The 230686-nt window shown below is 45.3% G+C and carries 195 protein-coding genes, 5 tRNA genes, 9 rRNA genes and 1 other RNA gene (2 of these 210 only partly in view); 132 read left to right on the forward strand and 78 right to left on the reverse strand.

All coding sequences use genetic code 11. The annotated features are described in order from the left end of the window. The 5 genes from SPEA_RS00890 to birA form a co-directional block, all read left to right on the forward strand. A 23S ribosomal RNA gene (locus tag SPEA_RS00890) occupies positions 1 to 2375 on the forward strand; it begins 520 nt to the left of the window's first position. A gap of 132 nt (positions 2376 to 2507) precedes the next feature. Then, a 5S ribosomal RNA gene (gene rrf / locus SPEA_RS00895) occupies positions 2508 to 2623 on the forward strand. Between the two features lie 100 nt (positions 2624 to 2723). Next, a tRNA-Asp gene (locus tag SPEA_RS00900) sits at positions 2724 to 2800 on the forward strand. 606 nt (positions 2801 to 3406) lie between these two features. Beyond that, the gene (murB, locus tag SPEA_RS00905; protein ID WP_012153442.1) at positions 3407 to 4432 is read left to right on the forward strand and encodes a UDP-N-acetylmuramate dehydrogenase; all 1026 of its coding nucleotides are present in this window, start codon (positions 3407 to 3409) and stop codon (positions 4430 to 4432) included. A gap of 1 nt (position 4433) precedes the next feature. Next, positions 4434 to 5396, forward strand: a complete 963-nt coding sequence (birA, locus tag SPEA_RS00910) for a bifunctional biotin--[acetyl-CoA-carboxylase] ligase/biotin operon repressor BirA (protein ID WP_012153443.1) — start codon at positions 4434 to 4436, stop codon at positions 5394 to 5396. Positions 5397 to 5428: 32 nt separating this feature from the next. On the opposite strand, the gene coaA is transcribed toward birA, so the two are convergent. Beyond that, entirely contained in the window at positions 5429 to 6379 is a 951-nt protein-coding gene (gene coaA / locus SPEA_RS00915) for a type I pantothenate kinase (protein ID WP_012153444.1), read from the reverse strand. Positions 6380 to 6613: 234 nt separating this feature from the next. Between coaA and SPEA_RS00920 the strand changes: the two genes are divergently transcribed. From SPEA_RS00920 to rplQ, 44 genes are all read left to right on the forward strand, one after another. Then, a tRNA-Thr gene (locus SPEA_RS00920) sits at positions 6614 to 6689 on the forward strand. Between the two features lie 8 nt (positions 6690 to 6697). Further along, positions 6698 to 6782: transfer RNA gene (locus SPEA_RS00925), tRNA-Tyr, on the forward strand. 35 nt (positions 6783 to 6817) lie between these two features. Continuing rightward, positions 6818 to 6891, forward strand: a tRNA-Gly gene (locus SPEA_RS00930). Positions 6892 to 7086: 195 nt separating this feature from the next. Further along, a complete protein-coding gene (tuf, locus tag SPEA_RS00935; RefSeq protein ID WP_012153445.1) occupies positions 7087 to 8271 on the forward strand; it encodes an elongation factor Tu in 1185 nt (394 codons plus the stop codon). A 289-nt stretch (positions 8272 to 8560) separates the two neighbouring features. Next, a complete protein-coding gene (secE, locus tag SPEA_RS00940) occupies positions 8561 to 8932 on the forward strand; it encodes a preprotein translocase subunit SecE (RefSeq protein WP_012153446.1) in 372 nt (123 codons plus the stop codon). Positions 8933 to 8941: 9 nt separating this feature from the next. Further along, positions 8942 to 9493 (forward strand): transcription termination/antitermination protein NusG, encoded by a 552-nt coding sequence (nusG, locus tag SPEA_RS00945; RefSeq protein ID WP_012153447.1) that lies wholly within the window; start codon positions 8942 to 8944, stop codon positions 9491 to 9493. Between the two features lie 125 nt (positions 9494 to 9618). Beyond that, positions 9619 to 10047, forward strand: a complete 429-nt coding sequence (gene rplK, locus SPEA_RS00950; protein ID WP_012153448.1) for a 50S ribosomal protein L11 — start codon at positions 9619 to 9621, stop codon at positions 10045 to 10047. A gap of 4 nt (positions 10048 to 10051) precedes the next feature. Further along, positions 10052 to 10753 (forward strand): 50S ribosomal protein L1, encoded by a 702-nt coding sequence (gene rplA, locus SPEA_RS00955; RefSeq protein WP_012153449.1) that lies wholly within the window; start codon positions 10052 to 10054, stop codon positions 10751 to 10753. Positions 10754 to 11020: 267 nt separating this feature from the next. After that, positions 11021 to 11518 (forward strand): 50S ribosomal protein L10, encoded by a 498-nt coding sequence (gene rplJ, locus SPEA_RS00960; RefSeq protein WP_012153450.1) that lies wholly within the window; start codon positions 11021 to 11023, stop codon positions 11516 to 11518. Positions 11519 to 11574: 56 nt separating this feature from the next. Further along, positions 11575 to 11940 (forward strand): 50S ribosomal protein L7/L12, encoded by a 366-nt coding sequence (gene rplL / locus SPEA_RS00965; RefSeq protein ID WP_012153451.1) that lies wholly within the window; start codon positions 11575 to 11577, stop codon positions 11938 to 11940. A gap of 239 nt (positions 11941 to 12179) precedes the next feature. Then, a complete protein-coding gene (gene rpoB / locus SPEA_RS00970; protein ID WP_012153452.1) occupies positions 12180 to 16211 on the forward strand; it encodes a DNA-directed RNA polymerase subunit beta in 4032 nt (1343 codons plus the stop codon). A gap of 80 nt (positions 16212 to 16291) precedes the next feature. Then, positions 16292 to 20506 carry a DNA-directed RNA polymerase subunit beta' gene (gene rpoC, locus SPEA_RS00975; RefSeq protein ID WP_012153453.1) on the forward strand — a complete coding sequence of 1405 codons (4215 nt, stop codon included), beginning with the start codon at positions 16292 to 16294 and terminating at the stop codon, positions 20504 to 20506. Between the two features lie 189 nt (positions 20507 to 20695). Continuing rightward, positions 20696 to 21070, forward strand: coding sequence for a 30S ribosomal protein S12 (gene rpsL / locus SPEA_RS00980; protein WP_012153454.1), 375 nt, complete (start codon positions 20696 to 20698; stop codon positions 21068 to 21070). Between the two features lie 80 nt (positions 21071 to 21150). Then, positions 21151 to 21621, forward strand: coding sequence for a 30S ribosomal protein S7 (gene rpsG / locus SPEA_RS00985; RefSeq protein WP_012153455.1), 471 nt, complete (start codon positions 21151 to 21153; stop codon positions 21619 to 21621). A 75-nt stretch (positions 21622 to 21696) separates the two neighbouring features. Further along, complete coding sequence (gene fusA / locus SPEA_RS00990; RefSeq protein ID WP_012153456.1) at positions 21697 to 23793, forward strand: elongation factor G; 2097 nt, start codon at positions 21697 to 21699, stop codon at positions 23791 to 23793. Between the two features lie 83 nt (positions 23794 to 23876). After that, positions 23877 to 25061 (forward strand): elongation factor Tu, encoded by a 1185-nt coding sequence (gene tuf, locus SPEA_RS00995; protein ID WP_012153445.1) that lies wholly within the window; start codon positions 23877 to 23879, stop codon positions 25059 to 25061. 361 nt (positions 25062 to 25422) lie between these two features. Further along, a complete protein-coding gene (rpsJ, locus tag SPEA_RS01000) occupies positions 25423 to 25734 on the forward strand; it encodes a 30S ribosomal protein S10 (RefSeq protein WP_005503530.1) in 312 nt (103 codons plus the stop codon). 27 nt (positions 25735 to 25761) lie between these two features. Beyond that, positions 25762 to 26400 (forward strand): 50S ribosomal protein L3, encoded by a 639-nt coding sequence (gene rplC / locus SPEA_RS01005; protein ID WP_012153457.1) that lies wholly within the window; start codon positions 25762 to 25764, stop codon positions 26398 to 26400. Between the two features lie 17 nt (positions 26401 to 26417). After that, a complete protein-coding gene (gene rplD, locus SPEA_RS01010) occupies positions 26418 to 27023 on the forward strand; it encodes a 50S ribosomal protein L4 (protein WP_012153458.1) in 606 nt (201 codons plus the stop codon). Next, complete coding sequence (gene rplW, locus SPEA_RS01015) at positions 27020 to 27322, forward strand: 50S ribosomal protein L23 (RefSeq protein WP_012153459.1); 303 nt, start codon at positions 27020 to 27022, stop codon at positions 27320 to 27322. The genes rplD and rplW overlap by 4 nt, the downstream gene beginning before the upstream one ends. A gap of 17 nt (positions 27323 to 27339) precedes the next feature. Beyond that, positions 27340 to 28167: a 50S ribosomal protein L2 gene (rplB, locus tag SPEA_RS01020; RefSeq protein ID WP_012153460.1), complete on the forward strand. Its 828-nt coding sequence runs from the start codon at positions 27340 to 27342 to the stop codon at positions 28165 to 28167. Positions 28168 to 28178: 11 nt separating this feature from the next. Beyond that, positions 28179 to 28457: a 30S ribosomal protein S19 gene (rpsS, locus tag SPEA_RS01025; RefSeq protein WP_011863970.1), complete on the forward strand. Its 279-nt coding sequence runs from the start codon at positions 28179 to 28181 to the stop codon at positions 28455 to 28457. Between the two features lie 15 nt (positions 28458 to 28472). Further along, positions 28473 to 28805: a 50S ribosomal protein L22 gene (rplV, locus tag SPEA_RS01030; protein WP_012144645.1), complete on the forward strand. Its 333-nt coding sequence runs from the start codon at positions 28473 to 28475 to the stop codon at positions 28803 to 28805. A 9-nt stretch (positions 28806 to 28814) separates the two neighbouring features. After that, the gene (gene rpsC, locus SPEA_RS01035; RefSeq protein WP_012153461.1) at positions 28815 to 29504 is read left to right on the forward strand and encodes a 30S ribosomal protein S3; all 690 of its coding nucleotides are present in this window, start codon (positions 28815 to 28817) and stop codon (positions 29502 to 29504) included. Positions 29505 to 29515: 11 nt separating this feature from the next. Then, a complete protein-coding gene (gene rplP, locus SPEA_RS01040) occupies positions 29516 to 29926 on the forward strand; it encodes a 50S ribosomal protein L16 (RefSeq protein WP_012153462.1) in 411 nt (136 codons plus the stop codon). Then, positions 29926 to 30117 carry a 50S ribosomal protein L29 gene (gene rpmC, locus SPEA_RS01045; RefSeq protein WP_012153463.1) on the forward strand — a complete coding sequence of 64 codons (192 nt, stop codon included), beginning with the start codon at positions 29926 to 29928 and terminating at the stop codon, positions 30115 to 30117. Before rplP ends, rpmC begins: the two co-directional genes overlap by 1 nt. Then, on the forward strand, positions 30117 to 30365 hold the full coding sequence (gene rpsQ, locus SPEA_RS01050; RefSeq protein ID WP_012153464.1) for a 30S ribosomal protein S17: 249 nt from the start codon (positions 30117 to 30119) through the stop codon (positions 30363 to 30365). The genes rpmC and rpsQ overlap by 1 nt, the downstream gene beginning before the upstream one ends. A 179-nt stretch (positions 30366 to 30544) precedes the next feature. Beyond that, positions 30545 to 30913: a 50S ribosomal protein L14 gene (gene rplN, locus SPEA_RS01055; protein ID WP_011863976.1), complete on the forward strand. Its 369-nt coding sequence runs from the start codon at positions 30545 to 30547 to the stop codon at positions 30911 to 30913. 11 nt (positions 30914 to 30924) lie between these two features. Next, the gene (gene rplX, locus SPEA_RS01060; protein ID WP_012153465.1) at positions 30925 to 31239 is read left to right on the forward strand and encodes a 50S ribosomal protein L24; all 315 of its coding nucleotides are present in this window, start codon (positions 30925 to 30927) and stop codon (positions 31237 to 31239) included. Between the two features lie 13 nt (positions 31240 to 31252). Beyond that, entirely contained in the window at positions 31253 to 31792 is a 540-nt protein-coding gene (rplE, locus tag SPEA_RS01065) for a 50S ribosomal protein L5 (RefSeq protein ID WP_012153466.1), read from the forward strand. Positions 31793 to 31802: 10 nt separating this feature from the next. Beyond that, positions 31803 to 32108 (forward strand): 30S ribosomal protein S14, encoded by a 306-nt coding sequence (gene rpsN / locus SPEA_RS01070; protein ID WP_012153467.1) that lies wholly within the window; start codon positions 31803 to 31805, stop codon positions 32106 to 32108. Between the two features lie 24 nt (positions 32109 to 32132). Beyond that, positions 32133 to 32525: a 30S ribosomal protein S8 gene (gene rpsH / locus SPEA_RS01075; protein ID WP_012153468.1), complete on the forward strand. Its 393-nt coding sequence runs from the start codon at positions 32133 to 32135 to the stop codon at positions 32523 to 32525. A 10-nt stretch (positions 32526 to 32535) separates the two neighbouring features. Further along, a complete protein-coding gene (rplF, locus tag SPEA_RS01080) occupies positions 32536 to 33066 on the forward strand; it encodes a 50S ribosomal protein L6 (RefSeq protein ID WP_012153469.1) in 531 nt (176 codons plus the stop codon). A gap of 11 nt (positions 33067 to 33077) precedes the next feature. Beyond that, positions 33078 to 33428, forward strand: a complete 351-nt coding sequence (gene rplR, locus SPEA_RS01085) for a 50S ribosomal protein L18 (RefSeq protein ID WP_012153470.1) — start codon at positions 33078 to 33080, stop codon at positions 33426 to 33428. Positions 33429 to 33441: 13 nt separating this feature from the next. Beyond that, positions 33442 to 33948 carry a 30S ribosomal protein S5 gene (rpsE, locus tag SPEA_RS01090; RefSeq protein WP_012153471.1) on the forward strand — a complete coding sequence of 169 codons (507 nt, stop codon included), beginning with the start codon at positions 33442 to 33444 and terminating at the stop codon, positions 33946 to 33948. A 6-nt stretch (positions 33949 to 33954) separates the two neighbouring features. Continuing rightward, positions 33955 to 34140, forward strand: a complete 186-nt coding sequence (gene rpmD / locus SPEA_RS01095; protein ID WP_041410757.1) for a 50S ribosomal protein L30 — start codon at positions 33955 to 33957, stop codon at positions 34138 to 34140. A 1-nt stretch (position 34141) separates the two neighbouring features. Then, positions 34142 to 34576, forward strand: coding sequence for a 50S ribosomal protein L15 (rplO, locus tag SPEA_RS01100; protein WP_012153473.1), 435 nt, complete (start codon positions 34142 to 34144; stop codon positions 34574 to 34576). A gap of 7 nt (positions 34577 to 34583) precedes the next feature. Further along, positions 34584 to 35924, forward strand: a complete 1341-nt coding sequence (gene secY, locus SPEA_RS01105) for a preprotein translocase subunit SecY (RefSeq protein WP_012153474.1) — start codon at positions 34584 to 34586, stop codon at positions 35922 to 35924. A gap of 23 nt (positions 35925 to 35947) precedes the next feature. Continuing rightward, a complete protein-coding gene (rpmJ, locus tag SPEA_RS22480; protein WP_006083579.1) occupies positions 35948 to 36061 on the forward strand; it encodes a 50S ribosomal protein L36 in 114 nt (37 codons plus the stop codon). Between the two features lie 112 nt (positions 36062 to 36173). Next, a complete protein-coding gene (gene rpsM / locus SPEA_RS01110; protein ID WP_012153475.1) occupies positions 36174 to 36530 on the forward strand; it encodes a 30S ribosomal protein S13 in 357 nt (118 codons plus the stop codon). A gap of 14 nt (positions 36531 to 36544) precedes the next feature. After that, positions 36545 to 36937 carry a 30S ribosomal protein S11 gene (rpsK, locus tag SPEA_RS01115; RefSeq protein WP_012153476.1) on the forward strand — a complete coding sequence of 131 codons (393 nt, stop codon included), beginning with the start codon at positions 36545 to 36547 and terminating at the stop codon, positions 36935 to 36937. A 35-nt stretch (positions 36938 to 36972) separates the two neighbouring features. Then, positions 36973 to 37593 carry a 30S ribosomal protein S4 gene (gene rpsD / locus SPEA_RS01120; RefSeq protein ID WP_012153477.1) on the forward strand — a complete coding sequence of 207 codons (621 nt, stop codon included), beginning with the start codon at positions 36973 to 36975 and terminating at the stop codon, positions 37591 to 37593. 24 nt (positions 37594 to 37617) lie between these two features. Continuing rightward, positions 37618 to 38607: a DNA-directed RNA polymerase subunit alpha gene (locus SPEA_RS01125; protein WP_012153478.1), complete on the forward strand. Its 990-nt coding sequence runs from the start codon at positions 37618 to 37620 to the stop codon at positions 38605 to 38607. A 39-nt stretch (positions 38608 to 38646) separates the two neighbouring features. After that, a complete protein-coding gene (gene rplQ, locus SPEA_RS01130; protein WP_012153479.1) occupies positions 38647 to 39039 on the forward strand; it encodes a 50S ribosomal protein L17 in 393 nt (130 codons plus the stop codon). Between the two features lie 1016 nt (positions 39040 to 40055). Here rplQ and ccmE read toward each other — a convergent pair. From ccmE to ccmA, 5 genes are read right to left on the reverse strand one after another with little or no spacing between them, the layout of a single operon-like run. Next, positions 40056 to 40544, reverse strand: a complete 489-nt coding sequence (gene ccmE / locus SPEA_RS01135; RefSeq protein ID WP_012153480.1) for a cytochrome c maturation protein CcmE — start codon at positions 40542 to 40544, stop codon at positions 40056 to 40058. Then, a complete protein-coding gene (gene ccmD, locus SPEA_RS01140) occupies positions 40544 to 40741 on the reverse strand; it encodes a heme exporter protein CcmD (protein ID WP_012153481.1) in 198 nt (65 codons plus the stop codon). Before ccmD ends, ccmE begins: the two co-directional genes overlap by 1 nt. Next, complete coding sequence (gene ccmC, locus SPEA_RS01145) at positions 40741 to 41487, reverse strand: heme ABC transporter permease CcmC (protein WP_012153482.1); 747 nt, start codon at positions 41485 to 41487, stop codon at positions 40741 to 40743. The genes ccmD and ccmC overlap by 1 nt, the downstream gene beginning before the upstream one ends. A gap of 1 nt (position 41488) precedes the next feature. Then, positions 41489 to 42175, reverse strand: a complete 687-nt coding sequence (gene ccmB, locus SPEA_RS01150) for a heme exporter protein CcmB (protein WP_012153483.1) — start codon at positions 42173 to 42175, stop codon at positions 41489 to 41491. 9 nt (positions 42176 to 42184) lie between these two features. Then, positions 42185 to 42835 carry a cytochrome c biogenesis heme-transporting ATPase CcmA gene (gene ccmA, locus SPEA_RS01155; RefSeq protein ID WP_012153484.1) on the reverse strand — a complete coding sequence of 217 codons (651 nt, stop codon included), beginning with the start codon at positions 42833 to 42835 and terminating at the stop codon, positions 42185 to 42187. Positions 42836 to 43155: 320 nt separating this feature from the next. Between ccmA and SPEA_RS01160 the strand changes: the two genes are divergently transcribed. Next, positions 43156 to 43449, forward strand: a complete 294-nt coding sequence (locus SPEA_RS01160) for a c-type cytochrome (protein ID WP_012153485.1) — start codon at positions 43156 to 43158, stop codon at positions 43447 to 43449. 780 nt (positions 43450 to 44229) lie between these two features. Here SPEA_RS01160 and ccmI read toward each other — a convergent pair. Further along, the gene (ccmI, locus tag SPEA_RS01165; protein ID WP_012153486.1) at positions 44230 to 45483 is read right to left on the reverse strand and encodes a c-type cytochrome biogenesis protein CcmI; all 1254 of its coding nucleotides are present in this window, start codon (positions 45481 to 45483) and stop codon (positions 44230 to 44232) included. Positions 45484 to 45914: 431 nt separating this feature from the next. On the opposite strand from ccmI, the gene SPEA_RS01170 reads away from it, so the two are divergent. From SPEA_RS01170 to rrf (SPEA_RS01200), 7 genes are all read left to right on the forward strand, one after another. Next, a complete protein-coding gene (locus SPEA_RS01170; RefSeq protein WP_012153487.1) occupies positions 45915 to 47894 on the forward strand; it encodes a heme lyase CcmF/NrfE family subunit in 1980 nt (659 codons plus the stop codon). A gap of 17 nt (positions 47895 to 47911) precedes the next feature. Further along, positions 47912 to 48466 (forward strand): DsbE family thiol:disulfide interchange protein, encoded by a 555-nt coding sequence (locus SPEA_RS01175; protein ID WP_012153488.1) that lies wholly within the window; start codon positions 47912 to 47914, stop codon positions 48464 to 48466. Positions 48467 to 48477: 11 nt separating this feature from the next. Beyond that, entirely contained in the window at positions 48478 to 48945 is a 468-nt protein-coding gene (gene nrfF, locus SPEA_RS01180) for a heme lyase NrfEFG subunit NrfF (protein ID WP_012153489.1), read from the forward strand. Further along, complete coding sequence (locus tag SPEA_RS01185; RefSeq protein WP_012153490.1) at positions 48942 to 49538, forward strand: TlpA disulfide reductase family protein; 597 nt, start codon at positions 48942 to 48944, stop codon at positions 49536 to 49538. Before nrfF ends, SPEA_RS01185 begins: the two co-directional genes overlap by 4 nt. 647 nt (positions 49539 to 50185) lie before the next feature. Beyond that, positions 50186 to 51728, forward strand: a 16S ribosomal RNA gene (locus SPEA_RS01190). A gap of 384 nt (positions 51729 to 52112) precedes the next feature. Next, a 23S ribosomal RNA gene (locus tag SPEA_RS01195) occupies positions 52113 to 55007 on the forward strand. Positions 55008 to 55139: 132 nt separating this feature from the next. After that, positions 55140 to 55255 (forward strand): 5S ribosomal RNA (rrf, locus tag SPEA_RS01200). Together the 16S, 23S and 5S rRNA genes form the textbook arrangement of a ribosomal RNA operon. Positions 55256 to 55709: 454 nt before the next feature. Here the strand turns inward: rrf (SPEA_RS01200) and SPEA_RS01210 are convergent. Beyond that, positions 55710 to 56726: an IS110-like element ISSpe2 family transposase gene (locus SPEA_RS01210; protein ID WP_012153491.1), complete on the reverse strand. Its 1017-nt coding sequence runs from the start codon at positions 56724 to 56726 to the stop codon at positions 55710 to 55712. Between the two features lie 1908 nt (positions 56727 to 58634). Here SPEA_RS01210 and SPEA_RS01215 point away from each other — a divergent pair. The 6 genes from SPEA_RS01215 (at position 58635) to SPEA_RS01240 (ending at position 65924) form a co-directional block, all read left to right on the forward strand. Then, positions 58635 to 60177 (forward strand): 16S ribosomal RNA (locus SPEA_RS01215). Positions 60178 to 60525: 348 nt separating this feature from the next. Further along, positions 60526 to 63420 (forward strand): 23S ribosomal RNA (locus tag SPEA_RS01220). A 133-nt stretch (positions 63421 to 63553) separates the two neighbouring features. Beyond that, positions 63554 to 63669, forward strand: a 5S ribosomal RNA gene (rrf, locus tag SPEA_RS01225). A 68-nt stretch (positions 63670 to 63737) separates the two neighbouring features. Beyond that, positions 63738 to 63813 (forward strand) — tRNA-Thr (locus tag SPEA_RS01230). Positions 63814 to 63830: 17 nt separating this feature from the next. Then, positions 63831 to 63946, forward strand: a 5S ribosomal RNA gene (gene rrf / locus SPEA_RS01235). A gap of 703 nt (positions 63947 to 64649) precedes the next feature. Continuing rightward, entirely contained in the window at positions 64650 to 65924 is a 1275-nt protein-coding gene (locus SPEA_RS01240) for a CinA family nicotinamide mononucleotide deamidase-related protein (RefSeq protein WP_012153492.1), read from the forward strand. Between the two features lie 76 nt (positions 65925 to 66000). On the opposite strand, the gene SPEA_RS01245 is transcribed toward SPEA_RS01240, so the two are convergent. From SPEA_RS01245 to argE, 3 genes are all read right to left on the reverse strand, one after another. After that, entirely contained in the window at positions 66001 to 66543 is a 543-nt protein-coding gene (locus SPEA_RS01245; RefSeq protein ID WP_012153493.1) for a YceB family lipoprotein, read from the reverse strand. Beyond that, positions 66543 to 69179 carry a phosphoenolpyruvate carboxylase gene (ppc, locus tag SPEA_RS01250; protein WP_012153494.1) on the reverse strand — a complete coding sequence of 879 codons (2637 nt, stop codon included), beginning with the start codon at positions 69177 to 69179 and terminating at the stop codon, positions 66543 to 66545. Before ppc ends, SPEA_RS01245 begins: the two co-directional genes overlap by 1 nt. Before the next feature lie 167 nt (positions 69180 to 69346). Next, positions 69347 to 70498, reverse strand: a complete 1152-nt coding sequence (argE, locus tag SPEA_RS01255; RefSeq protein ID WP_012153495.1) for an acetylornithine deacetylase — start codon at positions 70496 to 70498, stop codon at positions 69347 to 69349. Between the two features lie 275 nt (positions 70499 to 70773). On the opposite strand from argE, the gene argC reads away from it, so the two are divergent. The 5 genes from argC (at position 70774) to argH (ending at position 76294) form a co-directional block, all read left to right on the forward strand. After that, positions 70774 to 71763 carry an N-acetyl-gamma-glutamyl-phosphate reductase gene (gene argC / locus SPEA_RS01260; RefSeq protein WP_012153496.1) on the forward strand — a complete coding sequence of 330 codons (990 nt, stop codon included), beginning with the start codon at positions 70774 to 70776 and terminating at the stop codon, positions 71761 to 71763. An 18-nt stretch (positions 71764 to 71781) separates the two neighbouring features. After that, complete coding sequence (argB, locus tag SPEA_RS01265; RefSeq protein WP_012153497.1) at positions 71782 to 72585, forward strand: acetylglutamate kinase; 804 nt, start codon at positions 71782 to 71784, stop codon at positions 72583 to 72585. Positions 72586 to 72597: 12 nt separating this feature from the next. After that, on the forward strand, positions 72598 to 73503 hold the full coding sequence (locus SPEA_RS01270; RefSeq protein WP_012153498.1) for an ornithine carbamoyltransferase: 906 nt from the start codon (positions 72598 to 72600) through the stop codon (positions 73501 to 73503). A 71-nt stretch (positions 73504 to 73574) separates the two neighbouring features. After that, a complete protein-coding gene (locus tag SPEA_RS01275) occupies positions 73575 to 74813 on the forward strand; it encodes an argininosuccinate synthase (protein ID WP_012153499.1) in 1239 nt (412 codons plus the stop codon). Positions 74814 to 74923: 110 nt separating this feature from the next. Continuing rightward, positions 74924 to 76294 (forward strand): argininosuccinate lyase, encoded by a 1371-nt coding sequence (gene argH, locus SPEA_RS01280; RefSeq protein WP_012153500.1) that lies wholly within the window; start codon positions 74924 to 74926, stop codon positions 76292 to 76294. 103 nt (positions 76295 to 76397) lie between these two features. Here the strand turns inward: argH and SPEA_RS01285 are convergent, their stop codons facing one another. Continuing rightward, positions 76398 to 78947, reverse strand: coding sequence for a penicillin-binding protein 1A (locus SPEA_RS01285; RefSeq protein ID WP_012153501.1), 2550 nt, complete (start codon positions 78945 to 78947; stop codon positions 76398 to 76400). A 435-nt stretch (positions 78948 to 79382) separates the two neighbouring features. On the opposite strand from SPEA_RS01285, the gene SPEA_RS01290 reads away from it, so the two are divergent. The 9 genes from SPEA_RS01290 (at position 79383) to SPEA_RS01330 (ending at position 88588) form a co-directional block, all read left to right on the forward strand. After that, on the forward strand, positions 79383 to 80462 hold the full coding sequence (locus SPEA_RS01290; RefSeq protein ID WP_012153502.1) for a pilus assembly protein PilM: 1080 nt from the start codon (positions 79383 to 79385) through the stop codon (positions 80460 to 80462). Continuing rightward, the gene (locus tag SPEA_RS01295) at positions 80450 to 81031 is read left to right on the forward strand and encodes a PilN domain-containing protein (protein ID WP_012153503.1); all 582 of its coding nucleotides are present in this window, start codon (positions 80450 to 80452) and stop codon (positions 81029 to 81031) included. Before SPEA_RS01290 ends, SPEA_RS01295 begins: the two co-directional genes overlap by 13 nt. Next, the gene (locus SPEA_RS01300) at positions 81028 to 81648 is read left to right on the forward strand and encodes a type IV pilus inner membrane component PilO (RefSeq protein WP_012153504.1); all 621 of its coding nucleotides are present in this window, start codon (positions 81028 to 81030) and stop codon (positions 81646 to 81648) included. The genes SPEA_RS01295 and SPEA_RS01300 overlap by 4 nt, the downstream gene beginning before the upstream one ends. Beyond that, positions 81648 to 82163: a pilus assembly protein PilP gene (locus SPEA_RS01305; protein WP_086024337.1), complete on the forward strand. Its 516-nt coding sequence runs from the start codon at positions 81648 to 81650 to the stop codon at positions 82161 to 82163. The genes SPEA_RS01300 and SPEA_RS01305 overlap by 1 nt, the downstream gene beginning before the upstream one ends. Before the next feature lie 21 nt (positions 82164 to 82184). Next, positions 82185 to 84236: a type IV pilus secretin PilQ gene (locus SPEA_RS01310; protein WP_398353307.1), complete on the forward strand. Its 2052-nt coding sequence runs from the start codon at positions 82185 to 82187 to the stop codon at positions 84234 to 84236. A 214-nt stretch (positions 84237 to 84450) separates the two neighbouring features. Continuing rightward, positions 84451 to 84966: a shikimate kinase AroK gene (aroK, locus tag SPEA_RS01315; RefSeq protein ID WP_012153507.1), complete on the forward strand. Its 516-nt coding sequence runs from the start codon at positions 84451 to 84453 to the stop codon at positions 84964 to 84966. 3 nt (positions 84967 to 84969) lie between these two features. Next, positions 84970 to 86049 carry a 3-dehydroquinate synthase gene (aroB, locus tag SPEA_RS01320; RefSeq protein ID WP_012153508.1) on the forward strand — a complete coding sequence of 360 codons (1080 nt, stop codon included), beginning with the start codon at positions 84970 to 84972 and terminating at the stop codon, positions 86047 to 86049. 163 nt (positions 86050 to 86212) lie between these two features. Next, positions 86213 to 87694 (forward strand): AAA family ATPase, encoded by a 1482-nt coding sequence (locus SPEA_RS01325; protein WP_012153509.1) that lies wholly within the window; start codon positions 86213 to 86215, stop codon positions 87692 to 87694. A 54-nt stretch (positions 87695 to 87748) separates the two neighbouring features. Beyond that, positions 87749 to 88588 carry a Dam family site-specific DNA-(adenine-N6)-methyltransferase gene (locus tag SPEA_RS01330; RefSeq protein ID WP_012153510.1) on the forward strand — a complete coding sequence of 280 codons (840 nt, stop codon included), beginning with the start codon at positions 87749 to 87751 and terminating at the stop codon, positions 88586 to 88588. 48 nt (positions 88589 to 88636) lie between these two features. On the opposite strand, the gene SPEA_RS01335 is transcribed toward SPEA_RS01330, so the two are convergent. Together SPEA_RS01335 and SPEA_RS01340 are read right to left on the reverse strand one after the other, a co-directional pair. Continuing rightward, positions 88637 to 88822 (reverse strand): DUF2970 domain-containing protein, encoded by a 186-nt coding sequence (locus SPEA_RS01335; protein WP_012153511.1) that lies wholly within the window; start codon positions 88820 to 88822, stop codon positions 88637 to 88639. An 8-nt stretch (positions 88823 to 88830) separates the two neighbouring features. Next, positions 88831 to 89169 (reverse strand): hypothetical protein, encoded by a 339-nt coding sequence (locus tag SPEA_RS01340; RefSeq protein ID WP_041410760.1) that lies wholly within the window; start codon positions 89167 to 89169, stop codon positions 88831 to 88833. A 201-nt stretch (positions 89170 to 89370) separates the two neighbouring features. On the opposite strand from SPEA_RS01340, the gene rpe reads away from it, so the two are divergent. The 3 genes from rpe to trpS are packed head-to-tail and all read left to right on the forward strand — an operon-like array spanning position 89371 to position 91763. Next, on the forward strand, positions 89371 to 90045 hold the full coding sequence (gene rpe / locus SPEA_RS01345; RefSeq protein WP_012153513.1) for a ribulose-phosphate 3-epimerase: 675 nt from the start codon (positions 89371 to 89373) through the stop codon (positions 90043 to 90045). Positions 90046 to 90048: 3 nt separating this feature from the next. Continuing rightward, the gene (locus tag SPEA_RS01350) at positions 90049 to 90747 is read left to right on the forward strand and encodes a phosphoglycolate phosphatase (protein ID WP_012153514.1); all 699 of its coding nucleotides are present in this window, start codon (positions 90049 to 90051) and stop codon (positions 90745 to 90747) included. Between the two features lie 5 nt (positions 90748 to 90752). Continuing rightward, positions 90753 to 91763: a tryptophan--tRNA ligase gene (trpS, locus tag SPEA_RS01355; protein ID WP_012153515.1), complete on the forward strand. Its 1011-nt coding sequence runs from the start codon at positions 90753 to 90755 to the stop codon at positions 91761 to 91763. A gap of 66 nt (positions 91764 to 91829) precedes the next feature. On the opposite strand, the gene SPEA_RS01360 is transcribed toward trpS, so the two are convergent. Next, entirely contained in the window at positions 91830 to 92699 is an 870-nt protein-coding gene (locus SPEA_RS01360; protein WP_012153516.1) for a LysR substrate-binding domain-containing protein, read from the reverse strand. Between the two features lie 142 nt (positions 92700 to 92841). On the opposite strand from SPEA_RS01360, the gene SPEA_RS01365 reads away from it, so the two are divergent. Further along, positions 92842 to 93726 carry a DMT family transporter gene (locus tag SPEA_RS01365; protein ID WP_012153517.1) on the forward strand — a complete coding sequence of 295 codons (885 nt, stop codon included), beginning with the start codon at positions 92842 to 92844 and terminating at the stop codon, positions 93724 to 93726. 37 nt (positions 93727 to 93763) lie between these two features. Here the strand turns inward: SPEA_RS01365 and SPEA_RS01370 are convergent, their stop codons facing one another. From SPEA_RS01370 to SPEA_RS01385, 4 genes are all read right to left on the reverse strand, one after another. After that, positions 93764 to 94333, reverse strand: a complete 570-nt coding sequence (locus SPEA_RS01370) for a BON domain-containing protein (protein ID WP_012153518.1) — start codon at positions 94331 to 94333, stop codon at positions 93764 to 93766. Then, complete coding sequence (locus tag SPEA_RS01375; protein WP_012153519.1) at positions 94330 to 94923, reverse strand: phosphoheptose isomerase; 594 nt, start codon at positions 94921 to 94923, stop codon at positions 94330 to 94332. Before SPEA_RS01375 ends, SPEA_RS01370 begins: the two co-directional genes overlap by 4 nt. Before the next feature lie 73 nt (positions 94924 to 94996). Continuing rightward, positions 94997 to 95335: a YraN family protein gene (locus SPEA_RS01380; RefSeq protein WP_012153520.1), complete on the reverse strand. Its 339-nt coding sequence runs from the start codon at positions 95333 to 95335 to the stop codon at positions 94997 to 94999. Positions 95336 to 95448: 113 nt separating this feature from the next. Beyond that, entirely contained in the window at positions 95449 to 97323 is a 1875-nt protein-coding gene (locus SPEA_RS01385) for a penicillin-binding protein activator (RefSeq protein ID WP_012153521.1), read from the reverse strand. A gap of 102 nt (positions 97324 to 97425) precedes the next feature. On the opposite strand from SPEA_RS01385, the gene rsmI reads away from it, so the two are divergent. Further along, complete coding sequence (gene rsmI / locus SPEA_RS01390; RefSeq protein WP_012153522.1) at positions 97426 to 98268, forward strand: 16S rRNA (cytidine(1402)-2'-O)-methyltransferase; 843 nt, start codon at positions 97426 to 97428, stop codon at positions 98266 to 98268. A gap of 135 nt (positions 98269 to 98403) precedes the next feature. Then, an RNA gene (gene rnpB / locus SPEA_RS22445) (RNase P RNA component class A) lies at positions 98404 to 98755 on the forward strand. Positions 98756 to 99068: 313 nt separating this feature from the next. Here the strand turns inward: rnpB and SPEA_RS01395 are convergent. The 5 genes from SPEA_RS01395 to SPEA_RS01415 all read right to left on the reverse strand — a co-directional run bounded on the left by SPEA_RS01395 (position 99069) and on the right by SPEA_RS01415 (position 105049). Then, positions 99069 to 100322 (reverse strand): putative porin, encoded by a 1254-nt coding sequence (locus SPEA_RS01395; RefSeq protein ID WP_012153523.1) that lies wholly within the window; start codon positions 100320 to 100322, stop codon positions 99069 to 99071. Beyond that, positions 100322 to 101578 carry a quaternary amine ABC transporter ATP-binding protein gene (locus SPEA_RS01400; RefSeq protein WP_012153524.1) on the reverse strand — a complete coding sequence of 419 codons (1257 nt, stop codon included), beginning with the start codon at positions 101576 to 101578 and terminating at the stop codon, positions 100322 to 100324. Before SPEA_RS01400 ends, SPEA_RS01395 begins: the two co-directional genes overlap by 1 nt. Continuing rightward, the gene (locus SPEA_RS01405; RefSeq protein ID WP_012153525.1) at positions 101571 to 102470 is read right to left on the reverse strand and encodes an ABC transporter permease; all 900 of its coding nucleotides are present in this window, start codon (positions 102468 to 102470) and stop codon (positions 101571 to 101573) included. Before SPEA_RS01405 ends, SPEA_RS01400 begins: the two co-directional genes overlap by 8 nt. Before the next feature lie 84 nt (positions 102471 to 102554). Then, positions 102555 to 103559: an ABC transporter substrate-binding protein gene (locus tag SPEA_RS01410; protein ID WP_012153526.1), complete on the reverse strand. Its 1005-nt coding sequence runs from the start codon at positions 103557 to 103559 to the stop codon at positions 102555 to 102557. Positions 103560 to 104107: 548 nt separating this feature from the next. Continuing rightward, complete coding sequence (locus SPEA_RS01415) at positions 104108 to 105049, reverse strand: LysR substrate-binding domain-containing protein (protein WP_012153527.1); 942 nt, start codon at positions 105047 to 105049, stop codon at positions 104108 to 104110. A 598-nt stretch (positions 105050 to 105647) separates the two neighbouring features. Between SPEA_RS01415 and SPEA_RS01420 the strand changes: the two genes are divergently transcribed. From SPEA_RS01420 to SPEA_RS01440, 5 genes are all read left to right on the forward strand, one after another. After that, entirely contained in the window at positions 105648 to 106535 is an 888-nt protein-coding gene (locus SPEA_RS01420; protein WP_012153528.1) for a cytochrome b/b6 domain-containing protein, read from the forward strand. Further along, on the forward strand, positions 106532 to 107218 hold the full coding sequence (locus SPEA_RS01425) for a 4Fe-4S dicluster domain-containing protein (protein ID WP_012153529.1): 687 nt from the start codon (positions 106532 to 106534) through the stop codon (positions 107216 to 107218). The genes SPEA_RS01420 and SPEA_RS01425 overlap by 4 nt, the downstream gene beginning before the upstream one ends. A gap of 8 nt (positions 107219 to 107226) precedes the next feature. Beyond that, positions 107227 to 109368, forward strand: a complete 2142-nt coding sequence (locus SPEA_RS01430; RefSeq protein ID WP_012153530.1) for an aldehyde ferredoxin oxidoreductase N-terminal domain-containing protein — start codon at positions 107227 to 107229, stop codon at positions 109366 to 109368. A 4-nt stretch (positions 109369 to 109372) separates the two neighbouring features. Continuing rightward, positions 109373 to 109726 (forward strand): hypothetical protein, encoded by a 354-nt coding sequence (locus SPEA_RS01435; protein WP_012153531.1) that lies wholly within the window; start codon positions 109373 to 109375, stop codon positions 109724 to 109726. Positions 109727 to 110189: 463 nt separating this feature from the next. Further along, complete coding sequence (locus SPEA_RS01440; RefSeq protein ID WP_012153532.1) at positions 110190 to 110933, forward strand: hypothetical protein; 744 nt, start codon at positions 110190 to 110192, stop codon at positions 110931 to 110933. A gap of 157 nt (positions 110934 to 111090) precedes the next feature. Here the strand turns inward: SPEA_RS01440 and SPEA_RS01445 are convergent, their stop codons facing one another. Further along, on the reverse strand, positions 111091 to 112299 hold the full coding sequence (locus SPEA_RS01445; protein WP_012153533.1) for an NAD(P)/FAD-dependent oxidoreductase: 1209 nt from the start codon (positions 112297 to 112299) through the stop codon (positions 111091 to 111093). A gap of 418 nt (positions 112300 to 112717) precedes the next feature. Here SPEA_RS01445 and SPEA_RS22375 point away from each other — a divergent pair, with 418 nt between their 5' ends. Next, positions 112718 to 114088 carry a GGDEF domain-containing protein gene (locus SPEA_RS22375; protein ID WP_012153534.1) on the forward strand — a complete coding sequence of 457 codons (1371 nt, stop codon included), beginning with the start codon at positions 112718 to 112720 and terminating at the stop codon, positions 114086 to 114088. Positions 114089 to 114131: 43 nt separating this feature from the next. Here SPEA_RS22375 and SPEA_RS01455 read toward each other — a convergent pair whose 3' ends face one another. Next, complete coding sequence (locus SPEA_RS01455; protein ID WP_012153535.1) at positions 114132 to 115001, reverse strand: LysR family transcriptional regulator; 870 nt, start codon at positions 114999 to 115001, stop codon at positions 114132 to 114134. A 359-nt stretch (positions 115002 to 115360) separates the two neighbouring features. Here SPEA_RS01455 and gfa point away from each other — a divergent pair, with 359 nt between their 5' ends. From gfa to SPEA_RS01480, 5 genes are all read left to right on the forward strand, one after another. Next, a complete protein-coding gene (gene gfa / locus SPEA_RS01460; RefSeq protein WP_012153536.1) occupies positions 115361 to 115918 on the forward strand; it encodes an S-(hydroxymethyl)glutathione synthase in 558 nt (185 codons plus the stop codon). 395 nt (positions 115919 to 116313) lie between these two features. Then, the gene (locus SPEA_RS01465) at positions 116314 to 116580 is read left to right on the forward strand and encodes a DksA/TraR family C4-type zinc finger protein (RefSeq protein WP_012153537.1); all 267 of its coding nucleotides are present in this window, start codon (positions 116314 to 116316) and stop codon (positions 116578 to 116580) included. 237 nt (positions 116581 to 116817) lie between these two features. After that, positions 116818 to 117948, forward strand: a complete 1131-nt coding sequence (locus tag SPEA_RS01470; protein ID WP_012153538.1) for an S-(hydroxymethyl)glutathione dehydrogenase/class III alcohol dehydrogenase — start codon at positions 116818 to 116820, stop codon at positions 117946 to 117948. 128 nt (positions 117949 to 118076) lie between these two features. Beyond that, positions 118077 to 118916: an S-formylglutathione hydrolase gene (fghA, locus tag SPEA_RS01475; protein WP_012153539.1), complete on the forward strand. Its 840-nt coding sequence runs from the start codon at positions 118077 to 118079 to the stop codon at positions 118914 to 118916. Between the two features lie 228 nt (positions 118917 to 119144). Further along, positions 119145 to 119471 carry a DMT family transporter gene (locus SPEA_RS01480; RefSeq protein WP_012153540.1) on the forward strand — a complete coding sequence of 109 codons (327 nt, stop codon included), beginning with the start codon at positions 119145 to 119147 and terminating at the stop codon, positions 119469 to 119471. A gap of 142 nt (positions 119472 to 119613) precedes the next feature. On the opposite strand, the gene SPEA_RS01485 is transcribed toward SPEA_RS01480, so the two are convergent. The 3 genes from SPEA_RS01485 to SPEA_RS01495 all read right to left on the reverse strand — a co-directional run bounded on the left by SPEA_RS01485 (position 119614) and on the right by SPEA_RS01495 (position 121611). Then, complete coding sequence (locus tag SPEA_RS01485) at positions 119614 to 120261, reverse strand: hypothetical protein (RefSeq protein WP_012153541.1); 648 nt, start codon at positions 120259 to 120261, stop codon at positions 119614 to 119616. 60 nt (positions 120262 to 120321) lie between these two features. Continuing rightward, on the reverse strand, positions 120322 to 121017 hold the full coding sequence (locus SPEA_RS01490) for a HupE/UreJ family protein (RefSeq protein WP_012153542.1): 696 nt from the start codon (positions 121015 to 121017) through the stop codon (positions 120322 to 120324). Between the two features lie 135 nt (positions 121018 to 121152). Next, a complete protein-coding gene (locus tag SPEA_RS01495; protein WP_083766699.1) occupies positions 121153 to 121611 on the reverse strand; it encodes a hypothetical protein in 459 nt (152 codons plus the stop codon). Between the two features lie 224 nt (positions 121612 to 121835). Between SPEA_RS01495 and SPEA_RS01500 the strand changes: the two genes are divergently transcribed. Then, a complete protein-coding gene (locus SPEA_RS01500; protein WP_012153544.1) occupies positions 121836 to 122255 on the forward strand; it encodes a DUF6491 family protein in 420 nt (139 codons plus the stop codon). A 177-nt stretch (positions 122256 to 122432) separates the two neighbouring features. Here SPEA_RS01500 and SPEA_RS01505 read toward each other — a convergent pair whose 3' ends face one another. Beyond that, entirely contained in the window at positions 122433 to 124079 is a 1647-nt protein-coding gene (locus SPEA_RS01505; protein WP_041410764.1) for a ShlB/FhaC/HecB family hemolysin secretion/activation protein, read from the reverse strand. Between the two features lie 193 nt (positions 124080 to 124272). Next, on the reverse strand, positions 124273 to 125493 hold the full coding sequence (locus SPEA_RS01510) for a threonine/serine exporter family protein (RefSeq protein WP_012153546.1): 1221 nt from the start codon (positions 125491 to 125493) through the stop codon (positions 124273 to 124275). A gap of 214 nt (positions 125494 to 125707) precedes the next feature. Here SPEA_RS01510 and SPEA_RS01515 point away from each other — a divergent pair, with 214 nt between their 5' ends. The 3 genes from SPEA_RS01515 (at position 125708) to SPEA_RS01525 (ending at position 129193) form a co-directional block, all read left to right on the forward strand. Next, positions 125708 to 126106, forward strand: a complete 399-nt coding sequence (locus SPEA_RS01515) for an MAPEG family protein (protein WP_041410765.1) — start codon at positions 125708 to 125710, stop codon at positions 126104 to 126106. Positions 126107 to 126326: 220 nt separating this feature from the next. Continuing rightward, complete coding sequence (locus tag SPEA_RS01520; RefSeq protein WP_012153548.1) at positions 126327 to 128660, forward strand: YgiQ family radical SAM protein; 2334 nt, start codon at positions 126327 to 126329, stop codon at positions 128658 to 128660. Between the two features lie 191 nt (positions 128661 to 128851). Further along, positions 128852 to 129193: a YkvA family protein gene (locus tag SPEA_RS01525; RefSeq protein WP_041410766.1), complete on the forward strand. Its 342-nt coding sequence runs from the start codon at positions 128852 to 128854 to the stop codon at positions 129191 to 129193. Positions 129194 to 129231: 38 nt separating this feature from the next. On the opposite strand, the gene lpxL is transcribed toward SPEA_RS01525, so the two are convergent. Further along, positions 129232 to 130161, reverse strand: a complete 930-nt coding sequence (gene lpxL, locus SPEA_RS01530; protein ID WP_012153550.1) for an LpxL/LpxP family Kdo(2)-lipid IV(A) lauroyl/palmitoleoyl acyltransferase — start codon at positions 130159 to 130161, stop codon at positions 129232 to 129234. A 189-nt stretch (positions 130162 to 130350) separates the two neighbouring features. Here lpxL and SPEA_RS01535 point away from each other — a divergent pair, with 189 nt between their 5' ends. Beyond that, entirely contained in the window at positions 130351 to 130935 is a 585-nt protein-coding gene (locus tag SPEA_RS01535; protein ID WP_012153551.1) for a hypothetical protein, read from the forward strand. 174 nt (positions 130936 to 131109) lie between these two features. On the opposite strand, the gene SPEA_RS01540 is transcribed toward SPEA_RS01535, so the two are convergent. From SPEA_RS01540 to SPEA_RS01555, 4 genes are all read right to left on the reverse strand, one after another. Beyond that, positions 131110 to 131676, reverse strand: coding sequence for a lipid-binding SYLF domain-containing protein (locus tag SPEA_RS01540; protein ID WP_012153552.1), 567 nt, complete (start codon positions 131674 to 131676; stop codon positions 131110 to 131112). A 158-nt stretch (positions 131677 to 131834) separates the two neighbouring features. After that, the gene (locus SPEA_RS01545) at positions 131835 to 133895 is read right to left on the reverse strand and encodes a S9 family peptidase (protein WP_012153553.1); all 2061 of its coding nucleotides are present in this window, start codon (positions 133893 to 133895) and stop codon (positions 131835 to 131837) included. A 157-nt stretch (positions 133896 to 134052) separates the two neighbouring features. Continuing rightward, positions 134053 to 134958 (reverse strand): hypothetical protein, encoded by a 906-nt coding sequence (locus SPEA_RS01550; protein WP_012153554.1) that lies wholly within the window; start codon positions 134956 to 134958, stop codon positions 134053 to 134055. A 149-nt stretch (positions 134959 to 135107) separates the two neighbouring features. Further along, positions 135108 to 137765, reverse strand: a complete 2658-nt coding sequence (locus tag SPEA_RS01555; RefSeq protein WP_012153555.1) for a hybrid sensor histidine kinase/response regulator — start codon at positions 137763 to 137765, stop codon at positions 135108 to 135110. A 102-nt stretch (positions 137766 to 137867) separates the two neighbouring features. Between SPEA_RS01555 and SPEA_RS01560 the strand changes: the two genes are divergently transcribed. Together SPEA_RS01560 and SPEA_RS01565 are read left to right on the forward strand one after the other, a co-directional pair. Next, on the forward strand, positions 137868 to 138368 hold the full coding sequence (locus SPEA_RS01560; RefSeq protein WP_012153556.1) for a hypothetical protein: 501 nt from the start codon (positions 137868 to 137870) through the stop codon (positions 138366 to 138368). A 2-nt stretch (positions 138369 to 138370) separates the two neighbouring features. Next, on the forward strand, positions 138371 to 139408 hold the full coding sequence (locus tag SPEA_RS01565) for a porin (protein ID WP_012153557.1): 1038 nt from the start codon (positions 138371 to 138373) through the stop codon (positions 139406 to 139408). Between the two features lie 277 nt (positions 139409 to 139685). Here the strand turns inward: SPEA_RS01565 and SPEA_RS01575 are convergent, their stop codons facing one another. The 14 genes from SPEA_RS01575 to SPEA_RS01640 all read right to left on the reverse strand — a co-directional run bounded on the left by SPEA_RS01575 (position 139686) and on the right by SPEA_RS01640 (position 154913). Continuing rightward, positions 139686 to 140690 (reverse strand): hypothetical protein, encoded by a 1005-nt coding sequence (locus SPEA_RS01575; RefSeq protein ID WP_223296551.1) that lies wholly within the window; start codon positions 140688 to 140690, stop codon positions 139686 to 139688. A gap of 33 nt (positions 140691 to 140723) precedes the next feature. Further along, positions 140724 to 142178, reverse strand: coding sequence for a DUF3131 domain-containing protein (locus SPEA_RS01580; RefSeq protein WP_012153560.1), 1455 nt, complete (start codon positions 142176 to 142178; stop codon positions 140724 to 140726). Between the two features lie 19 nt (positions 142179 to 142197). Then, entirely contained in the window at positions 142198 to 142524 is a 327-nt protein-coding gene (locus SPEA_RS01585; RefSeq protein WP_012153561.1) for an Hpt domain-containing protein, read from the reverse strand. Positions 142525 to 142572: 48 nt separating this feature from the next. Continuing rightward, complete coding sequence (locus SPEA_RS01590) at positions 142573 to 143847, reverse strand: glycosyltransferase (RefSeq protein WP_041410768.1); 1275 nt, start codon at positions 143845 to 143847, stop codon at positions 142573 to 142575. 200 nt (positions 143848 to 144047) lie between these two features. Continuing rightward, entirely contained in the window at positions 144048 to 145052 is a 1005-nt protein-coding gene (locus SPEA_RS22380) for a hypothetical protein (RefSeq protein WP_012153563.1), read from the reverse strand. Further along, positions 145042 to 146430, reverse strand: a complete 1389-nt coding sequence (locus SPEA_RS01600; RefSeq protein WP_012153564.1) for a DUF3131 domain-containing protein — start codon at positions 146428 to 146430, stop codon at positions 145042 to 145044. Before SPEA_RS01600 ends, SPEA_RS22380 begins: the two co-directional genes overlap by 11 nt. A gap of 22 nt (positions 146431 to 146452) precedes the next feature. Beyond that, positions 146453 to 147847 carry a DUF3131 domain-containing protein gene (locus tag SPEA_RS01605; protein WP_012153565.1) on the reverse strand — a complete coding sequence of 465 codons (1395 nt, stop codon included), beginning with the start codon at positions 147845 to 147847 and terminating at the stop codon, positions 146453 to 146455. Between the two features lie 10 nt (positions 147848 to 147857). Next, positions 147858 to 149183, reverse strand: a complete 1326-nt coding sequence (locus tag SPEA_RS01610; protein ID WP_012153566.1) for a DUF3131 domain-containing protein — start codon at positions 149181 to 149183, stop codon at positions 147858 to 147860. Continuing rightward, the gene (locus SPEA_RS01615) at positions 149170 to 151026 is read right to left on the reverse strand and encodes a glycosyltransferase family 2 protein (RefSeq protein ID WP_012153567.1); all 1857 of its coding nucleotides are present in this window, start codon (positions 151024 to 151026) and stop codon (positions 149170 to 149172) included. Before SPEA_RS01615 ends, SPEA_RS01610 begins: the two co-directional genes overlap by 14 nt. Before the next feature lie 49 nt (positions 151027 to 151075). Further along, the gene (locus tag SPEA_RS01620; protein WP_012153568.1) at positions 151076 to 151519 is read right to left on the reverse strand and encodes an ATP-binding protein; all 444 of its coding nucleotides are present in this window, start codon (positions 151517 to 151519) and stop codon (positions 151076 to 151078) included. Between the two features lie 12 nt (positions 151520 to 151531). Beyond that, on the reverse strand, positions 151532 to 152725 hold the full coding sequence (locus tag SPEA_RS01625; RefSeq protein WP_012153569.1) for a nucleotidyltransferase family protein: 1194 nt from the start codon (positions 152723 to 152725) through the stop codon (positions 151532 to 151534). Positions 152726 to 152738: 13 nt separating this feature from the next. Then, positions 152739 to 153071 (reverse strand): STAS domain-containing protein, encoded by a 333-nt coding sequence (locus tag SPEA_RS01630; protein ID WP_012153570.1) that lies wholly within the window; start codon positions 153069 to 153071, stop codon positions 152739 to 152741. 14 nt (positions 153072 to 153085) lie between these two features. After that, positions 153086 to 154288, reverse strand: coding sequence for a SpoIIE family protein phosphatase (locus tag SPEA_RS01635; RefSeq protein WP_012153571.1), 1203 nt, complete (start codon positions 154286 to 154288; stop codon positions 153086 to 153088). A gap of 232 nt (positions 154289 to 154520) precedes the next feature. Next, a complete protein-coding gene (locus tag SPEA_RS01640; RefSeq protein WP_012153572.1) occupies positions 154521 to 154913 on the reverse strand; it encodes a nitrous oxide-stimulated promoter family protein in 393 nt (130 codons plus the stop codon). A 528-nt stretch (positions 154914 to 155441) separates the two neighbouring features. Here SPEA_RS01640 and SPEA_RS01645 point away from each other — a divergent pair. The 9 genes from SPEA_RS01645 to SPEA_RS01685 all read left to right on the forward strand — a co-directional run bounded on the left by SPEA_RS01645 (position 155442) and on the right by SPEA_RS01685 (position 165782). Then, a complete protein-coding gene (locus tag SPEA_RS01645) occupies positions 155442 to 158084 on the forward strand; it encodes a TonB-dependent receptor (protein WP_012153573.1) in 2643 nt (880 codons plus the stop codon). A 105-nt stretch (positions 158085 to 158189) separates the two neighbouring features. Continuing rightward, positions 158190 to 160226, forward strand: a complete 2037-nt coding sequence (locus SPEA_RS01650) for an EAL domain-containing protein (RefSeq protein WP_012153574.1) — start codon at positions 158190 to 158192, stop codon at positions 160224 to 160226. Positions 160227 to 160406: 180 nt separating this feature from the next. Beyond that, a complete protein-coding gene (locus SPEA_RS01655) occupies positions 160407 to 161249 on the forward strand; it encodes a hypothetical protein (protein WP_012153575.1) in 843 nt (280 codons plus the stop codon). 137 nt (positions 161250 to 161386) lie between these two features. After that, positions 161387 to 161680 carry a hypothetical protein gene (locus SPEA_RS01660; RefSeq protein WP_041410770.1) on the forward strand — a complete coding sequence of 98 codons (294 nt, stop codon included), beginning with the start codon at positions 161387 to 161389 and terminating at the stop codon, positions 161678 to 161680. 67 nt (positions 161681 to 161747) lie between these two features. Beyond that, on the forward strand, positions 161748 to 163199 hold the full coding sequence (locus tag SPEA_RS01665; RefSeq protein WP_012153577.1) for a protein adenylyltransferase SelO: 1452 nt from the start codon (positions 161748 to 161750) through the stop codon (positions 163197 to 163199). A 31-nt stretch (positions 163200 to 163230) separates the two neighbouring features. Further along, complete coding sequence (locus SPEA_RS01670) at positions 163231 to 163527, forward strand: DUF3630 family protein (protein WP_012153578.1); 297 nt, start codon at positions 163231 to 163233, stop codon at positions 163525 to 163527. An 88-nt stretch (positions 163528 to 163615) separates the two neighbouring features. Then, complete coding sequence (locus SPEA_RS01675; protein ID WP_012153579.1) at positions 163616 to 164644, forward strand: serine/threonine protein kinase; 1029 nt, start codon at positions 163616 to 163618, stop codon at positions 164642 to 164644. A 125-nt stretch (positions 164645 to 164769) separates the two neighbouring features. Continuing rightward, a complete protein-coding gene (locus SPEA_RS01680; RefSeq protein WP_012153580.1) occupies positions 164770 to 165381 on the forward strand; it encodes a thiol:disulfide interchange protein DsbA/DsbL in 612 nt (203 codons plus the stop codon). 188 nt (positions 165382 to 165569) lie between these two features. After that, on the forward strand, positions 165570 to 165782 hold the full coding sequence (locus SPEA_RS01685; RefSeq protein ID WP_012153581.1) for a DUF1107 domain-containing protein: 213 nt from the start codon (positions 165570 to 165572) through the stop codon (positions 165780 to 165782). Positions 165783 to 165795: 13 nt separating this feature from the next. Here the strand turns inward: SPEA_RS01685 and zapB are convergent, their stop codons facing one another. After that, on the reverse strand, positions 165796 to 165999 hold the full coding sequence (gene zapB, locus SPEA_RS01690) for a cell division protein ZapB (RefSeq protein ID WP_012153582.1): 204 nt from the start codon (positions 165997 to 165999) through the stop codon (positions 165796 to 165798). 180 nt (positions 166000 to 166179) lie between these two features. On the opposite strand from zapB, the gene SPEA_RS01695 reads away from it, so the two are divergent. Continuing rightward, a complete protein-coding gene (locus tag SPEA_RS01695) occupies positions 166180 to 167661 on the forward strand; it encodes a Na+/H+ antiporter NhaC family protein (RefSeq protein ID WP_012153583.1) in 1482 nt (493 codons plus the stop codon). A 107-nt stretch (positions 167662 to 167768) separates the two neighbouring features. Here SPEA_RS01695 and SPEA_RS01700 read toward each other — a convergent pair whose 3' ends face one another. Then, positions 167769 to 168389, reverse strand: a complete 621-nt coding sequence (locus tag SPEA_RS01700) for an outer membrane beta-barrel protein (protein ID WP_012153584.1) — start codon at positions 168387 to 168389, stop codon at positions 167769 to 167771. 241 nt (positions 168390 to 168630) lie between these two features. Between SPEA_RS01700 and SPEA_RS01705 the strand changes: the two genes are divergently transcribed. The 5 genes from SPEA_RS01705 to SPEA_RS01725 all read left to right on the forward strand — a co-directional run bounded on the left by SPEA_RS01705 (position 168631) and on the right by SPEA_RS01725 (position 174618). After that, entirely contained in the window at positions 168631 to 169974 is a 1344-nt protein-coding gene (locus SPEA_RS01705) for an alpha/beta fold hydrolase (RefSeq protein WP_012153585.1), read from the forward strand. Positions 169975 to 170249: 275 nt separating this feature from the next. Further along, positions 170250 to 171146: a hypothetical protein gene (locus SPEA_RS01710; RefSeq protein WP_012153586.1), complete on the forward strand. Its 897-nt coding sequence runs from the start codon at positions 170250 to 170252 to the stop codon at positions 171144 to 171146. Between the two features lie 18 nt (positions 171147 to 171164). Next, positions 171165 to 172073 (forward strand): alpha/beta fold hydrolase, encoded by a 909-nt coding sequence (locus tag SPEA_RS01715; RefSeq protein WP_150102194.1) that lies wholly within the window; start codon positions 171165 to 171167, stop codon positions 172071 to 172073. Beyond that, complete coding sequence (locus tag SPEA_RS01720) at positions 172070 to 173371, forward strand: DUF4056 domain-containing protein (protein ID WP_012153588.1); 1302 nt, start codon at positions 172070 to 172072, stop codon at positions 173369 to 173371. Before SPEA_RS01715 ends, SPEA_RS01720 begins: the two co-directional genes overlap by 4 nt. Then, positions 173368 to 174618, forward strand: coding sequence for a BamA/TamA family outer membrane protein (locus tag SPEA_RS01725; protein ID WP_012153589.1), 1251 nt, complete (start codon positions 173368 to 173370; stop codon positions 174616 to 174618). The genes SPEA_RS01720 and SPEA_RS01725 overlap by 4 nt, the downstream gene beginning before the upstream one ends. A gap of 64 nt (positions 174619 to 174682) precedes the next feature. Here SPEA_RS01725 and SPEA_RS01730 read toward each other — a convergent pair whose 3' ends face one another. From SPEA_RS01730 to SPEA_RS01750, 5 genes are all read right to left on the reverse strand, one after another. Continuing rightward, complete coding sequence (locus SPEA_RS01730; protein WP_012153590.1) at positions 174683 to 175426, reverse strand: cupin domain-containing protein; 744 nt, start codon at positions 175424 to 175426, stop codon at positions 174683 to 174685. 177 nt (positions 175427 to 175603) lie between these two features. After that, positions 175604 to 176692, reverse strand: coding sequence for a DcaP family trimeric outer membrane transporter (locus SPEA_RS01735; protein ID WP_012153591.1), 1089 nt, complete (start codon positions 176690 to 176692; stop codon positions 175604 to 175606). 273 nt (positions 176693 to 176965) lie between these two features. Further along, positions 176966 to 178108, reverse strand: a complete 1143-nt coding sequence (locus SPEA_RS01740) for a porin family protein (protein WP_041411220.1) — start codon at positions 178106 to 178108, stop codon at positions 176966 to 176968. 44 nt (positions 178109 to 178152) lie between these two features. After that, entirely contained in the window at positions 178153 to 178521 is a 369-nt protein-coding gene (locus tag SPEA_RS01745) for a cytochrome c3 family protein (RefSeq protein ID WP_012153593.1), read from the reverse strand. Further along, on the reverse strand, positions 178521 to 180044 hold the full coding sequence (locus SPEA_RS01750; RefSeq protein WP_012153594.1) for a flavocytochrome c: 1524 nt from the start codon (positions 180042 to 180044) through the stop codon (positions 178521 to 178523). The genes SPEA_RS01745 and SPEA_RS01750 overlap by 1 nt, the downstream gene beginning before the upstream one ends. A gap of 344 nt (positions 180045 to 180388) precedes the next feature. Between SPEA_RS01750 and SPEA_RS01755 the strand changes: the two genes are divergently transcribed. After that, a complete protein-coding gene (locus SPEA_RS01755) occupies positions 180389 to 181180 on the forward strand; it encodes a TetR/AcrR family transcriptional regulator (RefSeq protein WP_012153595.1) in 792 nt (263 codons plus the stop codon). A gap of 172 nt (positions 181181 to 181352) precedes the next feature. Continuing rightward, positions 181353 to 182444, forward strand: a complete 1092-nt coding sequence (locus tag SPEA_RS01760) for a branched-chain amino acid aminotransferase (RefSeq protein ID WP_012153596.1) — start codon at positions 181353 to 181355, stop codon at positions 182442 to 182444. A gap of 97 nt (positions 182445 to 182541) precedes the next feature. Here the strand turns inward: SPEA_RS01760 and SPEA_RS01765 are convergent, their stop codons facing one another. From SPEA_RS01765 to SPEA_RS01790, 6 genes are all read right to left on the reverse strand, one after another. Next, positions 182542 to 182940: a hypothetical protein gene (locus tag SPEA_RS01765; protein WP_012153597.1), complete on the reverse strand. Its 399-nt coding sequence runs from the start codon at positions 182938 to 182940 to the stop codon at positions 182542 to 182544. A 287-nt stretch (positions 182941 to 183227) separates the two neighbouring features. After that, a complete protein-coding gene (gene yihG, locus SPEA_RS01770) occupies positions 183228 to 184178 on the reverse strand; it encodes a 1-acylglycerol-3-phosphate O-acyltransferase, YihG family (protein WP_012153598.1) in 951 nt (316 codons plus the stop codon). Between the two features lie 7 nt (positions 184179 to 184185). After that, on the reverse strand, positions 184186 to 185091 hold the full coding sequence (yihG, locus tag SPEA_RS01775; RefSeq protein WP_012153599.1) for a 1-acylglycerol-3-phosphate O-acyltransferase, YihG family: 906 nt from the start codon (positions 185089 to 185091) through the stop codon (positions 184186 to 184188). A 213-nt stretch (positions 185092 to 185304) separates the two neighbouring features. Beyond that, positions 185305 to 186753 carry an EAL domain-containing protein gene (locus SPEA_RS01780; RefSeq protein WP_223296552.1) on the reverse strand — a complete coding sequence of 483 codons (1449 nt, stop codon included), beginning with the start codon at positions 186751 to 186753 and terminating at the stop codon, positions 185305 to 185307. 393 nt (positions 186754 to 187146) lie between these two features. Beyond that, complete coding sequence (locus tag SPEA_RS01785) at positions 187147 to 188667, reverse strand: YifB family Mg chelatase-like AAA ATPase (protein ID WP_012153601.1); 1521 nt, start codon at positions 188665 to 188667, stop codon at positions 187147 to 187149. A 376-nt stretch (positions 188668 to 189043) separates the two neighbouring features. Beyond that, on the reverse strand, positions 189044 to 189241 hold the full coding sequence (locus tag SPEA_RS01790) for a hypothetical protein (protein ID WP_150102195.1): 198 nt from the start codon (positions 189239 to 189241) through the stop codon (positions 189044 to 189046). 78 nt (positions 189242 to 189319) lie between these two features. On the opposite strand from SPEA_RS01790, the gene SPEA_RS01795 reads away from it, so the two are divergent. Next, complete coding sequence (locus SPEA_RS01795; RefSeq protein WP_012153602.1) at positions 189320 to 191035, forward strand: KAP family P-loop NTPase fold protein; 1716 nt, start codon at positions 189320 to 189322, stop codon at positions 191033 to 191035. A gap of 830 nt (positions 191036 to 191865) precedes the next feature. On the opposite strand, the gene SPEA_RS01800 is transcribed toward SPEA_RS01795, so the two are convergent. Further along, the gene (locus SPEA_RS01800) at positions 191866 to 193122 is read right to left on the reverse strand and encodes a sensor histidine kinase (RefSeq protein ID WP_012153603.1); all 1257 of its coding nucleotides are present in this window, start codon (positions 193120 to 193122) and stop codon (positions 191866 to 191868) included. Then, positions 193094 to 193762, reverse strand: a complete 669-nt coding sequence (locus SPEA_RS01805; protein WP_012153604.1) for a response regulator transcription factor — start codon at positions 193760 to 193762, stop codon at positions 193094 to 193096. Before SPEA_RS01805 ends, SPEA_RS01800 begins: the two co-directional genes overlap by 29 nt. A gap of 93 nt (positions 193763 to 193855) precedes the next feature. Here SPEA_RS01805 and SPEA_RS01810 point away from each other — a divergent pair, with 93 nt between their 5' ends. Together SPEA_RS01810 and SPEA_RS01815 are read left to right on the forward strand one after the other, a co-directional pair. Beyond that, positions 193856 to 195070 (forward strand): DUF5666 domain-containing protein, encoded by a 1215-nt coding sequence (locus SPEA_RS01810; RefSeq protein WP_012153605.1) that lies wholly within the window; start codon positions 193856 to 193858, stop codon positions 195068 to 195070. Between the two features lie 297 nt (positions 195071 to 195367). Further along, on the forward strand, positions 195368 to 196921 hold the full coding sequence (locus SPEA_RS01815; RefSeq protein WP_012153606.1) for a methyl-accepting chemotaxis protein: 1554 nt from the start codon (positions 195368 to 195370) through the stop codon (positions 196919 to 196921). Between the two features lie 190 nt (positions 196922 to 197111). Here the strand turns inward: SPEA_RS01815 and SPEA_RS01820 are convergent, their stop codons facing one another. The 3 genes from SPEA_RS01820 to SPEA_RS01830 are packed head-to-tail and all read right to left on the reverse strand — an operon-like array spanning position 197112 to position 200644. Next, positions 197112 to 198764: an HAL/PAL/TAL family ammonia-lyase gene (locus SPEA_RS01820; RefSeq protein ID WP_012153607.1), complete on the reverse strand. Its 1653-nt coding sequence runs from the start codon at positions 198762 to 198764 to the stop codon at positions 197112 to 197114. Positions 198765 to 198791: 27 nt separating this feature from the next. Then, complete coding sequence (locus tag SPEA_RS01825; protein ID WP_012153608.1) at positions 198792 to 199142, reverse strand: cytochrome c3 family protein; 351 nt, start codon at positions 199140 to 199142, stop codon at positions 198792 to 198794. Then, positions 199142 to 200644, reverse strand: coding sequence for a flavocytochrome c (locus tag SPEA_RS01830; RefSeq protein WP_012153609.1), 1503 nt, complete (start codon positions 200642 to 200644; stop codon positions 199142 to 199144). Before SPEA_RS01830 ends, SPEA_RS01825 begins: the two co-directional genes overlap by 1 nt. 260 nt (positions 200645 to 200904) lie before the next feature. Here SPEA_RS01830 and SPEA_RS01835 point away from each other — a divergent pair, with 260 nt between their 5' ends. Next, positions 200905 to 201753 carry a LysR family transcriptional regulator gene (locus SPEA_RS01835; protein ID WP_012153610.1) on the forward strand — a complete coding sequence of 283 codons (849 nt, stop codon included), beginning with the start codon at positions 200905 to 200907 and terminating at the stop codon, positions 201751 to 201753. 338 nt (positions 201754 to 202091) lie between these two features. Then, complete coding sequence (locus tag SPEA_RS01840; RefSeq protein ID WP_041411221.1) at positions 202092 to 203027, forward strand: LysR family transcriptional regulator; 936 nt, start codon at positions 202092 to 202094, stop codon at positions 203025 to 203027. A 197-nt stretch (positions 203028 to 203224) separates the two neighbouring features. Here SPEA_RS01840 and ilvY read toward each other — a convergent pair whose 3' ends face one another. Beyond that, positions 203225 to 204097 carry an HTH-type transcriptional activator IlvY gene (gene ilvY / locus SPEA_RS01845; RefSeq protein ID WP_012153612.1) on the reverse strand — a complete coding sequence of 291 codons (873 nt, stop codon included), beginning with the start codon at positions 204095 to 204097 and terminating at the stop codon, positions 203225 to 203227. A 180-nt stretch (positions 204098 to 204277) separates the two neighbouring features. Between ilvY and ilvC the strand changes: the two genes are divergently transcribed. From ilvC to SPEA_RS01880, 7 genes are all read left to right on the forward strand, one after another. After that, complete coding sequence (gene ilvC, locus SPEA_RS01850; protein WP_012153613.1) at positions 204278 to 205759, forward strand: ketol-acid reductoisomerase; 1482 nt, start codon at positions 204278 to 204280, stop codon at positions 205757 to 205759. Positions 205760 to 206323: 564 nt separating this feature from the next. Next, the gene (gene ilvG / locus SPEA_RS01855; protein ID WP_041411222.1) at positions 206324 to 208003 is read left to right on the forward strand and encodes an acetolactate synthase 2 catalytic subunit; all 1680 of its coding nucleotides are present in this window, start codon (positions 206324 to 206326) and stop codon (positions 208001 to 208003) included. A 77-nt stretch (positions 208004 to 208080) separates the two neighbouring features. Further along, the gene (gene ilvM, locus SPEA_RS01860) at positions 208081 to 208347 is read left to right on the forward strand and encodes an acetolactate synthase 2 small subunit (protein ID WP_012153615.1); all 267 of its coding nucleotides are present in this window, start codon (positions 208081 to 208083) and stop codon (positions 208345 to 208347) included. Positions 208348 to 208351: 4 nt separating this feature from the next. Beyond that, on the forward strand, positions 208352 to 209281 hold the full coding sequence (locus SPEA_RS01865) for a branched-chain amino acid transaminase (protein WP_012153616.1): 930 nt from the start codon (positions 208352 to 208354) through the stop codon (positions 209279 to 209281). A gap of 224 nt (positions 209282 to 209505) precedes the next feature. After that, positions 209506 to 211353: a dihydroxy-acid dehydratase gene (ilvD, locus tag SPEA_RS01870; RefSeq protein ID WP_012153617.1), complete on the forward strand. Its 1848-nt coding sequence runs from the start codon at positions 209506 to 209508 to the stop codon at positions 211351 to 211353. A gap of 28 nt (positions 211354 to 211381) precedes the next feature. Then, positions 211382 to 212932, forward strand: a complete 1551-nt coding sequence (ilvA, locus tag SPEA_RS01875; protein ID WP_012153618.1) for a threonine ammonia-lyase, biosynthetic — start codon at positions 211382 to 211384, stop codon at positions 212930 to 212932. Between the two features lie 336 nt (positions 212933 to 213268). Then, the gene (locus SPEA_RS01880) at positions 213269 to 214405 is read left to right on the forward strand and encodes a pyridoxal-phosphate-dependent aminotransferase family protein (RefSeq protein ID WP_012153619.1); all 1137 of its coding nucleotides are present in this window, start codon (positions 213269 to 213271) and stop codon (positions 214403 to 214405) included. 231 nt (positions 214406 to 214636) lie between these two features. Here SPEA_RS01880 and SPEA_RS01885 read toward each other — a convergent pair whose 3' ends face one another. The 4 genes from SPEA_RS01885 to SPEA_RS01900 form a co-directional block, all read right to left on the reverse strand. Next, positions 214637 to 216622 carry a TonB-dependent copper receptor gene (locus tag SPEA_RS01885; RefSeq protein WP_012153620.1) on the reverse strand — a complete coding sequence of 662 codons (1986 nt, stop codon included), beginning with the start codon at positions 216620 to 216622 and terminating at the stop codon, positions 214637 to 214639. A 191-nt stretch (positions 216623 to 216813) separates the two neighbouring features. Then, positions 216814 to 218169: a sodium-dependent transporter gene (locus SPEA_RS01890; protein WP_041410774.1), complete on the reverse strand. Its 1356-nt coding sequence runs from the start codon at positions 218167 to 218169 to the stop codon at positions 216814 to 216816. Positions 218170 to 218618: 449 nt separating this feature from the next. Next, on the reverse strand, positions 218619 to 219095 hold the full coding sequence (locus SPEA_RS01895; protein ID WP_041410776.1) for an Lrp/AsnC family transcriptional regulator: 477 nt from the start codon (positions 219093 to 219095) through the stop codon (positions 218619 to 218621). Positions 219096 to 219213: 118 nt separating this feature from the next. Beyond that, complete coding sequence (locus tag SPEA_RS01900) at positions 219214 to 220026, reverse strand: phosphatase PAP2 family protein (protein ID WP_223296553.1); 813 nt, start codon at positions 220024 to 220026, stop codon at positions 219214 to 219216. Between the two features lie 394 nt (positions 220027 to 220420). On the opposite strand from SPEA_RS01900, the gene SPEA_RS01905 reads away from it, so the two are divergent. Further along, positions 220421 to 221278, forward strand: a complete 858-nt coding sequence (locus SPEA_RS01905; protein ID WP_012153624.1) for a DUF417 family protein — start codon at positions 220421 to 220423, stop codon at positions 221276 to 221278. 75 nt (positions 221279 to 221353) lie between these two features. Here the strand turns inward: SPEA_RS01905 and ubiK are convergent, their stop codons facing one another. The 4 genes from ubiK to SPEA_RS01925 form a co-directional block, all read right to left on the reverse strand. Beyond that, positions 221354 to 221608: a ubiquinone biosynthesis accessory factor UbiK gene (gene ubiK / locus SPEA_RS01910; protein ID WP_012153625.1), complete on the reverse strand. Its 255-nt coding sequence runs from the start codon at positions 221606 to 221608 to the stop codon at positions 221354 to 221356. 191 nt (positions 221609 to 221799) lie between these two features. Then, positions 221800 to 224892 carry a multidrug efflux RND transporter permease subunit gene (locus SPEA_RS01915; protein ID WP_012153626.1) on the reverse strand — a complete coding sequence of 1031 codons (3093 nt, stop codon included), beginning with the start codon at positions 224890 to 224892 and terminating at the stop codon, positions 221800 to 221802. 15 nt (positions 224893 to 224907) lie between these two features. Further along, on the reverse strand, positions 224908 to 226026 hold the full coding sequence (locus tag SPEA_RS01920; RefSeq protein WP_012153627.1) for an efflux RND transporter periplasmic adaptor subunit: 1119 nt from the start codon (positions 226024 to 226026) through the stop codon (positions 224908 to 224910). Positions 226027 to 226041: 15 nt separating this feature from the next. Further along, complete coding sequence (locus tag SPEA_RS01925; RefSeq protein WP_041411226.1) at positions 226042 to 226620, reverse strand: TetR/AcrR family transcriptional regulator; 579 nt, start codon at positions 226618 to 226620, stop codon at positions 226042 to 226044. 238 nt (positions 226621 to 226858) lie between these two features. Between SPEA_RS01925 and rep the strand changes: the two genes are divergently transcribed. Then, positions 226859 to 228874: a DNA helicase Rep gene (rep, locus tag SPEA_RS01930; RefSeq protein ID WP_012153629.1), complete on the forward strand. Its 2016-nt coding sequence runs from the start codon at positions 226859 to 226861 to the stop codon at positions 228872 to 228874. A gap of 33 nt (positions 228875 to 228907) precedes the next feature. On the opposite strand, the gene SPEA_RS01935 is transcribed toward rep, so the two are convergent. After that, positions 228908 to 230686, reverse strand: partial view of a bifunctional diguanylate cyclase/phosphodiesterase gene (locus tag SPEA_RS01935; RefSeq protein WP_012153630.1) — the 3' portion only. The gene runs 843 nt beyond the window's last position; 1779 of the gene's 2622 nt are visible here — the last part of the coding sequence; the start codon falls outside the window, past its right edge — the gene reads right to left on this strand; it ends in the stop codon at positions 228908 to 228910.

Below are 230686 nucleotides of genomic sequence, written 5' to 3' on the forward strand. Positions count from 1 at the left end.
AGTGGGAGCGGTTCTTGAGACCGTGACTGCGTACCTTTTGTATAATGGGTCAGCGACTTACATTTTGTAGCAAGGTTAAGCGAATAGCGGAGCCGTAGGGAAACCGAGTGTTAACTGCGCGTTTAGTTGCAAGGTGTAGACCCGAAACCGAGTGATCTAGCCATGGGCAGGTTGAAGATTGAGTAACATCAATTGGAGGACCGAACACACGTATGTTGAAAAATGCGGTGATGACTTGTGGCTGGGGGTGAAAGGCCAATCAAACTCGGAGATATCTGGTTCTCCTCGAAAGCTATTTAGGTAGCGCCTCGTACGAATACCATTGGGGGTAGAGCACTGTTAAGGCTAGGGGGTCATCCCGACTTACCAACCCTTTGCAAACTCCGAATACCAATGAGTACTATACGGGAGACACACGGCGGGTGCTAACGTCCGTCGTGAAAAGGGAAACAACCCAGACCATCAGCTAAGGTCCCAAAGTTATTGCTAAGTGGGAAACGATGTGGGAAGGCTTAGACAGCTAGGATGTTGGCTTAGAAGCAGCCATCATTTAAAGAAAGCGTAATAGCTCACTAGTCGAGTCGGCCTGCGCGGAAGATTTAACGGGGCTAAGCAATACACCGAAGCTATGGGTACTAGTGTTTACACTGGTGCGGTAGAGGAGCGTTCTGTAAGCCGTTGAAGGTGAAGGGGTAACCCACACTGGAGGTATCAGAAGTGCGAATGCTGACATGAGTAACGATAAAGGGGGTGAAAAACCCCCTCGCCGAAAGACCAAGGGTTCCTGTCCAACGTTAATCGGGGCAGGGTGAGTCGACCCCTAAGGCGAGGCCGAAAGGCGTAGTCGATGGGAAACGGGTTAATATTCCCGTACTTCTGCTAACTGCGATGGAGAGACGGAGAAGGCTAGGCTAGCGCGGCGTTGGTTGTCCGCGTTTAAGGTTGTAGGCTGTACACTTAGGCAAATCCGGGTGTACTTAAGGCTGAGAGCTGATGACGAGGTCCTAAGGGACTGAAGTAGTTGATGCCATGCTTCCAGGAAAATCTTCTAAGCTTCAGGTTAGCAGGAATCGTACCCCAAACCGACACAGGTGGTCGGGTAGAGAATACTAAGGCGCTTGAGAGAACTCGGCTGAAGGAACTAGGCAAAATGGTACCGTAACTTCGGGAGAAGGTACGCTCCTAGCGGTGATGAGACTTGCTCTCTAAGCTGCCGGGAGTCGCAGATACCAGGTGGCTGCAACTGTTTATCAAAAACACAGTACTGTGCAAACTCGCAAGAGGAAGTATACGGTATGACGCCTGCCCGGTGCCGGAAGGTTAATTGATTGGGTTATCTTCGGAGAAGCTCATGATCGAAGCCCCGGTAAACGGCGGCCGTAACTATAACGGTCCTAAGGTAGCCAAATTCCTTGTCGGGTAAGTTCCGACCTGCACGAATGGCGTAATGATGGCCACGCTGTCTCCAGCCGAGACTCAGTGAAGTTGAAATTGCGGTGAAGATGCCGTATACCCGCGGCTAGACGGAAAGACCCCGTGAACCTTTACTATAGCTTGGCACTGAACATTGAACCTACATGTGTAGGATAGGTGGGAGACTTTGAAGCTTCGTCGCTAGATGGAGTGGAGTCAATCTTGAAATACCACCCTTGTAGTTTTGATGTTCTAACCGCGGCCCCTGAATCGGGGTTCGGGACAGTGCCTGGTGGGTAGTTTGACTGGGGCGGTCTCCTCCCAAAGAGTAACGGAGGAGCACGAAGGTTGGCTAAGTACGGTCGGACATCGTACGGTTAGTGCAATGGCATAAGCCAGCTTAACTGCGAGACATACACGTCGAGCAGGTACGAAAGTAGGTCATAGTGATCCGGTGGTTCTGTATGGAAGGGCCATCGCTCAACGGATAAAAGGTACTCCGGGGATAACAGGCTGATACCGCCCAAGAGTTCATATCGACGGCGGTGTTTGGCACCTCGATGTCGGCTCATCACATCCTGGGGCTGAAGTCGGTCCCAAGGGTATGGCTGTTCGCCATTTAAAGTGGTACGCGAGCTGGGTTCAGAACGTCGTGAGACAGTTCGGTCCCTATCTGCCGTGGGCGTTGGATGATTGAAGGAAGCTGCTCCTAGTACGAGAGGACCGGAGTGGACGAACCGCTGGTGTTCGGGTTGTTATGCCAATAGCATTGCCCGGTAGCTACGTTCGGAATCGATAACCGCTGAAAGCATCTAAGCGGGAAGCGAGTCCTAAGATGAGTCATCCCTAGGAATTTAATTCCTCTAAAGAGCCGTTCGAGACTAGGACGTTGATAGGCAAGGTGTGTAAGCGTTGTGAGGCGTTGAGCTAACTTGTACTAATGACTCGTGAGGCTTAACCATACAACCCTAATGGGTTTTATGAGTTAACTATGTTTCTTATAGAAACCAGAATTAGAAAACACTTAATGTAGTGTGAACCCAATTTATTAAGACTTGCATAGCGAGTCCAGCTTTCTAAATTTACCAAATTTGTCTGGAAACCATAGAGTTGTGGCACCACCTGAATCCATTCCGAACTCAGAAGTGAAACGCAATATCGCCGATGGTAGTGTGGGGTCTCCCCATGTGAGAGTAGGTCATTTCCAGGCGCCAAACATTGCTTTACTCATAGAGAAAAGCGAGTCTCCTAGCCCTGACAAGCTAGCGACTTAAAAAGAATTTAGCATAATGCATAAGCAATTTGCTAAAGGAGCGGTAGTTCAGTTGGTTAGAATACCGGCCTGTCACGCCGGGGGTCGCGGGTTCGAGTCCCGTCCGCTCCGCCAACATAAAGATGAAAGCCTCTGCAGCAATGCAGAGGCTTTTTTCGTTTTGTAATATTTATTAATTTAGTCGTGACGTCGCGGATGAATCCGCCCCAGCTACGCTTCGCTTTGCGTTCGTAAGCTCACAGCTATCGCTGTACTCACCCACAAACATTACGATAAGCCCTGCTAGCAATAGCAGGGCTTTTTCGTATGTATCTTTCAGAGCAAAATTAAAGCGAAATGCGCACGCAGTTTGCTAAAGGAGCGGTAGTTCCAGTTGGTTAGACTCTTGACTAGAAATAGTCGGCCTGTCTCGCGTGCCGAAGGCATATGAGTTCGCCTCTTGATAAGAGCAAGTCCGCTTCGCCAGCATTACGATAAGCCCTGCTAGCAATAGCAGGGCTTTTTCGTGCCAGCAATTCATTGGGTCGCTTGTTTTTAGACGCTACCATCATTGTTGAGCTTAGCTTTTGCAGCAAATTCTAGATAGTCACTATTATCTTTAGTGCACTTCATGTTCGCTTTTCTTTCATTGTCCAATCGCTACTACTGGAGGCGTGCACGAAGCTTCTGCGAACCGCTTGTTTAGGCTACAATAGCTTTTTACCTGTCAACGATACTCAGATGCCAACCTGCCAATCATATTCATTACAACCTCATAATACGTTCGCGTTAGCGCATTCGTGTCGTCGATTAGTTCATGCGTCCTCTACCGCCCAGCTGGTTGAAGTCTGTCGTGAGCTATACCTTACTAAAGAGCCAATGCTGATTTTAGGTGGTGGTAGCAATATTATCCTTTGTGATGATTTCGAAGGTACGGTAGTGCTTGTTGAAACGAAAGGTATTGAAGTTTCAGAATCTGAAACTTACTACGATCTTTCGGTTGCTGCTGGAGAGAATTGGCACGATCTTGTTTGTTTTTGTTTAGCTAACGGCTTTCCAGGGTTAGAGAATTTAGCACTGATCCCTGGGACTGTTGGCGCAGCTCCTATTCAAAATATCGGCGCTTATGGTGTTGAACTATATGATTTTTGTAGTTGGGTTGAATATGTAGATCTGCACAAAGGCCAGCGAGTAAAATTACAGGCAGGTGACTGCGGTTTTGGTTACAGAGATTCTATTTTCAAACGTTGTTTATTAGGTAAGGCAATCATTACTCGAGTTGGACTTAAGTTGCCTAAAGCATGGACTCCGAAACTGGAATATGGGCCACTTAAAGCATTAAGCGGTACTGAAGTAACCCCGAAACAAGTTTTTGACTGTATTTGTGATACTAGAAAATCCAAGTTGCCGGATCCTAAAGACTTTGGCAATGCTGGCAGTTTTTTTAAAAACCCTGTTATTGATGATAAACAATTCGAAAGCTTGCTTGAGCGCTATCCAAGTATTGTGGGTTATTCAAATTCCTCAGGTAAAACTAAAGTTGCAGCAGGCTGGTTAATCGATTGTGCTGGCTTAAAAGGTTATCAAATTGGCGGTGCAGCAGTACACGAAAACCAAGCCTTGGTACTAATTAACAAATGTAATGCTACAAGTGAGGATGTGCTGTCACTCGCTAGATTTGTTGTTGATAAGATAAATGAAGTTTTTGGTATCCAACTAGAACCTGAGCCTAGAATGATTAGCGCTAATGGAGAGAGGAGTTTATAGCATGGTTGAGCAGTGGAGTCGCAAACGAGAAATCCTCTCAGAGCTAGCATCAGGGAAATTTGTATCTGGGGAAGCATTGGCATCAATTCTTGGTGTCTCTAGAACCGCAATCAGTAATCATATTGCAGCTTTAGAAGAGTATGGTGTCGATATCTACAGTGTTAAGGGCAAGGGTTACCGTCTAAATGGAACCCTCTCTTTGGTTGATGAGAGTGTCCTTAAGGCCCGAATTAGCAACCGATGCTTTTATTTCGATGAGATCCCAAGCACTAACGCTTTTATTTTAAAGCATGCAGAGGACTTGGTATCCGGTGATATCTGTATCGCTGAATATCAATCGGCTGGTAGGGGGCGAAGAGGGCGCGTCTGGGTATCTCCCTATGGTTGTCATCTGTATTTCTCTATGTACTGGCAGTTTCCTCAGGGAATGGCTCAGGCGATGGGATTGAGCTTGGTGGTAGCGTGTTCAATCGTTTCTGTTTTGCAGCAGCTAGATGTTGAAGGCGTTGGGGTCAAATGGCCCAATGATATCTATTTAAATAGTAAAAAGTTGGCTGGGGTGTTGATTGAGCTGAGTGGGCACACTGATAGCGAATGCAACTTAGTCATAGGCATAGGATTGAATATGGCTATGGGAGAACAGCATGCTGCAAAGATCGATCAGCCATGGAGTGATTTAACCGGGCTTGAGTGTGTTCCGGATAAAACTGAATTGCTGGTGTTATTGCAAAGGCAGTTACAACTTGATTTAACCCTGTTTCAAAAGTCAGGGCTTAAGCCGTTTCAACAGAGATGGAGCGCCGCAGATATATTCGAAGGGCAGCCAGTTAAGTTGCTTATTGGTAGCGATGAGATCCATGGTATTTACCGTGGCATCGACGAGCAGGGGGCGGTTGTGCTAGAGACGGCCTCTGGAAAACAGAGTTTTATTGGCGGTGAGATTAGCCTACGAAAGCTAGGCTAATCTAACAACTTAGACAATATAGAAACCGAATTCTATTTTCTCAAAAGGACTTGGTCCATCATATGGTCAGGTCCTTTTTGCAGAATAAGATGTGCTCTTTCTCGGGTGGGTAAAATATTTAAGGTTAAATTTGGTCCGTTAATCGTATCCCAAATATTAGAGGCTGTTGCGGTAGCCTCTTCATCCCCTAACTTAGAATAATGATGGAAATAAGAATTTTCAGAGCTAAATGCACCAGTTCTAAATTGTAAAAACCTGTCTATATACCATTTCTTTAATAGCGACTCATTGGCATCGACATATATCGAGAAGTCGACAAAATCAGAGACGAAAGGACGTTGTGTATCAACAGGTGAGTCTTGGCCTGTCTGTAACACATTGAGACCTTCTATAATCAAAATATCTGGTTGACGGATCCATTGCTGTTCATCTTGTATCCGGTCATAAGTTATATGCGAATAAATTGGTGCACTTACATTAGGCTCACCAGCTTTAATCGCTGAAATAAACTCCACTAACGCCTTCATATCGTAACTTTCTGGAAAGCCTTTACGTTGCAACAGGCCTCGTCTTTTTAGCTCGGATAATGGATATAAAAAGCCATCTGTAGTGATTAAGTCAACTTTTGGGTGTTCTGGCCAATGGCTTAGCAAAGCTTGCAAAATACGGGCTGTAGTACTTTTACCTACTGCAACACTGCCTGCAATACTAATAATATAGGGACGTTTGGGTGGGACGTGACCTAAGAACTCATTAAGTGCTAAGCCTCTTTGCTGTTTTGCGCCAACATTAAGGTTAAGTAGTCGGCTTAAAGGCAGATAAATATCGGTGACTTCAGATAAGGATATTTTTTCATTAATACCACGTAAATCTGCCAAATCATTTTCGCTAAGTGTTAAAGGAACTGATTCCCTTAGTCCTGACCACTGTAGGCGCTGAAATGCGAGGTAAAGAGCATTGTGAATTTGGTTTGGTTGCGACATTGCGAAGTTCTCCGTTCAGGAGGGCACAGTACACTATGGAATTATTATGAACAACTGCAATGAAGACGAGCCTGCTCGCTTTAAACACTAATTTGCTTTAAAAGCCTTAAAAGTGTACTCGAAAAGGCCTTAAAGCGTAAAAAATCATCGTTTGATAGGTTTTTTTAATAAAATTTCACTTTTGCTATTGCACTTAGGCGCACATTTCCATAATATCCGCTACCGAAATGACACGCCGGCATAGCTCAGTTGGTAGAGCAACTGACTTGTAATCAGTAGGTCCCGAGTTCGACTCTTGGTGCCGGCACCATTTTCTCTGGAGGGGTTCCCGAGTGGCCAAAGGGATCAGACTGTAAATCTGACGGCTCAGCCTTCGAAGGTTCGAATCCTTCTCCCTCCACCATATTCTAGGTAGTTAGGTAACCTGAAGTAGGTTCCGCGGATGTCGTATAATGGTATTACTCCAGCCTTCCAAGCTGATAACGCGGGTTCGATTCCCGCCATCCGCTCCAAAATCTTGCTGATAATACTTAATCAGTAGAAAGCACTCGGTCTCGAGTGCTTTTTTCCCGTTTAAGACTACCCATCAGCACCCTCCTGCTTCTCACATCCTGATTATCTTACTAACCGATTCGATGACATTTTATGCATCGGATTTTTTGCTATATGCAGTTTCATCACCAAATACTTTGGATTGGGGCAATACCATGGCTAAAGAAAAATTTGAACGCGTAAAACCACACGTAAACGTTGGTACCATTGGACACGTTGACCATGGTAAAACTACTCTAACTGCTGCTATCTCTTCGGTACTAACGAAGACTTACGGTGGTACTAAGCGTGATTTCGCACAGATCGATAACGCTCCAGAAGAGCGTGAGCGCGGTATTACAATTAATACTTCTCACATCGAATATGACACTCCATCACGTCACTACGCACACGTAGACTGTCCAGGTCACGCGGATTATGTTAAAAACATGATCACTGGTGCTGCACAGATGGACGGCGCTATTCTAGTAGTTGCTTCTACAGATGGTCCAATGCCACAAACTCGTGAGCACATCCTGCTTTCACGTCAGGTTGGCGTACCATTCATCATCGTATTCATGAACAAGTGTGACATGGTTGATGACGAAGAGCTTCTAGAGCTAGTAGAAATGGAAGTTCGTGAACTTCTATCTGAGTATGACTTCCCAGGTGATGACCTACCAGTTATCCAGGGTTCTGCTCTTAAAGCTCTTGAAGGCGAGCCAGAGTGGGAAGCTAAGATCCTTGAGCTAGCTGAAGCTCTAGATACTTACATTCCTGAGCCAGAGCGTGCTATCGATGGTGCATTCATTCTTCCAATCGAAGATGTATTCTCAATCGCTGGTCGTGGTACTGTTGTTACTGGTCGTGTAGAGCGCGGTATCATCAAAGTTGGTGAAGAAGTAGAAATCGTTGGTATCAAAGATACAACTAAGTCTACTTGTACTGGTGTTGAAATGTTCCGTAAGCTTCTTGACGAAGGTCGTGCTGGCGAGAACTGTGGTGTTCTTCTACGTGGTATCAAGCGTGAAGATGTTGAGCGTGGTCAAGTACTAGCTGCTCCAGGTTCAATCACTCCACACACTACTTTCAAGTCAGAAATCTATGTTCTGTCTAAAGAAGAAGGCGGACGTCACACTCCATTCTTCAAAGGCTACCGTCCACAGTTCTACTTCCGTACAACTGACGTAACCGGTACTATCGAATTGCCAGAAGGCGTTGAGATGGTAATGCCTGGTGACAACGTAGCTATGACTGTAACTCTAATCTGCCCAATCGCGATGGACGAAGGTTTACGCTTCGCTATCCGTGAAGGTGGTCGTACAGTTGGTGCTGGTGTTGTAGCTGAGATCGTTGCTTAATTAGCAACGAGTCTTAACTCGATACTGAAAAAGGCAGCTTAGGCTGCCTTTTTTGTTTTTATTGCATTTAGGTTTAATTTGTTAGTGAAGCTGGGCTTTGTATTCTTGCCAAATAAGTGGAATAAGAATACAATCTATGACCGATTTTTGAGTCGTTGATTATACTTAGTAAGAGTATATTTGGCGGTCGCCAGTTCGGATAGCGAGTCTGACTGAATTTTTCACTGAGCAAAATGCTATTTTTATAGTGTCACTTGACTCAGAACGTAGTGAGTAACGGAATTAACCGATGACAACAAATACTGAAAGCCAGGGTAACTCTCTGGATATCGTAAAGTGGGGCCTAGTCGTAATCTTGTTGGCTGCTGCAATTATTGGCAATCAATATTTTAATGAAGCAAGTGTCGTTGTTCGCGCCCTTGGTGTAATAGTGACTTTTGCCATTGCTGGTTTCATCGCGTTGCAAACAGAAAAAGGCAAGCAAGCTTTAACTTTTGCTCGTGAATCACAGATTGAAGTTCGTAAAGTGGTTTGGCCAACGCGTCAAGAAGCACTCAATACAACTTTCATTGTATTAGCTGCAACAGCCGTTTTAGGTTTAATCCTTTGGGGCTTAGACGCAGTATTGCTTAGAATTGTTAATTTTATTACAGGCGTATAGGCATTAAGTATGACTGAAGCTACTGAAGCTAAAAAGAGATGGTATGTTATTCAAGCGTTTTCCGGCTATGAAGGCCGTGTATGTAAAACTTTGCTTGAACATATCAGAATGCACGAAATGGAAAACTACTTTGGTGAGGTGCTAGTTCCTACTGAAGAAGTGGTTGAAATGCGTGCAGGCCAACGTCGTAAGAGCGAACGTAAATTTTTCCCTGGCTATGTACTAGTACAGATGGAAATGAATGATGAAAGCTGGCACTTGGTTAAGAGTATTCCACGTGTAATGGGCTTCATCGGTGGTACGTCTGATCGTCCTGCCCCTATTTCTGATAAAGAAGCTGATGCAATTCTTCAGCGTCTTCAAGAAACTACAGAGTCTCCAACGCACCGCGTTATGTTTGAGCCTGGTGAAGTTGTTCGTGTTAATGACGGACCTTTTGCCGACTTCAACGGTACTGTTGAAGAAGTGGATTATGAGAAGAACCGCGTTAAGGTTTCTGTGATGATCTTCGGTCGCTCGACTCCTGTTGAACTTGATTTTAGTCAGATTGAAAAAAGCTGATTAAATAAAGCGCAAATTTTATTTGAAATGGGTGTGAATTTATATATAATTCGCACCCATATTTTTCGGGGAGCTGTTCAGCATAGTGCTGATAGCGTTTGTACCCAAACTTGAGGAAATGTCTCATGGCAAAGAAAGTTGATGGTTACATCAAACTGCAAGTCGCAGCCGGTGCTGCAAACCCGTCGCCACCAGTAGGCCCAGCATTGGGTCAGAAAGGTGTTAACATCATGGAATTCTGTAAAGCATTCAACGCTCGTACTGAAAAGTTCGAGAAAGGTATGCCAATTCCTGTAGTTATCACTGTTTACTCTGATCGCTCTTTCACTTTCGAAACTAAGACTCCACCTGCGTCTTTCCTTCTGCTTAAAGCAGCTGGTCTGAAATCAGGTTCTGGCCGTCCTAACACGGAAAAAGTGGGAACTATCAAGCGTAGCGCTGTCCAGGAAATTGCTGAGACTAAAGCCGCTGATATGACTGGTGCTGATATTGAAGCGATGACTCGCTCAATTGAAGGTACTGCGCGTTCAATGGGTTTGGTAGTAGAGGACTAATATAATGGCAAAGCTAACTAAACGCGCTCGTCTAATTCGCGAGAAAGTTGAAGCGACTAAAAGCTACGACATCAATGAAGCTGTTGCACTACTTAAAGAACTAGCTACTGCTAAGTTCCTTGAAAGTGTTGACGTTGCGGTTAACCTTGGTGTTGATCCACGTAAATCTGACCAAAACGTTCGTGGCGCTACTGTGCTACCACACGGTACTGGTCGTGATGTACGTGTTGCTGTGTTCACTCAAGGTGCTAACGCTGAAGCTGCTAAAGAAGCTGGTGCTGAGCTTGTTGGTATGGACGAGCTTGCTGCGCAAATTAAAGCTGGCGAAATGAACTTCGACGTAGTTATCGCATCTCCTGATGCAATGCGCGTTGTTGGTATGTTAGGTCAAATCTTAGGCCCACGTGGTCTTATGCCTAACCCAAAAACTGGTACTGTAACGCCAAACGTTGCTGAAGCAGTTAAGAACGCTAAAGCGGGTCAAGTACGCTACCGTAACGATAAGAACGGTATCATCCACACTACTATCGGTAAAGTGGACTTCGAACCAGCTCAACTTAAAGAAAACTTAGAAGCACTACTTGGCGCACTTAAAAAAGCCAAGCCAGCTGCAGCTAAAGGCGTTTTCATTAAGAAAGTAAGCATCTCTACCACTATGGGTGCAGGTGTTGCGGTTGACCAGGGTACTCTGGACGACGCAAAGTAAATTTACAACGGGTGCGTATTAGTCTATAATGCGCGCACTTTGTAGGGTTGGGGCTGTGATTTATCCTTTTAGGTTAATAAACAGTCTCCGTCCAAGACCGTAGGTGTTTGTTCAAGTAACTAACTTAATTTCCTGCGTAGACGGTGTCGGACCCAGATAGATTTTTGTCTGCTGGAATTTTTCGCGCCGTAAGTCGCTAAGTATCTTTGATATTTAGCATGGTAATTGCTAGGGAGTTTTCCCTAGATAGAATCCAGGAGTATACCAATGGCGTTAGGACTCGAAGACAAAAAAGCGATTGTTGCTGAAGTCAACGAAGCTGCCAAAGGTGCTTTATCTGCAGTAGTAGCCGATTCTCGCGGTGTTACTGTAGCTAATATGACCGGACTGCGTAAAGCGGCTCGTGAAGCAGGAGTGTACATTCGTGTTGTACGTAATACTCTTGTTAAACGTGCTGTTGCTGGTACTGATTTTGAGTGCCTAAGCGATACGTTTACTGGTCCTACTTTGATTGCATTCTCTTCTGAGCACCCAGGTGCAGCTGCGCGTCTTCTAAAAGATTTCGCTAAAGCGCAAGAGAAATTTGAAATCAAAGCAGCAGCCTTTGAAGGGGAATTAATCCCTGCAGAAAATATTGATCGTTTAGCAAAACTACCAACTTACGAAGAAGCACTAGCTCAGTTCATGATGACTCTAAAAGAAGCATCTGCTGGCAAGTTCGTTCGTACATTGGCCGCTCTACGCGATCAGAAAGAAGCAGCTTAATAATTTTATTAGCCGCTTAATTAAAATTGAATTCAGTACAATTAGGAATTTTTGTTATGTCTATCACTAAAGACCAAATCTTAGAAGCCCTTGCAGCAATGTCTGTAATGGAAGTTGTTGAACTAATCGAAGCAATGGAAGAGAAGTTCGGCGTTTCTGCTGCTGCTGCTGTTGTTTCAGGTGGTAGCGATGCTGCTGCTGCTGAAGAGAAAACAGAATTCGACGTAGTTCTTACTTCTCACGGCGACAACAAAGTTGCAGTAATTAAAGCTCTTCGCGCTGCTACAGGTCTAGGCCTGAAAGAAGCAAAAGGCATGGCTGAATCTGCTCCAGTAGCAGTTAAAGAAGCTATCTCTAAAGAAGAAGCTGAAGCTCTTAAAGCTGATCTAGAAGCGGCTGGTGCTGCAGTAGAGATCAAGTAAGTTATACTATAACTTACAACCTCCCGAGTAATCGGGTGGAGGCTGGCGGTTTTTTAACCGTCGGCCTTTTTTGCGCTGTATGCGCAGGCGATTTTTTTTTCACCGTTTATCGCCAGATTTCGCAGTTCCTAGCAGAGATTACTGGTTAGGTTCTTGCTTTCAACGGTGATGGGCAAACGCGCTGTTTCAACAGTTAAGTTGAATCAGTCTTGGTCACATCTCGCAATCAGAGGAAACCCATGGTTTACTCCTATTCTGAAAAGAAGCGTATTCGCAAAGACTTTGGTAAACGTCCACGTGTTTTGGATATTCCTTACCTTTTGTCAATCCAGTTGGACTCTTTTAAGAAGTTCACCGATCAAGATCCTACAGGTGAGCGTGGCTTTGAAGCTGCCTTCCGTAGCGTTTTTCCCATCAAGAGCTTTTCTGGTAATTCTGAGCTGCAATATGTCAGCTATAAACTAGGCGAGCCTGTTTTTGATGTGAAAGAGTGTCAAATCCGCGGTGTTACATACTCTGCACCACTACGCGTTAAATTGCGTATGGTACTGTATGACCGTGAAGCGGCACCTGGCACAGTAAAAGACATCAAAGAACAAGAAGTCTATATGGGGGATATCCCTCTTATGACTGACAACGGTACCTTTGTTATCAATGGTACTGAGCGTGTAATCGTATCTCAGCTACACCGTAGCCCGGGCGTATTCTTTGATCATGACCGTGGTAAAACCCACTCTTCAGGTAAGGTGCTGTATAACGCACGTATTATTCCTTACCGTGGTTCATGGTTAGACTTTGAATTCGATCCGAAAGATGCACTGTTTGTTCGTATTGACCGCCGTCGTAAGTTAGCGGCATCGATCATTCTGCGCGCTTTAGATTATTCAACTCAAGATATCCTTGACCTGTTCTTCGATCGCGTCAACTTTAAGATCAAGAAAGATTCACTAGTAATGGATCTTGTTGCTGACCGCCTACGTGGCGAAACAGCAAGCTATGATATTAAAGACGCTGAAGGCACTGTTCTTGTTGAGAAGGGTCGTCGCATCACTGCACGTCACATTCGTCAACTTGAAAAGACAAACACAACTGAGCTTGAAGTGCCAGTTGAGTACATCGCTGGTAAGATTTCTGGACAAGATTATATCGATCCAGATACAGGCGAAGTATTGGTTTCTGCAAACGCAGACATCAGCCTAGAAGATCTAGCTAAGCTATCAATGGCTGGCATCAAAGAGATCAGCACTCTGTATATCAATGAACTTGATAACGGTGCCTACATCTCTGACACACTACGTATTGATTCAACAACTAACCGCCTTGAAGCGCTAGTTGAAATCTACCGTATGATGCGTCCTGGTGAGCCACCAACCAAAGATGCAGCAGAAGCACTATTCAACAACCTATTCTTCAGCGAAGAACGTTATGACCTTTCAAAAGTAGGTCGTATGAAGTTCAATCGTCGTCTAAGCATTGATGACGATGAAGGTACTGGTATTCTTTCTAAAGAAGATATCGTTGCCGTGATGAAGAACATCATCGCAATCCGTAACGGTTTCGACGAAGTGGATGATATCGATCATCTAGGTAACCGTCGTATTCGTAGTGTTGGCGAAATGGCTGAAAACCAGTTCCGTGTTGGTCTAGTTCGTGTTGAACGTGCCGTACGTGAGCGTTTAAGCCTTGGCGATCTAAATGAGCTAATGCCTCAAGATTTGATCAACGCTAAGCCAATCTCTGCAGCTGTTAAAGAATTCTTTGGCTCTTCACAGCTTTCACAGTTCATGGACCAAAACAACCCATTGTCAGAAGTGACGCATAAGCGTCGTATCTCTGCTCTAGGTCCTGGTGGTCTAACGCGTGAACGTGCTGGTTTCGAAGTTCGAGACGTACATCCGACTCACTATGGTCGTCTATGTCCAATCGAAACGCCAGAAGGTCCAAACATTGGTTTGATCAACTCGTTGTCAACCTTTGCTCGTACCAACAACTATGGTTTCCTTGAAACACCTTACCGTAAGGTTATCGATGGTGTGGTTACTGATGAGGTAGATTACCTTTCAGCAATCGAAGAAGGCCGTTACGTTATTGCACAGGCTATCGTTCAGTTAGATGAGAACGGTCGCATGATGGACGAGTTAATTGCTTGTCGTCATAAAGGTGATTCAACCTTTATGGGTGCAGCTGACATCCAGTACATGGACGTTTCACCACAGCAGATTATTTCTGTTGCGGCGTCACTAATTCCGTTCCTGGAACACGATGATGCTAACCGTGCATTGATGGGTGCGAACATGCAACGTCAGGCAGTTCCAACACTAAAGGCCGATAAGCCATTAGTTGGTACTGGTATTGAGCGTACACTTGCTGTTGACTCAGGCGTGGTAGTTGCTGCTAAACGTGGTGGTTATGTTGACTACGTTGATGCGAGCCGTATCGTTGTTAAAGTTAACGAAGCTGAGCTAACTCCAGGCGAAGCGGGTATCGATATCTACAACTTGACCAAATACACGCGTTCTAACCAGAACACTTGTATTAACCAGCGTCCTTGTTGTTCTGTTGGTGACCCAATTGTTCGTGGCGACGTTCTTGCTGATGGCCCATCTACCGACTTAGGTGATTTGGCTCTTGGTCAGAACATGCGTATCGCGTTCATGCCTTGGAACGGTTACAACTTCGAAGATTCGATCTTAATCTCTGAGCGTGTAGCTCAGGAAGACCGTTTCACAACTATCCACATTCAAGAGCTTTCATGTATCGCTCGTGATACTAAGTTGGGTAGTGAAGAGATCACAGCTGATATTCCAAACGTTGGTGAGTCTGCGCTTTCTAAGCTAGATGAATCAGGTATCGTTTATATCGGTGCAGAAGTTAAGGGTGGTGACATCCTAGTTGGTAAAGTAACACCTAAAGGTGAAACTCAGCTGACTCCAGAAGAGAAACTTCTCCGTGCAATCTTCGGCGAAAAAGCCTCTGACGTTAAAGACAGCTCACTACGCGTACCTAACTCTGTTAAAGGTACTATCATCGACGTACAAGTATTTACTCGTGACGGCGTTGAGAAAGACAAGCGTGCTGTAGAAATTGAAGAGATGCATATCGCCCAGGCGAAGAAGGATTTGACTGAAGAGTTCCAAATTCTTGAAGATGGTGTTATCGGTCGTGCTCGCAACCTATTAATTGGTGCTGGTTTCGATGAAGCCCAACTTGCTGCAATTCCACGTTCACAATTGTTGGTTCAAACCATCGATGATGAAGTTAAGCAAACTGAGCTAGAACAACTAGCTGAGCAAGCGGAAGAGCTAAAAGCCGATTTCGATAAGAAGTTTGAAATCAAGCGTCGTAAGATCACTCAAGGTGATGACTTAGCACCTGGCGTACTTAAGATCGTTAAGGTTTACCTAGCGGTTAAGCGTACTATCCAGCCTGGTGATAAGATGGCGGGTCGTCATGGTAACAAGGGTGTAATCTCTAAGATTTGTCCTGTTGAAGACATGCCATACGACGAAAAGGGTAACCCAGTAGATATCGTATTGAATCCACTAGGTGTACCTTCACGTATGAACATCGGTCAGGTACTTGAAGTTCATATGGGTGCTGCAGCGAAAGGCATCGGTAATCGTATTACTGAGATGCTGGAAGAGCAGCGCGAATTGGCAGAACTTCGCGGATACATCAAGCAGGTTTATGAACTAGGTGACGAAGTAATTCAAAAAGTCGACATCGATTCATTTACTGATGATGAAATCTTGCGTCTTGCTAAAAACCTAAAAGGCGGTGTACCGATTGCTACACCTGCGTTTGATGGCGCCAAAGAGAAAGAGATCAAGCAGATGCTTGAGCTTGCAGGCTTGCCACAATCTGGTCAGTTAACACTGATTGATGGTCGTACTGGTAACGAATTTGAGCGTAAGGTAACCGTTGGTTACATGTATATGCTTAAGCTTAACCACTTGGTTGACGACAAGATGCACGCTCGTTCTACGGGTTCGTACAGTCTTGTTACTCAGCAGCCATTGGGTGGTAAAGCACAGTTCGGTGGTCAGCGTTTCGGTGAGATGGAAGTATGGGCACTTGAAGCTTACGGTGCAGCATATACCCTTCAGGAAATGCTAACTGTTAAGTCAGATGATGTTAACGGTCGTACTCAGATGTATAAGAACATCGTCGACGGTAACCATCAGATGCAACCAGGTATGCCTGAATCTTTCAACGTATTGTTGAAAGAGATCCGTTCACTTGGTATCAACATTGAGTTAGATACTAAGTAAAACAGGTTACCGCCTCTATTTGGCAAAATCGGTGCTCTGCATATGCGGAGCACCTGATTTAACTCCTTCAGGAGAGAAACGTGAAAGATTTATTAAAGTTTCTGAAACAGCAAAGCAAGACTGAAGAATTTGAAGGTATTAAGATTGGCCTAGCGTCGCCAGACTTAATCCGTTCTTGGTCTTTTGGTGAAGTTAAGAAGCCAGAAACCATTAACTACCGTACATTTAAGCCTGAGCGTGAAGGTTTATTCTGTGCGCGTATTTTTGGTCCAGTAAAAGATTATGAATGTTTATGCGGTAAGTATAAGCGTCTTAAGCACCGTGGTGTGATCTGTGAAAAGTGTGGCGTTGAAGTTACACAGACTAAAGTACGTCGTGAGCGTATGGGTCACATCGATCTTGCTAGCCCAGTTGCACACATTTGGTTCTTGAAGTCACTTCCGTCTCGTATCGGTTTGATGCTAGACATGACTCTACGTGATATCGAACGTGTACTTTACTTCGAATCATTCGTAGTAATCGAGCCTGGCATGACCAGTCTTGAACGCGGTCAAATGCTAACAGAAGAAAACTATCTGGATGCATTGGAAGAGTACGGTGATGAATTCGACGCTAAGATGGGTGCTGAAGCAGTTCTAGAATTGCTACGTGCTATCGAGCTTGAGAAAGAAATTGAGATGATGCGCGAAGAACTGCCATCTATCAATTCTGAAACTCGTCGCAAGAAGGTCACTAAGCGTCTTAAGCTTATTGAGGCATTCTTCACTTCAGGTAACAAGCCTGAGTGGATGATCCTTAAAGTGCTACCGGTTCTGCCACCAGATCTACGCCCTCTAGTTCCACTAGATGGCGGACGTTTTGCTACCTCTGATTTGAACGACCTTTACCGTCGTGTAATCAACCGTAACAACCGTCTAAAGCGTCTGTTAGATCTAGCTGCTCCAGATATCATCGTACGTAACGAAAAGCGTATGTTGCAAGAATCTGTTGATGCGCTATTAGATAACGGTCGTCGTGGTCGTGCTATTACAGGTTCTAACAAGCGTCCGCTTAAATCTTTGGCCGATATGATCAAAGGTAAGCAAGGTCGTTTCCGTCAGAACTTGCTAGGTAAGCGTGTTGACTATTCTGGTCGTTCGGTAATTACCGTAGGTCCAACTTTACGTCTACACCAGTGTGGTCTTCCTAAGAAGATGGCACTTGAGCTATTTAAGCCATTCATCTATGGCAAGCTAGAAGGTCGTGGCTTAGCTACAACTATTAAAGCTGCTAAGAAGATGGTTGAGCGCGAAGTTCCAGAAGTATGGGACGTGCTAGATGACGTGATCCGCGAACACCCAGTGATGCTTAACCGTGCACCAACACTGCACAGACTAGGTATCCAGGCATTTGAGCCAGTACTAATCGAAGGTAAAGCGATTCAGCTTCACCCGTTGGTTTGTGCGGCATACAACGCCGACTTCGACGGTGACCAAATGGCTGTTCACGTGCCACTAACGCTAGAAGCGCAGTTAGAAGCACGTTCACTAATGATGTCTACCAACAATATCCTTTCACCTGCAAACGGTGAGCCGGTGATCACACCGTCACAGGACGTTGTATTGGGTCTTTACTACACTAGCCGTGAGCGTATTAACGGCAAGGGTGAAGGCATGGCATTCTCTGATGTGGCTGAAGCTGAAAAAGCTTACCGCACAGGTGTGGCTGAGCTACATGCTCGCGTTAAGGTACGTATTACTGAAACTGCGACCAATGAAGCTGGCGAAAAAGTGAAGACACGTCGTATCGTTGATACAACGGTTGGTCGTGCATTGCTTTCACAGATCCTGCCTAAAGGTCTTTCTTATGATTTGGTTAACCAAAACATGGGTAAGAAGCAGATCTCTAAGCTATTGAACACTTGTTACCGTCAACTAGGTCTTAAAGATACAGTTATCTTTGCTGACCAATTGATGTATACCGGTTTCCATTTTGCAACTATATCGGGTGCCTCTGTAGGTATTGACGATATGGTTATTCCAGATGAGAAATACACCTTAGTTGCTGATGCTGAAGCGGAAGTTCTTGAAATTCAAGAGCAGTTCCAATCAGGTCTAGTAACAGCTGGTGAGCGTTACAACAAAGTAATCGATATCTGGGCAAGCGCGAACGAAAAAGTGTCTAAAGCGATGATGGCTAACCTGTCTAAAGAGACAGTTGTTAACCGTGATGGCGTTGAAGAACAACAAGAATCGTTCAACAGCATCTACATGATGGCCGACTCAGGCGCTCGTGGTAGTGCTGCACAGATTCGTCAGTTGGCCGGTATGCGTGGTCTGATGGCTAAGCCAGATGGCTCAATCATCGAAACCCCAATTGTGGCTAACTTCCGTGAAGGTCTAAACGTATCTCAGTACTTTATTTCTACTCACGGTGCGCGTAAAGGTCTTGCGGATACGGCATTGAAGACAGCTAACTCTGGTTACCTGACTCGTCGTCTAGTAGACGTTGCTCAAGATTTAGTTGTAATCGAAGATGACTGTGGAACGTTCGAAGGTCTAACTATGAAGCCGCTTATTGAAGGTGGTGATGTAGTTGAGCCGTTACGTGAACGTGTTCTAGGTCGTGTTGTTGCACAAGATGTGTTCAAGCCTGGTACTGAAGAAGTACTTGTGCCACGCAACACGCTTCTTGACGAAGCATGGTGTGACATTGTTGAAGACAACTCTATCGATGAAATGATTGTTCGCTCAGTAATTAGCTGTGATACAGACTTCGGTGTGTGTAAAGCTTGTTACGGTCGTGATTTGGCTCGTGGCCATATCATTAACCAAGGTGAAGCGATTGGTGTTGTTGCTGCTCAGTCAATTGGTGAGCCAGGAACACAGCTTACGATGCGTACTTTCCACATCGGTGGTGCGGCATCTCGAGCTTCAGCTGAGAACAACGTTCAAGTTAAGAACTCTGGTACACTTAAGTTACACAACGCTAAGTATGTAACTAATAGTAACGGTAAGCTTGTAATCGTATCTCGTTCTTCTGAGCTAGCTATCATTGATGAGCTAGGTCGTGAGAAAGAGCGTTATAAGGTTCCTTACGGTACTGTCCTAGAGAAATTGGAAGATGACGGTGTATCTGCTGGCGAAATTATCGCTAAGTGGGATCCGCATACTCACCCAATTATTTCTGAAGTAGCGGGTAGTATCAAGTTCGTAGATATGATTGAAGGTGTCACTATGACACGTCAAACAGACGAACTAACTGGTCTTTCTTCAATCGTAGTGCTTGAAGTTGGTCAACGTCCAACAGCTGGTAAAGAGATGCGTCCTATGATCCGTCTTGTTGCTGCTGATGGTGGCGACTTGATGATTCCTGGTACTGAAGTACCAGCGCAATACTTCTTGCCAGGTCATGCGATTGTTAACCTTGACGATAACGCACCAATTAACGTTGGTGATGCATTAGCACGTATTCCTCAAGAATCTTCGAAGACCCGCGATATTACCGGTGGTCTACCACGCGTAGCTGACTTGTTCGAAGCGCGTAAGCCAAAAGAGCCTGCAATTCTTGCTGAAGTATCGGGTACTATCTCGTTCGGTAAAGAAACCAAAGGTAAGCGTCGTCTAGTTATCACCCCAGCTGATGGTGGTGAGCACTATGAAGAGATGATTCCTAAGTGGCGTAACCTTAACGTGTTCGAAGGTGAAAAAGTTGAACGCGGTGAAGTTATTGCCGATGGTCCAGAAGCTGCTCACGACATTCTACGTCTACGTGGTATCCACAATGTGGCTAACTACATCGTGAATGAAGTACAGGACGTTTACCGTCTACAGGGCGTTAAGATCAACGATAAGCACATTGAGGTGATCATTCGCCAGATGCTGCGTAAGTGTGAGATCGTAGACGCTGGTGACAGTGAATTCCTACCGGGTGAACAAGCTGAAGTCTCTCGTGTTAAGATCGCTAACCGCGAACTTGAAGCACAGGGTAAGCAGCCTGCGACATTCGAACGTGAACTTCTTGGTATCACTAAGGCGTCACTTGCGACTGAATCGTTCATCTCTGCAGCATCGTTCCAGGAGACCACTCGTGTTCTTACTGAAGCGGCTGTTGGCGGAAAGAGCGATAAGTTACGTGGTCTGAAAGAAAACGTAATTGTTGGTCGTCTAATCCCTGCTGGTACGGGTTACTCATACCACCAGAAGCGTGCTGAAGCTGCAGCTAAACCTGCTGCTACAGAAGCACCAGCGATTAGCGCGAGTGAAGCTGAGCAGAACCTTGCGGATCTTCTAAATCTAGCTGGAAGCAACGATTAATCGGTGTTGAAAAGTAAATAGATTGTAAAAAAGGCGCTTTAAGCGCCTTTTTTTTACTTTAAATCGGTTAAAAGTTGTCTATTTCTTGACAGATAGACCATACACTTCTAAAATTTCGCGTCCCACACCTGTGGGATATAGATTTTTCACACCTTACTGTTGATTTAGTCAACTGATTCGGAGCTATACATGGCAACTGTAAACCAGTTGGTACGTAAGCCTCGCGCACCGAAAGTCGATAAGACTAACGTTCCTGCGCTAGCTGCGTGTCCACAAAAACGTGGTGTTTGTACTCGCGTATACACTACTACACCAAAAAAACCTAACTCTGCACTACGTAAAGTAGCTCGTGTGCGTCTAACTAACGGTTTCGAAGTAACTTCGTACATCGGCGGTGAAGGCCACAACCTGCAGGAACACAGCGTAATTCTAATCCGTGGCGGTCGTGTAAAAGACTTACCGGGTGTGCGTTACCACACTGTACGCGGCGCATTAGACTGTGCTGGTGTAAGTGAGCGCCGTCAAGGCCGTTCTAAGTACGGTGCTAAGCGTCCTAAGTCTTAACGTTTTCCGTTAAGTAAGGCCAAGCTAGTTTTTATTGAGATTCCAGTTTTGGGGTCCCTGAAGCATACGGAGAAATTGTTATGCCAAGACGTCGCGTTGTAGGACAACGTAAAATCCTACCAGATCCAAAGTTCAAAAGTGAGTTGCTGGCTAAGTTCATCAACGTCATCATGCAGGACGGCAAAAAGTCGACTGCAGAAAAAATTATCTACAAGGCACTAGATACTGCGTCTGAAAAGAAAGGCGAAGATCATTTAGTAATCCTTGAAGCAGCCCTGGACAACGTACGTCCATCAGTCGAGGTTAAATCTCGTCGTGTTGGTGGTTCTACTTACCAGGTACCATGTGAAGTTCGTCCAGTGCGTCGTAACGCACTAGCGATGCGCTGGTTGGTTGAAGCTGCACGTAAGCGTGGTGAAAAATCTATGGCTTTACGTCTAGCAGGTGAAATGTTAGACGCATCTGAAAACAAAGGTACTGCTGTTAAGAAGCGCGAAGACGTGCATCGTATGGCAGAAGCAAACAAAGCGTTTGCTCATTACCGCTGGTAATATCTTGGCGTGGGCTTTGTCCCACGCCTTACTTGCATTGCTAACACTCAGGTTTTAGCTAAGAGGGTATAAATCGTGGCTCGTACAACTCCAATTGAGCGCTACCGTAATATCGGTATCTGTGCTCATGTTGACGCTGGTAAAACCACTACCACTGAACGTGTTCTGTTCTACACTGGCTTATCTCATAAGATCGGTGAAGTTCATGATGGCGCTGCCACCATGGATTGGATGGAGCAAGAGCAGGAACGTGGTATTACCATCACTTCAGCCGCAACGACTACTTTCTGGCGCGGAATGGATGCGCAGTTCACTGAACACCGCATTAATATCATCGATACTCCAGGTCACGTTGACTTCACTATTGAAGTTGAACGCTCTTTGCGAGTACTAGATGGTGCAGTTGTTGTTTTCTGTGGCTCATCAGGGGTTGAACCCCAATCTGAGACTGTTTGGCGACAAGCTGATAAGTATCATGTGCCGCGCTTAGTGTTCGTCAATAAGATGGACCGCGCAGGTGCAAACTTTGATAGTGTTGTTGAGCAGATCCGCAACCGCCTTGGCGCGACTTGTGTACCTATTCAAATGAATATTGGTTCAGAAGAAGACTTCAACGGTGTTATCGATTTGATCAAGATGAAAGCAATTAACTGGTCTGAAGATGATCAGGGTATGACTTTCACTTATGAAGCCATTCCAGAGCACTTAGCCGATAAAGCTGCAGAAATGCGCGAGTACTTGGTTGAAAGTGCTGCTGAAGCTTCAGAAGAGCTGATGGAAAAGTACCTAGATGATGGGGAACTTTCAGAAGACGAGATCAAGAAAGCACTACGTCAACGCACCTTAAATAATGAAATCGTATTGGCAACCTGTGGTTCTGCATTTAAGAACAAGGGTGTACAAGCGGTTCTCGATGCTGTGGTAGATTTTCTACCATCGCCAGTCGAAGTTCCTGCTATTAAGGGCATCGATGACAACGAAGAAGAGACTTGTCGTCAAGCTGACGATAATGCTCCATTCGCAGCATTGGCATTTAAGATTGCGACAGATCCATTCGTTGGTACTCTGACCTTTATACGTGTTTATTCAGGTGTATTGGAAACAGGTGCAGGCGTATATAACTCTGTTAAGCAAAAGCGTGAACGTATTGGTCGTATGGTGCAGATGCACGCTAATGACCGTCAAGAGATTAAAGAAGTACGCGCTGGTGACATCGCTGCTCTTATTGGTCTTAAAGACGTGACTACTGGCGACACTCTGTGTGATATCGATCATAAAGTAATTTTAGAGCGCATGGAATTTCCTGAGCCTGTAATTACTATCGCCGTTGAGCCGAGAACAAAGGCCGACCAAGATAAGATGGGGATGGCATTGCAAAAACTTGCAATGGAAGATCCGTCATTCCGTGTTGAAACTGATGAAGAGTCGGGTCAAACACTGATCTCTGGTATGGGTGAGCTACACTTAGACATCATCGTCGACCGTATGCGTCGCGAATTTGGTGTTGAGTGTAATGTAGGTAAACCTCAAGTTGCATATCGTGAGACTATCCGCAAAACAGTGGAAGTCGAAGGTAAGTTCGTACGTCAATCTGGTGGTCGAGGTCAATTCGGTCATGTTTGGCTAAAGCTAGAGCCTCAAGAAGAAGGTTTTGGTTACGAATTTGTCAACGAAATTGTTGGTGGTGTGGTTCCAAAGGAATACATCCCAGCTGTTGATAAGGGTATTCAAGAGCAGATGAAGAGCGGCGTATTAGCTGGCTTCCCAGTTCTTGACGTTAAAGTTACTTTGTTTGATGGTTCATATCATGATGTGGACTCGAACGAAATGGCATTTAAAGTGGCAGGTTCTATCGGCTTTAAGAAGGGCGCACTAGAAGCGGATCCTTCTTTGCTTGAACCATGTATGAAAGTCGAAGTAACAACACCTGAAGATTATATGGGTGATGTTGTGGGTGACTTGAACCGTCGTCGTGGCCTTATTGAAGGTATGGATGATGGTATTGCAGGTGTTAAACTTGTTCATGCAACAGTACCGTTATCTGAAATGTTCGGTTATGCAACCGATTTGCGTAGTGCCACTCAGGGGCGTGCTTCATACTCTATGGAGTTCTTGAAGTATTCTGATGCACCGCAAAATGTTACTAAAGCAATAATAGAGGCCAGAGGCTAAACTGTCTCGCTCTATTGTTGATATACTTAATTGCTATTGCTCGGTTGTAAGCCGAGCATTTTCTGAAAAGAAAGGAATATATCGTGGCTAAAGAAAAATTTGAACGCGTAAAACCGCATGTTAACGTTGGTACTATTGGACACGTTGACCATGGTAAAACTACTCTAACTGCTGCTATCTCTTCGGTACTAACGAAGACTTACGGTGGTACTAAGCGTGATTTCGCACAGATCGATAACGCTCCAGAAGAGCGTGAGCGCGGTATTACAATTAATACTTCTCACATCGAATATGACACTCCATCACGTCACTACGCACACGTAGACTGTCCAGGTCACGCGGATTATGTTAAAAACATGATCACTGGTGCTGCACAGATGGACGGCGCTATTCTAGTAGTTGCTTCTACAGATGGTCCAATGCCACAAACTCGTGAGCACATCCTGCTTTCACGTCAGGTTGGCGTACCATTCATCATCGTATTCATGAACAAGTGTGACATGGTTGATGACGAAGAGCTTCTAGAGCTAGTAGAAATGGAAGTTCGTGAACTTCTATCTGAGTATGACTTCCCAGGTGATGACCTACCAGTTATCCAGGGTTCTGCTCTTAAAGCTCTTGAAGGCGAGCCAGAGTGGGAAGCTAAGATCCTTGAGCTAGCTGAAGCTCTAGATACTTACATTCCTGAGCCAGAGCGTGCTATCGATGGTGCATTCATTCTTCCAATCGAAGATGTATTCTCAATCGCTGGTCGTGGTACTGTTGTTACTGGTCGTGTAGAGCGCGGTATCATCAAAGTTGGTGAAGAAGTAGAAATCGTTGGTATCAAAGATACAACTAAGTCTACTTGTACTGGTGTTGAAATGTTCCGTAAGCTTCTTGACGAAGGTCGTGCTGGCGAGAACTGTGGTGTTCTTCTACGTGGTATCAAGCGTGAAGATGTTGAGCGTGGTCAAGTACTAGCTGCTCCAGGTTCAATCACTCCACACACTACTTTCAAGTCAGAAATCTATGTTCTGTCTAAAGAAGAAGGCGGACGTCACACTCCATTCTTCAAAGGCTACCGTCCACAGTTCTACTTCCGTACAACTGACGTAACCGGTACTATCGAATTGCCAGAAGGCGTTGAGATGGTAATGCCTGGTGACAACGTAGCTATGACTGTAACTCTAATCTGCCCAATCGCGATGGACGAAGGTTTACGCTTCGCTATCCGTGAAGGTGGCCGTACAGTTGGTGCTGGTGTTGTAGCTGAGATCGTTGCTTAATTAGCAACGAGTCTTAACTCGATACTGAAAAAGGCAGCATAGGCTGCCTTTTTTATTGCCTGAAGAAAAGTGAGGCGAGGGCTAGCAATCCAGATCGGACTGTGTATAATGACGCCACTTTGTTGGAAATCGTCAATTTGACGGTATTTCACACAACGGGGTTGATCTCAGCGTTGAAATCAGTATAATACCCCCTCGCCTTAACCATTAGGCGATTTAAATTGGTCTACCTTCGGGTTTGACGTAAAAAAACAGCGACTCCGATTGTGAGTCGAACGGTTAAATCATTTCACTCTGCTTTTTTCTATAAGAGAATAGCTAGAGGGTGATTTTTTTGTGTACATTTTAGGAGCTCTGGTCAATGCAGAACCAAAGAATCCGTATCCGCTTAAAAGGATTTGATCATCGTTTGATTGATCAGTCTACTGCGGAAATCGTTGAAACTGCTAAGCGTACCGGCGCGCAGGTTCGTGGTCCAATTCCACTACCAACGCGTAAAGAACGTTATACCATTTTGACTTCTCCACACGTTAATAAAGATGCACGTGATCAGTACGAACTACGTACTCACAAGCGTCTTGTTGACATCGTAGAGCCGACTGAAAAGACTGTAGACGCACTTATGCGTTTAGATCTTGCGGCTGGTGTTGACGTTCAGATTAGCTTGGGTTAATTGAGATCCTTAGAAGAGGTTTGAGAGATGGCTATCGGTCTTATCGGTCGTAAAGTAGGTATGACTCGCATCTTCAATGAAGATGGCGCGTCAGTACCTGTAACAGTAATTGAAATTGCTGCTAACCGTGTAACCCAAGTGAGAACTTTGGATACAGATGGTTACCGTGCACTTCAAGTGACTACTGGTACAAAAAAAGCTAATCGCATCACTAAACCAGAAGCAGGTCACTTTGCTAAGGCAGGCGTTGAAGCCGGTCGTGGTTTGTGGGAAATGCGTTTGGCAGATGGTGAAGGCGAAGGCATCGAAGTTGGTGCTGAGCTGAATGTAGATATCTTCGCTGACATAGCGAAAGTTGATGTTACTGGTCAATCAAAGGGTAAGGGCTTCCAAGGCGGTATTAAGCGCTGGAACTTCGCTACTCAAGATGCCACACATGGTAACTCACTGGCACATAGAGCTAACGGTTCTATTGGTCAAAACCAAACACCTGGTCGCGTTTTCAAAGGTAAGAAAATGTCTGGCCACATGGGTGCTGAGCGTGTTACGACACAGAATCTAGAAGTAATTCGTGTAGATGCTGAACGTAACCTGCTATTGGTTAAGGGTGCAGTTCCAGGCGCTACTAATGGCGACCTGATCATCAAACCAGCTGTTAAAGCTTAAGGTCTGAGGAGATAGTAATGGAATTGGTATTGAAAGACGCACAGAGTGCTCTTGAAGTTTCCGAAGCTACCTTTGGCCGTGACTTTAATGAAGCACTGGTTCATCAGGTAGTTGTAGCTTACGCTGCAAACGCGCGTCAGGGCACTCGTGCTCAAAAGACTCGCGCAGAAGTAACTGGCTCAGGCAAGAAGCCATGGCGCCAAAAAGGTACTGGCCGTGCACGTGCTGGTACTGTTAAAGGCCCAATCTGGCGTGGCGGTGGCGTAACATTCGCTGCTAAAACACAAGATCACAGCCAAAAAGTTAACAAAAAGATGTACCGCGGAGCGCTGAAGAGCATTTTCTCTGAATTGGTACGTCAAGACCGTCTTATCGTAGTTGAGTCGTTCGGTGTTGAAGCTCCTAAAACTAAAGAGCTGAAAGCTAAACTAAACGAAATGCAACTTGAAGATGTGTTGATTGTTACTCCAGAAGTTGACGAGAACTTGTTCTTAGCTGCTCGTAACCTTTACAAAGTTGACGTACGTGATGTTGCTGGTATTGATCCAGTTAGCCTTATCGCATTCAACAAGGTACTAGTTACTGCTGAAGCTATTAAGCAAATCGAGGAGATGCTGGGATGATAAGCGAAGAACGTTTGTTAAAAGTGATTCTTGCTCCACACATCTCTGAAAAGAGCACTGTGAATGCAGAGAAGAACAATACAGTTGTTTTCCGTGTAGCTATCGATGCAACTAAAGCTGAAGTTAAAGCTGCAGTAGCACAGCTATTCGAAGTTGAAGTCGATTCAGTTCGCACTTTGGTTAACAAAGGTAAAACTAAGCGCACTGGTGCCCGTGTTGGCCGCCGTAGCGATTGGAAAAAAGCCTATGTTACTTTAGCTGAAGGTGCTGACATCGATTTCGTCGGCGGCGCTGAATAAGGCAAAGGAGAATTATCATGGCAGTTATTAAGTGTAAGCCAACCTCTCCAGGTCGTCGCCACTTAGTTAAAGTGGTGAACAGCGATCTGCATAAAGGTAAACCTTTTGCAGGCCTGTTGGCGAAAAAATCTAAAAGTGGTGGCCGTAACAATACTGGCCGTATCACTGTCCGTCACATTGGTGGTGGTCATAAGCAGCATTATCGTCTAATCGACTTTAAGCGTAACAAAGACGGTATCCCTGCGAAGGTTGAACGTTTGGAATATGATCCAAACCGTACAGCTAACATCGCTTTGGTACTATACGCTGATGGTGAGCGTCGTTATATTCTTGCCGCTAAAGGCATGAAAGCTGGTGATAAGATCCAGTCTGGTATCGATGCAGAAATCAAGAGCGGTAACGCACTGCCTCTACGTAATATCCCTGTGGGTAGCGTAGTACACGCAGTTGAAATGAAGCCTGCTAAAGGTGCTCAAATCGCGCGTTCTGCTGGTGCTTATGTACAAGTTATTGCTCGTGATGGCGCATACGCCACTCTACGTCTTCGCTCTGGCGAAATGCGTAAAGTGCCGGTTGATTGCCGCGCGACATTGGGTGAAGTTGGTAATGCCGAACACATGCTACGCCAGTTAGGTAAAGCAGGTGCTAAACGCTGGAGAGGCGTACGCCCAACAGTGCGTGGTGTTGCAATGAACCCAGTAGATCACCCACATGGTGGTGGTGAAGGCCGTACTTCTGGTGGTCGTCATCCTGTATCTCCATGGGGTCAGCCTACTAAGGGTTATAAGACTCGTAGTAATAAACGCACCGACAAGTACATCGTACGTCGTCGCAATAAAAAGTAAGAGGATTCGCCATGCCACGTTCTCTCAAGAAAGGTCCATTCATTGACCTACACTTGCTGAAGAAGGTAGAGAAAGCGATGGAAGCTGGAGACAAGAAGCCTATTAAGACTTGGTCTCGTCGCTCTATGATCATTCCTAACATGATTGGAATGACCATCGCTGTCCATAATGGTCGTCAGCACGTACCTGTGTTCGTAACTGACGAAATGATCGGCCACAAGCTTGGTGAATTTTCACCAACTCGCACTTATCGCGGCCATGCTGCAGATAAGAAAGCGAAGAAGCGTTAATACGGGAGACATAAGATGGAAGTTTTAGCTAAACATCGTTTTGCCCGTACGTCGCCTCAAAAGTGTCGTTTGGTTGCAGATCAAATCCGTGGACTGCCTGTTGCTAAGGCTCTCGAAATTCTAACTTTCAGCCCTAAGAAAGCTGCAGTACTTGTTAAAAAAGTACTGGACTCTGCAATCGCTAATGCTGAGCACAATGAAGGTGCTGACATTGACGAACTAAGAGTTGGAGCGATTATGATCGATGAAGGTCCAACTATGAAGCGTATCATGCCACGTGCCAAAGGCCGTGCTGATCGTATAATCAAGCGCACCAGCCACATTACTGTGGTTGTGTCAGATCGCTAGGAGTTAGCAATGGGACAGAAAGTACATCCTAATGGTATCCGTCTGGGTATCACTAAGCCTTGGATCTCGACCTGGTACGCTGACAAGTCAGACTATGCCAATAACTTGAGCAGTGACTGGGAAGTGCGTAAGTTTCTTGAAAAGAAACTTAAGCAAGCATCAGTTTCTAAGATTGTTATCGAGCGTCCAGCTAAGAGTGTTCGCGTAACTATCCACACAGCCCGTCCAGGTGTTGTGATTGGTAAGAAAGGCGAAGACGTTGAGAAGCTACGCAACGCAGTTGCTAAGCTGACTGGTATTCCAGCTCAAATCAACATCGCTGAGATCCGTAAGCCAGAGCTAGATGCTAAGCTTGTTGCCGATGGCATCGCTTCGCAGCTAGAGCGTCGTGTTATGTTCCGTCGTGCTATGAAGCGCGCAGTTCAAAACGCAATGCGTCTTGGTGCTAAGGGTATCAAAGTTGAAGTGAGTGGCCGTCTAGGCGGCGCTGAGATTGCGCGTTCGGAGTGGTATCGTGAAGGTCGTGTACCTTTGCATACACTGCGTGCTGATATCGACTATTCTACTTCTGAGAGTCACACTCAATACGGTGTGATTGGCGTTAAAGTTTGGGTCTTCAAAGGCGAAGTTCTAGACGGCGTTCTACCTCAGCATGAAGAGCCGAAACAGCAGCCGAAGCGTAAGCCTCGCGGTAAATAGGAGAGCTGGCAATGCTGCAACCAAAAAGAATGAAGTTTCGCAAAATGTTCAAAGGCCGCAACCGTGGTCTAGCGAACGGCACTGAAGTTAGCTTCGGTGAATTCGGTTTGAAAGCTGTTGGACGTGGTCGTCTAACTGCTCGTCAAATCGAAGCTGCGCGTCGTGCTATGACACGTCACATTAAACGTCAAGGTCAGATCTGGATCCGCGTTTTCCCTGACAAGCCAATTACCTCTAAGCCTCTTGAAGTGCGTATGGGTAAAGGTAAGGGTAACGTTGAATATTGGGTTTGCCAGATTCAACCTGGTAAGGTTCTTTACGAGATGAATGGTGTATCTGAGGAGTTAGCTCGTGAAGCTTTCACCCTAGCTGCAGCTAAACTTCCTCTGAAGACTACCTTCGTAACTAAGTCGGTGATGTAATGAAAGCGAGCGAACTAACAGCTAAGAGCGTTGAAGAACTGAACGCTGAACTGCTTGGTCTGCTGCGTGAGCAGTTTAATCTGCGTATGCAACACGCCACTGGTCAGTTGACTCAGACTCATCAGCTTAAAATCGTGCGTCGCAACATTGCGCGCGTTAAGACCATTATTACTTCTAAGGCGGGTGCATAATGTCTGATACTATCCGTACTTTGCAAGGTCGAGTACTTAGCGACAAGATGGACAAGTCTATCACTGTAGCTATTGAACGTAAGGTAAAACACCCTTTATACGGTAAGTTTATCAAGCGTACTACTAAGATCCATGCTCATGACGAACAAAATCAGTGTAATGCTGGCGATATCGTGACTATTCGCGAATGCCGTCCGCTGTCTAAGACTAAGTCTTGGACTCTGGTTGAAGTAGTAACAAAAGCCTAAGCTTATTAGGTATTTAAGCAAACGGCTCCTAAAGTTGGGGCCGTTTTTATTTTTAGTACTATCTATTCCTATTTTTAGGTGTTACACTTGCGCGCCAATTTTGACTAAATTAAAGTCGAAATTAGGGTGAAATGTAGCCCCTTTGTGGGATTGTAAGTAACGATAGCGGAGCACTTAAAATGATCCAAATGCAATCGACTCTAGAAGTCGCCTGTAACAGTGGCGCTCGTAGAGTTCAGTGTATTAAGGTCTTGGGTGGCTCTCATCGTCGTTATGCCGGTATCGGCGACGTCATCAAGGTTTCTGTTAAAGAAGCTATTCCTCGCGGTAAAGCGAAGAAAGGTGATGTATATAACGCGGTGGTAGTCCGTACTAAGAAAGGCGTACGTCGTCCAGACGGTTCTGTCATTCGCTTCGATCGGAACGCAGCGGTATTGCTTAACGCAAACCTTGCACCGATTGGTACTCGTATCTTTGGACCTGTGACACGTGAATTGCGTACTGAGCAGTTTATGAAGATTGTGTCATTGGCACCAGAAGTACTGTAAGGAGCTTCAAAATGGCAGCTAAAATACGTCGTCAAGACGAAGTAATTGTACTAGCAGGTAAAGACCAGGGTAAACGCGGTAAGGTTTCTCAGGTTCTTCCAACTGGTAAATTAATTGTAGAAGGTATTAACCTTGTCAAGAAACACCAAAAGCCAAACCCACAATTGGGCGTAGCTGGCGGTATTGTTGAGCAAGAAGCACCGATACAAGCATCAAACGTAGCGATTTTCAACTCTGCCACTGGCAAAGCTGATCGCGTTGGTTTCCGATTTGAAGACGGCAAAAAAGTCCGTTTCTTTAAGTCGAACAGTGAACTCGTTAAGTAATTTGGAGTAAACGATGGCGAAACTGCATGATAAATACAAAGAGACTGTTAGTCCTGAACTTGTAACAAAGTTCGGTTTTACCAGTGTCATGCAAGTCCCTCGGATTGAAAAGATCACCCTTAATATGGGTGTTGGCGAAGCAGTAGCAGATAAGAAAGTTATGGAGCATGCGCTTCGTGACATGACTGCTATCGCTGGTCAAAAGCCAGTAGTGACTGTAGCTCGTAAGTCAGTTGCTGGTTTTAAAATCCGTGAAGGCTACCCAATTGGCTGTAAGGTTACACTGCGCGGTGAGCGTATGTGGGAATTCTTAGAGCGTTTAGTTGATATCGCGATCCCGCGTATTCGTGACTTCCGTGGTTTGAGCGTTAAATCGTTCGACGGCCGTGGTAACTATGCGATGGGCGTACGTGAGCAAATTATCTTCCCAGAGATCCAATACGATAAAATCGATAAGATCCGCGGTATGGATATTGTAATCACTACTTCTGCGAAGAATGACGAAGAAGGCCGAGCTTTGCTCGAAGGCTTTAACTTCCCATTCAAGAAATAAGGGTAGCGTAATGGCAAAAAGTTCAATGAAAGCACGTGAAGCAAAACGTGCACAGCTCGTAGCTAAGTTCGCTGAAAAGCGTGCTGCACTTAAAGCTATCATTAGCAGTCCAACTACATCTGATGATGACCGTTGGGATGCAGTACTTAAGTTACAAGCTCTACCACGTGACTCTAGCGCAGCGCGTCAGCGTAATCGTTGTAGTCAAACTGGTCGCCCACATGGTTTCCTACGTAAATTCGGCCTTAGCCGTATTAAATTACGTGAAGCAACTATGCGCGGTGAAGTTCCTGGTCTTCGCAAGGCCAGCTGGTAAGCACTTGTCACGGAGTAAGCTAATATGAGCATGCAAGATCCTATTGCGGATATGTTAACACGTATTCGTAACGGCCAAGCTGCTAAACACGTATCTGTGAAGATGCCATCTGCTAAGCTAAAAATCGCTATCGCGAAAATGCTTAAAGAAGAAGGTTATATCACTGACTACGCCGTAGCAGATGAAGCCAAGCCTGAATTGGAAATCACTTTAAAGTATTTCCAAGGTCAGCCAGTCGTTGAGACTATCCAGCGCGTTAGCCGTCCTGGTCTTCGTATTTACAAAGGTAAAAACGAACTTCCAAAGGTTATGGGCGGACTGGGTGTCGCTATTGTGTCCACTTCTCAAGGTTTGATGACTGATCGTACTGCCCGCCAAAATGGCATGGGTGGGGAAGTTATCTGCTACGTAGCATAAGGAGCTAGCAATGTCTCGTGTCGCAAAAGCACCAGTCGCTATCCCTGCAGGCGTAGAAGTGACTTTAAACGAACAAACTATCACCGTAAAAGGTACTAAAGGTAGTTTGACTCGAGTTATTAACTCTGACGTTTCTGTTGTTGTTGAAGACAATGAAATCAAGTGTTCACCAGTTGAAAGCGCTAAAACCGCTGCTCAAGCTGGTACAGCTCGTGCATTAATCAACAACATGGTTGTTGGTGTTACTGACGGTTTTGTTAAGAAACTTCAGTTAGTTGGTGTTGGTTACCGTGCAAAACTTGCCGGTAAAGATATCGACCTAACTCTAGGTTTCTCACATCCTTTGGTTCACAAACTTCCTGACGGCGTTACAGCTGAGTGTCCATCACAAACTGAAATCGTACTTTCTGGTACTGATAAGCAGTTGATCGGACAAGTCGCAGCTGAGATTCGCGGTTACCGTCCACCAGAGCCTTACAAAGGTAAAGGTGTTCGCTATGCTGACGAACAAGTACGCCGTAAAGAGGCTAAGAAGAAGTAAGGTAATACGATATGGATAAGAAAACATCTCGCTTACGCCGCGCTCTACGTGCCCGTAAGAAGATCCAAGAGCTGGGCGTTAATCGTCTGGTTGTACATCGTACACCACGTCACACTTACGCTCAGGTCATTAGCCCTGAAAACGTAGTGTTGGCGGCAGCTTCTACTGCTGAAAAAGCAGTAACAGAGCAGCTAAAGTACACAGGTAACGTAGATGCAGCTAAAGTAGTGGGTAAAACCGTTGCTGAGCGCGCTATCGAAAAAGGCGTAGCTGTAGTTGCATTCGATCGTTCCGGCTTCAAGTATCACGGTCGCGTTGCTGCATTAGCAGACGCTGCACGTGAAGCTGGCCTCAAGTTCTAAGGAATGATGAAAAATGGCTAAATTTGAAGCTCAACAGCAAAAAGACGATCTGCAAGAGAAATTAGTTGCAGTTAATCGTGTTTCTAAAGTAGTTAAAGGCGGACGTATCTTTAGCTTCACTGCACTAACAGTAGTGGGTGATGGTAACGGTAAAGTCGGCTATGGCTATGGTAAAGCGCGTGAAGTGCCTGCCGCAATTCAGAAAGCAATGGAAAAGGCTCGCCGTAACATTGTAAACGTTGAATTGAACAATGGTACTTTGCACCACCCTGTAAAGGGTCGTCACACTGGTTCACGTGTTTACATGCAACCAGCCTCTGACGGTACCGGTATTATTGCCGGTGGCGCAATGCGTGCCGTATTGGAAGTAGCAGGCGTTCATAACGTTCTGTCAAAAGCATACGGTTCTACTAACCCGATCAACATCGTTCGTGCTACTGTCGATGCGTTGGTGAATATGAAATCACCTTCACAAATCGCAGCTAAGCGTGGCCTGAATGTTACTGAAATTCGAGGTTAATGCACCATGGCTACTAAAACACTTAAAGTAACTCAGACTAAAAGTTCAATCGGCCGCTTACCAAAGCACCGTGCAACTTTGACTGGTCTAGGTCTACGCCGCATTAATCATACTGTTGAAGTAGAAGATACTCCTTCTGTTCGCGGTATGATTAACAAGGTTTACTACATGGTTTCGGTGGAGGAAGTATAAGATGCGTCTAAATACTCTATCACCTGCTGCAGGTGCTAAATCAGCAGCTAAGCGTGTAGGTCGCGGTATCGGTTCAGGCACTGGTAAAACTTGTGGCCGTGGTCACAAAGGCCAGAAGTCTCGTTCTGGTGGCGGCGTTCGCGTCGGTTTCGAAGGTGGTCAAATGCCACTTAAGATTCGTTTGCCAAAGTTTGGTTTTACCTCGCGTAAAGCGTTGGTATCAGCCGAGATTCGCATTAGCGAGTTGGCTAAAGTTAACGGTGATGTTATCGACCTAAATGCGCTGAAAGATGCGAATCTAGTTACTCGCAACATACAGTTTGCTAAAATCGTTCTTTCAGGTACCATTGAGCGCCCTGTGACCGTTAAAGGTCTGAAGGTAACCCAAGGTGCACGTGCAGCTATTGAAGCTGCCGGTGGCAAGATCGAGGAATAATACGTCGATGGCAAAACCAGGACTTGATTTAAAAAGCGCGAAGGGCGGTTTATCAGAATTGAAAACCCGCCTGCTGTTCGTGATTGGTGCAATTATCGTCTTTAGAGCCGGTTCGTTTGTACCAATTCCTGGTATTGACGCTGCTGTACTAGCAGAGCTGTTTAATCAGCAAAAGGGGACCATCCTAGGCATGTTTAACATGTTCTCTGGTGGTGCCCTTGAACGTGCCTCTATCTTCGCATTAGGTATCATGCCGTATATTTCGGCATCTATCATTATGCAGTTGTTGACTGTGGTTCATCCCGCACTTGCTGAATTGAAAAAAGAAGGCGAGTCAGGACGAAAGAAGATCAGTCAATATACTCGATACGGCACATTGGTCCTGGGTACGTTCCAGGCAATCGGTATCGCAACAGGTTTACCGAATCTAGTTCCAGGGTTAGTTGTTAACCTAGGATTTAGTTTCTACTTCGTTGCAGTTGTGAGCTTAGTAACAGGAACTATGTTCCTAATGTGGCTAGGTGAGCAAATTACCGAAAGAGGCATAGGTAATGGTATCTCGATTCTTATTTTCGCAGGTATTGTTGCTGGTCTGCCATCTGCTATCGGCCAAACAGCCGAGCAGGCGCGTCAAGGCGACTTGAATGTACTAGTATTGTTGTTGCTGGCAGTGATTGTTTTCGCTGTTACTTATTTTGTGGTATTCGTTGAGCGTGGACAACGTCGTATCGTTGTTAACTATGCTAAGCGTCAGCAGGGCCGTAAGGTTTTTGCAGCGCAAAGCACTCACTTACCACTTAAGATTAATATGGCCGGTGTTATCCCGCCTATTTTTGCGTCCAGCATCATTTTGTTCCCAGGCACACTGGCTCAGTGGTTTGGTCAAAATGAGTCCATGTCATGGTTAAGTGATTTTTCACTAGCTGTGTCACCAGGACAACCGCTGTACTCATTATTATATGCAACAGCGATTATTTTCTTCTGTTTCTTCTATACTGCGTTGGTGTTTAACCCTCGCGAAACAGCTGATAACTTGAAGAAGAGTGGTGCGTTTATTCCCGGGATTCGTCCTGGAGAACAGACTTCGCGTTACATTGATAAAGTTATGACACGCCTAACATTAGCTGGCGCGTTATATATTACCTTTATCTGCTTAATTCCGGAGTTCATGTTAATTGCGTGGAAAGTACAGTTCTATTTTGGCGGTACTTCACTACTAATTATGGTAGTCGTAATCATGGACTTCATGGCTCAGGTTCAGACCCATATGATGTCTCATCAGTATGAGTCTGTAATGAAGAAAGCTAACTTGGTAAACAAAGCGAACTTAGATCGCTTTGGTCGCTAAGCTAGTTATCTCGGAGTGATGAAATGAAAGTTCGAGCTTCCGTGAAGAAGATCTGCCGTAACTGCAAGATCGTAAAGCGTAGTGGCGTTGTACGTGTGATTTGTGTTGAACCTAAACACAAACAGCGTCAAGGCTAAACAAAATTGACCAGCCCAGTCCGGGCTGGTCAAAATATTATTTGCTAAATTGTCGTCTGTCGAGTATCCTACCGGGCTTTTCACAGATGACCTTTAACTTAAGGAGTGCATAGTGGCCCGTATCGCTGGCATTAACATTCCTGATCAAAAGCATACAGTCATTGCATTGACTGCTATCTACGGCATCGGTCGTACTCGCGCACAAGCTATTTGCGCGGCTACTTCTATTGCTGAAGATGCTAAGATCAAGGAATTGAGCGAAGCTCAAATTGATACTCTACGCGAAGAAGTTGCTAACTACATTGTAGAAGGCGATTTACGTCGTGAAGTTTCCATGAACATCAAGCGTCTTATGGACCTTGGTTGTTACCGTGGCCTTCGCCATCGTCGTAGCCTTCCCCTTCGTGGGCAACGTACTAAGACCAATGCGCGTACGCGTAAAGGTCCACGTAAACCAATTAGAAAGTAACGGGGTAAACCAAAATGGCTAAAGTTCCGTCACGTTCTCCGCGTAAGCGTGTACGTAAACAGGTTGCTGATGGTATGGCGCATATCCATGCGTCTTTCAACAACACAATTATTACCATTACAGATCGTCAAGGTAACGCACTATCTTGGGCAACTTCTGGTGGTTCAGGTTTCCGTGGTTCACGTAAATCTACCCCATTTGCTGCACAGGTTGCTGCTGAGCGTGCAGGTACTGCTGCTCAGGACTACGGTGTTAAAAACCTAGAAGTTTTTGTGAAGGGTCCAGGTCCAGGACGCGAATCAGCGATTCGTGCACTAAACTCGGTTGGTTACAAGATTACTAACATTACCGATGTGACGCCTATCCCTCATAATGGTTGTCGTCCTCCTAAGAAACGTCGCGTTTAACTCGTCGTTTTTAATAGGATAGTTGGAGAAAGAACATGGCAAGATACTTGGGTCCAAAGCTCAAGCTCAGCCGCAGAGAAGGTACAGACCTTTTCCTAAAAAGCGGCGTGAGAGCAATCGATTCGAAGTGTAAGCTTGAAACTGCACCTGGACAACACGGCGCTCGTAAGACCCGTTTGTCTGAGTATGGTGTTCAGCTACGCGAGAAACAAAAAGTTCGTCGTATTTATGGTGTGCTAGAAAAGCAATTCCGTAACTACTACAAAGATGCTGCACGTACTAAAGGTAACACTGGTGAAAACCTACTTACTCTTTTAGAAACCCGTCTAGATAACGTTGTTTATCGCATGGGCTTTGGTGCAACACGCGCTGAATCACGTCAGCTAGTTAGCCATAAGTCAATTATGGTTAATGGTAGCGTCGTTAACATTCCATCATTCAAAGTGTCTGCGAATGATGTAGTGAGCGTTCGTGAAAAGTCACGCACTCAAGCTCGTATTAAAGCGGCTTTAGAAGTGTCGGCTCAACGCGAAAAGCCAACATGGGTTGAAGTTGACAACACTAAGATGGAAGGTGCTTTCAAGCGTATTCCTGAGCGTAGTGATTTGTCTGCGGAAATTAACGAACAGCTGATCGTCGAACTTTACTCTAAGTAAAGTTAAAACAAAAGAGAGGACACAATGCAGGGTTCTGTTACAGAATTTCTTAAACCGCGTCTCGTTGATATCGAGCAGGTTAATCCAACACGTGCCAAGGTTACACTGGAGCCGCTAGAGCGTGGTTTTGGTCATACTCTAGGTAACGCGTTGCGTCGTATCCTATTGTCGTCTATGCCAGGCTGCGCGGTTACCGAAGTAGAGATCGATGGTGTACTGCATGAATACAGTAGCAAGGAAGGCGTGCAAGAAGATATCCTTGAGATACTATTAAACCTTAAGGGTTTAGCAGTAGTTATCGAAGGGAAAGACGAAGCTATGCTTACGCTAAGTAAGTCAGGCGCAGGCCCTGTTACTGCAGCAGATATCACGCATGATGGTGATGTTACTATCATGAATCCTGACCATGTTATTTGTCATTTGACAGGTAATAATGAAGTCAGCATGCGTATCCGCGTAGAGCGTGGTCGTGGTTATGTACCGGCTTCTGCCCGTGCACAAACTGAAGACGATGATCGCCCTATCGGCCGTTTGTTGGTTGATTCTTCGTTCTCACCAGTTGCTCGCATTGCATACAATGTTGAAGCTGCTCGTGTTGAACAGCGTACAGACTTAGATAAACTCGTTATCGACATGACCACTAACGGTACTATCGATCCTGAGGAAGCTATCCGTCGTTCAGCGACAATTCTAGCCGAACAGCTAGATGCGTTTGTTGAGTTACGTGATGTGACTGAGACTGCACCAGTAGAAGAGAAGCCGGAGTTCGATCCGATTCTGTTGCGTCCTGTCGACGATTTAGAGCTAACTGTACGTTCAGCCAACTGTTTGAAGGCTGAAGCGATTCATTACATCGGCGATCTGGTACAACGCACTGAAGTTGAGCTGCTTAAGACTCCTAACCTAGGTAAGAAATCTCTTACTGAAATTAAGGATGTTTTAGCGTCTCGCGGACTGTCGTTAGGTATGCGTCTGGAAAACTGGCCTCCAGCTAGTTTAGCAGACGACCTTTAAGTCCAGATTAGTACAGATATAGGTAATAAGGATTAGGTCATGCGCCATCGTAAGAGTGGTCGTCAACTAAACCGTAACAGCAGTCATCGCCAAGCTATGTTCCGTAACATGGCATGCTCAATAGTTCGTCACGAAGTGATCAAAACTACTGTAGCTAAAGCGAAAGAATTGCGTCGCGTAGTTGAACCTCTAATAACACTTGCTAAGAGTGATAGCGTTGCAAACCGCCGTTTGGCATTTGCACGTACTCGCGACGCTGAAGTCGTTGGTAAGTTATTTACTGAATTGGGTCCACGTTTCCAGGAACGTCCTGGTGGATATACCCGTATTCTTAAGTGCGGTCTACGTACTGGTGACAAAGCGCCTATGGCGTATATTGAACTAGTAGGTCGTCCTGAAGCAGCTGAAGCTGTTGAAGACACTGCAGAGTAAATAAGTCTTAGTTATAAAAGGCCGAACATTAGTTCGGCCTTTTTTATGTCCGAAATTCACGTCAACATTAACACTCAAACTCAAACTCTGAGCTTATAGCTAGAGGCCGTTCTGCCTACTTATCTTTTGGCTCGTTTGGTACAGAGAGCGGGCGACACGTCTATAATGCTTGCTTAGTCAAAAGAGTGTTCGTTCGATTAGGTGCTGGCAAAGTCATTTATTGACGCCCCGAATTATCTTTCAGGTATTTTATTTCTCAACCTCCCGGTGCTAGCTCGACAATATAAAGGCTAAGGCGGTGATTTAACTGCTATGCCGCTGAGTAGGAGGGGCCTTGAGTCTGTCAAAATTTTTCGAGTTGTAACGTCAGTCATCACTTGAGGGGCTATTTCTTTGATTATCTTTCAGGGCGTACGCACTCTTATCAACTTTTATGTAAGAGCTAGCAGTTAGCTAAGTTCTAACCGCACTAGTTAGTACAAAGGATCGCAATAGTTATTAAGTGGATGCGCGGACTACTAGGGTCATATATCTGATCTATCGTGTAAACCAATTGAATCTGCAATATGGGCAATGGTTTGAACAGTGCGTAATGGAGATACAGGCAGGTATGTTGTGAGTTTCAGTTTATACCGTGGGAACTTAATGCCTTCGCTAGAAAGGATTCTTATATCTGTCTTTAAACGCTCTCGCTGCGCGGAGGAGAGTATTCGTTTAAAAATCCACATAGATATCACTACAAGTCAGGAATCGTTGGTAGAGGCGCATTTTTGGGGCTTAATGACTATTCAGAGTCCCCTAGCAAAAAAGGAAAGTTGTCTAGATGGCGTAGGATTAATCGAGGTACTAATATAACGCTCTTCAGAGCATAGTTGTTTGTTAGTGCTCAATTGGTCTAAGCATAAAGCTATACCGGTTAAGCGTAGATGGCGGCTTGTGTGCGGTATAGATTAACAAATGATGGGCATAAAAAAAGCCTCCGTTAAGAAGGCTTTTTAGATGAGAGCAAATCTGGTTTAGTAACCGCCAGATTTTTGTTCTTGGTTATAATCCAATTTCTCGTGAGTTTGGCCCATAGCTTCGGCAACTTCTGGTGGCATGTAGTTTTCATCATGCTTCGCAAGAACTTCTGTCGCTTCTAAAACTCCAGGAGCAGACAAGACACCCTGTGCAACAATACCTTGTCCTTCACGGAAAAGATCCGGTAGTAGATCATCATAAGTTACGATGATTTCGCCGCCAGCAGCATCATGGATCGCAAACTCAACATGCAAGCTGTTAGGATCGCGTACCATTGAACCTACGGTCACCATGCCGCCAACACGGATGCGCTGGCCAATCTCTGGCATAACGCCGGTATCTTTCTTACCCTGTACAATCTCTGTTGGAGTAAAGAATAGGTTTAGATTTGAGTTCAAAGCGTATAAAAGCAAAGAAGCGATCGCTGCAACACCACCAATTAAGGCTACAGCAAGGGTAAGGCGTTTTTTACGTCTAGGATTCACTATTTTGTACTCCGAGTTTCTTTTAGGCGTTCTTCGCGCTGGATCTTCTTCGCGATTTCTACTAACACCTTGCGTTTCTGTCTAACACTAAGGACAACTAAGGTACCTAGTGAGAAAAAGGTTACACCGTAGGCAAGCCAAACATAGAATGCGTAGCCGCCCATATTGATAAATTCACTAACTGAGTCGAACTGCATTATTTGACCCCTTCTGCTTTAGCAAGTTCACGAACCCATGGACGCATGCCATTTCGTGCCAAAATTTCTGATCTAAATCTCACTAATGTTATCGCACCAATCATTATACCGAATCCCATGATGTTAATTAGGAGTGGATATAACATCTCTGAAGGCATAGAAGATTCTTCAGTGATCTTGATTGTAGATGGCTGGTGCAGTGAGCTCCACCAATCTACAGAGTACTTGATGATTGGAATGTTAATCACACCAACGATTGCTAAAATGCCAGCGGCTCTAGCAGCCAATACTTTATCTTCAAATGAAGCATAAAGAGAGATAACACCTAGGTATAAGAATAACAGTACTAGTTCAGATGTTAAGCGTGCATCCCAAACCCACCATGTACCCCACATAGGCTTGCCCCATGTTGCACCTGTAATAAGCGCAATAAAGGTAATGACCGCACCGATTGGTGCAATAGCCGCCGCAGCCCAGTCGGCAGACTTAATTTGCCATACAAGTCCGATAAACGAAGATGTCGCCATGGCCATGTAAGCTGCCATCGACATAGAAGCGGCTGGTACATGAATAAAGATGATTCGGTAACTGTCACCTTGTTGATAATCAGTCGGAGCAAAAGCCAAGCCCCAAACCGTACCGAGACCAATCATCGATATTGCAAGCATGGCAAACCAAGGTAGTAGGGTGCCTGAGAGTTTGTAGGCGCGTTCAGGATCCGCGTATGAATGTAACCATTTCCACATTTTAGTTAGTACTCACTCGTAAGGATGCACCAATTGCAAATGGTGCTAACGTTAATGAACCGACCAACATTGCGCCAATAATAGCGAGTTGACCATCATAAGGTAAATTCATACCAGCAGCGTCAATCGCGCTAGTAGCAAAAATTAGAACTGGAATATATAAAGGTAAAATTAACAGGCTTAAAAGCACACCACCTTTACGTAATCCAACTGTTAGTGCAACACCAATGGCTCCGAGCAAGCTCAGCACGGGAGTCCCTAGCGCAAGCGTCGCAATCAACGCGCCGTAGCTATTGCTTTCTAAATGCAACAACACCGCTAGTAATGGTGCCACCAAAATCAAAGGCACGCCTGTCAATATCCAATGCGCTAACACCTTGGCTAACACCATTAGAGGTAGCGGTTGAGGGCTTAATAGCATTTGTTCAAGGCTACCATCGGCGTAATCTGCCTTAAACAAACGTTCAAGCGATAACATTGATGCCAAAAGTGCTGCGACCCAAATAATACCAGGTGCAACTCGAGTTAATACTTGTGGTTCTGGACCAATACCTAGAGGGAAGAGTGTTACCACTAGGACAAAAAACAGTAGCGGGTTAAAAATGTCACCGCGATGGCGCACTGCTATTTGCAGATCACGCTTTAACAGCGTGCTAAATGCTTTGGTATAACTGATGCCTTTCTTCATTACCAAACCTTATACAAAGCGATAATCGAGACGGATTTTACGTAGAATATCATCGCCAATCACACCCATATCTTGGTGTGTGGTTAATATTACGCAACCGCCGCGTTTTGCATGGGCTAAAAATAGGTGTTCAAGTTCTTCTACGCCTTTTTTATCGATAGCAGTAAAAGGCTCATCTAGCAGCCATATCTTACAGTTAGTGTGCCAGAGCCTAGCAAGGGCTGTACGTCTGTGTTGGCCTGCCGATAAGTGTCCTGCGAGCGCTTCTTCAAAACCTGAGAGATTGACTTTTGCAAGGATCTGACGGGCATCGAAATCATCATACCCACTGATCCTTAAATTGAAGTTAAGATTTTCTTCAGCCGTTAACTCACTTTTAACACCTGCAAGGTGGCCAAGGTACAACAATTCATCATTGTACTCGTCACGACAACGGTTAATGTCTTCACCTTTGAAGTTGATTTGCCCTGCATAAGGGCGAGATAAACCTGCGATGATCCGCAAAAGACTTGTTTTACCTGCACCGTTAGGGCCTTCAATTTGAACAATCTCACCTTCGGTTATATCGAAGCTAAGTTCATCAAATAAAATGCGTTCTTCCCTTATGCAAGTTAAGTTATTAGCTGATACCAGTGTTGTTGCTTTTGATTCTTTTACCACTGAGCCCTCTATATCAAGCTGTATGAAAACACAAGAGATACTAACACATACACTTTCAAGCGTTTAGTCTTGCTTGTTGCTAAGTGTCAGCAATTTGATGTAGTTCGAATATTGTGTATTTTGTATGAACTTTTTAAACATTTGCTAATATATTAACGTTTTTGAGAACTATGTCTTGTGGAAAGTGCTTTGGCGAGATTAATATCACAAAAAGATGCCATTTGTTGAACTTTGTAGTAACCTAGCCGTGCTATAACAAGTCTGCCAAAAATTTGAGGGCAGCGTGAGCTTTGTTAGAATTTGCATTAGGAACGTATAAAATGAAAAAATTATTAGCACTGACTGCAGTGGCAGCTATGACTCTGTCTACAAGCGCACTTGCTCAAGATGGTAAAGCTGTATATGACAAGGCATGCCAAGTATGTCACAGCATGGGTGTTGCTGGTGCGCCAAAATCACATGACGCTGCAGCTTGGGAACCACGTCTAGGTAAAGGTATGGACGCTTTAGTATCTTCTGTTAAGTCAGGCCTAAACGCTATGCCACCAGGTGGTATGTGTACAGATTGCTCTGATGATGATTACAAGAATGCAATCGAGTATATGTCTAAGTAAGCTTTAGCTAGACATCAAAAAGCCGGCCTAAGCCGGTTTTTTTGTGTCTAGAATTCAGGCGGCTATTATTAATGTACCAACGTTTGTAAGTGAACACTTACCACTATCACGTGTTGCGAGTGATGTTATTAGGCTATTGAGTAGAAGCTATTAGCCGTCAAGTCGAGACGAGCATTCATAAGTTTTGACTTGTCAGGACTTGTAGGGGGGATGTAGCTCAAGGACTGTCGTGGATGTAATACCAATCAGTATAAGAAGTTGATCTACTCAGAGTGTTTTTTGGCAAACTAATTCAAGGCGAATAGCTGAAAGAATGGTTATTCCCTTATGAAGCTGTTCAACGCAGAAGTAGGTAGCCAAAAACGCTCCAGAATGGCGAGTTTTAGCAGTGCTGATGCTTTGACTCTTAAGGAACAAGAGGGAGCTTAACCCTAGTTCAACTATGCTCTTCACTCGTTGCAAACCACATGGTCTTGTATGTTCCCGGCATACATAAGACATTTCCTCCATCCTTGGAGGTCAGATGTGGTGAATGTCATTAACGCACGACTATATGGATATAGGAGGTACGAGACCAAGGATTGTCGTAGGTAGAATAATGTAGGAGCTATTATCGAGAGTAACGCAGGAGCAGTTACCGAGGAGCATTTAATGGCCTTGCCTCAAAACAGCTAAACTCTCGCTGAGCGACCAAACCTTTATACTGATTGGTATAAATTTCATTAGTCGAGAATAGACATAAAAAAACCGACTATCGCCGGTTTTTTCAGTAGTTAAGTCTTATTGAACTTGAGTATCAAGAACTAGTTGGCCAGTCTCACCAACTTTTAGCATCGCAAGTGTGCCTTGGATGTCACCAGATTGAGCTCTTACGCTACCATGCTTAGACAGTACCGCGATAATTTCAACGGCTTTTGCATCGCTTAGCTTAGTGTTGCCACCCATGCCGGTGCTGTCATCTAAAGTAATCGTTGCAGGTAGAGACTCCGCAGAAATCTTTGTAGCTGCAAGAGGTACTTTAGGGCCTTCAGTTGAGCGAGCGAAGATAAATAGCATATCTGTACTTGCCACTTTAGCCTGAAGCTCTGGTGAGATAGAAACTTCAACTGTTACAGTCTTTGCCGTTGTTGCAGACTGTACATTTTTATGAGCATCATCATTCGGCATCGCGCCATCTGATCCGAGTCTCATTTTAGCGCTATCGATAGCATTCATGATTGCACCACGGTCAACGTCAGTACGATCGCTATCTAGGATTAACTGCCAAGCGTCAATTGCTTTTGGATAGTCCGCGGTAAAGAACGAATCCATGCCAACAAGTAACAGTGTAGATGGGTCTACTGGGTCAAGGCTTAGTGCTTGATCAACAAGAGCTTGAACCGTTGGTGTCATCTTTTGGTTAGAGCGGTAATAAAGTGCTGTTGCTTTCGGGCCAAGTAACTCAGCATGAACACCAACAAGATCTATTGTCTTATCGAATGCTTTGATTGCGTCATCATAACGGTTTGCTGAAATGTAAGCGTGACCAAGATTGAACCACAATTGGCTATTTTCAGGCTCTGCTTGTGCTTGTGCTTCCATCATGCCAACACGCTGCGACATGATCTGTTCAGTGGTTTGGCCTGCATGGGGATCATTTGCTGTCATTGGTTGGTCTAAATTTTTATAGGCACCCAATGTTGAGTACATGTAACCACAGATACCGACAATAACGACGGTCATAACTGACGGCCACATGATGCTTTTTGGCTTTAGTGTGTTAACTAATGACTCGTCATCACCTTGCTTCATGTCTTGAAGTAAGCTGATTTCAAGCTCTTTCTTAAGGGCATCAAACTCAGGTTGATCGAGAAGTTCTTCTTGAAGTTCTTTCTCTAAAGTAGCGAGTCGCTCATTGAATAGTTCGAGGTTAGTACCCTTACGAACATCGGCTTCTTCAGTCCTCAGCATGCGCTGTTGACGGAAATGTGGGAACCAAATCAGCGCTAGGCTAACCAGTAGAAATGAGGCTATCAAAATCCAGAATGTGGTCATTATGTCTATTTCACTTTAGTTTGCGAAAAAGCGGCTTCACCGCTGAACTAGGGATAAGATTATACGGAAAGATTATTCATTGAACAGTAATATAACTTGAAATACTCTAAGTTGAGTGCTTGTTCACAGATTGATTCTATTTGTAAAATTTCCCGAAACTTACGGGAACTTTCTCTGTCAGACCTTAACATTCAACCGAATTCGCTCAGTATAGGCTTGAATGTGACATGCAATTGTTTATGTGTGTTTGTTAATAAGATAGGGGAAGAATGAGACAGGTCACCCATATTTGTACGAAAGAGGCAGACATTAACAATAGCAAATACTAAACTGAGCTAAAATTTGTACCTTTTAATAGTGTTAATTGTAAACACGTATGCGATGATTCAGCAAAAGCTTAATCAAGCATGGTTTAGGACTGAGGAAAACCCATGATCCCAGAATTAGGACACTTTTCGCTGATTATCGGCCTGGCATTCGCCATGCTGTTAGCCATCGTTCCTTTAGTAGGTGTAGCTCGTAAAGACCAATACCTAGTGCGCTATGCTTGGCCACTAAGTTACGGCATGTTCTTCTTTATTCTCTTCTCTGTTATTGCGCTTGGCTATAGCTTCGCAGTCGATGACTTCTCTGTAGCTTATGTAGCACATCATTCCAACTCTGAATTGCCAATCTTTTTTAAGATAGCTGCCGTATGGGGTGGGCATGAAGGTTCATTGCTATTCTGGGTATTCTCATTAGCGGCTTGGGCTGCAGCGGTTGCGCTATTTAGTAAGGGCTTAGAAGAAGTCTTTACTGCACGAGTGCTGTCGGTGTTAGCAATGATCTTAATCGGCTTTACGCTATTTATGTTGCTGACCTCTAGCCCATTTGAGCGTTTATTCCCAATCCCGATGGAAGGTCGTGACCTTAACCCAATGTTGCAAGACGTTGGATTGATTTTCCACCCTCCAATGTTGTACCTAGGTTATGTTGGCTTCTCTGTCAGTTTTGCATTCGCAATTGCTGCTCTTATGAGTGGACGACTAGACTCTGCATGGGCTCGTTGGAGTCGTCCTTGGACACTAGCAGCTTGGGTATTCCTAACTGGCGGTATCTCACTAGGTTCTTGGTGGGCATATTACGAACTCGGTTGGGGTGGTTGGTGGTTCTGGGATCCAGTTGAAAACGCCTCTTTTATGCCTTGGTTGATTGGTACAGCTCTACTTCACTCGTTAATCGTAACCGAGAAGCGTGGTGCATTCCGTAACTGGACCGTTCTACTTTCAATCTTTGCTTTCTCATTAAGTTTACTTGGTACCTTTATTGTTCGTTCTGGCGTGTTAACTTCGGTTCACTCGTTCGCTGCGGATCCAAGTCGAGGTATGTTCATCCTATTGCTACTCGGTTTAGCAATTGGTGGCTCACTCACACTATTCGCTTTCAGAGCGAGTGAGATGCGTAGCCCAGCACGTTTTGAGCTGAAATCAAAAGAGACCATGCTACTGGTATGTAACCTGTTGTTAACGGTCGCTTGTGGTACTGTTTTACTCGGTACTCTTTACCCGCTGCTAATCGATGCACTGGGTATGGGTAAGATCTCTGTAGGACCTCCATACTTTAACGCCGTATTTGTTCCAATCGTTCTTGTACTATTTGGCTTTATGGGTATAGGTCCAATTATCCGCTGGAAGAAATCTAAAGCGGGTGAGCTTAAGCGTCAGCTTATTATCCCTGCAGTGATTTCTGCAGTCGTTGGTCTAGCTGCGCCATTTATTGCCGGCGGTGAGTTTAACGCTTGGGTAGTATTTGGTATTGCGGCAGCGGTATGGGTCACACTGATGACATTCCGTGCTGCTTATAACATGGTTAAGACTAAAGATGGCTCAATTGATTTGACTCGTCTTGGACGTAGCCAGCTGGGCATGATCATTGCTCACCTTGGTATTGCGGTATCTGTTGTTGGTGCCACCATGGTTTCGAACTACTCATTAGAGAAGAGTGTCCGTATGGGCCCAGGCATTTCTCATGAGTTAGCGGGTTATACCTTTAACTATGTTGAAACCAAGAATGTTGTTGGTCCAAACTACACGGCTCAACAAGGTCAAATTGAGGTTTACCAGGGAGACGATTATGTAACCCTGCTTAGACCTGACCGTCGCCAATACAATGTTCGTACTATGGACATGACTGAGGCGGGTATCGACTGGGGCCTATTCCGAGATCTTTACGTGACAATGGGTGATCCAATTAGCCGTACTGAGTACGCGGTGCGTATTAACTACAAGCCTTTCGTTCGTTGGATCTGGTTTGGTTCAATCTTTATGATGGTTGGTGGTTTCTTCGCTGCTTCTGATAAGCGTTATCGCGTAAAGGCTAAGAGCACAGAAAAGACAGCTGCTAAAGAAGCTGACAAGTTAGCTACGGCTTAATTGGAAGTAGGGTTAGTATGAAAAAGTTAGTACTATTTATTCCACTCGTCGTGTTTTTAGGTATGGGAGTGTTCCTTTATAAGGGACTCTTCCTTAACCCGCAACAACTCGATTCAGCTCTAGAAGGAAAGCCGATCCCGGCTTTCCAGTTAGAGGTTTTAGAAAAGTCAGGGGAAACCGTGACTAATGAAACGCTAAAAGGCAAGGTAGGTTTACTTAATGTATGGGCAACTTGGTGCCCATCATGTAAGTATGAGCATCCTTTCTTAATGACATTAGCGCGTCAGAAGATTCTGCCTATCTACGGTATTAATTACCGTGATGATCGCCCACTTGCTATTCGTGAGTTGAGTCGTGAAGGTAATCCCTATGCTATCAATATCTATGACCATGACGGTCGTTTAGGTTTAGATCTTGGTGTGTATGGTGCTCCAGAAAGTTTCTTGATCGACCATAAAGGTATTATCCGTTACCGTTATGCTGGTCCAATTGACCGTAACGTATGGAAAGATACACTTTACCCTATGGTTCAACAGCTACAAGCTGAAGCTGCGAAGGATGGTGCATCGTGATTAAATCATTAATGAAGGGGTTATCGGCTCTAGTACTTCTAGTGAGCATGGTAAGTATTGTTAATGCTACGCCGGTAGACACTTATGAATTTAAGTCCGTTGATAATCAAAAGCGCGCATTAAGTCTAGCTCACTCTTTACGTTGCCCGCAGTGTCAGAACCAGAACCTAATCGACTCTAACTCTCCAGTTGCTCAAGACCTTCGTCTAGAAGTATACCAGATGGTTGATGAAGGTAAGGGGGATGATGAAATCGTTGAATTCATGACGAGTCGTTACGGTGAGTTCGTACTATATAAGCCACGCATGGAAGCTAAAACTTACGCACTTTGGTTAGGCCCTGTAGCTCTACTGTTATTTGGTGGTTTGATAGGTTTCTTTTTCATTCGTAAACAGCGTATAGCAGAGGCGACTAACCAAGAGCTATCTACTGAAGAGCAAGAAGAACTCGATCGTCTATTAAAGAGAGACGCTAAATGAGATCGACCATAGTGGGTTTAGCTGCAGCAACCATGTTGTTTGCTGCAGGCGCGCAAGCTTATCCAGGAATGGAAAAGCAAGCTGAAAAACAAGTCCAATCTAGTGTCGATCTAATTAGTGTTCTTCCTAAGCCATTTCCGATCGAAGCCGTAGCTTTTAAAAACAGCGAAGGTGCTTCCGTCGACTTTAGCCAATATAAAGGTAAAGTCATTATGGTAAACATGTGGGCGACTTGGTGTCCTCCGTGTGTTAGGGAGTTGCCTGCAATAAGCCGCTTCTCTGCCAAGATCGGATCTGATGACTTTGAGGTGTTACCCGTTTCTATTGATCTCGAAGGTAACAAGCAAGTAGAGCCGTTCTTGAAGTCATTAGGTATGGAAGACTTTAATACCTATTATGATAAAGAACAGAAGTTGGGTAATGTCTTTCCTTTAGACACAATCCCAGCGACCTTTATCCTTAATAGAGAAGGTGAGTTAATTGCTTTCGTTCGTACCTTCGTAGATTGGGACGACGATAAAGCGGTAACACTTATTAAAGGGTTTCTTGCAGAACCTCAACTATCAAGTTCTCTTACTAAGAACGCAGATTAGATTTAATAGTGTTATTAATGATAAAAAAGGGGCTTTTAGCCCCTTTTTTGCACGTATCGTTTGATTACTATTCGCTTGATTCGAAAAAGCTAATTTAATTACGAAAGCCCCTTGCGCTCTTCCGAGAACTCCCTATAATGCGCATCCACTGACACGGCACAGCAGGCCAATCGCTCTTAGCAAAAGCTAGATAGCAAGGGACTTGCAGCGGTGTTAGGGATTCGAAAATCGAAAGAGATTTGAATCTGGTGAGAAGCGGTTTAAGAGCTTCATTTGATGTGTCTTGTATAAAGAATCATCGCTTGAAAAACTTCTTAAAATAAGCGCTTGACGCCGACACTGGAGAGTGTAGAATACGCCTCCTCAAGCCAACGACCTAGCGTCCTAGGCTGCTAACTGAGAGACTCGTTCTCAATAGGATTAGCACCGCTCTTTAACAATATGACAAGCAAATCTGTGTGGACACTCACAGAGATTAAGTTATTCGAAATTGTCTCTCACGAGGCAATCAAAATTGACTTAATGAATGAGTGTTCATAGCAATATGAAAAAAGTTTGATTCTACTTTTTAAAGTGGAAACAAATCACAGAATTCGTTGAGCCGCTGATTTAGCCTTACTTGTAAGGTGGAAGAAGCAAAAAAACTTTAATTGAAGAGTTTGATCATGGCTCAGATTGAACGCTGGCGGCAGGCCTAACACATGCAAGTCGAGCGGTAACACAAGGGAGCTTGCTTCTGAGGTGACGAGCGGCGGACGGGTGAGTAATGCCTAGGTATCTGCCCAGTCGAGGGGGATAACAGTTGGAAACGACTGCTAATACCGCATACGCCCTACGGGGGAAAGGAGGGGACCTTCGGGCCTTCCGCGATTGGATGAACCTAGGTGGGATTAGCTAGTTGGTGAGGTAATGGCTCACCAAGGCGACGATCCCTAGCTGGTCTGAGAGGATGATCAGCCACACTGGAACTGAGACACGGTCCAGACTCCTACGGGAGGCAGCAGTGGGGAATATTGCACAATGGGCGAAAGCCTGATGCAGCCATGCCGCGTGTGTGAAGAAGGCCTTCGGGTTGTAAAGCACTTTCAGCGAGGAGGAAAGCTCAAGCGTTAATAGCGTTTGGGTGTGACGTTACTCGCAGAAGAAGCACCGGCTAACTTCGTGCCAGCAGCCGCGGTAATACGAGGGGTGCAAGCGTTAATCGGAATTACTGGGCGTAAAGCGTACGCAGGCGGTTTGTTAAGCAAGATGTGAAAGCCCCGGGCTCAACCTGGGAACTGCATTTTGAACTGGCAAACTAGAGTCTTGTAGAGGGGGGTAGAATTTCAGGTGTAGCGGTGAAATGCGTAGAGATCTGAAGGAATACCGGTGGCGAAGGCGGCCCCCTGGACAAAGACTGACGCTCAGGTACGAAAGCGTGGGGAGCAAACAGGATTAGATACCCTGGTAGTCCACGCCGTAAACGATGTCTACTCGGAGTTTGGTGTCTTGAACACTGGGCTCTCAAGCTAACGCATTAAGTAGACCGCCTGGGGAGTACGGCCGCAAGGTTAAAACTCAAATGAATTGACGGGGGCCCGCACAAGCGGTGGAGCATGTGGTTTAATTCGATGCAACGCGAAGAACCTTACCTACTCTTGACATCCAGAGAATTCGCTAGAGATAGCTTAGTGCCTTCGGGAACTCTGAGACAGGTGCTGCATGGCTGTCGTCAGCTCGTGTTGTGAAATGTTGGGTTAAGTCCCGCAACGAGCGCAACCCTTATCCTTATTTGCCAGCACGTAATGGTGGGAACTTTAGGGAGACTGCCGGTGATAAACCGGAGGAAGGTGGGGACGACGTCAAGTCATCATGGCCCTTACGAGTAGGGCTACACACGTGCTACAATGGTCGGTACAGAGGGTTGCGAAGCCGCGAGGTGGAGCTAATCTCACAAAGCCGGTCGTAGTCCGGATCGGAGTCTGCAACTCGACTCCGTGAAGTCGGAATCGCTAGTAATCGTAGATCAGAATGCTACGGTGAATACGTTCCCGGGCCTTGTACACACCGCCCGTCACACCATGGGAGTGGGCTGCACCAGAAGTAGATAGCTTAACCTTCGGGAGGGCGTTTACCACGGTGTGGTTCATGACTGGGGTGAAGTCGTAACAAGGTAGCCCTAGGGGAACCTGGGGCTGGATCACCTCCTTACCTATACGACTAACTTGATAGTTGTTGAGTGTTCACACAGATTGCTTGTTTGTCTCTACTTTGTAGGGATGAGCGACGAAATATCCTACTTCACGTAGTTGATATCGTTCTTTAAAAATTTGGAAAGCTGATAGTGTTAATGTGAAAGGGACAGTGACTTACTTGTAAGTTGTTGTTTATAGCATTAGCGCGAAATTAAAAAATTGAGTTCTATAAACACTTAACATTAAGTGTCTTAGCTCGTTGTTTAACATTAACTTGTTGGATGATGAGATAAAAATTCTAATTTTGGCGAAAGTAGAAACCATTAGTTACGATACGGCTGTTGTGAGCTTACCCGCTCAGAACAACGGATAACCTCATAGAGACTTATTTGGGTTGTATGGTTAAGTGACTAAGCGTATATGGTGGATGCCTTGGCAGTCAGAGGCGATGAAGGACGTAGTAACTTGCGAAAAGCGTTGGCGAGCTAGTAACAAGCATTTGAGCTAACGATGTCCGAATGGGGAAACCCACATGCATAAGCATGTATCACTACATGAATACATAGTGTAGTGAGGCGAACCCGGGGAACTGAAACATCTAAGTACCCGGAGGAAAAGAAATCAACCGAGATTCCCCTAGTAGCGGCGAGCGAACGGGGATTAGCCCTTAAGCGTAGAGGGTGTTAGTGGAATGTGTTGGAAAGCACAGCGGCACAGGGTGATAGCCCCGTACATGAAAACTAACTTTACGTGAAAACGAGTAGGACGGGACACGTGACATCCTGTTTGAACATGGGGGGACCATCCTCCAAGGCTAAATACTCCTGACTGACCGATAGTGAACCAGTACCGTGAGGGAAAGGCGAAAAGAACCCCTGTGAGGGGAGTGAAATAGAACCTGAAACCGTATACGTACAAGCAGTGGGAGCGGTTCTTGAGACCGTGACTGCGTACCTTTTGTATAATGGGTCAGCGACTTACATTTTGTAGCAAGGTTAAGCGAATAGCGGAGCCGTAGGGAAACCGAGTGTTAACTGCGCGTTTAGTTGCAAGGTGTAGACCCGAAACCGAGTGATCTAGCCATGGGCAGGTTGAAGATTGAGTAACATCAATTGGAGGACCGAACACACGTATGTTGAAAAATGCGGTGATGACTTGTGGCTGGGGGTGAAAGGCCAATCAAACTCGGAGATATCTGGTTCTCCTCGAAAGCTATTTAGGTAGCGCCTCGTACGAATACCATTGGGGGTAGAGCACTGTTAAGGCTAGGGGGTCATCCCGACTTACCAACCCTTTGCAAACTCCGAATACCAATGAGTACTATACGGGAGACACACGGCGGGTGCTAACGTCCGTCGTGAAAAGGGAAACAACCCAGACCATCAGCTAAGGTCCCAAAGTTATTGCTAAGTGGGAAACGATGTGGGAAGGCTTAGACAGCTAGGATGTTGGCTTAGAAGCAGCCATCATTTAAAGAAAGCGTAATAGCTCACTAGTCGAGTCGGCCTGCGCGGAAGATTTAACGGGGCTAAGCAATACACCGAAGCTATGGGTACTAGTGTTTACACTAGTGCGGTAGAGGAGCGTTCTGTAAGCCGTTGAAGGTGAAGGGGTAACCCACACTGGAGGTATCAGAAGTGCGAATGCTGACATGAGTAACGATAAAGGGGGTGAAAAACCCCCTCGCCGAAAGACCAAGGGTTCCTGTCCAACGTTAATCGGGGCAGGGTGAGTCGACCCCTAAGGCGAGGCCGAAAGGCGTAGTCGATGGGAAACGGGTTAATATTCCCGTACTTCTGCTAACTGCGATGGAGAGACGGAGAAGGCTAGGCTAGCGCGGCGTTGGTTGTCCGCGTTTAAGGTTGTAGGCTGTACACTTAGGCAAATCCGGGTGTACTTAAGGCTGAGAGCTGATGACGAGGTCCTAAGGGACTGAAGTAGTTGATGCCATGCTTCCAGGAAAATCTTCTAAGCTTCAGGTTAGCAGGAATCGTACCCCAAACCGACACAGGTGGTCGGGTAGAGAATACTAAGGCGCTTGAGAGAACTCGGCTGAAGGAACTAGGCAAAATGGTACCGTAACTTCGGGAGAAGGTACGCTCCTAGCGGTGATGAGACTTGCTCTCTAAGCTGCCGGGAGTCGCAGATACCAGGTGGCTGCAACTGTTTATCAAAAACACAGTACTGTGCAAACTCGCAAGAGGAAGTATACGGTATGACGCCTGCCCGGTGCCGGAAGGTTAATTGATTGGGTTATCTTCGGAGAAGCTCATGATCGAAGCCCCGGTAAACGGCGGCCGTAACTATAACGGTCCTAAGGTAGCGAAATTCCTTGTCGGGTAAGTTCCGACCTGCACGAATGGCGTAATGATGGCCACGCTGTCTCCAGCCGAGACTCAGTGAAGTTGAAATTGCGGTGAAGATGCCGTATACCCGCGGCTAGACGGAAAGACCCCGTGAACCTTTACTATAGCTTGGCACTGAACATTGAACCTACATGTGTAGGATAGGTGGGAGACTTTGAAGCTTCGTCGCTAGATGGAGTGGAGTCAATCTTGAAATACCACCCTTGTAGTTTTGATGTTCTAACCGCGGCCCCTGAATCGGGGTTCGGGACAGTGCCTGGTGGGTAGTTTGACTGGGGCGGTCTCCTCCCAAAGAGTAACGGAGGAGCACGAAGGTTGGCTAAGTACGGTCGGACATCGTACGGTTAGTGCAATGGCATAAGCCAGCTTAACTGCGAGACATACACGTCGAGCAGGTACGAAAGTAGGTCATAGTGATCCGGTGGTTCTGTATGGAAGGGCCATCGCTCAACGGATAAAAGGTACTCCGGGGATAACAGGCTGATACCGCCCAAGAGTTCATATCGACGGCGGTGTTTGGCACCTCGATGTCGGCTCATCACATCCTGGGGCTGAAGTCGGTCCCAAGGGTATGGCTGTTCGCCATTTAAAGTGGTACGCGAGCTGGGTTCAGAACGTCGTGAGACAGTTCGGTCCCTATCTGCCGTGGGCGTTGGATGATTGAAGGAAGCTGCTCCTAGTACGAGAGGACCGGAGTGGACGAACCGCTGGTGTTCGGGTTGTTATGCCAATAGCATTGCCCGGTAGCTACGTTCGGAATCGATAACCGCTGAAAGCATCTAAGCGGGAAGCGAGTCCTAAGATGAGTCATCCCTAGGAATTTAATTCCTCTAAAGAGCCGTTCGAGACTAGGACGTTGATAGGCAAGGTGTGTAAGCGTTGTGAGGCGTTGAGCTAACTTGTACTAATGACTCGTGAGGCTTAACCATACAACCCTGATGGGTTTTATGAGTTAACTATGTTTCTTATAGAAACCAGAATTAGAAAACACTTAATGTAGTGTGAACCCAATTTATTAAGACTTGCATAGCGAGTCCAGCTTTCTAAATTTACCAAATTTGTCTGGAAACCATAGAGTTGTGGCACCACCTGAATCCATTCCGAACTCAGAAGTGAAACGCAATATCGCCGATGGTAGTGTGGGGTCTCCCCATGTGAGAGTAGGTCATTTCCAGGCGCCTAATTATTCTCGAAAGAGAAGCGATAAATCCCCAGCACTATGTGTTGGGGATTTTTTCGTTTAACGGCTTTTGAAATAATACTCGAGCATGGGAAAATAAAGAGTCCGAACGTAGTGAGGCTCAATACCCATGTGGAGGTCGATAAATGCTCCTTCAATATCGACACTTCCCCATATATGGACCCATCCGGTTTGCAAGATATTTAATATCGACTTTGAGAAGAGTTCATTGCACCCATATATTCGGCCTGTTATTGAGGTACTCCTCTGGCCCTGATGGATATTTGCTTCTACTTTCCTTATCATCCTTACGGCTTCTTTAGAGCCTGTGGCGAAGCAAGGTTTTAAGCAGAACAGTCTGACTGTCTCATCATCAAATCAATTATCTTGGCAACTTGGTGGTTAGCAAAACTTATGATTATCTCGTTAAGTTGACGCGTTAATGATTAATTTATACTGTGATACGGTATTCATCTTCTCTTGCTGCTATAACCCACGCTATTCGTGCAAGCTTATTAGCTACGGCAACACAAGCTCTGTTAAAGCCACGCCTTTCTGCAAGTGCGCTAGCCCAGCAACTAAATCTGTCAGTTTTATTAGAACTATGCTGTAAGACAGTTCTTGCCCCGTGGATAAATAGCGTTCTCAAATAAGCGTTTCCTCGCTTACTAATACCAAGCAAATTATTTTTCCCGCCACTACTATGCTGTTTGGGTACTAGACCGCACCATGCTGAAAAATGTCTCCCATTGGTAAAATCTTTACCTTGCCCAACAGCTGCATAAAATGCTGTGGCAGTCACAGGGCCAATGCCTGGTACGCTTTCTAAGCGCTGGCATACTTGGTTACTTTTCACCTCTTGTTGAACTTGGGCATCACAGTTTTTAAGTCGCTTCTCAATGTCATTAAACTCTTCATATAGTTGATAAAAAACACTTCGGCCTTTGACTGTTAATTCGTTATCGGCATTTTCTAGAATATCTGGTAGCTTTGTCCTAAAAGACGCTTTTCCTTTTGTGATGACAATGCCGTACTCAGCGAGCATACCTCTCACTTGATTTATCAGTGCAGTAGATTGTTTGTTTAGTCTTTCTCTCATTCGATGCAGCATCTGAATATCTTGCTGCTCTACTGGCTTAGGCTCTACAAAGCGCATGTTGGGGCGTTGTGCTGCTTCAGCTATCGCAAGTGCATCGTTATAGTCATTCTTATTTCCTTGTCTGTAGGGAACGACATACTGGGGTGCTATTAACTTAACTTGATGGCCAACTTTCTCGAACTCCCTAGCCCAATAGTTTGCACCGCCACAGGCTTCCATCACAACAAGGCAAGGTTCTATTTGAGCAAGAAAAAGCACTAACTCTTTGCGCTTAATTATCTTCTTTTTGACAAGCTTTCCGGCTTTATTAACGCCAACAAAATGAAAAACGGACTTTGCGATATCAAGACCAATTGTAGTAATGTTCATAGTGGACCCGTCCTCTTTCTGATGAGTTTAAGCAACTACATCGTGGCCCATTGCGAGGCCGATTAAAAGTGGATGGGTCCATTCCATTATCCATGGCGGTCGTAGGGTGAATATCGCGCTAGCGATGTGCTAATGGCCTAAAATAGTTCCAGACATTTTCTGCATTCACCACATCCATGTGGTTCAGCGCGAAGCTTTAGCGTAGCTGGCCATGACAGGCGCCTAATTATTCTCGAAAGAGAAGCGATAAAGCCCGTTGCTAACGCAACGGGCTTTTTTCGTTTTTGTCTGGGATTATTATTGTAAGAATTGACCACTCGCACATGGGGAAATAGAAAGCCCGGGCGTAGTGAGGCTCAATAATACCAATCAGTAATGAGTTGTGATCTAATATACTCACCACACTTAACCTGTATTCCCCTTTGAAACATACAGTGCTGAAGCGATTTTAGCTTTATCTAGAGCAGTAAGTTTGATGTATGCTCTGGTAGGAAATTGTTCCTGACATTTTCAACATTCCCCACATCCATGTGGGTCAACGCGGAGAGCTTGTGACCTACAGGATGTAGGGATGTCATTTATGCAGAATGCATATAAATGGCCTCGAAGCTGGTCATTTCCTGGTGCCATTTTTATTTCACTTTTGTAAAAGTGAAGACAAAATAGTCTTCTCGAAGAGATTCGAGAAAGCCCGCGACAATGTTGCGGGCTTTTTTACGTCTGGGCTGTGTGTTTTGTGATCACATGTTCGATGCATCCCACATCCATGTGGGTCGTAGGTCATTTCCAGGCGCTAAATAGAGTTACGTCGGTCGATAAGTGTTTCTTCAATATCGATACTTCAATTTTTTATCGGCAGGCCTCTAAATCTGTTACCCCGCTTGCAGTAAAACGCTATGCAGACTGAGATTAATTCTATGCTCCTTGGTTACATCATCATGGATTAGTTTTGATGCTGGAAAAGCTAGGAAGTATGAATATTCGGAACACACTGTGATCGATAAAGGCTAAACTGCTATCTATTAGGAACGGGAGGGGGGATTTTGTGTTTGTAATTATAGCGCTTTCTACCTATATGCCTTTCTTTTCTTCTTTATATTAGGTCACACGAAGCAGCACGGAGAAAGCTGTTGTTGATATTGATCTAGGTAATAAGCTATAGCCATGATTTTGAATATTGCTCAGTTCTTCGATTTGTATTGTAGGATCTGTGTGGATCGCTCTTTTGCGATAGCGTGGTCTAGCGCTTTAAGTAGCAGTCTCCTTTAACGTTTAAGCTTACCAATAAGGAGCCGTAGAGCAGCCTGCTGTGAATAACTCTGTGGGTAACATGTCGGTGAGTTGTGGTTAGTAAAGGTATAATAATTCATTGTGTTTTTCTTTAAAAAAGGACTTGCGATCATTTCGGAACTCCCTATAATGCGCATCCACTGACACGGCACAGCAGGCCAACTACCCAGCGTAAACGCTAGATAGCACGGGACTTGCAGCGGTGTTAGAGAGATTAACTTCTACGGAAATTAGCCTCAGGTGATAATCGCTTTAAGAGCTTCATTTGATGTGTCTTGTATAAAGAATCATCGCTTGAAAAACTTCTTAAAATAAGCGCTTGACGCCGACACTGGAGAGTGTAGAATACGCCTCCTCAGCCAAACGACCTAAGCGTCTAAGGCGCTAGTTTGAAAGACTTCTCCTAATAGATTTGTCTTAATAGAATTAGCACGCTCTTTAACAATATGACAAGCAAATCTGTGTGGACACTCACAGAGATTAAGTTATTCGAAATTACTTCTCACGAAGTAATCAAAAATTGACTTAATGAATGAGTGTTCATAGCAATATGTAATACAGAATTCGTTGAGCCGCTGATTTAGCCTTACTTGTAAGGTGGAAGAAGCAAAAAAACTTTAATTGAAGAGTTTGATCATGGCTCAGATTGAACGCTGGCGGCAGGCCTAACACATGCAAGTCGAGCGGTAACACAAGGGAGCTTGCTCCTGAGGTGACGAGCGGCGGACGGGTGAGTAATGCCTAGGTATCTGCCCAGTCGAGGGGGATAACAGTTGGAAACGACTGCTAATACCGCATACGCCCTACGGGGGAAAGGAGGGGACCTTCGGGCCTTCCGCGATTGGATGAACCTAGGTGGGATTAGCTAGTTGGTGAGGTAATGGCTCACCAAGGCGACGATCCCTAGCTGGTCTGAGAGGATGATCAGCCACACTGGAACTGAGACACGGTCCAGACTCCTACGGGAGGCAGCAGTGGGGAATATTGCACAATGGGCGAAAGCCTGATGCAGCCATGCCGCGTGTGTGAAGAAGGCCTTCGGGTTGTAAAGCACTTTCAGCGAGGAGGAAAGCTCAAGCGTTAATAGCGTTTGGGTGTGACGTTACTCGCAGAAGAAGCACCGGCTAACTTCGTGCCAGCAGCCGCGGTAATACGAGGGGTGCAAGCGTTAATCGGAATTACTGGGCGTAAAGCGTACGCAGGCGGTTTGTTAAGCAAGATGTGAAAGCCCCGGGCTCAACCTGGGAACTGCATTTTGAACTGGCAAACTAGAGTCTTGTAGAGGGGGGTAGAATTTCAGGTGTAGCGGTGAAATGCGTAGAGATCTGAAGGAATACCGGTGGCGAAGGCGGCCCCCTGGACAAAGACTGACGCTCAGGTACGAAAGCGTGGGGAGCAAACAGGATTAGATACCCTGGTAGTCCACGCCGTAAACGATGTCTACTCGGAGTTTGGTGTCTTGAACACTGGGCTCTCAAGCTAACGCATTAAGTAGACCGCCTGGGGAGTACGGCCGCAAGGTTAAAACTCAAATGAATTGACGGGGGCCCGCACAAGCGGTGGAGCATGTGGTTTAATTCGATGCAACGCGAAGAACCTTACCTACTCTTGACATCCAGAGAATTCGCTAGAGATAGCTTAGTGCCTTCGGGAACTCTGAGACAGGTGCTGCATGGCTGTCGTCAGCTCGTGTTGTGAAATGTTGGGTTAAGTCCCGCAACGAGCGCAACCCTTATCCTTATTTGCCAGCACGTAATGGTGGGAACTTTAGGGAGACTGCCGGTGATAAACCGGAGGAAGGTGGGGACGACGTCAAGTCATCATGGCCCTTACGAGTAGGGCTACACACGTGCTACAATGGTCGGTACAGAGGGTTGCGAAGCCGCGAGGTGGAGCTAATCTCACAAAGCCGGTCGTAGTCCGGATCGGAGTCTGCAACTCGACTCCGTGAAGTCGGAATCGCTAGTAATCGTAGATCAGAATGCTACGGTGAATACGTTCCCGGGCCTTGTACACACCGCCCGTCACACCATGGGAGTGGGCTGCACCAGAAGTAGATAGCTTAACCTTCGGGAGGGCGTTTACCACGGTGTGGTTCATGACTGGGGTGAAGTCGTAACAAGGTAGCCCTAGGGGAACCTGGGGCTGGATCACCTCCTTACCTATACGACTAACTTAATAGTTGTTGAGTGTTCACACAGATTGCTTGTTTGTCTCTACTTTGTAGGGATGAGCGACGAAATATCCTACTTCACGTAGTTGATATCGTTCTTTAAAAATTTGGAAAGCTGATAGTAATAATCGAAAGATTATTGCGAAATTAAAAAATTGAGTTCTATAAACACTTAACATTAAGTGTCTTAGCTTGTTGTTTAACATTAACTTGTTGAATGATGAGGTAAAAATTCTAATTTTGGCGAAAGTAGAAACCATTAGTTACGATACGGCTGTTGTGAGCTTACCCGCTCAGAACAACGGATAATCTCATAGAGACTTATTTGGGTTGTATGGTTAAGTGACTAAGCGTATATGGTGGATGCCTTGGCAGTCAGAGGCGATGAAGGACGTAGTAACTTGCGAAAAGCGTTGGCGAGCTAGTAACAAGCATTTGAGCTAACGATGTCCGAATGGGGAAACCCACATGCATAAGCATGTATCACTACATGAATACATAGTGTAGTGAGGCGAACCCGGGGAACTGAAACATCTAAGTACCCGGAGGAAAAGAAATCAACCGAGATTCCCCTAGTAGCGGCGAGCGAACGGGGATTAGCCCTTAAGCGTAGAGGGTGTTAGTGGAATGTGTTGGAAAGCACAGCGGCACAGGGTGATAGCCCCGTACATGAAAACTAACTTTACGTGAAAACGAGTAGGACGGGACACGTGACATCCTGTTTGAACATGGGGGGACCATCCTCCAAGGCTAAATACTCCTGACTGACCGATAGTGAACCAGTACCGTGAGGGAAAGGCGAAAAGAACCCCTGTGAGGGGAGTGAAATAGAACCTGAAACCGTATACGTACAAGCAGTGGGAGCGGTTCTTGAGACCGTGACTGCGTACCTTTTGTATAATGGGTCAGCGACTTACATTTTGTAGCAAGGTTAAGCGAATAGCGGAGCCGTAGGGAAACCGAGTGTTAACTGCGCGTTTAGTTGCAAGGTGTAGACCCGAAACCGAGTGATCTAGCCATGGGCAGGTTGAAGATTGAGTAACATCAATTGGAGGACCGAACACACGTATGTTGAAAAATGCGGTGATGACTTGTGGCTGGGGGTGAAAGGCCAATCAAACTCGGAGATATCTGGTTCTCCTCGAAAGCTATTTAGGTAGCGCCTCGTACGAATACCATTGGGGGTAGAGCACTGTTAAGGCTAGGGGGTCATCCCGACTTACCAACCCTTTGCAAACTCCGAATACCAATGAGTACTATACGGGAGACACACGGCGGGTGCTAACGTCCGTCGTGAAAAGGGAAACAACCCAGACCATCAGCTAAGGTCCCAAAGTTATTGCTAAGTGGGAAACGATGTGGGAAGGCTTAGACAGCTAGGATGTTGGCTTAGAAGCAGCCATCATTTAAAGAAAGCGTAATAGCTCACTAGTCGAGTCGGCCTGCGCGGAAGATTTAACGGGGCTAAGCAATACACCGAAGCTATGGGTACTAGTGTTTACACTGGTGCGGTAGAGGAGCGTTCTGTAAGCCGTTGAAGGTGAAGGGGTAACCCACACTGGAGGTATCAGAAGTGCGAATGCTGACATGAGTAACGATAAAGGGGGTGAAAAACCCCCTCGCCGAAAGACCAAGGGTTCCTGTCCAACGTTAATCGGGGCAGGGTGAGTCGACCCCTAAGGCGAGGCCGAAAGGCGTAGTCGATGGGAAACGGGTTAATATTCCCGTACTTCTGCTAACTGCGATGGAGAGACGGAGAAGGCTAGGCTAGCGCGGCGTTGGTTGTCCGCGTTTAAGGTTGTAGGCTGTACACTTAGGCAAATCCGGGTGTACTTAAGGCTGAGAGCTGATGACGAGGTCCTAAGGGACTGAAGTAGTTGATGCCATGCTTCCAGGAAAATCTTCTAAGCTTCAGGTTAGCAGGAATCGTACCCCAAACCGACACAGGTGGTCGGGTAGAGAATACTAAGGCGCTTGAGAGAACTCGGCTGAAGGAACTAGGCAAAATGGTACCGTAACTTCGGGAGAAGGTACGCTCCTAGCGGTGATGAGACTTGCTCTCTAAGCTGCCGGGAGTCGCAGATACCAGGTGGCTGCAACTGTTTATCAAAAACACAGTACTGTGCAAACTCGCAAGAGGAAGTATACGGTATGACGCCTGCCCGGTGCCGGAAGGTTAATTGATTGGGTTATCTTCGGAGAAGCTCATGATCGAAGCCCCGGTAAACGGCGGCCGTAACTATAACGGTCCTAAGGTAGCGAAATTCCTTGTCGGGTAAGTTCCGACCTGCACGAATGGCGTAATGATGGCCACGCTGTCTCCAGCCGAGACTCAGTGAAGTTGAAATTGCGGTGAAGATGCCGTATACCCGCGGCTAGACGGAAAGACCCCGTGAACCTTTACTATAGCTTGGCACTGAACATTGAACCTACATGTGTAGGATAGGTGGGAGACTTTGAAGCTTCGTCGCTAGATGGAGTGGAGTCAATCTTGAAATACCACCCTTGTAGTTTTGATGTTCTAACCGCGGCCCCTGAATCGGGGTTCGGGACAGTGCCTGGTGGGTAGTTTGACTGGGGCGGTCTCCTCCCAAAGAGTAACGGAGGAGCACGAAGGTTGGCTAAGTACGGTCGGACATCGTACGGTTAGTGCAATGGCATAAGCCAGCTTAACTGCGAGACATACACGTCGAGCAGGTACGAAAGTAGGTCATAGTGATCCGGTGGTTCTGTATGGAAGGGCCATCGCTCAACGGATAAAAGGTACTCCGGGGATAACAGGCTGATACCGCCCAAGAGTTCATATCGACGGCGGTGTTTGGCACCTCGATGTCGGCTCATCACATCCTGGGGCTGAAGTCGGTCCCAAGGGTATGGCTGTTCGCCATTTAAAGTGGTACGCGAGCTGGGTTCAGAACGTCGTGAGACAGTTCGGTCCCTATCTGCCGTGGGCGTTGGATGATTGAAGGAAGCTGCTCCTAGTACGAGAGGACCGGAGTGGACGAACCGCTGGTGTTCGGGTTGTTATGCCAATAGCATTGCCCGGTAGCTACGTTCGGAATCGATAACCGCTGAAAGCATCTAAGCGGGAAGCGAGTCCTAAGATGAGTCATCCCTAGGAATTTAATTCCTCTAAAGAGCCGTTCGAGACTAGGACGTTGATAGGCAAGGTGTGTAAGCGTTGTGAGGCGTTGAGCTAACTTGTACTAATGACTCGTGAGGCTTAACCATACAACCCTAATGGGTTTTATGAGTTAACTATGTTTCTTGTAGAAACCAGAATTAGAAAACACTTAATGTGTGTTCGAACTCAATTTATTAAGACTTGCATAGCGAGTCCAGCTTTCTAAATTTACCAAATTTGTCTGGAAACCATAGAGTTGTGGCACCACCTGAATCCATTCCGAACTCAGAAGTGAAACGCAATATCGCCGATGGTAGTGTGGGGTCTCCCCATGTGAGAGTAGGTCATTTCCAGGCGCTAAATTATGCTCGCAAGAGCAATATTTATTCGCAATTAGATGTAAGACGAATAAATATAGAGTTTTGCTGATATGGCTCAGTCGGTAGAGCGCATCCTTGGTAAGGATGAGGTCCCCAGTTCGATTCTGGGTATCAGCACCATTATTTAAAAGAATTTGTCTGGAAACCATAGAGTTGTGGCACCACCTGAATCCATTCCGAACTCAGAAGTGAAACGCAATATCGCCGATGGTAGTGTGGGGTCTCCCCATGTGAGAGTAGGTCATTTCCAGGCGCTAAATTATTCTCGAAAGAGAAGCGATAAAGCCCGTTGCTAATGCAACGGGCTTTTTTCGTATATGCGCTGATCAAATTGTTCCAGACAATTTAAGGCACTTCCTATAATCATTTAGTCATTCAAAAAGACACTTCTTCCACAGGTAATAGGGAGAAATAGCATTGATGTGTTTCAGGTATCTGCTAGTTCTAAGTCTCCTTATAATACCAATCAGTATAAGAAGTTGATCTACTCAGAGCGTTTTTGGCAAACTAATTCAAGGCGAATAACTGAAAGAATGGTTGCTCCCTTATGAAGTTATTCAACGCAGAAGTAGGCAGCCAAAAACGCTCCAGAATGGCGAGTTTTAGCGGCTCTGATACTGCGTTAACGAGCTTAAGCGTAGAATAACTATGCTCTTCACTCGTTGCCTTGTCTCAGTGCCGCTAAACTCTCGCTGAGCGACCAAATCTTTATACTGATTGGTATAACCCTCATTTGGCTTACTATGTATCAGTCTTCTTATAGGCTGAAGTCATCTTAAGTATTCTTCCATTTGGTACCATTAGCATACTGATTTTTCTAGCTGATTTTCGGAACTTGTCTTTGCTGTACCGTAAAAGCATCTCCAAACTAATTGATGAAAATATCATAAGTGCGTATTGCTATTCGGGCTTAGCTTTCATAGTTTAGCTTCAATGGAGACACTAAGGATTATGAAATGAAGCTAGAAATGATTTGTACGGGCGAAGAGGTGTTGGCTGGCCAGATAGTCGATACAAATGCTGCATGGTTCGGTAATACCATGATGGAACATGGTATCGAGTGTCAAAGGCGTGTGACAGTTGGTGATCGCTTAGAAGATCTCGTCTCAGTATTTAAAGAACGCAGCCATGAGGCTGATGTGATTTTAGTTAATGGTGGTCTCGGACCGACAAGTGATGATCTCTCTGCTGAAGCGATGTCACTCGCTAAGGGAGAGGCCTTAGTCGAGAACGAAATTTGGCGAGAGAGGTTGGAAAATTGGTTTACCCGTAACGGCCGAGTAATGGCGCTGAGTAATCTTAAGCAAGCTATGTTACCTGAGTCAGCCATTATGATAGATAATCCTGTTGGGACGGCTTGTGGTTTCGCTGTAAAACTCAATCGTGCATGGTTATTTTTTACCCCTGGCGTCCCATTTGAATTTAAACAGATGGTCTATGAACAGTTTATACCTTTCGTTAAGCAGCGATTTGATATTGCAGGTGATGTAGCGCTAAGGAAGCTCCTAACCTTAGGTCAAGGAGAATCATCGCTTGCAGATACGCTCGAGCAGATAGATTTGCCTAGTGGGATTACCATAGGTTACCGCTCTTTTATGCCGCATATAGAGATAAAGCTATTCGCTCGTGGTGTAGGAGCAATTGCTCAGCTTGACAGACTCGAAGCGCAAATAAGATTTCTACTGGGCAATGCTATCGTTGCTTGTGATAGGAAAAGCTTAGCTGAAGAGATCCACTCTCTAATGGTAAATTCTGGGCTAAGCCTCAGTACCGCGGAGTCTTGTACCGGTGGCATGATAGCAAGTCAACTGATCGACCTCTCTGGGAGTTCATCCTATTTAGATCAAGGTTTAGTGACTTATAGTAATGAGTCTAAGGTTCGAGTATTAGGTGTTAAGCCTGAGACATTAGACGATCACGGGGCAGTCTCTATCGCTACTGTAGAAGAGATGGCTAAGGGAGTAAGATCAATTCTTAATAGTGACTTTGCGCTAGCGACAAGTGGCATAGCAGGCCCTACAGGTGGTACTGATGATAAGCCTGTTGGCACGGTTGCCATTGCTCTAGCGACGAAAGGGGGTGTTTATAGTCAGATGATTAAGCTACCTCGACGTTCTCGCGAATTAGTGCGTAGTTTAAGTACTGCCGTCGCATTCGATATGTTAAGAAGAGAGCTGTTAGGTGAGGCGGTTATCGTCGATTATGGTTCGATTGGCCGTTTCCAAAAATAATGCATTTAGAATAAAAAGGCAGTATCAAGTGATACTGCCTTTTTGGTTTATGATGTCTAATCCGCAGAGAAGTTAACTATTCTTCGAATATCAGTACTAGTTTGCCGGGCTTAACTTCAATTCGCTTTGTTATGTCGGCAATCAATGCCTGATTAGACTCTTTGGTATCGAGTACATACACAGGTTGAGTTTCTAGAAACTGTGTTAAGAAGCGCATTAACTCAGGGGCGATTGAGCCAATGGCTTTCTCTATGTCCTGAGGTTTAGATTCAACTTTAACTAACTGCAGATTTCGTAGATGAACACTGTTATCAGTTGCGTCGTACCAAGGCTCTGCTTCAAACTCAGTGACTAGATTTGCGTTTATCGGCATCAATGGGTTTCTCACATTGACGATAGTAACCGCAGATACTGCCATGGTATCTGGCTTTTCGCCTAATGTGACCTTGATGTCGTTTACGTGCAGCTCAACGCCAAAGATTTTATTACCTTGCTTTACTTCAAAGTGCATCTCATCGTTAAGATAAGTTTCTAGCTCTTTTTCAGTGATGCTGTATTGACTGACACAGCCTGTCAATAACAGCAAGGCGCTAGTAAGCGCCACTTTTAGTAGCTTCATTAACCTGTATTTCTCATTCCTGCGGCAACGCCCGCTATGGTTAACATCAATGCCAGCTCAACATTTTGAGAAGATTGCTCCTCTCTACGTGTTCTTGCTAGCAGCTCAGCCTGCAGGAAGTTTAGCGGATCAATATAAGGGTTTCTAAGTTCGACAGACTCACGATTCCAAGGGGTATGTGCCATCAAGCTTTCTGCCTGTGTCAGCTCAAGTACGGCTTCTACTCCAGTCGCTAACCGCTCTCTAAGCTGTACGCCTAGGTGATGTAGCTCAGAAGGAACTAAGCTAGTTTCATAGAACTTAGACAAGTTAGGCTCAGCTTTGGCGTAAACCATCTCTAGCATTGAAATGCGGGTCTTAAAGAATGGCCAGTGTTTCTCCATCTCCTGTAGCAGAGCTAAGTCTCCTCGCTCCGATGCCGCTTTGAGCGCTTCGCCAGCACCTAACCATGCGGGAAGCATCAAACGGTTTTGTGACCAAGCGAAGATCCATGGGATGGCGCGAAGGCTCTCAATGCCGCCGTCGACTCGGCGTTTTGCCGGGCGACTACCTAGTGGTAGTTTTCCTAGCTCAATTTCCGGTGTAGCGGCACGGAAGTAAGACACGAAGTCAGGCTCTTCACGCACTATGGCTCGATAAGCGACTACCGACTCGTCTGCAAGCTGCTGCATACATTGACGCCATTCTGGCTTAGGCTCTGGTGGCGGTAATAGTGTCGCCTCCATGACTGCCGAGGTGTATAGCGCCAGACTCTGCACTGCAAGTTTCGGTAAGCCAAACTTAAAGCGGATCATTTCACCTTGTTCAGTGACTCGAATGCGACCATCTACAGAACCTGGAGGCTGAGACAAGATCGCTTGATGAGCTGGTCCACCTCCACGGCCAATTGTGCCGCCACGACCATGGAAGAGGGTAAGTTTGATATTTGCTTCTTGGCTGATGGCGACTAGTTTTTCTTGTGCAGTGTATTGCGCCCAAGCGGCAGCCATTACACCTGCATCTTTAGCCGAGTCAGAATAGCCAATCATGACCTCTTGAATACCTTTGGTGTAACCTCGGTACCAATCGATAGCAAACAATGCCGACATACAGTTAGATGCATTGTTTAAATCATCTAAGGTTTCAAACAAAGGCACTACGCGAATTGGGTGTGGACAGCCAGTTTCTTTCAGCAGGAGTAGAACCGCTAATACATCTGATGGCTGGCTGGCCATCGAAATAACATAAGAGCCCATAGCGCGAGCTGGCTGGCTGGCAACCAATCGGCAAGTTTTCACTACTTCTTCAACTTCTGCTGAAGCTTGCCAATTTGCAGGAATTAACGGACGCTTACTTGAAAGTTCACGTAGTAAGAATGACTGCTTTTCGCTTTCATCCCAGTGAGCATAATCGCCCATGCCTAAATAGCGAGTCAGTTCGGCAATCACATCGGCATGGCGCTGAGCGTCTTGTCGCACATCCAGTCTCAGCATATGAATACCAAAACAGGCAATACGACGAAGCATATCAAGCAGTAAGCCGTTAGCAATTAGGCTCATTCCTTGGTCGCATAGACTCTTATAAAGCATCATTAACGGATCTTTTAGATCGCTTTCATGCCAAATAATATCTTTTGGATTAACGTCTGGTTGATGCCCTTCAAGCTTTTCATTTAGGTAATCGATCGTCGCTCTAAGTTTTTTACGCAGATCTCTAAGTACATCACGATATGGCTCATTACTGTTATTACAGTAAGCCAATAATTCTTCATTGGCGCCTTCCATTGAGAGTTCGTTTACCAGCAAGACTACATCTTTTAGGTATAAACGCGCTGCAGTATGACGGTTTCGGTCAAGCACCTCTTGCGTGACGGTCGAAGTGACAAATGGATTACCATCACGGTCTCCGCCCATCCAGCTAGAGAACCTTACCGGTGCTATATCGATAGGAAGCTGGGTATTGGTGCGCTCTTCGACTTGCTGATTAAGTTGTCTAAGAAAATCTGGAATAGCTTGCCATAGAGAGGCTTCAATTGTACTTAATCCCCAACGCGCTTCATCTACAGGGGTTGGGCGTTCGTTACGGATCTCATTGGTATGCCAAATTTGAGCGATTAGCTGACGTAGTCGTAAGTGGTGTTGCTTTTTTTCTTGCTCAGTCAGTTGGGTATTCTCTAAAGCGGTTAGAGAATCAATTACCGCCGAGTACTTTTGAATAAGAGTACGACGAGAGATCTCAGTAGGATGGGCTGTTAGTACAAGATCGATATCGAGAGTCTTAAGGCAAGCGAGTACTTTTTCTTGATCAATTTTGCCGCCTAGCATCCGGCCAAGTAGTTGTTCTACCGGATCGGGGACGCAAACTAATTCATCGCAATTACGGCTAATTGTATGGAACTGCTCTGCGATATTGGCAAGGTTTAGAAACTGGTTAAAAGCTTTAGCAAAAGGAACTAGCTCGTCGTCGCTTAAAGAGGAAAGCAAAGTCAGCATCTCTTCACGAGAGGCGTCATCACCTTGGCGTGAGCTTTTGGCAAGATGACGGATTTGTTCAATTTTTTCCAGGAAAGTATCATCGAGATCGGTGCGGATTGTGTCACCTAAAATTTGCCCTAAGGTCCCAACGTTTGACCTTAGCGAGGCATACATGTCTACCATACGTGCTCCATATCGGTAAGCTAATCGATCACAATACCTAGCAGTGTAACGCTAGGCAATGGTCGAGATTAAAATATCGTGCTTGAACAGGCTTTATACCACTTTTTGAGTATTTCATCTTTAAGGATATATTAAATTTTTCCCTTAAATACGCGAAAAATAGAGGTTTATTTTATACAAGCATGATAAATCAGCTTTTTTAATAGTTCTTTTGTGCGATTAATATAATTAAGCTCCAAAAATTCATCCGGTTGATGAGCCTGTTCGATACTGCCAGGGCCAAGCACTAGTGTCTGACAACCTAATTGACTGATATAGGGGGCTTCAGTTGCATAGTTCACCACTTCGGGCTGGCTATCGCTGAGCTTAGCGACGAGTTGTGTCCAGCTGCCCTCTTTATTATCGGCAAAAGGTTCTGAGCCCGGGTAGAGGGGGGCTACGTGAATACTTCCGGGATATTGGCTACATATTGGTTCGAGATAGTTGGCAACCATCAACTCTAAATCTTGCAATGCCAATCCAGGGATTGGACGAAGGTCGATATGAAGATCGCAACAACCACAGATCCGATTGGCAGCATCACCACCGTGGATATGACCGAAATTCATTGTTGGGTAGGGCACACTAAAGGCATCTTCTCGATAATTATTGGCTAAGTGCTGTTTGAGTTTTAGCAGCTGGCCAGTCACTAAGTGCATCACTTCGATAGCATTGAGGCCTTTTGCGGGATCTGATGAGTGACCGCTACGGCCGGTTACTCGAATCCCTTGGGTTAAATGGCCCTTATGCATATAGACAGGTTTTAAGCTGGTGGGCTCACCTATGATGGCGTAGTCAGGCGCAATGGACTTCTCTGCTGCAAAGGCTTTAGCACCATTCATGGTCGTTTCTTCATCTGCGCTAGCAAGGATATGCAGCGGACGTTGAAATTTATCCATCGGTAACTCTTTTAGCGCTTCGAGTACCAAAGCAAAAAATCCTTTCATGTCGCAGGTACCTAAACCGTACCAGCGGTTATTCTTTTCAGTTAACAAAAATGGGTCTTGGCTCCAGCGTCCTTCATCGAAGGGCACTGTATCCGTGTGCCCAGCCAATAGTAAGCCTCCCTGTCCTTGACCAAATGAAGCGACTAAATTGTGCTTATTACGCGTATTGGCAACTGGCACAGATTGGCACTGCATACCTAAATCACTAAACCAAGTATGCAATAGTTCGATGACAGCTATGTTGCTGGTATCCAACTCGGCTTCGAGGGCGCTAATAGAAGGCGCCGCGATAAGCTGGCTAAAGCTACTCTTTATCTCTGGAAGTGTCTTCATCAAAAAATACCCAAATATATATTCAAATATATTGCATAATTAATTTTGCGTGTTAGTCTATCAAACAGCTAAGGCAACTACCACATTTCAATGGTCTGATTCATGAGAGTAAATATGTTTAATCTGGTTAAAACAATAGTAATTAAGGTTATTTATACCCACTTCCTGCGACGATAATCTTGTCATTAAATGGTGTTCAGCCAGGGCTTTAGTTGTGCCCACTCTTTTTTGTTTTGTCATCTAAATTCAAGATTAAGGTTTTAAAGTCATAGACTATGAAGAATATAGCCATTATTGGCGCCAGTGGGTACACCGGCGCACAGATCACCTCTCTTATAAATGCCGAAGCGAATTTATCAATTCAAGGCCTTTATGTTTCTGAAAGCAGCCTAGATAAGGGTAAGCCATTATCTGAGCTCTACCCTGCATATAGCCATATCTCACTGTGCCTTAATCCACTTTCTGAAGATGCAAAGCAAACCATAGTGGCCACTGCTGACGCCGTGGTGCTTGCGACCGATCATGCTGTGAGTTTGCATCTAGCAGCCTGGTTTTATCAGCAAGGTTTAGCCGTGTTTGATTTGAGTGGCGCTTACCGGTTTAGCGACGTAGCGCAATACCCTAAGTGGTATGGTTTTACTCATGAATATCCACAAGTATTGGCCGATGCAGTATATGGTCTAGCCGAGTGGAATAGCGATCAAATAGCAGCGACTAAGATGATAGCCGTACCTGGCTGTTATCCAACGGCATCACTTATAGCATTGAAGCCCCTCTCTCATCTATTAACCGATGTATTGCCTGTGATTAATGCGGTAAGTGGTGTGACTGGTGCAGGCAGAAAAGCTCAACTACATACAAGCTTTTGTGAGGTGAGCTTAACGCCCTATGGCGTACTCGCCCATAGGCATCAACCAGAGATTGCGACTCAACTAGGGCAAGAAGTTATCTTCACTCCTCATCTTGGCAACTTTAAGCGTGGGATCTTGGCTACGATTACAGTCAAGTTGAAGCCTGGCACCACTCTTAGTGATATTCAGCAGGCTTATCAATGTTACGACTCGGCCGAGCTTGTCACGGTAAAACAGAATCAATTCCCTAAGGTAGATGATGTGGTGCAAACACCTCATTGCCATTTAGGGTGGAAATTTGACGAGCAGACTGGATACCTAGTGGTAGCTAGCGCCATCGATAACTTAATGAAGGGCGCTGCAAGTCAAGCTCTTCAGTGCATAAAGATTCACTTTGGTGAGTCTGTTAAGTAACTGGTGTGGAGAATTGAGATGACTCAAACAGATCTAAACAACACAGAACAAAAGCCAGTTATGGTGCTTAAGGTCGGCGGGGCTTTACTGCAGTGTGACATGGGTATGTCTCGTTTGATGCAGGCTGCCGCCAAGATAATCGCATCAGGTCAGCCGATTATTATGGTGCATGGCGGAGGCTGCTTAGTGGATGAGCAGTTGAAAGCGAATGGCATGATAACTGAAAAACTGGATGGATTAAGAGTGACGCCAGAAGCGCAGATCCCTGTCATCGTCGGCGCGTTAGCGGGTACCTCAAATAAGACGCTTCAGGCTGCAGCAATTAAGGCGGGCGTTACTTGCTTAGGTATGAGCCTAGCCGATGCTGGCATGATGAACGCCAAGATTAAAGATCCCTTGTTAGGACTGGTGGGGGAAGTGGAGCCTAAAGATGCAAGCTATTTGGAATTTGTATTAGCAAAGGGCTGGATGCCAATTGTGAGCTCTATTGCCATTAGTGAGCAAGGTGAGATGCTTAATGTGAACGCCGACCAAGCTGCCACAGCTTTGGCTAAGTTAGTTTCAGGATCTTTAGTTTTGCTATCTGATGTATCTGGTGTGCTCGATGGTAAAGGGCAACTAATTAATAGCTTGAATAGGGAACAGGTTAATGAATTAACCAAGATAGGTGTTATTGAGAAAGGAATGAAGGTCAAAGTGGAGGCTGCATTGGATGTTGCTGAGTCCATGGGGCAAGCCGTACAGATCGCCTCTTGGCGTCATGCACATCAGTTAATCGCATTATGCCAGGGTGAAGCCGTTGGCACACAGATCCAACCTTAGGAGATAAGTCTTATGAAACACCTACTATCAATTAAAGATCTCAGCCAGCAGCAATTACTCGACCTATTGGCGTTGGCACAAAACATTAAGGCTAATCCTGCCGAATATAAGCATGCCTTGGATGGCAAGAGTGTGGTGATGTTATTTGAGAAGCCATCTCTGAGAACTCGGGTGAGTTTTGATATTGGCATTAATAAGCTTGGTGGCCACTGCTTATATCTAGATCAACAAAATGGCGCCCTAGGTAAGCGTGAGCCGGTGTCAGACTTTGCTGCCAATATTTCTTGTTGGGCTGATGCCATTGTCGCCCGTACATTTTTACACTCGACAATAGAAGAGCTAGCAGAGCATGGCACAGTACCGGTTATTAATGCGCTATCGGATCTTTATCACCCTTGCCAAGGTCTAGCGGATTTTCTGACATTAACCGAGCAATATGGCGATGTGAGCAAGGTGAAATTGGCTTATGTTGGTGATGGCAACAACGTAACTCATTCATTGATGTTTGGCGCAGCTATCTTAGGTGCACAGTTAACCGTCATCTGTCCTCCTGGCCACTTCCCTGATGGTAAGGTTGTTTGTGAAGCGCAGGAGTTAGCGGCAAAACATGGCGGTAAGTTAACTCTTAGTTCAGATATCGAAGCGATTGGCGACCATCATGCTATTTACACCGACACCTGGATATCTATGGGCGACTCAGCATCTATGGAAGAGATCGAGGCCAAGTTTAAGCCCTATCAAGTGAATGCCGAGTTGATGCAAAAGGCGGGGGCGAAACATTTCATGCATTGCTTACCAGCTTATCGAGAAGTTGAAGTGACTGCCGAGATAGTTGATGGAGACGGCTCACTCATCTTACATCAGGCCGAAAATAGAATGCATGCTCAAAATGCCGTGCTGGTAACGCTTTTAAGTTAATTACTTTTTGAAAAATAACTATCAATCTGCATTGGCAGATCGACATAAAAAACAGTTAGTAGGAAATTAAGATGTCTATTGAAAATTCAGCAGTAAGTGATCACTCAGGCGTTAACAAGGTTGTTCTGGCATATTCCGGTGGCTTAGACACCTCGGCGATTATTCCTTGGTTAAAAGAAACTTATGATAACTGTGAAATTGTGGCCTTTTGTGCCGATGTTGGCCAAGGTGATGCAGAGCTAGAAGGCTTGTATGAAAAAGCCATCGCCTCTGGCGCATCTGAATGCTACATCGTCGACTTAAAAGAGGAGCTGGTGGCCGATTATATCTACCCAACGATTGCGACTGGTGCTATTTACGAAGGTACTTACCTGTTAGGTACGTCGATGGCGAGGCCGATTATTGCTAAGGCACAAGTTGAAGTTGCTCGTAAAGTAGGCGCAGATGCGGTTTGTCACGGCTGTACTGGTAAAGGCAACGATCAGGTTCGTTTCGAAGGCTGTTTTGCTGCATTAGCGCCTGATCTAAAAGTCATTGCGCCTTGGCGTGAGTGGGAGATGGTGAGCCGTGAAGACCTGCTCGATTATCTTGCAGAGCGTAATATTGCTACTGCAGCGTCTGCGACCAAGATCTATAGCCGTGATGCAAACGCTTGGCATATTTCTCACGAAGGCGGCGAGCTAGAAGATCCATGGAATGAGCCATCGAAAGGGGTTTGGACCATGACTGTCGCCCCAGAGGATGCGCCGAATCAGCCTGAATATGTGTCACTAGAGCTTGAGCAAGGCAAGATCACTAAGGTAAACGGTGAGGCTTTATCACCATATAAAGCCTTGATGGTATTGAATGAAGTAGCCGGTGCTCACGGTGTTGGCAGAATCGATATTACCGAAAACAGACTGGTTGGCATGAAGTCTCGTGGTTGCTATGAAACGCCCGGTGGTACAGTGATGTTCGCAGCACTGCGCGCGATTGAAGAGTTAGTACTTGATAAAACCAGCCGCGAGTGGCGTGAGCAAGTTGGCGCGCAGATGGCACACCTTGTCTATGATGGTCGCTGGTTCACGCCATTGTGTGAGTCTCTGCTAGGTGCATCTAAGCCTTTAGCCGACTTAGTGAATGGTGAGGTAGTGGTCAAACTCTACAAGGGCCAGGCCAGCGTAGTTAAGAAGCGTTCTCCTAATAGTCTGTATTCTGAGGAGTTCGCGACCTTTGGTGCCGATGATGTTTATAACCAAAAAGATGCGGAAGGCTTCATTCGTTTGTATTCGCTTTCAAGCCGGATCAGAGCGTTACATAGTCAAAAGTAAGTCTTTGACCAATAAAAGTTAGTTAGCGCTAACGTGTATGAGTTAGCGCTCTATAAACATAGAGTTAAAGGTGAAGCTAGACTTTGCCTAGATATAAAGAGGAAGTCAGAATGGCATTATGGGGCGGCAGATTTAGCCAAGAGAGCAGTGCACTGTTTAAACTTTTCAATGACTCATTACCTGTGGACTTTCGACTCATAGAGCAAGACATTGTCGGCTCAATTGCATGGGCAAGTGCCATTACCCAGGTTGGGATCCTTACCGAGAAAGAATGCACCGAGCTACACCAAGCGTTAAATGAACTACTCGCGGAAACGCAAGATAGTCCTGAACTTATCATTGCTTCAGGAGCTGAGGATATTCATAGTTTTGTTGAGCAGTCGCTGATTGCTAAAGTGGGAGACCTAGGTAAAAAGCTACATACGGGCCGCTCGCGTAACGATCAGGTAGCGACGGATCTTAAGCTTTGGTGTAAGAAAGAAGGTGAGCAGTTACTCGGTTTACTTGCTAACTTAAGAGCGGCATTGATCGGACTTGCCGAGCGTGAAATCGATGCGGTGATGCCGGGTTATACACATCTGCAAAGAGCACAGCCAATATTGTTTGGTCATTGGTGTTTAGCTTATGTGGAGATGTTTGAACGTGATATTAGCCGTCTGCAAGATGCGCTTAAGCGTGCCGATACTTGTCCGTTAGGTACGGGAGCATTAGCAGGTACAGCTTATCCGATGGACAGGGTGAAGCTGGCAAAATCCTTAGGGTTTGCCTCGCCGACACTCAATAGTTTAGATACGGTTTCAGACCGAGATCATGTGATTGAGATCTGCAGCAATGCCTCTATCAGTATGATGCACTTGAGTCGGATGGCTGAAGATTTAATCTTCTTTAATAGTGGTGAAGCGGGCTTTATTGAATTAGACGATGAAGTCACGTCAGGCTCGTCACTGATGCCGCAGAAGAAAAACCCTGATGCATTGGAGCTAATTAGAGGCAAGACGGGTCGTGTTTACGGCGCCTTAATGGGAATATTAACCACCATGAAAGCATTGCCGCTTGCGTACAACAAAGATATGCAGGAAGACAAAGAAGGCCTGTTCGATGTAATGGATAGCTGGTCGATCTGTTTAGAAATGGCAGCCTTGGTATTAAGTGGCTTGCAGGTTAATAGAGAAAAAACCCTTAAGGCTGCTAAGCAAGGTTATGCTAACTCGACTGAACTGGCTGATTATTTAGTGGCGAAAGGGATGCCTTTTAGAGAAGCACACCACGTGGTTGGTGAAGCAGTCGTGAGTGCTATTGCCAAGCAAACCCCTCTAGAAGAGTTAACTCTAGTAGAGCTGCAAGCCTTTAGCGCAGCGATTGAAGCCGACGTATATGATTGCTTGACCATTGAGTCTTGCTTAGCTAAGCGTGAAGCGCTAGGTGGTACCTCTTTATCTCAAGTTCGTAACGCATTGGCGACTAAGAAAGAGAACTGCTAATAGTGCAATTAGTAGGTGTAAAAAAACGCGGTCATTCTGTTGAGTGACCGCGTTTTTATTATTTCTGACTATGGTTTACTGGAATAGGTTTACGAGAAAAGGTCTACTGGAATAGATCTTCATCTGGCTCATCGATAAAGATATCGCTGTTATCTTCTTGCTCTGTCACGTATTCCGTCGGTTCAGTGCCAGCAATAAAGTACTCAAACCTGCTGGTGTGATCGGTTTTGCGGGTCAGCTTACCAGTCGCTAGGTCGATTCGTGCCGATACGATACCTTCTGGTGGTGCCATTGGCACTTCTGGTGTACCCGCCAAGGCATCCTTCATAAACTCATTCCAACCAGGGCCTGCGGTTTTTGCACCGGCTTCAGCTAAAGATATCTGATCTTTGGCACCGTTAGCATTCCAGCTAGTACGACCTAGCTCTTGGCTGTGATCATCGAAACCGACCCAAACTGTGGTGGCAAGTTTAGGGTTAAAACCACTAAACCAAGTATCACGAGACTCGTTGGTTGTACCTGTCTTGCCAGCAATATCGCGACGTTTCACCACTCGGGCAGCACGCCATGCCGTACCGTTCCAACCTGTACCTTTACTCCAGTTGCCGCCACCCCAAATAACACTCTTTAGTGATTCGGTGACTAAGAAGGCAGTCTGCTCCGAAATAATCTGTGGTGCATAACGCGAATCTGCGTCGCCACATTGATGGATTGCATTAACGGCGGATAAGTTTTCTAAAGGTGTCGTGCTCGCTTGAAGTTCATTTGCCATAGCGGCAAAAGGATCATCATTAATTACTGGCTCTGTCACCACAGGCTTACAAGCTAGTGTTGGGTTAGCTTGTTCTACGATATCACCGCTTGCTGTTTCTACCCGTTCGATAAAGTACGGTTCGACTAGGTAGCCACCGTTAGCGAACACTGAGAACGCGGTGACGACTTGCAGCGGTGTTACCGATGGTGAGCCTAAAGCAATCGATTCATTGCGTGGTAAGTCGGCTGGGTCAAAACCAAACTTTACCAGTTCGGCAATTGTGGCATCCAGACCAGCATAGCGCATGGCTCTCACAGACATCACGTTGATCGATTGCGCTAAGCCTACACGTAGACGAGTTGGACCACCATAAACATCCGGTGAATTCTTAGGGCGCCAAGCTGTGCCTTGTCTAGTATCAGGCTTATTAATTGGCGCGTTGTTAATAAGGGTGGCAAGGGTGTAGCCTTTCTCTAACGCCGCGCTATAGATGAAAGGTTTAATGTTCGAACCTAACTGGCGCTTAGCCTGAGTTACACGGTTATATTGGCTTGTATAGAAGCTGAAGCCACCCACCAAGGTGCGAATCGCGCCGTCATGTGGATCTAGAGATACTAGGGCGCTGGCAACTAATGGCACTTGGCTTAGTTGCCAGAAGTTGCCATTGTTGCGGATCCACACTTGTTCGCCAGGTTTCAATACATCTGAGGCGAGTTTAGGTGCCTTACCTTGACGTTTGTTGGTGATAAACTTACGCGCCCACTTGATGCCATCCCAAGGTAGCTCGATAGTTTCACCTTTTGCATTCATCACTGTCGCGGTCTGCTCATTTACAGATAATACAGCTGCAGGGAACATGCCTTGGAATGCTCCAGTTTGCTTTAATCTGGCTGTGATCTCTTCAGGTTCGAGGGCTGTTTTTGTCCATAGCTCTTTTACTCTGCCACGGTAACCATGGCGTTCGTCATAAGAGTACACATTGTTACGCAGTGCTTTTTGAGCATCTAGCTGCAGTTTAGAACTGACAGTGGTATAGATGTCATAACCGCCTGTATAGGCTTCTTCTTCGCCCAGTTTATCGACTAAATAGTCACGGGCCATTTCAGAAATATAGGGGGCATACAGATCGATGACTGCGCCGTGGTATTTAGCGGTAATCGGGCTAGCAATTGCAGCTTGATACTCAGCATTATTGATATAGCCAACCTCGTTCATTCGCATTAACACAACATTGCGACGCGCTTTTGCACGTGCTTTTGAGGTAATAGGGTTCAGCGTTGACGGTGCTTTCGGTAGGCCTGCAATCACCGCCATTTCCGGCAGAGTCAGCTCGCTCACTTCTTTTCCATAATACACTTGTGCGGCAGCGCCTACCCCGTAGGCACGCTGACCTAGGTAGATACGGTTAACATACAGTTCTAGAATTTCATCTTTGGTGAGCAGTTGCTCGATATGGATCGAGATAAAGATCTCTTTTACTTTGCGTATTATGGTCTTATCGCGGGTCAAAAAGAAGTTACGTGCTACCTGCATGGTGATGGTACTCGCACCTTGCTTCTTTTGGCCTGTGGTTAGCATCACAGATGCAGCACGTAAAATACCGATTGGGTCGATACCTTTGTGTTCGTAGAAGCGTGCATCTTCGGTAGCGATAAAAGCTTGTAGTAGAGGCTTGGGCACCTCTTCTAACGTAAGTGGAATACGGCGCTTTTCACCAAATTGAGAGATCAGCTTCCCATCACTACTGTAAATGCGAAGTGGTGTTTGTAATTTTACTGTCTTTAACGTCGTAACATCAGGGAGATCTGGCAGCACATAAAAATAAGCTGCAGCTATCGCTCCGATGCCTAGCAAGCCAAGGCTAAAGAAAGCTATTAAAAGTCGTTTAAACCACTTCACCGCAATATTCCAAGAACAAAAAATAAGAACAATAGTATATAAGCCAAGGCGGAAATGGTGAAGTCTTGTTAACAGATTAGCCTGAGCTTTTTTCTTGATAAGTTAATTTGAATGCTTTTTCAAAAGAAAATGAATGGAAAAGTTAGTTAACGCAAAAGCATCACCTAAACATTTTTGAATAACGGATTCAGTTTTTATGACTAATCCAAATTGTTTTTCTGGTTTATATGGCTGCTCTGAAGGCTGAAGTGGCAATTATGCCGGAAATGTAGCCATAGTTGAGCGTGTTTGTGTCAAAGTTGCTTGCGGGTAAGTGTTTGGTGTCAAAAAAATAGCAATTGTAAAATGATGGAACATTTTGTACAAATGTCTATAACGGGTTGATTTTGTGCTAATCTACTTTGGAAACAATAACTATAAAAGTGACTTTGGACTATGCTTTCTAATTTATGGAAGCGTCAGGCCCCGCAGATGGTTGGGATCGATGTGGGATCCCATGAAGTAAAAGCTATTCTGTTGAGCAAGACTGCTGATGGGTACAAAATATTAAGCCATGCAGCCGTTCCTTTGAAAAAAGGAGCCGTTAATGATCATGAGATCCGTGATAGCGAGGCCGTCGTTGACGCGTTAAAACAGATAAAGCGCGTTTTACCAAAGTCTACTAAGTATGCCGCTGTTGCTGTTTCTGGTTCAGCAGTCATGACCAAAGTTATTTTTATGGATTCGGCATTAAGTGAAGAAGAGATGGAAGCTCAAATTGAAATTGAAGCCGACAATCTTATTCCTTATTCGCTTGATGAAGTGAATATCGATTTCGAAACCTTAAGCACTAATCGTACCGATCCCTCTAAAGTCGATGTGCTATTAAGCGCTTGTCGCTCTGAAAATATCGATAGTTTAAGTGACTCACTCGATGCGGTGAATCTAGAAGCTAAAGTGGTTGATGTTGAAGGCTATGCGCTAGGGCGATCTTTTGACATGATAGCTGGTCAACTGCCTGATGGTGTTAGCGATAAAGTCGTCGCGCTGGTGGATATTGGTGCCAACATCACCACATTCTCTGTTGTTGAGCACGGTGAAACCACATTTGTCCGTGAGCAAGCCTTTGGCGGTGAGCAGTTTACCCAGTCAATCTTATCTTTCTATGGTATGACCTATGAGCAGGCTGAAAAAGCTAAGCTTGAAGGTGAACTGCCACGTAACTATGTATTTGAGGTCTTATCGCCATTTCAGACTCAGTTATTACAACAAATTAAGCGCACCTTACAAATTTACTGCACCTCTAGTGGTCGAGATAAAGTAGACCATATTGTTTTGTGTGGTGGTACATCGAAGCTTGAGGGTATGACTGAGCTAATGGTTAATGAGTTAGGCGTGCATACGATTATTGCCGACCCATTCCAAGGATGCTTACATGCCGATGAGGCTATAAAGAACCATCTACAGCCTCAAATTAGCAAGTATATGTTGGCATGTGGCTTAGCGCTAAGGAGCTATTCAGAATGGCGAACATAAACTTATTACCTTGGCGTGAAGAAGCGAGAGAAAAACAGAAGCGAGATTACACCGGGATCTTAGCTCTAGTATTCTTAGTTTCTGGTTTAGTAGTTTATTTATCGTTGATGACAATCGATATGTTTATCGATGATCAGAAAAGTCGTAACGCTTATTTGCAATCTGAAATTCAGCTTCTTGAGTCGCAGATTTCTGAAATCACTAAAATCCGCACCCGTAAGAAAGATATTGAAAGACGAACCGAAATTATTTTGGGCCTACAGCAATCGAGAAACTTACCGACTCATGTGTTAGACGAATTAGTACGTGTTGTTCCACCTGGGATTTATCTGTCTAGTATCGAAAAGAAAGGCAGCATGTTGTGGATTGAGGGGCGTAGTGAGTCAAATAACAATGTCGCAAATATGATGCGAAAAATTGAAGCATCGGCTTGGTTGCAAGATCCTAATATGCAATCGATCGTCGCCCAAAATGAAGAATTAAGACAGTTACAGCGTTTCACATTAAGAGTGACAATAGTTAATGGTGAACTGCTATCTGCAAGCACAGTGCAGGGAGCGAGTAAATGAACTTAGATTTAGACCAATTTAAAGATATTGATTTTGAAAATATTGGTGCTTGGCCGCAACTGGTCAAAATTGTATTTGCTGTCGTATTGGCTGTGTGTGTGTTCGTTGGTAGCTATTTTCTATTCATTTCTGATGCTCTCGACTCGCTTAGTGCAGAGCAAAACAAAGAACAACAATTAAAAACAGACTTTAAATCCAAATATCAACTGGCGGCAAACTTGAAACTCTATCGTGAACAACTCGCGACAATGGAAATACAGTTTGCTGAACTACTTAAAATGTTGCCTTCAAAAAATGAAATGCCAGGATTGCTGGATGACATTACCTTTGTGGCAACAGATTCTGGGTTAAATATTAAGAGTCTAGATTGGGACTCGGAAATTGCTCGTGATTTCTATATCGAATTTCCTATCAAAATAGTGGTGGGCGGTGATTACCATGAATTAGGTCACCTAGTTGGAGGGGTTGCTCAGCTACCTCGAATTGTTAGCTTGCATGATTTTGTTATTAAGCGAAATGATTCTGGTGAGCTTGGCATGGATATTCTGGCTAAAACTTACCGATTTAAAGAGGGTGCCGAATTACCAGCAAAGGGGAAGAAGGGGGCGGTAAGATGATGAAACTGCTACCACTTTTAATGCTAAGTGTTTTACTTACAGGCTGTATTGGGGATAAAAGCGATCTGGAGCTGTTTGTTACTACAACCAAAGCTCAGCATGTTGCTCATATTCCGCCGTTAAAGGAGACACCGAAATTTGAGCACTTTGCCTATCAAGCCGATTTAATGAGAAGTCCTTATGTGCCGCCTTCAAGAGAGTTGACTGAAGAGGTTATCGATACCACTAAAGATTGCCTACAACCCGATTTAAAGCGCCGTAAAGGCCGGCTCGAGACTTATGCGTTAGATAATTTGCGTATGCGAGGCACCCTGAGCGAACGAGATGATATTTGGGCTCTACTTGAGACGACCGATGGCAGTGTTTACCGTTTAGGTGTAGGCCAATACTTGGGTCTTTATCATGGCAAAATAGCGAAAGTAACTCCGCAAACTGTCGAAATAATAGAATTAATCCCAGATGGATCCGGCTGCTGGACTGAACGCAACAGCAGTATGGAATTAACGGGAGAATAATAAGAGATGACTGAGGGAATAATGAGATCTTTAACCACGCCAAAAGCCAGCTTTAAGGTAATGCCTTTAGTTAAGGTCATTATTGGTTTCGTATTAATCGTTGGCATGACTCAGCATTCATATGCCGCAAATCGACTCATTGATGTCAAATATCACGCCGTTGTGGATCATCAGCTAGAACTACAGTTGATTTTTGAGAACGATATTAAAGAGCCTGAAATCGATTTAAATGCCTCTCCTGCACAGATCATTCTAGGGTTTGACGACAGTATTTCAGCATTAGAAAAGCAAACTTTGCCGATTAAAACCGTTGGTGTAGAAACTGTGAGTACGGTACCCAATGGTAATAACTTACAGGTTTTTGTAGGCTTAAATAAGGTGAAGCCTTATCAAGGTAAAGTGGTGGGTAATACCTATCGTTTAACCATTAATGACGAGGTGGCCAGTCAGGGAATAGCAGGCGAAAATCCTTTTGTTAATAGCATTGAGAATATTGATTTCCGCCGTACAGCTGATGGTGGTGGCGAGCTACTTGTAAAGCTCAATAATAGCTCCGTGGCTGCTAACGTTGAGCAGGTCGGTGCCAAGCTCGAACTAAAACTTTATAACACAGATATTAATAGTGATTTCTTATACGTGATGGATGTATATGATTTTGCGACACCCGTTAAGAGTTTTGAGACATTCAAAGAAGATTTAACCGCACGCTTTCTTATCGATATTGACGGTAACTATGAATATAACTACAAGCAAGACGGTAGTTTGTTCAAGTTAACCATGAAGAAAACCGAGCGCATGAATATCGTTAAGGAAGATAAGAAATATGATGGACGTTCACTGTCATTAAACTTCCAGAATATTTCGGTTAGAACCGTGCTGCAGATTATTGCCGATTACAACAACTTCAACTTGGTCACCAGTGATACAGTTGAAGGGGATATCACTTTAAGACTAGATGATGTGCCTTGGGATCAGGCATTAGATCTTATTCTGCAAGCAAAAGGCTTAGATAAGCGTATTGAAGGTAATATCTTGATGGTTGCACCTATCGAGGAGATCGCTATCCGTGAAAGCCAAGAGCTAAAGAATATGCAGGAAGTAAAGGAGCTAGCTCCGCTTTACTCTGAATATTTACAGATTAACTATGCTAAAGCCGTCGATATTGCCGCCTTGCTAAAGGGCGAAGACTCTAGTCTGTTAACTAGCCGTGGTAGTGTCGCAGTAGATGAGCGTACCAATACCCTATTGGTCAAAGATACTGAAGAGACATTGGAAAACATTCACCGCCTAATTGAAGTCTTAGATATACCAATCAAGCAGGTGTTGATTGAAGCGCGTATGGTGACAGTAAAGGACGATGTTTCAGAAGATCTTGGTGTGCGTTGGGGTGTTACTGATCAACAAGGAGATAAAGGAACGTCAGGTAGTTTAGAGGGGGCGGGTGATATCGCAAACGGCATAGTACCAAGCTTAAGCGATCGTTTAAACGTTAACCTTCCCGCAGCTGTGGCTAATCCTACAAGCATTGCATTTCATGTGGCTAAGCTTGCTGATGGTACAGTGCTAGACCTTGAGCTGAGTGCCTTAGAACAAGAAAATAAGGGTGAGATTATTGCGAGTCCGCGTATCACTACTTCTAACCAGAAAGCCGCTTTCATCGAGCAAGGTGTTGAGATCCCCTATGTTGAGGCAAGCTCAAGTGGTGCAACAACGGTAACCTTTAAAAAGGCAGTGTTATCGCTACGAGTGACACCTCAAATCACACCCGATAACCGAGTAATTTTAGATCTTGAAATTACCCAAGACTCGCAAGGTAAGACGGTTGATACGCCAACAGGACAAGCTGTCTCAATCGATACACAACGCATTGGCACGCAAGTGCTGGTGGACCACGGCGAGACGATTGTACTGGGCGGGATCTACCAGCAACAACTTATCAGCCGAGTGAGTAAAGTGCCTATTCTGGGGGATATCCCATACTTAGGCTTTATGTTCAGAAGTACTTCTGACAAAAATGAGCGACAGGAGCTACTCATTTTTGTTACGCCTAAGATAGTCTCCGAAGCGCTATAAATTATTTAGGCCCCCAAAGCCAGCGAAATCCGCTGGCTTTGTCAGTTTAGTTGATACATTTTTGATAGAAATGCATTCCACGCTTGCCATAGATGGCACTTAGCTGAGATAATCTGCGGTCAAGTCTCAATAGAGCAAGGTAAGATTAAAGGTCAACTCCGTTAATTTGAGTTGACGTTGGCAAACTTAAATAAGATTCAGACGTATAAATCAAATGGCCGAGAAACGTAATATTTTCCTAGTAGGCCCTATGGGGGCTGGTAAAAGCACTATAGGCCGTCATCTGGCACAGATGCTGCACTTAGAGTTCCACGATTCAGATCAAGAAATTGAAAGCCGCACAGGAGCTGATATCGCTTGGGTTTTTGATGTTGAAGGTGAAGAGGGTTTCCGCATTCGTGAAACACAAGTTGTCGCTGATCTGACAGAAAAACAAGGTATTGTCCTAGCAACAGGCGGTGGTTCGATTCAAAGCAAAGAGATCCGTAATAATCTTTCTGCACGCGGCATCGTTGTTTACCTAGAAACTACTATCGATAAGCAAGTCGCGCGTACGCAAAGAGATAAGCGTCGTCCATTGCTACAGGTTGACGACCCAAGAGAAGTGCTAGAGAGTCTAGCCGAGGTACGCAATCCTCTTTACGAAGAGATTGCAGACGTCATCGTTAAGACTGACGAACAAAGTGCCAAAGTTGTTGCAAATCAAATTATCGAACAGTTAGGTTTTTAAGATATGGCTAAACAGGTTCTGGTTGAGCTCGGAGAGCGTAGTTACCCAATTGAAATTGGCCAGAATTTGTTTAGTAGTAGCGAGCCATTGGCTCGCTATCTTCAAAATAAAAACATACTAATCGTCACCAACGAAACGATAGCGCCTCTCTATCTTCAACAGATAGAAGCTATGCTGTCGGATTTCGCGTGCGTCAAACCCGTCATTCTTCCCGACGGTGAACAGTACAAAACGCTTGAACAGATGAATACGATATTCACTTCATTGCTAGAACAGAATCTAGGTAGAGATACGGTTTTGATTGCTCTAGGCGGTGGTGTGATTGGCGATATGACAGGTTTTGCTGCAGCGAGCTACCAGCGTGGTGTGGATTTTATTCAGATCCCCACGACCTTGTTGTCTCAAGTGGATTCCTCTGTTGGTGGTAAAACCGCAGTTAATCATCCACTAGGTAAAAATATGATAGGCGCCTTCTATCAACCTAAGTGTGTATTAATTGACACCCATTGCCTAAGCACTTTACCTAAGCGCGAGTTTGCTGCGGGAATGGCTGAGGTGATCAAGTACGGTGTTATTTGGGATGCCGAGTTTTTCCAATGGCTTGAAAACAACGTTGAAGCGTTGAAATCATTAGATACACAAGCGCTCGAATATGCAATTAGCCGTTGCTGTGAAATTAAGGCCGAAGTCGTAGAGAAGGACGAAACCGAACAAGCTGTGCGTGCATTGCTTAATTTGGGACATACCTTTGGCCACGCAATAGAAGCTGAAATGGGCTACGGTGTTTGGCTGCACGGTGAAGCTGTCTCTGCTGGCACAGTCCTTGCTGCAATAACCTCAAATAAGCTTGGGTTAGTTGATGAGTCAATTGTTTGTCGTATAACAGCGTTATTAGCGGCATTTGATCTGCCTACAACTGCTCCCGACACAATGGATTTTGAGCAATTCATTAAGCATATGCGCCGCGACAAGAAGGTGCTCAAAGGTCAGTTACGACTCATTTTACCTGAAGGCATAGGCCAAGCAGGGATCTACAGTGACGTTACCGATGAGCTGCTGGAAGAGGTTATCAGCTGCGCATAAACTATGTGGCAGGTGATGGGTGAACGCTAAATTCAGTATTCAAAAACAAGTCTTTAAATTTTCTTTCCTAGCTATGAGCCCTTTTAGACATAGTTACGGATCTTTGCTGCTTAAAATTAATAGCAAGCCTTTATGGTCGCAATTGAATTGGGGTCAGATCTAGATGTCGTTTTCAGCTGGGTCCACTTTACTACCAAGCCAGGATGCATTACTGCATCGTCTATTGCATCTGAGTTTGTACGGTGAGCAATTGATGGTGTTAACGGGTGAAGATGGCGCCGGTAAAACCACCCTGGCCACGGCGCTAGTGAATGAATTAGAGAACCATAGTTCTGCATTAGTTATTTGCCCCAAGCATTGTGATAGCGCTGAAATTAGACGAAAAATACTTATTCAGTTGCTCAGCGATCCTGTGTTTGATGATGAGATCCCATTGCCTGAATGCTTGCTGAGTACCCTAGACTCTTTGCCAGCTGAGAGCTGCATAGTGTTAGATGATGCGCACCTATTGCCTCTAGATGTTTGGGCCGAGTGCATTGTGCTTAGCCAAATGAATTTGCCTGGAAAGGTGATTAAGATCTTAATGACATCACCTATTGAGTTTTTGAATGATGTTGTCGGTCAGCTTCCTGAGTCACTCTTAGAGCAAGTGCTCCCAATCAATATCGAACCATTAGCGCAAGCTGAGCGCGAAGGTTTGTACTACACGCTTTTAAGTCGTACTGAGCAGCAACCGTTTACACCAAGAGACATAGTTAAAAATCGTTTGGAGCAACAACTAGGCACGCCGAAAGAAGTGGTAAATCTACTTGAGCTTGCCCTTAATGGCGAGCAAGAGTTGCCGCCGAAAAAGTCCAAACTAAAAGTACTTATTGTTACCTCGGCATTAAGCATAATCGCCTTGCTAGCGGTTTGGTTGCTGAGCGATAGCAATGGCAGCGCGAATGTTGCCGCGGCTAACAAGGTCGAATTTGCTCTAAATACAAACGAGCAATTTGTTGTTGATAATGCATTTCTTATTGAGTACGCCGAACGTGTACTTGAAGACTATTCGCCTATATCCGGCTCGGGAGAACAGGGGGGAGTGAGTCATAGTGTGAGCGCTGCGGCTGATATCGAGTCTGATGTGATTGAGCCTGCTGAAGTTGACGAATTAAACGAGTCTGCTGGAGCTAAAGCGGTTACCACCTATGGCGCCAAGCAAGCTTCTACGTTTGATGTTATCGAACAGCCAGTAAAATCGGCAAGGTCTCAGTTTTCCGAGCTGCGCAGTGATTTCATTGGCAAGTCGAGTGCGAATGGCTCAGAAGAGAGCTCGTTGACACAGCAAGATGAGGCGGCTGATAAACGAGCCCAAGAGGTGATGCCAGTAGAGGGTTACACTTTACAATTGGCTAGCGTAAAGCGGCTAGACTCGCTGTATAACACACTCAAAAAGTTGAAAGGTATTCCTCAAGTGAAAGTGGCGCGCTATAAGCAACGCTGGGTCGTGTTACTGGGGGAGTTTAGTAGCCGGAAAATTGCACAAGAACAGTCGGCATTGTTGATAGCGGAAACGGGAATTTCAGCGCCTTGGATCCGAGCTTGGCAAAATCTTAGTGAATATGAGTTGCAAGATGTACTTCCAACTCGTGAAATTCAATAATAAACAGAGTACAATCATCAGCTCTCTTTTTTTCACAGTGTTCAATCAATTTAAATGATTAAAAAACAAAGAGCCTTTCTAAAGTGGGCAGGCGGAAAATTTAAACTGATTGAAGCCTTGGCAGAGCATTTGCCTGAAGGTGATCGCCTTGTTGAGCCTTTTGTCGGTGCCGGTTCGGTATTTCTTAACAGCAATTACAGCCAATACCTTTTGTGCGATATTAATCATGATTTGATTAATTTGTACAAGATCGTGAAAAAAGAGCCCGATAGATATATCGAAGCTGCGAAGGCGCTTTTCGTTCCAGAGATGAATGATAAAGAGGCTTACTACAAAATCCGTACAGCCTTTAATGCGACTCAAGATCCTTTTACGCGCTCAGTCTATTTTCTTTATATGAATCGTCATGGTTTTAATGGCCTATGTCGTTATAACCGCAAAGGTGGTTTCAATGTGCCATTTGGTTCATATAAAAAACCATACTTCCCAGAAAAAGAGATCCTTGCGTTTTCGCTTAAGGCGCAAAATGCCGAGTTTCATTGCATCGGTTATGAGCAGGCGATCGATATGACGAAATCTGGCGATGTGGTTTATTGCGATCCGCCTTATGCTCCTTTATCTTCGACTGCCAGCTTTACAACCTATGTAGGCAGCGGCTTCTCGTTAGACGATCAGGCATTGCTTGCTAGAAAAGCACGTCATACGGCGATAGAAAGAGGCATTCCGGTACTGATTAGTAACCATGATATTCCGTTAACGCGTGAGCTATACCATGGCGCTCGTTTTGGCACGATACAGGTTCAACGTAACATCAGTCAGAAGGGGAGCAGTCGCAAGAAGGTCGATGAATTGATGGCCTTGTATGATGACTCTTACCATAGTGAAAACGACTAGTCTAAATTTGCTGATTATTAAGTAAGTGCCGACTTATCCCAATCGGTATTAAGCGAGCACTTGCTTAACAATAAGCAGTAAGCCAGCCACAAACACAATCGCCAGCACTATCCCCATGATTATAAAGGGCAGAGGTGAAGATTCTTGGAAGTCTCTAAGGCGATTTTGTTCTGTTTGTACACCAAAAAATGCCGCTATTGTACTCGAGAAAAGTTGCCAGAGCTGGCGCAGCATGTCGGCGATTACTTACCGTTAAGTGGAGAGCTTTTACTAATAGGTGCACTTTCGTGACCGTATAACAGCTCAAACAGATCGATAAAGTGTAATTGATTGGTCTGGCTCTTACCTGTTAACCAACTTTTCCAACTTAGATCATCTGACTGGCTCGCGCAGCGATTACTCGGATGGCTCGCAGGCAGGCTAGGGTTATATTGGTTGCTTGTACTATCACAGGCACAAGCATTGTTTGATGCTGTTTCTACAGCAGTAGACGACAAAGCAAGTGTTCCAATTGCAGAGCTCGCAAGCGCAAGAATCACAGCAGATTTTAGCATTGCTGTATTCTGGATAAGTCCTTTCATCACGCCTCCTTTATTAACTAGGTCGAAACATTATAGCAAAGCCGGCTATATTTTAAACATTTTTTCCCCGTAAATTCCATATCACTGTTTAAGTGAATTATTTTATCTATGCAATTTATCTTAAATGGGCGCTCAAGTCTGGAGGGCTATAGCTGCAACAGGTAGAATAGCGTATTTCTTAAACATTCAGGTGAGTTCGATATGCGTCCATTTTTGATTGCTCCTTCTATTTTATCTGCCGATTTTGCTCGTTTAGGTGAAGATGTCGATGCGGTATTAGCCGCAGGGGCAGATGTAGTTCATTTTGATGTCATGGACAATCATTATGTGCCAAATCTAACAATTGGCCCTATGGTATGCCAGGCGCTACGCAACTACGGTGTCACAGCCGATATCGACGTGCACCTAATGGTGAAGCCAGTCGACCGCATCATTCCTGATTTTGCTGAGGCGGGTGCATCGATTATTACGTTCCATCCAGAAGCCTCTGAGCATGTGGACCGCACGCTGCAGCTGATTAAAGAGTCTGGCTGTAAAGCGGGCCTAGTATTTAACCCAGCAACGCCTCTTCATTACCTAGACCATGTAATGGATAAACTAGACGTGATTTTGCTTATGTCAGTAAACCCAGGTTTTGGTGGCCAATCATTTATTCCGACTACTTTGGATAAATTGCGTCAAGTGCGTAAGTTGATTGATGACAGCGGTTACGACATTCGCTTACAAGTTGATGGCGGTGTAAAGGTCGATAATATTGGCGAAATCGCAGCTGCGGGGGCGGACATGTTTGTTGCAGGTTCAGCTATTTTCAATAAGCCTGATTACAAGGCGGTAATCGACGAGATGCGTGCAGAACTTGCAAGCGTTGAGGCGTAATCAATGAACCCTTTTAGTCAAATCAACGCGGTAGCATTTGACTTAGACGGAACGCTGATCGATAGCGTTCCGGATCTAGCGGCTGCCACGCGCGCGACCCTAGAAGAGCTAAACCTTCCACTTTGCAGCGATGAACTAGTGCGAAGCTGGGTGGGTAATGGCGCTGAGATGCTAATGCGTAGAGCATTATCTTTTGCCCTTGCTACTGAAGTGAGTGAAGAAAAGCTGCAAAACACGATGCCGCGCTTTATGCATTTTTATAAGCAAAACCTGCAGCAACACAGCGTGCTATATGCCGGTGTGGAGTCGGTATTATCCCAGCTCAAGCAAGCGGGCTATCGGATGGCGATTGTCACCAACAAGCCTTACGAATTCACCATACCGCTACTTAAAGCATTTAATATTCATGGTTACTTTGACATAGTGCTTGGCGGAGACTCATTAACAAAGATGAAACCCGATCCATTGCCACTGCAGCATATTTTGCACGAGTGGCAGTTAGAATCTGAGCAGTTGTTGATGGTTGGCGACTCAAAGAATGACATATTAGCGGCAAAAGCGGCTAAGGTTGCTTCTGTGGGCTTGACCTATGGCTACAACTACGGTGAAGATATCGGGCTAAGCGGCCCAGATGCCGTATGTGAACAATTTAGTGAAATAACCGCGCTACTTAATCAGTGCGATAAAGCAACGGAGCAATAAACAAAATGACGACCCCCCTAACGAAACCAGTAGTTCTAAGCGGAGCGCAGCCATCGGGCGAGCTAACCATCGGCAACTATATGGGCGCGTTACGTCAGTGGGTTGCAATGCAAGATAGTCATGATTGCCTTTATTGCGTCGTTGACCTGCATGCGATTACTGTCAGACAAGACCCAGTAAAATTACGTGAGGCGTGTCTTGATACGTTAGCACTGTATTTAGCTTGTGGTGTTGACCCTAAAAAGAGCACGGTATTTATCCAATCTCAGGTGCCACAGCACACTCAGCTTGGCTGGGCGCTAAACTGTTACACCCAGATGGGTGAACTAAACCGTATGACGCAGTTTAAAGACAAGTCTCAGAAGCATGCTAACAACATCAACGTCGGCCTATTTGGTTACCCTGTATTGATGGCTGCTGATATCTTGCTTTACCAAGCGAACGAAATCCCTGTGGGTCAAGATCAGAAGCAACACTTAGAGCTGACTCGTGATATCGCGACACGCTTTAACAATGCTTATGGCGAAACATTTGTCGTTCCAGAACCATTTATTCCTGAGCATGGCGCTAAGGTGATGTCACTACAAGATCCGCTGAAGAAGATGTCTAAGTCTGACGATAACCGTAATAACGTAATCGGCCTGCTTGAAGATCCGAAAGCTATCATGAAGAAGATCAAAAAAGCGATGACAGATGGCCAAGAGCCGCCAGTTGTACGTTTCGACGTTGCTGAAAAGCCAGGTGTATCAAACCTACTGAGTCTAATGTCTGGCTGTACTGGTCAGTCAATTGCCAGTCTTGAAGCTGAGTTTGAAGGCAAGATGTATGGTCATTTGAAAGTGGCAACCGGTGAAGCCGTTGTCGGTATGCTTGAGCCGCTACAGCAGCGCTTTAAAGAATACCGTGCAGACCAAGACTTCTTGAATCAAGTGATGAGAGACGGAGCTGAAAAAGCACAGGCTCGCGCTGAAGTCACAATCAAGAACGTCTACGAGAAGATCGGTCTTATCGTTTAACTCGATGCGAGTTAATGAAAGCCAGCGATATTCGCTGGCTTTTTTGTTGGGTTATTCATAGATTAGCTACTGTAGGCTTAACCAAGTCACAAAGGCGGCAATGGCAGGCTCTTTGAGTCGACGCTGTTTACAACTGAAGTAGAATTCAAATCCAGTCAGGATATCGGGTAAATCCAACTCAACTAACAAGCCCCTTTCGATGTCGGCTTGCACCATAAAGTCCGATGCGAGGGCAATTCCTTGACCAGCAATAGCTGCCTCAATCGCCATTAACACATGACTAAAAATATGCTGTTGTTGCTCAGCAGGCAGAGCTAAATTATTTGCCACAAACCATCTGTCCCAATCTAATCCGAGTGGACCTTCGTCAACAGTTAGCAATGGGTGTTTAGCTAATTCGTCCAGTGCTAAGCTATCTGAATCCATCAAGCTTGGGCTAATAACCGGAATTAAGCGCTCTTTATGCAACAAGTGATGATGGTAACCTAATTGGCCGCTTTGGCCGGTGATAAACATATCTGCCACGCTGTCGCTTAACTCGGGATCATCAGCAATCATATCGAGGCGGATCTTTATCTGTGGATGTTGGCGTCTAAAGTCGCTGAGTCTTGGAATGAGCCATTTGATCGCAAATGAGCTGTAAACGGCAAGGCGAAGCTGATCATTACTGTCGCCACTTATTTGCATGCTTAAGTCACTCAGTTCATTAAAGATCCGTTCTAACTCTTTATATAGCAACTCGCCTTTGCTAGTCAGTCGTAGCTGGCGTCCCTCACGCTTAAATAGCCGCTCGCCATAGTGCTCTTCAAGCTGTTTTACTTGATGAGATACGGCACTTTGGGTAATGCAAAGCTCTGTGGCTGCGCGTGAGAAATGTGACTGTCTGGCAGCGGCTTCGAATACTTGCAACGCCCTAAGCGGAGGCAGTTTGCGCATGGCTAGAGTCCTAGTATGAATTTAATAGGTGATCTTTATCATAGTATTAATTTAATTCATGTATGGCTAAAAAACATCATTTTAGTTTAGCTTTTGCGGGCTATATCATGCGCCTAAATTCAGTTGTACTGTGGAATAACAGATGAAATCCAATGTCATGATTGCCATGGCAATACTCGTTTTTGGTAACCTTTTTAGCGCACTCTATGATGTGTCCATTAAGTGGATCCCTGAGGGAAGTAACGCGGCTACCTTTTTGTTAATACGGCAGCTACTGTCGGTGCTGATGTTATTGCCACTATGGTTTTATGCCAAAAGACCAACGACTAAGCACCTGAAAGTGCACTTCTTTCGCTCTAACACTGGGGCATTGGGCGCGGTGTGCCTGATCATGGGCTTAATGTCATTACCGATTGCCACGGTAAGTTCACTGTTTTTCTCTGCACCGCTGATGATAGTGCTGATGGGCTCGATTTTCCTAAAAGAGAAGGTCACGTCGACTCAATGGATCGCCACTATTTTAGGTTTTATTGGCATCTTAATACTATTGCGCCCAAGTGAGATAAATTGGTTTGGTGTTGCTGTGTTGATCTCGGCATTCACCTTTGCCCTGAATCAGCTAGCGCTACGTAAACTACCCTACACCGAAAACCCGAGTGTCACCTTGATGCTCTATAACACCCTCAGTATCCCGCTTACATTCATTATGGTGTTAGTGCAGGGCTTCGAGGGGGTCAGTTGGGCTCTAATTGGCATGGCTGCGCTCAGTAATAGTTTCTTGCTGGCCTATCATTGGTTATGTGTGCTGGCTTACCGTAAGGCCGAGGCGAGTCAAATTGCGATTGCCGAATACACTGGGCTACTATTTTGTGTATTGTTTGGCTGGTTATTGTTTGATGAGTGGTTAGATGGTTTAAGCTGGGTTGGTGCAGGCTTTATCGTGTTGCCGTCTTTAATTATCCCATGGGTTGCGGCTCGGATAGCTTATTTAAGACCAAAAAAAATCATCGAGCAAAAGGCTGGATGATTTCTTTAATCGCTGGTGGACGTCTCTGTATTACAGATTAAGAGTCCGTGTATTCAAATACCTTAATGACTTTACGTACGCCAGCGGTATTTCGAGCGACCTCAACGGCTAAGTCGGCCTGATCTCGCTCAACATAGCCAATCAGAAACACTTCGCCATTTTCAGTCACGACTTTGATGTTAGTGACATCTAAGCCTTTCTCATTAAGCATACGTCCCTTCACCTTAGTGGTGATCCAGGTGTCGTTGCTACGGGTAGTAAATGAGGTGGGATTACCTATGCGGATCTGGTTGTGGATCTTGCCACCAATCTGCAATTCTTTAACCACGCGAATGGCTTTATCTCTCAGCATAGAGTTTGGCGATTGGCCAATCATCAATACATTTGAGTTCATGACTATGCCGCTAATGTTGGCCTGATTATTCAGATCATCATGAGAGGACAACGCGGCTGAGACATTAAAGTCGGCATTAGTATCGTCAATTTGAGTCTTAAAGCTGCGCTCGTCATTAACCATCATTGCACCGCCAACTGCGCCGACCATAATGGCTCCTGCGCAGCCTTGCAGCATTAATACAACGGCGATTAATGGGAGCAGTGCTCTCATGCCTGCTCGTCCTGCGGGAATAGTGTGCGGTCGATATTGTCACATAGGCAGTGAATCGCTAGCAGGTGAACTTCCTGAATACGTGCCGTCACGTTTGAAGGTACGCGGATCTCAACGTCATTGACGCTCAGAAGGCCAGCCATCGCGCCGCCGTCTTTACCGGTTAACGAGACAATCGTCATATCACGGCTTAGGGCTGCTTCCATCGCCTTAATTACGTTACCTGAATTACCACTAGTTGAAATGGCTAGCAGGATATCGCCAGGCTGACCCAGTGCCATGATCTGCTTAGAGAAAATCTCATCATAGCTGTAATCGTTAGCAATCGCAGTGATGGTTGAAGTATCACAGCTTAATGCAATCGCAGGTAGCGGTGGACGCTCAATTTCATAGCGGTTCAACAGTTCAGCAGAGAAGTGCTGCGCATCGCCAGCACTACCGCCATTACCACAGGCCAAAATTTTATTACCACCGAGTAGACAGTTAACCATCATCTCTGCGGCTTTTGCGATTGACTCTGGCAGGGCTTCAGATGCATCAATCTTAGTTTGAATTGATTCGGTAAAGCTGTCTTTTATGCGTTCTAACATGGATAAACCCTATGTTTATATATGCTTGGTATAACGGTATTTTACCGAACTGAGCATATGAAAATTAAGCTATTTAAAAAGCATCGCGGATCCACTGCATGGCATCGGGATCGACCGCGACAACATCGAAACGACATATGGCATCGATTCGATTAATCTGTATGTAATGACTCGCCGCTTTTCTAATGCGTAGAGTTTGTGCTTGGCTCAAGGCATTAACGGCTCCACCGTATTGAGATGGAGAGCGGTATTTTACCTCAACGAACACCCAATCGCTGCCATCTTTCATCACAATGTCGATTTCGCCAAAGCGATATCGTACGTTTTGTTCGACAAATGTCAGGCCGCGTTGTTCCAAGTACCGCCGTGCACTATGTTCGGCTATTTGACCCTGGTTCTGATTCTTTGCCATCAAACTCGCTCATCCCTGTGGCGTCAATTTGACTATATCCTAAAGCAATAACCTAGACTGCTTTTCTGTGCGAATTTACCTGTAAATCTTGCTGACCTCAGGGGGCATCTGCTTTATAGCGGACGTAAGTTACCTCTCTGGTAGCGACCCCAGCTGAGTTGACGGTTTAATGTGCCGTCAGGTTGCACCGATAACATTCCGCTACGACCTGAAAACTGATAGCCAGGTAAGGCGCGCATCTGAGCCAGTTTACCCACTAAATCCAGCGCATCATAGCCCATAATAAATAGTCTTTTGCGGCTATTGCTCCAGCTTGGCCATAGCTCGTTAACCATTTGAGTTTCGGTGTTCGGCGTCAGTAACCAAGGTATATCGCTGATGGTGAGGTTATTTAGCTCTTCAGCGGTATTGCGGCTGTTGCCTTCTACTCGGCTACGGCTGGTGGTGTAGAGCGGAACCGGATCGGCGAATACACTGAAGTTAACATCGATAAAGGGTTTAAGCAGCACTAAATCTTGGCTGGCAGAGATCATATAAATCGCATCAATATCACGGCGTGAACGGAAGTCGGCCTCAATTTTAGGCGTTAGAATCGCTTTGATGCGGGCAATACGTTCCTTACTGTCGATAACCCCTAGAGCCTTTTGCACCGTGACTTTCATCTTATCGCCGCCGTCATAGTAGTGAATTTCGGCAGCGTTATTGGTTAGTTTTTGCCAAGCGTTATCAAAGCTATCAGCCATGCGGTGGCCAACAGCATCGTTGCTCACTAGTAACAAAGGCTGCTTAATACCATCATTGTATAGGCGCTGAGCGGCATCGATAGCCTCATCGGTTGGAGACAGAGCAAAGAAGAACTTATCAGGATCTGCGGTAAAGCTATCGATATGGTTTAAAAACAACTGTGGAATCGTTTTATTGGCAATCGGTGCGATAGGCGCTGAAGGGCTAGTTGCAGACACTGTTTCAGCTGTCGGCGTCATACTTTGTAACTGCTCGACCTCAGACTGCAGTAACGGACCAATTATAAACTCTGCACCCGCAGCAACAGCTTGCTGGTAAGCGGCTTGAGCTCCGGTCGCTGTATCGAAAAAGTTAAGCGTCACATCGTCATCGCCCATTGCCATATAGTTAGCAAGAATACCTTGTTTTACGGTGTTAGCGACAACGGCGCGCGAACCTGTTAATGGCAGTAATACAGCGATATTTTTCGGTTGGTAAGGCTGGGTATTGAGCGCCTTTTCTAAATCTGTTGGCAATTTTGCCGCAGCAGGGTGATTTGGATTGAGCTGTTGCCAGCTGCCTAAGTGGCGCACCAGGTCGTTAGGGTCAACGGCGTAGTGTTTAGCTATGTAGGCAAGCTGAACCCAGCCAGCAAAAATAGGGTTTGATCTATCGTCGCTAAAGCTAAGTAGTGTCTGTTCGTTAATCTGCTGCAGAGAGCGCCAAATAGTGTCATTGACCTCATGGGCTTCGGCGGCTGGTAGATACTGACTGAGTAAACTGAGCTGTCTAACCTGATCGATTGGCTGGTTAACTTGCTGGTATAGGTGCGCCTTGAACTGGTAGTAGCTGACCCATTGCCAGTTAGGTAGTTTCCAGTTGCTTGGATATTTGAGCACCTGCAGAGCATGATCATAGGTAGAGGTCATCTCTAGCACGCGAGCCGAAAGGTAAATATGCTCGGCCAGTAACTCAGGCTTTTGACTGATATCTTGCGCAATAGACTTCAATGCTTTATCGGCGGCGCTGGCATTACCTTCATTGATAAAGGCATGGGCGGCGAGTAAAACATACTTATCCTGAGTTTCTTTATTTTTTTCGTTGGCAGCTAATGCCAAGTATTGTGATGACGGCTTGGTCACCGACGATAAAGAAACTTCAGTCTTTTCAGTCTTTACCGGCGCAGAAGTCGTGCCGCAACCGAACAAAACCGCAGATAAAATTGCGATAGAGATAAATTTTGTTGTATTCAGTCTTTTTAACACGGGTCTTCACTCTGGTAAGATGCTGCTAATAGTTTAACCTGCTCTTCCCCTTGGCGAAAGTATTGTTAGAAACTCTTGCCAACACTCAACATAGAGGTAGATATGGACCTGTCGGTCGCGCTTTACATTGTTCCCACACCAATAGGGAATTTAGGAGACATCAGTAGCCGTGCGTTAGAGGTGCTGAATCAGGTGGCGCTTATCGCCTGTGAAGACACTCGCCACAGCGGCAAGTTGTTGAGTCATTTCGGCATCGAGACCCGTAAAACGGCGCTGCATGATCATAACGAGCGTGACAGAGCCCAGTGGATCATTCAAAAGTTAGGCAATGGCGAAGCCGTGGCTTTGATTTCAGATGCTGGAACGCCGCTTATCTCAGATCCGGGCTATCACTTAGTTAAACAAGTGCGCGAAGCAGGCTTTAATGTGATTCCATTGCCGGGACCATGTGCGGCGATCACAGCTTTATCTGCATCGGGTTTACCATCGGATCGTTTCTCATTTGAAGGCTTCCTACCATCAAAAGAGAAGGCAAGATTAGATAAATTAACGGCATTGAAAGATGATCCTCGTACGTTAATTTTTTATGAGTCACCGCATCGTATCGTGCATAGCCTAGAGTCAATCATGGCCGCTTTAGGTGAAGAACGTGAAATCGTTATGGCACGTGAAGTGACTAAGACCTTCGAGACCTTCCTTTCGGGGCCAGTAGCAGAGGTATTACAGACAGTTAAAGATGATCCTAATCAGCAGCGCGGTGAAATCGTGTTGATGTGTCATGGTCACCGTAGCGATGAAGAGGCAGAGTTTTCACCAACAGTGATCAATACGCTTAAATTGTTGTGTGAAGAGTTACCTCTAAAGAAAGCCGCTGCGGTTGCTGGCCAGATTTACGACATCAAAAAGAATGCGCTGTATAAGCATGGCTTATCGATTGGCCTGTAAGTTTTTCAGTTGTATGGCTTAGTGTCTCTATTGAGTGCTCTTTATTAATAGATGATTCTCTAATAGTTGAGCATTAGGTGAAGTTGATTGGTGAAAGTCCTTGGATTGTTGCTTGAGCTTAGCTATAATCCGCGCCGAGTTGGCTAGACAGTTGCCGCGTTCGCAAGAACGGGGAGGAAAGTCCGGGCTTCAAAGAGCAGGGTACCAGGTAACGCCTGGGCGGTGTGAACCGACGACAAGTGCAGCAGAGAGGAGACCGCCTTCTTGATTTATCAAGGAGGTAAGGGTGAAAGGGTGCGGTAAGAGCGCACCGTGCGGCTAGTAATAGTTCGTAGCAAGGTAAACTCTACCCGAAGCAAGACCAAATAGGGTCCCGTATGGCGCTGCTCGCGTTGGGACCGGGTAGGTCGCTTGAGCCTGTGAGCGATTGCAGGCCTAGATGAATAACTGTCCACGACAGGACCCGGCTTATCGGCCAACTCACCTATTACAAGTAAAAAACCGCATCTCGCAAGGGATGCGGTTTTTGCTTTCTGCTTATCCAAATAACAGCAGCTTATCGGACGTTAATGTCACCTATTCAAACAGAAGCCACATCTCGAAAGAGGTGCGGTTTTTTGCTTTCTGGGACTTCCTGAGGCTTATCGGGCATCAATGTCACCTATTTAAGAAAGCCCTCAACAGAAATGTTGAGGGTTTTTTGTTATCTGTTAGCTCCAAAACGTCCAGCCTGTTCTTGAGTTAGGGGCTGCGGCTTTTGTTTTCTGTTAATTATGTCCTGTTGGTTAAACTAACCAAACCTAGAAATAATAACCAAAGTTGATGTTAAAGCGTTTGTTGGTGTCGCCATCTCCGACCATGGTTCCGCCAATAAAGGGCTGGTTTTCTGCCACTACAAAATCAAAATAGGTGTAGAGTCCACCGGCGGAAACCGCCATACCCGTTACGTTCATAAAGGTGTCTTCCATGGCTGCAGGCTTATCGGTTACCAGAGAATAGTCGTTATAGAAGGTGAGGTTTGATATTGGCCCGATATCAACAGGAAGGCTGTAGGCTAGGTTGGCAATGTATGTGGTGGCTTCAGCTGGTATAGAGTCATAGAAATGATAGGCGGCTACCACAATACGGTCCACATCTATGCCATCAACGTCGTACTTGTAATCAGTCATCTGCAGTTTTACGTTCCAGCGGTCGTAATTCACTACGCCATGGATAGCTGCCGCGACATTATCACCATCGGTACCATTTTCAATTTCTAGTTGGCCGGCTTGGATTGATGCCCCCAATTCAACGTCTACAGCACTAAATTTGAAGTTATGGGCGTAACGAGCGTTAAAGGTATTCACTTCTCCTGCGGCATAGCCAGCGCTTGGCGCATCGTAGGCATCTTCACCGTCTAAACGAATGCCTACCACATCATAAGCGTAACGATCGGTGCGGTCAGAGACATAACCGTCGAGACCACCCTGTTCGTCATTTTTATAGAAGGCGAAATCAAATTGATTGGCAGTGCTTTTATAGGTGTAATTTAGGCCCATGTCATAGTCGTCTTCAAGCCCAAGATAGAAGTTAGAGCTGAAGAAGTAGTTGTTTGATGCGTAAGTTAAAATACCAAAGGGCACTTGAGTCACCCCAATTTTACCCTGCTGCTCCTCATTAAAGTTGTAGCCAATCCATGCGTGCTGAATGACATTCATATACTCAAACCAGCGGTATTGAGCCGAAAAAATAAGATCTTGGTAATTGCCTGAAACGTCTATACGGAAGAGGTCAAAATCAAAGTCGCCACCGCGATCGGCGTTATCGTCATCAAAATCTTCATAGGAATAATTAACCCGTACAGCGCCGCCAAAGTTGACGGTATTCTCTGGCTTCTGTGTTTGTTCTTCAACAACTAGCATCTCTGGTTGCTGCTGTTGAGATTCAAGCTGCTGAGCCTCGAGTTGCTCGATACGGGCTTTTAACGCCTCTAGCTCTTCATCTATTGGGGTGGCATTCGCATTAGCGGATAATGCAAGGGCGATACATGAAGCTGCAAGTGTATAACGAATCATCATTTATCCTTATTGGTTAAGCTTGATTTTTGTAAGTCAGTGTTGTCAGCATCGTCGGTGTAAAAGTCAGATAGCACATCTGCCAGATGGGTTCTGGATAGTTCACCTTGTAAGTCACCATCTGCATCGACAACGGGCAGGGGATAATCAGACTCCATCGTTGCGGGAATAATGCTTTCAAGCAGGGCATCTTGTGATATTGGGGTCAGCTCCTCTACCTTAAAATCTTCCATTAGCGCTTCTTCATCAGCCATAACGGCATCTTCAAGTGCTTCTTGGCACACCACGCCCTGGAAACCTTCATCGGTAACGTAATAGGCATAATTAGCTGGAATACGTTTCATCTGTTTGAGGGCTTCACCTATGGTATCTGCTGTGAGACGGAATGCGGGTGGCTTCATCACCGTTTCTACGGTTAGGGCTCGTGGGCGGTTTACGTCTTTGACAAAAGCTTCAACGTAGTCGTCGGCCGGGTTAAGTAAGATATCGACGGGTTCACCCACTTGAACGAGATTGCCATCTTTGAGGATAGCGATTCGATCGCCTATTCGCAGTGCTTCATCGAGGTCGTGAGTGATGAAGATAATCGTTTTATGCAATTCTTTTTGCAGCTCAATCAAGTGGTCTTGCATTTCACTGCGGATTAGCGGGTCCAGTGCTGAGAAGGCCTCATCCATCAGCAAGATTTCTGCATCGGTACACAGGGCTCTGGCGAGGCCGACGCGCTGCTGTTGTCCACCTGAGAGTTGCGAGGGGTATTGCGCTTCATAGCCGCTCAAACCGACAGTCTCAAGCCATTGCTTGGCTTTGATGTTCCTCGTGGTTTTGTCGACCCCTTGTACACTCAGGCCATAGCCGACATTCTCTAGAACAGTTCGGTGAGGCATTAAGCCAAAACGTTGGAATACCATGGCCATTTTACTGCGCCGGAACTGCTCAAGTTGCTTGGTATTGAGTTTCATCACGTCCAAGCCCTCAACCAGGATTTGCCCCTCTGTCGGGTCGATGAGGCGATTAAAATGACGGATTAAAGTTGATTTCCCAGAGCCGGAAAGCCCCATAATCACAAAGATTTCGCCTTTCCTAATGTCGAGATTGATGGCTTTAAGGCCCACTGTATGACCCGTTTTTGCGAGTATTTCGTCCTTAGAAAGACCATCCCTAACCATTGGCATGACCTGCTCTGGTTTTTTGCCAAAGACCTTAAACAGATCCTTAATTTGAATCAGTGGTTGTGTTTGCGAGTCGCTAGTCATGTTGCCCGCCTTGTATATGTTTCTGCGAACGCTTGGCGTAGGCTTGGGAGGCGCGATCAAAAATAATAGCCAAGGCAACGATGGCTAAACCATTAAATAATCCGAGAGTGAAATATTGGTTGGTGATCGACTTGAGTACAGGTTGGCCTAAGCCCTTAACGCCGATCATCGATGCGATAACCACCATGCCTAGAGCCATCATAATCGTCTGGTTAATACCAGCCATAATGGTGGGTGAGGCCAATGGCAATTGAACCCCCATCAAGCGTTGCATCGGATTCGCACCGTAGGCAGTGGCAGCCTCCAACACTTCCTTATCAACCAGACGAATGCCTAAGTTGGTTAGACGAATGACAGGTGGAATGGCATAAATGACCACCGCAATAACGCCGGGTACCTTGCCTATTCCCAGTAACATGACCACAGGGATGAGGTATACAAAGGCTGGCATAGTTTGCATCACATCCAGAATCGGTGTGACTATCGACTGGATGCGATCGCTGCGAGACATTAAGATGCCAATGGGGATGCCCAGTAGTATGGCTAATAGGGTGCAGACTGTGATGATGCTAAGGGTGCGCATGGTATCTTCCCACATACCAAAATAGCCAATCAGCAGAAATGACACCACAACGGCTAAAGATAATTTCCATGAGCGACTAGCTAAGTAAACCAAAGCTGTAATCGAGATCAGTACAGCCCACCAGGGTGATTGCACTAGTAGCTTTTCAAACCAGATAAGAAAGTCGAGTAGAGGATCGAAGGCAGATTCGATGACATCACCATATTCGCGGGAAAAGTCGCGAAAGGCACCATCTAAATATTTACGGATCGCTAATAAAGTTGAGCGATCCATTTTTGGGAACTCGCTGAGCCAAGAAAAGTCAGCCATTGCTACCTCTCCAGTTTTTTAAGGGATTTTCTAGGTGAAAAGACAGATCACGAGGCGAAGTAGGCCTCGCGTAGCGATTTAGCGTTATAGGTTTGCGATAGCCAGCTTCACTTTTGTGGCGACGTTAGCTGGAACCCATTCAAGCCAAATATCTTGATGATTGATTAGGAAATATTCGGCAGCGATAGTGCCATCAGCCTGATTGTTCTCCATCCACGCCAGTAAGCTGTTCATCTGCGCATTGGTCAAGGCGCGTTTACTAAGGTATTTGAATGCCGAGGTTGATTTGTCTGCGAATGCTGCGGTGGTGACCGTCTGCACTAATGCAGCTGGGTACATGGTGACCTTAGGGGCGGCACACTCTACTTGAGAGGTGCAGTCGCGAAAATGCTCTGTATCAACACCGCTACCAAAGTCCACTTTGACCATTTTGTACTTACCTAATACAGCGGTGGGGGCCCAATAGTAGCCAAACCAAGGTTGTTGGCGTTCGTAAGCTCGGGCAATAGAACCAGCAAGACCGGCTCCTGAACCGGGATCGATAAGATCAAATCCAGCATCACCGAGCTTGAGTGCGCGAAACAGGTTTTCTGCAGATAGTTGGCAACCCCAGCCAGCAGGGCATCCATAAAAGGCACCACGATCAGGATCTTCTGGGTGCTCAAAGGTTTTTACATTGGCTATGACTCCCTGAATGGTTTTCAGGCTAGGATCTTTGTCGACCATGTACTGCGGAACCCAGAAGCCTTCTTCACCACCATCGGATAGCGAGTTACCTGCGATAATTAAGCGCTTATCATTGACTGCTTTTTCGATAAGTTCTTTGACGCTGTTACTCCAGATTTCTGGGGCGATATCAGGCTCTCCTTTTTCAACCATCGAAGTGCTGGTGGGCATGGTATCGCCTGGAATTAACTCGGCTTCACAGTCATAACCATGCTCTAAAATAAAGCGGTCAACATTCGCGATTAATGAAGCGGAGCTCCAATTCATATCAGCGATAGTGACTTTGCCGCATCGTTCTTCGGCAAAGGTTTGGTGTGTTACGCTGCTAAGAAGTAGGCCACCAATCAAAAGTATACGTTTCATAAGAACTCCGTGCTCGAGGTTGAGTATTCCTTTACGCACCTGCCCCACAACAATTATTAGAGTTCAAATTAGAGGCTATGCTGGATTCTTGCTGGTAATACCCCATTGCAGTCTTGCTGTGGAACTTAAGATTAAAACAATGAGGTTGTTGATGAAAATTAGCACAGTTGCAGCAATGTTAACAGTTTTGCAACTCAGGATGTTTGGCTTAATTTGTTCTCACTGTATTTGAATATGGTTAGAGTTCAAATTAACTTTGCAGTTTGACTGCGAGAGAGCTTGGTGGTTTATATCTATAGGAGTTGCCGTTTAGGCTACTCGTTTTAGGTTCCTATTTTTAGGCCCTAAATGGAGTTGATTGCCGTATAGCAAGTCTAAATGACACTTTTATATTGAACATATAAAAGCCCGCTTATCGAAAAATAAGCGGGCTTTATGTTTTTAACCATCATCACTACGAATCGAGTGCAGCTAGCGTTGCAATAAGTTGCTGCCTAACACGATCACAACTCATACTCTGCGAGCAGCCATGTTATCAGCTAAGTGTTTCAGTTAAGCTCAGCGATTATGTCTTCATGGGGGGAAATTACTTGTTGGAAGCTGGAGCGAAGAATACTCTCCAGTGAACTCATTGCTGGGTGTTGATACCAAGTACGGTGATAAACAAAACCATATTCGTATTCAATTGGCTCACCCGCATTAGTGACTGGCCGCCAAGTTAGCCCATATTGTCGATATTCGGCATAGGCATTCCCCGCAAACACTAGGTAATTGAAGCGTTCGGCACAGCTTAACGCGGCGTGCATAGAAGGAACGGTAATCGTTGACTCGATTTTCAAACCTTGCCCTTCAATCACAGAGCTTTTCTTGCTCGAACCGCTTGCCCCAGGATCGAGCAATGCTATTTGAGCAGTCTCTAATTGGCTGACATCTATGCTTTCAAACTTGGCGAGAGGATGATCTTGACGTAAATATACCCCAATAATCACAGAGCCTAGACGACGTTGAATGATGTTAGATGGACAGTCAAATGGAAAGCGATTAATACCAATCGTAAAGTCGCCCGAATCGAGGTTTGGCATACTATCGTTTGGCCAAGCGTGACTCTTTAGCCCCAGTTGGCAACCATGCTCTTGTAATCCGGCCATAAGACCGACTGTCACAGGCTCGCTTAAGTAAGTCGGGGCATAAACACACAAGGTTCCTTTAATTTTTCCCAATGGGCTTTCATTAGATTTATAAAGGCACTCCTCAATGCCTGTCAACAAAGGCTGTACCCTATTCATCAAATCTTTCGCTAGTACAGTCGAGTGGTAGCGACCATTGGTCAAAATAAATAGTTCATTATCAAAGTGGCTACGTAGCTGCGCCAGGCCCCTATTTAGCGTTGAGCGGCTAATCCCTAGATGATTGATGATGGCGTTGGCTGTTTGGTATTTATCAATAATAAATAGATATCTAAGTAGGTTAAGGTCAAAAGGTGGAGTCATTTACTATCCTGCTGCTTAAGTGCTGAATCACCGACGAGTTACTGGGCATATTCCGCAGAGGGGCTCGAATTGTCAAAAGCTGCAGTCTGACTGAGATTGTAAGATCAGCAGAGCTGGGGGTTTTCATTACATCATATCCATCAAAAATTACTGCAAGAGTTCACTTTCGGCATTGAGCTTGACGATGTCTAGGGTCGATTTTGAGTCTTTATGCTCATTAACAGTGATGCGACCGACACTTACGCTTTAGTTATATAACTTATTGTTAAGTTGGTTTTCATGGCAGGCATGATTGGAGCGGCCATCAGGCGATGACAAGTCTGTGAGAGAGCATTTCTATGGCGTAATTAAGTTTAGGTTTTACGCTTTAGTTTGATCTCTAACTGCCAGAAAACCATGATAAAAGCGCGACTTAAATTAAATGAAACAGAGAGGAAGTGCAACTCGTAAGTTAGCCATAATCGTGCTTGAGTCAATTTTGCATTTTTGAGACTTCAACTTTGGTTAGGTATTTGAGGAATAATTTTAAGACAGGCCATTAGGTAGCATTTAGGTACCTATGCGTCATTAATCCTAACTAGTCAATATTGGAGTCTATATGGCAAAACAATCGAACAACCTTTTGGGGTGGTTACTGGGTGCGGGGGTGGCCTTTATACTTTGTGCCATCAGTGTCGCTGTATCCAGTTACCATGGTGAGCAGGGGCGAGAAACCGTGATGCTCTTTGATAGCTTGGCGTATCTGCCGATACTGGTATTTGCAGTCAGCCTATTTACCGCTTCAAAGTTACATCGTCCTGGTGATCGTATCGAGGGGGACAAGGTTCTGCGTCATGATGGTATCGCTCGATTAACTCACTGGACTGCCGCTTTTGGTTGTTTACTTCTATTGATTACGGGCATTGCTCTAGGCTTTCTTTTTATTCCACGCTTTGTTGTCGACGCGACGGCTACAGCGATGATGTTTAATCTGCACTTTGTCGGTGCTCTATTTTTCGTTTTTGGTTGTGGCCTGTGGGCTAGTAATCAATTGGTCGAGCCCCGGCGCTTTAGTACACATCTACCAGACGAGTCACTTTGGATAGAGTTGAAGAAGTCTGTACTGCATTACACCCATATGTTGGGTATGACCAAAACCCATGTTGAAGCCCCAAAATATCATCATTCAGGCCGTCTCGCTGGCTTAGTCATTATGGCCTCCTCTTTTGTGGTTATTTTATCGGGTTTTGGCAAATTGCTGGCTCGCGGGCTTGATCTGAATCCTAGCATCGCAGAGTTGATTAACCTGAGTCATGGCTGGTCGGCACTAGCACTGTTGTTATTGATCCCTGTGCATGCGCTCTTAGGCGGAGTCGCGCCTTGGGCTTGGAACACATTGAAAGCCATGGTAACTGGTTATGTTAGTCGTGATTATGCGCAAAAAGAACACGCTATATGGTTTAGAGAATTAGAAGAAAAGCAGCGTCATCAGGAGTCGCAACGATGAGCATGAATAAGAATAGCTCTGAAATGGATACTGGCCGGCGTCACTTCCTTGCCGCTATGGGTGGTGTCGGTATGTTGATAGGTTTTAGTGGTACAGCCTATGCGATACGCGACGATAAAGTTTATATCAAAAGCTCAGGTGGTGCATTGGTGGTCGATCTCAAGAAATGCATGGGCTGTGGTACCTGTATGACTACCTGCTCATTAGTACATCATGGCAAAGCTTCGCTGTCTTTGTCATGCATTCAGATTGAGCAGGATGTATTTAAGCCGTTTCCACAAGATATTCAGATGAGTACCTGCCTGCAATGTCACGATGCCCCTTGCGTGACAGCCTGTCCAGTTAATGCCAATAAGGCGAGTGAAGACTTTGATTTTGTGCGCGATATCGATCCTGATAAGTGTATTGGCTGTATGCAGTGTATCGAAGCCTGCCCCCATACCCCATCACGAGTCCAGTGGAACCCGACAACCCGCTGCGCACAGAAATGCGATTTGTGCCTCAACACTCCCTATATGGAAGAGCAAGGTGGGATTGGTGGTGTTCAGGCATGTAGGAGAGTCTGTCCAGTTGGTGCAATTGCTTTTATTACTGAGCTACCAGAGCAAAGCCTGCCGCAAAATTATGTCGTGAATTTGCGAAATGAAAACTGGGCTAAATCCGGTAAGACTATCGAAGACTGAGAAATTTCATGAAAAAATTAAAAGGTTACGCAGGCAAAATCCTGCACATTGATTTAAATAATATGACTCATCATGTTTTGCCTACTGAAGATTATTATGAGTGGGGCGGTGGGCACGGCTTTGGTGCCAAGCTATTTTGGGATTTATGCGAAGATATCGAAGCGGTAATTGATGGCCGCGATCCACGTAACGTCATCACAATTGCAGGCTCACCTTTTTCTGGCACCAATGTTCCTTCTGCTGGTGGTCGCTGCGAAGTAACTAACGTTTCGGTGGGATTGATCCCTCGTAATCGCTTCACTCGTTCAAATTTTGGCGGTCATTTCTCTTCTATGATGAAGCATGCAGGCTGGGATGCGATAACCATCACGGGTAAGGCACCTTATCCTGTCTATATTGACGTGCGTAATCACCATGTAATGATCCGTGATGCTAGCCACTTGTGGGGTAAAGATACCCATGAGACTCAGCAATTTATTCAGGAAAATGTTGCCAAAATAGATGTGGCCGCAGGCTGGAATGCTCAGCTAGACGGCAACGATATTGGTCGTACAACACAAAAGGCCTCTGTATTAGCTATTGGTCCTGCGGGTGAAAACCAGGCTGCATTAGGGTGTTTGATCCATGGGGCGGGAAATGCGGCGGGTCAGGGCGGAAATGGAGCGGTATTTGGATCTAAAAACCTGAAGGCTATTAGCTTTATCGGTACGGGGTCGGTTGATATTGCCGATCCAGCCGCATTGGTCAAGGCTCGCTTTAAGACCCGTGAGTTCTACGCGGTCGATGTCGATAAATCAACGAATTTCACTTATAACGGACTCAGTGCTGGGCCTGCAGCTATAACGTTTTCTCAAATGCCGACAGAGCACCGAGCATCTTCCTGCCATGGCTGCGTTAACGGTTGCAAACAGCGTAATGCTATAGGTTATGGCAATGAAGTGACCTGCCAAACATCAGTGTGGTATCTAGGTGCTGTGCGTTCCTATAAGTTTGGCGGAGATGCGAAACTCAGCTTACACAACCGAAGCATAGATTTAACTGCGGACAGCCTTTATGCCGGGGACTTAGCTAATCGGCTGGGGATTAACACTTATGCCATCATGGCACTCATCCCATGGATGCAAAAATTGCATGCTAAGGGCAAGCTAGGTGTAGGTAAAAAGATTGATAGTAATCTGCCCTATGAAATCTTGGGTTCAAGGGAGTTTGCCGACAAATTCTGTCACGCTATTGCGACGGGTACGGATATCGGCGCGCATTTTCTTGACGGAGTCGTACCTGGTGTGCAGGCGTTAGGGCATGGCGCAGATGTTGATAATGGTACGTTGGACTACCCTTACTATGGTATGCCAGAACACGGTTACGATACTCGTGCCGAACTGGAGTGGGGCTATGCCACACTAATGACTGATCGGGACATGAATGATCACGCCTTAAATTGGATCTATTGGACCGTGAACCTTGCCAAGCTATCTGGTATCGATCTCCCTATTCCCGCAAAGGAGATGGCGACGTGTTTTGTTGAAAAAATGGCGCCCTATATCAAGCCTGATGAAGTCAGTGCTATGGATTACGCAAGTCATAACATGTACTCAGAAGTGTTAGCCCGTCAAGTGCAATGGGTTAATCACTATGGTCGCTTCTGGAAAAATTCTGCCTTGATGTGTGACTTCCGCTGGCCAGATTGTGTGAATTTACAGCGTGAAGATCTGCGCGGGGCGACAGGTAATGATGAGGTGGGTGAGCATGTGTGGTGGAATGCGGTAACAGGTGAAGATATTAGTTATGTTGATGGTATAGAGCGTGGGCGGCGGATCTTAAATTTAGATAATGCGATATGGGTGCTAGAAGGGCGCCACCGTGATGATGCTAAATTTGCCGATTATATTTATGACAAAAAGCTGACCTACAGTAAGTTGCCGACTTTCCTTTGGCCAGCTACAAATGAAGCGGGAGAGTGGGATTATCGTGACATGCTAGGACGTTCACACTGTCGCGAAGGTGTCGAGACGTGGAAGAGTCACTATTATCGAGCCGAAGGTTGGGATCCTGATACGGGATGGCCAACTCGAGCACTGCTTGAAAGCATGAACATGAAAGAAGTGGCTGACCGACTCGAACAAGTAGGCAAGCTGGGTAAAGAGGGGTAAGCGGATGTTAATGACACCAGAGTTTGCTACACAAATAACACGAAAACTGATGCCTGATGAAGAGCTTATCGCAGCAGTATTGAATCGACCTCGTGGAATATTTACCTGTAATATTTTAAGCTTAGCCGAATTTCATTACTTTATTCAGGGGACGCGTCAGTCATTGCCGTCGGTCAATTTTTCATTACTTGAACAATGGCTGCGAGAGACGATAGGTGACCGATTCTTAGCGGACCAAATTGCTGAGATTGAAGCCCAAGATGTTTGTTTTATCGATAAGTGTAAGTTAACGATCCCTGTCGTTGAGTCGAGATTGTTGGAAGCTTATTCTATCTTGGAGCTTGAGAAGCAAGACTAAAACAATATCTAGTATGGCCAAGCGTTAGGCTTGGTCATGCTCTTTATATTGGCTGGCATTAATGGATGTCTATTTCTTCTAACCGCTAATCTCTACCTCTCGACTATCATGTCTACCCCTCTACATCTTTATTTAGGCGAACGTCTCAGTGTTGAGCTCGGCTAACTTAATATATTCGCTTATTACTGCTGATTTCTATCCATTTTACCTGACTGGTTTTCAATTTTCATCATGGCTTAGCTGAAGCTGGCGACTTGCTGCAAGCCTATTTATCTGCGCAATAATTTGAACGTTTCCCCTATTTTATTTGGATTGTGTCATCTCGGTTAGCACTGAGCGCCCTAATCAAAATTGCATTACTTACTTGTCAGAACTGAATCATTAATTCATCGAATATAGCAACACAAGCCGTCTGGTTTGGTTATTTATACGCTCTAATAATTATAATGAATTGGATGATAAGATGAAGAATGCTCTATTAGTTTCCTTACTTGCCGTTATGCTGATTCCCACCTCTGCACACGCTGAAGAGGAACGCCACACTAAAGACCCAAGAAATGCAGCCGGAAAAGTAGGTGTCGAGGTTAGCCATCATGGTGAGTTAAAACTGGCATTCGGTAACGGTGCCAAAAACTGGTATGGTGACAACGAGAACGAGCTCATTTTTTTGTATGAGTTTGAGACCGGAACAAGTGACAGCCGATTTAGATTGATCAATTTTGACGATCGATTTGGTGGGATTTATGCCGATATTATTAACACCAATAATGAATCTGTACTGAACACTATTGGCTATATGCTGCCGTTCAACGCTGATAATGGTAAGACGATGTTCTTCCCGAGTATCAACTATAGTTATTTGGCCCTAGATGAAAGCAATGAGCTACGAACAGATGTTCCAGAGGAGCTTGGCGGCGGAAATCACAGCCAGCTTTCAAGTTTAAACCTATATATTTTACACCCATGGAATGAAACTCATTTCACATTTATCGAGATGTTTGGTGCTCGCTCTTTCGCTGGAGTGGAAATGGAGATGTATGATGTGGCCTGGACTCAAGGGATGAACAGTACGCTATTAAATAGCCCCGCCACGGTTTATTTTAAAGGCCAATATACTCGAACCGAAATGTTTGGTGAGTTTGCAGTCAATGGTTCGATTAATGATGAAGACTTGGTCTTTAGTTTTGGTGTAGATATAAAATTCTAAGTGATTTCAAAGTAATAACAGCCTATCTAATAACTCAAAAAGCCCGCCTATCGAAAGATAAGCGGGCTTAATTAGGTGGTCCGCCTTACCCCTAATAACCTTAGGGGGAGGCAATCAAAGAGGCGAATCATACATTTAGTTGTGTGTGACTTAGCAATTAGACTGGTTTAAATAGACACTTTAGTCGCTTGAAGATAATCAAACGTGACATGGCTAAGTAACCACTGACAGTTTTTTGATGTAAACGGAAAATCGTATCGTAGAGGCGACGGACTAGGCGGCCTTTTAAGATCAATCTATCGTTCATCATGGTGCTAATGGCAAAGTTATGGCCGATAGCGACTACCATGCCACCGTCGTTGTAGACGAAAGGCTTGAGGGGCTTGCCCTTTAAATGGGCAACAAGATTTTTAGCTAAATGCACGGCTGCACGGTTAGCTGCTTGTGCTTTTGGCGGTACCTGGCTGCCATCTGCTTGTGGGATCGCGGCGCAATCACCCAGAGCGAAAATCGATGAATCAAATGTCGTTGCCAGAGTTTGCTCAACCACTAATTGATTTAGCGAATTGCTCTGCAGACCGCCAATCTCTTTTAGCCAATCCGGCGCCTTAATACCTGCAGCCCAAAATTGCACGTCGGCATTTAGCACTTGGCCGTCGCTGGTGGTCATACGATCCGCTTCAACACTGGCGATACGGGTATTGAGCATGACATTAACTTGATACTTCTCAAGCCTTAATAATGCTTGCTCAGACATTTTCACTGGGCCGTTTGGTAATACACGGTCTGCAGCTTCAATCAAGTTGATATTAAGCTTTGCCGCATAAGGATTGCGACTTAACTCTTCACTGACTTTAGCTAATTCAGCCGCGAGCTCTAAACCGGTGGCACCAGCGCCAACGATATTAATGGTGCGACTCAGACCTGAGCGCAGCAGTGAGCTGATTTGGTGCCAGCTATCACGGGCTTGCTCTGGTGTATCTAAGAATAGGCAATGCTCTTTCGCACCTTGGGTAGCAAAGTCATTACTAATTGCGCCGATGGCAATGATTAAGTAATCGTAAGCTAGCGTATCAGTTTCACCGTTAGGCTTACGAACCACGAGTTGCTTGGCCGCTCGATTGACGTCTGTCATCCAAGCTTGGTAATGCATGTAACCATTATTAGCGCCATGGCTGAAATAGCAGATTGTGTCGAGATCGCTGTCAAAAGTACCTGCAGCAATCTCATGAAAGCGTGGCTTCCAATAATGGTGAGTTTCACCTTCAACCAGAATAACTTCATCTTGGCTATTTACACTGCGACCTAGCATGCTTGCGATTTCAAGACCTGCAGCGCCACCACCAACAATAACAATACGAGACATAATAATTCCTCTAAGCATCGACAGATGCGGATGTAATTTAACAAGAGCCTTGGGACTGAAAGGGATACGCAGGGTATGACCGAGTGCAGGGCTTTAATGGCGCTCATTATAGTTACCATTCATCTAGGAACAATTAGCTCAAAAGGTAAATTACTTTTGCGTGCTGGTAATAATTATGTGTTGGTTATAGCCTAGTGGTGGCTAAATTATTAGAGCTTCAGCATGTCTATCTCAAGCTTCTGGGGAGCAGCATTCGTTTGAATGTAAGACCAAACTTAGATGAATTACAGAAATAGGTGCTTTAGCTAGAGTAAATGTTTCCCTATCTAGAGAACAGCAATTATTATAGTCAGTTATGTTGTTTTAACCTGTTAAAACAAGGCTAATTAGTTGTATTGGAACGTGAAATAAATCACTTATGCTAGAAAGTAAAGTAAGCGAAAACTCTTGGTTATTAGTTAAGTATTCTCAAGCTATGATTCGGCCCTTATCGGCTGTCGGTATTATTTTTGGCTGTGCGGCAATGTTTGGCTATTTGGGCGCTATGGAATGGATATATAGACCTGTCACTAATGGACCTGCGACGAACCCATTAACTGCAATGTGTATGATTTTTATAGGAACCGCTCTTTGGATAAGTAAAAAGAAAAGTGATGCTAACTTGGCGCTGTTGTTATTATCGGCAGTTATCATTATTACATTGACCCTTATTTTTGATGTAATTTCTGGCTCAAACTTCTCAGCGATACTCACGCCTTTTCAGGAACAAGTCGCGCTAGAATTAAAAAATGGCAAAAGTAATAGCATGGGGATTAACTCCTCTGTCATGTTTCTTTTTATTGCTATTAGCTTGGTATTGTTTGTTGGGCAAAAATTAATTGCTTCGCAGTTGTTTGCCTTCATTGCTTTAGCCATACCCACGGTTTCTTTTACTGGTTATGCCTACGGGCTTGAACAGTTTTACGGCCAAATGTCGATGTTGACGGCATTTATAGGGTTTGTTCTGGCCATAGCGGCATTAATGATGACGGCTAAAGTTGGTGGTGTGAACGCAATCTTAAGTCCTTTTATTGGCGGGAAAATAGCACGTCGACAAACCGCTGCAGGTTATTTCGTCCCAGCAATACTTGGTTATTTGTTGATTAAATCGCTTTGCGCAATAGATGGGGAACTATGTGGCATTTTTGTCGTAACTATCTGTTGGTTTGTCATACTCATGATAAGTTATTCAGCTCTTTTTCAAGAGAAGATGGATCTTGAACGTCGACAAATGGAACAGCTACTGACCTTAGCTGCAATGAACGACCAATTAACCGGGCTGGCAAACCGTAGAAAGTTCCATGAATTTGCGCAAGAGGAGTTAAACCGTGTACAGCGTAACAAAAGCCAGTTTTGGGTTTTGGTTATGGACGTGGATTTCTTTAAAAAGATTAATGATACCGCTGGCCATGATATGGGAGACCAAGTGCTTATTGAATTGAGCAAGGTGTTAAAAAATTCAGTTCGTGCCGTAGATCTGGTGAGTCGAATGGGGGGGGAAGAGTTTTCCATCATTCTGAGCGACACGACAAAGCAGGGAGCTGAACGCGTGGCTGAGAGTATTCGAAGTAGCATTGAAAGCATCAAGATTAAGGGCTGGACAGATATATATGGACCCATTACGGCTTCTATTGGCGGCGCTACGAGTGATGGGGCCGATAAGCTTGAAAATACGCTGAAGATTGCAGATAGTGCGTTATATCAAGCAAAACAGCGTGGTCGTAATCAGGTCTACTTTGCTGCTGAGTGATAAGCATATCACTCAGCAGGCCAAAGCGAGTGGGGCCTAGTCTCTATTTTAGGCCTTCACTCAGGAAATCCAGCAGCATGCGTACCTTAGGCGAAAGGTGGCGATTTTGTGGGTACAGCGCCCAGATCCCTTCTTCGGGTTGGCGGTTTTGCTCGAGCAAGGGGGTTAGCTCACCCGATTCAATAAAGGGTAATACGTAATAATCGGGCAGCTGCACTATGCCTATGCCTTTAATGGCTGCATCAACCAGGGCATGGCCACTGTTGCAACTCAAGCTGCCTTTAACCCGTACATTCCTGGTTTTACCGCTCTCTTGAAAGCGCCAATAGTCCATGGTGCCAATTAAACAGTTATGCTGATCAAGTTCAGATAGTGAATGGGGTAAACCATAAGTTGCTAAGTAGTTTGGCGAGGCACACACATATTGAGTTCGGCTGCTGAGCTTCTTAGCCATCATGCTTGAATCTTCTAAATGGCCAAGGCGGATCGCCAGATCATAGCCCTCATCGACTAGGTCTAACTTCTGATTGCTTAGATTGAGTTTGACTTCAAGCTCAGGATACAGCGATGCAAAGTCATTAATTAGTGGAGCAATGGTTTTTTCACCATAGGTTACAGGCGCAGTGATCTTTAACAGGCCTCTTGGGGTAGTTTGTAAGTTAGTAATGGCGCGCTCGGCTTCTTCGAGGCCATCGAGTACCTGTCTACAATGCTGATAATAGACCCGACCCACTTCGGTAACAGATACCTTTCTGGTGGTGCGATGAAACAGTTTAGAGGCTAAGCGTGTTTCTAATGCACTTATCTGCCGACTAACCTGCGCAGTCGAGATCCCTAACCGTTGCGATGCCTTGGTAAAGCTTTCGGCTTCTGCGACGGCAACGAACTCACTCACACCTTCCCAATTAAACATTGTTACTCTCTAGAAATTATGGCTGGAAAATATGGCTTAATTATTAACATAAATGAGGTAAAAGCAATTTTTAATTTAATCATCGACAAAACCAATATCTCTCTTCTGTTGCTCATATAGCTGAGTTCCTCATGCTTTTAATTATTACTAAATAGAAAAAGTCATTTGTAAAAACCTCGGATTATCAAATCATATGTGAGGAATATAATTGCTGCCACACGTCTCTCGTTTCAATGCTGCTTTAAGCACTGAACGATTTACCGATATCGCCAAGGCTTAAGTTCCCCCCCCCTGCGTTTAGTATGGAATTTAGTATGGGGTTGATATTTGAGTCTTGGCCCATTTTAGGATCAATTATTATGACAACGTTAATTCACCCACAAGTCGACAACGGCATTCCTGCAACGGCAGCTAGTTTTGCTGGCGGATCACTGCAATGTAAATGTGCAAACAATCCAGTTGAAGTCACCATTGCAGCACAAACTGCTCATAACCATGTATGTGGCTGCAGTAAATGTTGGAAGCCTGAAGGCGCGCTATTTGCACAAATTGCCGTAGTCGCAAAAGATAAGGTTAGCGTAACCGCTAATGCCGACAAGCTACACATCATTGATGAGAGCGCTGCAATTCAACGTCACGCTTGTAAAGAGTGCGGCACTCATATGTATGGCCGCATCGAAAACACGGGGCACCCTTTCTATGGCTTAGACTTTGTGCATACAGAGCTATCTAAGCAGCAAGGTTGGTCGGCGCCAGAGTTCGCTGCGTTTGTATCTTCAATCATAGAGTCGGGTACTGCGCCTGAGGCTATGGCAGATGTTCGCCAAACTCTTAAGGATCTCGGTTTACCTCCTTATGACTGTTTATCACCAGCATTAATGGATGCAATCGCGACCCATGTTGCGGCTAACAAATAACGCTGAAGAGTGAGCCGATACCGGCTTAAATAGCACTTATACCAGTAATGCAAAAAGCGCTTCGGCGCTTTTTTTACATCTATAGCCTAGCAATATGGCTGATTATTGTTACCTATCTGCAAAGGTGTTTTAAGGCTTTGGTGGATTATCATATCTATTGGAACAACTATAATGTTTGTTATTGAAATGAGGCAGGCTGATAAGCTTTAAAACCTGCTTAGTTAACTGAGCGCCGAGGGACATGGAGTGCTTTGCCTTACATGGCTTACATAAGTTATTACAGATAGTAGAAGGTGTAGATTGTTAGACGCAGCCCTTACCTTTGGCTATAGATTAATAGGCAGTTGAATCGATTCATGCTCGGTAACCGCTAATTGTCATAGAGAGGTACTAACATGGCAGGTGGATGGTCAAGAGATGGTGCAGTACAAGATCAAATAGATAGCAGTGTAGAGGATGCGGTCGCTGCGGCGAGGAGCCGACTTATTGGCGGTGAAAGTCGACTGCATTGTGAAGAATGTGGTGAAGATATCCCACAAGCAAGGCGTATAGCCGTTCCTGGTGTTCGACTCTGTATTGCTTGTCAAAATGAACTTGATAACAGTCAGGCGAAGCAACACTTGTTTAATCGCCGCGGCAGTAAAGATAGTCAGTTACGTTAAATGACTGACTATAGAAAGTGAAGCTAAGCAGTACACTGCTTAGCAACTACTTTAAGACATATGTTTTAAAAAGTGCTTCTGTAATTAATGAAGCAATTTTCAAAAGATTATTACCATATGGTAAAGGTAAATTACCTATTGATGGGATTATCAATAATGAACAGGTAGTTATAATCTTTCCATACCCACTACGGTGACGCACCGTAATTTAAAGTTTATTAAAACTAGGAATACAAAATGACAGCACAAACAATCAAATCAAAAGCCGCAGTTGCCTGGGCAGTTGGTCAACCGCTATCTATGGAAATCGTAGATGTTATGCCGCCTCAAAAAGGCGAAGTACGTGTGAAAATGATCGCTACAGGCGTATGTCACACAGACGCATTTACTCTTTCTGGTGACGATCCAGAAGGTATTTTCCCTTGTATTCTTGGTCACGAAGGTGGCGGTATCGTTGAGTCTATCGGTGAAGGCGTAACTAGCGTTAAAGTGGGTGACCACGTTATCCCTCTTTACACTCCTGAGTGCGGCGAATGTAAATTCTGTAAGTCTGGCAAAACTAACCTTTGTCAGAAGATCCGTGAAACTCAAGGTAAAGGTTTGATGCCAGATGGCACCACTCGTTTCTCTAAAGATGGTGTTGAAATTTACCACTACATGGGTACATCAACTTTCTCTGAATACACAGTATTACCTGAGATCTCACTAGCGAAAGTTAACCCTGAAGCGCCACTTGAAGAAGTTTGTCTACTAGGTTGTGGTGTCACAACCGGTATGGGCGCGGTAATGAACACCGCTAAAGTAGAAGAAGGCGCAACTGTTGCTATCTTCGGTATGGGGGGTATTGGTCTGTCAGCGGTTATTGGCGCGGCAATGGCTAAAGCATCACGTATCATTGCTATCGACATTAACGAAAGCAAGTTTGACCTAGCGCGTAAGCTTGGTGCTACTGATTGCATCAACCCTAAAGACTACGACAAGCCAATCCAAGATGTGATTGTAGAGCTTACAGACGGCGGCGTAGATTACTCATTCGAGTGTATCGGTAACGTACACGTTATGCGTAGTGCATTAGAGTGTTGTCATAAAGGTTGGGGTGAGTCAGTTGTTATTGGTGTTGCTGGTGCAGGCCAAGAGATCTCAACTCGTCCATTCCAGTTAGTAACTGGTCGTGTATGGAAAGGTAGCGCGTTCGGTGGTGTTAAAGGCCGCTCTGAACTACCTGAATACGTTGAGCGTTACCTAGCAGGTGAGTTCAAGTTGAGTGACTTTATCACTCACACTATGGCTCTTGAGCAAGTTAACGAAGCATTTGACCTAATGCACGAAGGTAAGAGTATTCGTACTGTTATCCACTTCGACAAGTAACATCATTGTCTAAAATAACAAGCGCTCTCTGGCGCTTGTTATTTTTAAAGGCTTAATTTTTAAAGATAGAGCTTTAAAGGTTGAGCTTTACAGAATTAGTTTAAAGAATTTATAGGAGTCGGTATTAAATGACCGTTGAAAATATCAGTGTAAATAAGAGCTTTGGTGGTTGGCATAAGCAGTACAGCCATCAATCTAAAACACTTAATTGCGCAATGCGATTTGCCATTTATTTACCGCCTCAAGCGTCAAATGGTAAAAAAGTGCCAGTGCTGTATTGGTTGTCAGGTTTAACCTGCACCGATGAAAACTTTATGCAAAAAGCCGGTGCTCAGCGTATGGCTGCTGAGCTGGGTATTGCGATTGTTGCCCCTGATACCAGCCCACGTGGTGACGATGTTGCCGATGACACGGGTTACGACTTAGGTAAGGGCGCAGGTTTCTATGTTAACGCTACCCAAGCTCCTTGGAACCGTCATTATAGAATGTACGATTATGTGGTTAATGAATTGCCACAGCTGATTGAGTCTATGTTCCCGGTTAGTGATAAGCGCTCAATAGCGGGCCATTCTATGGGCGGCCACGGTGCACTCGTAATTGCCATGCGTAATCCACAGGCTTACCAGTCGGTGTCGGCATTTAGCCCAATTACGAACCCTGTTAACTGCCCTTGGGGCAAGAAGGCGTTCACTGCTTATTTGGGTCGTGATACGACAACTTGGGTTGACTACGATGCGAGCTTATTAATGCGTCAAGCGACTGAGTTTGTGCCAGCGCTAGTGGATCAAGGTGAAGCTGATGATTTTCTTATCGAACAGCTAAAGCCAGAGGTACTAGAGGCCGCAGCCAAGATGAGTGGATATCCTTTAACGCTAAATATGCAAGAAGGCTTCGATCATAGCTACTACTTTATCTCTAGCTTTATCGAAAACCACCTGCGTTTTCATGCTGAGCACTTAGTTAAGTAGTCGCTTATATAGGCGCGATTACTCGCTGACATTCCGACACGAGAAGCTGCCCACCAAGGCAGCTTTTTTTATTGCTAATGTTCAGGCCTCAAAGAGATTATTACCTAAGGGTAAAAGTCATTTGTATTTAATGGTGATTATCAATTCTTACTAGAGGGATATAATAGCCTCACTAATTTAAATATCTTTGCAAACATAGCGTTGCTGAACAAATATTAAGGTAAGAGCATGAGCTGGATTTTTCTTTTATTGGGTGTGGTTGCGGAAGTGTTATCTCATGTGGCGCTAAAAGCCACCGATGGTTTTAGTAAGCCTTTACCTGCGGCCCTGGTTATTTTAGGTCACCTAACAGCTTTTATCTTTTTAGGCCAAGCAATGAAGGGCATGCCAGTAGGTGTGGTGCATGCTTTATGGGCCGGTTTAGCGATTGTGTCAGTGACATTAATCTCAGCTCTATTTTATCGCGAACATTTGGATATGACGGCTTGGATTGGAATGGTACTGGTGGCTGCAGGTGTGATGATGATTAACTTCTCACAGGGGCATGCTCATTAGCGATAAGCTAATGAATCAAAAATAAAAAGCCCGCAAGCTTAGCGCTTGCGGGCTTTTATTTTTGATTCATCTAAGGGGTAATCTAGGAGCTAATGCAAAGATCTAGCTCTAAGAGTGTTCACCCAAGATGCATGCAGCTTGGTTACCCCTTAATTAAATAAGCGCCTTTGGTGGATAAGGTTACCGTAATAGGTAGGTTCGTTTTGTTTTTCCAATACCAACCATGGGAGCCTGCAAAAGGGGTAGTTAGTGTACCCTTCATTTTACTTGCAGTAGTCATCGCAAAGCTTTCGTAAAAGCCTGTGCTATCACCTTGTGGCTCGCCATGAAAATCAAAAAATAGTTCGCCGCCATCGGTACTCCAGTCGTATTCCAAGTGCTTACCTTGATTGAGTAAAAACTTGTATTCGAGGCCCTTACCTGCAGCGATAACAATATTCACTTTATCTTGGCGCATGCCTGGTTCTTGTGCCCTTGCTTGCTTTATTTCATTCACTGTCGGTGCGGGGGCGATCTCTAGAGTATTAGAAGCGCTGGACGTAGTTTTTTTCGGTGATACTAGAGGGAGTGGGCTGGCGTCTGTTTGCGCGGCTTCGGCAATCTTGGTCAGTCCCACAGCTTTACCTATGCCTGTTGGGTCGATGTTGTACTCAGCTGGTAAAATAGCGATGACCAATACAATTGCTCCAATCAATACTGCACACATACTGGCCTTTAGCAGCGTTGCATTCGAGTGGACTGGGATGGTGTTTGGGTTATCGATATTGGTTTGGTTATTGATGTTTTTCATTGTTGTTCCTTAAATTTATCTCATTTTCAATCTTGGGATTAGTGTCTAACTTGGATGCATCTAGCTAATGAAATAGCCAGTGAGCTGGAAGCCCACAAGCATTACGCCGGCGCTCATCAACAAGGTACTTGTCACCGTTGAAAACTGCAGGTAGCTTTTATGCCGACGCCAGATACTCATTAAAATGAGCACTAATCCAAGCGCTAAAAACTGGCCGATTTCGACCCCCACGTTGAATGCTAAGATGTTTGGAACGAGTCCATCTTGCGGTAATTGAAACTCCTGAATTTTAGTTGCCAAGCCAAAGCCATGAAACAGACCAAATATCATGACTGCGACTTTTGTATTGGGTTGAAAACCAAATACTCTTTGAAAGCCTCCTAAGTTATCAAAACCTTTATAAATAATGGAAAAGCCGATGATAGCGTCGATCAGATAGGCATTTACTTGTATGTCATAGTACACGCCAACTAACAGAGTAATGCTGTGGCCAATGGTGAATAGACTCACATACAAGAGCACGTCTTTAGTGCGGTAGAGGAAGAAAACCACTCCGACTAAAAACAGTAAATGGTCATAACCCGTGACCATGTGTTTAGCACCAATATAGATAAAGGGCAGAATTGATACCCCTTGGTTAAGAGTTAAAAATTGCTTGGTATCTTCATCGACACCATGGGCAAACAGTGAAAAAGAGGCGAATAGCCCGCATAGCATCACCATGAATTTAATGGCTGTGCCCAAAGATTGGCTCATTGCTGTTACTCCAAATTATTTTAGATGTTATTAAGCGCAGCGAAATAGGCTGATATATATCAGTTGCTTATGCACTTATTTATAAGAACGACTTAAATACTGGTAGTCAGTTATTTAAACATCGCTAAACAATAATTAGGTGTGCGGAGGAGGGATCGGTGGCGCATAGCGGTGACCCACGTAGCGTATATCGTTATCGCTAATAGTCTTGATGTGAATAAATTGGCTGGAAAATACTGTTTCTACAGGTATATCTGACGGTGTATGGCCATGATTGGCATGGTCATGTTCCGTTAATTGATTAGGTTCAGTGTTGAATGTGTTATCGCCATCGACTGCGGAGTCGACTGCAAGGTAAGGCGTGATAGATTCGGTGGCATTAAATGCGTTAGCAGCATGTGAGTGATGTCTGAATGTCTCAACTACTTCATGGCTATGATGGTGATATATCGATTGTCCTAATGGGTGTTCACCATTTGGGTATTGCACCGAATAGGCAGAACTCACGGCAAAAAACTGACACACAAAAAGCATTAGCATGATTGCCAATGTTGATTTTGAATGTTGCTTAGGCTGAACTTCAAACCTAAACATGTTTTGCATCCCTGTAAAAATAATAGCCCCTGATGAACGTTATGATTAGCATTGCGACTTGAGCATTAAATCAGATTGGTTTTAAAAGCGCTAGGGTAGATAGTGTCATTATTAAGCAAGTTTAATTAACGGCATTGCACCTTGTGCAGTAACTTTAAATAGCCGTTTGTTGCTTATTAACCGCGTGCGGCTACAGTTAATTTTACTGAAGCAGGAGATATCTTATGCGTACATTACCAATACTGTTGTTGATATTGAGCATTGCATTGAGCGGTTGCGCCTCGAGCGAAGCGAGTAAAGAGCGGGCCGCAATGTATACTTTTACTGAACTTGAACAGGTAAATTCAATCGGTAATTTTCGTATGGATGGTTGGGAAAGTGTCGATAAATACTCAGTTATCGTTAATTCCCGACCTAGGCAGAGCTATTTGTTGATCTTGAGTGGTGGCTTAAATGATCTTAAATTTGCCCAAGGCTTATTGGTAACATCCACTCTCGGCAAGGTCGAGGTGGGTTTTGATACTGTCTCTACCGTGCAAGACCCTATGATGAAGGCGCAAATAAAGCGGATCTATAAGCTGGAGAATAAACAGCAGAAGAATGATATTAAGGCCAAAATTGAAGCCTTCGCTGATAGCAAGTAGCGTTGGCTCGTGGGTCTGGCTAATAACTTTTAGTCGTGGTTCAGAGTAATCATATCGGCCAGCATTTAAGCCTCTCATTTATTAGAGGCTTTTTTATATAGTTCGTCTTCTGGCCATGGTTCCTAGGAGGCGTCTATCAGCATAGACTTCAGCCTAGTCGCCCAATTAACGACATGGTTAGAAATGACTCTTCACCTGAAAACGCCACTCCCAACTATTCACTTCAGGCCCTGATGTATAGGGCACACTTAAGTCGATATGGGCCACATTGCCGTAGCTCGATTTCGATGAATAAATTCGCGCGCCAATACCGAAACTGCCGATAGGTGATGACACCGCATTGTTTTCATCGGGGCCGCCAAAGGCGTGGCCCACATCGGTAAAAATTGCCCAGCCGAGCTCGGCTAACTGATACAGATTGATATTGGGGTAGTGACGGAGTTCGGCGGTAAAGGCCCATTGATGATCGCCATACTGATAGTCATTTGGGTAGCCGCGAACGCCTGTCTCATCACCTAAGGCAAATGGCTCGTCTAAGTAGTTATTTTGCGAAGTGCTGACTCTGAGTTTTGAGTAGGCAGTCCATTTTTGGGTGATATGGTAGAAGTACTCTGCAGCAAGATTAACTTGATAGAAATCTTTTTGGCTGGTGGCAAACACCCCTTTGGCATCCATCCCTAATAAAACCAGCTGTCCATCGCCTTGATAGCCACGGCTCGATATCAAGTCAATATGGTAACCAATAGGTGAGTTATCACTGATATCTCGAGTTTCTATACCGAGCTTAAAATAATGCTGCCAGCCTAAGTTAAAGTCCTCATTATTTTTAATTAGGTGCACATTGTTGAGCACCTTAAAGTCATCTTGTAGATATTGATATGCGATCCATGGGTAGAGGAAATCTCGGTCTTGTGGCAGTGCTGACATAGGGTAACTATCGACATGAGCGAACTCGTGCCTGTCTTGGGTAATCCCCGTGATAACTCTTGAGAGTTGTTTGCTATCGCGCTCGACTAGCCAACCTAAATGGGCGTTGTTATAGCTCTCGATATGTTCAAACTCACTGATATCCTGTCCGTTTTGTTTGAGTGTGTCGATACGTAAATCATCTAAGTATTCGGCGGAGTAGCTGTGAGTGCCATCTAAACTGTAGAAAGGTTTTTCAAAATAAACATGCTTTGCTTGGCCATCGCTATTATCGTAAAAGCTTGCGGCGATAGTCGCGTGTTTGATGACGTTCACAGGTGCTTCAACGGCAAACAGATAGCCCGTTCTATCAACGTTTGATTGATACTTTATACGGGTACGAATGCCGTAGCCGAGCAAATTATCTTCTTTAAGACCGAACGAAAACTTGCTCTCCCCACCGCTATGGCTGGCACTAAAGGTTGGTAATAGTGACCAGTTGTCCCAAGTTTCGACCAGAATATTTTCACCTTCATCGGCAAGATCGGCATCAGCAGCAGGTTGGGAAAATGTGACTCTGGCATCGCGAAGATAGGCTTGCGCCCGTAGCAGTCGTTGTGCTTCTTCTAAGTTTTTTAGGCTGACTTTATCGCCCTCTGAAAAGCTCAGTTTATCGCGGATCACCAAGTCTCGAGTATTGATATGTAGGTAATTGGCCCATCGATGAATAAAAAAAGTTTCGGGGTCGGATAGGTCAAAAATGTCATTACTCTTGATGACAATATTCTTGGTTTGCTTTTTTTGCTGGTAATCATCTGCAGCTTTGTTTTCGACAGCGGTAATTTTTTTTTCAGCCGAAGCTGCACCCGCTTGGATGCTAAAAAATATCGATAATGCTAGGCCGCAAACCCGTTCCATAGATAGCAGTCCTCCTTGGCTAGTATCGACAACAGGCATAGATTAATAACATATGCTAAGTGTAGATTAGTCAAGTAATAACAGGCTGTTTAACTTAGGCTAAACTTGGAAGTTAGATTAAAGTCGAGAGGTTTTAGCCTAATAAAAAGAGCGCCTATAAGCGCTCTTTTTCGGTATTGATTGCCGTTAATTCTTACAGGGTGCGCCTTGGTGGCACTGCGACATTGGCAAAAATTAAGCCCGCAACAATTGACATGAAAATTAAGAAGATTTGAATGCCTAAGTGCGACTGATTAAAGATAGTCTCACCCAAGATTAAGGTATTAAGGCCGATATAGGTTTTGCTGCCGGGTACTAAGATGACGATACCTTGTAAGAGTGCGATAGAGGCGGGAGCCTTCATCCAGCGGGCGAAGAGGTTGGAGTATACGCCTACTGCTAATGCACCAAAGAAAATACCGATAGATTCGCCAAAATAGAGTCCACCTAACATGGCTGAGAAGAAGGCGACGATGCCCGCCATAATCCCCCATGGTGAATCTTTTAGACGCGCTTTAAAGATAATCACTAGCGCTGTAGAAAGAATGGGGACCGCCGCCCAAATTCCCCACTGGGGTAAAGATTCTGGCGGCTGATAGGTTACTTCACCAAATAGTGTCTTACCTATAGCCATGCCTAAGATCACCCCAAAATAGAGCTTAAATAGCAACATGAAGGCATCCATGACCCTTGCTGTACCTGAGATTAAATCTCGTGCAGCCAGTTCGGCTAAGCCGAGCGTCAAGGCTAAACCGGGTATGAAAATGATAATGCCAGAGAGGATCACTACGGGAATATTCACCGAGGGATCAAATTGGGCAATGGCATAGGCGGCAATAGCGCATAAAATGGCGGCGAGAGGTTCAAGCATCTCAGCCATGCGTTTAGAGCGCTCGGCGCGATAGACTAAACCATAAACCATTAAGCCTAATATTCCTGACCAGAACACATCGTTCCAACTGGTGCCCATTAACATGGCAAAAGCACCTGCTGAAGTGCCAAAGGCCATTAGGGTTAATTTGGTGCCGTAGGGGTTAGGCTTATTGGCAATTTCTTCTAGACGTTCAAGTGCCTCACTAAGCGTGCGTTGACCAGACATGAGCTCTTCGACTAACTCATCGGTTCTAGCTAGTGAGCCTAAATCGAGTTCACCGGGTTTCACTCGGGCGACGTGGTTATATTCTTGGTCTTCCTCATGTTGCAGCACAAAAGTCATCGCAGTAGGCGAAATCAAAAAATAACCTTCAATGCCGAGCACGTTAGACACACCTTGCAAGTGGGCTTCAAGGCGGTAGGCCGGAGTACCAAATTTATGCAGTGCCTTACCGAGCCTAATGATGAAACGGCGCTTTTCTAAAAACTCTTGATTATCCACTATCTTACTTCGCTATAGGTGACTTCAGGATGATTCGCTTGATTAAACAACTGCTTATTATGATTGTTATTGGTTGTTCGGCGCAGATGCTCACTTGGCATATTTTGACGAGCGCATCTTACCTTATTTGGGCTAAAAAAGTTGCCATTTATTTACATAATGTTCCGCAATTGTAATGCTGCGGTGTTGAATACGAATTTTAATGGAAATCATCATGTCACTAGCCATATCTGGTCTGTATATCAGCCTCACCGCATTGCTTATCGTTGCTCTGACTTATCGAGTGATAAAACTAAGGCGTACCCATAAAATCGGTATTGGCAGTGCTGGTAATGAATCGCTGGCATTAGCTCAAAGGGTGCATGCCAATTTGCTTGAAAATGCGCCCATAGCCTTGCTGTTGCTGCTGGTCGCCGAAACCAATGGCGCTAACAATTTGTTACTGCATTTATTCGGTAGCATTTGGTTAGTCGCCCGTTTAATGCATGCCGTAGGTTTAACCCAAGGGAAGGGGGGTTACCATATTGGCCGTTTTTGGGGCATGTTGTTAACTTGGGCGGTGATTATTGGCTTGGCCTTAATAAACTTATTTTCGTTTATTATCGCACTCTAGTTTGACTGTATCGATTACGCCTAAAAAGCGTTAAAGCCAAGCCTAGTAATACCCACAGCCTAATTAGGGAATAAGACGCTATACTAAAAAAAGCATCAAATCGATGCTTTTTTAGTCACACCTTGCAGGCGGAGCCTGTTATACTCCGCGTCCCCGTTGCGAGAGCAAGTTGGGGCGCGAAATCTGCGTATTTTTTGAATTCAGTTAGGCTGCCTAATCCATGCAAGTAGAATCCACGTTATTTACCTTTTCCAAATATCGCCCTGAGCTCACTCGCCCAGCGCCTTTTTTGCCTATGTCCCGTAAGGAGATGGCAAAGCTCGGTTGGGATAGTTGCGACATTATTATCGTGACTGGCGATGCTTACGTGGATCACCCAAGCTTTGGTATGGCCGTTATTGGCCGCATGCTGGAAGCTCAAGGTTTTAGGGTGGGGATTATTTCCCAGCCTGATTGGTCAAACAAAGAAGATTTTATGAAGTTAGGTAAGCCTAACCTCTACTTTGGCGTGACCGCAGGTAACATGGACTCGATGATCAACCGCTATACGGCCGAGCGCCGTATGCGTCATGACGATGCATATACCGCTGGCAACATCGGTGGTAAGCGTCCCGATCGCGCAGTAACGGTTTACACCCAGCGCTGTAAAGAAGCCTTTAAGCAGGTTCCTGTGGTAATTGGTGGTATAGAAGCCAGCTTACGCCGTATCGCTCACTACGATTACTGGTCCGATAAAGTGCGCCGCAGCGTGGTTTTAGACGCCAAAGCCGATATCTTAGTTTACGGTAATGCCGAGCGCCCTTTAGTAGAGCTGTCGCACCGTTTAGCCGCTGGTGAGCCTATGTCACAGCTGCATGATATTCGTGGTACCACGGTTATTCGTAAAGAGCCATTGCCTGAGTGGAAGGGCGTTGATTCACGCAAAATCGATCAACTGCATAAGATTGACCCTATTCCTAATCCTTATGGCGCCGATGACGTAGGTTGTAAAAACCTGTCCGGTCCAACGGACGAGAAAATATTCGACAATGATGCGCCTAAGGCGATCAGTGTTCAGCCAGCAAGACCAAAGCCGTGGGAAAAAACTTATGTTTTACTCCCAAGCTATGAAAAGGTGTCAGAAGATAAGTATTTATACGCCCATGCCTCGCGTATTTTGCATCAAGAGCAAAATCCGGGATGTGCGCGTGCGCTATTTCAAAAGCACGCCGAGCGCGCTATTTGGGTTAATCCGCCTGCGTGGCCACTGAATACCGATGAGATGGATGGCGTGTTCGATCTGGCTTATCAGCGCGTACCGCACCCCTCGTATGGCAAGGAGAAAATTCCTGCCTACGACATGATTAAGACTTCGATTAATATCATGCGAGGCTGTTTTGGTGGCTGCTCATTCTGTTCGATCACCGAACATGAAGGGCGTATTATTCAGAGTCGTTCACAAGATTCGATAGTCAAAGAAATTAAAGACATTCAAGAGAAGGTGCCGGGTTTTACCGGTGTTATCTCTGATCTTGGTGGCCCGACGGCAAACATGTATCACTTAGGCTGCACTAGCGTAAAGGCCGAGAGTACCTGTCGCCGTCTATCTTGTATCTTCCCGTCTATTTGCGGTCACTTAGATACCGACCATCAGGCGACCATAGATCTATATCGCGCTGCCCGTGATATACCGGGGATCAAGAAGGTATTGATCGCCTCGGGTGTGCGTTATGACTTAGCCACCGAAGATCCTCGTTATGTGAAAGAGTTGGCGACTCATCATGTAGGTGGTTATCTGAAGATTGCCCCTGAGCATACCGAAGAAGGCCCGCTGAATAAGATGATGAAGCCGGGGATGGGCACTTACGACAAGTTTAAAGAACTTTTCGATAAGTACTCACAGGAAGCGGGTAAGAAGCAGTATCTGATCCCTTACTTTATTTCGGCGCATCCGGGGACCACTAACGAAGATATGGTGAATCTGGCTTTGTGGCTAAAGAGTGAGAAATTCAAGCTAGACCAGGTGCAGAATTTCTACCCATCGCCTATGGCGAATGCGACCACGATTTATCACACCGAGCTTAACTCGCTTAAAAACGTTAAGCACAATAGTGAACAGGTTACAGTGCCGAAGAAAGGTCGTCAGCGTAAGTTACATAAAGCCTTGCTGCGTTATCATGACCCTGTAGGTTGGCCACTTATTCGTGAAGCGCTTATTGCCATGGGTAAGGAGAAGCTGATTGGTAATGGGCCATCTTGCTTAGTACCGGTAGAGACACGCCAGGAGCGTGAAGCTAACCGCAACAACAAGAAGCTAAACACTAAAGATGATGGTAAAGGCAAGAAGGCGGTTACGCGCTTTTCAGCAGATCAATTTGATGATCGTAAAGCAGTTGGCAAGTCTGGACAGAGTATGGCTGGCGGTAATAAAGCAGGTCAGAAACAATCAGCTAAAAATAAGGCTGGTGGTGATAAGGCGAATCAGAACAAGGCTGCACAAGGTAAGCCTGGACAAGCTGGCAAACGTCCACCTAAGAAAAATGCCTGGGGCACCACGCCTAAGCATCAAAGGTAGAGAACCAAAGGTAAAGCAGTAAAACGCTTGGGGCGCTCAAACAAGTGCCCTAAACACCAAAGGTAAAGAACCAAAGGTAAAGCAGCAAAGGCTGGCTTTCTGTCTATGTCTAGGCTAGCTAAATAAACTAAAATGAGGGAATATCTTATACTGATTGGTATTAAGTATTCCCTTTTTTAATGGGCTCGATAATGACTCAAGAGACAAACGATAGTATCGAATATAGCGACGAAAGCTTTTGGCAAAAGGTAAAACTATTTGCTAAAAAAGCGGGCCGAGAAGTGATAGATAACGCCCTGTGTCTCTATTATGCGGCTAAGCGTCCAGACACGCCTAAATGGGCCAAGACGGTGATCTTTGGCGCGCTGGCCTACTTTATTTCACCGATTGATGCCATTCCAGACTTAACTCCTATCATGGGATTCTCAGACGATCTCGGCGCCTTGGCAGCGGCATTAGCCATGGTCTCTATGTATGTCGATGATAACGTAAAAAACCAAGCCGCCGAGAAAACAGCAGCCTGGTTTGATTAGTAGGTTAAAGGCTAGATTTTAGAATCGCTTTTAAAGCATTAATACAGAGAGCTTTCACCATCTGGGCGGTTCTTAAAGCGTCTATGTAACCACATATATTGGCTTGGCTTAGCCATGATAGCCTCTTCAACAATCTTATTGATAAAGCAGGCTCCTGCGTGTTCATCTCCCTTGGGAAACTTATCTATCATTGGCTCTTTAATAGTTAAGGTGTAGTGGCCACTATCGTTATCACGTACAAACACCACCGGTACTATGGCGCAGTTAGTATTGTCTGCTAACAGACTTGTTCCCGTTGTAGTACAAGCATTTTCTACGGCAAATAGTGGCGCGAAAGTAGAGCGGCGACGACCGTAATCATGATCCGGTGCGTACCACATAAAAGCGCCATTATTGAGTGCCTCCAGCATAAACTTAACGTTCTTACGATGGATCAAGGTATGACCACCTTGAGAACGGCCCTTTAATTGGAAGTAGTCAAAGCAAGGATTGTTGTTTGGGCGGTATACTGCCATGCCCTGCGCATATTGGCCAAAGGCACGACCGCTTAACTCAAGGTTGAGTGAATGCACTGCAATCAGCAATGCGCCACGACCTTCGGTTTTAAGCTTTTCGATATGCTCTATGCCAACTACGCTGGTGTGCTTGGCAATACGCGCATTAGACCAAAACCAAGCCATGCCCGTTTCGAATAGGGCTAATCCGGTATTCTCAATATTCTGTTTGGTTAACTTTTCACGCTCGGCGTCAGTCATGTCTGGAAAACACAGCTCAAGATTGCGCTTAATTGTGCGTGTGCGACGCTTCATAAAGCTAAGTACGACGCGGCCGACTAGCTTACCTAAACGAATTTGAATCGCGTATGGTAATAGGCTGCAAAGGTAGCTAATGCTAATAATTAATAAAACACACCAATATTTGGGATGTAGCATTGCTAGTGAGAAGGTTGGAACTGTGTACTTACTCATGTGGGATTGAGCTTTTAGTGATACTGAAAAATGTCGCGGGATTATACGTGATATTTTTCACTTTATAGCTATGTATAATTAGTTAATTAATCTAAAGCCTAGAGGGTGATTGATTTATAAAGTATTTAATCATTCAGTTAAAATTTATCTGTTTATGCTAGGGTTAATTTCCCATCATTGGAGATAATAATGAAAACAATAAAATACTCACAAATCGCCCTGCTAGCGGCTACAAGCTTTGCACTGCCAGCAATGGCAGTCACCTCTGAGCAGAGTGCATTTTTCGATAACCTAGCGGCTCATTGCGGTAAGGCGTTTGAAGGTACTGTGACTGCCGGCAATAGCGCTGATTCAGCCTTTAGCGGCAAAAAACTCATTATGCATGTGCGTGAATGTAGCGACACAGTGCTAAAGGTGCCATTTCATGTGGGTGATGATCATTCCCGCACTTGGGTGATCACCAAAACTCAGTATGGCTTGCATCTAGCTCACGATCATCGTCATAAAGATGGCTGTGAAGATAAGGTGACCATGTATGGCGGCATGACCGCAGATATGGGCAGCGCCACCGAACAGTCATTTCCAGTCGATGCTTACTCGATTAATAACTTTAGAGAAAATGGCTTAGACGTGTCGGTGACTAACGTATGGCACATGTACGTTAAGCCACAAGAATTTACTTATCGCCTAACCCGTGAAAATCGTGATTTCAGAGTCGATTTTGACCTGACTAAACCAGTCGATTTGCCACCAGTGCCTTGGGGTCATAAATAAGTCATTTACTATGATGTGAAGGATGTTGTTTGCTTAGGTTCTAGTTTTTAATTGCTAGGACCTAGGACCTAGGACTTATCTTCTCTCGCAGTGACGAAGTCACGTCTTCGTAGGGCGAAGCCCGACCTCGTCTTTGCTTTAACTCTTTGCTTATTCCTAGAACCTTCTTTTCCCCTACTTCTCTTCAAATGTAAAAGACTGGCCAGCAAGGGCTGCTTCAAACATTAATCCGCCTTTTGCTACGGTAAATACTGTCATGCCATTGATATAGGCTGCCTTGGCTGCGCCTTTACCTGCACCAGCTGAGTTACCTGTGGTGCCTGCTTGTGCATTGGCGCCAATAGTGATGGCCACGGCAGAGGCTTGTGCGCCAAACTCGAAGCTACCACTGGTAAAGTCTTTGTAGGCGGCTTCATCTTTAAAGAAGATGATTTCACTGTAGGCTTGACCGCCTAGCTGAAAACCAAAAGAAATCTGAGTTAAGCTGGTGTCACCGGTATAGCTGCCACCACGATAGACTCGGCCTTTGCCATAGGCGGCACCTATGCCTATTCCGCCTTTACCCACGGTTGGGAAAAGCGCATAACCGTAGGCGTTATTGAAGAATTTCTGAGTTTCGTTAGCTTGTTGAAAGGTACTCTTAGCCTGGGAATAGCCGTCTTCGGCGAGCGCCTGTGGCGCAAGCATCACGCTGGCAAGTAAACATAAGCTGGTGGTGATCCTCTTGATGAAGCGTGACATATTTTCTCCTCATTCCATAGACAGGCTAAACTTTAGCATACCCATCCTGAACAGAAAGTGAATACCAGAATTGTAACGGGGCTTATCTATACTAAAGGCAAGGTAAAAGCGCCAATAGGCGCTTTTCTTTGATGGTTAATCAATTCTAAACAGGAACATTATTCGACAGCTTGGCCTAAAACATAGTGATTAAACCACTGCTGATCCCACTCCATCTTGGCCTTGCGATGTTGGTACTTACTTAGGCCATGGCCTTCACCGGGATACACTACTAATTCGACAGGCACGTTGAGGTAGTGGTGCAGCGCGCGATATAGACCTTGAGCATGACCCACAGGTACGCGCTGATCGCCTTCACCTATATGGATTAAGGTCGGGGTCTTAATCTTATTGGCATAGGTTAGCGATGAGCCATGGTCATAGGCCTCAGGCTTTTCCCAAGGTAGGCCTTCCATAAAGTTGACTACATGCCCCGGTGTATCTTCAAGCATCCACTGTAGACGTTGATCGAACACGCCAGCACCAGAGCTTGCCGCCTTGAAACGGTTATTGGTGCTGATGAGTGCGTTGGTGAGGTAGCCACCATTACTCCAGCCCATCACTGCCATCTTGTCACCATCGACGATGCCATCAGCGATCAATTGATCCACACCAGCCATGATATCTTTGACTTCGATATCGTGTTCACGACCGACAAGATCGGTTAAGAACTTATCACCATAGCCCGTAGAACCTCGATAGTTAGGTGATAGCAGGGCCCAGCCGTTGGCGGTAAAAGTCGAACGACCGTAAGATCTATGCTGCAGTGCATAAGGGGTGGCCGAGGTGGGGCCGCCATGAATTTGTACGATCAATGGCAGTGGACCGTCTTCCTTCTTATAGCCAGCAGGCAGATCTAAAATCCCTTCGACCACGGCACCATCTGGCGCAGTCCATTTAACGATAGACACTTGTGGTAGCTTCCAGCTATCGACCTGAGGATTGATATTAGTCAGGCGCTTTGCTTTAGCGCGGCTGCTATTGGCGTCGGCGATAAACAGATCCGAGAAATGATCTAAGCCGTTGTGGCTAAAAGCAACTGACTTACCATTTTGGCTAAAGCTATAACTGCCTATGACCATGTCACCGGGGATCACGGCGCGAGTATCGCCTTGTTCGCCATCATCTATTTCAGTGCAGAATAGCTTTACGCGACCATAATCGGCGCCGCGATAGCAGAGTTCATCACTGTTTGGGCGCCAAGTCAGATCGCTGGCCGTGAGGGTGACATCGCCGGGGCGTGATACTTCCAACGATGGCTTGTCGGTTGATTTAGCGTTAGCGATAAATAGCTGGCCGGGATGGCCGTCAAAGTCAATTCTAAAGGCTAGCTCAGTGTTGTTCTCTTGCCAAGCAAGCCCGAGCAGCCAGCCGTAAGCTGAGGGGGCATTATCACGCCACTGAGTATCTGCTAACACGCTGTTTTGTTTGGTTTTGGTATCGAAAATCTCAACGTATGACCAACCTTCTAAAAAGACCAGTTCGTTGTCTGTGGTGGTGATACGAGCTATCTTGCTGCCATCTTGGCTGACCTTAAACTCCCAAACGACTTTGTCATCATCGAGGAGTAACTTTTGCTTAAAATGCTCGAGATCGAGTTGATATAGCGGATTGGTTTTTTGCTCGCCATGGCCATATTTCGGCGCACTGTGGCTGGTGCGCATCGACGCCCATTGATCTGTGTCGGTTGTGGTTTTAGTGGCTAAGAAATACAAGCTTTTGCCATCATGGCTAAGTTCGAATCCTGCCACGCCTTCCGCTTCTTTGGTCATAGGTTGACTGTCGCCGCTGCTGACTGACAGGCGAAACACCTGAGTCTTACCGTTGAAAGGCGCCTTTGCTCCTTCCTGCTTTATTTTGCCGAGATAGTAAACATACTCGCCATCAGGACTCCACTGGGGGCTTGATTCGCTCTCGTTGGTGAAAGTCATGCGTTTTGATTGGCGAGATTTGGTATCTAGCAGCCATAAATCACGTTGGCTCTTATCGAGCTCCTTGTCCCATCGAGACTCTAACCAAACCGCGTGTTTACCATTAGGGCTCAAAGTTACCGAGCCCATGTTACCGATATCGAAAAAGTCATCTATGGTGATATCGTGAGTTCTGTCTGCCGCCATGGCGGAAAAGCTGCTGCCTATCAGCGCGGCAGCGAGCAGAGAAAGCTTGTGTGCTTGCTTCATGTATTAATTCCTACCCTTCAATAAGTTAACTGTTATTTATTATTTTATTTATATGGTTTTTAAAACCAGGGTTAATACACTAGCGCAACTTTTACGCAGTTGGCTATGAAAATTACGCTAGTTTAGATTTTCTTTATGATGAATCAAATGGATGGGGTTATGGGCGATTCAGGTCTTTATTTTGCTTTTCTTCCTGCATCAATTGATGCAAGTAGGCTATCTCTTCTGAGCTGAGTAGCTGCTGACTGGCAGGCATAGGCTTTCTTTGGGGCTGCTGCTGGGCAAGCTTGCCACGTAAATAGGCGGCTCGAGTGATCTGATTGAGGCCGTAGATTGCTAATATGTACACGGTTAATAGCATGGTCAGCCTCGTTGTGGCTTGATTGACCATAATGGCTTGATCGCCTAGATAAAATGGCAAAATGATAAGTACAGCCCTGATAAGCCAGTTGCTCATGAGCGCTAAGGTTAGCACCAGTAGCCAGCGAAACTTGATGTCTTTCAGGCTATCTTGGTGCAAGCGAGAGGCTCGGCCTGGATAGCGGCTTAGCATTTTAATGATGTAGTAAAAATAGAGCCCCGTTTGGATAAAGAGTAGTGCGGGTAGCAGCATGGCTAGCAGGCTTAAATCTGTGGCTTCAGTTGGCTGAGAAAGCCCTATGCCAGTCCCGTGATTATCGAATAATAGGCGATAGACTATAGCAATAATGACTAGAACAGCGATGAAGAGTGCTGGATAAAAGTGACGCGAAAAACCAATGGCTTGTTCGATGTCATTTAGGCTGCGGTCGCAGTAGAGATAGAGCAACGGCATCACAAGGAAGTAAACAGGGATGATTAGGGTGAATACTAGGTGGATAGGCGCGGGAGCATTGTTACTGGTCAGTAGGCCTGTAAAAAAATACAGCGCCATAAGACTGAAAATATTTGCGAGGATCTTATGGTTACCATTTTTTTCACTGTAGATATAGCGGATATACAAGCCTAGGCCTAGACAGTGAATACCGCCAAGCAATGAGAGCCACCAATAACTTTCAGAGAAAAACTCGCTAAATTCATTCATGCTAAACTCATTTCAACGTATTGCTCACCCAGATGCAAGTGCTGAATATTTAAACATGTTCAATTGATAGCAATATCTTATGCTAGCTCCTGCTATCTGTCGCTAAGGCCTGCTACTAGACTATTTCATTGGTGCGATTAAGTTAAAACTTAACTCGCTAGTTTGGAGACAGAGTTAAGCTTATGCAGCAAGGCTTCCTTTTTAAAGGGTTTTGCTAGGTAGTCATCCATGCCTGATTGGTAGCACTTTTCAATATCTTGATCGAGTACGCTCGCCGTTAAGGCTATGATTGGTAGGCGTTGCTGAGAGTTTTGACTCTCCCATTCTCTGATTTTTTCAGTTGCCGTGAAGCCATCCATAACGGGCATCATGCAGTCCATTAATATGGCGTGAAAAGCTTCACCTGCACTGATGAAGTCATAGGCTTCTTGGCCATTGTTGGCGATAATAAAATCGAAGCCGGCTTGTTTGACTAGTAAAGAGGCCACTTTTTGGTTTACTAAGTTGTCTTCCACTATCAATATTACAATGTTAACTTTTTCAAGTTCTTCTGCGGGCTTATCAGTATTAATGACATTTTTTGAATCTTGCTTACGTCTTAAATTACGGCTTTCTAATCCATTATGTAGTGCATTTTTGAAGCGATTACCTAGCAGTGGCAGAGTAACGCTGGCATCCATATGATCTAATACGCGCTTCTCTGTGGGGGTATTGATTGCAATCGTAAAAATATCTTTCTGCTTTAGCTGTTCAGGTAAGCTTGCAATGGCACCTCTCGTTGATGAAAAGCTATCAACAAATAAGAGGTCAAATGTTTGTTTATCTTGTAGTAAGTCGAAGCAAGATTGGTAATGAAAATTGAGATTAAAACCGTGTTGCTGGCATTCTCTGCGAAGCCGCTCGCTAAGATCTGAGTTATTAGAAATAAGCGCAGCCGTTAAGCCTTCAAATTGAGTTGACTTAGGTTTTTCCTTGGCGATAATTTGAGATCTCAGCTTAATGGAGAAACAGCAGCCTTGCCCTTTAACTGAATTAATGCTGATCTCGCCTCCCATCAGTTCAACCAACTGCTTACAAATTGCAAGGCCAAGGCCGGTACCGCCAAACTCTCTGGTGGTTGTGTCATCTTCTTGGGTGAATGGAGAGAAAATATATTGCTGTTTTTCTTTTGCGATACCAATGCCGCTATCGTAAATACTAATAATCATATCGCAATAATCAGCGGTATTTTTGCTAGATACCACCACCCTTATGCCTCCTTCATGGGTAAATTTCACCGCATTAGAGAGTAAGTTCATTAGTACTTGACGCATTCGATGTTCATCGAGGGAGATAAGGTAAGGGGTGTCGCTATCAATCTCGACCGCTAATGTGAGGCTTTTCTCAGTAACCTTTGCCAGAATCATGGTTAAGGTGTCGTAAACCACCTCGCTAATGTCTGTGTCGGTATTGATGATGGATAGGTTGCCTGACTCTATTTTTGAGAGATCGAGAATATCATTAATTAAAAGCAGCAGAGTCTGTGACGAAGTCTCAATGGTTTGCAGGTATTCATTCTGGATTGCAGTCAATTTGGTGTCTGCCATGATGTCAGACATACCAATAATGCCGTTGAGCGGTGTTCGTATTTCATGGGACATATTGGCTAAAAAAGAACTTTTTGCCTGATTGGCTTTTTCAGCTTCTAATTTTGCGCGTAATATTTTTTTATCGTTGAGGTGACGCTCATTAATGAGGTTGTTTAACTTGTTGGAGAATAAGCTTAATTCATCCCCACCACTTTCATTGATTTTTTTAGAGTAATCATGGGTTTCTTCAATTTGAGACATGGTTTTTATGACATGGCTTAGGTAGTTAATTATCCGCCGATAGAGATTAGCACCTATGGTGGCAATGATAATTAAAGAACCTAAGAGTGCGCCAAAGAACAGCATGATTAATTGCTTAGATTGGGCTATTTCGCTCTGAATGTTATCGGCGAGCTGGGTGGAAAATGTTGTGACTACATATTGAATTAAATCTAAACGTTGACTAAATGCCGACAAGCTTATATTCGGAGAATCGCTCAATGCTTCTTCATTTAAAATATGGCTTCTAAGCTGGTAACTTTGTTCAAAGGCTTTATCTGAAAATGTATTTAAAAGTAGTGTGATCTGCTCTTGCTTGGCGTTGATATCAATAAAGCGCTCAACATAAAGCTGTTGGCGTTCTGTTACGGTAACTAATTGGCTGAGTAGTTCAGGATCATTACGGTTCAATAGTAACTGGTTGATTAACCACTTCTCTTCTGTTGACCATAAGGATAGCCATTGTAATTGGTAGAGGATGGCCAATTGCTGATTTATCTCTTCGGTAACCCCTGAGGGATCTTTTTCTAGTGTCGTTAGCGCTTGAATTTGTAACTCATTGATCCAGGCTGACCAGTCGGCTAAACCTGCTGCATCAATATCACTCATTTCTGTTAATGCACTATTGATGCTGTCGAGCCAGGACATCATTTCTTCGGTATTACGGCTTGTAAAAGCGAGTGGTAGTTGTTGTTCTATTTGGTTAAGTGTCGAGGTAAATGAGGCTGGATCTACTTTTAGATCTTGTTTGAAAAGCTGCTCTCTTGCTTGATTAATTAAACTATTAAGCTGGGCTAAAGACTCGAGGACACTAACTTTGCTGTTGAGGGTATTTAACGCTTCAACATTCTGGCTCTGCTTCTTTACTGCTAAGCCTGATAAAACGGAGGCAAAAATAAGTGGTAATAGCACTAATGCCAACATCCTTATTTTTATTGAAATATTGTTCAATAAGCTCATTTCTACTCCGTGAATTGAACAGTTAGCGATATGCTTGTAGTTTGACTTCGCCTTGACTATATTCATCTTAGTACAAAAACTATCTAGGAATGAGGGTTTTTAATGTTTAAGGGATTAAGCGACCATATAGTTTGGCGTATCAGTCGCCGACTATTTATCTTACTGATGCTTTTATATATTTCCCCCTCCGCTACAGCTATCGAAGCTAACTCCAACGACGGTGAAGATGTTGAGTTTGCGATTTTCAGCCTTAATGATGATTTACCCGCGCTGAGTAAAAGCAAAGCGAGAATGCTCTATCGAGGTAAATCGAAGAAAATGTCTGGTAGTTTGAAAATTGTACTTGTAGATCTACCTGAAGCCTCTATTCATCGCGAAGACTTTTATAAAATGTTACTCGGCAAGTCAGTTTCGCAAATGAATGGTTATTGGGCTGGACTGGCTTTTTCTGGCAAAGGCCAACCGCCAGAAGAGCTTGATAGCGATGACATTAAACAAATCCTTAAATGGCTAAATGAAAATCCCAATGGTATTGCGTATGCACCAATTGAAGCGGTACCGGAAGAAGTGAACATATTAATAACCGTGCCACAGGGAGAGTAGCCATGTTATTTCGTCGAGTTTTTTTTATCACACTATCATCCCTGCTATGTACGCCTGCAATGGCGAGTATTGAATTGACGGAAAATATACGGTTAGGTGGATTCGGTTCAACCTCCATTAGTCAGAGTGACAACCGCACTCCGTTATTCATAAGTCGAGAAATTACCGATGAGACTTGTTATGACTGTGACACCACCTTTGGTTTACAGTTAGATGTGGGCATCGCCGAGGGATTTGGGGCATCAGGACAAGTGGTAAAGCGAACTCAGGATAGCTGGAGTGATCCAGAGCTTGAGTGGGCTTATTTATTCTACGAGTTTGATGACTTTGAAGTGAGGGCTGGTCGTCTACGCTTACCGTTATTTTTAGCTTCTGAATATTACTATGTTGGCCAAGCTTACCCGTGGATAAGGCCGCCTCAAGAAGTTTATGACAGCATTCTAGGCTTCACTTTTTATGATGGACTGTCTCTTTCTTGGGATTATGAAATTTCTGATGAACTACAGCTTACGGTTTCCCCATATTATGGATTTGACCGCCTAAATAAGGTCGAGTTAGGCGAGTTTTTATTACAGTTTGATACCGAATATATGGCGGGGATCTACGTCGATTTGACCGGGTTTAATTACCGCATCCATAGCGGTTTTATGCAGGCTAAATATGCTCAGCGTCCTTTTAATACCACACAAAAATTAGATATTTATACCTTAGGTGCCGAGTACAGTTATGAGTCGTGGCAGTTTATGGCAGAAACTGAGATTGACCGGCTACAGGCCAATTGGTATGCCTCTGTGATTTACGCCTTTGACGACTTATCTCCTTATATTACCTATGCGGAAAGCCATCAGCTGCGTAAATCAAAAGGGGTGACGGCTGGGGTTAGGTATGACGTGACTTCCAGTATTTCGTTAAATGCAGAGTATCAGATGATTTTCTCCCAAGAGGAGGGCAATAGGGCGCAGTTTGTCACCTCTCCTTTAGTGTATGGCGAAAGTGCAGATGTAGACCTGATGACTCTAAGCGTCAGTTTTGTCTTTTAATGATGGATAACATTCTATTTTGGCTTGGTTTTTATATAGCGATGTTGATTGCTTCAATTGCAATAGGCTATAGCAAAGGCAATATCGTTGCCGGAGCATTGTTAGGCTATGTGCTGGGGCCTATAGGGGTATTGCTATTGCTGCTGAGTAAAGATAGGAAAATGCTATCCTGTCCTGAATGTAGCGCTAAAATACATCGCCATTCGTATATCTGCCCTCGGTGCCAGCAAAAAGTATTGCATCGGTTTGAGCTAAAATAGCAACTGATCTTGTTGTTTTAGAATTTAAATGAGTAACTTATGCTGATTGAGCCGTCTTTAAAGCGTCCAGTCTCTGGACCTCTGTCTGCACTATTCCAGCGATTACCTGAATAATTATTATATTGAATGGTGATGGTGCCTGGATGCCAATCGAAATAGCCGAAGCCGTAGGTAAAGTCCGGGTTCCAAGGTTGTTTCTGTTCACTGTCAAAGTAATAAAATGCGGTCGCATTGACGTACCAATTGCCTACTATTGAATATTTGCAGCCTAGGCTAACGGTTTGGTGGTGGTTTTTATATTCAACACTTGGGAGATCAAAATACTCGGGGGTGTAGTTGTAATCTAATTGGCAGCCCATTGCGCCGTCATCTGTAAAAGATAACCAGTCTATAAAAGGTTTAGTGATTGGAAACTTCCAACCTAGAGACCAGGTTCCTTGAGAGAACTCGGTATGTTTAACCTCTGATTCTGGGTTGAATCGATTTCCGCCATAATTTGAATAGAGCAAACTAAAAGTATAGGGACGCCAGTCACTGTAGCCAAATACATAGGTAAAGTCTGGGTTCCAAGCTTGCTGTAAGTCGCTATCGAAATAGTGATAGGCGGTTGCAGAAATAAACCAGTTGCCAATAATGCTGTGCTTTACAGATAGGCTGGCTGTTAGGTTTTGGTTACTGGGTCCGGTCGTTGCGTTAGCGGGCAGGGTCGCTGGCGTTTCGACTAATGGGTAACCTAGGTTGACACTGGCGCTCCAACGTTTATACCAAGGGGTATCTTGATCCCATTGCTCAAGCGAGAGGGCAAATGAACTGCTGATCCCCTTCCAAATGAGATCGGATTCTGTCTCTTTTGTCGTTTTCGAGCTGCTTTCGTCACTGCTAATTTCAGGCGATAATACTGGTTTTGGCGCATGTTTAGCCATCTGAGTCTGGTGGTCCGTTGCCAGACACTTGAAAGTCATCAGAGTTAACATGGCTGAATATAAGGTGTACTTAACTGTCCCTGTAAAACTTGTTATCAATGCTTTTCCCTTTTGAATAAATCCTTAATAGCCTTAGTGCGTTGCTAATCTAGCCTTGATTTGAGCTTGTAAAGTATCATTTGATAAAGGTTCCAATATGGGCCGTCTATTTCGAGACTTGTACCAAAGGCTAACCAAAATCAAAGAGTTAGTATTTATATTGTAGGCGGTATTTGTTTTGCCATCGGCATAAAGACCAGTAGGAATAACTGAATGTCTGGTGCTATTGCTTACTACAAGTTGTGCAAGTTGCTGGCTATAGGGCTCGCTAAAGATGACGCTCATAGCAAAGGCAGCTTTGTTACTAAAGGTTTGGCTGTAGCTAATGGGTTTTCCTGAATGAGACACACTTTTCCAAGCTGCACCTTGATAAATAATGTTGTTATAGAGAAACCAAGGGGATCTGTTTAATGCGTCTTCGGCGTATGCGCTTAACTTGTTATTGCTTTCAGCATCAAGCTTGTGCAGCTGATAAATTTGTTTAAGTTGATTCCAACAGGCATTTTTATGCCCTACTTCAATGGCATGAAGCAGGTAAGGGTCTAAGGTGAAAAAGGGCAGATTTCTCCTATCAACTAGCAATGAAATACCGTCTACTTTGACGCTTTCGAGGTCATCGCAATTATAGGCAGCTTCAACATCTAAGCCTGCCAGTTGATATCCAGTGGCAGCATATTGTAGATAGCCTAGACGTCCTTCCTGACGAAAATACTCTTTTCTGGAAGTCAGTTTTGTGCCGTATAAGTTACCATTTTTTGTTGCACGTTCTAACTGCCAGCTATCTTGTAGCTGGCTGACTTTTTCGGTGAACTGGGGTTTATGTTGTTTGAGTATTTCAAGCCAAATATACAGGCGACCTAAATCCAATGCAGACCAGCCATTGCCATTTGATGGGGTTTGGCTTAGACGGCCGGAGGGGAGCGCGCTGCGAGTGTTATACTGACGATTTGGCAAAATGTCTTTGTATAATGGCAGTTGTGCTAGGGTGGCGAGTATCTTTTCAAGGCGGAAATGAGTTTGTTGTTGAGTGGTAATTTCAAGTGCTTCGAGTGCTAGCAGTCCTGCAATCGCACTGGCAACATCCCACATGGTTGCATGACTATAACCTTGAACTGAATCTATGAGCCCTGTGTCGGCATTCCAATTTTTATCGAAGTACATTTTTGCTTTATTTATAAGTAATTCATCGTGGCGTGTTAGTGGTATCACTTTAGGGGGCACAGTTTGGTTTGTTTCGGCCTTGTTGACCGTACTCACAGCGAACGATGGGACTTGATGCCGAGTTTCTGTCTGTTTTTGTGGGATAACCGCTCGGCGCTGAAAATGAATTTTTTCGGGGACCTCGATGCTTTCGCTGTGCTGAATGTTACGCGAGATTGATTGTGATTGTATTTCTGGGGCCGATGGCGAGCCTTCGGCGGCGCAACTAAGCGCGCTAAAAAGAAATAACCAAGTTAGACAATACCTAAGCAAGTAAGGTTTGGTCATTGCCTCATTGAACCGCTATCTATTGCAAGATCGCTTTGATTTGTTCATTGATGACCTGGATCTCGCCACAGAGGTTGCTAATGGCGCTTTCATCTGGAATGGTGCCAGCCTGAGAGCTTGACTCAACCACTTGTGCCAGGCTCATGGCATTCTTGGCACATAAATTACTAAACATTCCTTTCAGCTCATGGGATATTTGGAATAAGCCATCAAGGTCATCCGTCGCGTATTTTTGTTGAATGACGCTATCACTTTGACCGTATTCATCCATATAAATGGTAAGCAGCATCTCGACCATAGCGTCATCATCATCACAGAGTGCTTTAAGTTCATCAACTTTAATCATAGTTTACTCCTTTATATGGCTCGCTATGGTATGCCTATCGATGATATTTCAACAAGGTTCTGTCGATGCCGCTTTGACTTGGGTGAGCCAAGCTGAAAGTACTTGCGGTGTCATTAGCGCCTCATTACCTAGCTCGCAGTCCTTCGCGTTGACCAATTCATCTGGAAGTTTATCAATAATGGCCTCAAGATCTTCTGCTGTTCGTACATGCTCGTCAATTAACTGAGCCATCTCTTTATTGTACTGGATATTTCTAGCCCTTAATGCTGTGACTAAGCCTTGCAATAGCGTTAACCAAGTACTCATTGGTCCTTGGGTTATAGAGGCTGATTCGGCAGCAGAGTCGATAAATGCGAAAGGCACCGTCGCTATGTTCAAATTGTGCTGCATTGCGGCAAGGATCCAATCGGTATCGAATGAAAAATCAAAAACACTGGGGTTGGCGAGAATACAAGCAAGCGCTTCTGTGCTAAATAGCTTATAGGCTGCTTGGGTGTCGTGAATCCCCTTAGTGAAGATGCTTGCGCCGACCATTCTTTGCATATGACGTAGGGTTTTAATACCAATTCCCCAGCGTTGCTCCTGCTTTACCAGTATCGACATGGGATGTTTCCGATTGCCAAGAACTACCTGTGCGTCTTGCTCAATAAATGGCTGTAAAATAAGGCCTAGCTGCCCCATATGAACCGAATTATCTGCATCGGTATAGAGGACTGCATCAAGGTGATCTTCTAGGGCATGCATGCAGCCATGGATGATGGCGCCGCCTTTCTTTGAGTCGTCGACATGCTTTAAATTCGCCAGAGGGCCTTTATCAAGCTTTACCCCATCACTGAGTTTTAGCACTTGTATTTTTTTTGCTTGTTTAGACTGCTGTGCAATGCGAGTCGCGATATCGAAGCTAGCGTGTGGGCAGCCGTCATCAACCGGGTAAAGCCGCCAATCAAGATTGCTTTTTTTACAAACCCACTCTAACTGCTGCACTTTGGTGAGTAGTGAATTCTCTCCATTGGGGTTAGTGTTGGATTTACCGAGTAAGCGATGATGTTCGCCCCACATAGCAAAAACGATCCCGACGGTAATGGGTTCGTTAATTTGTTCAACGTATTGTCTTGAAAGAACTAACTTTACCGCGAGTTTAAATGCCAGTGGACAGTCATCTTTTTGAGATAGCTTAATAAGTTGTTCTGGTGCTGTCTGTTGTAATGCGAGTAGCGAGTCGGCCAATGTCAGCAGCGCATCTTGGTGAGCAGGCTCAGTTAAATCAAACTGGTTGCTTGCTGCGCGGTAGAGTTGCTCTAGATCTTCTCTTGGGGTCATCATATTGAATCCTTTCATTGCCTTCGCTCGTCCTGAGTTACTGGTATTTCTTTAAATATTTATCAAGAAAATACAACGTTATCCAAAGGCTAGTAATAGATTTGAAAAACGGCAAGTTTCTTAGTTACTTCAATCGCTATGTTTAGCATGCAACATCCGATTTAACGTGAGGGCGACGATATCGCGTGTGATGATTTCTGCGGTTAGTCATTTAGGCTGTTGTCGATCTCTGAAATGCTTGATGAGAAAGGTTTGCTTGCAGGTTGCATCATTGGTGTTGGTTCGGTTGTAGGTATAGCTGATTTGTTTACTGGTGCCTCGGTGGGAGTTGTGGGCACTGGCTGTATTTGGCGTTTTTGTTTGGCACTGACCCTGACCCTGACCCTTGGGTTTTGTCCAGTTGCTAGATTACCTTTTGCCATCGGATTGTCAGCGGGTATTTTCGGCTGTACAACAGCTTGTTGCGCGGCTGCAATATTCGCTTCTGGTGAGTCAATTGTTTTCGCTGTTTTGGGCACTGTTGACGTTTTGGTAATGGGCGTTGGAGTAAACGATGGCGTTTGTGACACATTAGTCTGTATACCCGATAGCTTTTTCTGCCCTTGCTCCAACCCTGACGACTCTGCTGATAATGGGGTGGGATTAATCGTTGGCGCTAGTGTCACGGGAGCTTGTTGATGACGACTGAGGCCAAGTTTCGGTGAGGAAAATTGAAATAAGCCGAGTTTATCATCCCATACCTGCAATACGCTCAACTCCAAGTCCAGTGTGGCATCTAAACCTGAGCTAATGTCACTCACCTGCATGGCTACCGACAGTTGGGTGTTGGCAGTCTCTAAGCGTTGATGTAATAGCTGTTGCATTTGCGACCAGTTTGTTCCCCCCGTTAATAGGTAGCGGGTGCTGTCTGCCCAGTATTGATATGCGATGGGATCATTGGCTTTATCTGCGGCAATGGCCGCTAAAGATGCGGCTAGGCCCGCCGATTGCCACATTGTCTGTTGCGGTAGCTTTTTAGCATTACTCAGTAGCATAATGCTGAGTTGGTTCCAGTGGGTTGCAGCTTGAGTGTAACGTGCTTTGGCGAGTAGGTAGTTGCCTTTATGAAAAGGTTGTAGATCGAGCTCCAGTGCATTCGCCCAAGTGTTTTTACCCGCTGAAATGGTGAATAGAAGCAGTGTGGCTAAGAGTCTAAATTTATAGCTCATCGAAAGTCTCCACTAGGCATTTCCCTGGATGATTAAAGCGTGAGTTGAAGCGTACATCGCGATATTCTTTGTTGTTCTTCGCTTGATAAAGCTTGCCATTAGCCTTGTACAGCAAGGCTTCGAGTACGCCCGCATTGGTTTTTAAGGTGATACTTTTTTCGTAGGCACTAGTGGCTTCATAGCGTCCTTCATACCAACCTCGTTGAGGGTTATACAGCTCTTGTACGAGCACCATTAAACGTTCGGTATAGTCTGTGTTCCACAATGCCCACATTTGAAAGGCGACGCGGGTTGAAACCAGCGCTAACAGGTCATGGCTACTACCATCTTCAGCGACGGTGATCCAAGGCGTACCTAATGCGTAGATAGCGTCATAAACAAAATAGGGTTCCCCAGAAACAACATGTTCAGCTCTGGCGGTATATATACGTTCCTTATCCCATCGACTCTGTTGCACTTGATAGACAGAGTCGGCCATGGCGGCTAGCGGCGCATTGCTGTGAGTCGAATCAAAAGAGCTGTCATCGTTAATGTCATCCCAATTGAACTCTAGCCCTAGCCAGAGGTAAGGCGTACTAAAAACGGGTCTAAGTACATCGAAGAAACGAGGGTCCCTGCCGTCAAATAACAGGTCGATACCGTTAACCGTTGCGACTTCGTATGGCTCAAGCATCATGGTTTTTTTGGGAATGACCTGCCAGTCTTGGTAGCCATAAGCAGCATATTCTTCTATGCCAAGGCGGCCTTCTTTGTAACGAGTAACTTGGTTATTACTGATGTTACCGCCATATAGCTCGCCTTTTTCTGAGACTAACGCGCAAAAGTTCCAACGTAATACCGCTTTATCGATATATTCAGAAAACTCAGGATTATGTTGTTTAGTAATGGCTAAGGCGATGAGTAAGCGGCCAATATCAATCGCCGACCAGCCCAGTTCACTAGGTTGATTGGCATAATTAACCATAGTGCGGTTGCTAGTTGAGTAGACTTTGTTGGGTACCCCTTGCCGGGTGAGGGGCATCTTGACTAAGAAATCGATGGCGAGAGTGAGTCGTTCATCGTGCTCTTTAGTTGAAATCAGTTCGAATTGAAGCGCGGCTTGCAGCGATATTAAATAGTCAGCTAGGGAGGTCATATCCATAGTCGGATAGTTATCGATGGAATTGACTAACCCGGTAGAGAGTTGGGTATTATTGACAAAATATTGCCAGGCCGTTTGGCTCCAAACCAGCTCTTGTTCGGTTAACTCTCCATGACGTCCCTGCCTTATTAGTTGGGATTTTGTCACACCGGAAACACCCGATTGCACGCCCTGATAGACCAGGCCGCAAGCTTGAAGATTAAGCAGTACTAACAGCAAAATACATTGTCGTAGCATATGACTCCGATAAGGCCGAAAATTAGTCAGTTTCTACGTTTCTAGGTAAGCATTGTCCTTCGTAGCCAAATGGACTTTGTAATGCTTTTTCCCAAAGGCTTGGTGCTGTGGTTGCTTGGTATTGCAGGAGTTTTCCTTGTTTTTTATACAGTAAAATTTCCAATAGGATCCCGTTATTGTTCGAAGTGAAGGTGTTAATCAGGCCGGTTCCATTTTCAAAAATACCCTCGTAGAAGCCTTTTTCACGGTCGTAAACGTGACTGACATGCTCAAATAGCAGGTCGGTATACTCTGTGTCCCAAAGCACCCACATCCCCATGGCGCCTTTGATGGCAACGGCTGAATATTGTGGTAGAAAATCACCCACTTCGGATATGGTGTTCCAAGCAAAACCATCGGTGTAAATCGTGTCGTATACGAAGTAGGGCGCACCAGCGAGTTGATGCTCAGTTCGGGCGGTAATAATGCCAGTTTCCTGATAGCGCTTTTCCTGCACGCGGTAGATTTGCAATGCAAACTCGGCGACCCAAGCGTGGCTATAGTTGTCGTCATGTGCGCTATGATCGCTAGTGACATCCCAGCCCAGCTCGATGCCATCTAGTACATAACTTTCGGTGACCACGTAGCTATGGGCTTTAAGTTTTCTAGGGTCTCGAGTGTCATAAGGGATATCGTAGCCGTACATATTTATGGTGGCATAAGGCTCAGGCATCAATGCCTGCTTGGTGTTGAATCCCCATAACTCGAAGCCTTTGGCTGCATATTCTTCGTAACCTAAGCGGCCTTCTTGTAGGTATTGCACGGGCTTGCCAGGCTCTAATAGTGCGCCGAACATGGTGCCGTTCTCATCGACGACATTACAAAAGTTCCAGCGTAGCACTGCTGAATCGATGGCACTGGCGTACTGGGGAAAACGATGTTTGATAATATGTAGCCAAATGAGCAGTCGGCCTAAGTCGAGGGCGGAGTAGCCTATCTCGCCGGGTTGGTTCGCATAATCCACCTTAGCGGCATTTTGGGTGTTGTAAGCCTTGTTGGGGAGCTCTCCCATAAAAAGGTCAATGGTGTTTAAGGTGGCAATAAAGCGAATAAAGCGGCGATCGAATTCTTCTTTCTTAATAATGCCAAATTCTAGCGCACTGACCATGCCAGCTAAGTAGGAGGAAGCATCCCACCAAGTGACAGAAGGGTAGTCATTTACCGCATTAACCAATCCCGTGGACTCTTGATAATTATTTTCGAAATATTTCCAAGCAATTGTGGCCATTTCTAACTCTTGCTCAGTCAGCTCTCCTGAGCGAGGTTCTGGTGTTTGCCAATGGGTATGGCGATCGACAATATCATTGGAGAAGCCTTGATAGCTGTTACCGCAAGCAGAAACAATAAATGCTGAACATACAAGTAGTGCTAGTCGCATACAGTCCCCTTTAATGCTGAACTTCAACGCCAATATTGAGCAATGAGCCACTCTGAATATAAGCGAGAGATTCGAGCACAATGCCGTTTGTATTGGCGGTCAGTGTTTTATTTATCTCTCCATTACTTTCATAAAGGCCGGAATACCAACCTTCATTTCTAGAATAGAGATGATTAACACCTTTAATTAATTGGGTTGCGTAGGGGGTGTTGTAGAGAGAATACCAGCCAAATGCGGCTTTAGTTGAAAGGGTCTTATATGCTGAGGCATCTTCCCCTGTATCGGTAATCGAATTCCACTTCTTTCCATCTGAAAATACCGTGTTATAAACAAAATAGGGGGCCTGATCGATATGGTCCTCACTGACCGCTGTGAGTATGCCTAATTGCTTGAAGCGTGCTTCCTGTGCTTTATAAACTCGATAAGCAAACACCTTGGAAATACTGTCACCTCCGAACTCGATACTATCAAGAATATAGGATTCACTGACCACATAGTTGTGGGCATGGTATATAGCGGGATCTCTACTGTCGGTAGGGATATCTACACCATTGATCTCGATTAGCTTTAAATAGTCGGCATATTTGAGTGCATTAAAAACATCACTTCCCATTAGGCTAAGTGCTTTAGAAGCGTATTCTTCATAGCCAATACGCCCTTCTTGAACCAGTTCTAGGGTATTAGATGACGATAACCTTGAGCCCCATAAGTAGCCGTCTTGGGTCATTGCGGGGATCTGCCAGTGCTGCAACACTGCATTCACTTGGCCGTTAAATTTAGGATACTGCCAAATTAAAATATTCATCGGAACTAATATTCGGCCGATGTCGATAGCTGACCATCCAATTCCGCCTTCAACGGGTTGGTTATTATAGTCCACCATGTCTAACGTCATGGTGTTGTACGCTTTATTGGGAAGTTCATCCCTGACTAGGGGAAGCCTAGAAAGCGAGTGTAAAGCTTTTTCCATTTTCAGATTAAATTCTTCGAAACTAATGATATTTAATCTTTGAGCAGAAATTAGTGCCATCAAGTAAGAGGCCGTATCCCACATGGTTGTTGAGGGATAGCCATCAACAGAATTAACTAGGCCTGTATTATCTTGGTAGTTGTTTTCAAAGTATTTCCAAGCAATGTTCGCCCAGCGGTATTCCTCATCCGTTAGCACCCTTGTTTCTCTAAAGGGGATCGGCTCAGAGGGAGCAAATGACAGATTGCCCATGACCTGATTGTATTCTCGGGTTTCGATGCTAAAAGCAATCACCAGAGCGGTAAACAGCCCCAATAAGAACACAATATGGTGGCGCGCTTTAACCCATGAGCTAGTCGATTCCATAATTTAACTCCTCTAGATTAACTTGGTTGGCAACGCTGTTAGAGGGAGGGGACCAGTAAGCTGCAGCGATCATCCCCCACATGGCCATCATATTATTGATGGCCCAAAAACTGTTCAGGATGAGGCCCCCTAAAGAGTAATTGCCAAAAGCGTGTGTACTGTAGGCATACCAAGCAAAACCCATGCTAGCTAAGCTCAAGGCTAGCACAGCCATTTGTGGGATAACTAAGTGTAAGAAGCGTCCCTGTTGTCGATTCTTAGGTGTAGTTGGGAAGCTAATTTTTTTACCTCTTAATACCGTCCATAGGGCTTTTAAATTTACGGGGAAAAACGACAAGAAGTTGGTCTTACCTTGATAACCTGCTATCCCCCAAGTTCCCACCATCATGGCAAGCTCTGCTGTTATCACAAAAGGTAAAAAGTGCATGTAGAAGGTGGTGTCATATGCGCTCACCGGAGCGATGCTGGTGAGGAAGTACACGATAGGGCAAGCGAGAAAAATCACGTTCCAGATAGCTGATAAGTTAGACCAAAAGCTGGCGCCATACATGATCTTCTGTTTGAGGCTCATGCCTTTTTTAAACAAGGGGTTGTCATTCATGAAGATGTCGATAGAACCTCCGGAGTACTTAAACCTTTGTACCGTCCAGCTTTGTAAGTCTTGTGGTGATAGCATTTTACTTTCTACTTGCGGGTGCTGAATCGATCGCCATTGGCGTTCAGTGTCGCCATGTAAAATGAGTGAGGTATAGATATCTTCCGACACATGAAATTTGTAAGGGGTAAACTCAGTGTCGAAGATGATCTCTTGGCGTAGGTTGTTTGAAATACTGCTCTCGACTTGTTTCTCTTTAGTCTGCTTGCGGATCTGCCTTTCAATTGCGTCGTGTTCTTGGCTTATTTGCTGGCTATAACTGCGTAACGCCGCCTCCATTACCGCCTCTCTGCGGTGGATTGAACCGGCACCACAGCAAAAGGAGGCGTTGGCCCAGTTGCGTCGACGTTGGATAACGTCGTAAAACATCTGCGGATCATTGGCAAAAGGATCTTTGCCTAAGGTCACGGGACCATACAGTTTTTCGAAAGCACTTCCAAGCCAGCCAATTGGTGTGCCTAAGCGGTTTTTAAGCCATAAAGGCAAGCGCTCTCCGGCTGGAAGATCGAAGAACCATTGAGGGGTTTGTACCCAAGCGACATCCGGATCTTTAAAGTAGCCTAAGGTATTTTCGAGTATCGTTGGAAAAGGGCGGGTATCGGCATCACAAATGACAATAAAATCACCGTAAGTTTGCTCCAGCGCATTTTTTAGGTTGCCAGCCTTGTAACCTACATTACTGTCTCTGGTGATGTACTCAACTTGCAACCTTTCAGCTAGTTGAGCCATCTCTGCTCTCTTACCATCATCTAAAATGAATATTCTAATTTCAATTTCGTGGGGGTAACGTACTTTGAGTGCATCTTTAATACTGAGCTCTATCAGTTCAGGTTCTTCATCATAGGTCGGAAATAAAATATCGACGCTTAATGGGCGATCTTCCATAGGGTCATTGATGCATTCATTGACGGTTTTTGGTGGTTTTTTTTTAGGTTCGTCTTTGGTTTTCCAAAGATTAAAGGTAAACAATATGGTGCCAATAAAGGCACAAGACTCGGCAAATGCCAATGGTAATGAAAACCACATCGCGTCATAGTTAAGCGCAAACCCCCAACGCCAAACTAAATACCAGAGGCCTAGGCATATATTGCATGTTGCAAGATATTGGTAGAGTAACTCTCTTGGCACACTATGAGGAGTCGGCTGCGGCGGTTTGCGTTTTTCAAACTCGTTGAAGTAAAAGTCCATCTAGCTGCTCTCCATTATTATGCTGTTGGCTCTATATCTCACTGTCGGCTTAGCCTGCTTTCTTCAAAAGTTTGAATGTGTTTCTACTTTTATTCGATGTGTACTCGATTGTGTCTGCTAGTTGTAAAACGATTTTTAGCCCTCTATTGCTTTGCAACCAAGTAGTGGGATCATCGGCAACCGGTTCAATAAAGTCTGTTGCGGGTAAATCATCTAAAATATGGGCTGGCATGGGGCTGCCATAATCCGATACCTCGATGGTAAGCAGGTTGTCGGCACCTAGATAGGAGGTGATATCGAACGCGGCGCCGTCAATATTTCCGTAAGCATGTTCAAATACATTATTCACTAACTCGACTAAACAGAGCTCCATTTGCTCAATAATGCTAACGTCAACCTTGAGTTGCCGCCAAAAAGGAACTATATCGGAGGCAACAAGCCTAGATGCTTCTAAGCAACTTGAATATTGTTGGTGAAACGTCCTTGTTCTCACGGTTTAAACTCCCTATTTAACTTGCTGTAAAGGCGTTGGAAGTGTTGCTGGAGTACTCAGTGCTAAATAAATATCTTCAGCACTGTTTTTAGCTAATAGGGGGCGTGAGACGTTGCGATTTTTAAGAATATGCACATATTGGCAGTCCGATAACAGCTGGGTGTAACCATCATGGCCCAGTAGGTAGTCACCGAACATGGTCTTATTGACGATATAGGCATCATCGGCGAGGTGAATGTAGTCGCAAATAAGCGTGTTGCTAACTAGGCTCCTGCCTTCCACCTTGCAGTTTGCTCCGATAACCGTAGGGCCTATGATGGTGGCACCATCCTGCACTTCGCTGCCGCTGCTGATGATAACCGGCGGGGTGATTTTACATTTTGTGGTGTCGACACGAGTGTTGATGCCCACCCAGACTCCGGGAGAAACTTGAGTGCCGGGGATGGGATAGCCTTTAACATTACCGTTTAGAATGTCACTGGTGACTTCCCATACGTCTTTCACTTTGCCCACATCAAGCCATTGGAAGTCCATGTTTATTGCGTAAAGGTTAGCCTGTCTTTCCACAAGCAGTGGAAACAGATCGCTGCCAATATCAAATTCGACATCTTTAGGAATAAAGTCAAAAATTGCTGGTTCAAATATATAGATACCCGTGTTGATTCTATTTGAAAGAGCCTCATCTTCGGCTGGTTTTTCTTGAAAGCTGGTGACTTGATTGTGTTTATCTGTGACCACTACGCCATATTTACTCACTTCAGAAGATGCGACTTCTCGAGTGATGATAGTGGCGAGTCCACCATGGCTTTTGTGGTGTTCTATTGCTTGCTTGAGATCAAGATCGATCCACGCATCACCGCAAACGACCACGAAGGTTTCGTCAAAAAAGCCTGAAAAATCTTGTATTTTTCTCATGCCGCCAGCACTGCCTAGAGCTTGGCTGATGTATTCACCATTAACTTCTTTCGCTTCATAGGAATAGGAAAGCTGCACATTGAAATGGTGCCCATCTCCAAAATAACTTTCGATTATCTCGGCCAAGTGACTGGTATTAATGACTATTTTATCTATGCCATGTTTGGCAAACAATTGAATCATAGACTCCATAACGGGCTTACCTAGAATTGGTACCATTGGCTTTGGAATCGCATAAGAGATTGGTTTTATTCGAGTGCCTTTCCCTGCGGCGAGTATCATTCCTTTCATTCGATATGCCTCTTTACGCTGTAGTAGTCAGTGCAGCTTCTATTGTGGGGTGACTTAGGATGAGCTTATCCATGCGAGTCAGTTTTAATAGATCGACAATGGGCTTTTGTGGGTTGACTATGCTGATTTTAGTATTACGAAGCATTTTATAGGCCCCCATCACCGCGCCAAGCCCGCTGCTATCCATAAAGCGAACGGCACTTAAATCGAGTACTAGGTGCTCTCGAATGTTGCCTTTGATCTTTTCAAGTTCCTCGCGAAAAGACGGGGCTAGCCTCGCATCAAATCGAGCTTCATTGACTTGAATAACGGTATACTGACCCTTTTCAATTATTTCAAATTGCATGATATTTCCTTTTTTTAATTACCTTTCCATTCAAAGGCTAATAAACTCACGTCGTCATCAAATTGCTCTATACCGCACCAGTCTTTAACTGCATTTACTATGGTTTCAGTTTGTGATTTTGTAGGGTGAGAAGCCAACTCTTGCACCAGGCTTTTTAAGCCTTGTTCGGAGTATTGCTCTTTGCTAGCTGACTCTGCTTCGGTGATGCCGTCTGAATACAGTAAGATGCGGTCGCCTTGTTCGAGCTGAACCAGTTCGGTTTGATAACTGGCAAAGTCGAACATGCCTGCCACAAAGCTGTCCTGCTCGATAAAATGCGCCGTTTGTGATTGCGTTTGTAGCCAGATCATTGGTGGATGTCCGGCACTGGCGTAGCTTAAGAGGCCGCTCTTAATATTTAACACCGCATAAACCATAGTGAAATACAGATTGTTATTGTCTTGGCTCAAATAGCTTTGATTGAGCCTTGCCAGCACTTCACTTGGATCTCTCAGCATATAAAATGGATCGGTGTCTTTCTTCCCCTTCACATGTGAATGGGTTCCAGAGTTGGAGCTAATGCTTTGCTGAATAGCGAATGACATCAGTGCAGAGGCAACCCCATGACCGGCGACGTCAAATAGATAAATGGCAACATGCTCTTCATCTAGTTGCATGCATCCCAGCATATCGCCGCCTATTTGTGCGCTGGGAATATGAGTGTAATGTAGCTCGACTCCTAGAAACTCAGTCTGACTTGGTAGCATACGGCGGATAAGGGCGTTAGCTGAGTCTAGATCTTGGCGGATTGTGGCATAAGCGCGATCGAGTTCGATGTTTTTGGACATCAACTGATTATGCAATTCTAGGCTTCTAAAGCCTGCTTTAAGGCGAGCATCGAGTTCATTGATGTTGGTTTCTTTGGCGACAAAGTCATCGGCTCCGGCATTAATACCTTCAACAATCGACTCCTCGTCATCGCGCCCTGATAGCAAAACAAAGAAGATGTAGCGGCCATAGTCGGAGGATTTTAAGTGATAACAGAGCTCGATGCCGTTTAACTTCGGCATCATCCAATCACTGAGGACTAATTGGATTGAGGGATGTTTTTCAAGTTGGGCAATGGCGTCAACTCCATCAAATGCGGTAACGACTTGATAGCCTCTTGAAGACAGCATTTTAGTCATCAAGAGTTGCATGACCTTGTTATCTTCAACGAGTAGGATTTCTTTGCCCAAACTTTCAGCCTCCGTGCCGTAGCTTATTACCGAGCGAAAAACGCTAGGATTTTTAATAAGTCCTTTTACTTTCAGAAGTCTAGTAGTGATTTTAGAATACGACAAGGGAGGGTAATGATTTGCAGTTGAAATTATCTCATTACGCGGAATAACTTGTTTATATTTAGCGGCTTCAGCTCTATTGATGTCGCTATCGAAGCAGTGCTATATAACTATAAGATTTAGCTAAATCTTATAGTTTTTCGAGTTTGATTCGTTGATGACGATTGGAGCTTTCTGCCGGTGGTTTGCCTGGCGCGGGATTACGTTCAGACATTAAGTGTCTCACTGCCATGATTGGATGTGGCAATAGCATTCTAGGGCCTGCGAAAATCATTATCTCGCGCGCCTTAGTTTTCATGTGGGGCTTATAACAATGCACTGGGCACTTGTTACAGGTTGGCTTGTCTTGGCCATAAGGACATCTGTCTAAGCGAGTATGAGCGTATTCGATAAAGCTTTCACACTCTTCGCAAGGATGAGAAGCTGAGTCTTTATGGTGTGCCTTGCAGTAGATCTTCACCATAGCAGAAATCGTTTCAAACTCTCTTAGAAGCTTGCCACTGAGTAGTTGTTCAAATGCCATGGGATACCTTAGTAAGCTACTTGGTTATTAATATAATAAGAGGCTTAGCTTTAGCTGACAAAATATAAGCGTGAAACTTTGAAGATGTGCACAAAATGACGCTTTAAGCCTAATGCATCTTGTGTGGATAGACGTGATTCAAGTTTATGTTTTTTAAAAGTGAAACTAACGACAAATATATAAAATTACACTTGTCAGATTGATTCTCGCTGGCTTAAAATCCGCCGCTGATTTTTATGATGGAAGATTATCGAGGGAGCGTTTTCCTGTCGATATGTCTGGATTGTATAGCCTTGAAACGTACTGCATGGAAGTGAGTTAGCCCCTCCTACACGCCCCACATAAGCGTCAACTATTACTAAAATATTTATTAAATTAACTTCCAATGCACCTTCCATAAGCGCATGTAAGCCAAAATACACGCAAAAATTCACTCTAATCAGGAATATTGCGGGTCATTTCATTGGTTACTGCTGTGCTTAATTAGGCTTTATAGCAGATAGATACGTGATACCACTTGTAAAAATAATGATGGATATTAATAAGAAAGCCTTTTTGAAGATAACGGGCATAGGCCGAGCTGTTTTTAAGAAAAGCTTAATGACAATCAGTATCTTGCTATTGAACTTGGTGGTGCCCGCTTTTGCTACGCCTGAGTTGGATGATGAAGTGATTACCGAGCGATCAATTGAAAGAATTGAAGTGCGTGGGATCCGAACCTCGATGAAGGACTCCATTAATAGCAAACGATTCTCGGATGCTGTGGTCGATGCGGTTACAGCTGAAGATATAGGTAAGTTCCCAGACAGCGATGTTGGCGAGTCACTCGGACGCATTCCCGGGGTTGCGGTTAACCGTCAATTTGGTCAAGGTCAGCAGGTTTCTATTCGAGGTGCATCCAATCAGCTAACCAGTACCTTGTTAAATGGGCACTCGGTCGCATCTACCGGTTGGTTTGATCAGCAAACAACTGACCGTAGCTTTAACTACTCACTACTGCCACCCGAAATGGTGGGGGATATTGAGGTTTATAAATCTTCACAAGCCGATATTACCGAAGGTGGGGTGGGTGGAACCGTTATTATTAATACCCGTAAACCATTCGAGTTAGATGCCAACTCACTTTTTTTCAGTCATAAGCAAGACTATGGCAGCGTCTCAGAGGAGATTGACCCTGAGTTTTCGGGATTATATAGCTGGAAAAATAGTGCAGAAAGTGTCGGTATCCTACTTGCTGTTGCCGATGGCAAGACGCACTACCAGCGAAATGGTATTGAATCAAACATAGGTTGGGGGGATATCGTACCAACGACATTCGAGCAACAGCGCGAGCGCACGGCGATTAACGCTGTTTTGCAATATCGCCCAACAGATAATGTAGAGCTTGGCTTCAATATGATGCATCTCGATATGCAAGCAAACAATGCCAACACTTCGCTGTTTCTTATGTTCCCTGATGATAAGGAAGCAGCCTGTGAACAAAGGAACCAAGCGGGTACTTGCATCTTCTACCGTCGTGACGCTAATGATGCTAATCCTGGGTGGGCGCAAACATGGGTACGCGAAGCCAGTATGGATTCAAAGACCTTTGATTTAGATTTTACTTACGAAGCGGATAACTACACCTTAGAGGGGCTAGTGGGTAACACTAAGTCTGAAGGGGGCACCAATACGACCGCTAACTACGGTGCCTGGTTAGGTCAAGCGCGTGATTTTGCAGGTACTTACGATGCCACCGGCGATGTGATCGACATTGACATTGCCAACCCGTCATTTGGGGTTGAAGACTTCAATGGTCCTCTTGCACCTGAAGCTTGGTCTCTGCGTAAACAACCTAATTCAGATGAAGAAACATATATTAAGTTTGATATTGATTTTCCAGTCGACTACGGCTTCATCACGGCAATAAAAACAGGTGTCAGCTGGGCAAATCATGACGTTAAACAGGAGTCTTTCGAGGGGATAGCAAGCCCCAATGTCATCGCTAAAGATGCATCAGCCTATTACTCGGGGAGCGTTTCATCTGGTGGTGGATTTACTCTACCAAAACCTATTCTTGATGCCATGTTAAATGATGCCAAGGCCGCGATAACGCATTTTGATCGCGACGGCCAAGTCTATAAATCTGGTTACGGTACGATTAATGAAGAAAACTTAGCCTTGTATCTTATGGCTAACTTCGCGTCTGAGCGTATTAGAGGTAATGTCGGGCTGCGCTTTATATCAACTGATGCTGAGTCTGATTTTTACCAGCTTAAACCCGATGGTTCTTACGCCGATGAGTTGAGCACCTTAACAGCAAGTTATAGCGATTTATTACCTAGTATCAACCTTGCATTTGATCTTGCTCCAGATATCATCATTCGTGCTTCGGCATCTAAGGTCATTTCTCGTCCCAATTACGATGATATGTTTTCTGCCTCTGCACTTTCAGGTTACGCCGATGGCATTCCAGATAACGAGGTGCTTGATAGGGGGAATATTGCACTGACCCCATTTAAGGCCACTCAAGCGGATCTTGGTATTGAGTGGTATTTCGCTGCAGAAGGTTTGCTCTCTGCGACTTACTTTATTAAAGATATCGGCTCCTTCATCACTTCTGAGCAATTATTGGATCAAAGTATAGGTATTATCGATCCTGACTCCGGTGAGGATAGCTGGACAGTATCGACCAAGAAAAATGGTTCGGGTGGTCAGATCCAAGGGCTTGAGCTACAGCTACAGAACGGCTTCGAAAATGGCCTAGGTTACGCTGTAAATTATACCTTTGCCGACTCAAACGCCCCTGCTGGTCATTACCCAGATCAAGTCAGCGTATTTTCCGACTCATCTAAACATACGGTGAACTTAGTTGGTTACTATGAAATGGATAGCTTCTCTGCTCGTCTTGCCTACAATTGGCGCAGCGAATACATGATCCGCGAATTGCCCGGCTACTATGGTAATCGTGAGCATCAAGCTTACGGCACGGTCGACTTAAGCAGTCGCTACAACATCACTGAACATCTCGCTATTTCTTTCGAGGTGGTGAACTTATTGGCAGAAGACAGTATTCAGCTGGGTGTCGCAGCTGATTCAGCAGAAGTGAAACCGGAGCTGCAGAATAACTACCCAGTATTTAGTGCTGAAGGTGAGGCGCGTTATAAACTCGGTATTACAGTCCGATTTTAATATTCCGTGATGTGTAATCCGTCATTTTAGTTGATGAAAATAATTGCAATATTTTCAAATGAAATACCCTACGCAACTTTTGCGGAGCCTCTAAGGTTTTAAATCATGACGTTACGCTATATCTCTTCTAGAGTGTTAAATTGGAGTAAGGAGTCTAAGCTCTACTTATCAGACCTTGCAGCCATTGCCTTATTGTTGCTGCCGATAACGTTAGCAAGCTCGTTAGCTATGTTGCTAGGGCATGCATTTAGAGTACTTGAAATAGCGAATGTCTCAGAGTTGCTTTTCTATGTCTCAGATATATTGATTAACCTATATCCAACGACATTCTGTGTTGTGGCCAGTTATTACCTCTCACAAAAAACCAATGCCTCTAGTGCCATTTTTATTATCTATGCATTAGTGCTGTTTTATATTCTCTCCATAGGAAACCAAGACTTCTTGACGAGTCATACATTGCCAAATAATCCACTGCTGGCCTTATTAAGTGCAATTGTGACCTACTTATATTACTTCTACTTTCCTGTTCGTCTTTTGGACCCTAACTCATTTGATTTTGCGTCTAGATTAATAAAGTATATTTTCCATATTTTCTGTTTTTCAATCTTTGCATTGTTACTTTCACAGCTCGTTATATTCAGCGGTTCCTACCTCGAAAATCTTGTTGCATCAGTTGGACTCGATCCGCTCACTTTCGTGGGAGGCTTGATATATCAAACCTTGCTTGGGATCTTGGGCGCCGTTGGCATAAACGGACACAACATGCTGTTTGTTATCAAACAGCAAATCTATGCCGATACGCTAACGAATATTGAGGCCTGGCGCGCCGGAGAAGCTTCAATCAATATTATTAGCCAAGGCTTCTATGACGCATTTCTGTCTATGGGGGGCTCGGGTAACTGCATAAGCCTGTTGCTGTGTGTGCTTATTTTTAGCCGAAATTATAACCACAGTATGCTGGCAATTGTCGCAATACCTATGGTCATATTTAATATCAATGAAGTGTTATTATTTGGCCTGCCGATCCTGTTTAATCCGGTTATGATCATCCCGTTTATCTTGGTGCCACTGGCCAGCTTCGTAATCGTTTATGCCTGTATTGCGCTAGGTGTCGTATCACCGGTAGTGAGTATCGTGAACTGGCTGACGCCGCCCATTTTCAGTGGTTACTTCGCGATGGGAGAGCAGCTGGATGGGGCGCTTTTGCAAATTGTAGTCATTACTGTTGGCGTGTTTATCTATCGGCCTTTCTATCTTGCGTATGTTGGTAAGCACTTGGTGTCGCTTGCTCCCAATACTCGATACGCCGCGGCCGAAAGTTCGATTTTTAATCATGTGCTACGAAGTGTAAGAAATTCGACCAATGATAATTTTACCCAATCATCGGCTCAAAAAAGGATGGCGCAGATTTTAAGACACGGAAATCTGGTCATGTTTTACCAAAAAATTCAGTCAATAAAGAATAAAGAGCAATACAGTTATGAAGCACTGCTTCGCTATGTTGATGATAAGGGAAAGTTATGCTCGCCAGAATTTATTCTAGATTTCCAACTGCTTGAAGCTATGCCAATGCTGGATAAGTTGGTAATTGAGCTAGTATTAAGTGATATGCAGAAAATGAATTTGCCTCTAGGAGGACGTGTTGCCATTAACATATCTGTGGCGTCCATCGAGCAAGCGGATTTCGTCGAGCACTTACTGACACGGCTTGAGCATTATTGTATTTCTCCGTCAAAGGTAGAAATTGAAATAACAGAAGAAGCCATGCTCAATGACAAAGTCTACTTAACTCAGGTAATGAAAGACCTTCAGCAAAAAAATATTGCCATCTCTATGGATGATTTTGGCTCTGGCTACGCCTCATTTCCACATTTGCTGCAGTATCCATTTGATAAAGTCAAAATAGACAGATCATTGTTGTTAGATGCGCAATCGATCAAAGGCAGAGAAATCTATAAATTGGTGGCTAAGTTAGGCGAAATCGCTAATTGTAAAATCGTTGCCGAGGGTGTAGAAACAAAGCAAGAGTATGAATTTGTAGAAAATTGTGGCGTCGACTTTGTTCAAGGTTATTACTTAGCGAGGCCTTTACCGCTTGCAAGCCTGTCCAGTGAAAATGTGGCTGACAGGTTAATATCTTAGTTTATTTATGCTTTGTAACACTCAAAAAAACGATTATTTTTGATACCCGATAAAAAAAGAGATATAAATAGTTGATTTTAAGAGAGAGAATGCATTACTAATAATGTTTAAATTTTGCACATTTTAGCTGTGTGATAGTATGTATTAAATGTGTTCGCGGCTAACCCATGGTGGAAGACAATGAAAGAAATCGTCATTATATTGCTGATTGTATTAGGTGTTTATCTCTATATGCGCACACAAAAAGCGGCGCAAGCAGAGAAAGAGCAGGCAGCTAAGCGCGAAGAAGCAGCGCAAGAAGTGCCAGAGAGTGAGATGAAAGATATCACTCCTGAGACAACTGAAGAGATATCGACACCTACCGTCGAAGGGGTGAGCTTTGAGCCAAAAGTTGATCAGCAAGAAGAAGTGAAGCAAGCAACTGTTAAGCCAGAGCCAGAGCCAGAGCCAGAGCCAGAGCCAGAGCCAAAAGCTCAATCTGAAGCCGTTGCCGAAGTAGAGCCTGAGCTGAAAATAGCCGCAGAAGCTAAGCCTGAAGCAGAAGTTAAGCCCGAGGTAAAAGTGGAAATGCAGCCTGCTGCTGAGGCACCGTCTGCAGTCAAAACCGAGTCAGTCGTTCTGTCATGGGCTAATCCAAAACTTACCAATGCCGTTGGCGAACTTGCGCTAGCTGGTGGCGCCCCTGCGCAGCATATCGCTATCTCTGCAGCTATCACCGAATGTTATAAGCAGCGTAAGCAAAGTGAATATGTGCAATACGGTGCAGGTCTATCTCAAGACTACCTTGAGATTTTTGCAGCTTATGTCAAAGGCCTTAAAGCTGAAAACCCTGACGCCGAAGTGAAAGGCACTGCCATGATGCATCTGTCGACCCTGCTTAATGATAATGGCGAGTTCGATACAGCGATTGCCATCTGCAAGACGGCAATAGAATATGGCCTGACTGATGGCACGGTTACGGGTTTTGAGGGGCGAATTATCCGTATAGAGAAAGCTAAGGCGAAAGCCAATAATAGCTTTTAACCGCTAAAAACAATTAATCACTAACCAAGCGGTGTAGAATAAGCGTATTGGTTAGCAAAGGCGAACTCCTGACTTGCATTGGGACTTCGCCTTTTTATTTATTAAGCTGGCTTAGAATTAGCTAGAGGAGAGCTTGTATGAATTTTCGTTCGTTGTGTTTACTAGGTATGACTTCAATTGGCTTAGTCGCTTGCACTCAGTCTCCCGAGTGGACACTATTGTATTATCCTGACAGTGAGACCCAGCCAAGCGTTGAGCAGTCGGGCGAGTTTATAACAGGCTATTATGAGTCTATCGACCAGTGTCACGCTAAAGGCAAAGGTCTGATCCGCTTAAGTGGCGATGCTAGTGGCCATTATATTTGTGGTTATCAGTGTCTGGGGGATGGTGAGTCGTTGAACTGCCAGAGCACGATTGCTTCAGGAGACTAATCATTAAATATGCGTTGTCTTAACCGAAAAGTCTCTGCCGAAATTTAAAGCCATGTAGGTATGCCGTATGCGATTAAAACAAGACTTTTTTGAACAGCTTCCCGAATTCTATTCGCAAGTCTTTCCATTAGGCATTAGCAATCCCCACTGGCTGGCTTGGAGCCAAGATGCGGCGGATCTCATCGAGATAAAACAGCCCAGTGATGAGCTACTACAGGGGCTTTCAGGCAATGCACATGTCGATGGCGCAAGTTATTATGCACAGGTCTACAGCGGCCACCAGTTTGGTGGTTACTCTCCTCAACTTGGCGATGGTCGCTCGATTATTCTGGGCGAGGCTTTAGGCCCGCAAGGAGCCTGGGATGTGGCGCTAAAAGGTGCTGGTCCCACACCATATTCGCGCCATGGTGATGGCCGCGCAGTGATGCGCTCAGCCGTGCGGGAGTTTTTAATTTCAGAAGCCTTGCATCACCTGCATATTCCCACTACCCGAGCATTAGCGGTTATTGGATCAGACCTGCCCGTATGGCGTGAATCCCAAGAAACTGCGGCGATAACGGTGCGGTTAGCCAAGAGCCATATTCGTTTCGGCCACTTTGAGTATTTTTGCCACAGCGAGCGAGGGGCACCGGCAAAGCTGAAGCAATTACTGGATTTCACCATCAAGCAGCACTATCCAGATTTAAGTTGCGATGCGGTGGGTTACAAGGCTTGGTTTACTCGCGTGGTTGCCGATACTGCTAAGATGATTGCTAACTGGCAGGCGATAGGCTTTGCCCACGGAGTGATGAACACAGATAATATGTCGATTCTGGGTGACACATTCGATTTCGGTCCATTTGCCTTTTTAGATACCTTCAAGGAAGGCTTTATCTGTAATCATTCCGATCCTGAGGGGCGTTACGCTTTTGGCCAGCAGCCGGGAATTGGTCTTTGGAACTTACAACGTTTAGCCCAGGCGCTATCGCCCATCATAGCTTCAGACGACTTGATTGAGTCGCTGAATCAATATCAAGTAGAGCTAGTTAAGCACTATCTACTGCTGATGCGCGGCAAGTTGGGGTTAAAGACTTCTGCTGCGGAAGCCGAACAAGACGACCATGATTTAGCACTGATTGGCGCCTTTACTGGCTTAATGGAGCGAAATCAGTTGGATCACACTAATACTTGGCGTCGATTCGGTCAGCTAGACCCCAACGCTAGTCACTCCTCTTTGCGGGATGATTTTGTCGATCTTCATGGTTTCGATACTTGGTATCAGGCATACCAGGTTCGACTCGGAAGCGTTGACGAAGTTGGCCTGTGGCAGAAAGAGCGTAACCAAGTAAATCCTAAATATATTTTGCGTAATTACCTTGCTCAAGAGGCAATAATTGCTGTCGAGCTGGGCGATCTTAAGCCGCTGCATAATCTACAGCGCTTATTGCAGAACCCATTTGATGAGCAGTTAGAATTTGAAGACATGGCCAAGCGACCACCGGATTGGGGCCAAGGCTTAATCATGTCATGCAGTAGCTAATGGCAATTGATATAAGAATAATGAGGCAGTAATGAAATTAACGGCAATTAAGCTAGATAGAGACACGTTAAGCCTATCGATACAGGCCGATATCGATTTTGAGCAGTTTGAACTGTTTGCCGAGCCCTTTGCCAAAGCCTTAGATTGCCACGTGGTAGAGAGGCAATGGGGCGCAGATCGCCATCAGTGGCTACTCGAATTTGAAGGTACGCACCTGCAGTTACATTATGAGTTTTATGGCGATATCTGTTGGTTGTCGACAGACAGAGAAGATGAATACGAGGTGTTGGTTTATCTTGCCGAGTTAATGAAGCCTTATACCAATTAGTATTCGCGGCAGTAAAAAGTGCTAAATAAGCATGAATATATTTACAATTTGAAGGTCAATCTAGGCCTCCACCATTGAGCATAATCAAATGAATATCGAACCATCTAAGGCGGCAATGGAGCAAGGCTCTGGCTCGGCTTTTCACTATCAAGCCTTGACGCCTGACCTTATTTTAACCGCCATCGAAACACTCGGGATCTATCCTGAAACCGGGCTGTTAGCTCTCAATAGCTATGAGAATCGGGTTTATCAGTTCCGTTGTGATAGAGGTCAGCGCTATGTGGTTAAGTTTTACCGCCCTGAGCGCTGGAGCAATGAGCAGATCCAAGAGGAGCATGACTTCTCTGCCGCCCTTGCCGAGCAAGAGGTGCCAATTGCCACGCCAGTGATTATCGATGGTAAGTCGCTGCATGAATATCAAGGCTTTAGATTTGCGCTGTTTCCATCCATTGGAGGGCGCGCCTTTGAGGTCGATAACCTCGACCAGTTAGAGCAGGTGGGGCGCTTTATCGGTCGTATTCATCAATACTCAAAGCAGGCTGATTTTAAATACCGAGATGTGATGTCGCCTAAATTACTGGGTGAAGAGTCGCTTAGTTGGCTTAAATCATCAGGGCATATTCCAGCGAGCCTAGAGCTGCCTTACTTTACAATAGTGGAGCAGATCTTGGAAAAGGCCTCGTCGCTGTGGCTACCCGATAGCTATCGCTCAATCAGGCTTCATGGCGACTTACACCCTAGTAATATCTTATGGACGCCAGATGGTCCAGGCTTTGTCGATCTAGACGACGCCAAGATGGGGCCTGCGGTGCAGGATATATGGATGATGCTAGCTGGAGATAGGCCGCAGCAGCTTTTACAACTTGAGGTATTGCTAGAAGGCTATGAAGAGTTCTGTGAGTTCGATAGTCACGAACTTAAGTTAATAGAACCGCTTAGAGCGATGCGTATGTTGCACTACAATGCATGGTTAAGCCGCCGCTGGGGCGATCCTGCCTTTCCAATGAACTTCCCTTGGTTTGCCGAGGATAAATATTGGGAACAGCAGATTTTAGCGTTTAAAGAGCAGCTAGCAGTTCTGGATGAAGCGCCTTTGAGTCTAATTCCTCAGTACTAAAACTGCTGAAGACACTTATTTTGTAACAGAAAAATGAACTTTTGCGCTTGAGGTCGACTCGAAAGCACATTATGTTATGTCCAAATTATTAGCGTGATGCACGATTAGCATCGAGGGGAAGTTAAATGAAAAAAGCTCTACTAGTTGCATTTGCACTATTGATGGCGCCTATGGCTGCAATGGCTGCTCAATACGAAGAAGGCGTACATTACACTGTGATTAACGAAGGTCCGGGCACGGCTAAACCAGAGATTGCCGAGTTCTTCTCTTTTTACTGCCCACATTGCTATACCTTCGCTAAAGAGCAGGTGCCTAAAATCAAGGCGACGCTTCCAGACGGCGTGACATTCAAGCAGAACCATGTTGAATTTATCGGTCGTGAAATGGGCGTAGAGATGTCTCGTGCATTCGCAATCGCACACCAGTTAAAGATTGAAGAGAAGATGGAGCACGCTCTATTCTCTGCTATTCAAGATAAGAAACAGCGTTTCACTAACCTTGATGATATTAAGGCGCTTTTCGTTGTTAACGGTGTCGACCCTAAAGCATTCGACGCAGCGGCTAAGTCATTTATGGTTAACGCGCAGATGTCTAAGATGAAGCGTGATACTGAGAATGCCAAGATTGCTGGTGTACCAGCACTCGTTGTTAACGGTAAATACCGTGTAGAGACGGGGGCTATCAAGTCTTATCAAGAATTGCTCGATATCGCTTACTACCTAGCAACGCAAAAGTAATTTGCAGCTGCATAAAAAAGGAGCCTAATGGCTCCTTTTTTTATGCATTTGATTGCCATAGATATTCCAGGCTTTCACGGCTTTTGATTTAAATATTTACATTTATTTGCTCAAAAAAATGAAACTCTCATGGTACAAAGCCTGTCCAACAAAAAACAAATAACAACAAAGGTTGTCGGGAGGGTCTTATGAGAGTTTTTCCTGTCTATGCACCAAAGCTTATCGTAAAACATGCGCGCATTTTTCTGACTGGGGTGATCTGGGTGAAAGATCTAGGTCGACTAGAATTTGATAAAGGAAGGTTTTTACTGCCAAGAAAAAGCCTGCCTAAAATTAAGCAGGCTATTTTAGAGCTCAATGGATTGATTGAGGCTCAGAATAACGAGATGCATACTGCATAACGTTTGAAATTTATTAGTTCACTTCGTCGTTGAGTAAACCAACTAGGCCAGTCACTTTCTCATTCCAAGAGTTAAGTTCCTGCTGTAGCTGTTGGTTCTGCTCTGAAAGGCCTGTGCTAGTCTGCTTCTCTTCCTCAAGCTCCATTTTTAGTAGCTCGATAGTTTCTAGTGCAGCTTGGATTTTTGTTTCCAATTTCGATAATAATTCTAGGCTCATGGCGAGTCCCTTTGATAGCGAGATGATAGCTCCGATTCTAGCAGCGACGTGGCATTGGTGAATAGTTAATTATGCTAAATGAAGAGAAAATAGCCGATAAAATTGTTAAAAATAGTTTTTTTTTGCACTTGTTGCTAAGTAGTTAGTATTCTTCTAATTATTTCCTATTGAATCGTGGCCATGTTCGGTAATTGTCTGGTACTCATTCCGCTTCTGTTGACGCTGACTTTGGCTCTGTTACTGCGCAGAACCTTGGTCGCCTTAGGTGTGGGGATCATCTCAGGTGCACTGATCTTAACCGAATTCAGCTTAACCCAGTCTGCCGTATATATGGCTGATAAAGCCTGGCTGCAATTTTATCGCGATGGACAATGGCAGGCTTGGCACTTAAATGTGCTAGCGGCCATGATGTTATTAGGAATGATGACCCAAGTATTGGCTCGAGGAGGTGCGGTTAAGCTATTTGCCGATTGGTTATATCACCGGATTAACAGTGGCCGTCAGGCACGGATCGGCGTCGTGCTGCTTGGCTGGGTAGTTTTTATCGATGGAATATTTAGTTGCTTAGCCGTGGGTCATGTTTGTCAGCCTTTAAGTCAAAGATACAAGATGCCACCTGAGCAAATTGCCTATCTGGTTGATTCCAATGCTTCGCCTCTATGTGCCTTATTACCATTTTCGAGCTGGGGACCCTATGTGATGGCTATCTTGGCCGGGATCACTCTATTGCCCCTCACGCCGTTAGAATCTTTTATTGAAATGGCAAAGTTAAACTTTTATGCGGTCACCGTGGTGTTGCTATCTTTGCTAGTAGCCTGGTTTGGAATTGGTTTTACTTCTGACTCAGCCCCTTTGCAAAGTAGTGAGCGAGTGGATTCTGGTAACCCTTGGCTACTAGGGTTACCCATGGTTAGCTTGCTGTTAGCTTCCATAGGGTTAACCTTGTATTCGGGGGCGAGCAATGCTCAGGGATCTAGCCTCAGTGATTGGATCTCAGCAGCCGATATTGGTGCCGCCATGCGCAATGCCTGCCTAATTGCTATCTCACTTGCTCTGTTGATGCTAAAGGTTAGTGGCCGCAGTATGTGGTTATTATTGGCCGATCTCCTATCAGGAGTGCGCTCAATGAGTTTCGCAATCTCCATCTTACTCTTCACCTGGATGATAGGGGCGGTGATAGCCGATCTTGGGGTGGCTAAGTTGCTCGCAGGATGGGCAGAGCAATTTCTCTCGAAAGAGGTGTTAATTGCAGGTACCTTTTTGTTGTGCGCGATGATGGCGTTTACCACAGGTTCGAGCTGGGGAACGTTCGCGATTATGATCCCAATCGGGGCTGAAGTGGCATTAACCTTAGACCAAGCTTTGTTATTACCCGCACTCAGTGCTGTGATGGCGGGCTCAGTATTTGGCGATCACTGTTCACCGATCTCCGATACCAGCGTGATCAGTGCGACCAGTTCAGGCTGTGCGCCCCATGACCACGTCATTACTCAGCTGCCCTTTGCTATTATTGCCGCCTTGAGTTCAGTGCTAGGTTTTCAACTGATTAACCTCGACGTCTCCATATTTTGGGCTTGGCTGGCGGTGATAATTGTTGCGCTCACTTTGTTAGGGGCTTATCAAAAATTCATTCAAAATGAGCGTTTATCCCTATCAGTATAAGAAGTGAGTTACTGCATAGCATAAAGCCGCCAACTAACTCAGGTAGTTGGCGGCTTTATTGTTTTAAGCGTTTTTCTTACAAGCGGCTCTTTTAGAGGCCGCAGCGCTTAGAAACGGTAGTCAACAGATAGGTAAAGCTGTTGGCTGTCATTTAGTGATGCGGTTTCAGACCCAGCAACTGCACCGCTGTATGGAGTCGGCGTTGGGCCACTTACATCGTAATCTTGCTTAAGGTAGCGGTAACCGATTTCGGTGCTAACCTTGTCGTTAATCTTATACATTAGACCCGTTTGACCACCCCAGACGAAGCGGTTTTTTGAGTCTAGAGTGCTGGCATCTGGACTGATGTGGTTCATACCCGCAGTCGCACCGATAAACCAATTTAGTTTGTTGCTGTCACCTAGGCCGACTAAGTAATCATAAGACATTAAGAAGCTTTGCTGACGGCTCAAGTCATCTGAGTTGTAAGAGTAAGTACCGTAGACACGGTTAGCATCGTTTAAGTAAACACCGGCTCTGACTTCATAGATGACGTTATTTTCGGTTTCTTTTAGGTGCTGAGTTTGAGAGCCACCCTCAATTGGGTTTTGTAATACAGGGTCATAAGAGCCTTTGTAAGTGTTTTGCTGTGCGCCAACACCGCCACCAATGAACCAGTCTGCAGCCATAGTTGGTGCCGAGATTGCCGTTGCCATTACAGATGCTAAGATAAGTGATTTAGTTTTCATGTTGTGCTCCCACACTAGATAAATTGTTTAGGTGTTGCGTTTTGTTGGACACATCATAGGGGGAACTAGCTGAATAATAACTGAATGATATTAACGATCGCAGGTATTGTTAATTTTGCTATATAGATGGCGGGCACTATTTGATAAGCTATTGAAAATTATTAATTAGATAATTTGTACTATATAAATAAGTCGAACAGGCTTGTCATCTAATGGCAAGTTATTCGTCGTCGAGGTCACAATGGAATTGGTCTTTGTTCATGGATGGAGTGTAACCCATACAGACACTTATGCTCAGCTGCCACAGGCTTTAGTTAAGCTGCTGGGAGATGAGTTAAATCTGACTATCCGTCATATTCACCTCGGCCGATATATCAGCTTCGATGATGCGGTTCGCCTGAGTGATATCGCCAAAGCCTTTAATGATGCACATCTTGAGCTACTCGGTAAAAAACCATTTGCGGTGATCACCCACTCTACTGGTGCAGCGGTTATTCGTCATTGGCTGCAAACCTTTTTTACTGGCGATAAGCTTTCCCGTTGTCCACTAACCCACTTGATCATGCTTGCTCCAGCTAATCACGGCTCGGCCTTAGCCCAGCTAGGAAAGTCACGAGTGGGCCGCATCAAGAGCTTTTTTGCCGGGGTAGAGCCCGGACAGGGGATCTTGGATTGGCTAGAGCTCGGCAGTGATGGTCAATATGATTTGAATCGATATTGGCTGGACAATTTCAGCCTCGATGGTCCCTTGCCATTCGTGCTAACGGGTGAGGCTATCGACAGTCAGTTTTATGATTACCTGAATAGCTATACCGCTGAAGCTGGCTCAGATGGGGTGGTACGGGTAGCGTCGGCGAACCTTAACTTTTCATACCTGTTGTTAGCCGAAACTGCGCACACTTGCGATGGCTTCGATAAACGCTGTATCTCAACGCTCAAGTTGAGCAAACATTCCCAGCCGCATCAACAAACCGCCTTCGAAGTGATAAAAAATGCCAGCCACAGTGGCAGCAGTAAAGGCATTATGGGCTCAGTCACTAACCGTAACGCAAAAAATAAACCTGTGGTACAGCGTATCGCTCAATGTTTGAGGGTGACTAGCCCTAAACAATATCGGCAGCTTTCTGATGAAATGAGTCAAGCAAGCTCAATTAAGCGTAAACCTAGGGCTTGCATGTTGGTAGTGAGAGTGACCGATGATACCGGGCTGCCAGTAGAGGATTTCGATATATTGTTACTCTCTGGCCCTCACTTCGTTCCCGGTGAGTTTAAGAAAGGTTTTATGCTCGACAAGCAGAAAAATCATACCAATAAGCATGTGCTGACCTTCTACTTTGATGCCGATAAGCTCGCTAAGGTGAGCGAGGGTAAAATCGGCATCCGGGTCGAGCCTAGGCCGAATAGTGGCATGTGTTATTACCTTAGCGCTGAATTTCGCTCCGATGTCGAACAGGTTCATGAGTTACTGATAGCTGACCAAACCACCATGGTGGACATTGTTTTACAGCGGCGGATTAAGCCAGAGACTTTTAGCTTTATAGCGCCTAAAGATGGCGGCGACTTCTCATACTTAATCGATGAGTAAGTCGATGATCAAGCGCTGCTTGGCTAAATATTTTTGGAAAGTTTTCTTGAACAGGCTTTCTGATTAGTTTTTAGTTGGTTATCAAGTTATGATCTATTTTGTTTGGAGTATTTACTCTAACTCAAGCTGTCGCTAGGGACAGTTTCAGATTGAATTCAGCTTGGTGAGTAATAATTAACCTAAGTTATTTATCTTCTGTCAACGTGTTCAGCGATAAACTCCCTTTAATATGTGACATCAAATATTTTATTTTCAGGTAAAGGTTCAATCTATACATGCTTAAAATTACTTCTATTTTGACAGCACTATTAGTGCTGTTTTTTATTTCTCCGGCTCAATCCCAATCGATCGAGCGAGAGCCGCAACAAGCACGTTACGACAGAACGTTTCCAATCTGGGCTCAAGAAGCGATCGATTTGGGCCACGAGCTCCCCAAGCCTTATGGCTTTTCAGTCAATTATATGACCATGGATCAACCTTTAGTTGTCGACTCCGTCGGTTTTTCAGGTCTTCCCGCAGGGCTAGATGACATATTGAGCATCAAGGGCAGTGAAGCGGTACAGGACTCAGAGACTCTAACATTGAGAGGCGATATGTGGGTACTGCCCTTCTTAAACCTTTACGGTGTTATTGGTCACACCAAGGGCAGCAGCGTTGCCAACGTACAGCTTGAGGCTGACTTAACCGAGGTCTTGCCGCCAATATATTGCAAATTTAATCCTTGTAGTGCCACCAGTCCTGCATTCGACTTTGTATTGGACTTTAAGGGCACCACCTATGGTGTGGGCGGCACCTTAGTTGGCGGTATCGACAATTGGTTTGCCTTACTCGATGTCAATTACACCAATACCCGCTTGAACATTCTCGATGGTGAGATCAGCTCTATTGTGGTGTCTCCGCGTGCAGGCTACCGCACCAGCTACAACAACCACGATATTCAAATCTGGGTTGGCGCCATGTATCAAAACGTAGAGCAGACCTTCAGTGGTTACTTGCGTGATATCGGCTTCCCTCTTGGTGATGCCAAGTTTGAGGTTAACCAGCACCTCGAAGATAAATGGAATGGCTTGATTGGTAGTCAGGTGGGATTGACCAAGAATGTGGATCTGCTGATGGAGTTTGGTGTTGGCACCCGTAGCAGCTTCATGATGAGCCTAGGTTACCGTTTTTAAATGACGTTGGAGGTGAACGTGCGCCATATCTCTCTATTGCTAGTGACGCTATTTATGACGGCATGTTCTGCCGTGGATATTGTCGATTCTCGCGAGCAGTCAGCACTGCAAAAAGCCGGATTTGAACAGAGTCAGCTCAGCCTGCACGAGGGCGGTGAGCTTAATTATTGGCAGGCCGGCGAGGGCAAAACAGTATTACTCATCCATGGTTTTGGTGGCACGGCTGTAACTAGTTGGCAGCAGGTGATGCTTGAACTGAGTCAAGATTATCGCGTTATAGCTCCGGATCTCGCCTGGTTTGGGCAGTCGGTTAGCAATGGCAAGCCTAGCCTAGCGACTCAATCACAAGCCATTATGCAGCTGATCGATTCCCTTGATTTAGATAAGGTCAATGTGGTCGGGATCTCTTACGGCGGCTTCGTCACCTTCGATTTGATGATTAACGAACCTAAGGTCGACAAGGCGGTATTGCTGGCGAGCCCCGGTGTGTTGTTTTCTGATAATGCCTTGCTGCAGATGAATCAGCGTTTTGAGGTCGATGATCCAAGCGACATCTTTGTACCTGAGACGCCGAAGCAGATGCGGCGTTTACTCGATGCCACCTTCGTCGATTTTCCTTGGTATCCGGGCTTTATTGACGCGCGAATCTTCGATAAATACTTCGCAGATTATTTGGATGAAAAGCGACAGCTGATCGAAGGACTTCCCGCTGACAGAGACCGGATTGCCGCTAATATCTCGGTCGACTCACTGCCACCGAGCGTGTTGATCTGGGGCGAGAATGATAAAGTTTTCCCACTGAGTTCAGGTATTCAACTGGCCGATTACTTGACCGCGCCTATTGTGGTTATCCCTCAGGGAGCCCATGGGATCAGTAACGACTACCCAGAGATTATCAGTCAGACAATTAGGGCGTTTGTGCAATGATCAGGCGAATATTCAGCCATGGTGCTGTGAGTGTTATCGCTATTTTTATACTTAGCGCTTGTGGTAGCAGCGACTGGCAGGTGCGCGCCTTGCCCAGTGATGTGGCAATCGGAGCTGCGCTAGACAGTGATCCTGACTTAAACCTTTTGCATGCGATAGAGCTGCAAGAGCTGCCTTTAGTGCAGATCCCTAAGGCGGTGCGTCCTTGCTGCGCCTTTGGTAACGCGCAGAAAGTGACGATAGGGCCGGTTCCCGTGCCATTTTTCCGCTACGCCAATACCTTAGCAGTTGATAGCGTCGGCCCCCATGCCTATGAGGCGGGCACTTTTAGCTATCAAAAAGATGCGCCTAATGGCCGTCGCGGCACTGAAAACAATGGTCAGATGTATACCCTGCAAGGGGGATTTATCGATTTAGCCCATGTACGCGATACAGCCGACAATGCCATTGCACTGTTTTACCGTATCTACCCCAAACTTGGTGAGTCACAATCAATCAAGTTACCCGATGAAATTGGCCCAAGAGTGATCGAGTTAAGCGAGTTTGATGTATCAAATTTAAGCCCAAGACAGCACTGGGAAGTGGCGGCAGCAATCTCAGTCAGGCTGGCCTACTTTATGGCCGAAGCCCATGAAATTGCCCAGTGGCATGGCTATCGTAGCTGGGCGCCTTGGTCTGAAACGGTCTCGGCTTATTCGCCTGAAGATCTCTACTCAAATATGCTCGGCGCTAAAATAGCCTTAGCCCTGATCAACAATAACTTAGCGATGAATAAAGAGCTGTATAACCAGCATATGACCCAATGGTTAGCGGCGACTCTTAACTGGTTAGAGCCTGTTTCGATTGGGCATACTAATGCATTATTTGATGTGATCGATGGCCACTGGTGGGACTCGAACCAACCGCTGCCGAGCAAGTTTATGCTACTGAAGCGCCATTACCAGTTAGGTGATAAACAGTCACCTTACTTAGTGCCTAAAACAATGGCTCAGTCACATGCTAAGTGGCCTGAAGTTGAAGAACTTTATGAGTCTCAACATCAGGCGCATCACCTCTCCTTGAGCAACAGCGTCCATGGAGTTGATATCGATGCCATTGCCCAGCAAAAGCTGGTGGTCGCCGATAAATATAAAGCCAGCTTTAAGCATATTCCTGCCGAGCTGTGGCAAAACGGTTTTACTCAGGCCGACTTCTACCAGAACAGTCAATACAACCAAGTGCAAGATGAGATTGAGCTGCGTCAGCACCTGAATCGAGATGATGCGAATGAAACCGTGACGCCACAGGAGAAGCAATGACAGCTAGATCGAGCACAAAGGTTTTGAGTTCTTGGTTTACTCGATGTGGGCTTTTATTGGCTTTTATCTCTACATCTGTCTTGGCGAAAGAGGCTGTAGAGCAAGATATTGATCTCGATAAGGCTGCAGAAGTCGCTCAGGTGGCAGATGAAGTACAAGAGGATAAGGCGTCTCAAGGCTGGCTAGAGGACTTCTTACAAACCCTCGGAGCCGACGGTGAGTTCGACCCTGATAAATTGATCGATTTTAGCTACTTACCGGGTCCATTTTATAACCCAGAGATGGACTTAGGGGTTGGGATCTCGGCGGTTGGTTTATATCAATACGACCCCGATGATGAGGTCAGCCAGCTATCTTCACTTGTGATCAACGGCCTAGCCTCGACAAATGGCGCTTTAGGTGTGGCGGTGGCTAACAAGACCTTTATCAATCAAGACCAACAACGTTTCTATCTTAATGCTGAAGTGTTTGATGCCCCCGATGTCTTCTATGGTGTCGGTTACGATACTAACCATCAAGAGGGAAATCGGGTCGAGTTCAATCAGCGGATTATCTCGATAAACCCTATGCTGCTGCAGCGGATGAGCCCGACCAGTTTTGTGGGCATTGGTTTCGATTTTAGTTATGCCGATGCCAGCAAGATTAACTTGTTAGATTCAGATGTGGACTCAGATGTAGACATAGGAATACTCGATGAAAGCTCTCGTAGCGTCGGCTTAAACTTACTGCTGAATCATGACAGTCGAGACAATGTGCTCAACCCACAATCGGGACGTATTCTAGAGATAGATGCGACCTTTTATCGCCAGTACCTAGGCAGTAAAACCGACTTTGATGTCTACAACGCTCTATATAGCGAATATATGCAAACCGGACGCGGCGAAGATATCTTAGCCTGGCAGGTACGTGGTCGCTTCACTAGTGGTGATGTGCCATGGGATCAGCTGTCAAAAGCTGGCGGTGGTGACCTACTACGAGGTTATACATCGGGGCGCTATCGCGATAAGCAGATGTTGATGACGCAAGTTGAGTATAGGCTCAATCTGCCAGGGCGCCATGGCATGGTGTTCTGGGGCGGCGCTGGGGTGATTGCCGACGATGTTAGCGAGTTTGATGCTAATAAAATTTTGCCAAATGGTGGCGTAGGTTATCGTTTCGAGGTTAAACCTAGGGTCAACCTGAGGTTAGATATGGCATTTGGTGATGGCGACAGCGGTTTTTATTTCAACGTCAATGAAGCGTTTTAATTCAGTGCATAGCAGTGAAAGCTAAAAAGGGCTCATTTGAGCCCTTTTTATTTAACGAATAAGCTTACTTTTTGAAGATAGCTTCATTAGTGCCGTATGGACCTAAGTCTAGGTCGCGTTTACGGATCTCATCAACGCGATCGAATGCTTCTTCAGCTACGCGTAGATTCTTAACATCTTTGCGCCAGTAGTACTTAAAGCCGTTGAAATTAGCGTTGTTTGGATACCAGTACATGACACCTAGACCTTTGTCAGACATGATAGGCGTGTTGTGAATTGTGGCCCCTGGAATGTAGAAGTATTGGCCGGTACCTAGCTTCTTGAACTGGTTATCGGCAAGAGTTTGCCCTTCACCGTTTACCACGTAGTAACACTCAGGCTGACCATGGAAGTGAGGCGCGTGATCTGATTTACCGCCGTCGGTGATACCGATAACAACTGGGCTGTCTGATAGTTCTTTCCAGATATAACCAACTGGCGACTTTGACTTATCACAGTCCTGAATTTCTAGTACGTTGCCGTCGTCATCTAGTGACTTACAAAATTGCTGATCTTTAGCAATGCTGTCGTTAGCTTGAATAGTCGTGAAATCAATTTCACCCGCTTCCCAAGCTGCGATGTATGCTTCAACTTCAGGGTTGCTACACTGCTCAGGCATGGTGTCTTGTGGTGAGTAAGGCGTGCTGTCATATGGCACTGGCGTCATCTGCTGGTATGGCAGTTGAGCGTGATCGCACTGAGGACCTTGGGCAAATACGGCAGTAGACGTTAGTGCGGCTATGCCGAACATCATTTTTAATTTCATCATTCTCATCCTGTTTTTTTAGCTGATGCAGCCAAAGCTGCGATATTGTGCTCGTTTTAACGGGCTTGAACTAACAATAAAGTGATAATTGCTGCGTAAAGTTGAAATGGATCACGCAGCATTTTAAGCAGCAAACTTATTCGTGAGCTCGGTCGCGAATAATCTTTTCATTGCGACTTTTTAGATATGGAATTGCAGACTTAACTGGGCGTAATTAGAGGCGCCTTGCGGTGCAGATATATCCTCATAGGGGCTTATTCCGTCATCAATTTGATAGCGGCCGACCTCAAAACCTAGCGCTAAAGCAGGCGTCAGGTTAGTGAACAGGTTCACTCCTGCATGGAAGCGGTTTGTCTGCTCCTCTTCGGTGATGGTTTGACCGTAGAAAAGACTTGAACGAGTACGCTCGGTCCAGAAATGACGATAAGCAAACATGGCTGAAGTGGTGGTTTCTATCTCGCCATTAATCATATCTCTAGCCGCATCGGTACCCACATAACGGCCTAGGTTGCCGTAGTGAAGTTGCAAGCGAACATCATTTTTGCCGTAGGTTTTAAGCTTGGCAGCGACAGATACCCCCGCGCCAAGTTGAGCCGTGTCCTGAGGGTCTAAATAGCGAAGCAGACTCGATACCGACACGTTACCCCAGTCACTCTGTCGATCGAATCTAATCACAGCATCTGGTACATAGTCATTACTAGTGTCTACCCACTTTTTATCGGCAGTCGTGCTGCCAGTCTGTGTGCTACCCGCTTGAGTGCCATAGGTATAGGGGTTTTCTAGTGCAAATTGCCAGTTATTAGTGCTGTAGCGCACTATAGCTTGGCGCACCATAGCCTGACCAACCAGTGGACCGCCCAGATCTGCAGTTTCCGCAAAAGCACTGGTATTGACCATGGTTGACCAGGTTTGCCCTGCGGTGACATCGTTATACTGGATATAGGCATGCCTTAAGCGCGGGCTGTAGGAGTTAGAAAACGCGGCATTCCCCTGAGCGGAACCCGAAAAGTCTATCTCAGCAAAGCCTTTCACTTCGCCGTGAGTCACGCCGACATTGAAGCGGCTTTCGGCAGCGCTAAATTGGCTGCGTTTAGCCGAGTCGGTGATGTGCCCTCCGCCAGTCCAGCTATCCTGAAAGGCGATATTGCCATCCACATAGCGAGCGTTGGCTTTAATAAAACCGCCAAAATGATACTCGCTTGCCATAGATGGCAGCGAATAAGCGCCCATTAAACAAATACAAATAGAGATTCTAGTAATCGATTTCATGGTTCTTTCTTGTAGGGGGGAATAAAAAAAGCCCTAGTACTTTTGGTATCTTAAGGGCGTGATCCATTTAGGTGACAGCAAGCAGGGATGCTGTACCCAGTCCATAGTTGGGAGAATCTAAAAATTACAGGGGGTGATAGAAGCGAAGTGAGAGCGGCTTCGCTTCTATCGGTAACACCAGTTAACAACATTAGACTTACCAATGACCTCTGCGCGTTCCTGTGCTCGGATCATTGATAATTGCTAACATAACAACTGAAAACTCAGCCGTTATTAGAAGTAGTAACCAAAGTTAATATTAACGCGCTTATCCCAGCTATCGCCCATTTCAGGAAGACCCACGTGGTCATTGTTAGCGGTAGAGAAGGTCATGTTCTTACCCATAACGAAATCGACCATGGTGTACGTTGGGCCAGCTGAAATCGCACAACCCGTCACGTTTTGCATGCTGTTGTCATAGCTATCGTCATCAACATCAGGCGTCATCAGGCCGAAGTCGTTATAGCACTTCACACTGCCCCAGTCGGTTGCGAATGTCTTGGCGATGTTCGCGCTATAAGATTGACCCTTAGAAGCAATTTCGTACTGCCAGCTGACAACCGATACGGCAATTTTGTTGGCATCAACAGCGTCAGCGGCATCATATTCGTACTGCATCGCCTGAAGCTGCAGATTCCAGCCTTTGTAGCTGCTATCTAAGTGAAGTGCGACGGCGTAACGATCGCCGTTGTTACCGGTATCGCTGTTATAGATCTGACCATATTGTACCGAACCACCAAGCGTTGTTTGACCACCTTCATGCTCGGCGGTGTAAGTTTGGCGCAGGTTGAACTGATTAGTCTCTTCGTTGAAGTACTCGATACCGCTTGCAGCGATAGTACCGCTGTATAGGTCAGTCGAATAACGCTTGTTCTCAGATGGACCATACTCGGCGCTCTTATAAAAGGCTAAGTCAGTGTGCCAGCCGTTTTTCTCGTAAACGGCCTTGATACCTGTGTCATGATCATCTTCAAAACCTAAGTAATAAGGAATGCCAAACCAGTAACTGTTTGAGATGAAGTCGCGATTACCAAATGGTACCTTGTTGATACCAAGCTGTAGCTGCCAATCTGGATTGACGTCGTAGTACGCGAAACCGTATTTGATGTAGTCAGTGCCAGAAGTGAAACGGTATTCAGCAGATAGGCCCCAGTCACCGTGCTTACCATCAAACTTGATTGCTGCCATATCAAAGTAAAAGTCACCGCCTTTATCTTTGTTGACTTCATCATAGTCGCGGTAGGCGTAGTTAACACGTACGGCGCCGCCGAGTTTGATACCATCTTCAGTCTGTTCCGTTGCATAAGCAGCAGAACTCGAAAGTGCGATAGCTGTAGCCACCATTGACAACATAAACTTAGTGGTTTTTTTCATCATCATTCCCTATTACTATTTTTAGATTTATAAATTAATCAGTCACGTTACATCTCTTCAAACCAAGTGCGGTGGCACTCTGTACAAACTGGTGCTTTCTTCTCGTGCTCAGCGTGACATGCTAGGCAGCTTGCGCCTTGGTTGTAGTGCAGCGACTTATGTGGATGTGCTTCTGGGATCGCCAGCTTGCTTTCATCGACAGGAATACTGTTGATGTCGCCATGACACTCAACGCATGCTGCGTCAGTTGTGTTCTTCTTACCTGAACCTTGGTGACAAGTTTGGCAGCCATCTTGGTAGATAAACTCGTGGTTTACGCGACCTTCAGTCTTACCTTTCATCTTGACTAGCTCGCCCGCCATGACGTTGCTAGACAGAGCGAGGCCGAGTAGTGCACTTAGTAATAACTTGTTCATTAGACGGCTCCTTCAAGGTCGGCTTTGATGGTTTCAGATACGATGATCCCCATGACGAGGCACTCTAGGCATGAGGTCGAACTCAAGCGTGCTTCACCGTGAATACCACCCGTGACTTCGCCAATGGCGTATAGGTTTTTGATCGGTGCCATAGAGCGACCATCAATTACGCGCGCGCCTAAATCAGTCTTTAGGCCGCCCATGCAGTAATGCACTTTTGGCCAAATACGTGATACAACAAATGGGCCCGTTAGCTCTTCTGCTGTATCCATCTTGCGGTTGAATAGTGGGTCTTTACGCTCGCCAACATGTTTGTTGTACTCTTTGATGCTGCGCTTGAGTTCTGCGGCAGGAATATCGAACTTAGCGGCGATCTCATCGAGTGAGTCAACTTTCCAAGCCATCTCGTCGCGTAGTGCACGCACAACACGGTCGTCTTTGGCGTAGTTGTTATAGTTGAAGAACACCACTGGATAAGCCGGGCTACCATCGGCGTTACGGTTTTTCATAATCGCTTCAGAGCAGGTCTTGCGGTCTGCACGCTCATCCATAAAACGCTTACCGTTTAGCACGCTAATCGCCACACCTTGGTGCCAGCCGATAGATAGCAATGCGTTTGACCAACCGAATCCACCTTCATCTGGAGAACCCCAGTGACCAGTCTGGATAAGGTTCATGTGCACAGGGAGTGCGCCGTAAGCCATAGCGGTAAGTGTAACTTCACCGGTTGCACCCATTGCGTTGGTGCAATCAAGAGTTGGGTCTAGAGATGGGTCAACCGCTTCACGCAGCGCCATGTTACGAGCGAAACCGCCGTTAGCCAGTACTACGGCTTTATTTGCTTTAATAAAAATCGTGGTGCCAGTTTTTAGATCTGGGAAGCGGTAGTTCTTACGAACCTTAACGCCGATGATCTGCTGACCGTCCATGATGAAGTCTTCGATATAGTGCTGTAGACGGTGATCTACACCTTCTTTCACACCCGCTTCATATAGTTTGGTGGTGATGTCGCCGCCAGTACCATGTTGGGTACGGATAGCACGTGCCTTGTTGTGACCACCCACTTGGATGTTGAAGCCATCACGGAATTTAACGCCGGTATCGATACAAAGGTCGTAAGCATCCAAAGAGCGATTAGCGATTTGACGTAGCGCTGGTTCATTTTGCATGCCACGGCCAGAGATGATCTGATCTTTGACTAACTCTTCTGGTGAGTCGTCATTCACGCCTTGAGCCAACTGGATAGGATTCTTAGGGATCGCTAACCAGCCACCGTTAATTGCTGAGTTACCACCGATCACTTGCATCTTTTCTAAAACAAGTACCGAACCCAGGCCTTGGCGCTTAGCATTTACAGCTGCAGAAAGACCTGCAAAGCCTGAACCGACGACGATAACATCTGCGCTTTCGTCCCAGTTAATTTCGCCACAGCTTTTAGCTTGTACGGTACCGGGTAATGTTGCCGCTAAACTACCAATAGCAGCGCCAGCACTTAGCTTTAAAAAGTTTCTTCTACCTTGCATTTTCTTGTAATCCTCAATCAGGGAATGAGGTAACGATAAACGTAAGTTCAGTTGCTAAAGGTGAACTAAGTCACGCCATTTTTTCAGTGACAAATTTATTCGTGAGTCAGCTCTCGAATAAATTTTTTCTTAAAAAAAAGCTCAGAATCAGGAGTGGATAAATGTGAAAGGAATCAATCTGGAGTTAAAAATTATTACGGCAATGTTTATATGACGTAATTCACAAAGCCTACCAATAAAGAGGTGTTAGCGTGAAGTGAATCCCGAATAGAGAAGAGATATCTATAATCCGTAATTGTTACCAGCGCATAATTAGCTGAATTCGATATACAGGTTTTTTATAGATGAAATGTCCCACTGAAGCATTGCCTATGATGCGCTGCAATCAGATACTAGATGCGGCTGAGCAGCTGATTGAGTCGCAAGGTATTGTCTCGTTTAAGTTCTCGCAACTCGCGAAAGAAGTGGGCTGTTCCACCGGTACCTTATACAAGTTTTTTGAGCGCAAAGAAGACGTGTTAGTCTGCTTGTTTTTGCGTAGTGCGACCTCAAATCACTTGCCGATATTTATTAACAAATATCCCGATTTAACCGCTCAAGAGAAAGTGCTGCTACCGATTTTGTTTACATTTGAGACCATCAAACGCAGTAAGAGTTTTTTTACTCTGCGTTCGGTTTCGGTCAATACCATGGTGTGGCAACTGGCCAGCGACGAGAAAGTGGATCGCTTCAAAAAGCGTATCAATGCGTTTTGGGGCTGGTTTACCGACTCGCTTAATGAAGCCGTAGCTAAGGGCGAGCTTGATGCGACGCCATTGCAAGTTAAAGAGTTAGTGCAGGGGATCACCTTCTTCTTAACGGGCTCGCTAACCCAATTTGAAAGCCAGTTAATCGCCCCTGAGTACTTATCTAATCGTCGTGAGACCTGCTACCGACATTTAGCCCGTTTAATGGGGCAATATAAGTGGGCTAAGCCACTTACCCCTGAACTGTTTGACTCGCTTGAGAACAGAAGCTCGAGCTTCTTCGATAAACACTATCGTGATCATATGAGCTGCAGCGCCTGTAGCGCCTTGTCCTGCTCCCCCGCTAATAGCGAAGCGCCTTGCCTACACAAAAAAGTCAGCGCTGCTTAAACAACTTCTTTTTAAATATAAAAAGCCCTTATTTAATGAGGGCTGGCATCGTCATTCTTAGGTAATATTTTTCCGTTCTTGGTTATTGAAGAACTTGAAGCTAGCCCCCGTTTTGCTTGACTTTTTTATGACCACTGATAGGCTGCTCAGTCAGTAATCAAGGTGGTATACAATGCAAATAACTTATAATTTAAAACCTGCGTTAGAGCGCCGTACCGAGCAATTTAAGCCGACAACTAATGTAGGCTTCGGTAACCTCAGAACTGACCACATGTTTTTAATGGATTATCGCGACGGCGAGTGGTGTGATCCAAGAGTCGTTCCCTATGGCCCATTTCAAGTCGCACCGGGTGCCATCGCTCTACATTATGGTCAGTCTGTATTTGAGGGCGCAAAAGCCTTTCAACATGACGACGGTGAGATCTACACCTTCCGTATCGATAAAAATGCCGAGCGCTTAAATCGCTCTGCTGACATTTTGTGTATTCCAGCGCTGCCTGAGCAGATGCAGGTTGATGCCATCAATGCCTTGATTGATGTCGATCGTCTATGGTTTCCGATGCAGGAAGGGGCTTGCCTGTATATTCGTCCGTTTATCTTTGCCACAGAAGATCGTCTATCGGTTAGTCCGAGCGAGCAATACACTTTCTGCGTAATATTAAGCCCAAGCGGGCCTTATTACAGCGATGGCTTCGATAAGGCGATCCGTTTATTGATCAGTGAGCGTTTCCACCGTGCAGTTTCGGGTGGTACTGGCGCATCGAAGGCTGCGGGTAACTACGCGGCATCACTAAAAGCGGGTAAGGCGGCTGCTGAATATGGCGCCGCGCAGGTACTTTACCTAGATGCTAACAATAAGCAGATTGAAGAAGTGGGCGCGATGAACCATTTTCACGTGCTTAAAGATGGCACCATTATTATCCCTAAGTTCACCGACACCATCTTAAAGTCGATTACCTCACAGTCTATTCTCGATTTGGGTGAGTTACTGGGCTGCGAAGTACGCCAAGAGACAGTGATGCTGGAGCAGTTTATTAGCGACATAGAGTCGGGTGAGATTATCGAGGCGGGCGGTTTTGGTACTGCGGCCGTGGTATCGCCAGTGGGTTCTTATATCTTTGAAGATAACCGCATCGTAACCGTTGGAAACGGTGAAGTGGGTGAGCACACTAAGCGAATTTACAAGGTATTGACCGATATTCAGAAGGGGCTTATTCAAGGTCCTGCAGGCTGGGTACAGTACGTTAAGCGTGTGCAAGCTTAGCCTTCACTTAGCTGACCAAACCCTGCAGAAGGCTCCTTATGGGGCCTTTTTTATGGGGGGCTCTTTTTAAGCGCCACTCTTTTACAGTGCAGCTCTTTTAAAGTGCAACAAAGGTGTTAACCATCACTGCTTGGCGGCTAAAGTTTTTCGCTGTGGGGTAAAATTGATAATCGCTTACACCTGTTAGCTTCTCTGCGGGGATCTTAGTTCCATCGACCGTGCTAATCATACTGACCTGTTGCATAGCCCCTGAAGCGTCAATGATAAAAGAAACCGCATAGTTGGTTTTCTTTTGTGGGCTAGCTGCTGATTGGGGGAATATTTGTTGCCAGCTGATAAGGGTGTCTTTTGTCACCCAGAAGTAAGCCATCTCGCTACCGTTGAGTTTTAACGGGGATTGCGTTGCGTGGGAAGGGGGTTGATTTGCACAGCCCACGCCATTAAGCAAAAACAGGGCGATGAATAAGACACGAGCTCGCTTAAAGTTGTGATACAAAATAACACCTTTGTTACGGTTTGGTGAAGTGTAAAGGCAAGTTATCTGTTATCACGGCCTACGTCTAGTCAATTGGTTGACATGCTCTAAGTATGTGCAGGTTTTTGTAGTGTAAACTCGTAAGCTTGTAGGGATAGCTTGGGTGATTACTCGTCAGTTTTAGATAAAGCGGTGGTGTATAGCGGGGGAGTTAGGTTTATGAGCTGTTTGATTTGGGCGTGATTTAATTGACGAAAGCTGGAACTGAATAGGGAGTTTGGCTTACCTATTCAGCTGCAGCTCGGGTTTTACTGATGTTTTGAGGGGCTTGGCTTTTCGATAATATGCTCGCTAGATGGATTATGTTTAAGCATTAGATGGTGGATCTCTTCATCTTTCCTTCCCCAGAGTTCATTGAGCCAGCGCTGGAAGTCAACGCGGTAAGCGGCCTCTGAGAAATAGCGCTTATTATCGACCTCTGGTACCGGTAGTACTTTTACCCGCACCACAATCTTATGTAAACGGCCATGCATCACTTCAACCAAGGCATCTTTTTTAAATACGTCAGGATAAAGCACGGTGACGTCGAGTACGTTGGTGAACTGCTCACCCATGGCCGATAGAGCAAAGGCGATGCCGCCTGCTTTAGGCCGCAGCAGATAACGGTAAGGTGAGTCTTGGCGAGCGTGTTTTTCTGCGGTGAAGCGACTGCCCTCGACGTAGTTGATAATCGAGGTGGGCATGTTGCGGAATTTTTTGCAGGCCCGGCGAGTCGACTTTAAGTCTTTACCTTTAAGCTTAGGGTTTTTCTTTAACTTAGCAGGACTAGTTCGGGTCATAAAGGGCATATCCAGTGCCCAGCAACCTAGGCCCAAGAAAGGCACGTACATGAGTTCTTTCTTGAGGAAAAACTTGAGCATAGGAATATGGTTACGCAGCACATAGGTCTGCGCCGCAATATCGAAACCACTAAGGTGATTACTGATCAGCAGGTACCAACTATTCTTATCTAGGTTTTCTAACCCTTCTACATCCCACTCAATGTCAGCGAGTAGATATAAAATACCGCCATTACAGCTAGCCCAAGCCCACATGAAACGATTCATGATATGGGTTAAGCCGATGCGGGCGGCGGTAAAAGGCAGTAGCAGTTTGATGATGCCGCCTATGCTAATCAATGATGCCCACAAAACCGTATTGATGATTAATAGCAGGGTGCTTATGAAATATAAGATAGGTCCAGGTAAAAAGTTCAACATCTTGCTCTTATGCCTCTTCTCGGGTTTTTTCTGCTTGTGCTAATTGGGCTAGTACCTGATCTTTTTGTTGCCAGATAAGGTTTAACTCTTGCTGGAATTGTATTTTGAATTGGCGGTCTTTGCTGTAATCTCCGCGTAGTTCATCACTAATGTTATTCACCGTTATATGAACTCGAACTTCTTTGACTTGGCCACTAATGAACTCCCAGTAGGTCGGGATCTTACCGGGATAGTAGATAGAAACGTCCACTAATTTATCAATATGCTCACCCATAGCCGATAGCGCAAACGCCATGCCGCCCGCTTTAGGCTTGAGTAGGTGGTTGAAGGGAGAGTTTTGCTTACTATGTTTACCCGGGTGGAAGCGGGTGCCCTCAACAAAGTTCATTACACTGACGGGTTTGTTCTTGAATTTGGCACAAGCCTTACGAGTGATCTCGATATCTTTACCGCGTAGCTTAGGGTTTTTCTTTAATTGCGCCGTGCTATAGCGACGCATAAATGGAAAGTCGAGCGCCCACCAGGCAAGTCCAAGCACAGGAACGAAGATCAGCTCCTGCTTTAAGAAGAATTTTAAGAAGGGGATCTTGCGATTTAAAATACGCTGCAAGATAAGAATATCTACCCAAGACTGGTGGTTAGCAATAACCATATACCACTCTTTGGTAGACAGCTGGGTGTCACCTTCAACAGTGAGCTTGAATGGATGCAGCAAGTTTTCGATAACCCCGTTGACGCTGATCCAGGCACTGGCACAAAAATCGAGAAAGTAGGTGCAAGCCTTGCGAGTCCAAGCTAAAGGAATGAGTTTGAAAATACTCATTACTAATATGGGAGTCACCCAAAATAGGGTGTTAATAAAATAACAGAAAAAGGCGAAACTTCCCCTAATGCGTGACACTATCGCACCCATCCAGAACCTCGAGAAAAAAATTGGAGACCTATAGTACTCGTTGTCAGGTTTTGTCTCAATCTAGATGTTAAACTTTGGCGGTTAACTCATGACTAAATTAGTGCTTTTGGGGAAGTTTGTTGATTATTATTAGGGTATTATGCGGGGGTGGCTGAATAATACTAACTGCGCCAAGCCCCAGCATATTGCTAGGGCTTAGACAGAGTGAAATGGTTAATGGCTGAGTAAATAGGCTCTCAGTTCCGTAGCCGGTAGGGCCTTGGAGTAGAGCCAGCCTTGGTGTAGATGTACACCTAACTCTTTAAGCAGTTCAGCTTGCTCTTCGGTTTCAACCCCTTCTGCAATAAGAGAAATATTTATCTCTTTAGCAATGGCAACATATGAGCGGATAACGAAAGGCTGGTTATGTTCATTCGATAGCAGTTTAGTAAATGCCTTATTGATCTTAAGGCAGTCAAATTCTAACTGCTGTATCAGCATGCCACCACCATAGCCGATGCCAACATCATCTAACTTGATGCGACAACCAAGCTGTTTACAGCCTGAAATAAATTCAAGCATCTGCTGCCAAGACTCAACTGGCTGGCGTTCGGTGAGTTCGAAGCATAACTGATCAACTGGATAGCCATTGTTGGCCAAGTACTGCAGATAGGCTAGAACTTGTCCCTGCTCAATCTGTTTGGCACTGATGTTGATGCTGCATCTGGAGATCTGATTACTCTTTAGTAAGGATTTAAGCTCGCTTAGTGCAGTCTTTATCATCCACTTCGTCAGTAGTGGCATGACTGAGTCTTGCTCTAGTATTTTGATATAGCTGCTAGTTTTATGCCATTGGCCGTTTTTCTTACGCCATCTTAATAGGACTTCGACGCCAAATATTTTTTCGTTTTTGGTATCAACAATAGGTTGATAAGCTAGAGAGAAAGCTTCCCTTTTTAATCCAGATTTAAAACGGCGATGCCAATAAAACTTAATTACACGGTCACGAAGCAGATAGCCAATACTTGCTAAAAGTGCAGCAGGCAACATCAGCAGTAGAAATACGGTTAACCAAAGCAGGTTTCTGGCTGATTCATTGGTGATTAAGGTGTAGTTAAATTGTGAGTCTTTGGCCTGGTACTCGATACTAGCAAACGGATTCGCATCAGTGTTTTGACTGACCCAATCATGACCATTTACCTTAATATTGATACCGCCACACATTTGGCAATCTGCTAGGACTCTATTAATGGCGGCTGTAGATTGTACCGGCACAAAAATCTTGGCAGCGCCGTCTGTCGCGATAGCATAAATCATTTTCTGCTTATTGATGGTATTAATGTTTGTTGCCTTGACGAGTCCATAGCCATCAATATCACTGCTTAATAGTTTTCCGCCAGGTGGGGTTGGCCATCGACCGATCGCCGAGCAGATAATGTTCTCGTCATTGAACTTCACCCAAGGCACAGGTTGATCACTCTGTATAAATAGCTTCAGCTTGAGCAGCTTGATGGTCTCTTCAGAGCAGTGAGTCTCTTGCTTTTTTTGTAGCATCGCCAGCACTTCACTCATCTGTGATTTTGCGGCTATTAGTCTTTGCCCGTATTCATGCTCAAGCTTGATTGCAACATCAGTAAGTTGACGTGTTAGCAGATAATGGCTAAGGCCTAGTGATACAGCCATTAATACAATTAAAATAAGGCTAGCTGTAAGGGATATTATTGCGTATTGACTGTTATATTTGAATTTACTAGGCATGGCCATAATTTATTAACTACAAGGAACAATTAAATAAAAGATGATATTAGTGAGCCAGATGATGACTATAAATACAGTAAAAACAAACCCTTACTATTTATTGCTCGCGTTTATAGGTTGTTCTGATTGCGCGAATGCTATAAAAACGGTGGCTAAGTAGGATCAAAGTAAATAAATGTTTGCTACTTCAATATCATCAAGTTAACGAAGCTGGCGGAATTTACTGCAAACTGGCGTCGGATTCAACTTATTTGTGTCATGACTAATAGATATTCGATTTTAAGATATCTCGGCTGCTGCAAATGAACTGCATAGTCATTATTGGCTAGACAGTGAGGCAAGTAATCTATCCATGGCGCGGTACCCTAACGCCTGGGCGATATGGGCGCGGCTGACGTTATCTTCCTGTTGAAGGTCGGCAATGGTGCGGGCCACCCGCTGTAGGCGGTGATAACTACGCACCGATAAGCCGAGCCTATGTACGCTTTGCTCTAAAAAGACTAAGTCATCATCGCGAAACCTAGCATCTTGTTTGAGTTGCTTGCCCGTGAGTTCACTGTTGAGCACACCAGAGCGAGCGAGTTGCGTTTTTCGTGCTTGTTGTACCCGTTTGGCTATTGTTTCACTGGTTTCGGCTTGAGTGTTTTGACTGTTAAGAGAGCCTAAAGGCAGTTTAGGCACATCTATGGTGAGGTCGAAGCGGTCGAGAAACGGCCCAGACAACTTTGAAAGATAGCGTTGGATCTGCTCATTACTAGCCCTAGCATTATCGGTATCACCACAGGGGCTAGGATTCATGGCAGCGATTAACTGAAATCGACTGGCAAAGGTCAGCTTTGCAGCCGCGCGCGAGATACTCACTTCACCTGTTTCCATTGGCTCACGTAGGCAATCGAGTACTTTTCTAGGAAACTCAGCTACCTCATCTAAAAACAGAACGCCTCTATGGGCTAATGATATTTCACCGGGTTTAGGCTGGGCACCGCCACCCACCAGAGACACCGCCGAACAGGTATGGTGAGGGCTTCTAAAGGGGCGGCGATAGAAGCTATCGGGTTTGATGTTGTTACCCGCGACGGAGTGAATGGCGGCAACTTCCAGTGCTTCGTCGTAGTTCAATTTAGGTAATAGCTGCATCATGCGGCTGGCGAGCATGGTCTTGCCTGTGCCGGGAGGCCCTAGTAACAACAAATTATGGTTACCCGCAGCGGCAATCTCTAACGCTTGTTTAGCCTGATATTGGCCTATAACCTCACTTAAACAGGAGGTTTTAGGCTCTGAACTCTGTGTTAGCCATTCGAGGTTAAGATCGATACTCGGCAGTTGCGATTGGCCGTGCAGATACGCAGCCAGTGATTGCAGATGGGTAGCGAAGCAGACTTTCTCGAAACCGACCAGCTCGGCATCTTCACGATTATCAATCGGCAAGACTAAGGTGCTATTTTGCTTGCTGGCTTCGACTATCACAGGCAGTAGGCCTTGGCAGTAACGGATATGGCCGGTTAGCGCTAGTTCGCCGACGAATTCATGTTGCTCGACAGATTTTGCAGGGATCTGTTTCGAGGCGGCGAGGATACCGATGGCGATAGGTAGATCATAGCGGCCACCTTGTTTGGGGAGATCCGCTGGCGCTAGGTTAACTGTGATGCGGCGCATGGGGAATTCAAATCCGGCGTTGATGAGTGCGCTTCTCACACGTTCTTTGGCCTCTTTGACTGAGGCTTCGGGCAGTCCTACTAGGTTGAATGCGGGCAGTCCGTTGCTGAGGTGGACTTCGACGGTGACAGGTGGGGCTTGGACGCCAAAGCTGGCACGGGTGGCAATACTGGCTATGGGCATAAACAAATCCTTTTGTTTTATGAGGTTACTTTGTTGGATAGGGGAATCCAATTTTCCCTTTGTTTTGGTTCTGGTTAAGTTTAGCAGTTATATGGGGTTTGTTATTTTTAGCTCAGATTGTGGGGGTGTGGAATTTCATTCCACGAAGAGGAGGGGAGTTAGACTTCGTCTAACAATTACTATTATCAAGCTGCGCTTGATAAACCTCATGGAATTTCATCCCAGCCTAAGACTACCAAGCTGCGCTTGAGCTTTACGTTAGACAGCGTCTAACAATTAACGTCGTGGCGCTTCGCCCACACCCGAGCCAAGGGGGAAAGCGCTTGTCCCCCTTAACAAACCCTCAGCGCCCCGACGAAGTTGTTGATCCTCATGCTTATGGATAAATTGCTAACGCTTCCGATGGGGCATCCTGCCCCGCGAAAGCTACGCCGACATCCCTGTCGGCATCACGCAATTTGTTCCAACGCACTTCGGCAACTCCGATGGGGTAAGGAGTGTTTCCTGTTAGTTTTAGAGGAAGGTTAAAAAAAGTGTTCTTATTTTCTTGATTTAACATCATTTGTTCATTCAAGATGTTGTTTTTGTTTGCTAAAAATATTGATGGGTAAGATACTCTCTGCTTACCTAATCATTCAATGTAAGAGAACTTATGAAGTTAGATATTAGTTTTGACTGGTCGAAGTCACTTCCTATTGAAGGTGGAATTCAATCTAGCGAGGTTCTCCCACCAGATCGCTTGAATAGGAAGAAATACGCTGAGTTCATAGCAAAGTTTCTAGTTTCCCAAGGCTACGACTCTAAAAGCTCTGAGCGTCATAACTATGTTCTTAACTTGAATGCGGAATGGGGGGCGGGCAAGACTTATTTTCTTAAGCGATTAGCTGAGGATTTAAAACCGCATCATCCGGTTGTATATATCGATGCGTGGAAGCAAGATTACTCTGACGACCCATTAATGACAGTTATCTCATCCATGATTAGCCAGTTAAGAAAACAAGCTGGAAAGAATGCAGATGACAATATTTATAAAGCTCCCAGAAAGATGATGGCTTTACTAAAGGCTGCGACTCCAGCAATCGTCGGCGGTATGACTAAGAAGTTTTTAGGTATAGATCATTTAGCAATCATGGATGCTGTTGGAGATGAAGATGATATTGGTGCAACTCTTAAAGATGAAAATGGAGAGGATATTTTTGATGAAGACGGCAAGCCTATCGATATGGGCCCTGCTGCATCTCTGTTAGTTAAGCACTTAATTGATGAGCATGACGCAAAAGCTAAATCGATAGAGAACTTGAAGGTCCATGTTAAGGAGTGGGTTGAGGCAGTAATTGGGTTAGATAATGCTAAGCACAAGGATGTAAATAGGCGATTATTTCCAGCATTCATATTTGTAGATGAGCTTGATAGGTGTAGACCTAGCTATGCCGTTGAAATGCTTGAAACTATCAAACATATTTTTGATATTCCAGGTGTAGTCTTTGTTGTTGGAACTGATACTGAGCAGCTTCAGCATGCTGTAAAAGCTATCTATGGAGAAGGTTTTAATGCGAGAAACTATCTAGGCCGTTTTTTTGACAGCCGTTTTACTTTAAGGCAGCCGAATATTGAGAATTTGCTTGAAGTACATTGTGATGACAACAAATTATCAGGAAGCCACTTTCGAGATTTGGATATAGTGGTATGGCCGGAAAATGATTCATCTGAAATCAATATTACAAATATAGCCACTATTATTAATTGCTTTGATTTGTCCGCAAGACAGGCTATTCAAATAGCTAATCGGACCATAGCAATGTTAGCTAATTTACCTGCGGGTAAAAAAGTTGATATCTTAATGTTGACTCTCTTGCTTTGTATCAGGGAGAAGGATGATTCAATTTATGAGGATATTTTTTCTACTCCATTTAGAAGAGCCGAAGGTGGAACAAATGTAGATTTGCTTTCGTTTTTAATAGAATCCTATGAATTTGAAAATAAAACTATTTTGATGGATTTTGATCCCAGAGTTAAATTTCCCAAATTTAGAGCTTATTATATTAATGAGCATTCTCATGGCGTGTATAAGGCTTCTTTAACCTATTATCTTGGGCTCTTTACAACTTTTTTTGGGCATTCATATGACGGAGATATGATTACTTTTTTAGATTGTGATGATGAAGAGCCTGAATCTAAGATAGAGAAACTTCTAGAAGAGCTACGAATTTCTAATCCATGTACTGATGGTTTTGCATTTCCAGAGGAGCCTGCAGCCAACTCTTGGTTAGGCTGTATGTATTACCATGAAGAAATGGAAAAGCTAAAACCAAAAGATTATAAAGATCTTGTAGAGTTATCATCATCACTTGACTGGCTCGATGATTAAATTATTCAGAGGTTGGGCTAATACCTTAGGTTTTTAGGCATGACTCCTAAGGCAAGCTATTCCGCTTGTCTAACCTAGTGTAGATACGGCTGAAGCCTTCGGTTTCAGGGATGAAACCGCAGAGCGGCTAGGGATGGCGTAAAGCGTGCTTCAGCAGTGTCTGCACATGCGCTGGCCGCAGGCCATTGGAACCGCTGATGTTGGAAGATACATCAAACTTAGCCTAAGAATTGGTGAATCAAAGGTTCATCGCTGTAGATTTAAAGCCTGCGAAAGTTTCACGCAAATGAAACCTTCAACCTCTGCACATGCGCTGGCCGCAGGCCATTGGAACCACTGGTGTTGGAAGTTAGTTTAGGGTTTCAAGTGCCGAAAAACTTAAAGGTTCGCATGCTTTAGATTTAAAGCCTGCGAAAGTTTCACACCAATGGAACCCTCAACCTCTGCACATGCGCTGGCCGCAGGCCATTGGAACCACAATTGCTGGAAGTTGCGCCATAGATTCAAATGACAATGAAGCCAAAGGTTCATCGCTTTAGATTTTCCCCACTCCAAACATACGCTGTAAGCCAAACGACTCCGCTTTTCTAACCTAGTGCAGATACGGCTGAAGCCTTTGATGGCATGGATGCCATCGTAGAGCTTACAGGGACCCTTTCTTTTATAAAGAGGTGCAGCGTGTTTCAGCAGTGTCTACACATGCGCTGGCCGCAGGCCATTGGAACCACTGATGCAGGAAGTTGTTACATAGCTTCAAATGACAATGAAGCCAAAGGTTCGCATGCTTTAGATTTAAAGCCTGCGTTAGTTTCACGCAAATGAAACCACACCTAAAGGGTCTCCCCTTTGGCAGAAAATACCAAGGTTGTTTGAAACTCAACTCCGTTATCATGAGGCAGATAACTCCACCCCATGCGTTCGCAGATGCGCTCGACGATGACCAGTCCAACACCATAGCCCGCATTGTAGGTTTCATTGCCTTCGTGGCGATTGGTGATGGTTAAGGTGTGCTGATTAAGCACGATTTCAATGTCACCTATGCTGTAACTGAAAGCATTCTTAATGACATTGTTGAGCACGATGGCAATAAAGCTGTCTGGGGCATGGACACTCTTAGCCTCATTGACCGTTAAGCAATAACTGCTGTCTTGTCTGGCGAATAACTCTTTCATCTCGGCGAGCTGCTTACATAGCGCGCCCTCTAGGCTGACATCGGCGAAGTGACGCTGGCTAATCGACTCTTTACCCAATAATAGAAAAGTTTCGGTGAGCACCTGCATCTCGTCGCTGGCCCGTTGCAGGCGCTTAACGGCGTTGACTGCCAGTGGATGCTGGTCTGGTATTTTAGCCAATAGTTCTGCTGAGCCTTTTATCACGGTAATCGGGGTTCTGAGCTCGTGGGAAGCAAAGTGGCTAAACTCTTTCTCTCGTTGAAAGAATCCGTTGATATCATTGCGACTATCTAGCAAAGTTTGTTCGATATTACGGGTCTCGACAAAGCGGGTATCGACACCGAAAGGCGGGTCATCTGGCGACATCTGGGTGATCTTGTGCTCAATGATTGTCAATGGCTTGGATAGGGTGCGGATAAAGTACAGACTATAAATCGTCATTAATAGACCAATAAGTAGGCCTAGTATGAGTACATAATCATGCAGATGTTCTTCATATTCATCAAGATAGTCATCGGCATCATCTTGAAACACAACATACATTAAGCCTTTACCGGAAGGGTGAAGAGAAACAATAAAGTGCTTATCTTCTTCTCCTATTAACTTTTCATATAGGCCTGGTGAAGTATAAGCATTGAGCCACTCTGGAATGGTTTGCTCACTCCAGTAGGTAGTAAACTCATTGGTATTGGGTAGAACCGTTTTTTCGCCATAAATCTTGTAGTCCTGTTTATACCGATATACTTCGGTGTCTAGCCAGTGATTGAGACTGATCTTTTCAATCTGGTTTTCGGCAATATAGATCACCGACCAAAATAGGCTAAACATAGCAAAGGTCATCAAACCGAAGCTCCAACGGAGCTTGCGGTAGATGCTCGGGAACTGTTTATGCTTTGAGGCGGTAACCTTGTCCATGAATCGTCTCTAATCGTGATTGTTCGAAGCCTTTGTCAAGGGCGGTTCGCAGGCCGTAAATATGACTACGCAAGGCATCACTCGGAGGAGACTCATCCCCCCAGACTGCATCTGTTACATCTTGGCGGCTGACAATACTCGGCGCACGCTTGAGCAACACCTTTAATATTTTTAGCTGGATACGGCTGAGCTTAATTGGTTGCTCGCCTCGTGTCACAACATCGGTCTGAGTATTAATCTTGATATCGGCAAAGGACAAGGTGCCGATATCTTGCCTTGGTCCGCGATTACTCAGTGCATGTAGACGCAGACTCAGCTCCTCCATGGCGAAGGGCTTGAGCAGGTAGTCATCGCCACCGGCCTTGAAGGCGGCGACTTTGTCGTCGAGGCTGTCTTTGGCGGTGAGAAATAAAATAGGCGTGTTGCAATACAGCTCTTCACGGAGCTTGCGTACTGCGGTGATGCCGTCAATCTTTGGCATCATGATATCCATAATGATGACATCGTAACTATTTTCGGAGACTAAATTAATCGCGGCCTCACCGTGATAGGCGCAGTCGATAATCATGCCTTCGAGTTCCAAATAGTCGGCGATTGTTTCACTTAGGTTATGGCTGTCATCAACAATTAGCACTTTCATAGATTAGTTTATCTTTCTTCACGATCGCTTCACGGGCCAAGTTTTAACATACGGCTAAATTTGATAATCATCTTACTAAATAAGGGTATTTAGATGAAAAAAATAGCTTTAGTTTCAACACTTGCTCTGATTTTAACTGCTTGTGGCGGTGGAAGCGACAGTTCTGACAATGGTAGTGGCGATAACGGCAACGGCGGCGGAAGCATTCCTACTGTACCTACAGCTCCAACTGCAGTTAAAGGCACTATTGATAAAGTCGATGCTGTACAGAATAAAGTGGTTGTGAACGGCTACAGCTATGACGTTGCTGGCGTAATGTACGGCGAAGTAAAACTAAATATTAACGATCTGCAGCCAAACATGATGGTGCAAATCGGCGGCGCTCAAAAAGCAGCTGCAGTTCAAGTTCAACTTGAACCGACTATCACAGGTAAAGTGACTGCAATCGATCCAGTTGCGGGTACATTTGATGTTAACGGTATGACCTTAACCTACAAGTTATCTGACGAAATTGGGTTAGGTGACTGGGTGATGGTGTCTTCACTACCGACTGCAGATGCAGGCTACAAAGTCTTGTCAGTGATTAAGTTTGATATTGAAACTGAATACCCAGGACTAGCAAATAGCTACGAAGTTGAAGGTCGCCTATCTAGCTTAGATGAAAGTGCAAGAAGCTTTAAACTTGGCGCAGCCTTGACGGTTGATTACTCAGGCACTGAAGCTCACAACATTGAAGGCGTGCTTGCTGATGGTCAGTGGGTTGAAGTTGAAGGTACGTTAGTGAATGACCTGTTTGTTGCGACTAGCGTTGAAGTTGAAGATTATAGCGATCTAGCTAACGACACCGAAGTTGAAGGTATTGTGACTTGGGTTGACGCGCAAAAAGCAGCATTCGAGCTTAACTACCAAGGTCGCTTCGTTGTTAATGATCAAACTAAGTTTGAAGATGGTCCAAAGTCAAAGCTGGTACAAGGTGCTTTAGTAGAAGTGACCTCTGTTAAGCAGGGCACGCAGCAAGTTGCGACTGAAGTTGAGTTCGATGACGACAACTCAACAGGTGACGACAACGATAACGTGGGTAGCTGGAAAGAGTTTGAAGTGGAAGGCAATGTGACAGCATCTGATGCTACAGCTAAGAGCTTCGTTATTAAGGGCATTTCTAGTAGCATGACAGTTATTGTTGACGCTAACACTCAGTATGAAGACGGTATTCGTTTCGACACCTTAAACCAGCAACGTATCGAAGTCGAAGGTGTGGTGATTAATGGTCAAAACATCGCTCGTGAAATCGAAGCCGACAACGATTAATTGTAAATCAATATTTCGAACTGATTGATTCTAGAATGCCTTTCTCACGAAAGGCATTTTTGTTTCTGAACGGCTGACCTTTTTAGCTAGTACAGGCTCTGAAGCCATATGAGAGGTAGATGTTAAGCAGAAAGAGTAAGGTTATTTATGCTAATTAAATTAATGGTATAAGAACTTAAGAGGGGCATAAACTCGGATAGATGAAATAAATTACGCAGATGACTTTGATGGAAAGCGAATATTGGTACTACACTGAACGGTAGTTTTGTTTTATGCCATTAAATAAAGGATTATGTTATGGACGAAGAGTACCAGTATCCCGCCAATTACAATTTAATCTCAATCACGTCTCCTTCTAGTCATATTAAATATGCCAGTCCTCACTTTTCTGAAGTGGCGGGATTTGCAGATGGCGAGCTTATTGGTCTTCCCCATAATGTTGTCAGACATCCGGATATGCCCAAAGCCGCGTTTAAAGATCTGTGGGGTCACTTGCAGAGTGGCAACCATTGGATGGGAATGGTGAAAAACAGTCGTAAGGGGGGAGGTTATTATTGGGTCGATGCATTCGCCTCGCCGATAAAAAACAATGGAGAGATTGTCGAACTGCAATCGGTTCGCTTTAAACCGGAACGGATCCATGTTAAACGAGCCGAGGCCGCTTATAAGCAATTATCAAATGATAAAAAGCCTTTTCAATTGAGCATAGGCTTGAGAACTCGCTTGTGGCAGCGCAGCGCCTTTTGTTATGGCATCGCCGCGCTTATCTCCTATGGTATCGCCACCTTTACCCAAAATACCGCTCTGACGCTGGCATCCTTTTTCGTTATGGCGACTCTAATTAGTTATCTGTTAACTCGCCCCTTGGAGCGACTGGCAAAAGAGGCTCGTAAAGACTTTAATAATCCGCTAATGGAACTCATCTATACGGGGAAGGTCAATGACTTTTCTGAAATTGAGTTGGCGATGAAGATGCGTCGACAGCACGTAAAAGCATTGATTGGGCGGGTAAATATCTCTGTGATGGAGGCCTGTGACAAGACCTTAGATAACGCCAAGCTAGCCACCCAGAACAACCATAAAGTCACCGAACATCTCAATACTCAGAAAACAGAGATTGAAATGGTGGCAACGGCGGTGAATGAGATGCAGGCGGCATCGACCGAGATCTCACAAAATGCTCAGGGCACCGCTGAAGCGACAATGCAGACGCAAAGTACCATGTCGGAGAATTTGGAGTGCATTAATCAGGTTAATAAGTCGATGTTGGAGCTCGTCGATGAGTTAGCCTCAATATCCAGTACCGTGGTATCGCTCGATAAGCAAACCCAGCAAATTAGTTCGGTGATCGATGTGATTAATGGCATTGCCGAGCAGACCAACCTACTAGCGCTAAATGCTGCGATTGAAGCGGCTCGAGCCGGAGACTCTGGCCGTGGCTTTGCAGTGGTGTCCGATGAGGTGCGCACTTTAGCGCAGCGTACTCAGGTTGCAACCACAGAGATCCAGACGGCGATTGAGCAGATCCAGACCAATAGCCAAGTTGCGGTTAAATCGCTTGAAATTGGTAATGACAAATCCAGCAAGACGGTCAATATCATCAATGCCTCACTGAGCAAAATCAATGAACTTGAGGAATTGATTGAGGGCATAGTGGAGCGTAATCAGCAGATAGCCGTGGCCATCGAAGAGCAGGTCTATGTCTGTAATGAGGTCAACACCAATGTGCAGATGGTTAATTGTAAGGTGTCAGAGTCTTATGATCTGATTACCGTAACCAATACGCTCAACCAAGAGGTTGAGAACAGTACCGACGATCTATCCAATACCATCAGAAATTTCAATATGTAGTGGGATTAGTTTAAATAGAAAGGGTCTAGCCGAGTACTAGGCCCTTTTTAGTTTTTGGGGAAACATGGTAAGGCTGCTTATACTGATTGCTAGTACTATTGTAAGAAAATGAAAAGGTGTTTAGCGATTGGCTAAACACCTTTTTTATTGCAGTGGGGGAGTCAGGCTTAATTAACTAAGCCATGGGTCCTTACTTGGCCGCAGAGTAAGTCTTAAGGAACTTGATGCCATTATTAATATCTGGCGTGTAAGTCCGGTCTAAATCAACAAATGGCACCACTTTACGGTATTGCTCGATAAGGTGACTGGTACCTTGACCCATTTTCTTATCTTGATCTCTCATACGGATCTCCATACCTTGCGTGGTATGTAACACCTCATAGGCATAGATTTCGTAACCAATATCAGCCATTTTTGCAACGCGAGAAGCAATTAAGTTCACGTTACTAAAGGTCTCTTCAATACCGACTGAAGTTGGGATGCCGTATAGTGTAGCGCTATTAGTTAGAGTCATCGCTTCGGCATATAGACCCGACATTGACTGGGCGATATTAGCAAAACCATCGCCGCCGACATTCTCTTTCGCGATAAGGTAAGTCGGTAGGTTAGTACGGTGTCCATCGTCAAGCTGAGTAGTACGCCAAGCCGAAATATGGATAACTTGTGCAAGTGCACGGCCTAAAGACTCCATCTGTACGGCTAGTTGAGTGTTGTCGAAGTTAGCGCCAGAGTTTACAAAGACATTGTCATCGCCGACACGTAATGCATTAACGGCTGGTGTGTTGCTATACCATAAGTCATCACGAGCTTCAGTATTCACAATAGGGTTATCAGTGGTGTGATTAATCGCTGTGTTAAGTAGCTCTTTTGCTTGGCGTAGCTCTTCTTTTGCGGTCGCTAAAATGTAGCCCGATGAACGGAATGATAGCGGGTCCTGTAGGTTACGCTTGTTATCTAATTCCCATAAGTATGAGCCCTTTAATGCGCCAAGAATGCCTTCTGCAGCTTCATGACCTTGTGGCCAGCCTTTTGTGTCAACAGTGTGCCAAAGGAATGGCGATACGTTACCGTTCAGTGCTTCTAGTGAAGAGGCAATAATCACAGGTGAAATATCGAGTAAATGTTCGGCTTTCTTAACCGCTGCGATGTTCTGCGCTTCGGCTACGTTACCGTTTGATAGGATAGAAATACCGTCTAAACCGAACGGTCTGTATGGCTCAAGGCCTAGCTCTTCGCGAACTTCTTTCGAGTCACGGCGCTCGCCTTTGTACATTACGTCCCATTCTCCCATTAACGATAAACCAATATGGGTCGCTAAACTTAAATCGTTAGCACCAGATGAGCCTCGACTTGGAATGAGTGGTGTGACGTCTGCGTTGATGTAATCCATAAATGCTTGCGCACCTTCGGTACTCATTGCCGTGTAGCCAGCAGCCATTTGGTTAAGGCGAATAATCATCGCCATCTTTGATTCGCGCTCAGAGATGAACGGTTCAACACCTGCGGCTTGAATGCGCATCTGGCGTTCGTTGAACTTTATCGATGCAGTGAAGTTTGGCTCATCTTCAACAGATGTACCTGCAACACGTTGATCCTTTAAGGCGCCGTAGTTAACGGTTAAACCGTAAATTGAACGGCCATCTGCTGCAGCGTGAATAGGCGCCTTGTAACCTGCGTTAATGCGCTGCCAACCTGCTTTAGCAATGGTGACATCTTCACCTGGTTGGGCGATTTCCCATAATTGGTCAACAGTAAGCGAGCGACCATCTAGGGTATGTGTTGCAGCATTAGCGGACAAAGGTAGGCTTGCAGCAACGAGTAATGCAAATACACTTTTCTTCATTGTTCAATTCTCTAATTGGTAGTACATCTACTTAAGGTTGTTAAATTCGACTTTATGACAGTCGGAACAAATATCTTTCGAAGGTTGGTGCTCTGAATGGCAAACCATACATTCAAGCAAGTCTTCGTAGTGATGCGAATTATGTGGATTCTTATCGAAACGGTTTGGTTGAGTTGGAATGTCATGCATGCCGCCGTGGCAGTCAATGCAGGCCTGATCGCTCGGACGTTCAAACGCCCCTTTAGTGGTATGGCAAGTGCGGCAGTTCATGTCATCGCCAAGAGCGTCGATATGGTGCTGCTTGATCGTCGGTTTAGCGGCTAATGCGCTGCAAGACAATAGCGTTGCGATAACTGCAACGGCAAAAGAAGTTTTCATTACGCATTCGCCTTATAATTTGCTGCAGTTCTGCCTGCAATCTGACCAAAAACCAAGCCGTCAACTGACGAACAACCGCCTAAACGATCCATACCGTGGGTACCACCTGCGACTTCTCCTGCAGCAAATAGACCTTTGATTGGCTCACAAGTCGTTGCATCAATTACTTCAGCATTAGGGGTGATAGCAACGCCGCCCATGCAGTAATGCAATTTTGGCGATAATCTCAGAGAGTAAAATGGTGGCTTTAATTCGGTTCTTCTATCGAGTGGCTTATTAAATGGATCAGGCTTGCCCTCAACAATCTCGTTCCAGTCTGCAATAGATTGACTGAGTACTGCTTCATCGACGCCGTGATGTTTGGCGAGTTCCGCAACAGAGTTAGATTTGTTAACCGCGCCATCGCGGTAAGCTCCCTTAAATCCTTCCGCGCGTTTAGTGGTCGCTTCGCTGCAGAAAGTGAATGGGTAGTTAGGCTTTTCTTCACTGCCTTTTTCTAATACGACCAACTGTGCTTCAGCGCGGGTGCGACGATCGGCAAGTTCATTCATAAAGCGCTTGCCTGTCATTGGGTCGATGGCAATACCTTCACTGAATGAGTAATCGGCAAAGAAGGAAGCTGGGCCGGCCCCTTTTTCATCAGGAGAAGCCCAAGGGCCAAGCTGATACATATCGAGCATGATAGGTAGCGAGCCAACAGCAAGTAGCGATTTGATCATGCCTGCTGTCGCGCCTGGATGCGCAGTCGCTTCTAGGTGAGCGTAGATAGGCATAGTGGTTTTAACGAACTTCTTATCTTGTCCCCAGCCACCTGTCGCAACGACTACACCGTGACGTGACTTGTAAGTTTGCTCGGCTTTGAACTCTTCGGTTTCAAAATCAAATTTTTCCTGTACGGCAACGCCGGTAATGGCGTTATTCTTATCACGCAGCAAGCTGGTGACTTGAGTTCGGTTTTGGAACTGCACACCTTTATTCACTAGGTACTTGTGCATAGGAACCACGATTCCGCCGCCAGAGGCATTAGCTGGGATATGCGCTCTTGGTGCGCTGTGTCCACCAAGGCGAATGATCTTATCCATAAATTCGACGCCACAACCAATGAGCATGTCGTATACGGTATGCGCCTCGGTAGCTAAAGTTTTACATAGCTCTGGGTGATTAAAACCACGACCCGCTTTCACCATGTCTTTGATCATGAGTTCGGCAGAGTCTTCAATGCCGTGCTTTTTCTGTAGAGAGGTATTCGGCATACAAGCAATACCGCCGCAAATCGCTGAGTTGCCGCCCCAAGTTTCCATCTTTTCAAGGATAAGTATGTTTTTTAAGCCTGCTTTGTTAGCCGAATAAGCAGCAGCTAACCCCGCAAAACCACTGCCTACAATGATTAAGTCGTATTCTCGGTCCCAACTATTTTCAGATGAAACCGCTGTCGCTGAAAATGGTAAAGCCATTGCTGCGGTAACGCCCATGCTTTTAGTTAGAAAGTCTCTTCTTTTCATTATTATTCCACGAATTTTATATTAGTCATCATTCTGGGTAGATGATATGAATCGTGCCGAGCATAGATTGTGATTGTTATCTGATATATGTAGGTATAAAAAAAAGTAATACCAAAGATTGTGAGCGTGGTTATAGCTGAAAATGGCGTAAACTATGATAATTAATTAATGGTTTTTTAAATTATAAATATTAATAAAATAGCGTGCATTTGATTGCAGTCACACAAAGATAAGAATCTAGAACTAGATCCCGAATAATTATGATTAATAACACAACAGTTTATTGTTTCTATTACTCCGCTAAGTTTTCATCATTTTCTAAAGCAGCAAGCTTTTTAAAAATGACTCAACCTAGTGTTAGCTCGAGTATTATCGCTCTAGAGAAAAAAATTGGCGCGAAACTGTTTGAAAGAGAGAGTCGCGGAGTGAGGTTGACCGACCGCGGTCATGAAATCTACAAGAAAGCGGAAGACGTTATCATGTCGATGAATGAACTGGAGTCGGCACTTCAGCAGGTCAATAGAAAGTCAGTCATTAAAATAGCGACTCAGCCTAGACTCTATGAGAAGTACTTGTCAGCCAAGTTAACCAATGACTTTATTGAAGAGTTTTTCGTTCAGATCAATACGGGCGAGTTGGCTACAATTAAAGGCTGGATGGATTCGGGGGAAGTTGATGTGGTTATCACCGAAGGCATATTTGATGACCACCCTATATTTGAGCATTTTACCGAACTAGACAATTTAAAGTTTTTTTGGGCTAAAAAAATTGGCATAGAGTTCGCTACACCTGTCCCTACATTCGTACATTCTGATATATGGAACCATTGGCATGATTTAAGCGTCTGTATGTATAACAATCCAGAGTTTAAAAAGATCATGGTGATAGACACTCCAGATTTTTCTTGTAAATTAATCGAACGTGGAATGGGGATTGGCTTATTACCTGAGCAGATTATTCTAAATAACGAAAATATTGAAAAATGTGCAGGGCCAACGGCTGGCGATATTAATGGTCCGATTGCTATCTATGTGAATCAAGAACGTAAGTTAGAGTTACAGAAAATAGGATTAATTGAAAAGATTATTTCAACAGGTGATGGTCGATAAGCCTGAAAAACTTTAATGTCAATATTTTAGAAATGCTAGGTAGTGAGTGTGTTTTTGGTCACAATTATTCTATAGTCTGATTGAGAGCATTAATATATAGATGATAACTATTGTAGTGTTATGGCTAAATATTCTTCATTGAATATATGCAATATTTTTATATGAGCCCAAAATATATCTACATTGGTCTAGTGAATAGAAGCTTGTCGTTTGTTAATTGGTGCTATCTAAAGACAGACTAACGCGGGGGGATTAGCGCGGTTAGAATGAATACCGATAGCGTATGTTTGCAAACCCTTTATGATATGACCTATAACTTGCGTCATTTGCAAAGGCCTATTGTGAAACAGTTAGATTTCAATTTACTCAGAGTGTTAGAAGTACTGCTTGAAGAGCAGAGTGTCACCTCCGCTGCGACGAGATTGCATTTGAGTCAGTCAGCGGTGAGTAAACAGCTGAGTAAGTTGAGAGAAACCTTCGATGACCAGCTATTTGAACGCACAGCCTATGGATTGAAAGCCACCCCACGTGCTCTGCAGTTAGCCCCAGAGCTTCGCGAGGTACTGCAAAAGCTAGATCAATTTACCCGTCCTAGCACCTTTGAGCCCGCCGAGAGTCAGCGACGTTTTCGTATGCATATTGTTGAAACAGCTTATTCGCTGACTTACCCCTATTTTATGCCCAAACTGCTAAAACAGGCGCCGCAGGTGAGTATTAATGGCCATACTTGGTCGCATTCTAGTATGGAACAGCTGCTGCGCTGTGAAATTGATATGGGCATCATCTGCCGTGAGTGGGATAAGCGCTCTTTACTGCACATGAACAACTTACCGGAAGAACTTGGCGCAGCAGAGTTGATTCGTGATTATCCTGTATGCCTGTTAAGACGTGATCACCCTGCGCTAAAAGAGCCTTGGAACATAGACACTTTTCTTAAGTACCGCCATCTGCAGGTGGCCTTTGGTGGCTTGGAGCATTGGTTGCTCGATGATGTGCTGCGCTTAGATCACCTGCAGCGTGATGTAGCGGTCAACATGACCGATTTTAATTGCGCAATGGATCTCTGTGAAAACAGCGATCTTATCTTGTGCGCACCACGAAAATACATTCAGCAGATGATGGTCAACTATGATTTGGTATGCCTCGATGTGCCGGTGCATGTCGAGCCCGGAGCCTACGTGCTTGTTTGGCATAAACACTTTAATCTGGACCCGAGTCATAGCTGGCTGCGTAACCTGATTATCGATGGTGTTCGTGATAATCGAAAAGACTAGCCACAACAGATTTCAAAAGATAAGAATGGACCACAGAGGACACGAAGAAAAGCAATCCCGAGCTTTTTCTCTTCTTCGTGTCCTCTGTGTAGCAAACGGAGTGAGCGCTTCGTGGTTTATAGCTTTTAAAGAAAAGAACCCAGCCTAGCTCTGCATGACTGGATCTCGATCGTATAAACGCGAGCTTCAAAGACGAATTAAATCGCCTGCAGAAATGCCTCTATAACAGGTTCGGCTAGGCGTTTGCTCTTACAACAACAGCCGAGTTCAAACGGCGGAATGTCGATAGGCGATGTGAGTAGCTGAATGCGATCTCGTACTGGGCTGTTATTAATCACCACCTCTGGGGTAATGCTCACGCCGCAGCCCAATGCCACCATAGAGGTTATGGCTTCTTGGCCAGACACTTGCGCATAAATATTGGGAATTAATCCCAATGACTTAAACCAGTTATCGATACGTTTTCGACCCGGACCGTGCTCCGGCACGATAAAGGGCAGTCTATCCCATGGAATATAAGACTCAGTAAGCAGCTCTTGCACCTGACACCTAAACGTCGGCGCAATGATCGATAGCGGCACATCATCTATTTTTGCAAAATGCAGGTTATCGGGAAACGGATCGGGTAGGGCGGCGATGGCAATATCGGCGCGATTGTTGCGTACTTCATTCACCGCATTGGCTGCATCACCCGTGGTGAGGGCGATTTCTACTAATGGATGCTCACGTCTAAAACGATCCAACAATCCTGGGAGGTGACTGTAGGCGGCGGTTACCGAGCAGTACAGGTTGAGCCGTCCTCTTAGAAAGTCCTGCTTAGGATCTAGCTTGGTTTTCAGCTTTCCCCACTGCTCAAGTGTGGACTCGGCAAAGTGTCGGTACTCGACTCCGGCGCTGGTCAAGGTCACGCTGCGGTTGTCACGTTGAAACAGCTGCGCGCCAACCTCCTCTTCCAGCCTCTGCATGGTCCGGCTCAAGGTCGATGGACTGACATGCATCGCCTGTGCTGTTCTAGCAAAGTGCAAACTGTCTGCTAAATGCAGATAAAGCTTGATAGTGCGGATATCCAAGCTGAGTTCTCCATGTTTGATAAAACGGCATTAATTTAGTTGGTGTTGCAAAAGATGCAACACTACATCCCGAATATATCATTTTAAGCAATGAAAAGCTTGCGCTATAGTGATTACATCACAGCGTGACTCGAGCAAGAGTCAGCCTTATAACAATCCAGAATCAAGGTGGTATATCAGATGGCTAACTATTTTAACTCTCTGAATTTGCGTCAACAATTGGAACAGCTGGCTCAATGCCGCTTCATGGATCGTAGCGAGTTCAGCGAAGGCTGCAACTTCATTAAAGGCTGGAACATCGTCATTCTTGGCTGTGGCGCTCAAGGCCTTAACCAAGGCTTGAATATGCGTGACTCAGGTCTAAATATCTCTTTCGCATTGCGTGAACAGGCGATTAGCGAAAAACGTGATTCGTACCAGAAAGCAACCGGTAACGGTTTCCGCGTTGGCACTATCGAAGAGCTTATCCCAGATGCGGATCTCGTGCTTAACCTAACGCCAGACAAGCAACACACTAATGCTGTTAACACGGTTATGCCGTTAATGAAGCAAGGTGCAACGCTGTCTTACTCGCACGGTTTCAATATCGTTGAAGAGGGCATGCAAGTTCGCCCAGATATCACGGTTATCATGGTAGCGCCTAAGTGTCCGGGTACTGAAGTACGTGAAGAGTACAAGCGTGGTTTCGGCGTGCCGACACTGATCGCGGTTCACCCAGAGAATGACCCTAAGGGTGACGGTTTCGATATCGCTAAGGCTTACGCAAGTGCTACCGGTGGCGATCGCGCTGGTGTATTGCATTCATCTTTCATTGCCGAAGTGAAGTCAGATCTAATGGGCGAGCAGACTATCCTTTGCGGCATGCTGCAAACGGGTGCGATCCTAGGTTACGAGAAGCTAGTAGCCGACGGTGTTGAGCCAGGTTACGCGGCTAAGCTCATTCAGCAAGGCTGGGAGACAACGACTGAAGCACTGAAGCATGGCGGCATCACTCATATGATGGATCGACTATCAAACCCTGCCAAGATCAAAGCATTTGATATGGCTGAAGAGTTGAAAGTTATCCTTAAGCCACTGTTTGAAAAGCATATGGACGACATCATAGGTGGTGAGTTCTCTAAGACCATGATGGCCGATTGGGCTAACGATGACGCGAATCTACTTAAGTGGCGCAGCGAAACTAACGACACGGGTTTTGAAAATGCACCGGGTTGTGAAGAGCATATCGACGAGCAAGCTTATTTCGATAAAGGCATCTTCTTAGTGGCAATGATCAAGGCCGGTGTTGAGCTTGCTTTCGATACCATGGTTGCCGCTGGCATCATCGAAGAGTCGGCTTACTACGAGTCACTGCATGAGACGCCACTTATCGCTAACACCATTGCACGTAAGCGTTTGTACGAGATGAACGTGGTGATTTCTGATACCGCAGAATACGGCTGTTACCTATTCAACCATGCGGCGCTGCCACTACTGAAAGATTACGTGGCGAACATGTCTGCAGAGTACCTAGGCGGTGGCTTACAAGATGCCAGCAACGGTGTCGATAACGTACGTTTAATCGAGGTTAACGCAGCAATTCGTGGTACTGCAGTTGAAGAAATTGGTGCAGAGCTACGTGGCTACATGACAGAAATGAAGCGTATCGTAGAAGAGAAGTAATTTTGCTTCTATTTTAGTCGGGTCTAAACAGGTTTTTGTTTAGACCTAGGCTAGATGATTTGGAACTTGAGAGCGTCACGATTTTAGATAACTCATTAACGATTAACACCTTAATAGCTGTAATCAAGTCAGGCAGAGCATCATTTATTTCTGTTGCTGGCCGCGGCCTAAATGGCACTGGCTAGATGATAAATTTTGATGTTATAAAGTTTTTATTGTGTTTTTTATAGGCTTTGTGGTACTTCTTAATAATCGCTTTTAGGCGACACCGAATTTAAGCAAAGAATCTGATTAGGAACCCAGTCGAATATGTTTAACCAAGCTGCCCAGCTCATTATTGTGATTATTACCGTCGTGATTATTAAATCACAGCGGGGGCTGCGCATATTGAATCGACACACCTAATCTAGGTTTAAGATTGCAAAAACCCCCGCTCCGAAAGGAACGGGGGTTTTTTCGTATAAGGACCTAGATAAAGCATAACTCTTATCTAAGTCATTATGAAATAAGTGAATGGTAGCGGAGCGCGGATATATGGAACGAGGGCAAATGGATCAGAGTCAAATGGAAGCTGGGCAGATGATACGAGGCGCTGATGCCGTCATAAAAGCGATTGCCGCACACGGTGTAACCACAGTATTTGGTTATCCTGGGGGGGCGATTATGCCTATCTATGACGCACTCTATGGTAGCCCGGTAGAACATCTTCTCAGTCGTCATGAGCAAGGTGCTGCATTTGCAGCTGTGGGTTACGCCAGAGCCAGTGGCCAAACTGGAGTGTGTTTTGCGACTTCCGGCCCAGGTGCTACTAACTTAGTGACCTCACTTGCCGATGCCCTGCTAGATTCTGTTCCCGTTGTAGCCATCACAGGCCAAGTATCTACCGCCGTTATTGGTACCGACGCCTTCCAAGAGGTCGATGTTCTAGGCATGTCGTTATCGTGTACTAAGCACAGCTTTATGGTGACCCATGTCGATGAGTTAGTTCCTACTCTCTATAAAGCATTCGAGATTGCCGCATCTGGGCGTCCAGGTCCTGTTCTGGTCGATATCCCAAAAGATGTGCAAATCGCCATGCTGGAATATAAGACGCCACTGCAGGCGGTGACGCAAGAGCCAGAGCATACGCCAGAGCAAATAAATGATGCCCGCGAGCTTATCAGCCAAGCTAAGCAGCCTATGCTCTATGTGGGCGGCGGTGTTGGCATGGCAAGTGCGGTGGATCAGCTACGAGACTTTATCAAGGTGACAGGCATTCCATCGGTTGCGACATTGAAAGGGCTAGGCTCAATCACTATCGATACGCCGGGCTACTTAGGCATGCTAGGTATGCATGGCTCAAAGGCGGCTAACTTAGCAGTGCAAGAGTGCGACTTGTTGATTGTTGTTGGCGCGCGATTTGATGATAGGGTGACAGGCCGTCTAGCTAGCTTCGCCGAAAATGCCAAGGTGATCCACTTAGATATCGATGCCGCAGAGCTAGGCAAACTACGTCTACCTGAAGTGGCCATAGCTGGCGATCTACGCCAGATCCTTCCTGCGTTAACTCAAAACTTGGGCGAGCAATTTGCGCCATGGCAAGCCAAGGTTGCACAGATGAAGCAGGAATTTCAATGGCGTTATGACCGTCCCGGTGAGCTTATCTATGCGCCAGCCATGCTGAATCGTCTTGCTCATAAGTTACCCCAAGACAGTGTTGTAGCTTGTGATGTCGGCCAGCACCAGATGTGGGTTGCCCAGCATATGTTCTTTAATCGCCCGGAAGATCACCTATCGAGTGCAGGCCTTGGCACCATGGGCTTTGGCTTACCAGCGGCCATCGGCGCCAAGGTTGCACGCCCAGATGCATGTGTTGTAGTTGTCTCTGGCGATGGCTCTTTTATGATGAATGTACAGGAGCTGACCACCATAAAGCGTAAGCGCTTACCGGTAAAAATCTTACTTGTCGATAACCAAAAGCTGGGCATGGTCAAGCAATGGCAGCAGCTGTTTTTTGAAGAGCGTTATAGCGAGACAGACCTTTCCGATAACCCTGATTTCGTCAAGATGGCGTCGGCGTTCGATATCCCAGGGCGCAATATCTATAAGGCCTGCGATGTAGAGGCGGGCTTAGATGAAATGCTTAATAGCCAAGGACCATTTTTACTGCATGTGTCGATAGATGATGCCCATAACGTGTGGCCGCTAGTGCCGCCAGGGGCATCGAATCAAGACATGATGGAAGAGATGGATAAGCAAACTTAATCGTCTCGGCTTTGAGTTTGAAACACAGAATTAAAGCACTGAAGCATTAGCGATAACACCAGATGGAGAGCAAGAATATGAACAATTACTCATTAGCGTTAAACGTGCAGCAAAGACCAGAAGTGTTAGAGCGCGTGCTACGCGTTGTTCGTCATCGTGGATTTAAGGTCGCTAACTTGAGCATGCAGCTCAATAGCAATAACAGCACTAGCATCGACATGCTGGTGCACAGCGAGCGTGAAATCGGCTTGCTAACTAATCAAATCAATAAGCTTATCGATGTGATTGACTGCCGAGTGTTGTTAAGCAGTCCCACAGCAGAATTAGTACAACAAAAAGGGTGAGAAAATGGCCGCTAAAACAGCAGAGTTAATTTGGTTCAATGGTGCAATGATGCCTTGGGGTGATGCTAAGGTTCATGTCATGTCTCACGCGCTGCACTATGGCACGTCAGTATTTGAAGGCATTCGTGTTTACGATACCCACAGCGGTCCTGCCGGGTTTCGCTTAACTGAGCACGTTCAGCGCCTGTTTGATTCGGCCAAGATTTATCGTATGCCAATTCCTTATAGCTTCGATGAGGTGATGCAGGCCTGTCGTGATGCCACTCTCGGTAATAGCTTAAAAAGTGCCTACATCCGCCCCTTAGCTTTTTATGGTGATGTGGGTATGGGGATCACCCCGCCAAAAGATGCTCAGTGTGACTTGCTGGTTGCAGCATTCCCTTGGGGAGCTTATCTAGGGGAAGACAGCATGGATGCCGGAGTGGATGTGGCAGTGACCTCATGGAATCGCTTAGCGCCGAACACTATCCCTACTGGCGCTAAAGCGGGCGGTAATTACCTGTCTTCACTGCAGATCTCTACCGAAGCTAAGCGTAACGGCTTCGATGAAGGTATCGCGCTGGACACTAACGGTTTAGTCAGCGAAGCAGCCGGTGCAAATATTTTTGTCATTAAAAAGAACAAGATCTACACACCACCTGCTACAGCCGCTATTCTGATGGGGCTAACTCGAGACAGCATTATCACCCTTGCACGAGACAAAGGTTATCAAGTAGTTGAAGAGCCAATGTCACGTGAATTTCTCTACCTTGCCGATGAGATCTTTATGACGGGCACCGCTGCTGAGATTGTGCCAGTGCGCAGTGTTGATCGCATCGAAGTCGGCAGTGGCAAGCGCGGTGAGATCACTAAAGAAATTCAACAGAGTTTCTTCGGCCTGTTTACTGGTGAAACCGAGGATAAATGGGGTTGGTTGGAGACTTTGGAAAGCTAAAGCAGGTGCAAGGTCCTAGGTTCTAGGAAAAGCTAAGAAAGGTCCTAGGAAAGCACAAGCAGAGACGAACGCTTCGCTGACGGCAAGGCCGGAAAAGATTAAGACTAAACACAATAGCTGAGAACGATATCTCAGAACATAGAATTAAAATTGAAGGTTGTGACAGGTTTTTAGGACCTAGGTCCTAAAAATCCAAGAACCTTCTTTTAAACAAGGATAATGCAATGCCAAAACTACGTTCAGCAACCAGTACCGAAGGCCGTAACATGGCGGGAGCGCGTGCGCTATGGCGTGCAACAGGTGTGAAAGATAACGACTTCGGTAAGCCGATTATCGCAATTTCAAACTCGTTCACTCAGTTTGTGCCGGGGCACGTTCACCTGAAAGATATGGGGTCTTTGGTGGCGGGAGCGATCGAGGAAGCGGGCGGCATTGCTAAAGAATTTAATACCATTGCAGTGGATGACGGTATCGCTATGGGACACGGCGGTATGCTTTATAGCTTACCATCGCGCGAGCTGATTGCAGATAGTGTGGAGTATATGGTCAATGCCCACTGTGCCGATGCACTAGTGTGTATTTCTAACTGCGATAAGATCACCCCTGGCATGCTCATGGCCTCACTTAGACTGAATATCCCTGTCATCTTTGTCTCAGGTGGCCCGATGGAAGCGGGTAAAACTAAGCTGTCTGATAAGTTAATTAAGCTGGACTTAGTCGATGCCATGGTGGCCGGCGCCGATGAGCGCGTATCCGATGCCGATAGCGAGCAGATTGAGCGCAGCGCCTGCCCAACTTGTGGCTCATGTTCGGGTATGTTTACTGCTAACTCGATGAACTGCTTGACCGAAGCACTAGGCCTTTCACTGCCGGGTAACGGATCTATGCTGGCCACCCACGCCGATCGTCGCGAACTCTTCCTCGAAGCGGGTCGTCGCATCATGGATTTAGCCACTCGTTATTATAAGCATGATGACGAGTCAGCATTGCCACGTAATATCGCTAACTTCAAGGCGTTTGAAAATGCCATGACGCTAGATATCGCCATGGGCGGATCAAGCAATACCGTGCTGCATTTACTTGCAGCAGCGCAAGAAGCTGAAGTCGATTTCACCATGGATGATATCGACCGTCTGTCGCGCCTTGTACCGCACCTTTGTAAGGTGGCTCCGGCAACGCCTAAATACCATATGGAAGATGTCCACCGCGCTGGTGGTGTAATGGGGATTCTAGGTGAGCTAGACCGAGCTAACTTACTGCATAACGACGCCTACCACGTAGCGGGTGAAAACCTTGCCGCAGTATTGGCAAAATACGATATCGCACAGAGTGATGACGCCGCTGTGCGTAAATTCTTCTCTGCAGGCCCTGCTGGTATTCCAACTACCAAGGCCTTTAGTCAGGATTGCCGCTGGGACAGCGTCGATGATGACCGTCAGCAAGGTTGTATCCGTAGCCGTGAATTTGCCTTTAGCCAAGAGGGCGGGCTTGCCGTGTTATCGGGTAACGTGGCCGTTGATGGTTGTATCGTTAAGACTGCTGGCGTAGAGGTAGAAAATCACACCTTTATCGGTAGCGCTCGAGTGTACGAGAGTCAAGATGATGCGGTGGCGGGCATTTTGGGTGGTGAAGTGGTGGCTGGCGATGTGGTGGTTATTCGCTACGAAGGCCCTAAAGGTGGCCCAGGCATGCAAGAGATGCTTTACCCAACGAGTTACTTGAAATCACGTGGCTTAGGTACTCAATGCGCATTGATCACCGATGGGCGCTTCTCGGGTGGTACTTCAGGCTTGTCGATAGGTCATGTTTCTCCAGAAGCTGCTGCGGGTGGCACTATCGGTCTAGTGCAAACGGGCGATCGTATCGAAATTGATATCCCTGCACGTTCAATCAAGCTAGCAATCAGTGATGTTGAGTTAGCGGCGCGTCGCACTGCAATGGAAGCACTTGGTAATGATGCGTGGAAGCCCCTTGGGCGAGTAAGACACGTATCTATGGCACTTAAAGCCTACGCATTATTAGCGACCAGTGCCGATAAGGGCGCGGTGCGTGATACTAGCAAGCTAGTTTAATCGATTTAACGGGATTAAGAGGTAGTTTATGTTGGCTCTAGCATCACAATCGCAACTGGATTTGGCTCACTATTATCTGCAGAAAACTTTGCTGTCATCGGTTTATGATGTGGCAAAAGTTACGCCGCTTTCCAGCCTTAATAAACTGTCTGCGCGCTTAGGCTGTCAGGTATTTTTAAAACGTGAAGATATGCAGCCTGTACACTCTTTCAAGCTGCGCGGTGCTTACAACAAGATAGCCGAATTGACTAAAGAGGAATGTGAATGTGGCGTGGTGTGCGCCTCGGCGGGCAACCATGCTCAAGGCGTTGCTATGTCGGCGTCAGCTCGTGGTATTAGCGCGGTTATTGTGATGCCAGAGACCACTCCTGACATTAAGGTGGATGCGGTTAGGCGTTTAGGTGGTGAAGTGGTACTTCATGGCCAAGCGTTCGATCAGGCTAATGCTTATGCCCAAACTCTTGCGAAGAATGAAGGTCGAGTCTATGTGGCGCCATTCGATGATGAAGCTGTGATTGCAGGGCAAGGCACGGTGGCGCAAGAGATGTTGCAGCAGCAGCGCGATCTTGAGGTGGTCTTTGTGCCTGTGGGCGGTGGCGGCTTGATTGCAGGGGTTGCGGCTTACTATAAAGCGGTCATGCCACAGGTGAAGATTATTGGTGTCGAGCCGGAAGACTCAGCCTGTTTAAAGGCTGCACTGGATGCCGGTGAGCGAGTGATATTGCCGCAAGTTGGCTTGTTTGCCGATGGTGTGGCGGTTAAACAGATAGGCGCCGAGCCTTTTAGATTAGCTCGTGAGTACGTCGATGATGTGATCACCGTGACCTCAGATGAAATCTGCGCCGCGGTGAAAGATATCTTCGAAGACACTCGCGCCATTGCCGAGCCGTCTGGAGCATTGTCGCTAGCAGGGCTGAAGAAGTATATCGGCAGTAACGGTAACGGTGAGAAAGTCGGTGCTATTTTGAGTGGCGCTAACGTGAACTTTCATAGCCTGCGCTATGTGTCTGAACGCTGTGAACTCGGTGAGCAGAAAGAAGCGATTTTGGCGGTGAAAGTACCAGAGCGCCCTGGCGTGTTTCTGCGCTTTTGTGAGCTGCTAGACAAGCGAGCGATGACCGAATTTAACTACCGTTTCTGTAGCCGTGATAAGGCGGTGGTATTTGCGGGAATTCGTTTGACTCAGGGGCAAAGTGAGCTCGATGGGATTATCGCCAAGCTGGAGTCTGAAGGTTTTGATGTGCAAGACCTGTCTAATGATGAAACTGCCAAATTGCATGTGCGTTACATGGTGGGTGGTCAGCCGCCAGAGCCACTTGAGGAGCGTTTGTTTAGCTTTGAGTTCCCTGAGCACCCTGGCGCACTGCTTAAGTTTTTAACCACCTTGCAGAGTAAGTGGAATATCAGCCTATTTCATTATCGTAATCATGGCGCAGCCTACGGCCGAGTATTGGCAGGATTTGAGGTGCCAGAAAGCGATAATTTGGCGTTTAAACAGTTTTTAACTGAGTTAGGTTTTGTCTATCAAGAGGAAACTGATAGCCCGGCTTATCAGCTTTTCTTGGATAACCGTAATTAGGCGGTATAGCTAAGTTAGTCGTTTAAAGTGGGCAGCAGAGATTTTCGATGCTGCCTTTTTTTATCTGCGATCTTCTTGAGTTTTACTAAAGTCGATACAAGATTTATAAGCTATCTGCTTGATACTACCAGAGCTTCTTTTGTAGTATGAGATTAAGTTGGTTTTTTATACTGCGAGCTTTGGCCAACTTATCGCTTCGATAAACAATAAATAGAATAATAATATTTCACCACAGGCTGACTAACACGTAGGGGCTTAATGATATTTTCGTTATAGCAGCATGGCGGCAGTCGAACTTTAACCTAATACCAAGCGTCCAGTTTTAGAGGAAATATCATGTTACCCGCACCTTTTATTGAGCCTTTTAGTCCCCCACGTAGAATTTTGATGGGTCCAGGCCCCTCAGATGTTTATCCTGAGGTGCTGGCGGCGCAAGCCAAGCCAACAATTGGCCACCTTGACCCACTATTTGTCGAGATGATGGATGAGCTTAAAGCGTTGATCCAATATGCCTTCCAGACCAACAACGAGATGACCATGGCGGTTTCGGCCCCTGGTAGTGCCGGTATGGAAACCTGCTTTGTGAATCTGGTTGAACCGGGTGAGAAAGTCATTGTTTGCCGTAATGGCGTGTTCGGTGAGCGTATGCGCCAGAACGTTGAGCGTGTTGGCGGCGTTGCAGTCGTGGTGGATAACGAATGGGGTGAGGCGGTCGATACCGACCAAGTTGCTAGCGCATTGGCGGCTAATCCTGATGCAAAATTTCTGGCATTTGTGCATGCTGAAACATCAACGGGTGCTCTATCAGATGCTAAAGCCTTATGTGCACTAGCCAAGCAGCATGACTGCTTATCGATAGTCGATGCTGTGACCTCTTTAGGTGGCGTCGAGTTGCTGGTGGATGAATGGGGTATTGATGCGATTTACTCAGGTAGCCAGAAGTGCTTATCTTGCGTGCCAGGCTTATCACCTGTTTCCTTCTCTCCTGCCGCGGTTGCCAAGTTAAAGGCGCGTAAAACACCTGTGCAGAGTTGGTTCTTGGATCAAACTCTAGTCATGGGTTATTGGGATGCATCGAGTGATGGCAAGCGCAGCTACCATCATACCGCGCCAGTCAATGCCCTCTATGCACTGCATGAGTCACTGCGTTTATTGGCGGCTGAAGGGCTAGAGCTTGCTTGGCAGCGCCATGCCGATATGCACCAAGTGTTGCGACATGGTTTGCAACGTCTAGGGCTTAAGTTTGTGGTAGCTGAAGCGTGTCGTTTACCTCAATTAAATGCGGTTTATATTCCTGAGGGGATCGATGACGCTAAGATCAGAAAGCAGCTGCTAGAGAACTATAACCTTGAGATAGGTGCGGGTCTTGGTGCGCTTTCGGGTAAGGCGTGGCGCATCGGCTTGATGGGCTTTGGTGCAAGGCGCGAAAATGTGGCTTTATGCCTTAAGGCATTAGAAGAAGTATTGGCTTAGTTTTAAGGGCTTTCTACTGAGCGCTATGCCATTACGTTAAGCCAAAGTCGGATTAATAAACAAAGACCCCAGCTTAAGCTGGGGTCTTTGTTTTAAAAGCGATAAATCACCAAGCGTTCACTGCGTTTATGGCGCAGAGGGCACGAAGAAAACAAAAAGCACGGGCTAGCTTTTCTTCGTGAGCTTGTTGTCCTTCGAGGTCCATAGATTTTAGCTGTGGTGTTTAATCATTTAGAAAGTGTAATCCACTTTAACCCAAGCGGTGCGGCCCGGTTCGTTGACTTGGAACATAGGAGAGCTACCAGGAATGTCGTTACCGGCACCAGAGCGGCTAATATGCTCGGCATAAGTGATATCGAACAGGTTCTCTACCCCGAAGCTGACTAAAACTGCTTCGTTATGCTTCCAGCTCGCGTTGAAAGAAAGGGTGCCGAAACCGCTGCTTTCGGCTAAATCTTGGCCTGAGATGTTACCTTCGCCAATCGCGACTCTATCTTGAGCGGCTACTAGGCGCCAAAGTAGACCCGCAGTCCACTGGTTATATTGGTAATCTAGGGTGATGCGTCCCTCTAGTGGTGGGATCTGGCCTAGTGGCGTGCCTGCAGTATCATTGTCACCGTGACTATAGCTAACGCTGGTTTGGCTGGAGAAATGCTCCGTCAGCGGGATTGTAGCCGCGATCTCGCCGCCGTAGACGGTGGCGTCGATGTTATAGGCTGTAGTCGCTGGCCCCTGATTAGCATCAATCAAGATATAGTCGCGGATCTCACCATAGAATAGCGAAGTCGAGATGGCAATATCGGCTTCATAGATCCAACCGATATCCAGCTGAGTGGTCTTCTCTGGCGCTAAGTCGAATGCCTTTTGGCTTGGATTATTCACATCAGACTTCATGATCTCCCAATAGTCTGGCATTCGCTGAGCGTGGCCGACACCGGCATAGTATTGGCTGTTGCCAGAGGTGAGTTCGTAGCGGCCGTAACCACTGAATAGATCATCGCTGCGCTCGCCTTTTTGGCCGACCATGAGTTCGGTTTTCCAATGATCATAACGGGCACCAGCAATTAACTTACCGCTTGAGAGGTTGTAAGTGGACTCTAAAAATAGCCCTGAGGCTTGGTAACGCATGTTGTCTTTAAATGGTTTGTTCAGCAGATCGTCTAAACCGTTATCGATGGCAGGGTTGATGCTGCGACCTTCATGGGTGCTATCCATGTAGTCAGCCCCCGCGGTTAATGTCCAGTCAGTGGCTAAGGTAAAGTCAGCCCAAAGGTGGCCGCCTTGGGTGCCACGTCTAACGTTGGTACCCGAGTTTACGCCTTGGTCGAACTGATCCATTATGTGATCGTTCTCGTTGCTGTAGGCCTGCAGCTCGATGCTGTTTAGCCACTCACTATCAAATTCATGTTGCAGCAGAAAGGTCAGATTTTCGTTGTTGATCTCACGGGCTTTATTGGCGCGATCGGCATATTCCGCCTCACCAGAAGAGCTGCCGTAAGCTAGCTCGAGTACCGTTGCTTCACTTGGTGTCCAGCCTAGGGCAAAGTTATAGTTAGAGCGGTCGTAGCTCGATTGCACCTCGTTACCATCACCATCTTTGTAATGGTCGCTCGATGATTGATTGACGTCCATATCGAAGTAATGCTTCTCATCGCCAGCTTTTAGCTCGACTAAGTAATCGGTGCGGCCAAAGCTGCCCGCCGTCATACTGGCGCGGCCATCTAATCCCGGCTCATCGAAACTATGGCGATCTTTTTCGAACAACACGGTGCCAGCACTGCCGACCGGGCCATATTTCACCGTTTGTGGGCCCTTGATGACGGTGATGTTGTCATAGGCCTCAGGATAGATATAGGCGGTTGGTGGATCCATACGGCCGCCGCAAGTGCCATAAACATGCTGACCATCGTCGACAATGCTAAGGCGTGAACCGCCTAGACCGCGCAGACTTGGGTCGCCACCGGCGCCGCCTTTACGGCCGATACTAAAACCAGGAATGGTTTTAAGGAACCCTGCACCATCATAGGCGGGTAATGGAAGGCGTGGCTTTTTAGGATCGGTATAGGTCTTGGTCGGATCCTTCATCAACTCGCCGGTGACGATAATGCGTTCAACAGGCTCTGAATCGTTATTTTTTTGAATAGTTTCGGCGAAAGCTGGGATTGAAATCAGCCCTAAGGTGACCACAGGAATGGTCAGCATTGTTTTCTTGTTCATCACTGTTATCGCTATTGTTATTTATTTTTAGGGCTGTTTTACAGAGGTTTACGATAGCGATAAACCAATTTGTCCCAAGGTGCGACAAAGGGTCACAGGTGGGTGTGACAAGTCTCACTTTTTACTGGCGTTACGTATAAAAAAAGGGCGATAAAATCGCCCTTCTTAACAGTGAGTTCAATCGTGATGAATTAGCTAATTAGCTGCACAATAATCATGATGATAAGCACTGGGCAAACGTATTTCACATACCAAGGCCATATCTTCCAAAACAGGCTATTTGTGTCGACGTTATCTTGTGCGGCAATGGCACTGATAAGCTGATTTCTGTTCCAGATCCAACCCAAGTAGATGGCGATACCTAGGGCGATAAGCGGTTGAGCCCGTTCAGTGGTTAGGGTGATCATAAAGCCAAATAACAGCTCGAAATTAAACACAACCACCATAGACAGAACGGCAACGACGCTACCAACGATTAATGTAGCTTTGTCACGACTCAAGCTGGTCTTTTCCACAAGGTAGCTGGTAGGTACCTCAACGATGGAGATAGCCGATGTTAGGCCGGCAATCGTCATTAAGATGAAGAAGGTGATGGCTAACAAGTACTGGCTTATGCCGCCAATGGTGTCGAATAACGCTGGCAAAACGGTGAATACAAGCGTATCCGAGTTTAATAAGCTGCCATCTTCGGCAAAAATCTGTACACCATTATGCTGCGCTACATACATGGCAGGTAGCACCATAAGTGCGGCTAAAAATGCCACGCAGGTATCGGTTAAGGTGACGTAGGCGGTCAGCTTACTCAAGTCTTCTTTCTGGCTCAGGTAGGCGCCATAAACCATCATGGCTGCGGTGCCTATGGTTAATGAGAAGAAGGTTTGCCCTAAGGCGCCAATCAAAACATCGGCGTCAAACACTCGTGAAAAATCAGGAACCAATAATACTTCTAGCCCTTGCATCGCACCTGGCTGGGTCAAGATATAGGCCACGCCAGCGACTAAAATGATCAGCAGCATAGGCATCAAACGCTTTGACCAACGCTCGATACCTTGTTGCACACCTTGACGGATCACCAGTATCACCATGGCGATAAAAATAAGGGTGAACACTAAGTTGCGCGATAGCGAGAAGTCCATTAACCAAGACGCGACATTGGTTTGGCCGGTTAACTCGGCAACGGGGGCGATAGCAAAGCTAACAAACCAACCCGATAGAATGCTGTAGAAAGTACAGATTAAGGTGGCGGTAATGATAGAGATAAAACCGATTGCCTTACCTATCTTCTTCGCAAGTGGCTTAGTCGCCACCTTGGCCATGGCATCGGCTGGGTTAGTCTGCCCATGGCGACCAATCATCAACTCCGCAAGCAGCATGGGGTAGCCGAGTACTAAGATCAGAAACAGATAAACAAGCAAGAATGCGCCGCCGCCGTGGGTGGCCGCTTGAGTGGGGAAGCCCCAGATATTACCGACACCGACAGCAGAGCCTGCCGCCGCCATAATAAAGCCAATTCTAGAGCTGAAGTGCCCGTTTTTTACTGTACTCATTTGAGCTCTCTTTCTGTACATCTTTGCCAATTAAGAGCGCGCATATTAGTGCTTTAAAATGATGTGTCAACGCCTTAAACTCGCGCTTAAAATCTGTTTTTTGATGTTTTATTTTGAGTTTTTAGTCTAATTTAGATTAGTTTGTCTTTTAGTCTGCTAATGGCGATACTTGATTGCGTAGTGGCGTTTTTGTCTATGGCTATGCGCAATAAAATCATTTGTCGATTAAAGGGAAAAGTGCGACCGAATGCACAGATTATAGTCGTAATGACCAAGGTAGGGAGGTGCTTTGACATCTTGTACCACTCGGCTCAGCGTCAAAGTCAGTGGGTTAAGAGGGGGCTAAATTGAAGGGGAAACTCAAAAACTGCTAATTCAAAAGAGCACTCATTTAAAGGAGTACTCGTTTAAAGGGGTCCTCGTTTAAAAAGTGTTGCTTCAAAAAACAGTTAAATTGGCAGTGGGATACTGGTTTGGTTTTTAACTTGCTTTAGCACGAAGCTTGAACGCACACCCGCGATATGATCGTTAGTGGTGAGCTTATCGAGCAGGAAGATTTTAAAGTGCTTCATATCTCTGACAAGCACCTTGAGTTGGTAATCGGCGTCGCTACCCGTGAGTAGGCAGCACTCTTGCACTTCATCATAGCTGCTTACCTTGACCTCGAAAGCCTCTAAAATTTCGGTGGAGTGTTTCTCTAAACGAACTTGAATGTAGGCGGTCAGAGCTAGATCGAAATGCTCGGCGCTGAGCAAGGTCGCATAGCCTGCAATATAACCCGCCTCTTCCAGTGACTTCACTCGTCTCGAACAGGGCGAGGGTGATAAGCCGACTTTCTCGGCAAGCTCTTGGTTGGACAATTTTCCATGTAGCTGCATCAATTTAAGGATGTGCAGATCAATTTTGTCTAATTGCAGTTCAGCCATGCTCGCTTCCATCAAAGTTTAGGGGTAATCGTTTGAGTTTAAGTAAAGTATTGCTTCCTTTGCAGGCAGAATACCTTAATTGATATCAAGCGCAAGCGAGCCGTTTAATAAGTAGGTTTTACGTTATCCAGTTCATTAGGCGGCTTTTAGGCAGTAGCAGGCTCAGTCTTGGCCATAGCGCTTGAGTGAGATAGATACTGCCAAAGGCGATGCTGCCACCAATGGCGGTGGAGGCTAACACATCTTGTGGCCAGTGCATGCCTAACAACATGCGGCTAAAGCCCATGGCAATTGCCCAAGATAATAAAACCGCTGGCATGATAAGGTTGCCTGCGAGTAATAGGTAATAGCCAACAACGAGGGCTAAGGTGACCGCAAATAGCGTGTGGCCTGATGGAAAGGCATAACCGACTTCATGTTGCCAGTGGCGCTTAATTGAAGCACTGAGCTGGAGATCAGGGCGTGCAACATCAAGTTGCTGGATAGCGATACCAATGAGTTCTCTTTTGTCTGCTTTGCTATGTTGATAGAAGTCTTGAGTATTAAGTAGGTACTCTTGCTCTAGCAGGGCCGCATTTGGGCGAGGCTCGGCAAAGTAGGGTTTTAAAAAGTGATTAAGGCTTAATGTGGCCGCCATACTGATGGAAACGGCGAGGACTAACTTTAGGAAGTGCGGTTTGCTCATACGGCGATAGCAAGCTGTGAGAATGAGTAAGCCGGTGATGATGCCGTAAGGGGCAGTCCCTGTGCTGGTGAGCCAATAAAGGGCTTCAGACAGCCAAGTGTCTAAGGCAATGCCGGGGAATAAACTGCTAGCGGTTAGGTAAATAGTTGCTGGAAGCATTAATAGCACTGCCCACGCTGCCAGCATGAGCTTATTGGTTTGTTGAGGCGAAAATCGATAGTGTTTGTCTGGATTTAAATTATTCAAAAATGCCTCAGTACGGAATATACAAAGCCCTGTAATAGGCCGTTATTGAAGAAGACTATTTACTTAAGAAAGCTATCTATTTAGGAACACTACTCATTTTTAAGGCTATCTACTTAAGAAAGCTATCTACTTAAGAATACTGCCCATTTAAGCAGGCTACCGGTTTAAGAAGACTGCCTATTTAAGAAAGCTATCTACTCAAGAATACCGCCCATTTAAGCAGGCTACCTGTTTAGGAAAACCCCTGAATTCTATTTAAGAAGATTAGCTCTCGAAGTCGAGATATTCTAGCCCCTGCGGATGAAGCATAAATTAATCTTATTTCATAGAATACTTAATTGGATGAAAGGCTTTACTGATTTTGTAGGTCTACTGCAAAAAATTGGAGTCTTATATGTCAAACATACTAAAACACTTGTCCGTTGCTAGCAGTGTTGTGATCGCGCGGATCTTGTTAGCGAGCTTTTTATTGCTGACGGCAATACCTAGATTTACTGCAAATGATTCAAGCTATTTCACTAAGCAACTCATGGAGATCGGTCTGGCTGATCTACCTTGGCTTAGTCCTGCAATTGGTATTGTGCAACTACTGACGGCACTTGCGCTGCTTAAGCCGCAAAATAGCTGGGCGCAGTTAATGATTTACCTTTACGCTGGGCTCGCCATTGTGCCGTTATTAATGCTGTTTACTCACCCTGTATGGCTGGATAGTTTAGGCGGCTTCCCTGCAATTGGCGCTGGGCAGGGCCTTATTAAGTACTTAGGGATCTCGGCTTTAGCGCTATTTATAGCTTCTTATTATGGCGGCAAACAAGCGCTCAATGCTATGGCAGAAAAATCGATGCTAGCTGGGATTGTAATGGTAATGGCATGGATTGGCGGCATGAAGTTTACCCAGTATGAAGCCGACGGTATTGAAGGCCTAATGAGTACTAGCCCGTTGTTTAGTTGGATATACGATATCTTTAGTGTATTGCACGGCTCGTATTTTATTGGCGTGATAGAGCTCGTTGCTGTGGCTGGTATTGTGTTAGCCTCATGGTCGAATAAAGCCTATGGTTTAGGCCTTACCATTGCAGCGTTAACCTTTGCCGCAACGCAAACTTTCTTAGTCACCTTACCCGCTTATGAAACCAGTTCAACAGTGCCGATGCTTACGGAAAGTGGTCAGTTTATTGTGAAAGATTTAGCGTTATTGGCCTGTAGTATTTTACTATTTGCCAAAATGCTGGAGGAAAATAAACGCATATAATTAGAGGTTTGTGAGCCAAAAAACAAAAAAAGAGCATGGTTTATGATGCTCTTTTTTTGGCTACTAGAGATAAACTTACTCAGCAGAGTTAAGCTTAGCTTCAAGGGCGTCGACTTGTGCTTGTAATGCTTCTAGCTTCTCACGAGTCTTGATTAGAACGTGCTGCTGCACCTCAAACTCTTCACGAGATACGACGTCTAGTTTTTGTAGCTGGTTTTGTAAAACCTGCTTGCTGCGTTCTTCAAATTCGCCCGCAAATTGCTTTAATCCACTAGGAAGGTTTTCGCTTAATTGCTTAGCCACTTCTTCGATTTTCTTCGGGTTAATCATTATCTATATCCGCTTAAGTGCATAGTGCCTGTTATTCTTTGATTGTACCTGAGCTCAGTTATATTGCCAAAATAATCACCACCGTCTGCAATAAGAAGATTGCGTTATGTGAAGGTGATTGGGTAATAAAAAAGCCTGCTATTGCAGCAGGCTTTGGTTTAGGTTGTTTAAGTTTAGCCAAAAGCTAAGGCTTAAGCTTTGACCTCTTCAGCGGTATTCAACGCTTCATCGAATACTGGAAGTGGCTCGTGCTGCTCAGCCAGATAGGTGTAAATCACCGGCAATACAAACAGGGTAAACACGGTACCGATAGCCAGACCAGATACAATCACTAGACCGATATTAAAGCGAGCAACAGCACCGGCTCCTGAGGCAAATAACAGCGGGATCAAGCCTGCGATCATTGCTGCCGTTGTCATTAGAATTGGGCGCAAACGTATGGTTGCTGCATGCTTAATGGCATCGGCTCTACTGAGACCATTATGCAGCTGCTCCTCTTTTGCCACCTCACACATCAAGATGCCGTGTTTAGTGATAAGACCCACTAGGGTAATCAAGCCGACTTGAGTATAAATATTCATCGACGATAGCCCGAATACATGAGTCCAACCTAAGGCCACCAAGGCGCCACTAATTGCCAGTGGCACAGAGACTAAGATAACCAAAGGATCTTTAAGGCTCTCAAACTGACTTGCCAACACAAGGAAGATGATAGCCAGTGCTAAGCCAAAGGTGGCGTACAGCGCCGAACCTTCGGTGACATATTGACGTGCTTCACCTAAGAAGTCATAGCTATAACCCTTAGGGAGTTCGTTATCACCGATATTCTTTAAAAAGGCAATCGCATCACCAATCGCCACGCCAGGTGCTGCAACACCGCCGACGGTAATGGCGTTCATCTGGTTAAAGTGTGGCAGTGAACGCGGCTCAGATACTATTTCGATATCCACTAGGCTTGCGAGTGGCACTGAACGCCCATCGGCTGCAGTTAAGTAGTAGCCTGCTAGAGCCTCAGGGTTAGCACGAAGCTTGCGCTCAACTTGAGGGATCACTTCATAAGAGCGGCCATCCAAGTTGATACGGTTAACGTAGCCATCACTCATCATGGTGGTTAGAGTTAAACCGATATCTTGCATGGTTATGCCATAAGCACCAGCAACATCACGTTTGATATGGATTTTCATCGAACCCGAATCAAACTTTAAGTTGACCTCTGAGTAGACAAAAAGTGGACTTTTTTGCACTTGTTCAAGCACGCCTGAACCTATTTGGAATAAGCTTTCGAAAGAAGTTGAACTGGTGATCACGAACTGAATTGGCAGGCCGCTAGATGCACCTGGAAGTTCTGGCATCTGGAAGGTTGTCACCGCCATACCGGGTACATTCTTCACCTCTTTACCAAAAAATTCCTGCATCTGCTTTTGGCTCTTATCACGCTCACTCCAAGGTACAAGCGGTGCGATACCGAAGGCTTGGTTAGCATTGGGTACGCCAACGAAAGCAAGGGATGCTGCGGCTTCAGGTTGCGCACTGATCATATCTGTCACTAATGTCATATTAGCTTGGATATAATCTAAGTTCGCACTAGAAGGGGCTGTGCCCATCATCATTACCACGCTCTTATCTTCATTTGGTGCAAGCTCTGAGGGGATAAAGCTAAACATTACTGGCAGAGAGGCAAACACGATAATAGCAAAGCCGATAATCACTGGTCGCTTATCTAGTACCGCAGTTAGCATACGGTTGTAGCGACTGGTTAACCCTTCTAAGAAATTCTCTACACTACGCTCAAAACGGTTAGGTTCTGAGTGCGCCTTAAGAATTTTAGAGCACATCATAGGCGATAGAGTCAGTGCCACGATACCAGAGATAAACACTGCACCGGCCAAGGTTAGGGCGAACTCTTTAAACAGCGATCCCGTGACACCACCCATCAAGGCAATTGGGGCGTAAACGGCTGCGAGGGTAATGGTCATCGAGATAACGGGAACGGCAATCTCTCGGGTACCGATAATCGCGGCCCTAAATGGCGTCTCACCAAGCTTGATATGTCTATCGACGTTTTCCACCACCACGATGGCGTCGTCGACCACCAGACCGATGGCGAGAACCATGGCCAATAGCGTCATCAAATTAAGGGTGAAGCCGAACATCTGCATGATGATAGCCACACCAATAAGCGATAGAGGGATGGTGACAATCGGAATAATTACCGCTCGCAATGAACCTAAGAACAGGGTGATAACCACGATTACAATAAGCGCTGCTTCACCAATGGTCTTGATCACCTCATTAATCGATTCATCGATTGCCAATGATGAATCATACAGAATGCGGGTCTTCATAGTGACTGGAAGATTGCGCTCTATCTGAGGCATCATGGCGCGTGCATCGGCGGCAACAACCAGTGGGTTGGCCGTTGGTGTCACATCGAGTCCAACCACAACCGCCTCTTGACCATCGGCAAGGGCGCGATATACATCGTGGCTCTTTTCTAGGTTGACGGTGGCGATATCGCCTAAGCGGATCACTAGACCATTTTTACTGCCGATAACCAGTTTCTCTAACTCTGCCACTGTGGCAACCTGAGTGTCGGCAGTACCGTTGAGCAGGGTAAAGGTATTGTTGGTTTGACCCACTGCTGACTGATAGTTGTTGGCCTGCAGTACGCTCATGACATCGGTCGATGACAGGTTAAATGCACCCATCCGAGCAGGATCTAGCCATATACGCATGGCGTACTTGATACCACCGTAAAGGTTTACCTTGGCAACACCATCGATAGTAAATAGCTCTGGTTTAACTACACGCTCTAGATAATCGGTGATCTGACTTGAGTTAATTTGATCGCTATAGAAAGAGATGTACAGGGCCGAGGTTTGTGAGCCTGTAGACATCTCAACCGTGGGATCTTCAGCCTCTTTAGGTAACTGAGAACGTACCGAGTTTACCTTAGCTAATATGTCAGCTAAGGCGCCGTTGGGGTCAGTGTTGAGCTTCATGTAAACAGTGATTTTAGAGCTACCTAAAAAGCTGTCTGATGTCATAAAGTCAACGTTGTCAGCCTGGGCTAACGCTTGCTCCAAGGGTTGAGTAATAAAACCTTGGATTAAATTAGAGTCGGCGCCGTAGTAGCTGGTGCTGATTGTCACTACGGTGTTGGTCATCTCCGGGTATTCACGTACTTGCATGCTTTTAAGTGCATAGAAGCCGAGCAGTAATATCAGAAAACTGATGGAGGCCGCGAGTACCGGCCTGCGTATAAATATATCTGTAAAGCGCATCGCCAAATCCTCTGCTTACAACTGTGGCAATGTGGCTGGAGGGGTTAGTGCATCATCCTCTGTCACTTTGACTTTAGTGTTGTTACTTAAGCGTACTTGACCTGAGGTGACGATAGTATCGCCAGCATTCACGCCACCAGTGATGAGTGCGTTGATGTCATCGCGCTCAAGGACTTTTACATTCACCTGCTTAACACGCTTTACTTGCTCGCCATCTTCGTTTTTCTCTTCAATGACATAGACAGAGTCGCCGTAAAGGGTAAAGCTAATCGCGGTTTGTGGTAACACCACCTGTTGGGTTAACTCCGGCAACATAATATCGACCTTGGCGAACATACCGCTACGTAGCTTACCGTGGGAATTTGGGATCAGGGCTTGTACCTGAATCAAACCGCTTTGATAGAAAACGGCGGGTTCAATTGCCGAAATCGTCCCTTCAAATGGCTCGGTAGGGTAGGCGTCTACATGGACATGGACAACTTGGCCTGTTTCTATTCGAGGAAGCTGGGTTTGCGGAATAGTAAAGCGGATCTTCATGGTGCTGATATCTTCGAGACGGACGATATCCGTACCTGTTTGCAGATACTCACCTAAGTTGACGTTACGAATACCGACTAGACCCGTAAAAGCCGCTTTTATCTCACGACGATCTATGGTGGCACTCAAGCTTTCAATGTCAGCCATTAAAGCTAAATACTTAGACTGACTATTATCGAGATCTTGCTTAGAGATGGAGTTTTGCTTGTAGAGTTTACTTAGGCGTTTATAGTCCGCCTCAGCAGCGGGTAGCTGCACCTGCTTGCTCTTAAGATTGGCTTTCTCTACTTTCGAGTCTAACTCAACAAGCATTTGACCCGCTTGGACCTGACTGCCGTTTTCAAAACGAATCGCGGATACCACACCAGCAACTTCATTAGCTATGGATACGCCTTGATTAGGTTCTACAAATCCAATCGCGTTAATCGTTGGTTGCCACTTGCTCTCTTTAATATCGATAGCCGTGACGGGAGCCACAGCTTCAGGCATATTGGCAATTGCATCGGCAATTTTTCCTTTAATAAAAAGATTAAAGCCAATGACTGAGCCAAAAGCCAGTACTGCAATGATGATCATCACCAGGGTCCACTTTTTCATGTCCTGATAACTCCTTTAGTTTGTCGATGTAGTTGGGATTAAAATGGCTTGCCAGCATATATCGCAGGCAAGTGTGATATCTTTTTCGTTGTATTCAATCAGTCCGCGCCTAATTGAACGCGCTATTGCCATAGAGGGCTCCATCGCGATGGCATATAGGAATCGAGGGTTTAATGGCTGGATCAAGCCTTGTTTAATGCCCTCTTCGAAGAGTTGCTGTAACGGTGCGAACAGCTCCATCTCTAACTGGCGGATCTCATTGGTATTACTTTCAGGTAGATGAGCGTATTGCTCATAACTTAAATTGGTTGAAGTGCGTTGCTTGCCGTAGTTATGCATTTTCATCCAGATCCGTTTAAATCTCTGCTCTAGGGTGCCTAGGTCATGATCGGCCAAAATGGCGCCAGCAACTTGAGAGAGTACGTCTTTTCTGAGCTCTAAGATGAGCTCATTCTTATCTTTGAAATAGCGATAAATGGTGCCAGCGGCGACACCTGCTTCAGTTGCAACCTGTTGCATAGACAGGCCCTGTATTCCGCCTGTAGCAATAATTTTTTCGGCGGCGCGAAGAATCAGATCGTATTTGTTGTGCATAATAATATCAAAAATGAATGAACGTTCATTCATTAGTTTAATGTCAGACTAAAGTATTAGCAATAGGGGCATGTCAAAATTTCAGTGCTTCACAAAAAGCTAATGAGTTAATTATTGATAAATATAGTCGCAAATTGCTAAGGAGGAGATATTGTCGATAACTTTTCCGCTTGCTGAGGCCTTTCTGCTATCATTCCTTTTTTAATGCCTTCCTTAATACCTTGGTTATAACGTATCCATGAAGCTCAATCCCGGACAAAATGATGCCGTACACTATGTTAGTGGCCCTTGCTTAGTCCTAGCAGGCGCTGGCAGTGGCAAGACCAGAGTGATCATTAATAAGATCGCCTATCTGGTGGAAAAGTGTGGCTATAAAGCACGCAATATTGCTGCGGTTACTTTTACAAATAAAGCGGCACGCGAAATGAAAGAGCGTGTATCACAGTCTATGGGGCGTAAAGAGGCGCGAGGATTATGGATCTCAACTTTCCATACTTTAGGCTTAGAGATTATTAAACGCGAGCATAAAGTAGTTGGCTTAAAGGCTGGCTTTTCGCTGTTTGATGATCAAGATACGTTAGCGCTATTAAAGGAACTGACTCAGGATGAGTTAGACGAAGATAAAGATCTGCTGAGGCTATTAGCCACCACCATATCCAACTGGAAAGGTGATTTAGTTATCCCTGAGCAGGCGCGTAAGATTGCCAAAGATGAACAGCAGCAGCTGTTTGCGCTACTGTATCAGCGTTATGCTCAGCACATGAAGGCCTATAACGCGCTCGACTTCGATGATTTGATTCTATTACCGACTCTGTTATTGAGACAGAACGAAGAGGTAAGAACTCGCTGGCAGACTCGCATTCAATATATGCTGGTGGATGAGTATCAAGACACTAACACCAGCCAATATGAGATGGTTAAGTTGCTGGTGGGCGAGCGAGCTCGCTTTACCGTGGTAGGCGATGATGATCAGTCTATCTATTCATGGCGTGGTGCTAAGCCACAAAACTTGGTGCTCTTGGGTAAAGACTTCCCGCGATTAAAATTGATTAAGCTGGAGCAAAACTATCGCTCTAGTCAGCGCATCTTGCGCGCAGCCAACATTCTTATTGCTAACAATCCGCACGTATATGAAAAGGCTCTATTCAGTGAGCTCGCTTATGGCGAACCTATCCGGGTGTTGATTGCTGCCAACGAGGAGCAGGAAGCGGAGCGAGTCGTCGCCGAGATGATCCGTCACAAGTTCGTTGGTAGGACCTCATATGGGGATTATGCGATTCTGTATCGCGGTAACCATCAGTCGCGTCTACTCGAGCGTGCATTGATGACTAACCGTATTCCTTACAAACTCAGTGGTGGCACCTCTTTCTTTGGTCGTGCCGAAATCAAAGACATCATGGCTTACCTGCGTTTGGTGGTTAACCCCGATGATGATAATGCTTTCTTGCGCATTGTTAACTTGCCTAAGCGAGGGATTGGTCCAGCAACGCTTGAGCGTCTAGGTAATTTTGCCAATAAGAAGCAGATCTCGATGTTCGCTGCTATTTTTGAGGCCGACTTAAATCATGAATTACCGCCTGCTGCCATGTCGTCTCTGTATCAGTTTGGTCGTTTCGTGGTTGAAATGGGTGACTGTGCCGAACGTGGCGATCCCGTCGAAGCTGTTAAGCAGTTAATTCGAAAGATTAATTACGAAGACTACCTATACGAGACCAGTACTAGCGCAAAAGCGGCTGAAATGCGCATGAAGAACATTTCTGAGCTTTACCGCTGGGTAACAGAGATGCTGCAAGGCGACGATTTAGATGAAGGTATGACATTACCTGAGGTGGTTACTCGTCTTACCCTGCGCGACATGATGGAGCGTAATAACGAAGATGAGGGCGGCGATCAGGTTCAACTTATGACCTTACACGCCTCTAAGGGACTGGAATTTCCTTATGTGTTTATGGTGGGCGCCGAAGAGCGAATTTTGCCTCACCAAAGCAGTATCGATGAAGATAACGTCGATGAAGAGCGTCGTCTGGCATATGTGGGGATCACCCGTGCACAAAGAGAGTTGTGGTTTGTGATTTGTCGGGAGCGTCGCCAGTTTGGTGAAACCATTCGTTGTGAGCCGAGTCGCTTCTTGATGGAACTTCCTCAAGATGATCTCATTTGGGAAAACCGTAAACCGGTGCAAACTGTAGAGCAGCGTCAGCAGTCTGGGAAAACGAATATCGCCAACATAAGAGATATGTTCAAGAATAAGTAGTGCTTGTTTCTTAAAGCTGGGTATTGGCTTAAATTAGGCACATACCCTGTTTTTGTTTGTCTCTAACTCAATCACATTACCTAATAGGCTACCTTGGCCTTTAGTAAATCCTAACTCCTGCAATATAGCGCACTGTTTGTGATTGCTTATTCCTACGGCGAAGATCTCAAACTCTAGAGCCTGAGCCGCATTAAAGTAGGCTTTTACCAACTTAACATGTTGCTGACTGTTTAGGTGAGCGGCATAGCTAGAGTCGAGTTTTAGTGCTTGAATGGGGAGGAAGGTCAAGCTACTGATCGCGCTGTGCGCACTGCCATAGGCTTCAATCCCAAGTTTGACATCAAGTTTGCTGAGGCTATCGAAGGCGCTGATGTGATTATTGGTGTTTTGCACGAAGGCCTTTTCATTAAAAAACAGGGTCAACTCGTTAATATTGAATTGGCACTGCTTAACTCTATTTTTAAGGGCTCTTAACGCATACTTATGATTCAAGTGCTGACTCGAGATAGACACATGTAGTTGAAGTTGACTGCCATATTCCAGTTGCATGTGATGATAGCTCTGATTAACCAACTCTAATAAGTAATTGTCGAGTTCAATCACCATGTTGCAATGCTCGGCGATATTGTTCAGTTGTGCTTGCTTTAACTTGCCTAAAGTCGGGTGATGCCAGAATAGCCTAGGCTCGAAAGCCAGAGTTTGTTGTGAGCCCAATGCCATGATTGGCAGGTAACTGAGTTTTAACTCTTGATTGAGTAGAGCATTTTTAAGTTCGTTTTCTAGCTTGATATCTTTAATCTGTTGCTGATTCACCCCATGATTAAAGATCACATAGCAGCCTTTACCATGTGATTTTGCTTGGTACATCGCCGTATCGGCATCTCGAAGTATCGACTCGCTAGTGTCTGAATGGCTGAGTCCGCTCATCGCAAGGCCAATGCTGGCACTAGAGTTAAATTGCTGGTTAGCAAGCTCATAAGGCCTGGACAGCTCGGCCAATACTCTTTCTGCTACATCTTCTGCATCCTGCTGACCATTGATACTATCGAGAAAAATAACAAACTCATCACCTCCTAGGCGGGCGAGCATGTCATTGCTACGAATACACTGTTGCAGGCGTTTTGCCGTTTCAATTAAGAAGCGGTCGCCTTGTAGGTGGCCTAGGGTGTCGTTAAGCAGCTTAAATCTGTCCATATCAATAAAGAGTACGGCAAATCTATTAAGACTATGCCTACGCACATGCTTTATTGCTTGAGTTAAGCGCTCCATAAACATGGAGCGATTGGGAAGGCCTGTCAAATTGTCATGCTTGGCATCGTGCACTAACTGGCGTTCGATACATTTACGTTGGTTAATCTCCTTTTCAAGATCTTGATTAACGCTCTCTAATGCCTTAGTTCGTTGATTAACTTTGTCTTCTAACTGCTCGTAGCTTAGCTTTAATGACTCGGCAGATAATTTTTTCTCAATCGCAGTCGCAATGTGGTGAGAGACAAAAGTAAGTAACTCTAGGTCTTTCTCTTGATAGTTTTGGCTAAAACTATAACTGTAAACCGTCAGTGCACCGCAGACTTGACCATGAATAAACAGGGGGATACCTATCCATTGGTTGATCTCTTGGGTTTCATTTAGCTCAGGTGCTTCGCAATAGATAACCCCCGATTCAACAAGCTCATTAATATCATTTCGATTGAGTAACCTGGGCTTGCTATGCATTAGGATGTACTCGGTTAAACCATCACTTAGGGCTCGAGGTTTTGGCAAGGTCTGGTCAAACTGAGAGACGAAATAGGGAAAGGTGATAGCATTTCG

The sequence above is a fragment of the Shewanella pealeana ATCC 700345 genome, from assembly GCF_000018285.1.
Lineage (GTDB): Bacteria > Pseudomonadota > Gammaproteobacteria > Enterobacterales > Shewanellaceae > Shewanella > Shewanella pealeana.

Bases quoted from the DNA above. Each gene is read 5' to 3' on its own strand.
- murB (WP_012153442.1), top strand. From the start codon at position 3,407: ATGCCAACCTGCCAATCATATTCATTACAACCTCATAATACGTTCGCG.
- birA (WP_012153443.1), top strand. From the start codon at position 4,434: ATGGTTGAGCAGTGGAGTCGCAAACGAGAAATCCTCTCAGAGCTAGCA.
- coaA (WP_012153444.1), bottom strand. From the start codon at position 6,379: ATGTCGCAACCAAACCAAATTCACAATGCTCTTTACCTCGCATTTCAG.
- tuf (WP_012153445.1), top strand. From the start codon at position 7,087: ATGGCTAAAGAAAAATTTGAACGCGTAAAACCACACGTAAACGTTGGT.
- secE (WP_012153446.1), top strand. From the start codon at position 8,561: ATGACAACAAATACTGAAAGCCAGGGTAACTCTCTGGATATCGTAAAG.
- nusG (WP_012153447.1), top strand. From the start codon at position 8,942: ATGACTGAAGCTACTGAAGCTAAAAAGAGATGGTATGTTATTCAAGCG.
- rplK (WP_012153448.1), top strand. From the start codon at position 9,619: ATGGCAAAGAAAGTTGATGGTTACATCAAACTGCAAGTCGCAGCCGGT.
- rplA (WP_012153449.1), top strand. From the start codon at position 10,052: ATGGCAAAGCTAACTAAACGCGCTCGTCTAATTCGCGAGAAAGTTGAA.
- rplJ (WP_012153450.1), top strand. From the start codon at position 11,021: ATGGCGTTAGGACTCGAAGACAAAAAAGCGATTGTTGCTGAAGTCAAC.
- rplL (WP_012153451.1), top strand. From the start codon at position 11,575: ATGTCTATCACTAAAGACCAAATCTTAGAAGCCCTTGCAGCAATGTCT.
- rpoB (WP_012153452.1), top strand. From the start codon at position 12,180: ATGGTTTACTCCTATTCTGAAAAGAAGCGTATTCGCAAAGACTTTGGT.
- rpsL (WP_012153454.1), top strand. From the start codon at position 20,696: ATGGCAACTGTAAACCAGTTGGTACGTAAGCCTCGCGCACCGAAAGTC.
- rpsG (WP_012153455.1), top strand. From the start codon at position 21,151: ATGCCAAGACGTCGCGTTGTAGGACAACGTAAAATCCTACCAGATCCA.
- rpsJ (WP_005503530.1), top strand. From the start codon at position 25,423: ATGCAGAACCAAAGAATCCGTATCCGCTTAAAAGGATTTGATCATCGT.
- rplC (WP_012153457.1), top strand. From the start codon at position 25,762: ATGGCTATCGGTCTTATCGGTCGTAAAGTAGGTATGACTCGCATCTTC.
- rplD (WP_012153458.1), top strand. From the start codon at position 26,418: ATGGAATTGGTATTGAAAGACGCACAGAGTGCTCTTGAAGTTTCCGAA.
- rplW (WP_012153459.1), top strand. From the start codon at position 27,020: ATGATAAGCGAAGAACGTTTGTTAAAAGTGATTCTTGCTCCACACATC.
- rplB (WP_012153460.1), top strand. From the start codon at position 27,340: ATGGCAGTTATTAAGTGTAAGCCAACCTCTCCAGGTCGTCGCCACTTA.
- rpsS (WP_011863970.1), top strand. From the start codon at position 28,179: ATGCCACGTTCTCTCAAGAAAGGTCCATTCATTGACCTACACTTGCTG.
- rplV (WP_012144645.1), top strand. From the start codon at position 28,473: ATGGAAGTTTTAGCTAAACATCGTTTTGCCCGTACGTCGCCTCAAAAG.
- rpsC (WP_012153461.1), top strand. From the start codon at position 28,815: ATGGGACAGAAAGTACATCCTAATGGTATCCGTCTGGGTATCACTAAG.
- rplP (WP_012153462.1), top strand. From the start codon at position 29,516: ATGCTGCAACCAAAAAGAATGAAGTTTCGCAAAATGTTCAAAGGCCGC.
- rpmC (WP_012153463.1), top strand. From the start codon at position 29,926: ATGAAAGCGAGCGAACTAACAGCTAAGAGCGTTGAAGAACTGAACGCT.
- rpsQ (WP_012153464.1), top strand. From the start codon at position 30,117: ATGTCTGATACTATCCGTACTTTGCAAGGTCGAGTACTTAGCGACAAG.
- rplN (WP_011863976.1), top strand. From the start codon at position 30,545: ATGATCCAAATGCAATCGACTCTAGAAGTCGCCTGTAACAGTGGCGCT.
- rplX (WP_012153465.1), top strand. From the start codon at position 30,925: ATGGCAGCTAAAATACGTCGTCAAGACGAAGTAATTGTACTAGCAGGT.
- rplE (WP_012153466.1), top strand. From the start codon at position 31,253: ATGGCGAAACTGCATGATAAATACAAAGAGACTGTTAGTCCTGAACTT.
- rpsN (WP_012153467.1), top strand. From the start codon at position 31,803: ATGGCAAAAAGTTCAATGAAAGCACGTGAAGCAAAACGTGCACAGCTC.
- rpsH (WP_012153468.1), top strand. From the start codon at position 32,133: ATGAGCATGCAAGATCCTATTGCGGATATGTTAACACGTATTCGTAAC.
- rplF (WP_012153469.1), top strand. From the start codon at position 32,536: ATGTCTCGTGTCGCAAAAGCACCAGTCGCTATCCCTGCAGGCGTAGAA.
- rplR (WP_012153470.1), top strand. From the start codon at position 33,078: ATGGATAAGAAAACATCTCGCTTACGCCGCGCTCTACGTGCCCGTAAG.
- rpsE (WP_012153471.1), top strand. From the start codon at position 33,442: ATGGCTAAATTTGAAGCTCAACAGCAAAAAGACGATCTGCAAGAGAAA.
- rpmD (WP_041410757.1), top strand. From the start codon at position 33,955: ATGGCTACTAAAACACTTAAAGTAACTCAGACTAAAAGTTCAATCGGC.
- rplO (WP_012153473.1), top strand. From the start codon at position 34,142: ATGCGTCTAAATACTCTATCACCTGCTGCAGGTGCTAAATCAGCAGCT.
- secY (WP_012153474.1), top strand. From the start codon at position 34,584: ATGGCAAAACCAGGACTTGATTTAAAAAGCGCGAAGGGCGGTTTATCA.
- rpmJ (WP_006083579.1), top strand. From the start codon at position 35,948: ATGAAAGTTCGAGCTTCCGTGAAGAAGATCTGCCGTAACTGCAAGATC.
- rpsK (WP_012153476.1), top strand. From the start codon at position 36,545: ATGGCTAAAGTTCCGTCACGTTCTCCGCGTAAGCGTGTACGTAAACAG.
- rpsD (WP_012153477.1), top strand. From the start codon at position 36,973: ATGGCAAGATACTTGGGTCCAAAGCTCAAGCTCAGCCGCAGAGAAGGT.
- SPEA_RS01125 (WP_012153478.1), top strand. From the start codon at position 37,618: ATGCAGGGTTCTGTTACAGAATTTCTTAAACCGCGTCTCGTTGATATC.
- rplQ (WP_012153479.1), top strand. From the start codon at position 38,647: ATGCGCCATCGTAAGAGTGGTCGTCAACTAAACCGTAACAGCAGTCAT.
- ccmD (WP_012153481.1), bottom strand. From the start codon at position 40,741: ATGCAGTTCGACTCAGTTAGTGAATTTATCAATATGGGCGGCTACGCA.
- ccmC (WP_012153482.1), bottom strand. From the start codon at position 41,487: ATGTGGAAATGGTTACATTCATACGCGGATCCTGAACGCGCCTACAAA.
- ccmB (WP_012153483.1), bottom strand. From the start codon at position 42,175: ATGAAGAAAGGCATCAGTTATACCAAAGCATTTAGCACGCTGTTAAAG.
- SPEA_RS01160 (WP_012153485.1), top strand. From the start codon at position 43,156: ATGAAAAAATTATTAGCACTGACTGCAGTGGCAGCTATGACTCTGTCT.
- ccmI (WP_012153486.1), bottom strand. From the start codon at position 45,483: ATGACCACATTCTGGATTTTGATAGCCTCATTTCTACTGGTTAGCCTA.
- SPEA_RS01170 (WP_012153487.1), top strand. From the start codon at position 45,915: ATGATCCCAGAATTAGGACACTTTTCGCTGATTATCGGCCTGGCATTC.
- SPEA_RS01175 (WP_012153488.1), top strand. From the start codon at position 47,912: ATGAAAAAGTTAGTACTATTTATTCCACTCGTCGTGTTTTTAGGTATG.
- nrfF (WP_012153489.1), top strand. From the start codon at position 48,478: ATGAAGGGGTTATCGGCTCTAGTACTTCTAGTGAGCATGGTAAGTATT.
- SPEA_RS01185 (WP_012153490.1), top strand. From the start codon at position 48,942: ATGAGATCGACCATAGTGGGTTTAGCTGCAGCAACCATGTTGTTTGCT.
- SPEA_RS01210 (WP_012153491.1), bottom strand. From the start codon at position 56,726: ATGAACATTACTACAATTGGTCTTGATATCGCAAAGTCCGTTTTTCAT.
- SPEA_RS01240 (WP_012153492.1), top strand. From the start codon at position 64,650: ATGAAGCTAGAAATGATTTGTACGGGCGAAGAGGTGTTGGCTGGCCAG.
- SPEA_RS01245 (WP_012153493.1), bottom strand. From the start codon at position 66,543: ATGAAGCTACTAAAAGTGGCGCTTACTAGCGCCTTGCTGTTATTGACA.
- ppc (WP_012153494.1), bottom strand. From the start codon at position 69,179: ATGGTAGACATGTATGCCTCGCTAAGGTCAAACGTTGGGACCTTAGGG.
- argE (WP_012153495.1), bottom strand. From the start codon at position 70,498: ATGAAGACACTTCCAGAGATAAAGAGTAGCTTTAGCCAGCTTATCGCG.
- argC (WP_012153496.1), top strand. From the start codon at position 70,774: ATGAAGAATATAGCCATTATTGGCGCCAGTGGGTACACCGGCGCACAG.
- argB (WP_012153497.1), top strand. From the start codon at position 71,782: ATGACTCAAACAGATCTAAACAACACAGAACAAAAGCCAGTTATGGTG.
- SPEA_RS01270 (WP_012153498.1), top strand. From the start codon at position 72,598: ATGAAACACCTACTATCAATTAAAGATCTCAGCCAGCAGCAATTACTC.
- SPEA_RS01275 (WP_012153499.1), top strand. From the start codon at position 73,575: ATGTCTATTGAAAATTCAGCAGTAAGTGATCACTCAGGCGTTAACAAG.
- argH (WP_012153500.1), top strand. From the start codon at position 74,924: ATGGCATTATGGGGCGGCAGATTTAGCCAAGAGAGCAGTGCACTGTTT.
- SPEA_RS01290 (WP_012153502.1), top strand. From the start codon at position 79,383: ATGCTTTCTAATTTATGGAAGCGTCAGGCCCCGCAGATGGTTGGGATC.
- SPEA_RS01295 (WP_012153503.1), top strand. From the start codon at position 80,450: ATGGCGAACATAAACTTATTACCTTGGCGTGAAGAAGCGAGAGAAAAA.
- SPEA_RS01300 (WP_012153504.1), top strand. From the start codon at position 81,028: ATGAACTTAGATTTAGACCAATTTAAAGATATTGATTTTGAAAATATT.
- SPEA_RS01305 (WP_086024337.1), top strand. From the start codon at position 81,648: ATGAAACTGCTACCACTTTTAATGCTAAGTGTTTTACTTACAGGCTGT.
- SPEA_RS01310 (WP_398353307.1), top strand. From the start codon at position 82,185: ATGAGATCTTTAACCACGCCAAAAGCCAGCTTTAAGGTAATGCCTTTA.
- aroK (WP_012153507.1), top strand. From the start codon at position 84,451: ATGGCCGAGAAACGTAATATTTTCCTAGTAGGCCCTATGGGGGCTGGT.
- aroB (WP_012153508.1), top strand. From the start codon at position 84,970: ATGGCTAAACAGGTTCTGGTTGAGCTCGGAGAGCGTAGTTACCCAATT.
- SPEA_RS01325 (WP_012153509.1), top strand. From the start codon at position 86,213: ATGTCGTTTTCAGCTGGGTCCACTTTACTACCAAGCCAGGATGCATTA.
- SPEA_RS01330 (WP_012153510.1), top strand. From the start codon at position 87,749: ATGATTAAAAAACAAAGAGCCTTTCTAAAGTGGGCAGGCGGAAAATTT.
- SPEA_RS01335 (WP_012153511.1), bottom strand. From the start codon at position 88,822: ATGCTGCGCCAGCTCTGGCAACTTTTCTCGAGTACAATAGCGGCATTT.
- SPEA_RS01340 (WP_041410760.1), bottom strand. From the start codon at position 89,169: ATGAAAGGACTTATCCAGAATACAGCAATGCTAAAATCTGCTGTGATT.
- rpe (WP_012153513.1), top strand. From the start codon at position 89,371: ATGCGTCCATTTTTGATTGCTCCTTCTATTTTATCTGCCGATTTTGCT.
- SPEA_RS01350 (WP_012153514.1), top strand. From the start codon at position 90,049: ATGAACCCTTTTAGTCAAATCAACGCGGTAGCATTTGACTTAGACGGA.
- trpS (WP_012153515.1), top strand. From the start codon at position 90,753: ATGACGACCCCCCTAACGAAACCAGTAGTTCTAAGCGGAGCGCAGCCA.
- SPEA_RS01360 (WP_012153516.1), bottom strand. From the start codon at position 92,699: ATGCGCAAACTGCCTCCGCTTAGGGCGTTGCAAGTATTCGAAGCCGCT.
- SPEA_RS01365 (WP_012153517.1), top strand. From the start codon at position 92,842: ATGAAATCCAATGTCATGATTGCCATGGCAATACTCGTTTTTGGTAAC.
- SPEA_RS01370 (WP_012153518.1), bottom strand. From the start codon at position 94,333: ATGAGAGCACTGCTCCCATTAATCGCCGTTGTATTAATGCTGCAAGGC.
- SPEA_RS01375 (WP_012153519.1), bottom strand. From the start codon at position 94,923: ATGTTAGAACGCATAAAAGACAGCTTTACCGAATCAATTCAAACTAAG.
- SPEA_RS01380 (WP_012153520.1), bottom strand. From the start codon at position 95,335: ATGGCAAAGAATCAGAACCAGGGTCAAATAGCCGAACATAGTGCACGG.
- rsmI (WP_012153522.1), top strand. From the start codon at position 97,426: ATGGACCTGTCGGTCGCGCTTTACATTGTTCCCACACCAATAGGGAAT.
- SPEA_RS01395 (WP_012153523.1), bottom strand. From the start codon at position 100,322: ATGATTCGTTATACACTTGCAGCTTCATGTATCGCCCTTGCATTATCC.
- SPEA_RS01400 (WP_012153524.1), bottom strand. From the start codon at position 101,578: ATGACTAGCGACTCGCAAACACAACCACTGATTCAAATTAAGGATCTG.
- SPEA_RS01405 (WP_012153525.1), bottom strand. From the start codon at position 102,470: ATGGCTGACTTTTCTTGGCTCAGCGAGTTCCCAAAAATGGATCGCTCA.
- SPEA_RS01410 (WP_012153526.1), bottom strand. From the start codon at position 103,559: ATGAAACGTATACTTTTGATTGGTGGCCTACTTCTTAGCAGCGTAACA.
- SPEA_RS01415 (WP_012153527.1), bottom strand. From the start codon at position 105,049: ATGACTCCACCTTTTGACCTTAACCTACTTAGATATCTATTTATTATT.
- SPEA_RS01420 (WP_012153528.1), top strand. From the start codon at position 105,648: ATGGCAAAACAATCGAACAACCTTTTGGGGTGGTTACTGGGTGCGGGG.
- SPEA_RS01425 (WP_012153529.1), top strand. From the start codon at position 106,532: ATGAGCATGAATAAGAATAGCTCTGAAATGGATACTGGCCGGCGTCAC.
- SPEA_RS01430 (WP_012153530.1), top strand. From the start codon at position 107,227: ATGAAAAAATTAAAAGGTTACGCAGGCAAAATCCTGCACATTGATTTA.
- SPEA_RS01435 (WP_012153531.1), top strand. From the start codon at position 109,373: ATGTTAATGACACCAGAGTTTGCTACACAAATAACACGAAAACTGATG.
- SPEA_RS01440 (WP_012153532.1), top strand. From the start codon at position 110,190: ATGAAGAATGCTCTATTAGTTTCCTTACTTGCCGTTATGCTGATTCCC.
- SPEA_RS01445 (WP_012153533.1), bottom strand. From the start codon at position 112,299: ATGTCTCGTATTGTTATTGTTGGTGGTGGCGCTGCAGGTCTTGAAATC.
- SPEA_RS22375 (WP_012153534.1), top strand. From the start codon at position 112,718: ATGCTAGAAAGTAAAGTAAGCGAAAACTCTTGGTTATTAGTTAAGTAT.
- SPEA_RS01455 (WP_012153535.1), bottom strand. From the start codon at position 115,001: ATGTTTAATTGGGAAGGTGTGAGTGAGTTCGTTGCCGTCGCAGAAGCC.
- gfa (WP_012153536.1), top strand. From the start codon at position 115,361: ATGACAACGTTAATTCACCCACAAGTCGACAACGGCATTCCTGCAACG.
- SPEA_RS01465 (WP_012153537.1), top strand. From the start codon at position 116,314: ATGGCAGGTGGATGGTCAAGAGATGGTGCAGTACAAGATCAAATAGAT.
- SPEA_RS01470 (WP_012153538.1), top strand. From the start codon at position 116,818: ATGACAGCACAAACAATCAAATCAAAAGCCGCAGTTGCCTGGGCAGTT.
- fghA (WP_012153539.1), top strand. From the start codon at position 118,077: ATGACCGTTGAAAATATCAGTGTAAATAAGAGCTTTGGTGGTTGGCAT.
- SPEA_RS01480 (WP_012153540.1), top strand. From the start codon at position 119,145: ATGAGCTGGATTTTTCTTTTATTGGGTGTGGTTGCGGAAGTGTTATCT.
- SPEA_RS01485 (WP_012153541.1), bottom strand. From the start codon at position 120,261: ATGAAAAACATCAATAACCAAACCAATATCGATAACCCAAACACCATC.
- SPEA_RS01490 (WP_012153542.1), bottom strand. From the start codon at position 121,017: ATGAGCCAATCTTTGGGCACAGCCATTAAATTCATGGTGATGCTATGC.
- SPEA_RS01495 (WP_083766699.1), bottom strand. From the start codon at position 121,611: ATGTTTAGGTTTGAAGTTCAGCCTAAGCAACATTCAAAATCAACATTG.
- SPEA_RS01500 (WP_012153544.1), top strand. From the start codon at position 121,836: ATGCGTACATTACCAATACTGTTGTTGATATTGAGCATTGCATTGAGC.
- SPEA_RS01505 (WP_041410764.1), bottom strand. From the start codon at position 124,079: ATGGAACGGGTTTGCGGCCTAGCATTATCGATATTTTTTAGCATCCAA.
- SPEA_RS01515 (WP_041410765.1), top strand. From the start codon at position 125,708: ATGTCACTAGCCATATCTGGTCTGTATATCAGCCTCACCGCATTGCTT.
- SPEA_RS01520 (WP_012153548.1), top strand. From the start codon at position 126,327: ATGCAAGTAGAATCCACGTTATTTACCTTTTCCAAATATCGCCCTGAG.
- SPEA_RS01525 (WP_041410766.1), top strand. From the start codon at position 128,852: ATGACTCAAGAGACAAACGATAGTATCGAATATAGCGACGAAAGCTTT.
- lpxL (WP_012153550.1), bottom strand. From the start codon at position 130,161: ATGAGTAAGTACACAGTTCCAACCTTCTCACTAGCAATGCTACATCCC.
- SPEA_RS01535 (WP_012153551.1), top strand. From the start codon at position 130,351: ATGAAAACAATAAAATACTCACAAATCGCCCTGCTAGCGGCTACAAGC.
- SPEA_RS01540 (WP_012153552.1), bottom strand. From the start codon at position 131,676: ATGTCACGCTTCATCAAGAGGATCACCACCAGCTTATGTTTACTTGCC.
- SPEA_RS01545 (WP_012153553.1), bottom strand. From the start codon at position 133,895: ATGAAGCAAGCACACAAGCTTTCTCTGCTCGCTGCCGCGCTGATAGGC.
- SPEA_RS01550 (WP_012153554.1), bottom strand. From the start codon at position 134,958: ATGAATGAATTTAGCGAGTTTTTCTCTGAAAGTTATTGGTGGCTCTCA.
- SPEA_RS01555 (WP_012153555.1), bottom strand. From the start codon at position 137,765: ATGAGCTTATTGAACAATATTTCAATAAAAATAAGGATGTTGGCATTA.
- SPEA_RS01560 (WP_012153556.1), top strand. From the start codon at position 137,868: ATGTTTAAGGGATTAAGCGACCATATAGTTTGGCGTATCAGTCGCCGA.
- SPEA_RS01565 (WP_012153557.1), top strand. From the start codon at position 138,371: ATGTTATTTCGTCGAGTTTTTTTTATCACACTATCATCCCTGCTATGT.
- SPEA_RS01580 (WP_012153560.1), bottom strand. From the start codon at position 142,178: ATGACCAAACCTTACTTGCTTAGGTATTGTCTAACTTGGTTATTTCTT.
- SPEA_RS01585 (WP_012153561.1), bottom strand. From the start codon at position 142,524: ATGATTAAAGTTGATGAACTTAAAGCACTCTGTGATGATGATGACGCT.
- SPEA_RS01590 (WP_041410768.1), bottom strand. From the start codon at position 143,847: ATGATGACCCCAAGAGAAGATCTAGAGCAACTCTACCGCGCAGCAAGC.
- SPEA_RS22380 (WP_012153563.1), bottom strand. From the start codon at position 145,052: ATGAGCTATAAATTTAGACTCTTAGCCACACTGCTTCTATTCACCATT.
- SPEA_RS01600 (WP_012153564.1), bottom strand. From the start codon at position 146,430: ATGCTACGACAATGTATTTTGCTGTTAGTACTGCTTAATCTTCAAGCT.
- SPEA_RS01605 (WP_012153565.1), bottom strand. From the start codon at position 147,847: ATGCGACTAGCACTACTTGTATGTTCAGCATTTATTGTTTCTGCTTGC.
- SPEA_RS01610 (WP_012153566.1), bottom strand. From the start codon at position 149,183: ATGGAATCGACTAGCTCATGGGTTAAAGCGCGCCACCATATTGTGTTC.
- SPEA_RS01615 (WP_012153567.1), bottom strand. From the start codon at position 151,026: ATGGACTTTTACTTCAACGAGTTTGAAAAACGCAAACCGCCGCAGCCG.
- SPEA_RS01625 (WP_012153569.1), bottom strand. From the start codon at position 152,725: ATGAAAGGAATGATACTCGCCGCAGGGAAAGGCACTCGAATAAAACCA.
- SPEA_RS01630 (WP_012153570.1), bottom strand. From the start codon at position 153,071: ATGCAATTTGAAATAATTGAAAAGGGTCAGTATACCGTTATTCAAGTC.
- SPEA_RS01640 (WP_012153572.1), bottom strand. From the start codon at position 154,913: ATGGCATTTGAACAACTACTCAGTGGCAAGCTTCTAAGAGAGTTTGAA.
- SPEA_RS01645 (WP_012153573.1), top strand. From the start codon at position 155,442: ATGATGGATATTAATAAGAAAGCCTTTTTGAAGATAACGGGCATAGGC.
- SPEA_RS01650 (WP_012153574.1), top strand. From the start codon at position 158,190: ATGACGTTACGCTATATCTCTTCTAGAGTGTTAAATTGGAGTAAGGAG.
- SPEA_RS01655 (WP_012153575.1), top strand. From the start codon at position 160,407: ATGAAAGAAATCGTCATTATATTGCTGATTGTATTAGGTGTTTATCTC.
- SPEA_RS01660 (WP_041410770.1), top strand. From the start codon at position 161,387: ATGAATTTTCGTTCGTTGTGTTTACTAGGTATGACTTCAATTGGCTTA.
- SPEA_RS01665 (WP_012153577.1), top strand. From the start codon at position 161,748: ATGCGATTAAAACAAGACTTTTTTGAACAGCTTCCCGAATTCTATTCG.
- SPEA_RS01670 (WP_012153578.1), top strand. From the start codon at position 163,231: ATGAAATTAACGGCAATTAAGCTAGATAGAGACACGTTAAGCCTATCG.
- SPEA_RS01675 (WP_012153579.1), top strand. From the start codon at position 163,616: ATGAATATCGAACCATCTAAGGCGGCAATGGAGCAAGGCTCTGGCTCG.
- SPEA_RS01680 (WP_012153580.1), top strand. From the start codon at position 164,770: ATGAAAAAAGCTCTACTAGTTGCATTTGCACTATTGATGGCGCCTATG.
- SPEA_RS01685 (WP_012153581.1), top strand. From the start codon at position 165,570: ATGAGAGTTTTTCCTGTCTATGCACCAAAGCTTATCGTAAAACATGCG.
- zapB (WP_012153582.1), bottom strand. From the start codon at position 165,999: ATGAGCCTAGAATTATTATCGAAATTGGAAACAAAAATCCAAGCTGCA.
- SPEA_RS01695 (WP_012153583.1), top strand. From the start codon at position 166,180: ATGTTCGGTAATTGTCTGGTACTCATTCCGCTTCTGTTGACGCTGACT.
- SPEA_RS01700 (WP_012153584.1), bottom strand. From the start codon at position 168,389: ATGAAAACTAAATCACTTATCTTAGCATCTGTAATGGCAACGGCAATC.
- SPEA_RS01705 (WP_012153585.1), top strand. From the start codon at position 168,631: ATGGAATTGGTCTTTGTTCATGGATGGAGTGTAACCCATACAGACACT.
- SPEA_RS01710 (WP_012153586.1), top strand. From the start codon at position 170,250: ATGCTTAAAATTACTTCTATTTTGACAGCACTATTAGTGCTGTTTTTT.
- SPEA_RS01720 (WP_012153588.1), top strand. From the start codon at position 172,070: ATGATCAGGCGAATATTCAGCCATGGTGCTGTGAGTGTTATCGCTATT.
- SPEA_RS01725 (WP_012153589.1), top strand. From the start codon at position 173,368: ATGACAGCTAGATCGAGCACAAAGGTTTTGAGTTCTTGGTTTACTCGA.
- SPEA_RS01730 (WP_012153590.1), bottom strand. From the start codon at position 175,426: ATGATGAAATTAAAAATGATGTTCGGCATAGCCGCACTAACGTCTACT.
- SPEA_RS01735 (WP_012153591.1), bottom strand. From the start codon at position 176,692: ATGAAATCGATTACTAGAATCTCTATTTGTATTTGTTTAATGGGCGCT.
- SPEA_RS01740 (WP_041411220.1), bottom strand. From the start codon at position 178,108: ATGATGAAAAAAACCACTAAGTTTATGTTGTCAATGGTGGCTACAGCT.
- SPEA_RS01745 (WP_012153593.1), bottom strand. From the start codon at position 178,521: ATGAACAAGTTATTACTAAGTGCACTACTCGGCCTCGCTCTGTCTAGC.
- SPEA_RS01750 (WP_012153594.1), bottom strand. From the start codon at position 180,044: ATGCAAGGTAGAAGAAACTTTTTAAAGCTAAGTGCTGGCGCTGCTATT.
- SPEA_RS01755 (WP_012153595.1), top strand. From the start codon at position 180,389: ATGAAATGTCCCACTGAAGCATTGCCTATGATGCGCTGCAATCAGATA.
- SPEA_RS01760 (WP_012153596.1), top strand. From the start codon at position 181,353: ATGCAAATAACTTATAATTTAAAACCTGCGTTAGAGCGCCGTACCGAG.
- yihG (WP_012153598.1), bottom strand. From the start codon at position 184,178: ATGTTGAACTTTTTACCTGGACCTATCTTATATTTCATAAGCACCCTG.
- yihG (WP_012153599.1), bottom strand. From the start codon at position 185,091: ATGGGTGCGATAGTGTCACGCATTAGGGGAAGTTTCGCCTTTTTCTGT.
- SPEA_RS01780 (WP_223296552.1), bottom strand. From the start codon at position 186,753: ATGGCTGTATCACTAGGCCTTAGCCATTATCTGCTAACACGTCAACTT.
- SPEA_RS01785 (WP_012153601.1), bottom strand. From the start codon at position 188,667: ATGCCCATAGCCAGTATTGCCACCCGTGCCAGCTTTGGCGTCCAAGCC.
- SPEA_RS01795 (WP_012153602.1), top strand. From the start codon at position 189,320: ATGAAGTTAGATATTAGTTTTGACTGGTCGAAGTCACTTCCTATTGAA.
- SPEA_RS01800 (WP_012153603.1), bottom strand. From the start codon at position 193,122: ATGGACAAGGTTACCGCCTCAAAGCATAAACAGTTCCCGAGCATCTAC.
- SPEA_RS01805 (WP_012153604.1), bottom strand. From the start codon at position 193,762: ATGAAAGTGCTAATTGTTGATGACAGCCATAACCTAAGTGAAACAATC.
- SPEA_RS01810 (WP_012153605.1), top strand. From the start codon at position 193,856: ATGAAAAAAATAGCTTTAGTTTCAACACTTGCTCTGATTTTAACTGCT.
- SPEA_RS01815 (WP_012153606.1), top strand. From the start codon at position 195,368: ATGGACGAAGAGTACCAGTATCCCGCCAATTACAATTTAATCTCAATC.
- SPEA_RS01820 (WP_012153607.1), bottom strand. From the start codon at position 198,764: ATGAAGAAAAGTGTATTTGCATTACTCGTTGCTGCAAGCCTACCTTTG.
- SPEA_RS01825 (WP_012153608.1), bottom strand. From the start codon at position 199,142: ATGAAAACTTCTTTTGCCGTTGCAGTTATCGCAACGCTATTGTCTTGC.
- SPEA_RS01830 (WP_012153609.1), bottom strand. From the start codon at position 200,644: ATGAAAAGAAGAGACTTTCTAACTAAAAGCATGGGCGTTACCGCAGCA.
- SPEA_RS01835 (WP_012153610.1), top strand. From the start codon at position 200,905: ATGATTAATAACACAACAGTTTATTGTTTCTATTACTCCGCTAAGTTT.
- ilvC (WP_012153613.1), top strand. From the start codon at position 204,278: ATGGCTAACTATTTTAACTCTCTGAATTTGCGTCAACAATTGGAACAG.
- ilvG (WP_041411222.1), top strand. From the start codon at position 206,324: ATGGAAGCTGGGCAGATGATACGAGGCGCTGATGCCGTCATAAAAGCG.
- ilvM (WP_012153615.1), top strand. From the start codon at position 208,081: ATGAACAATTACTCATTAGCGTTAAACGTGCAGCAAAGACCAGAAGTG.
- SPEA_RS01865 (WP_012153616.1), top strand. From the start codon at position 208,352: ATGGCCGCTAAAACAGCAGAGTTAATTTGGTTCAATGGTGCAATGATG.
- ilvD (WP_012153617.1), top strand. From the start codon at position 209,506: ATGCCAAAACTACGTTCAGCAACCAGTACCGAAGGCCGTAACATGGCG.
- ilvA (WP_012153618.1), top strand. From the start codon at position 211,382: ATGTTGGCTCTAGCATCACAATCGCAACTGGATTTGGCTCACTATTAT.
- SPEA_RS01880 (WP_012153619.1), top strand. From the start codon at position 213,269: ATGTTACCCGCACCTTTTATTGAGCCTTTTAGTCCCCCACGTAGAATT.
- SPEA_RS01885 (WP_012153620.1), bottom strand. From the start codon at position 216,622: ATGAACAAGAAAACAATGCTGACCATTCCTGTGGTCACCTTAGGGCTG.
- SPEA_RS01890 (WP_041410774.1), bottom strand. From the start codon at position 218,169: ATGAGTACAGTAAAAAACGGGCACTTCAGCTCTAGAATTGGCTTTATT.
- SPEA_RS01895 (WP_041410776.1), bottom strand. From the start codon at position 219,095: ATGGCTGAACTGCAATTAGACAAAATTGATCTGCACATCCTTAAATTG.
- SPEA_RS01905 (WP_012153624.1), top strand. From the start codon at position 220,421: ATGTCAAACATACTAAAACACTTGTCCGTTGCTAGCAGTGTTGTGATC.
- ubiK (WP_012153625.1), bottom strand. From the start codon at position 221,608: ATGATTAACCCGAAGAAAATCGAAGAAGTGGCTAAGCAATTAAGCGAA.
- SPEA_RS01915 (WP_012153626.1), bottom strand. From the start codon at position 224,892: ATGCGCTTTACAGATATATTTATACGCAGGCCGGTACTCGCGGCCTCC.
- SPEA_RS01920 (WP_012153627.1), bottom strand. From the start codon at position 226,026: ATGAAAAAGTGGACCCTGGTGATGATCATCATTGCAGTACTGGCTTTT.
- SPEA_RS01925 (WP_041411226.1), bottom strand. From the start codon at position 226,620: ATGCACAACAAATACGATCTGATTCTTCGCGCCGCCGAAAAAATTATT.
- rep (WP_012153629.1), top strand. From the start codon at position 226,859: ATGAAGCTCAATCCCGGACAAAATGATGCCGTACACTATGTTAGTGGC.